This is a genomic window from Pseudomonas sp. TWR1-1-3 (assembly GCF_049896805.1).
GTDB lineage: Bacteria > Pseudomonadota > Gammaproteobacteria > Pseudomonadales > Pseudomonadaceae > Aquipseudomonas > Aquipseudomonas bubulae.
Genome location: NZ_JAFCUZ010000004.1, coordinates 1 through 230686 on the forward strand (window position 1 = coordinate 1; position 230686 = coordinate 230686).

The window sequence follows — 230686 nt, forward strand, 5'->3', positions numbered from 1 at the left end:
ACCAGTTGAGTACCGGCGCGACTTATAGCGAGATCACTTGCCAGGATACCGGCACCAAACTTCACGACATCCGTATCAGCGTTGAAGCTGGAGTCGTCAAAAATAAGGTCCTTTCCATCACCCAGGTTGAAAAGGTAAATATCAGAACCAGAACCACCTGAAAGGAAATCATCACCTCTTCCCCCCACTAAAACATCATCCCCCTGAACTCCATACAAACTGTCATTTCCCCCTCCCCCGCTGAGATGATCAGCAGATGCATACCCACGAATAACATCATCACCGTCAGTGCTAACTGACACCATAGCTTTAACATCTTCAAGACGCCAAACTACGCCATTAGCGAACCGGATTTCTTCAAGAGCATAAGAGCTAGCACCATCACTTGCAAAATAATTAACCAAATTTATACTATCAGCTTCTCCTTTAAGCAAAAGCAAAAGATTGTTATCTACCCTATAAACAGTAATATCAGAAGAGCGAATATCTGTATCAAATTCGATAGCATCTACCTTGCCACTTTGAGCATCATAGTTATTAATGACATCCTGACCCCAACCCTTGCTAAATCTATAGATATCAGAGCCAGAGTCACCGCTAAGATAATCATTCCCCTTACCGCCTTCTAAAACATCATTCCCAGCACCGCCATAAATAAAATCATTCCCTGCCCCACCTAAAAGCACATCATTTACGCCACCACCAAACAGCTCATCATCGCGTTCCCCGCCAACAATATCGCCAGCTGTTGCCAATAAATAATCAAACCCTGCGCTTCGCATATCTCCATAAAGCCTAAGACCATACAATAGCGACTCACCAAAGCTTCCTGCAAATCTAAGGTCTTGGAAAAAATCTAAAAGATTGCTTCTAGCCGAGTTCAAATCTATATCGTATTCCGCTCTAAGCTTCCCAATCATTGACGAAACATCAAGTTTTAGTTCACCATCTATCAGTTTCAACTCAACAGTAGACAGTAAGGGCTTAAAATGTGTCTGCAGCATTAGTCCCGCATAAATTGAGTCTGACAGCAAATCATAGGCTTTCATCAATTTAGCGGCTGCATTAGGTCCAGGATTTTTACCCCCTTCACCCGTGCCCGTATTTTGAGAAAATGAACGCCCAACGAAGGCTTCTAAAGCAAACAGTTTACGGCCATCATCAATATACCCTCCGCGACTAGACGAACTATATGTATCAGATCCAGTCCACGTAAAAATAATAGAATCTAAAATGATCTGCCTTTTCGATTGATCATTTTCGAGCGAGAAATTAGCAATTAACGAAGCGAGAAACCCGGCAGGGTCTTTAGCTATAGACTGATTGAGATCCTCAACCACTCCAAAACCTCTTATATTAACAATACCACTATCAACAGCTACTAGACTCCCAAGATTCACACCTAAACCTTGGTCAACCGAGAACCAAACATCATTTAAACCACGCTCCCGTCCTGAGCTATCGACATAAAAACCTGATTGCAATGTAGTATTACCACCAGCATCTACAATATTAACATTCTCAAAAGCCAAACCAAGGTCTTTAACACCTACCTCTGCAAGAGTTAAAAGTTCTCCCCCATCAGATTTGGCATCACTATTGGAGTCTTTCCAGACGCGTAACTGGTTGAAGAATTCGTCATTCGAATCTATTTTCCCATCAAAATTACTGTCTAAATCGGCTAACGCCGCGAAGCCATTTTCTGCATAAAGACCATTTGAAAGTTTAGTGAAATTCCCAAACAATTCGCCACCATCATCAATTACTCCGTTCCCGTTTCTGTCCCACACAAGTAAGCCATCATCCTTACCTACCCATCCAGTAGCTTCAGCAAAATTGTTTCCATCATGATCGAAATGAACTCCAAAACTTTTGCTTAGAGTTTCAACTCCATCACCATCAAGGTCTAAGATAAGAGGTGAATATGTAGATTCTGCAGACCCAAAACTTTGAGCCAATAGAGGAAGACAAGAAAAGCCAGTATCAGTAAATCCTTTCATGAAATCAGACATCGGGATTTTACCAGCAGACGCCACCGCCCCACCAAACTCACTCGGCAACATAGCACTTTCCAGCGACCTACTCATTCCTCCTAAAGCATCAAACAAACCAGCTACAGCGTCATTTACTTCTTGGCTATCGCCACTTACAATCAAACCATATAATCCAAGACCTATACCTGCTGCAGTTAATAATACAGCAGCTGCAGAGCCAACACCTGCCACAGCAGCCAAGCCTGCAATAGAACTTAAAGTATTGATCAACGCCCTATCTGTGACCACTTTACCCTCGTCAATATCACTATAAATTGACAGGACACCTGATAAAACTCCGGCTGCATCTGACGTTTTGCCAAAAGGAGTGAAGCTCAGAACTGCTGATGCGGCCGACGCAGCAGCTCCTAACGTGCTGAGGGATGTTACATCTCCTCTTTCCACAGCTGCGTTAATATCTCGGCCTGCGTTCCCAGTTAACGCTGCTCCACCCATACCTCCAGCAATATGACTAGCTACTTGCTGTTGCAAAGAGGGACTTGTCATCTTTCACCACCTTTATTTTTGCATATAAAAATTAGTAAAAAAACAATACCAACAAACAACAACGTAATAATCATACGTCTCAACGTGGCAATTTTTGCATTATATGCTTTCGCACTACACTCAGAGGCGCTCAGACAGTTTGAAACACAAACTTTTACCCCATCAACACTACACCCCACAACCAATCTGCCATAATGTTCTACCTCAATACCCTTACCAATGTTCGTCTCCAGCGGCAAACGAAACTTTACATAACTAGGCAAAACCAAAAACTTAACTAGTAATCCACTATCCTCTTTTACAATAAATGTCGACGAGTACTGCGTATTAGAAGAAACCGCCAAAAACACCCCCCTAGTTGTTAACAAGCTCTCTTCAACTAGACTAGGTTTATTCAAGGATACAAAAAACCAAAACCCCATTAGCAAAAGAGCAACAGCAAAACAGCCGAATGCAGACCAAAGAAAATTTCTAAACCTCAAACCGTTAACACAAGATAGTCCCATCGTCCCTCTCCGACCAACTAAGCAAGTCCAACACAACCACTCACATACGAAAGAAAAGCTCTTACAAAACCACTCAAAAAACTTCAGCGACAAAAAAATTCATTGCCACTTATGACTGACAGAGGTCATCTTTCCCTCAAACTTTCAGATAAGCGCCTCTCCAGCGGACTCAACAAAAAATCTATCACCTTACGTTTATCGGTTTTCACTTCTACTGAAACTGACATCCCTGGAACCAAGTAAAAATCCTGACCATTTATATTCAAAGAATCTCTAAGAAGATGAACCCTAACACTGTAGATCAAACCAAGATTCTCATCATCAATGGCATCATTTGAAACACTTACGACTTCCCCTTCTACGACTCCATACTTTGTAAACGTAAATGTTTCCACCTTAACCGAAACTGCCTGACCCACCTTTACAAAACCAACATCTTTATTATCAAGCATCGCTTCAACTTCAACTGGCTGACCTACTGGGGCAATAATCATTAATATTTGAGCTGCTGTAACTACCCCCCCTAGAGTATGAACAGCTAGTTGCTGAACGATTCCATCTACTGGGGCAGTTAGCCTCATTAGACTATGACGCCGCTCAGCTTTTTTAACCTCTTCACTAAGAGATGAAACTTTTTGCTCTGATTGTTGTTGCAAATCAAGCATAGCCCTGCGGGCCTGAGCAACTATCACTTGCTTACGCTCATCAGCCTCATTCTTGGCGGCCATAAGCTCTAGCACTTTACTTCGTTGCAACGCTAACTCACGCTCGCCCCCCAACAATTCTTGTTCCTTTTCTAAGAAGGCATGACGTGGGACATACTGCTGCGCCAATAATAATTTATAGTCATCCGCAAGTTTCCGGCTAATCGGTAACGATTTTTGCAGTGAGTCAACATTTATATTTGCAGAAACAATCTCTGCTGACCGTTGAGCAATTTCCGCATCTGCTTGTTGCAGAGCGCTTTCAAGTTCAAGATACTGCCCTTGCAACCAAATTTCTGCAGTGTGTTGCTGACGGAGGTCAGCGGTGAAGATTTTTCCCTGAAGAGAATCTGGCAGCTTATGATTACGAATTGCTTCGAGCATTGCCCCAGCACGCGCACTGTCGACCATTGCCGCCATCAAATCACTTTTCAAGCGCCTTACATCAGCACTAGCAGCACTACTATCTAGCTCTATGAGGACATCACCTGCCTTGACTTGCTCACCATCATGAACATTGATAGCTCTAATCACCGCAACTTCGCTCGATTGAATTGTTTTACTTTTCCCACTTGCGACTACTTTGCCAGCAGCAGTAGCCACTACATCAATCTCACCGATGCAAGCCCAAATCAAAGCCAATACAGAGAACAATACAATTGCAAGGATAATAAAACGTGGGGCTGGATGAGCTGGTTGGTCTTGCAATGCCAACGCAGCGGGTAAAAATTGAATCTCGTGAGGTAATCGCTGATGAGTGTCAAACTTCTTTCTTTGACGCCAAGCCTGGCGCCAGCTGCGACCATACTTAGCAATAAGCTGATGTGACGCAGACGTTTTGCTCATGGTTGATTACCCTTGCTGCATTCTATGCAAACGTGAATAATGACCAGCCTTATGCTCTAACAGTTCAGTGTGTGAACCTTGCTCGACAATCTGTCCACGTTCCATCACAACAATTCGATTGGCATCACGAACAGCCGATAAGCGATGAGCAATGATGATTACAGTGCGCCCCTTACAGATAGCTTTCATATTTTGCTGAATGGTACGCTCAGACTCGTAGTCGAGCGCACTAGTTGCCTCATCAAAAATCAAAATGCGTGGGTTACCAATTAGCGCTCGAGCAATCGCAACCCGTTGACGCTGCCCACCAGAAAGAGAGGAACCGTGCTCCCCAACAATAGTATCGTAGCCTTCAGGAAGCTCTAATATAAAATCATGAGCTCCAGCCATTTTTGCAGCTTGTATTACAGATTCTAATGGAGTTCCAGGATCTGTTAGGGCAATATTCTCTCTAATGCTACGACAAAATAGCATATTATCTTGCTGCACTACTCCGATCTGCCGTCGTAAAGAAGAGACATCTGCTAAAGCCAAATCCATACCATCTACCAAAACCCTCCCTCGCTCTGGAACATATAGACGCTGTAGCAAGCGCGTCAATGTACTTTTCCCAGAGCCAGAGCGCCCAACAACGCCTAATATTTCGCCAGCCTGAACAACTAAACTGACATTACGCAGGACTTCAGATCCTTCAGGGTGGTATCGAAACTGAACTTGATCAAACTCAATCAGGCCTTTGAGCGCGGGCAAAGCACTTCGTGCTGTTTGAGAAGTCTCGGTGCGGGTGTTCAAAATATCACCCAGACGTTGAACTGACACGCCTGTCTGCTGAAAATTTGTCCACAGTTGTGCAAGCCGAATAATTGGTTGAGAAACCCTCCCTGCTAGCATGTTGAATGCAATCAGTTGGCCGACTGAAAGCTGCCCATCAATCACCAGTCTTGCACCTAACCAGAGTGTTGTAACGGTTACCAGCTTCCCTATAAAAGAAACGCTCTCGTTTGCAATATTTGAAAGGTTTTGAGTTTTGAACCCTGCAGAAACATAAGCAGCTAATTGATTATCCCATTTGCGGATAATTTGCGGTTCAACTGACAGTGACTTAAGCGTATCCATACCGTTGATTGTTTCCACTAAGAAGGCTTGATTTTCAGCTCCTCGGGAAAAACTATCATTGAGTCGAATTCGAAGAATTGGAGTTATCAAGGCTGACACCAATATATAAAAAGGCAAGGACAAAACTACAACCAGTGTTAACCAACCACTATAAAAAAACATTACAACAATAAATATTATTGAGAAAACCACATCCAATACAAGAGTAATAGCATTCCCTGTAAGAAAACTACGTATATTCTCAAGCTCTTTCACTCGAGCCACAGAATCCCCTACGCGCCGAGTTTGAAAATAAGCTAGCGGCAAATTTACTAAATGACGAAACAACCGCGAACCCAACTCAACATCAATCCGACTCGCCGTATGGGAAAAAACGTAAGATCTTAATCCGCTCAACAACGTCTCAAAAAACATGACCCCTAACAAACCAATAGCGACAACATCTAAAGTTGTAAGACCATGATGGACTAAAACTTTATCCATCACCACTTGAAAAAAAAGGGGTGTAAGAAGTGAAAACACCTGAAGCACAATGGATACTAAGACCACCTCACCCAACAACCTGCGATATTTAATAATCGCTGGAATAAACCAAGTAAAATCAAACCTACTGACCTCAGTTGCAATTGAAGCTTGCGAACGCAAAAGTATCAACTCACCCATCCAACGCTCCGAGAGAAGTTCTGCCGAGACTATCTCAGGACGCAATGACTGAGGATCATGAATTAATACCTTACCTAAATCTACTCGAGCTATAATAAAAAAACGCCCATCATTGGCACAAGCAATCGCTGGAAGAGGTGTTTTTGATAAACGTTCAAAACTTACTCTAATAGACTTTACTTTAAGGCTCAACTTTCGTGACGCCAATAAGATTTCATCTTTATTAAACACTCCCCCTAAGGGAGAAAATTCATGCTTCAGTTGTTCAGGAGATACAGCAATATTGTGAAAGCGAGCCATCATAACAAGGCACATAAGACCAGAATCAACGCCTTGTGAAGATTGCTGTGCATGTACGTTATCCTCTGCACCCATCATTGCGTCCATTCAATTATGACCCTAGATTGCACTACGCAAAGGGACTCTGTTGCGAGAGTAGCCGATGATTTTCAAAAAGCCGGAAAACCCTTAGAACAAAAAAGCATATGAAGGCGTTTTTTTAGCTCAAGAATTCCCTAAAAATAAATCTGATTATCGCTTGCCTTTACATATAAACCCGCTAGACGCTAAACACTTTCTACTACAATAATCTACAACCAAAGAAGCAACAACTCATACAAAAACACAACACGTTACTTTATCTGCAGCGAGAATACCCTACCCTAAAAGCAGTCTTAAACCCACTTTCCTTAGGTAACTATGCTCTGGCCCCCTAAAGGCAACACATTCGGGCCCCGCCCATCTTAAAAAAACGCCCTCAATAACAGTACTACTCCAACTCACACCACACTCACACATGAATTAAAACCAGCAAACCAAATATCAACACGTCGAGCTATAGAGGATATAACCCCTGAGACAAGCAACTTTAATTGAACAACTATCGTAAAGTGATACTTTCTTTCATGTGCACGAAACCCGCCACAACTGATCCAACCTCGTAGTGTAGCTCTGACTCATCATCTCCCGCCGCATGCCCCAGTCCGGCTTGCTCGGCACACTGGCGGCAGGCAGCGTGCCTCTGCCCCACCGCCCGTTGATTTCATCCAGCACGGCCATCACCCTGGACGCTTCTGCTGGCTGATTGACCGCAAACAAATCATCGGAAAACTCCCCCGGCTGACGCAGATCCAGCAGCAACACTTCGGCCTTGCTGTACTTGAACCCGGGCTGAAAGACATGTCCCAGCGCATCTACTGCCGCCTTGGTTAGCAGTCGCACATCATCCGTCGGGTATGGCAGGGTCACTATCACCCCTTTGGCGTATTTCGCTTCGTCCGGGTTGAACATGCCGGTCCGGATGCTGACCCTGACTTTCTTGCAGTAGGATTTTTGCGCGCGCAGCTTTTCCGAGGCACGCATCATGTAGGTGGCCACGGCCTCTTTGATCGGTGCCAGTTCGGTCAGTCGCTTGCCAAACATCCGGCTGCAGCAGATTTCCTGCTTGGGCGGGTCAGGTTCGTCCAGTTCCAGGCAGGCCGTACCCGACAACTCACGAGCGGTTTTCTCGATCACCACGCTGAATTTTTTACGCAGGGACCACGGATCAGCTTTGGCCAGGTCCATCGCGGTCTTGATGCCCATGCCCTCCAAGTGAGCGGTCATGCGGCGCCCTACTCCCCAGACTTCAGACACGGCCGTATTGCGCAGCACCCAGTCGCGCTCATGGTCACCACACAGGTTCACCACGCCACCGGTGTGCGCCTGGAGGCGCTTGGCAGTGTGGTTGGCGAGTTTGGCCAGGGTTTTGGTATGGCCAATGCCAACGCCCACGGGTATGCCGGTACATTTGAGGATTCTGGCGCGCAACTCCCGGCCCATGGCGCTGGCATCCGCAATGCCGGTCAGGTCGGCAAAGGATTCATCGATGCTGTACACCTCCACTGCCGGCACCATGGACTCGATCAAGCTCATCACGCGCTCGCTCATATCGCCATACAGCGCATAGTTCGATGAGAACGCGACGATGCCCTGCTGCTGGAGGCGCTGTTTGATCTGGAAATAGGGCTCGCCCATTTTCACAAAGGGCTTGGCGTCGTAACTGCGGGCGATGACGCAGCCGTCATTGTTGCTCAGCACCACAATGGGGACTTTGGCCAGGTCAGGTCGGAATACTCGCTCGCAGCTGGCATAGAAGCTGTTGCAGTCAATCAGGGCGAAAACCGGTTTGGGTTTAGTGACCATGGCTGCGCACGCTGTGAGTAATCACCCCCCAGATCGACAGGTCGTCTCCCTCCATGACATGCCGGTCCGGGTATTTGCTGTTTTCAGACTTAAGGATGACATCCTTCCCACGGATACACAGACGTTTGCAGATCGGGTCATTGTTCAGCAGTGCCACCACGACATGCCCGTGAACGGGCTCGACCGAGCGATCGATGACCGCCAGATCCCCTGAAAAAATGCCGATGCCCTGCATGCTGTCGCCATCGATAGTCGCGAGGTAAACGTGAGGCGCACGCACGTTGAGTACTTGGTCCAGCGAGATGACTTTCTCGATATGGTCCGCAGCCGGTGACGGAAACCCGGCTGGAATCTTGAACGAGCACAGCGGTAAACGAACCCCGCCTCCAGCAAGAGGACCCAAGAGTGTGAAGCTCATGACGCACGCCTTTAATAAGCTGTATGTATATACAGTTAACGTTGTAGGACGCATCCGGTCAATATTTCCGACAGATGTTTCTGACAGGAGGAGCGCTTGAGCCGATGAAGCTACGCTCTGAGCAGCACTGTCTTTGTCAGAGGTGATCACCATGTGTGGAAGGTTTGTGCAGTCCCAGGGCATCGCTGATTACCTAGAAGTGTTGGCATCAGACCGTAAGCTCGTCAGCGGGTATGACAACCAACCCATTGGCCGCTACAACATCGCGCCCAGCACGCGCGTCAACATCCTGCACGGGGTGCCAGACGGATTACGAATAGATCCGGTGCGCTGGGGCTGGGCGCCCTTTTGGGCCAAGGGCAAGCGCCCTGATCCCATCAACGCCCGGGTAGAAACCGTCACCACGGGCAAGTTCTTCAAGCAACTTTGGCCGAACGGACGGGCTCTGGTGATGGCAGATGGGTGGTATGAGTGGGTCAAGGATCCGGACGATCCCAAGAAGAAACAGCCCTATTTCATTCGACTTAAAAACCAGGCCCCCATGTTCTTTGCCGCGCTGGCCAAAGTTCATCCTGGGCTGGAGCCAAATGAAGATGACGGCTTCGTGATTATCACGGCCGCCAGCGATCAGGGAATGGTGGATATTCACGATCGCCGCCCGGTGGTGCTTGCGCCTGAACATGCCCGGGAATGGGTAGAGAGCGATCTGGATGCACAAAGAGCTGAAGAGTTGGCGCTGGAATGCTGCCAACCGACTGAAGAATTTGAGTGGTATCCGGTGAGCACAGCGGTAGGCAATGTAAGAAATCAAGGGCCTGAGCTGATCAAGCCGCTTTGAGGGGGCGCTGTTGCACTTTTGATACCTGAGCGTTAATCTTTTGCAGTCGCTGCAAAATCAGCGAACGGGTTTGACGGCCCAGTAAACAATAGGCGCACAGGCGCCCCCATAAAGATTGCAGGCGCTTTTTTTGCGTCCGCATATCCGTTTTATGGCGGCTGTGCGTGGGAGACCTTCGGGTCTGCCGGGTTCCTATTGTCCCGGTCCGTCAACCTGCGCACAGCTGCCACCCTCATTCGTTTGACGGCGATTCGTGGCAGTTCCTCAACAATAGGAGATTTGCCAGATGCACACTCTCAGTCCGTTCAAAATTTGCGTCTCTGTTGATCCAGAAATGGTACGCGCCATTCTGCCCACCGATGACAGCCTCACGGCTCATATCGTCCCCTGCTATATCCCGATGGCCAACACCCGCACGCTCGACAGGAATGGGGGTGGCCTATGAACGCCTCACCTTTAATCCATACGGTTGGCGGAGCCTCGTTCGGCAAGTGCAACGTTGAGAATCAGCGCCTGTTCAGCGTCAACGCAGGTGTTTCTGGCGAAGAAGCACTGCAGCACGCGTCGCTGATTTTGAACTGCGTGAACACACTCTCGTTTCTCGGGGCCATGGACGATGGCAACGAAACGCTGCGATGGGCCTCGCACTATCTCAGCGAGATGGCGAAGGCGTTGATTGATGATGTGACGCTGGGGCTTCAGCAGGTGCAGGACACAAATCTTTAAGCCCACACACCCAGGAGCTGACAAGCCTGATTACGGGCTTGTGGGCGGGGGGCAATCAAGTGACAAAGCCCCCTGCTCAATCCTCACGAGTGAACATGCTGCATTCCTCGGATTCCAGACTCTAAATTCACCAGGACTTTTTTCTCCCAAAACGCCAGGAAGACAGCGGCTTTGGCTAATCGCAATGACGATCAGACAAAAAAGTTTGAGCTCCCCCTTGAAAACGCAGATCGAAAACGGAGATTTATAAGTAAGGCGGCCGAATTCCGGTCGTTAGTCTCTCGGAGCTCCATGATGCGTTTCAGCCACATTGCCTTTCCTCTCTTTGCCGCAGCCCTCCTCGCTGGCTGCAATGGAAAGGATGTTACTCGTGTTGCCTTTCCTAAAACGGAAGGAGCCTATTTTCAAGCATACGGAAACGCGAAGCACCCCGTTGTAGAGCTCGCACTGGTTGACTCTCATAGCAATTCCCGCACGTTCAAGGGCACATTCACAGGTGAGGTCAATCTGTCGAAGCCGCTGCAAAACATTAAAGTCAGATTCGAATGTGGCGAGATCAACTTCATTGACCCAAATCACGCCTCCGCCAACCCGACTGGAAATGTGACCCAGACCCTCGTATCGGTACCGAGCGAAAGCAGCCGGGAGTGCAACGGCCAGCCCCTCCCAGATCATTGGACTGTAATCAGAGCTTAGACCCGGCGAGAGTGCCGGAGGGCAGTCCACTCAACAGGTGCAGGCGGGGCATCGGCGGCCGCTTGCACCTAACGTCAACCGCCAGACGCGGCCCTGACTAAAACCGCTGAGTAGCAAATATTGATCGGTATTCAAAAGCTGGCTTTTTGATAACTAGCGTGTGGATGGGGGGGTGATCGAGAGATGCGCCCCCCTGTTCAATCTGCGTTATTGAGAGCTCTGCATTTCTCATACACCAGATACGAAAAAACCGGCTTGCGCCGGCTTTCTCCCCCTCCAACCAAATGGTCGAGCCATGCCGGTCATGAGGGTTAGTTGTTACGCAAATTATTTCGCAATAGCGCGGGTAGCACCACAAAAAAATGATTAGCGGGCGCTAAATATTGAGTGGGCACACCTACGCGGGTCGCGCGCAAAAAAAACCTCCACCCCAAATATCTATTTCCTGCTGAAACCAGATCCCCTATCCGGTTTGCTGTGCCTGAACACACTTCAGGGCCGTTACCATGGGCGATGCTCTCCTCAATAACATCCATTTACGATGCCAGCATTTACTGCTCGTACTGCTGATGCTACCCGCCGCTGCATTGGCCGAGGCCTTGGTCTATACAGATAAGGCTCACCCAGTAACTGCCGCTACCGACGCACGCATCGTGTTACTGGACCAACAACACCACCTCGAAACCGACCTCTCCCGCGACCTCCCCCCAGATCCACAACTCGCCGAGGCAATCATCCACGCCCGCCTTAACAGCTCCTCCGGCAAACGCCTGCAATCCGACCTCGCCAAAGCCCAACAAGATTTAACTGACGCTTGGAGCCTGGGTATTGAGAAGATCCCGGCCGTGATCGTTGATCGACGTTATGTGGTCTATGGCGAACCGGATGTGGCCAAGGCCCTGGATCTGATCAACCGCGCCAGGAGCCAGCCGCAATGAATCGCCACCTGCTGCGCCCGGTCTCGCTGGCCCTTATCTGCAGCCTGCCCTTCAGCGCATCCGCATCAATCAACTCGGCCAGCATTATTGCCTCCTCGGTCTCGCCACAGTGCCTTGAGTACAAGGTTGTCGGCATTTGCTACTGGCTGCTGTGTACGACGTTCGGCTGCAAGGTGAAGACTTCCACCAAGGTGCGCCATTACGTACCGGATGCGGTGGTGTCGGCGTATTCCAATACAGGGGCGAATCCGTGGGCCGAGCTGTCGGTGCTCGGCACGCCTACTCCGCTGTCTCAAGCGGGTAATGACGCGACCACCAACCATATCGGCGAAAACGCAGCGCTGAAGTTCAAGGAAGCGGATGTGATCGGGCATCCCGGCGGCGCGACGTTCAGTCAGTTTGCCAGCGCTTCGGGTTATACCTGTCAGGGCGCGACACTGCCTCTGGTGCCCTACTTCGTCAGCACGCTTGATCCGATTGCCTGGCGATATGGCATCCCCGAAACCGTTTACCCCGAAGCATTGATACCCGGGCGGCGAGAGGTCGGGAGCATGACCACTGCGGATTTGTGGGGCAATGTGTATCCGCGCAGTGGTTTTCTGCATCAGTCGGATGACTACAAAACCGGAGCTGTGATCGCTCAGCGGGCAGGTGATATCACCACGCGCTCCGGCCAGATCCACGTTTACTTACCCATGCAGGCCAAGGCCAAGGATGGGTATTGGCCTGCTGGCGAGTTGGTTGAGGGCGACGCCAAGACCGGTAAATGGCAAGAACTGACACCACGCACGAGTCAGTCCTGCGCTGTTTTTCCCAATAGGGAAGCTCAGATTCAGGCAGAGGACGGTGGCTATGCCTGGGCACTGTGGCGGCCTTATTCGTGCTGCCAGCGGCGCGGTCAAACTTTTCTCGGCAGCACGGACTTCCAACAATGAGCAGATTAAAGCTGACAGCAACTGGGCTTGGGTTGCTGTGCGCGTTGGTCAGTGCAGCGGTTTTTTCCGCTGATCCCATTGGCGCCTCTTCCTCCGGCAGTGTGATCGGTGACGATGTGCTTTACAGCATCGGCGGCGGCAGCGCGGTGACGATGGGCAGTGCCGGGAATATGGACAGCATCGCAGTGGGCGGCGGCTGGAACAGCAATCTGGTCTGCGGAAACATGAGCCTAAGTAACACGCTGGAAAATCAGTTGAACGGGGCAACGGCTGGTTTCCAAAACATCATGACTTCAGTAGTGCAGAACGCCACTGGTGCGGTGGCCTCACTGCCCGCCTTGATCCTTCAACGTGCCAACCCGGCCCTCTACAACTTGATTACCAATGGCATTCTGCAGGCCCGCCTGGACTTTGACCGCTCCAAAAGTACCTGCCGCGCCATCGGCGACAGGATGGCCGATATCGCAGGCAACCAAATGGGCTGGGGCAAGCTTGCCGAAGGCCAGGCTATGAGCAAGACCTTGCAGTCCAATACGGACGCCGTATCTGCGGTCGAACAAGTCGAAAAGAAAGGCGGCAATGATGGCGTGACCTGGGTCGGCGGTGATCGCGCAGGAGGCTCCGGGCAAAAGCCGATTCGCATCGTGGGGGATGTCACCAGGGCCGGGTACAACCTGCTGAACAAACGCGCAGCCAATGACTCGTCCTCGATCAACAAGGACATATGCGGCAATGGACTGGTGTGCAATGTTTGGTCTTCCCCTCAGGAAGCCAGCACTTTCGCCAACCGTGTATTGGGGGAGCAGCAGCAACAGACCTGTGACAACTGTCCAAAAACGGTCACTGCCGCAGGCGTGGGCCTGACACCTCTTATCCAGGAAACCTACGATATCAAGTTAAAGGCCCTGCAAGAGCTGCTGACAGGCAGCAAAGCGTTGTCAGTGGACAATCTAAATGCGGCCAGTAGCCATTCATTGCCGATCACGCGGGGCGTGGTGGCGGCACTGAAAGATGAACGTGATCAGGATGTGCTTGCCCGTCGATTGGCCTCGGAAGTCGCTTTATCCGATGTGCTGGAGAAGGCGTTAATTTTGCAACGCACGCTACTGGCTGGCAGCCGCGAACCCAATGTAGCGGCCAATGATCTGGCCCTGCAGGCCGTCAATTTGCAGAGTTCGTCGCTGCAGCAGGAAATTGGCAACCTCAAGATCGAGTTGGACATGCGCCAGCAACTCGCGAATAACTCGCCCATGGCCATCATTGAGCGCAGTAAAGCCCGGGCTGAACACTCTCGCGGGGTGTTTCAGGGAGACCCTGAGACTGGCCGCCTGAACCAGTTGCAGTCGCCCGCCAAAAGCAACCCGTGAGGCATAGACCATGAACCGGCGGATCGGGTACAGCATCCTCATCGGGCTTGGCGTTGCTCTCGCTGTCTTCGCCCTCGTAATGTCGATGAGTGCCACCTTGCTGCGCCTGTTCGACAGCGTCCAGCAGTGGCAACAATGGCAGGCAGATTATTACTGGCCGCTCCTCGCTTGGTGTTTGCTGCTCTACGCCGCACTGACTGTGGGCTGGCTAAAGATCAAGGCTCGTCTGTGCGAACCTCAGCGACTGAGCAGTCGCGGCCGCTTGTTGAAAATAGAAATATTGTTCGTCTTTTTGGTACTGCTGATTGAGCTGAGCAAAGTACTGTTTCAGAACGGAGGTGCGCAGTGACCCTCTACACCAATGATTACCTCGAGTACTACCTGACCCTGGTCGGCTGGCTAATCAACAACGGAATTTGGGCGATGATCCAGGATAGCGGGTTGTTTGCCCTGCCCTTCTGCATCATCGTTGTTCGCGAATGGGTGAAGGTACGCGGAGAAGGTGCTGACGAGGGCAACAAGGGCGTGCTCTCGCTGGCACGGATCGAGACCAGCATCTATATCGGTTATGTGGTCGTGGCGCTATGTGGCGTGCCGGCAGTCAATGTGAGCTTCGATACCCTGGCGTTTGACCAAAGCAGAGCTCAGCAGTGCCAATACAGCCTGCCTGCCCCAGGAGATACTGGCTGGAACACCTCATTCAGTTCACTGGCTGGCAAAAGCGCTCATATGCCAGTGTGGTGGGCCTTTATGCATGCACTGTCCAAGGCCGTGACTAGTGGTTCTGTGGCTGCAATCCCGTGTGGAACCGACCTGCGGCAGATGCGAATGGCGATCAATCAGACGCGGGTTAACAACCCATTACTGGCCCAGGAAGTGGCTGACTTTACTCACGACTGCTACGGACCTTCGCGCGCACGGTTGTTTATGCGCAGTCCTGACGTGGTGGCTGGAAACAACAAAACTGATGCCCTCTCTGATCTGAGCTGGATTGGATCGCCCTACCTGCTCAATACAGCAGGCTATTACGACATCGACTATTCCAGAACCCCCAGAGCCTTATGGCCCTATAACCCGGCACGCGACGTTGGCTTACCCATGGTCACTGGTGGTGGCGGATATCCGACATGCAAACAATGGTGGAGCGACGGCGGTACAGGACTGAATGAGCGCCTGCAGGAGCAAGTCGACCCCGATGTACTGACTCGATTCTTGGGATGGGCCAAGTGGCTGTCTTCAGATCAGGTCAACGAATCCCTCGTTCGACAATTGGTCTCCCCTTCAAATCAAGTGCAAGGCGATGTGTACACAGACTACGGCGGGCAGATCGGCGGAACGGTTTGGAATGGACTAGCCCGGGCAACCGGCACATTCGGGGTTGCGATTGGCTCTTTGGGCTACTTCCCTGCAATGGATATGGTTCGCCAGGCGCTACCCATGGTTATGGCATTTTTGAAGATGGCCATGGTGATTCGCATTCCACTGGTACTGGTTGTCGGCGCATATCAGCTTAAAGTGGCCATGACGATGTCCGTGGTTTTCTTTGCGCTGATCTTTATCGACTTCTGGTTTCAGCTCGCACGATGGGTCGATAGCAGCATTTTGGATACGCTTTATGGCTCTGGGTCGCCACATCTGAGCTTTGATCCGGTAATGGGGCTGAATACCGCCACTCAAGACGCCATCCTGAATTTCGTGATGGGAGCAATGTTTATCATCTTGCCGCTTTTCTGGATGGCGACACTTGCATGGGCTGGTATGCAAGTCAGCGGTGTTCTTGAGGGATTAACACGAGGATCGCAGCCCGTAGATAAGGCAGGCGTAAGTGGCGCCGGGGTTGGGAAACAGGCTATCGGATCAGTTGGCGGCAAAGCCTAAAAATCGGTACGCACATCATCTGGACGGTAGTACCCCCAGCCCTCCGGACCATCACGCCATATAGCATCATCTTGCTCATGGTTGGAATGGTATTCCTCACATAGATGTGGGGAGTCGGAAGGCGCCGCACCAGGAGCCACGTCCATTTTAGGTAGTGCCCAAATGATCAGCCCAAAGCAAGCGACCGACAAAAAAACACTCACAAACCAAGTTACAGTTTGAGCCACCAACACAGCGACCAGGATGAAGAAAGCACAACGCTTGACCCATCGTAGTGCTGAATTTTGATCCTGAAAGAAAAAACGCACACATCGACCCAAGCCATAGCCCAAGCGGCCTGCAAGCTTCTGGGTAGTCTGCGCAGTCATGGCAATTCTCCTTTGTAGCCCGTGCTGAGGGCGACCTGAAGTTACCTATACGCCAAGAGTAATTTCTATGCAAACCGATTCAGATGCCAATAAAGCCCTGCGTAAAGCCAGATCTGACCCAAAAATTTGGACATAAACCTTTCGGCGTCAGATCAGACATGATGGCACTCTCCTGGACAGTTTCGATGGAACTCAGGCGCAGGTGTTGGACGGATGATTACGCTTCAACTGTTTGGTAGAGTCAGATTTCGATAACGATTTTGCCGATTTGTGCGTTGGACTCCATGTATTGATGAGCCTCAACAATCCTTTCGAACGGGTACTTTTTTGCAATCAATGGATACAGCCCACCGCTCTCAAGCCCTTTGGTGATGAAGGTTTTGGCTCGGCTCAGACGCTCAGCGTCTTGGGTGACCTCAAACAACTGATAACCGCGAATAGTCAGGTTCTTACCCAGTACTTCCATTACCGGAATACGCATTTCACTGGTGTCTAGTGCGCCGTACTGGAAGAAGATACCCAGGGGGGATAATGAATGGAGGATGTTCGCAACCTCGGCTCCCCCGACCGGGTCAAATGCCATACGAGCACCTTTACTGCCGGTAATGCGGTTGACCTCAGTAACGAGATTCTGTTCTTTAGTCGCGATCACATGAGCAGCACCCGCATCCAGGAGAGCTTGCCGTTTTTCACTTGTGCGGGTAAGTGCAACAGGCACTGCCCCTAGCAAATTTGCGATCTGAATGGCGGCTAAACCGACACTACTGGAGGCTGCGCGGATCAATACAGTCTCGCCTTTTTTAAGACCCCCAATGTCGATCAGGGCTCCGTACGCTGTAACAAACTGCATCCAAGTGGCTGCTCCCTCGACTGCCGTCATGCCAGCCGGCTGCTTCACAATGGCGTGTAGTGGAGCGATGACTAACTCGCCGTACATTCCATAATCAGCGAAGGAAAACGCAGGAATGACGTTAACTTCATCGCCAATGGCGAACTCGGTAACACCCTCCCCGATGCTTTCGATGGTGCCAGCAGCTTCATAACCCAATATGGCCGGCATTTCAGGAATGAAGGTGTACTGGCCTGAACGATACATTGCCTCGGCACGGTTCAACCCCAAAGCTTTCACCTTGATCCGGACCTCTCCAATGCCTGGAGCGCGAACATCGACGTCATCGATCTGAAGCACTTCTGGGCCACCCACGCGGTGGAAACGGACGACTTTTGACATTGCTCAACTCCCGATATCTGGAAAACGTCAAAGGTAATCCGTTCTTTTGTCGCCCAGAAGACCGGCCTAAGACACAGACTGTTATCCTAAAAATAACAATCCGGTCTAAGTCAGATCATGAGTTGCCATCAATGCCTTTAACCAATGTACGAAGGCTTCGACCTTTGGCGGTAATAAATCGCGGTGTGGATAGAGAACGGAGATTCGCTTGGAGGGCACGGGGTAACCGTCTAGCACTCTGACAAGCGAACCGTCTTTCAGGTGATTGCGAACCGTCAGCTCAAGCGCTTGGAGCAATCCAAACCCGGATAACGCCGACGCAACAAACGCTTCAGTATCGTTCACGTTAATTCCCGACTTTAGGCGCATACTCGTCACCTGCTCGTCCAAGGCGAAGAACCATTCGATTGGCCGTGGATTGGTACCAGAGAAATAATTAACTGCTCGATGGCTGGCCAGATCGTTTAATGTGCGAGGTTCACCATAACGATCAAGGTAGGCAGGCGCAGCACATGTCACCATCGGTAGGTAGCCGATGCCAGTTGCGACCATGCTTGAGTCTTCGAGAGCCCCTAACCGCACAACACAATCCACGCCCTCTCCGATCAGGTCGACAGGCTTGTCGCTCGCGCCGAGGGTCAACTCAATATGTGGATACTGACTTTGGAAGTCCATAAGGGACGGGATGATAAGCAGCTTCCCAAGGGCTACAGGTATATCAATACGCAACTTCCCGGCGAGCCGTGCCGGACGGTTACCGAATGATGCCATGGCCTCATCGACCTCACCCAAAATAGCCTTGCACCGCTTGTAGAACGCCTCCCCCTCAGGAGTAAAGCTTACCTGGCGGGTTGTTCGGTTAAGCAAACGCCCTCCCAGTTGCTGCTCCAAATTCTGAATCGTTTTGGAGACAGCAGGCCGGTGAAGGTGCAAGGCTTGCGCTGCTTTGGTAAAACTGCCGGTTTCGATGACGCTAACGAAAACCTGCATCGAGTGAACGATGTCCATCAAAACGAACCTGATAAAAGATCATCACAGCATAACCGAACTGCTGCCGCATAAGTGCGCGCCCGACCCACAACGCGACTAGCACCTTTGAAGTGTTGTATACCTGGATATAACTTTACCGGGTATTTACAACAGAGCTCAAAAACAGAAGCCAAAATGGTTTAAAGGATAATGGCCAATGGAAAGGAGCCCAAGGGTAAAAGCCCCATCCGAAAGGGCTTGCTGCGCAAAAGGCCTGTCCCTGCAATAACATAGGCCGACGCTGTCACTAACTACCGACTGTTCAGCCATCACCTACACAACTGAGAGACAACGAATAAACGACGGCACCTACATGGCGAAGAGACCCATCCGATTTCCAAGCTTTTTTATAGGCCCCAAAATCACTCCGACTTCATGGAAGTGATGGCATATTGCCTTTTTAAATAGGATGAGCAGCGGGTATTATTTTCCCGTTGAATGGACCCCATCTGATAGAGGAAAAGCCCGCCCATGATTCTTATGTGGAGCTGGCCATGTTTAGTTTATTTCGCCGTAGCAAAACACTTCCTGACCAAGCACCGCCCCCAAACGGTTTTTTACGACCTGCTTGCGGCCAAACGCTTCTGGCCACACCGCGACGGCAAAAAATGCTGGAGCACATCTGGCAACGGGCATCATTATCCCGTGCGCAATTTGAGCGCCTGTACCGCCACCCAATAGCTCGCTACGCCGAACTGGTTCAGCTCCTCCCAGCCTCACAGAACCACCACCATGCACACCTTGGCGGGATGCTGGATCATGGCCTGGAAATCGTCGCCTACGCCTTGAAAATCCGCCAGACCTATCTGCTTCCCATCGACGCGCCTCCAGAATCGCAATCGGCTCAAGCCGAGGCCTGGACTGCAGCGGCAGCTTATGCCGCGCTGATACATGATCTAGGCAAAATTATCGTCGATGTACACATCGAGCTGGAAGATGGGCAGATCTGGCACCCTTGGCACGGGCCCATCAGGCGCGCCTATCGCTTCCGCTATGTGGCCGGGCGCAATTACCAGCTTCATGGTGCAGCTGCAGCGCTGATTTATACGCAGGTACTGACCCCGGATATTCTGGATTGGCTTAGTGGTTTTTCTGAGCTGTGGGCGCAGTTGATCTTTATTCTGGCTGGCCATTACGAGCACGCCGGAATTCTCGGTGAAATTGTCGTCAAGGCAGACCAGGCATCTGTCGCCCAAGCGTTGGGCGGCAATCCGTTACGTGCATTGTCTGCGCCCAAGCAGTCTTTGCAGCGACAACTGGCTGATGGTTTGCGCTACCTGGTTCGCGACACTCTCAGACTGAATCAAGCAGATGGGCCGGCAGATGGGTGGCTGACACACGATGCACTCTGGCTCGTCAGCAAACCCATTGCAGATCAGCTTCGAGCCTACTTATTGACTCAGGGCGTCGAAGGCATACCCAGCTCCAATGCGACCTTCTTCAACGTGCTGCAAGATCAGGGTGTTATTCAGACCAATGCCCAGGACAAGGCGATCTGGAAGGCAACGATCGATAACGGCCGCGGCTGGCGGAATACCTTTACGTTGCTCAGGCTCTCTCCTGCCCTGATCTGGACCGACGCGAACGATCGTCCCGCTGCTTATTCGGGAACGGTACAGGTCGACGAATCAGGCACCCCCGATGCCCAGAGCCTCCCCTCTACTTTGCAAAAACCCCCGCAGGTGGATTCAGCAACCCCATTTGCAGCAACTACAAATGCTTTGTTCGAGCACCTCCCCCCATCCACCAGCGACCCTGCCGAGGTCGAAGCATTGATGGCGCTTCTAGACAACATCAAAGCCCCGCTGGAATCACGCCCAGATACAAGCCCCAGTCAGCCAGAGACGCCGCTGGCCGATGCAGGAAATGAGGACGTGACAGAAACCCTAACCGCACCTCCCCGTCAGAAAATCGAGCTGGGCCAGGGGTTTGTTGATTGGCTCAAGGAGGGGATCGCTGCCCGGCGAATCATCATCAATGACACCAAAGCACTCGTGCATACCGTAGCGGGGACTGCAATGCTGGTGACACCCGGAATTTTCAAAAGGTTTGTACTGGAGTTTCCTGCCCTTGAAACCCAGGCGAAAGCCCAGGAGTTGAATGCATGGCAACTGGTGCAGCGCAGCTTTGAGAAACTGAAACTGCATCGCAAAACAGCAAAGAGCCTCAACATCTGGACATGTAACGTGGTTGGGCCACGCAGCACCAAAAAGCTACGCGGCTACCTGCTGAACGACCCGCTGACGGTGTTCAACGAAGTCCCGTTCGACAATGTGAGCCTGAACCTTGTCGTCGAATCAGCCGAGGGCTCCAAATGAACACCCCGCTGGAATTGACTCAGGACTACATTTTTACCCATGACCTTCGAGAAGCCAGCGGGAAGATCTACCTGGCCTCAACCCGCGCGCTGCTCAGGCATTTTGGTCACAGCGTATCCGTCAAAAATATTGACCACCGGTCAATATTGGGATGGCGCAGAAAAGTATTGGCAGAAGGACTTACCAAACAAAGCTGGAACACCTATTCAAACCACCTGCGCAGCATATGGGGATATGCCATTGAACAAGGCACCTTGACTCATTGCGCAATCAATCCGTTCAAGAAAACCACGGTCAACCCACCGAGAAGAGCCAGTAAAACGATTGACCGCAACGCAATCAGAACTGCGCGCGAATGGCTAAAATCGTTGGTGATCGAAGAGCACAGCACAAATAAACGCAGCAAAATAACGCCTGCCTGGTTCTGGCTCACCGTGTACGAGATGTTTTATTACTCGGGTATTCGTATCAATGCGCTACTGAATTTGCGGTACCGGGACATCGATTGGGACAATCGCCTGATTCAAGTACAAGCTGATACAGAAAAAACCCACCGTGAATTTTTCATACCCATTCCAGTTGGCCTGGAGCCCCATATTCGCAGGCTGCTAGATGCCGCTGATGAAATTGGTTTCGGACCGAATGACCAGATTTTCAACGTCAACAGGTTTTCCAGCCACTACCGATCCAAGGTCATGAATATTGACCAGGTCGAAGGAATGTATCGCAAGCTTATTGAAAAAATGGGCGTTCGAATGACCCCTCACCGGTTCAGGCATACGCTGGCTACAGACCTGATGCGCCAACCGGAACGAAATATCCACCTGACCAAAAGCCTGCTCAATCATTCGAATATTGCTACGACTCTGTCCTACATTGAGACCGATTACGATCATATGAGAACCGTGCTGCACGAACGCAGCCTGATTCAAGGGGCGGTCGCTCTCGAGCGGCGTGTAGACGAACAGAGGCCTATGGCCGCTTTGGTGGAATTGCCTGCAGCCGTTGCCGAGCTAGAACCCGCTCAGGAATGCCCATCACCATATGAAGCCACGCTAACTGCTTTCACGCAGGTCGAGAAAGTAGAAAAAATCGAAGCAGCTTCTCCGCCGCCGCTATTACCAGCCGAACCCTCATCGACATCAAAGCTGCTGACTCATGTCACCTGCCTGGCTTCCGAGCGCTACACACTTGACCAGGCAATTCTTCCGGTAGGTACGGGGCTCAGTCATGAGCTGACATGGGATGGACCTGGCACATGGTGGCAAGAACTGGGGCTACCACCAGCCGCTATGGATGAAGGTACGGAGCCCTCTCTGCTGCTGACCTTGATGATCAGTCAGGTCGGTGGCATGAAGATCCACAATTGGGGTTAGGAAATGCGGAACCAGGATCGTAGCAATCGCACTAATGGCAACTAATCCCGGAGAGATATGAGCAGGCTTGTAAGCTCAAGGTAGCGATCATCGGAAACGCTTTTCAGAGTAGAAAGAATGTTCCTGCAACAGCAAAATCCACCTTCCGACAGACATTGCTTAAATCGCTAAAAACAGCCAAGAACTCGACCGCTCCATATTGACATCACCTGAAGTCGAAATTAGTGTTCGATTCAGACGGCTGCATGTCTGCAAAGTGTGTGTTGTGCTTTGTACACCTTCCAGCCCCCGCCCTACCAAATCCCAGGCACAAAAAAGCCGGTTAATCCTGAGGATTAGACCGGCTGTTTTGGTGTAGCAATATGGTGGGTCGTGTGGGATTCGAACCTACGACCAATTGGTTAAAAGCCAACTGCTCTACCAACTGAGCTAACGACCCGCTTCGTTGTGGGGCGTATAATACTGATTTCTAACGAGAATTCAATACCCGCTCAGAAATAAATCGGAAATAATTCAAAAATAACGGGTTGGGTCGCTAATTCCGGCAGCTGCAAAGCCTTCTGCACGCAAACGGCAACTGTCGCATTTGCCACAGGCACGCCCTTGATTGTCAGCCTGGTAGCAGGAAACTGTCAGCGAATAGTCCACGCCCAGCTTTATACCAGCCTGTACGATTTGTGCCTTGCTCAGGTTTTGCAGAGGCGCCTTGATACTGAAGCCCTGCCCCTCTACCCCGGCCTTGGTCGCCAGGTTGGCCATGACTTCAAAGGCCTCGATAAACTCTGGACGGCAGTCCGGGTAACCCGAGTAGTCCACCGCATTGACACCGATAAAAATATCTCGCGCCTGCAGCACTTCTGCCCAACCCAGCGCCAAGGACAGGAACACGGTATTGCGTGCCGGAACATAAGTAACCGGAATGCCTTCACTCGGGGCCTCGGGCACGTCTATGGAGCTGTCGGTCAATGCCGAGCCACCCATGCCGTCCAGGTTCAGGCCGATAACTTTATGCTCAACAGCCCCCAGATCCCGTGCAACACGTGCAGCAGCGTCCAGTTCAGCACGATGGCGCTGACCGTAGTCAAAGCTCATGGTGTAGCAGCTGTAGCCCTCGGCACGAGCCATGGCCACGACGGTTGCCGAGTCGAGGCCGCCAGACAGCAGGATCACGGCCCGTTTTTCAGTGACAACAGTTTGTTCAGTCATTTCAGCGCCCCGGCTCGTCATTCCACAGATATTTGTGCAGCTGCATTTGCAAACGTACTGGCAGGTTATCCGCCACGATCCAGTCGGCCAGGTCACGGGCTGACAGGTCATGGTGGCTCGGCGAAAACAGTACTTCGCCTGCACGTCGCTCCAGCCCGTATTCAATCAACTTGGACACTGCCCAGTCATAGTCTTCCCGCGAGCAGATCACAAACTTGACCTGGTCGTTGGGCGTCAACAGGGCGATGTTTTCGTAGAGGTTGCGGTGGGACTCCTTGGAGCCCGGCGTTTTCAAATCCAGCACGCGACTGACGCGCGGATCTACCGCCGAGATATCCAGCGCACCACTGGTCTCGATCGAGACTTCATAGCCCGCATCGCAGAGCTGCTTAAGTAGAGGAATGGCATTGGGCTGGGCCAGCGGCTCGCCGCCTGTCACGCACACATAACGCGGGCGAAAGCCGGCAACCTGCTCAAGGATGTCGTCCAGAGGGCGCACAGTCCCGCCACTGAAGGCATAAGCGCTGTCACAGTAACCGCAGCGCAAAGGGCAGCCAGTCAGGCGCACAAAAACGGTGGGCAGGCCAGCCGTCCGCGTTTCACCCTGCAACGAGTAAAAAACTTCGGTAATTCTCAATGTGTCTTGCATATTCGCCACGGGCGTAACAGCTAAACAGGCTGTCCGCCTCCGTCAGGCACTCCAAAAAATCTGCTCGCGCAGGATCCAGAAGAGCGTATTTCATAAAAGGGCGTGGATTCTAACGAAAAAACCCGCGACAGGCGCGGGTTTCTCGATTAAAGCCGGTTATTGCTTACATACGCTGCAAGTCGCGTTGCGCCAACTGTGCAGCGGAAGTGCCTGGATACTGGGCTACAACCTGCTGCAGAATGCCTTTTACCTTGTCGGTATGGCCCAGGCGGCGCTCTACGTCAGCAAGTTTGTAGAGCGAGTCCGGCACTTTGGCATGCTTGGGGTACAACTGGCTGACCTTGGCAAAGGCCTGGCCTGCCGCTTGCAAATCACCTTTGGCCAGGTTTACTTCTCCCAACCAGTACTGGGCGTTACCCGCGTACTGACTGTTGGGGTATTTGCGCAGAAAGGCAGTAAATGCCTGGCTGGCCTTGTCGAAATCCTTGGCTTTGATCAGGTCGAAAGCAGCATCGTAATAGAGCTTCTCTTTCGCCGGATCGCCAGGCTCGGCACTGGCAGCGGCCTGGGAAGCAGGCGCTGCTGTATTACCGGCGGCATTAGCGCCACCAGCAGAAGAATTATCAGGGGCGGCAGCAGGAGCAATGCCAGCACCAATACGCCGATCAAGTTCCTGGTATCGCTCCAGGCTTTCTTGTTTCATGCGCGAAATGTCGTTCTGCAGAACTTCAATCACACCCTGTTGGCGTGCAATCTGTTCCTGCATTTGTTGCAGCTGGTTGAACAGCTCGCCCTGTGCCGAGACAGGGGTCGAAACCCCTCCCCCGGCATAGGCGCCGCTCGCACCATAACCCGGTGACGGATAACTCCCCCCGCTATTGTTATAGCCAGAGTTGTCATCGACCACAGGAACCGCAGCCCATGCCGATAGCGGCAGGAGGCTGAGAGTCAGAATAGTTACAGCACGGCGGCACGTTCGCATGACGAATTACTTACGCAGTTCGACGCGACGGTTTTGAGCCCACGACTGTTCGTCGTTGCCAGTAGCGATTGGACGCTCTTTACCGTAGGACACCAGCTCCAGCTGTGCTGGAGAAACGCCTTGCAGTACCAGGTAGCGTTGAACGGCTTTCGCACGACGCTCGCCCAGTGCCATGTTGTACTCACGAGTACCACGGGCGTCAGTGTTACCTTCCAGAACAACGCGAGCGCCGTTAGCTTTCAGGTCTTTGGCGTGAACGTCCAGAGCGCGCATTGCTTCTGGTTTCAGGTCCGAAGAATCGTATTCGAAGTAGAAAACAGTGATAGCGCGCAGAGCAGCTTCTTCGCTCAGGGAACCATCAACAGCGCCAGTGTTTGCGCCGTAACCAGCGTTTGGATCAACAGCAGCGCCTTCACCGGCATTGTCGCCGCCTTTGGACGAGCAACCTACAGCTACAGCCATGGCCAGTGCCAGCGCAGCAAATTTACCAAACTTCAGCATTTCCATCGTAAAACTCCTAATGAACCCCAAGTGTTATGTGCAACGTAAAGCTATCACCACGTCAGTTCAGGTAAGGGGACCAGGAAGGTTCTCTGACTTCGCCTTGAGCGGTAGGAAGAGGGAGCCTTACGCGTCCATTAATGGACACGAGCATCAAGACTCCCCGGCCCTGCTGGCGGGTGGCGTAGATTACCATGGTGCCGTTGGGCGCAACAGTAGCAGACTCATCAAGGTTGGTATCTGTGAGGATTTTCACGCTTCCACGCTGCAAATCTTGCGCCGCAACACGGAAATTGGTGAAGCCGTCCTGACGATGGATCATTACCAGGGTCTTTTCGTCAGCCGAAAGCTTAGGACTGGCGTTGTAGTTGCCGATAAAGGTCACGCGCTCTGCGTTACCGCTGCCAACGTTGGTCTTGTAGATCTGTGGTTTGCCGCCACGGTCGGAGGTGAAATAGATGGTAGAACCATCTTTACCCCAGAAAGGTTCTGTATCAATTGCAGGGTTGTTGGTAACACGAGTCAACCCGCGGGAAGCCAGATCCATCACATAGATCTCGGCATTACCGTCCTTGGACAATACGAACGCCAGTTTCGAGCCGTCCGGCGACCATGCTGGCGCACCGTTCAGACCTTCGAAATTGGTGATCTGCTCACGGCGGCCGGTATCAATGTTCTGCACGAAGATGCGAGGACGTTTCTGCTCGAACGACACATAAGCGATGCGTTTGCCATCGGGCGCAAAACGCGGCGACAGGATCGGCTCACGGGATTGCAGCAGGGTCACGGCACGAGCACCGTCGTAGTCCGAACGTTGCAGGGTGTAACGAGTGTTGGTGGCACTGGCACGCTCGGCCGTCACGTAAAGAAGACGGGTGGAGAATGCACCTTTGATACCGGTCAGCTTTTCAAACGACTGATCGGAGATGTAATGCGCCATGTCCCGCAACTGCTCAGCCGTGCCCGACACACTGCCAGTCAGTACTGGCTGCTCGGTTGCAACGTTGAACAAGGCGTATTGCACCTGCAGGCGACCGCCTGCCGGCACGATATTGCCAACCATTACGTACTGGGCACCCAGGGCTTTCCAGTCGCGGAAAATGACTTCGCTGGCCTGGGTAGGCAAGCCGATCATGTTCTGCTTTGGAATCGGCGCGTAGTAACCCGAGTTGCGCAGGTCATTGCCGATAATTTCAGCCATGTCGTCCGGCAGCACTGTACCGCCCTGCCAACCAAAAGGGACTACGGCAATTGGCGTTGCCCGATCGCTGCCACTGGTGACCAGGATGTTCTTTTCATCTGCTACAGCCATCCCTGCCAGGCAGCAGACGACGACCAGCAGTCCTCGAAAAAGTTTAATCACAAGGCTAGATCCTCAGGTGTGAATGTCATCTTGAACGATCGATAAGGATTAAAATCGCTGGGCTTCATACCCTGCATTTCCGTTAAACGGCCAATATTCTTGACCGCTGCCACTGCGGAGCTGTCGAACGGTCCGTCACCGCTGGATTTGGCAACCGTCACAGAGGTTACCGTACCATCTGGCAACATGCCGATCTGCAGCACCACTGTCATGTTTTTGCGCGCCGATGGCGGACGAGCCCACCCTTCTGCTGCACGAGCACGAATCAAGTCATCGAAACTGCCGGCGACCTCATCACCTTGCTCATCTGCCAGCGCCTGCTGGCGTTGCGGCGTATCGGAAAGCAAATCAGCCAAGGCTTGCGCCTTTTTCTCTTCGGTCGATTTACGAGCTGCTTCCACGGCCTTTTTCTTGGCGGCATCGGCAGCGGCCTTTTTCTTCGCATCTTCGGCGGATTTCTTTTTCGCCTCGTCTGCTACGGCCTTTTTCTTGGCGTCTTCAGCTGCTTTTTTCTTCGCATCTTCAGCCGCTTTTTTCTTGGCGTCTTCCGCGGCCTTTTTCTTGGCCTCTTCTTCCGCAGCCTTCTTGGCCTCTTCCTCGGATTTTTTCTTGGCTATGTCAGCCAGTTTTTTCTCTTCGGCTTTTTTGGCTTCAGTGGCCTTTTTGGCATCATCGGCTTTCTTGGCTTCATCAGCCTTCTTCGCCTCGTCTGCCTTTTTAGCCTCGCTCGCTTTGGCTTCGTCAGCCTTCTTGGCTTCTGCAGCTTTTTCGGCAGCCTCTTCTTTCTTTTGTTCCGCAGCTTTTACAGCTTCCTGCTCAACCTTCTTTTGTTCCATCTGCTCGACTTCGGTCTGGCGCGCGGCGGATTTCTTCGCCTCACCCGCAATCTTTTGATTGGTCTGGGTGGTCGCCTGACTTTTGGACTTGAGCTGGTACAAGGTCGCCTGAACAATCGGTTTGGAAGGCGGCAGTTCCGGAGTCATGGCAAAGCTGACAAACAGCAGGCCAAAAATCAGGACGTGCAACCCTACCGCCCAGACTGCAGGCCAAAAATAGTTTTCAGAGGCGGACGGCTCCCGCTGTTCGCGCATCAGGGAGCCTCGGTTATCAAGCCAACGTTACCGACCCCGGCCTTCTGCAGACCACCCATAGCCCCCATTACCGCCCCGTAATCCACGGTCTTGTCACCGCGAATAAACACCTGGGTGTGCTTGCCGCCTTCATTGCCTGCGCGGATGATCTTGGTCACGGCGTCAGTCATCTGGGGCAAGGTCATTGCCTTGTCCATCTGCTTGTCGGTGTCGACTTCGCTGCCAAGGTTCCAGAAATAGGTCTTGTCAGCCTTGATCGAAATGGTCAGAACCTGGGTATTGTTGTCTTGCGGCAAAGCCTCGCTGGAGACCTTGGGCAAATCAACCTTCACACCCTGGTTGAGCATCGGTGCGGTCACCATGAAAATGACCAGCAGCACCAGCATCACGTCGATGTAAGGCACTACGTTCATCTCGGCGACCGGCTTGCGCTTTTTACGCGCTCGAGCGATTAAAGCCATTGGAAATTACCTGCTTATTCTTCGCTGGTGTGCACTTTGCGGTGCAGGATCGCCTGGAATTCATCGGCGAAGGTGTAGTAGCGGCCGATCAGCGTTTCGCTACGGGCAGCAAAACGGTTGTAAGCAATAACTGCCGGGATGGCCGCGAACAAGCCGATGGCCGTTGCGATCAGTGCTTCGGCAATGCCTGGCGCTACAGTCGCCAGTGTCGCCTGCTGGGCAGTGGCCAGGCCACGGAAGGAGTTCATGATGCCCCATACGGTACCGAACAGGCCGATATACGGGCTTACGGAACCAACGGTGGCCAGGAACGGCAAGCTTTGTTCAAGCTTTTCTTCTTCACGGGAGATGGCTACGCGCATGGCGCGCGCCACACCTTCCATAACCGCTTCAGGATCAACGCCCGGCTGCTGACGCAGACGCGAGAACTCTTTGAAACCGGCACGAAAGATTTGTTCCACGCCCGAGTCCGGATCCGGATTGCTACCTGCCTGACGATACAGTTTCGACAGGTCGATACCCGACCAAAAACGCTCTTCAAAGCTTTCAAGGGCACGTCGACCGGCGCGCAACATGGTGCTGCGCTGAAAAATCATGACCCACGAGGTAACCGATGCGGCCAGCAGGGTCAACATTACCAACTGCACAACAATGCTGGCATTGCTGACCAAGCTCCACATGGAGGAATGGTCGACGACGTTAGCTTCCACGCTTTATCTCCTGCTCTAAATGTTTACCCGCGCCGCTCACGTCGGCAAAGGCCGTACGTAGAGCTTCGGGAATGGCTCGGGGTTTAAAACTATCGGCGCGCACACAGGCCACCAAAAACTGCCCTTCACAGAGCAGCGTTGCATCTGCAGCCCGCCAGACCTGCTGCTTGAAACGCAGGCTGGCACGGTTGAGTTCCATCACTTGCGCACTTACCAACAGTTCGTCGTCCAATCGCGCCGGTGCGTGGTAGCGCGCCTCGCTGGAATGCACGACAAATAACAGGTTCTCGCCTGCCAGCGCGGACTGGGCAAACCCCAATTCCCGCAGCCTTTCGGTTCGAGCCCGCTCCATAAACTTTAGATAATTTACGTAATACACGACGCCACCCGCATCGGTGTCCTCGTAATAAACGCGACAGCGATGTGCGAACGGCTCAAGCCTGTTTTGCGCGCGCATACTCTAGTGCTTACTCCTCAGGTTGCCAATCCGCCAAACCACTGTTTTTTACGCTTCTTGGCCTTTATGACCGAAGATTTTCAGCGCCAGTCCTTGAGACAGCAAAAACCTTAAAAAAATCGACCGCTAACGGCTTATTAATCATCCAAAGCATTCAGAAATTCGTCTACCACAGGCATATCGCCTAATCGTGACGGAATGTTTAAACCAAAGTGCAAATACGCATGCCGGGTCACAACGCGACCACGCGGCGTACGCATGATGTAACCCTGCTGAATCAGATACGGCTCCAGCACATCTTCAATCGTATGACGCTCTTCGCTGATTGCTGCGGCAAGGCTATCGACTCCCACAGGCCCGCCATCGAACTTCTCGATCATGGTCAGCAGCAATCGCCGGTCCTGATGATCAAAACCATGCTCATCTACGTCCAGCAGGTTCAACGCCAGGTCAGCGACCGGCTTGGTGATATGCCCCTTGGCACGCACCTCGGCAAAATCCCGCACACGACGCAGCAAACGGTTGGCGATACGCGGTGTCCCGCGAGCCCGCCGGGCAATTTCATACGCACCTTCAGGGTCGAGCGGCAAACCGAAGATACCCGCCGAGCGACTGACAATCGTCGCCAGGTCGTCAGTACTATAGAACTCCAGTCGCTGAACAATCCCGAAACGATCACGCAACGGGTTGGTCAGCATCCCGGCGCGCGTGGTCGCCCCCACCAGGGTAAAAGGCGGCAGATCGAGTTTGATGGAACGCGCAGCTGGCCCTTCGCCAATCATGATATCGAGCTGGAAGTCCTCCATGGCCGGGTAAAGCACTTCCTCGACAATGGGTGAAAGGCGATGGATTTCATCGATAAAGAGCACATCATGGGGCTCGAGATTGGTCAGCAGCGCAGCCAGATCACCCGGGCGCTCCAGAACAGGCCCGGAAGTGCTCTTGATCGATACGCCCATTTCCTGGGCGATGATGTTGGCCAGCGTCGTCTTGCCCAGCCCGGGCGGTCCAAAGATCAATGTGTGATCCAGCGATTCGGCACGCCCGCGCGCAGCCTGGATAAACAGCTCCATCTGCTCGCGAACGGTGGGCTGGCCAATATAGTCGGCCAGGCTCAGAGGCCGAATCGCCCGATCCTGAACTTCTTCCCGGTCCCGCCCGCTTGAGGCTGTAATCAGTCGATCAGCTTCAATCACTTAAATCATCCCCTTGAGGGCTCGGCGAATCATGTCTTCACTGCTCAACGTTTTATCCTTGATCGCAGAAACCGCCTTGCTCGCTTCCTGAGGCTTATAGCCCAGGGAGATCAAGGCACTCACCGCATCACTTTCAGCGCTGGCGACCGGCACCGGAGCATCCGGCTGATTAGGGACCAGGGCGAACATGCTGGGTACTTGCTCCCACGCCTTGAAACGATCCTTCAACTCTACCAGCAGTCGTTCCGCGGTCTTTTTGCCCACCCCCGGAACCTTGGTCAAGGCCGATGTGTCCTGAGCCTGCACACAGCGCACAAGCTCATCGACTTCCAGGCTGGACATCAACGCCAGCGCCAGCTTGGGGCCGACGCCGTTGAGCCGGATCAGCTCACGAAAAAAGTCACGCTCGCGCTTGCCTATGAAACCATAGAGCAACTGGGCGTCTTCGCGAACCACAAGATGGGTATGCAGGGTCAGTGGCTCGCCGACAGACGGTAATCGATAAAGCGTGGTCATCGGTACTTCCAGCTCATAACCCAAGCCGTTTACATCGAGAATCAGGTGCGGCGGCTGTTTTTCAGCCAGAGTGCCGCGCAAGCGTCCAATCACGTTTCAGATCCTTTCACTGGCCAGATCAATGGCTGACAAATACAAAGACAGAGCCGCATCATTACAGATGAAGCCCTGTCAGGAAGCCCAATCCAGTTAAAAATTGCGTTTCACAGCCGCAAACGCCCGCCACGGCTACGGGCCGCACCCAGCCCGTGGGGCAGCAAGCTGGAGCGAGTGTGGGCATGGCACAAGGCAATCGCAAGGGCATCCGACGCATCGATTTGCGGCTTGCTGGTCAGCTTGAGCAGGTGCATGACCATCATCATCACCTGTTCTTTATTCGCGCCACCTGTACCCGCCACCGCCTGCTTGACCTGGGTTGCCGAATACTCGGCGATCTCCAGGTTTTCTTCGGCTCCCGCAACAATGGCCGCGCCCCTGGCCTGCCCCAGCTTGAGAGCCGAATCGGCATTGCGGGCCATAAACACCTTTTCGATGCCCATGGTGACAGGACCGTACGTCTGAATAACCTCACGCACCCCACGATAGACGATCTGCAACCGCTCATGCAGTTCGCCGCTCCCCGTACGAATACATCCCGAAGCCACGTATACACAGCCACGCCCAGTGTCTCGCACGACGCCATAACCGGTGATTCGCGAACCCGGATCGATACCAAGAATAAGAGTCATAACGCCTACAGCTTATGAAGTGATGCCCACCGGCACATACCCGGACAGCTTAAAGGCAGAAGCCGGAGGTGCCCAGCGCCGCGATTGTCGCGACGGAGCACCTCCGGCCTCTTGATTGACGCAATCGCTCAGGCAAGCTGTTCCAGGACGGCGTCAGGGATTTCAGCATTGGAGTAGACGTTTTGGACGTCATCCAGGTCTTCAAGCATGTCGATCAACTTGAGAACCTTTTCTGCGCCCTCCAGATCAAGCTCGGCACTGGTGGTCGGCAACATGACGATTTCAGCATCCGTCGGCTTGAACCCTGCCGCTTCCAGGGCGTTACGCACGGCATAGAAGCTGGAGAACGACGTGAACACATCGATGGAGCCATCTTCGTTGGTCACCACGTCGTCGGCATCGGCCTCCATCGCGGCTTCCATCAAGGCATCCTCATCAACGCCGGCTGCATAGGAGATCTGGCCCTTGCGCTCGAACAGATAGGCAACAGAACCGTCAGTACCCAGGTTGCCGCCACACTTGCTGAACGCATGGCGTACAGCCGCGGCAGTACGGTTACGGTTGTCGGTCATGCACTCGACCATTACGGCTACGCCACCCGGGCCATAGCCTTCGTAGCTCAATTCGACCATGTCATCGGTATCAGCCGCACCGGCACCACGGGCCACGGCGCGATCAATGATATCGCGACTCATGTTCGCCCCAAGGGCCTTGTCCAGCGCCAGACGCAGGCGCGGATTGGAACTCGGATCGCCGCCACCTTGCCGGGCAGCAACGGTCAGTTCACGGATCCACTTGGTGAAAATCTTGCCTTTTTTGGCATCCTGACGCTCTTTGCGGTGCTTGATGTTCGCCCACTTAGAATGACCTGCCATAACGCACTCCGAATCCCTTTAAAAACCTTGCCAGGCCAAGGCCTGACAATAAAAATTCTCGACCCCAAATGCAAAGGCGCACCCGAAGATGCGCCTTTGAAGGTCAGACTTACTCTGCCTTGGCTTGTTCGCGCAAACGAATATGCAGCTCGCGCAACGCTTTGGCGTCAACCACGCCAGGCGCTTGTGTCATGACACAGGCAGCGCTCTGGGTTTTCGGGAAGGCAATCACTTCACGAATCGACTGGGCGCCAGTCATCAGCATCACCAGACGATCCAGACCAAAGGCCAGACCACCGTGGGGCGGCGCGCCGTACTTCAGGGCATCGAGCAGGAAGCCGAATTTCTCTTCCTGTTCCGCCTCTTCGATACCCAGCAGACGGAATACCGCTTGCTGCATTTCCTTGCGGTGGATACGGATCGAACCGCCACCCAGCTCGGTACCGTTCAAGACCATGTCGTAAGCGCGCGAGATAGCGGTTGCCGGGTTGGCTTCCAGCTCTTCAGGCGAGCACTTCGGTGCCGTGAACGGGTGATGCAAGGCGCTGAAGCTGCCGTCGTCGTTCTCTTCGAACATCGGGAAGTCGACCACCCACATAGGGGCCCACTCGCACGTCAGCAGGTTGAGGTCGTTGCCCACCTTGATCCGCAGCGCGCCCAAGGCCTCGCTGACGATCTTGGCCTTGTCGGCGCCGAAGAACACGATGTCGCCATCGACGGCACCCACGCGATCCAGGATCACGTTCAGGTTGGCCTCAGGGATGTTCTTGACGATCGGCGATTGCAGACCTTCCACGCCTTTGGCGCGTTCGTTGACCTTGATGTACGCCAGGCCCTTGGCACCGTAGATGCCGACAAACTTGGTGTAGTCGTCGATCTGCTTGCGCGGCATGCTTGCAGCACCCGGAACCCGTAGGGCTGCGATACGGCATTTAGGGTCGTTGGCCGGGCCGCTGAACACCTTGAAATCCACGTCTTTGAGCTGGTCGGCAACGTCAACCAGTTCCAGCGGGTTACGCAGGTCGGGCTTGTCGGAACCGTAGCGACGCATGGCTTCTTCGAAGGTCATGTGCGGGAATTCGCCGAATTCCAGATCCAGCACTTCCTTGAACAGGTTGCGGATCATGCCTTCGGTAAGGCCCATGATGTCTTTTTCATCGAGGAAGCTGGTTTCGATGTCGATCTGAGTGAACTCAGGCTGACGGTCGGCACGCAGGTCTTCGTCGCGGAAGCACTTGGCGATCTGGTAGTAACGGTCAAAACCGGCCACCATCAGCAACTGCTTGAACAGTTGCGGCGATTGCGGCAAAGCAAAGAACGAACCGGCGTGAGTACGGCTAGGCACCAGATAGTCACGGGCGCCTTCCGGGGTGGCACGGGTCAGGATCGGAGTTTCAACGTCCAGGAAACCGTTCTCGTCCAGGTAACGACGAATGCTGGTAGTCATGCGCGAACGCAGGCGCAGCTTCTCGAGCATTTCCGGGCGACGCAAGTCGATAAAGCGGTAGCGCAGACGGGTTTCTTCGCCGACATCCGAGAATTCGTTAAGCGGGAATGGCGGGGTTTCTGCTTCGTTCAGCACTTCCAGCTCATAGCCCAGCACTTCGATCATGCCCGACGCCATGTTGGTATTGCCTGCACCGGCAGGACGCAGACGTACCTTGCCGGTGATCTTGACCACATACTCGCTGCGCACACGGTCGGCAGCGGCGAAGGTCTCAGCGCGATCCGGGTCGAAAACCACCTGGGCCAGACCATCACGATCACGGATATCGAGGAAAATCACCCCACCGTGGTCACGGCGACGGTGAACCCATCCGCAAAGGGTAATTTCCTGGCCGTCCAGGCTTTCGTTCAGTTGGCCGCAATAATGGTTGCGCATCATGGTAGTGGTTTCACTTCTCGTAATTCGAAATTCGGTGGAGGTCTTGCGCACCGTCGGTGCTGGTAACCTTGCAAGAGCCCGCTTGTGTTCTGACTGCTTTCGCTAGACCTCAGTCGGATTTATCGCCGCCTGCCAGATTCTTTTTCGAGCCTGTCTTGAAGTCTGTTTCATACCAGCCTGTACCGCTAAGGCGGAAACCCGGCATGGACAGCATTTTCTTCAGCTCGGGGGCCTGACAGGCTGGACAATCAACCAGCGGTGCAGCGCTGATCTTTTGAATGGCTTCCAGCTGATGACCACAGGAAGCGCACTGGTAATCGTACATGGGCATTGGCGTGTCTCGACAATCCGTTAGCGGCAACCCTTAAGCAGGGCCGCACAGCAAAGAGCGAGATTATATCTGGTAAATCGAGCCATTGCAGCCGCATGAACAGCCAGAAGCACCTAAATGCATCATAAATAGTGGGCGATTACAAGCCGTCGAGCATGCACCTCCAGCCGACTGCGGCCTTCAACCCGCAAACACCTGCTGCTGTTTTACCTCCTGAAGGCCGCGACCCATTTTCAACAAGTGCATGACGCAGACGACCCGAATGAACCCACTGAAGTTCTTCACCCCGCCATGGCGCAAGTGAACCTCCAGGTCGATATAGGACAGCAGCGTATTTATTGAACACTTGTTGATACGAGATATATCGGACAACACCTCCCAATACACTTCCTCAAGCCGCAAACAGGTGGCAAAGCCATTCAACCGTACTGAACGTGATAATGGCCGGGCCAGCGTGATGCCAAAGTCCAGAATGGCAGGGTCAATCCTGACCCTCTGCATTGATCTGCACCCGGCATTTTCTTGCCGCATCAATCGCCCCATCGCAAAAGCACTCCATTGCGCATCATTGGATTTGATTACTCTTTTTTCAAAGAACTTGCCTCATAAAACGACATGTAAAAATTCTTATCCAGCGGATCAAACCCGCAAATCTGTAGGAGCGCTCTCGCTACGTGCGGCGAATATGGTCATGGACGGAGCAGGCAGCACCCCCATCAGATCACACCACCCCCCAACCCCCAGACCAGAGGCCTACATGCGTCTAAGACAAGGCTTTCGTAATAAGCTGATTTTGCCTAGGCCTCATCGAACAGTCTCACTCACAGATAGACCCATACGCTTAATTTGAGTAGACCCAAGCTTTGCTGTTAAATAGGCAGCGTGTTGCCCAATTTTCGCCTCCGGCGAGGGCGCATAGGCTGATGAACTCACGTGTCCAGCGCCTCCATTTTTTCTGAAGCGAACCGTGCGCAATCAGCTCTTCCTTGCGATCTATCTTAATGTGAGTCATTGAAATGTTGAAAATCGTCCACCTGATAACGGGTGCAGCGGCTTTGCTGCTGTCCTTTATTCCCAGCCTGCAATCTGAAGCTTTACCTTACCTACAACATCCTGATGCCCTTTACCTGGCGTTTTTTGGCCTGCTGAACCTGACACTGGCCCCAGTCATTCCATTCTGGAATAAAGGCCCGCGCCATCAACTGCAGAATCTGGTCAGTGCGCTGCTGGTACTGTCCGTTGTCCTGCAGACCCTGACCCTGTTCGGCCTGCTGCTGCCGATTGGTGATCAGCCCGCTGTTCTCCTGGGCCTGACACCTGCTGTTATTGCCGTACTGCTTCATCTTGCTGTCAGCTTCTATAAATCGTCACCTTCGTCGTCCTCGCAAAGCTATGACATGACCAACCGCGATACAGGGACTGTCAAATGGTTCAACACCTCAAAGGGTTTCGGCTTTATCTCCCGAGATTCCGGTGATGATATTTTTGTACACTTCCGTGCCATTCGTGGCGAGGGCCACCGTGTTTTGGTGGAAGGGCAACGTGTCGAGTTCTCGGTCATGAACCGCGACAAGGGCCTGCAGGCCGAAGACGTGATCGCAGCATTGCCGCGCCGCTGATTCAAGCCTGAAAAAAAACCGCGATCAGCCAGGCTGAATCGCGGTTTTTTTATGCCTGCACAAAACAATCAATAGTGCGGTGGCGGAGCCTCTTCTTCAAACGACTCGAACTGCCCGCCCATTTCCTCCTGGCGCTTGAGCAAGGCGGCCATCTGCATCTGCAGACGATCCACGGCGTTCTGCTGGGCCACCAGCACATCATTCAATGCCTGAATGGTGTCATCCTGAAAAGCCACGCGGCTTTCAAGGTCCATCACTCGCGCTTCAAGCGTCACGATCAACCCTCCGAAATAGTAAAACTTGCATCAAGAGCCGATGCCAGCCTGTCCCGGACAGCACGCACCTCTGCCGGCGCATAGGGTTTTGCAGGATGCTTGCCCCAGACAGGCCCTGGCCATGCCACATCAGCCCGGTAACGAACAATCACATGCATGTGCAACTGACTGACGACATTACCCAGGGTGGCAACATTGATTTTATCCGCACCGTACGACTCTTTCAGCACCCGCGCCAAAGCCGTGGTCTCAGCCCACATCCGCTGTTGGTCGGCGTCATCCAATTGAAACAGTTCAGTTATACCCTCGCGTCGCGGCACCAGGATAAACCAGGGGTAATTCGAATCATTGGAAAGCAGCAAGCGGCACAAGGGGAAGTCCCCTATCAGCCAGGTATCCTCTTGAAGACGTGTATCCAAAGCGAACACTGGGAGCTCTCCTGTTTGACCGTTCATTTCAGCACAACCCGGCACCCGGTGACATTCACCGCAGGCCAGACGACAGGAATCAAGGATACCCTTGATTGCGACTGGCATCACGCCTCCAGCCCTGCACGCACCGCAAATGCGACGCTGCACGCCCAAGCAACAGTGCTCGAACACTTATGCACCAAAACTGCACAAAGCGCATGTTTCAAGCGCGCCAAAACGTCACCTGCCACCCCAGCGGGTGTTAACCGGTAACGCTTAAGGCGTAAATCCGGGACAGGCACCACTCCTTGCAACAAAAAACAACACCCTGAAGGCAGCTTTATCGCCGTTTGACCCAAGCAAGATCAGGCCTCATAGCTCAAAAACGCAGAATATTATTTATTTTTCATCCAGGCAGGAATTTGAGCACGCTTGTTGCATAGATCATTGACACAGTCGCCAGGCCTGAGCAGGAGCACAGCAACCCGACGATAAATAACAATAGCTAAACAGTAGGAATTTTGAGTTTTCATTGTAGGCAACATGAAATCAATCATATGCCCAACACTGGAAACAGTACTGAATAGATGCTCAAACAAGGCTCTAAGCGGCGCGCTTGCGACATGTGGGGTGCCATTTGCGACATGGCTGTAAAGAAGCTGAAAGGTTATGAGAGCAAGTATCGCCAATATTGCCGGCGTGATATAAGTTTGCGCCGACACAAAAAGAAAGAGCCGCCCAGATAATAATTCAGGTGGGACGGCAGTACTCTTCCTAAAAACCAAAGGAGCAAATCACGATGCGCGTGATGAAGTGGAGCATGATCGCCCTGGCTGTTTCAGCCGGCACTACTCAGTTCGCAATGGCTTCGTCCCAGGACGACGCAAAAGGTTTCGTTGAAGACAGCACGCTGACTTCCAAAACCCGCATGCTGTACATGAACCGCGACTTCCGTAATGGTGCCAGCAACCCAACCAACGGTGGCAAAAGCGGCTACCGCGAAGATTGGGGTCTGAGCGAATTGCTCAACTACCAGTCCGGTTTCACCCAAGGCACCATTGGTGTCGGTGTTGATGCTTTCGCCATGGGTACTGCACGCCTGGATGGCGGTGCCGGTCGCCAGGGCAACGGCCTGTTCGCCAGCAAAAGCGATGGCTCCCCTGAAGATACCCAAGGGAAAATCGGCGGCGCGGTCAAATTCCGCCTGTCCGACACCGAGCTGAAATACGGCAACCAGTTCGTCGCCAGCCCGGTTTTCTCCACTGACGACAGCCGCCTGCTGCCTGAGGTTGCTACCGGCACCCTGATCACCAGCAAGGAAATCAAAGGCCTGGAGCTGACCGCAGGTCGCTTCACCGCACTGAGCTCCCAGACTGGCATGGCCCGTGACAGCATCAACGGCAAAGGCGAGCCAGGCCTGACCGCCGCCAATATTGCCGGCGCAACCTACCAGTTCACTGACAACTTCGTCGGCGGCATTGCCGCATCCGATGTTGATGACTACTTCAAGAAGCAGTACATCAACCTGAACTACACCCTGCCAATCGCAGAGTCTCAAGCCCTGAACTTCGACTTCAACGGCTACAGAACCTCGAGCCAGGGTCAGGAACGCGCCGGCGACGTTGACAACAAAATCTGGAGCCTGGCAGCCGCCTATAGCCTGGGCGCCCACAAGTTCACCATCGCTCACCAGCGCTCCACCGGTGACAGCGCTTACTACTACGGCGTAGATGGCGGCGGTACTATTTTCCTCGCCAACTCCGTGCAATATTCCGACTTCAACCAGCGTGACGAACGCTCCTGGCAGGGTCGCTACGACCTGAACATGGCCAGCTACGGCGTGCCAGGCCTGAGCTTCATGGCTCGCTACGTTAAAGGCGACAACATCTCCACGACTGATGGCGAAGGCAAAGAGCACGAATTCGACTTCGAAACCAAGTACGTGTTGCAGGAAGGCCCGGCCAAAGACCTGTCTTTGCGTCTGCGTAGCGCGATCTACCGCACCACCAGCAACAACGGCAATGACGTAAACGACTTGCGCCTGATTGCTGAATACCCACTGAACATCTTGTAATAACAGCCCTGGGGCTAGTTACAAACATAATGCTTAGTGAAAGCCACGCCCTGTCTCAGGGCGTGGCTTTTTATTTATCGGTTAAAAACCATATATATATAGCAAGCTAACTAACATCACTAAATGCAATCAATTATCACTTATTTATCTTTACCCAAACCAACATAGACCCCTGCCCTGGCCAGGGGACAAAAACAATTAAAGGGGCCTTAGCCCCTTTAATTGTTTATCCAGACCTGACTCAATAATCAGGTGCAGTTCCCGGCCTTATTCCGCAGCCACTTCCTGAACCACACGTACTACACGCTGCGGAAAAGGAATATCAATACCTTCAGCCTTTAAGCGGTCACGCGAATGCTCGTTGAGCATAAAGAGTACATCCCAGTAATCCGGGGTGTTGACCCAAACCCGCAGCGACATGGTGATAGCACTGTCGCCCAAGGCAGTCACCACAACGACCGGAGCAGGCTGCTTCAGCACGCGCGGGTCATCGGCCAGCGCCAACAACACTTCACGCACCTTCTGCAGATCAGCTTCGTAGTCCACACCCACATCAAACACCACCTTGCGCGTCGGCTGACGGTTGTAGTTGGTGATGATGCCGTTGGACAGGTTACCGTTTGGCACGATGACGGTTTTGTTGTCACCGGTACGCAGCACCGTGTGGAAAATCTGAATGCTGTCGACAGTCCCGCTTACACCTTGAGCTTCGATCCAGTCACCGATCTTGAACGGGCGGAACAACAGAATCAGTACCCCACCTGCAAAGTTGGCCAGGCTGCCCTGCAATGCCAGGCCAATGGCCAGACCTGCCGCACCGATGGCTGCCACAAACGAGGTGGTCTGAATACCGATCATCGATGCAACACTGACAATCAGCAATATCTTGAGAATGATATTGGCCAGGCTGCTGATAAAGCCCTGCAGCGCAAGATCCGCCTTTCTCAACGCCAGCAACTGACCGATCTTGGTCGTCAGGCGGTTAATCAGCCACCAGCCGACAGCCAGGGTAACCAGTGCCAGCAGCACGCGACTGCCGTACTCCATGATCATCGGAACCCAGGCCTGGGAGGCCTTGATCAATTGATCAACTTCAGTGTTCAAATCCATTTTTATCTCCTCACGCCATTACCAGCCAGCGTCATTTATTCAGCAAAACGATCGAGCCACCCTGGCAGCTCAATCGTTTCTGCAGCGCCCAGGAAAATCGGACGTCAATGATCGCCAGAGGTTCCCCGGGTGGTGATCAGTCGCGGAAGTTGTTGAACTGCAGCGGCATGTCGAACGTTTTGGCACGCAACGCAGCGATGGCTTCTTGCAGGTCATCACGTTTTTTACCCGTGATACGCACTTGCTCGCCCTGAATGGCGGCCTGAACCTTGAGCTTGGCGTCCTTGACGTGAGCGACGATCTTTTTCGCCAGCTCTTTATCAATGCCTTCCTTGAGCACCGCTTCCTGCTTCATCAACTTGCCCGAAGCGTAAGCGTCCTTGACCTCAAGGCACTGAACGTCGATCTTGCGCTTGACCAGTGCCAGCTTGAGGATCTCGATCATGGCTTCGAGCTGGAAGTCGGCTTCAGCGGTCAAGTTGACCGTCAAATCCTTTTCCTTGAACTCGAAAGTACCTTTACCCTTGAGGTCATAACGACGGTCCAGCTCCTTGACGGCGTTCTCAACGGCGTTGGTGACTTCGTGCTTGTCCAGTTCGGATACCACGTCGAACGACGGCATGTAATTTCTCCAATAATAAACGGCGCGCTCAACACAGATGGAGCACGCCTGACCTGACAGTTAAAATGCGCGGGCATTATAGCGGTTCTTCGACTTCATTCACTTGCGAGCTCACATGCCAGATTCGGCCATCCCCCAAAATCCCCCAAACGCACCGGCACGGGCTAGCACCACCTGGCACATTCTCGGTGCAGGCAGCATGGGGATGCTGTGGGCAACACGACTGGCACGCGCCGGCCTGCCCGTCACCCTCATTCTGCGCAACGACGACCGCCTGCAAGCCTATAAAGCCGTGCAAAAGTTGACCCTGATTGAAGGCGAAGATTCGCAACACTGGCCCATCAGCGCACAAACCCCTGAAACCGACGAGCCTATCCAGCGCTTGCTGGTCACCTGCAAGGCATACGACGCAGAGCAGGCGGTCAAGCAAATCGCCGGGCGCCTGAGCCCGGATGCCGAACTGATCCTGTTGCAAAATGGCCTCGGCAGCCAGCAGGCCGTCGCTGCGCAGGTACCCCACGCGCGTTGCATCTTCGCCTCCAGCACTGAAGGCGCCTATCGCGATGGCGACTGGCGCGTAGTGTTTGCCGGGCGTGGCCATACCTGGCTGGGCGACCCACGTCATGGCCCTGCCCCTCAATGGCTGGAAGAGCTTCAACTCAGCGGCATTGCCCATGAATGGAGCCCGAATATTCTGAGCAGGTTGTGGCGCAAACTGGCACTAAACTGTGCGATTAACCCACTGACGGTGCTCCATGATTGCCGCAACGGCGGCTTGCAAGCCCATGATGCCGAAGTGAACACCCTGTGCGCCGAACTCAGCGCCTTGCTGGAACACTGCGGCCAGGCAGAAGCCGCCATCGACCTGGCCACCGAGGTGCACCGGGTCATCCAGGCGACAGCCAACAATTATTCATCGATGCACCAAGATGTCAGCCAGGGCCGGCGCACCGAAATCAGTTACTTGCTGGGCTACGCTTGCACTGCCGGCCGCAACCGACAGTTCGCCGTCCCCTGTCTGCAAGGTCTGCACCAACGCTTGAGCGAACACCTGCGCCAGCGCGGATTGCCCTGCAACTGAGGGCCGCGCTACCCTGCCCTTCTGTTCTTTTATCAAATGGCCATCTCATGCCCTTGCGCCAGCGCCTTGAAAACCTCCCGGTAGGCCAGAAGCTGCTGACCGCCCTGCTCGCCTTGCTGGCCACCGTATTGCTGGTGGCCAACTTGACGTTTATCAGCGTCGCGTACTGGATCTCCCACGAGAGCACGGCTCCGCAAGCCCTGCAAACCCTGGGCAAGCTGACCGCAAACCCCGACCTGATCACCCACGCACTGGACTCGCCGCAAAGCGCCAAAGCCCTGCTCAACGAGATCGGCAGCTACGCCCCCCTGCGTGCTGCCGCCATTTATGACAGCGCGGGCAACCTGCTGGGACAACTGCAACACGGCGAACACCTGCCACTTCCGGAGCACTATCGTCAACTTGAGGCCTGGAGCCTCACCGAACTGCGCAGCCATCAAATCACCCGCCTGCATAACGGCGACCAGCCCCCCGGGCATTTGTTGCTGATCGCCAGCAGCGAACTGCCAATGGCGTTCTATACCGGCACGCTAACGGCCAGCCTGGGCATTCTGATCATCAGCGCTTTGCTCTGGTTCGTGGTGGCGCGGCAGATCAAGCGCCTGATTACCCAGCCTATTCACCGCCTTGAAGAACTGTCCCGCCAGGTCACTCGCGAGGAGAACTACGCATTGCGCGCGGCGCCCGGCAACAACGACGAAATCGGTAGCCTGGCTGAGGCATTCAACACCATGCTGTCGCGCATTGAAGTACGCGATCAAGCGCTCAAGCGCGCACGGGACGAGGCCCGCCAGGCGTACGATCAAGCGCAGTCGCTGGCCGAAGAAACCCGCAACACCAATCGCAAGCTGGAACTGGAAGTCCAGGTACGCAGCAAAATCGAGAAAAAACTTACCGGTTTTCAGAACTACCTCAACTGCATCATCGACTCCATGCCTTCGGCGCTGATTGCACTGGACGAACAGCTCTATGTCACCCAATGGAACCAGGAAGCCAGCGCCCTCTCCGGCACGCAGCTGGATGAAGCCCTGAACAAGCCCATCGAGCTGGCATTTGAACCTCTCAAGCCCTTCCTGCCGCAACTCAAAGACACCATTGAGCACCACCAGGTCGCAAAAATTGAACGCGTCACCTGGAATCAGGGCGAGGAAGCCCGCCACTATGCCCTGACCTTTTACCCCCTGATGGGCGGTGGTGGACGCGGCGTGGTGATCCGCATCGATGACATCACCCAGCGCCTGTCGCTGGAAGACATGATGGTGCAATCGGAAAAAATGCTTTCCGTAGGCGGGCTGGCTGCCGGTATGGCTCACGAAATCAACAATCCGCTGGGAGCGATCCTGCATAACGTACAGAACATTCGCAGGCGCCTGTCGAGCGAGTTGCCCAAGAACATCGAACAAGCCGAGCAGACCGGCATCGACCTGGAGGTGGTCAACCACTACCTGCAGGCCCGGGAAATCCCGCAACTACTGGATGGCATTCAACAGGCCGGTGCACGCGCGGCGAAAATTGTCACCCATATGCTCAGCTTCAGCCGCCGCAGCAACCGGCAGATGAGCCCCTGTGATCTGTCCGCCCTGATTGACCAGGCTCTGGACATCGCCAGCAATGATTTCGACCTGGCCATTGGTTTTGACTTTATGGGACAAGCCATCACTCGCCAGTTCGACCCGCAACTGGGACCGGTGCCCGGCATCCCCAACGAACTGGAGCAGGTGCTGCTCAATTTGCTGAAGAACGCCGCCCAGGCCATTCATCAACGTGCCGATCAGAGCGAGCCGGGACGCATAACCCTGCGCACCAGGCTCAACCCGCCCTGGGCGGAAATACAGGTCGAAGACAACGGTGCCGGTATGCCCGAGGCGGTGCGCAAACGAATTTTCGAGCCCTTCTTCACCACCAAGGAAGTTGGCCAGGGCACAGGGCTTGGCCTGTCCGTGTCGTACTTCATCATTACCAACAACCACAAGGGCCAAATGGAAGTGCACTCAACCCAGGGCCAAGGCACCTGTTTTACCCTGCGCCTGCCCTTGGCCGGCAACCAGCCGGCCTCCCCCGAACCAACCAACGTGGAAATGTAACCATGGGCTTTCGCTTATCGAAAATTTATACCCGCACCGGCGACAAGGGCGAAACAGGGCTTGGCGACGGTCGCCGTGTGCCCAAGGATCACCCGCGCATAGAAGCCATCGGCGAAGTCGATACGCTTAACAGCCAGGTCGGCCTGCTCCTGGCCGGGCTCATCGAGCACAGTGCCAGCCAGCCGGGGCTCAACGAGCTGATCGAGGTGCTTGAGCCGTGTCAGCACCGTTTGTTTGACCTGGGGGGTGAGTTGGCGATGCCGGAATATCAGGCACTTAACGCCGCCGAGATTGAACGGCTTGAAACTGCGATCGATCGCTGGAATGAGGAGCTGGGGCCACTGGAGAACTTCATTCTGCCCGGCGGCTCGAGCCTGATAGCCCAGGCCCATGTTTGCCGCAGCCTGGCACGTAGTGCCGAACGCCGCTGCCAGCAGCTCAATGCACTGGAGCCACTGGCAGGTGTGGGGCTGGCGTATATCAATCGCTTGTCTGACTTGCTGTTTGTCGCCGCGCGCCTGATTGCCAAGCGCCAGGGGGTTGCAGAGATCCTGTGGCAGGCGGCAGCCAAACCAAAGGCTTGATGTCGTTCATTTGTAGTCGCTCTACTCGTCAGCGACTACAGGAAAAACTGAATCTGTGGGAGCGAGCCTGCTCGCGAAGGTCGTTCGCGAGCAGGCTCGCTCCCACAACCAACAGAACGTGCATGCCGTCGCAGGACCCGCAACAGCCTCCGAATCACATCAAACGTTCGGCCAGAACGCCCGAATACCCGCCACACCCTGGGCACCGATCTGCCACGCCTGCTGGCGATCATCCGGGCCGAGCCCACCCAGCAAAAATACCGGCCTGCTGAAATTGGCGATCAATTGCTGCGCCTGCTCCCAGCCCAGTGGCTGTGCATCAGGGTGGGTCTGCGTCGCCAGCACCGGCGACAGGGTCACGAAGTCCACATCCATCTGTTCAGCCAGCGCCAGCTCCTCGGCGTTATGGCATGAAGCAGCCAGCCAGCGGTCTTTTGGCAATGGCCGACCCTTGGCGGCGTACTTGCGCAATTGCGCGGCCGTCAGATGCCAGCCGGCCGAAGGAAAATCCCCCAACCACTCCAACGGCCCCTTGAGCATCAACTGCGCCTTGCCGGCACACAAGCCGGTCGCGTCCACCGCCAGGTCGCGGTACTTGGGGTCGTACCCATTGGGGGCACGCAACGAAATCAGCCTGATCCCGCCTGCAATCGCCTTCTGGATACCGCGCAACAGCTCAGGGGTCTCCAGCTCATCCGGCGTAATCAGGTACTGATCGGGCAAGCGGGCAGCGGCCACAATGGGCTGATTGGCGTCAGGGAACCTGTAGTCCACCAACTCGCGCTGACTGACCCAAGCCAGTGGCTGACCTTCTACGCCATGAGGTTCGCCGGAAAACGCCGAAACTTCCCATACATCCAGCAGAACCTGCTTATCCGGATAGTCATGCTGAACCTTGATCAGAGGCCGGGCCACCTCGACCGTAATGCCCAACTCTTCTTTCAGCTCGCGCGCCAGTGCAGCTTCGACCGATTCCCCGGCCTCGACCTTGCCGCCGGGAAATTCCCACAGACCGCCCTGATGCTGAGTGTCAGCGCGACGAGCGATCAGAATGCTGCCGTCTGTGCCCCGGATAACGGCCGCAGCCACATGAACTCGTTTCACCCTTGTACTTCCTCTAATCCGGCCTGTTGCCAGGCTTTGAACGCAGGCCATTGATAAATGGCGTCGATATACGCTTGATCTTCTGCTGACAGCTCCACGCGATAAGTGCGAAGGCGCACAGCCACCGGCGCGAAAAACGCATCAGCCACACTCAACCGCCCGAACAGGTACGGCCCGCGTTCGCTGGCCACAGCACGGCACTCTGCCCACAAGGCAATGATGCGCTCGATGTCGGCCTGAGCCTCGGCCGGCATGGGTACCAGCGCCTGATCATGGCTCAAATCAAATGGCAGATTGCCCCGCAACGCAAAAAAGCCGCTGTGCATTTGCGCGCAAGCCGATCGGGCCTGGGCCCGTGCCTTGATATCTGCAGGCCATAACTGGGCCGCAGGGAAACGCTCATTCAGATATTCGGCAATCGCCAGCGAGTCAGCGATGGTGCCATGTTCGGTCTTGAGCAACGGTACTTTACCCGTTGCCGAGTGTTGCAGAATCAGTGCCCGGGTATCCGGCTGACCCAGTTTTATCAGTGTCTCGGTGTAGGCAGCACCCGCCAGATCCAGCGCCAGCGCGCCACGCAGGGACCACGAAGAGTGCAACTTGTCGCCAATGATCAGGTGGAAGCTCATACACAGACACCTTGAGAATTAGGGGGTAAATCTGATGCCCTCAAGGCATCACGGTGCTGCCCGCGCAGGATCGGCTGACAACCCCGTGATGTCGAGACGACTTAGGTACGGTACTCGGCGTTGATTTTCACGTATTCGTGGGACAGGTCAGTGGTCCAGATAGTCTCGCTGCAGGTACCACGACCCAATTCGATGCGGATGGTGATTTCTTCGCGAGCCATCACTGCCGAGCCCTGCTCTTCGGTGTAAGTGGCCGAACGGGCGCCGCCGCTGGCAATGCACACTTCACCCAGGAACACGTCAATCTTGCTGACGTCCAGATCCGGCACGCCTGCGCGGCCCACTGCAGCCAGAATGCGGCCCCAGTTCGGGTCCGAGGCAAACAGCGCGGTCTTGATCAGCGGCGAGTGTGCAACGGTGTACCCCACGTCCAGGCACTCCTGGTGATTGGCGCCGCCATTTACTTCAACGGTGACAAACTTGGTCGCACCCTCACCGTCACGCACGATGGCCTGCGCCACCTCCATGCAGACTTCCAGCACCGCCCGTTTCAACGCGGCAAACAGCGGGCCGCTGGCTTCTGTAATTTCAGGCAGGGCAGCCTTGCCGGTGGCAATCAGCATGCAGCAGTCGTTGGTCGAAGTATCGCCATCGATAGTGATGCGGTTGAACGACTTGTTCGCACCGTCGAGCAGCAGGTTTTGCAACACGTCGCGGGCAACTTTGGCGTCGGTGGCGATGTAGCCCAGCATGGTGGCCATATTTGGACGAATCATGCCCGCACCCTTGCTGATACCGGTCACGGTGATGGTTACGCCTTCATGCTCGAACTGACGGCTGGCACCCTTTGGCAGGGTGTCGGTGGTCATGATGCCGGTTGCAGCCTCGGCCCAGTTGTTCTCGGACAAATCGTCCAGCGCGGCTTGCAATGCGCCTTCGATCTTCTCGACAGGCAGCGGCTCGCCGATCACCCCGGTGGAATACGGCAGCACGGCACTGGCATCAACGCCGGTCAGTTCAGCCAGCCTGGCGCAGGTCCGGGCTGCAGCGATCAGCCCCGGCTCACCGGTACCGGCGTTGGCATTGCCCGTGTTGGTCAGCAAATAGCGAACCGGGCCTTGCACACGTTGTTTGGCCAGAATCACAGGGGCCGCGCAAAACGCATTCAGGGTGAAAACACCCGCCACGCTGGAGCCTTCGGCGCAGCGCATAACCACCACGTCCTTGCGCCCTGCGCGCTTGATACCGGCAGAAGCGATACCCAGTTCAAAACCGGCCACCGGGTGCAAAACAGGCAAAGGACCAAGACCAACAGCCATGACGCGCTCCTAAAAAGTTCTGTGCGCCGCCGCAAAAGGACGGGAATTCAATGGTAAAACGCCGCGACGGCTAATGCCGGTCGCGGCGCAGGTGTTTCAGCAGGTGAAGCGGGCTTTAGTTGATTTGCCCGTGACAGTGCTTGTATTTCTTGCCCGAGCCGCAGTGGCACAGCTCGTTGCGACCCAGCTTCTGCTCGCTACGAACAGGCTCGGTTGCCGCCACAACATCTTCGACGTCAGCACCTTGCAGCACCTGGGCCATTGCCTCCGGCTGGTCAAGGCCCGGCGCTTCAGCATGCTGGAACTGCATGCGCGAAGCCAGGTCTTCAGCTTCCTGGCGCAGGCGCGCCTCCTCTTCGACCGGGTCTTCACGACGAACCTGTACGTGGGACAACACACGGATCGAGTCGCGTTTGATCGAATCAAGCAGCTCGGAGAACAGGTTGAACGACTCGCGCTTGTACTCCTGCTTCGGGTTCTTCTGCGCATAACCGCGCAAGTGGATACCGTGGCGCAGGTGGTCCATGGTCGACAGGTGGTCTTTCCACAGGTCATCCAGAACGCGCAGCACAATCTGCTTCTCGAACGTGCGCAGTGCTTCAGCACCGGCCTGCTCTTCTTTCTCGTTGTAAGCTGCAATCAATTCAGCCAGCAGCTTCTCACGCAGGGTTTCTTCGTACAGGTGATCATCTTCGTCGAGCCATTGCTGGATCGGCAGTTTCACCCCGAAGCCGCTTTCGATGGCCGCTTCCAGACCTTTGACGTCCCACTGTTCCGGCAACGATTGTGGCGGAATATGAGCGCTTACGGTGCTGTCCAGTACATCCTTGCGGAAGTCGGCGATGGTCTCACCGATGTTGTCGGCTGCCAGCAACGTGTTACGCATGTGATAAATCACTTTACGCTGTTCGTTGTTGACGTCATCGAACTCCAGCAATTGCTTGCGGATATCGAAGTTGCGACCTTCAACCTTGCGCTGGGCCTTCTCGATCGCGTTGGTCACCATGCGGTGCTCAATCGCTTCGCCGGACTGCATGCCCAGGGCCTTCATGAAGTTCTTCACCCGATCAGAGGCGAAGATACGCATCAGGCTGTCTTCCAGCGACAGGTAGAAACGGCTGGAACCGGTGTCACCCTGACGGCCGGCACGGCCACGCAGCTGGTTGTCGATACGGCGCGATTCGTGACGCTCGGAAGCGATCACATGCAGGCCACCCGACTCCAGCACCTGCTGGTGACGTTTTTGCCAGTCGGCCTTGATCTGCGCGATCTGCTCAGGTGTCGGGTTTTCCAGGGAGGCTACTTCCACTTCCCAGTTGCCGCCCAACAGGATGTCGGTACCACGACCGGCCATGTTGGTTGCAATGGTCAACGCGCCCGGACGACCGGCCTGTGCAATGATTTCTGCTTCTTTTTCGTGGAACTTGGCGTTCAGAACCTTGTGCTCGATGCCTTCCTTCTTCAGAAGGTTGGACATGTGCTCGGAGGTTTCGATGGTTGCCGTACCCACCAGCACCGGACGACCCTTGGCCATGCAGTCCTTGATGTCGGCCACGATTGCCGCGTACTTCTCGTCCGCGGTGAGGAACACCAGGTCGTTGTAGTCTTTACGCGCCAGCGGCTTGTTCGGCGGGATGACCATTACCGACAGACCGTAGATCTGGTGGAATTCAAACGCTTCGGTGTCTGCTGTACCGGTCATGCCCGACAGCTTGTTGTACAGGCGGAAGTAGTTCTGGAAGGTGGTCGAGGCCAGGGTCTGGCTCTCTGCCTGGATATTCAGGCCTTCCTTCGCCTCGATCGCCTGGTGCAGGCCTTCGGACAGACGACGACCCGGCATGGTACGCCCAGTGTGTTCGTCGACCAGCAATACCTGACCGTCTTCAACGATGTATTCAACGTTGCGATGGAACAGCTTGTGGGCGCGCAGTGCAGCGTACACGTGGGTCAACAGGCCCAGGTTGTGCGCCGAGTACAGGCTTTCGCCTTCGGCGAGCAGGCCGATCTGGGTCAGCATGTCTTCAACGAACTGGTGACCGGCTTCGTTCAGCTCAACCTGGCGGGTCTTTTCATCGATGGTGAAATGGCCAGCCTTGGTGACTTCGCCTTCCACTTCCTCGATGTGTTGCTCAAGGCGAGGGATCAGCTTGTTGATTTCAATGTACAGCTTGGAGCTGTCTTCAGCCTGACCGGAGATGATCAGCGGAGTACGGGCTTCATCGATAAGGATGGAGTCGACTTCGTCGATTACGGCGAAATTAAGCTCGCGCTGGAATTTTTCTTCCATGCTGAAAGCCATGTTGTCACGCAGGTAATCGAAACCGAACTCGTTGTTGGTGCCGTAAGTGATATCGGCAGCATAGGCTTCGCGCTTTTCCTGAGGTGGCTGGAACGGTGTCACGACACCGACCGTCAGGCCCAGGAACTCGTAGAGCGGGCGCATCCAGTTGGCATCCCGGCGAGCCAGGTAGTCGTTCACGGTTACCACGTGAACGCCCTTGCCCGACAATGCGTTGAGGTAAACGCCCAGGGTTGCTACCAAGGTCTTGCCTTCACCCGTACGCATTTCTGCGATCATGCCTTCATGCAAGGTCATGCCGCCGATCAGCTGTACATCGAAGTGACGCATGCCCATGACACGCTTGCCGGCTTCACGGCAGACCGCAAAGGCTTCTGGCAGCAGTTGGTCGAGGGTCTCACCTTTGGCTATGCGGGCCTTGAACTCTTCGGTCTTGGCGCGCAATTGCTCATCGGTCAGGGCAACCATCTGCTCTTCGAAGGAATTGACGACCTGTACTGTCTTGAGCATGCGTTTAACTTCGCGCTCGTTCTTGCTTCCAAAAAGTTTCTTTAACAAAGGCGCAAACATATCGGCAGGATCTTCCACACATAGGGATGGAGGGCGGCCCCGAGAGTCGCCCGAGCAGCCCTGATGGCCGCATGCGAACGAGCATTCTACCCGGAAACGGCGGTGAGGAAAGTGGCGTTATTCCACGATACTGGTACTGCGTTGTGAAGGGGCCTCCCTAAAATAAGGGCTTTTTGCTGAACTTCAACCCGTTTGCACAAGAAGTTACTCATTGATTTCATAAATAAATTCAGATTTACCTTAGCCCGGACCAGTGAGAGGCAGGCATCTGCTAAGATTGCAGCTCTGTTTTATCAGGTGTTTGAACATGGCATTTCGCCCACATCCAGCACGGGCACCCTCCGTCCTGCTCCGCGAGGCCAAGCCCCTAAAAGCTATTTTCGGCCATGCCAAGCGCCTGGCACACCTGCAACGCCTGCTTGAAAGCCAGCTTCAGCCCGCCGCGAGGGAGCATTGTCACGTTGCCTCATGGCGTGAAGGGAGTTTGTTGCTGATCGTGACCGACGGCCATTGGGCCACTCGCCTGCGCTATCAGCAAAAGCGCCTGCTGCGCCAACTGCAGGCATTCGACGAGTTCGCCAGCCTGACCCGCATTTTGTTCAAGGTGCAGCCGCCCACGGTACAGGCCAAGGTCGCGGGGCATACGCTGGATTTGTCCGTCGATGCCGCCCAGACCATCCAGGCAACGGCCGATGGCATTACCGACCCGGCCTTGCGCGCGGCCCTTGAACGCCTGGCCAGCCACGCGCGACCCAAACCCGACTGATCCTCCTGATCAAGCCCCATTGTGGGAGCGAGCCTGCTCGCTCCCACAGTTGCAGTCTTGTTAATTATTTGCGCTTGCTGTTACCCAGTAACGACCCCAACAGCCCGCGCACCAGCTGACGGCCCATCTGACCCGCCGCCTGACGCGCCATCGACTGCAAGGCCTTGCCTGCTGTCGTGCCCAAAAAGTCTCCCGCCTGATCAAGAAACCCCGGCTCGTGCTGTGCAGCCTGTGTCTGCGCCTGATCTTGCGGTGCCACGCCTTTGCGGGCCATGAGGATTTCATAAGCCGACTCTCGATCAACGGGCTTGTCATAACGCCCCTGCAGCGCTGAACGGCTGATCAATGCAGCCCTTTCGGCCTCCGTCAGCGGGCCTATACGCGATTGCGGTGGCGCAATCAGCACCCGCTGAACCATCGCCGGCGTGCCTTTTTCCTCAAGCATGCCCACCAGAGCCTCCCCCGTGCCCAGCTCCGTCAGTACGGCCAGCGCGCTGAATGCCGGATTGGGGCGAAAGCCGTCTGCCACAGCTTTCAGGGATTTCTGCTCTTTGGCCGTAAAGGCCCGCAGCCCGTGCTGGATACGCAACCCCAACTGTGCCAGCACCGTATCGGGCAAGTCCGCCGGTGATTGAGTGACGAAATACACCCCTACACCCTTGGAGCGAATCAACCTGACCACTTGTTCCAGCCGGTCCTGCAATGCTTTTGGCGTACCGGCAAACAACAGGTGCGCTTCGTCGAAAAACAGCGCCAGTAAGGGCTTGTCTGCATCGCCGCGCTCGGGCAACTGTTCGAAAAGCTCCGCCAGCAACCACAACAGGAACGTTGCGTAGACCTTGGGCGCTTCATGCACCAGGCGGCTGGCATCGAGCAGATGGATCTGCCCGCGCCCGTCGCTGGCGGGCTGCAAAATATCGTCGAGCTGCAGTGCCGGCTCACCAAACAGGGCTTCTGCACCCTGCTGCTCAAGGGTTGCCAGACGGCGCAACAACGCCTGGCTGGAGCCCGTGGTCATCAGGGCCGCGTCATCGCCAAGCACTTGTGGGTTGTCACGCAGGTGATTGAGCAGTGCCTTGAGGTCTTTAAGGTCAAGCAGCAACAACCCTTCCCGATCCGCCACCTTGAAGGCGGCATAGAGGGCCGACTGCTGGCTGTCGGTCAGCTCCAGCAGGCTGCCCAGCAGCAACGGCCCCATGTCACTCAGGGTCGTGCGCAATGGGTGACCCGTCTTGCCCTGGATATCCCACAAAGTAACCGGATAGGCCTTGGGCTGGTAATTGAGCCAGGGCATTCCCGCGATCCGTTCGGCAATCTTGCCCTGGGGATTGCCGGCCGCACCCAGGCCGCACAAGTCACCCTTGATGTCGGCGGCGAAGACGGCCACCCCGGCATCACTGAACTGTTCAGCCAGCCGCTGAAGCGTAACGGTTTTACCCGTGCCCGTGGCTCCCGCCACTAAACCGTGGCGATTGGCCAGGCGCAAGGACTGCGCGATGGGCTGAGCCGAAAGGTCAGCGCCGATTACTAGAGCAGAAGAGTCAGGCATTTTGCCACCTTTGATTAATCTTTAGCGATCGCGGGTCGATACACACTGAATGCTAGACCACATAAAACCGGATTTAGCGTGGTAAAGCGGCTTGATCAACAGCCAACTTGCCCTGTTCAGGCAGTGCTGTGTAGAGCGCGCGTTTTACCAGAGTGTATGTCGCACACTTTTAGACCTTAGCGGACCCTTCAAGCCATGAATAAAAACCTGCGTTTCAGTCATAAAATCCTGCTTGCCGCGTCCCTGATCGTAATAGCCGCCTTTTCGCTATTTACGCTGTATAACGACTACTTGCAACGCAACGCCATCCGCAACAACCTGGACAACTACCTGCACGAGATGGGCAGTGTCACGGCCAATAACATTCAGACCTGGCTCGGTGGCCGGATCCTGCTGGCGCAAAACCTCGCTGAATCCATCGCCCTGACTCCAGAGCCTGCCCAGGTGGCCAGCCTGCTGGAACAAAAAACCCTGAGCAGTACCTTTATGTCGGTTTATTTTGGTGACAGCCAAGGCGGATTTACCATTCGCCCTGACAGCAAGATGCCTGACGGCTACGACCCGCGCACCCGGCCCTGGTACAAGGATGCGTTCAACAGCAGCAGCTCCAGCCTGACCAAACCCTATATAGATGCTGCCACCGGACAGATGGTCATTACCATCGCGGCCCCGGTAAAAAAGGGCTCTCAAACCCTGGGTGTGGTCGGCGCCGACATGACCCTGCAAGCCATCACCGACAGCATCAACGCGCTGAATTTCAACGGCATGGGTTACGCCTTTCTGATCAATGCCGACGGCGAAATCCTGGTGCACCCGGACAAGAGCCTGGCCACCAGGAACCTGAAGGACATCTATCCGCAGGACACTCCCGCGATCACCACTGCGTTCAGCGAGATCCAGGCCAATGGCAAAACCCGGATCGTAAGCTTCACCCCGATCAAAGGGCTGGGCTCAGCCAACTGGTACATCGGCCTGTCGGTTGACAAGCAGCAGGCTTTCGCAGCGCTCAGTGAGTTCCGTACTTCGGCAATCATTGCCACGGTTATCGCCGTGGTTTCGATCATCGCCCTGCTCGGCCTGTTGATTCGCCTGCTGATGCAACCGCTGCACGTGATGACCCGCGCCATGCAGAATATTGCCGAAGGCGAAGGCGACCTGACGCGCCGCCTGGTGGTGGAGTCCCAGGATGAGTTCGGTACCCTGGGCAGCGCATTCAACCGTTTTGTCGAGCGCATTCACGCTTCCATCAGCGAAGTGGCCTCGGCCACCGGCCAGGTCAACGAGGTGGTCCTGCGGGTTGTCAGCGCCTCCAACTCATCGATGCTCAACTCTGACGAACAGGCCAGCCGCACCAGTAGCGTCGCCGCTGCCATCAACGAACTGGGCGCCGCGGCACAAGAAATCGCCCGTAACGCCGCCCAGGCCTCGCACCAGGCCAGCGATGCTCGCGGCCTTGCCGAAGAAGGCCAGGAAGTGGTCGAACGCAGCATCAGCTCGATGCAGAAGCTGTCGCAAATGCTTGGCACCTCCAGCGGTCATATCGAGTCGCTTAACGACAAGACGGTGAATATCGGTCAGATTCTGGAGGTGATCACCAGCATTTCCCAGCAAACCAACCTGCTGGCCCTTAACGCCGCCATTGAAGCAGCTCGTGCTGGCGAAGCCGGGCGTGGCTTTGCCGTGGTCGCCGATGAAGTGCGCAACCTGGCACACCGCACCCAGGAATCGGCGCAGCAAGTGCAGAAAATGATCGAAGAATTGCAGATCAGTGCCCGAGGCTCAGTGAGCACCATGGAAGAAAGCCAGCGTCACAGCCAGGACAGCGTGGAAATCGCCAACCGCGCGGGCGAGCGCCTGATCAGCGTGACCGAACGCATTGGTGAAATCGACGGCATGAACCAGTCTGTCGCCACGGCAACCGAGGAACAAACCTCGGTGGTCGAGTCGATCAATATGGACATTACCGAGATCAATACGCTGAATCAGGAAGGCGTCGAAAACCTTCAATCAACCCTTCGCGCGTGTTCCGATCTGGAACAGCAGGCTGCCCGCCTGAAGCATCTGGTGGGCAGTTTCAGGATTTAGGCTTCAGGCACACGCTGCATGCCTGCAGCGTCTAGCTCCTGCGCCCAAAGCTCGGCGGCACCGGGGAAGTCGGTGCCGTCCTCGGGGCTGAGGGCATCCGGGTCATAGCGACTCAGACAGCCCTCACCCAAGGTCGGTGGAGCACTGGATGTCGCCTTGTCGAGTGGATCGCTCATCACATCCTCCGCCGGCAATCCTTCGCGAGCAGGCTCGCTCCCACGGTGTCGATCAGAACACTACAGTCTTGTTGCCATGCACCAGCACGCGATCTTCAAGGTGATAACGCAAGCCACGGGCCAGTACCATTTTCTCGACATCACGGCCGAAACGCACCATATCCTCAATGCTGTCACTGTGGCTGACACGTACCACGTCCTGCTCGATGATAGGACCGGCATCCAGCTCTTCAGTCACATAATGGCAGGTTGCACCGATCAGCTTCACGCCCCGCATCGAGGCCTGGTGATAAGGCTTGGCGCCGACAAACGACGGCAGGAAGCTGTGGTGGATATTGATGACCTGGCCGGCATATTCGCTGCACAGGTCAGGTGGCAGGATTTGCATGTAACGGGCCAGTACCACCACTTCGGCAGCATGGTGCTTGACCAGACGCGAGACTTCGGCGAAAGCCGGCTCCTTGTTCTTCGGGTCAACCGGTACGTGATAGAACGGGATGCCATGCCACTCGACCATGCTGCGCAGGTCATCGTGGTTGGAGATCACGCAGGAAATATCGCAGTCCAGTTCATCGCTGTGCCAGCGGTGCAGCAGATCTGCCAGGCAGTGGGATTCGCGGCTCGCCATCAATACCACGCGTTTTTTCTGCGCCGTATCGGTAATGCGCCACTCCATCGAGAACTCTTCGGCGATCGGGGCAAATGCCTCACGAAACGCCTCCAGCCCGAACGGCAGGGAATCGGCACGGATCTCGTGACGCATAAAGAACCAACCGCTCTGGTCGTCCGAGTGGTGGCTTGCTTCAGTGATCCAGCCATTGTGGGAGGCAAGGAAATTGCTGACCTTGGCGACAATGCCGACGCCGTCGGGGCAGGCAATCACCAACCGAAAAGTGCGCATGAGGGGAAAACTCCAAAAACTTTACTAAGGCCGCCATTCTAGCGAGTGCGCAGCAAAACTGCAGTATTCGTTACAGCTCGGCACCTGCGCCATCGGGTCGCGCACCGAAGGTGCCACACCAGCATCGACGTGGCCTGCACTGCAATGGACGGACACTTGCCGATGTTATTGATCGTCCATATTAACCTCACTGTAGCGCGGTGTATTTAATAGCGCGCATATTCCCGAGGGCAAAGTTAATGAATAAAATTTTAAATTAAATAGCCCTTTCATGTTTACTTGCAGTAACTGTCTGACTACTATTGCGCCACTGTCTCCCTGACATCCTTTTCAACATAAGGTTATCCTCATGTCCTTGATCAACGAATATCGTGCAACCGAAGAAGCCATCAAAGAACTGCAAGCCCGCCTGAAGAACCTGTCCGAAGACGACAAACTTCAAACCGAGCTGGAATTTGAAGGCAAACTGCGCACGCTGATGGGCGAATACCAAAAATCGCTACGCGATATCATCGCTCTGCTGGATCCGGAATCCAAAGTTAGCAAAGCACCTCGCGGCGTTGTTAAAACCACCGGCACCAAACGTGCCCGTAAGGTTAAACAATACAAAAACCCACACAATGGTGAAGTGATTGAAACCAAAGGTGGCAACCACAAAACTCTGAAAGAGTGGAAAGCCAAGTGGGGCGGCGACGTGGTTGAAGGCTGGGCTACTTTGCTCGACTAAGTGACACCGGGCCCGCAACTATTTTGCGATGCCAATAAAAAACGCCAGCATGCTGGCGTTTTTTATTGCCTGTGTTTTAGTCAGCACTCTCGGCGGGCGGGCTCAACCCGACACGCCGGCTCAATGCCTGGGCATAGCGCTGCCATTCGCCCAGAAGCTTTAGCTGGGCCGGCGTGGCACTGCGCGACAGCTCATCTGCTGCCTGCATAAAGCTGTCCAGGGTCAAAGGCGCACCCATGGCCGGATCCGACAAACGCTGCTGGCAGAAGATATGCCAACGCTGCTGTTCTTGTTCACTCAGGGTATGAGGAAAGTTTCGGGCGCGGTATCGAAACAATAATTCGGGCAAGCGCTCATCATCAAATGGCCATGTATCTTTGGCCAATTGCTCCGGGTCACTGTGCCTGACCTGCTCACACAGTCGACGGTCTCGATCGCCAATAAACCCGTCATACAATTGCTGCTCCGGATCTTCACTGGGGGTAAAGTCTTCGCGGGCATAAATGGCCGACAACTTTTCCTGCCAAACTTGCTGAGCCTCAACAAGGCTCCGGGCTCGCGCGTGATAGAGGTCCATGTCCAGTTGCAATCGCTGTTGGTCCTGAGCACGCACTACATTCAAGGGGGCGACCACCGGGCAACGATTAACTTGAATCAGCTTTAGCCCAATGGGTAATTGACCGTCGGGTAAATCTTCACGCCGGGTATAGAGCATCTTGCGCAACGCTGCGGCGTCCATCTCCAGTAAAGGCTGAGGGTCTAAGTGCAGGTCGTAGACAATCAGAGCATTACGATTCTTTGGGTGCCAACCCAGCGGCAAGACCACACCGGCATAATGTCTGGCCGCGGAAAAACGCCCCGAGATATGCAGCATGGGCTGCAATAGCCGAATTTGATCAAGCACACGTTGTTTGCTGCGCAACTGGAATAACCAGTCATATAACTTGGGTTGTTTGTCACGAATCAGCCGGGCCAGCGCAATGGTTGCCCGTACATCGGACAACGCATCGTGGGCCTGGCCATGATCAATCCCGTTAGCCGCCGTCAACCGTTCAAGCTTGAGCGTCACCCGCCCCTCTTCCTCTGGCCAGACGATGCCTTCAGGCCGCAGGGCATAGGCTGTTCGCACCACATCAATGAGGTCCCAGCGACTGTTGCCACCCTGCCATTCACGTGCATAAGGGTCGAAGAAGTTTCGGTAGAGACTGTAGCGCGTTACCTCATCATCAAAGCGCAACGAGTTGTAGCCCGCCCCGCAAGTGCCGGGCAGTGCCAGCTGGGCATGGGTGCGAGTCATGAACTCGGCTTCGCCCAGGCCCTTGTCTTCGAGACGAGCGGGCGTGATGCCGGTGATCAGGCAGGCCATGGGATGAGGGAGGATATCGTCGCTTGGCTGACAATAGAGGTTGACCGGCTGATCAATCTCGTTGAGTTCAAGGTCGGTGCGGATGCCGGCCACTTGCACCGCCCGGTCGCAGCGCGGGTTGATACCGGTGGTTTCGTAGTCGTACCAGAAGATAGAGGTCACGGGGTGTTCCTGAGCAGTAGACCCGGACAGTCTAGGCGCTCAAACCCGGGCAAGACCAGCCCCGGGACTATGCAGAGGCTTGCAGGGGCTGGAAGCTGAAGTAGCGCTGCAAGGCACTGATCAAACCGCTGTACTCGGCAGGTGGCTGATACAGGATAAACCCGGAATCGTAATAATGCGGCGTTAGATCCTCACGGCACCACAGGCAACGCGCTGTCAGGTCGATAAACTGCACCTCCCCATCGGCACCGGGAAGCTTGATCCGAAACTCGAAATTGGCGTCGACCAACATCGGTAACTGGCTGATCAGCATCAACCCGCCATCAGACACATTGCCCAGATAGCCAATAGGCTTGTCAGTGAACCGATTGAACACTTTCAGGAAAAACGTCAGCTGGTGCCGCTGGATAAGCCGTTCGATAACCATGTTCAACTTCACTATAGAGAGGCCATTCAGCATGGCCGCGCTGGCGTCTCGAAACGCCCTGTCCCCCACATCCGGGCCAACAGTCACGTGTAGATCTGCCCGCCATCTTCACCTGAAGCTCGACATATCAAGCAGCGACAGAGCGATCAATCCGTTTGAGTACCAAGAGAAACAAAAAACACTCGAACGAATTTGATATTAGCCAACCGGGCACAAATGACCAGTTTAAATTTCGCCCATCATGGAATGCTTACAGGCACTGCCTGGGCAGTAGTGCCGGGGCCCGGGATGAACCTGAGAATGCGCAATGTCTCGATCCGAGCCTTGGCCCGGTAGGCGTACTCGCTCTTGGGAAATTCGTTGATGATGTACTGGTAGGTCTGGGACGCATCCAGGTAAAACTTCGTACGCTCAAGACACAGTCCACGGAGCATAGCTGTTTGTGGCCAAATGTACGGGCGACTACGACTGTCGCGATCAACCTCGGACAACTCAAGCATTACCGTTTCACAATTACCCCGGTCGTAAGCACGATAGGCATTGTTCAAATGATGGTTCATCGACCAACGGGTACAGCCGGTCGCACTGGCGACCAAGATTAAAACGAGCACGATTCGCATGGGGCATCTCCTGTTCATAACAGTGTATCGACCCCACGGCCAGATTCTTCAGACAACAGACCCGATGCACCACAACTTAAGCAGAAAGTAGTGCAGAGGAACAATGACTACAGCCAAAGACCATAGTAGCCTTTGGCAGCGCTTGAACTCAGGAGTCTTTGCATGTCTGTTCGTCGAACCAAAATTGTTGCCACACTTGGCCCTGCCAGCAATTCACCGGAAATGCTGGAACAGCTGATCCTCGCTGGCCTGGACGTTGCCCGTCTGAACTTTTCCCACGGCACCCCCGACGAGCACAAGGCTCGCGCCAAGCTGGTACGTGACATCGCTGCCAAGCACGGTCGTTTCGTAGCCCTGCTGGGTGACCTGCAAGGCCCGAAAATTCGTATCGCCAAATTTGCCAACAAAAAGATCGAGCTGAAGATCGGTGATCAATTCACCTTCTCCACCAGCCATCCGTTGACCGAAGGCAACCAGCAAGTGGTCGGCATCGACTACCCGGACCTGGTTAAAGACTGCGGCGTCGGCGACGAGCTGCTGCTCGATGACGGCCGTGTGGTGATGCGTGTAGACACTGCCACCGACGACGCCCTGCACTGCACCGTGCTGATCGGCGGCCCACTGTCCGACCACAAAGGCATCAACCGTCGCGGTGGCGGCCTGACCGCGCCGGCCCTGACGGAAAAAGACAAGGCCGACATCAAGCTGGCTGCCGAAATGCAAGTCGACTACCTGGCCGTGTCGTTCCCACGTGACGCTGCCGACATGGAATACGCCCGCCAACTGCGCGACGAAGCCGGCGGTACTGCCTGGCTGGTAGCGAAGATTGAACGCGCCGAAGCCGTAGCCGATGACGAAACCCTCGACGGCCTGATCAAGGCCAGCGACGCGGTGATGGTTGCCCGTGGCGACCTCGGTGTTGAAATCGGCGATGCCGAGCTGGTGGGCATCCAGAAGAAAATCATTCTGCACGCACGTCGCCACAATAAAGCGGTGATCGTGGCAACCCAGATGATGGAGTCGATGATCCAGAACCCGATGCCAACTCGTGCCGAAGTGTCCGACGTTGCCAACGCCGTTCTCGACTACACCGACGCCGTGATGCTCTCGGCTGAAAGTGCTGCCGGCGCCTACCCGCTGGAAGCCGTGCAGGCTATGGCGCGCATCTGTGTCGGCGCTGAAAAGCACCCGACCAGCAAAACGTCCAGCCACCGTATCGGTAAAACCTTCGAAAGCTGCGACCAGAGCATTGCGCTGGCGGCCATGTACACCGCCAACCACTTCCCGGGTGTCAAAGCGATCATCGCCCTGACTGAAAGCGGCTACACCCCGCTGATCATGTCGCGCATCCGCTCCTCGGTGCCGATCTACGCCTACTCCCCGCACCGTGAAACCCAGGCGCGCGCGGCAATGTTCCGTGGCGTCTACACCGTACCGTTCGACCCGGCATCGCTGCCGCCAGAACAGGTCAGCCAGGCTGCCATCGACGAGCTGCTCAAGCGTGGCGTTGTGGAAAAAGGCGACTGGGTCATCCTGACCAAGGGCGACAGCTACCACACCATCGGCGGCACTAACGGCATGAAGATCCTGCATGTCGGCGACAAAATGGTTTAAGCCTGCAAGGTTTGAATCCCAAGCCCCGCCTGAGTGATCAGGCGGGGCTTTTTTGTGCGCCTAGCTGCGGGTCAAAAAGGCATCGGCCAACAGCTGATTACGCGGCAAGCCCGCCAGAAACAAACGTTTGGCAAAGGCATCGACCGTATCCGGGTGACCGCAGACCAAGGCACGGGTCTGGCGCGAGACAACCCCCATCTGTAACAGGTAGTCGGGCAATTGAGGGCGTTCAAGGTACTCGATCACAAACCCTGGACAAGCCGCCGACAGGGCCAGCAGTTCGCTCTGGAGGTAATGCTCAGCCTTGTCGCGGGCCACATGCACCAGCCGTATCGGGCCTTGATGATCCTGACGCAAGGCCTCGCGCAATACGCCATACAAAGGCCCCAGGCCGGTACCGGATGCCAGCAGCCAGAGCGGTTGCTCCTGCCAGTCCGGATCATAACGCAGTGCGCCGCCGCGCAACTCGCCCAGCCGTACAACGTCACCGACCTTGAACTGGCGGGCCGCGTCGACAAACTCACCGGGGTGCGCACAATCGAGGTGAAACTCCAGAAAGCGGTCTTCTTCGGGCAGGCTGGCCAACGAATACGGCCGCGCCACATCGCCGGCCCAAAGCACCAGATGCTGGCCTGCGCGATAACGCAAAGCCCGCTGCGGCGTGAGGCGCAAGCGCAACACCGTCGGACTGAGCCAGTCGAGCCCTGCCACTTGGGCCGGCACACCGTCGCGCAGCGGGTCAAAGGCTTCAATCTGCAGGTCTTCGACAATTTGACACTGACAGGCAAGGCGCCAGCCCTGCTCATGCTGGTCCCGACTCAATGCCTCGGGCTTGAGATCGGCGGGCTCACCACGCACGCAGCGCACCAGGCAGGCATGGCAACTGCCCGCCCGGCAACTGTAGGGCACCGACACGCCAACCTGATTCAAGGCATCGAGCAGGTTGGTGTTCGGGGCAACTGACCAGTGCTGGTCAGCGACGTGTAACTGGGGCACTGCTGGCCTCCGCAGGGTAAGCCTGTGGGAGCTGGATTGCTCTCGATGCAGGCGGCGCGGTTTTTTTGAATGACCGCGGTGATGCAATCGCGAGCAAGCCCGCTCCCACAGTTGATCTTCATATATTTCGTGGTTTTACAGTTTAACTTATCACCCCTCGTCCACCCCCTACTTTCGTTTGCACCTCTACGGGTGTATCAGTGAGAGTACCGGGTTATACTGCCGCGCCGTTTTTGTACCGGTCATGCGTGTCCGGTATGCCAAGCAAAGATGTTTTCGACAGACCGATGCACCAAGGTCGCAAACACCTTATTGATTGTATGTTCCCGTCTTATAGAGGAGCGCGACCCATGACCGTGATCAAGCAAGACGACCTGATTCAGAGCGTTGCTGACGCCCTGCAATTCATTTCCTACTACCACCCCGTGGACTTCATCCAGGCCATGCACGAAGCCTACCTGCGCGAAGAATCGCCAGCGGCCCGTGACTCGATGGCGCAAATCCTGATCAACTCGCGCATGTGTGCCACCGGCCACCGTCCGATCTGCCAGGACACCGGCATCGTCACCGTATTCGTACGCGTCGGCATGGACGTGCGCTGGGATGGTGCCACCATGGGCCTGGACGACATGATCAACGAAGGCGTGCGTCGCGCTTACAACCTGCCGGAAAACGTCCTGCGTGCTTCGATCCTGGCCGACCCGGCCGGTGCCCGTCGCAACACCAAGGACAACACCCCTGCAGTGATCCACTACTCCATCGTTCCGGGCAACACCGTGGAAGTGGATGTGGCAGCCAAGGGCGGCGGTTCCGAGAACAAGTCGAAAATGGCCATGCTCAACCCGTCCGACTCGATCGTTGACTGGGTGCTCAAGACCGTTCCGACCATGGGCGCGGGCTGGTGCCCACCGGGCATGCTGGGTATCGGCATCGGCGGCACCGCGGAAAAAGCCGCAGTGATGGCCAAGGAAGTGTTGATGGAATCCATCGACATTCACGACCTGATCAAGCGTGGCCCGAGCAACCGTATCGAAGAGATGCGCATCGAGCTGTTCGAGAAGGTCAACCAGCTGGGCATCGGCGCCCAGGGCCTGGGCGGCCTGACTACCGTGCTCGACGTAAAAATCATGGACTACCCGACCCACGCAGCGTCCCTGCCGGTGTGCATGATCCCGAACTGCGCGGCCACCCGTCACGCCCACTTCGTGCTGGACGGCTCCGGCCCGGCAGCCCTCGAAGCGCCACCGCTGGACGCCTACCCGGAAATCGTCTGGGAAGCCGGCCCGTCGGCCCGCCGTGTCAACCTTGACACCCTGACCCCGGAAGACGTACAGAGCTGGAAGCCGGGCGAGACCGTCCTGCTCAACGGCAAAATGCTCACCGGTCGCGACGCGGCGCACAAGCGCATGGTCGAAATGCTGAACAAGGGTGAAACCTTGCCGGTAGACCTCAAGGGTCGCTTTATCTACTACGTTGGCCCGGTTGATCCGGTGCGTGACGAAGTGGTTGGCCCTGCAGGCCCGACCACCGCTACGCGAATGGACAAGTTCACTCGTCAGATCCTTGATCAGACCGGCTTGCTGGGCATGATCGGCAAGTCCGAGCGCGGCCCTACCGCCATTGAAGCGATCAAGGAACACAAAGCCGTGTATCTGATGGCTGTGGGCGGTGCTGCTTACCTGGTCGCCCAGGCGATCAAAAAGTCCCGTGTAGTGGCCTTTGCCGAACTGGGCATGGAAGCGATCTACGAGTTCGATGTCAAAGACATGCCGGTTACGGTGGCAGTCGACAGTAAAGGCGAGTCGGTGCACATCACCGGCCCGGCGATCTGGCAGAAGAAAATCAGCGACAGCCTGGCTGTAGAAGTGCAATAAGCGCTTTTAGCCAGAAATAAAAAGGCCGGGTTATTAACCCGGCCTTTTTTATGCCTGTCCAAAAGCCCCCTCACCCTGGCCCTCTCCCGGAGGGAGAGGGTTGGGGTGAGGGCAAGCCGTTAAAACGCGTTACGGAAGATCTCTTCAATCTGCCCCTGATCGGCTTTGCGCGGATTGGTAAAACCACAGGCATCTTTCAAGGCGTTGGTGGCCAGGATCGGGATGTCATCCAGCTTGGCGCCCAAATCCCGCAGCCCGGCAGGAATCTCGACATCCTTGGCCAGAGTACGAATCGCCGCAATGGCCGCTTGCGCGCCCTCTTCCGGGCTCAAGCCACGTACATCGGCACCCAGTGCATGGGCCACATCGGTCAGGCGGGCTGCACACACACTGGCATTGAACGTCTGCACATGGGGCAATAACACCGCGTTGCATACACCGTGGGGCAAATCATAGAAGCCGCCCAACTGGTGCGCCATCGCATGCACAAAGCCCAGCGAGGCATTGTTGAAGGCCATGCCCGCGAGGAACTGTGCGTAAGCCATATTCTCCCGCGCCGTCAGATTCTTGCCGTCGCTTACCGCCTGACGCAGGTTCTGGCTGATCAGTTCCATCGCCTTGATTGCACAGGCATCGGTAATGGGATTGGCCGCCGTGGACACATATGCCTCGATGGCGTGGGTCAACGCGTCCATGCCCGTGGCGGCAGTCAGGCCCTTGGGCATCGCCACCATCAACTCAGGGTCGTTAACCGACAGCAGCGGCGTCACGTTGCGGTCAACAATGGCCATTTTCACGTGGCGCTCTTCGTCGGTGATGATACAAAACCGCGTCATCTCACTGGCCGTGCCGGCCGTGGTATTGATCGACACCAGCGGCAACTGCGGCTTGGCCGAGCGATCGACACCTTCGTAATCACGGATATGCCCGCCATTGGTGGCACACAACGCTATACCCTTGGCGCAGTCATGGGGCGAGCCGCCACCCAGCGACACAATAAAGTCGCACTGATGCTCCTTGAGCACCTTCAAGCCCGCCTCGACGTTGGCAATGCTCGGGTTCGGCTTGGCGCCGTCGAAAATCACCGAATCAATATCCTGCAACGCGAGCTTCTCGGCGATCAACGTCGCAACCCCCGCCTTGGCCAACCCCGCGTCGGTCACAATCAAGGCCTTGCGAAACCCATAATTGCGAATCGCAGTCATGGCTTCATCCAGGCAACCGTTACCCATAATGTTTACAGCAGGAATAAAGAAAGTGCTGGTCATGTCGAGTCCTCTTCGCGGGTCATTGGCTAATTCGGTCTCCACAGCTTCCTCCAATCACAAAGCAGCAATGTTGATCTGGCTCAACACTTGAGCGTGATAAAGTCCGCTACCGCCCACGCCTTGAGACGATATTTGCGATGACCCCCTTCCAGGAATTTGATGCCCAACTAGAAGACTGGAACCAGTTACGCACCAGCACCCCGTGCAGCGGACTGCTGATTGGCAACGGCGCCAGCATGGCCGTGTGGCATGATTTCTATTACGACTCGCTGTTTGAAAAAGCCAAAAGCGTGGCCGAAAAGCCGCTGAGCCAGACCGAACTCAGCGTGTTCGAGGCCCTCTGCACGCGCAATTTCGAACATGTGCTCAGCGCCCTGAAAACCGCAAGCAAGGTCAACAAGGCACTGGCCATCAACTCGGCCTCGCCGCGCAAACGCTACTACGCAATCAAGGAAGCCCTGATCAACTGTACCCAGGACGTGCACATCCCCTGGCGCCTGATGCAGCCTGAGACCCTGGCCTGCTGGAACGAAGAACTGGCGCGCTACGCCACGGTGTACTGCGCCAACTATGACCTGCTGGCACCCTGGGCCGTGATGCACGCACCCAAAGGTTTCAACGACCTGTTCGGTACCCCGCAGGCCACCTTTGAGCCTGCCGCGGCACTGGCCAAAAGCAGGACTACACGTGTGCTGTACCTGCACGGCGCGCTGCACCTGGTGAAAAACCAGGAAGGCAAGGCGCGCAAGCTGGCAGCCAACCAACCCACATTGCTAAGCAACTTTGCGATCAACCACTCCATCAGCGCCCTGGACGACGTACCGCTGTTTGTCAGCGAAACCGGCAGCGAAGACAAGCGAAAATCCATTCGCCAGTCCGATTACCTGTCTTTTTGTCATGAGCAGTTGCTGACCCAGAAAGATGCGCTGTGCATCTTCGGCCACAGCCTGGGCGAGCAGGACCAGCACCTGATCGATGCCTTGCGCCAGGCACCGCTGAAAACCCTGTGCATCTCGATTTACCCGCGCAGCGAAGCCTTTATTCGCTTTCAGAAAAACCACTACACAGCGTTGTTTGCCGACAAGAAGCTTGAACTGCGCTTCTTTGATTCAAAAACCCATCCGTTGGGCGATACCAGGCACTCAGTACCTGTGGAACGGTAAACCTGTAGCCGCTGACGAGCAGCGGCAACAGGAAAAACTGCAACTGTGGGAGCGAGCCTGCTCGCGAAGGTCGTTCGCGAGCAGGCTCGCTCCCACAATAGGGTTTGATCTACAACAGAGTATCTACAGGGTTACAAGAGCACACATTCAGGTATCAAAATTTCTCTTTGATCACCGTGGTCGGGCCATTGTGCTTGACGCTGGCAATGCCCTTGTCCCGCGCGGCCTCCGAGGAGTACAGCTCGCTGGTGCCGATGATCTGGTGATTGGCCGCCTTCAGGTTGAAGTATGGCTTGCCGTCCTTGGCCACTTTCTTCTCGTAGCGCTCATCCAGCGGGCTGTTGACCTGCACCGAGGCGATCCCGCCCTTGGCCGCCGCCAGCGTGGTGTATTGCTCGCTGACCAGAATGGTTTCGGCATTCGCCGCCTTCAGTACAAAACGGAACTGCCCGCTGCTGGTCTTGCTCAACTCATACCAACCCGACATAGCCTTTCTCCCGAAATTAAAGGTTCCTGCACTTATTCAGTAAAGACCCCATGGGCTATTTATCCATTTATCGACCGGAATGAAGGAAACAGGAAATTTCAACGAGACAAATAGCAATGGTTATCGATACCATTCGCAGCTTATTTGCATCGCTGTGTCTATAAGGATCTTCATGTCTGGCCTTAAACCCGATCCGCCCGCGGCCGATCACTTTCGCGAGTTCTATACGCAAATTTTGCACTTTCTGCGCAAGCGTACCGACAACACCAGCGATGCAGCCGACATGACCCAGGATGTTTTCACCCAATGGCTGGGCTATCAGGACCGAGGCAAAATCGAACAGCCCCGGGCGTTTTTGTTCCAGATGGCGCGCAATCTGTTGCGCGATCACTGGCGTCGACAGCAAGTGCGACACGCCGCTCACGGCGAGCACAGTGAAAGTGAGGCCGAGCCCTTGAGCGATGACAGGGATGATCCGATGGTCGCAGCCCTGCGCCTGCAACGCCTTGAACAACTTAAAAGGGTAGTTGCAGAACTCTCGCCCAGGCGTCGAGAAGCCCTTATGCTGCACCGTTTTGAAGGCTTGAGTCAGGCACAGATTGCCGAACGCATGGGGATATCCGTGAGCATGGTTGAAAAGCACATTGCCCAGGCCTTGCTGCACTGCAAGCAACATCTACAGCGGGACAGCGGCAAGGAGCAGACACAATGAGCCCTTTTCACACGGCCGGTGACGACAGCATCGATGAACAGGCCGCCAATTGGTTTGCACGCAACCGCAATACCCGCAACCAAGGCAGCTGCGAACAATTCAACGCCTGGCATGCCAACCCGAGTCATGCCCGGGCCTATACCGAATTTGAATCGTTGTGGGCCGACCTGGGAGAACTTGAACAGATCAACTCGCCGGTCCCCCTCCCTGCCAAGCCCCGGCGCGCACACTTTGCGCTGGCCACTGCTGCCGCCGTGCTCTGCGCCGTCTTTGCACTGAACCTGGGCGCCCCGGTGGCGCTGCATCAACAGCAGGTCAGCACACTGGCCCAAGGCGCCCGCACGATATTGCTACCCGACGGCAGCACCCTGAACGTGAATGCCAACACGCGCCTGAGCCTGGACTTCAGCGCCCACCAGCGTGACATCTATCTGGACCAGGGCCAGCTTTACATCGAGGTCGCGGCCAACAAGGAGCAGCCGTTGATGGTGCATGCCGGGGAGGCGCGCATACGGGTGGTCGGCACGGGGTTCGATGTACGCCGCAGTTCGCGCCAATTGGTGGTCAGCGTGGCCCACGGCGAGGTTGCGTTCATCCCAGACCCCAGGTCAGCAATGCTGCTGGGTGCACAACAACGCGCCACCTGGGACTACAACAGGGGAGCACTCATAGAACAGACGTTGAGTGCGGGCGAAGTGGCGGGCTGGCGCAGCGGCCATCTGTCCTTTCGCAATCGCGAACTGGCCAGCCTGGTGGATGAACTGGACCTCTACCGCCCGGGCCTGATTCAGTTGGCCGACGGCCCGCTGACTGACTACAAGGTTTCAGGCAACCTGGATGTCAGCGATCCACTGGCACTGGTCAAAGCCCTGCCCGCCCTGATCCCGGTAAAAACCGTGCTGCTGGACAGCGGTAAAATCCGTATCGAACCACGCTAAAAAAACATATGCGAATATTTTCCATTCGCATATGTGGTTTTTTCATTTTGCTGCGTCTTCCTCCGGTCTGCGTTGCTAACGCATGTCTTTTTGGCCTTTGTTGCCACACCGGGGGATTTCATGTTTCGCGCACCACATTGCTTCTCGCATTTGTACACCCGCCCGACACTGCTGGCGGCTTGCCTGGCGATCAGCCTGCAAGCCCACGCGGAGTCGATCCAACTGCAACTGCCAGCACAATCGCTGGCCAGTTCGCTGAGCGAGGTGGCACAGCAGGCAAAAATCCAGCTGCTGTTCGACGAAGCCCTGTTACGCAACGTGAAAGCCCCGGCACTCAGTGGCACCTTCGAGCCACAGGAAGCCATCCAGCGCCTGCTCAAAGACACCGACTTCAGCCTTGTGCAGATCGATCGCACCTACGTCGTGCGGCCCCGGGAGTCCGGCACCACCACCAGCAACAGCCTGGAGCTGGGCGCAGTCAGTGTGGTGGGCAACGGTAGCGAGGTCGACTCCAGCAACGTCGGCAAGTCGACCATGACCCAGGAGCAAATCAACCGCTATCAGGCCAATAACATCCCCAGCCTGCTCGCCACCCTGCCAGGCATCAACCTCGGCGGCTCGCTCAAGCCCGGTGGCCAGACCATCAATATCTGGGGCATGGGAGAAGCCGAAGACGTACAAATGACCGTCGATGGGGCGACCAAAAGCGGCTTTGAACGCTACAAACAGGGCACGATTTTTATCGAACCCGAGCTGATCAAACGCCTGGAAGTCGAAAAAGGCCCCCACGATATCCACACCGGCAATGGCGGCTTTGCCGGTGTTGTGCACATGGAAACCAAGGACGCGACCGACTTGCTCGAAGAGGGCAAGAACACCGGCGCCATGCTCAAATACGGCTACAGCAGCAACGACCATCAACAGGTCTACAGCGGCGCTGTTTACGGTCGCACCGAAGATGGTCGCGCCGACGCCCTGTTTTACTACACCAGGCGCGACGGCGACGATATGAAGCTGGCCGGTAAAATGCCCAACCCCGGCAATGTCTACCCGGTTAACCCGCAGCGTCTGCCCAATACGGCCCAGGACCTGGACGGACAACTGCTCAAGCTCAACTTGCACCTCAATGACGAACACAGTGTGGGCATGTCTTACTCGCGCTCGAACAACTATTTGTGGGTGCCCTTCTCGGCCGTCAGTTACCCGGCGCCACCCAGCCAGGCCAACATCGACAAATATGGCTACGACATTGCAGCGCGGCGCTACCTGTCCAACCGCTCGACGATCGACACCACCTGGTCGGCCAAATACAAATACGAACCCCTGGACAACCCGCTGGTGGATCTGGAGGTCAAGTACTCACACTCCAACACCGAGCAAACCGACAAGCGCGATGCCCAGGCCTTTACCCAGCCCACCAGCGGCGGGCGCAAGATGGAAACCGGCTACACCGATGACATGCTCCAGGTCGAGAACATCAGCCTGTTTGCCAGCGGCCCGCTGGACCATGCAGTGACCACCGGTGTGCAACTTCGCAAGCACCAGCGTGATGTGGACATGTGGATGCCGGGCGGTATCTACGACGTCGAAAAGTACAACTACGGCCACTACCAGCCCAACTTCATGCCCCGGGGCAAGGTCGACACCAACAGCTTCTATATTCAGGACGCCATCACCTGGGGTGACTTCACCCTCACGCCGTCCATGCGCTACGACCACGTACGCAATCGCGGCCAGGAAAACGACGCGCCGTACTATAACCACCCGGAGTTGGGTCACGACTACAGCGACAAAACCTACACCGGCTGGTCGCCTCGCCTGTCGGCCTTCTGGAAAATCACCCCGAAAACCGCCCTGTTCCTGGACTACAGCAAAACCTGGCGTGCCCCGGTGATTGACGAGCAGTACGAAGTACAAGGCGTCGGCAGCCGCACCTCCAGCAGCCTGGGCCTTGATCCGGAGCGCATCACCGGCTGGCGCGGCGGCAACATCACCACCTTCGACCAGATTTTTGGCGACAACGACCACGCCCTGGTGCGCACCACCCTGTTCCGCAACACCGTCGACGACGAGATTTTCAAGGCCACGGGCGTCGGCTGCGCCGCGCAAACCCCTACGGTCAGCATGAGCGATGCGTGCGGGCCCAACATGCCCAACTACCGCAACATTGGCAGCGTGACCATCAAGGGCTTCGAAATTGAGAGCTTCTACGAATCCACCTACGTGTTCGGATCCCTGTCCTACGCATGGATGACCGGCAAACACCAAGGCGCCTACACCAACCCTTGGGGCCCCAACGTCTGGGCGCGTGACATACCCGCGCCCAAGTGGATTGCCGTACTGGGTACCAAGATCCCGAGCCTGGATGCCCGGATTGGCTGGAAAGGAGAATTCGTACGCAAGACCGACCGCTTGCCAAGCGATAACTACTACAGCAGCCCGATCAGTGCGCTGGGCGACCGCTACTGGGACCAGTTCCCCAACGACAGCTACAACGTGCAGGGCCTATTTGCCAACTGGAAGCCGCAGCAGCCGTACCTCAAGGGCACCGAAGTCAACTTCACCCTGGACAACATGTTCAATAAAAACTATCAGCCGATGCTCAGTGGCGAAAACGCCTACAGCCAGGGCCGCAATGCCAAGATCAGCGTGACGCGGTTCTTCTGAGTTGGCTGATCCGGCAAACCCTCTGTGGGAGCGGGCTTGCTCGCGATTCCGCCGGCACGGTGTATCTGGCCGACCGCGCCGATGCCATCGCGGGCAAGCCCGGCTCCCACAGGTGTGTACCGCTCACACCCGCAAGCGCTATTGCGGGAGCGCGCGGCTACTGTTACGTGCTACCACACTCAACTCCGGCGCCTGCACCCGGCGCTGGCTCAAGTAGCGGGTGCAGCTCACGCGCAGGAACGAGGCAAAGTTGACTACTTCGCCACGATAATCCATCACCTCTTCATAGAGCTTGGCCACCAACTGGTTGGTGGTCATGCCATCTGTTTCGGCAATTTCGCTGAGGATGTCCCAGAACTGGTTTTCCAGGCGCAAAGTGGTGACCACACCGCAAATACGCAACGAGCGCGAACGTGACTCGTAAAGAATCGGGTCGGCTTTTACATACAGTTCACACATGGTCACGCCCTCTGCCTACAAAGTGATTTTGGTACCCAGCAAACCCAGGAATGCCGCCAGCCACGCCGGATGTGCCGGCCACGCAGGGGCTGTGGCCAGGTTGCCTTGCACATGGGCCTTGGTCACATCGATATCGATATAAGTCCCCCCCGCCAGCCGCACTTCCGGTGCACACGCCGGGTAAGCACTGCACTCACGGCCTTCCAGCGTGCCCGCAGCGGCCAGCAGTTGCGCACCATGGCACACTGCTGCAATTGGCTTGGCCGCCTTGTCGAAGTCACGCACTAGCTCCAGCACCTTTTCGTTCAGACGCAGGTATTCCGGCGCACGACCGCCCGGCACCAGCAGTGCGTCGTAATCGCTGGCTTTCACCTTGTCAAAGTCGAAATTCAGGGCAAACAAGTGCCCGGGCTTTTCGCTGTAAGTCTGGTCGCCTTCGAAGTCGTGGATGGCAGTGCGTACGGTCTGGCCTGCGGTTTTTCCCGGGCATACCGCATGAACCTGATGGCCGACCATCAACAGTGCCTGAAACGGCACCATCACTTCATAGTCTTCGACGTAATCGCCAACCAGCATCAGAATTTTTTTCGCTGCCATGGTGCGTGCTCCTGTGGGGTAAGACCTTGGGCCAGTAAGAGTAGCCAAGGTAACCCCTGAGCGCGCGGGCGGGTAATAGCCATGTACTACGTTCCCGCCGGAGCTGCTTACAGGCTTACTTCAGCAAACCGTCTGCCTGAAGCAGGGTTTCGAGGCAGTGTTCCTGAATGTTGTAGAACGCCTTGAGTTCCTGGATTTTCACCAACAACTGCGTCGGATCGGAAGGTCCGGCACGTTTGACCGCGAGGATCATCTTGTTTTTATTGGTATGTTCCAGCGAGATAAACTCGAACACCTTGGTGTCATAGCCGCAGGCTTCGAGGTACAGCGCGCGCAGGCTGTCGGTGACCATTTCGGCCTGCTGGCCCAGGTGCAGGCCGTATTGCAGCATCGGCTTGAGCAGCGCCGGGCTCTGGATTTGCAGGCGGATCTGTTTATGACAGCACGGCGAGCACATGATGATTGCCGCCCCGGAGCGAATACCCATATGAATCGCATAGTCGGTGGCAATATCACAGGCATGCAGGGCGATCATCACATCGATCGGGGTGGGTGCAAAACTGCGCACATCGCCGTGCTGGAAGGTCAGGCCCGGGTGTTCCAGGCGCTGGGCAGCGTTGTTGCACAGCGTGACCATGTCTTCACGCAGCTCAACCCCGGTCACCAGGCCTTCGGCTTGCAGGCTGTGACGCAGGTAATCGTGAATGGCAAACGTCAGGTAACCCTTGCCCGAACCGAAATCCACCACCTTGACCGGCTGATCGAGCTTGAGCGGTGAGCTGCTCAGGGCGTGGGAAAACACCTCGATAAACTTGTTGATCTGCTTCCACTTGCGCGACATCGCCGGGATCAGTTCTTGCTGCTTGTTGGTGACACCCAGATCCGCCAGAAACGGCCGGGTCAGGTCCAGAAAGCGATTTTTCTCACGATTGTGCTCAGCCGACGGCACTTCGCGCTCTTGCTGGCTTTTGCCTTTGAACAGAGAGCTTTTACCCTTTTTGCTGTATTCAAGCTGCACTTCGTCGGTCAGGGTCAGCAGGTGGGCATTTTTGAACGCTTCGGGCAGCAGGCCGGCAATGATCGCCACGCCTTCGTCCAGCGGGAAATTCTTGGTGATATCGCGGGTTTTATAGCGATAGACAAAGGACAGGCAAGGCTGCTCCTTGACTGTTACCTGCTTGATGATCACCCGCTGCAATTCAGCCTCGGAGCCGACGTATTTGGCCAGCACCAGCTTGATAAAGGAGTTCTGGGCCAGACCGGTTTCCAGCAGGTTCAAAAATTGCGCACGATGATCCGGCACAGACGCGGCGGTGGTAGCAGTCACTGACATTGATAAAGGTGCCTCGGGGTGCAGGAGGGAAAATCAGAAAACGAATGGCAGGTATTTTAGGCGTGTTGGGCGCTCAGGGCACGGGGTAATTTCATACGGGCACGGACAGTGGCGGGTATGCAGACCTTGCCAACAATTATAAATGGTTTGTGATGTGAAAAATAATTGCAGCTCATATGAGTAGAACAGTAAGAATGCCAGCCGGCGCTCATTACAAAACACACCAATCGTTAAACCGGGATATACTATATTGTCTCGATGAATGATCGCATCTTGACCGAACATCTGTCCGCCCGCACAAGCGCCTAACACAGCAATTTTAAAATCATGCAATACCAGAATTCGCTCCAACACACGGGTTAAAAAACTCCAAGGCTTATTCCCCCTCAACTCCTCAAGGCGTGACTGAACTAGCGAGCGACCCTTACCTGCAATAATACCGATTCCAAATACCACACCTGAACATGAAAAAACCGCAATAACTTAAAGCCAGGCACGACAATACAATCGCAAGGTAATTACCACCATTGTTATATCGCACCCACCACTCAATCTGCTTACGACTCACCATCAATCGAAGTTCATCATCATACACAGCCCATACAAATTCACTCTCACCACTAGCATCTACAGCCACCCACAACTTTTTATGCTTCTGAACATCCAACAACCTTGCATCCTCACTGGAGAACTCAACCCTGTACTTATAACCCCCTTCATCTTGCCCCACAGTAAAATACAAAAAAGCTGACGACTTCGACCGATCCAAAGGATGAGTAACATATGCGCTGCGCAGCACCAACTTTTTCGGTTCCGGCGGCACTTCCACCCTCGCACCCCACATCATCACACCAAGCCCCAGCATAAACAGGCAACTCAACGCCATCACAACCAAATCCACACGGGTCGCCACATAATCAAGCGGTATATACAAAGACAGCTTTTTCATCCTCACCTCTTGCGCACTTGATCTAAAAATAAACTTCAACACCTGACATAGCAACCCTACCGATGTAGGGGGTCCGCAAGCCCATATTAACCTTCACCCATACGGCCAATCTCCACTACTAACTCCATACGACTTCCGACACTGTACTTGCGCAGCAATGAAGACACATGATCCCGCACCGTAAAACCACTAATACGCAACTGTTGCGCTATCTTCTTGTTCGTGCGCCCCTGCAAAAGTAAATCAAGCACTTCTTTCTCCCTGTGCGTAAGCTTCAATCCTTTTCTCCCAAACTATTTAATTTCTCACGGAAAAGCACCCTACAAAAACGCTCAAACACAACCTAGCCATCATTCAAAAAAATGACAACACAGTTCTTCACAACAATGAAAATTATAATCAGAAGAAATTTATATCGCGACCCAGCAAGAACTTACTTACGGACAGACAAGAATAAAACCATAAAGATAACATTACAAAAGCCCGACACTTCTCATCAAAGTGTCGGAAACATCAAAGCCACTAAGAAAATGATTACAACATCACCAACCGATTCGGCAGTTGGTTGCGCGCTTGGGTTTTGGGTATGTGCTGTGCGAGCACTTCAGCGCAGGCATCGATGCAAGTGATAAAACCTTCTGCCGTATGCCCCAACGCCACGCGGCGTACGAAATCGCTGACGATAGTGCCCCAGTCACTGTCGTCCAGATGGCGGGATATCCCTTCATCCACCAGTATTTCGACATAACGTTCAGCTTCACTGACAAAAATCAGTACACCCGTGCGCCCTGCAGTGTGGTGCAGTTTTTGTTCGAGAAACTGGCGCCGGGCCAGGTTACTCGCACGCCAATGCCGCACGCGGGGCGGAATCAGGCGAGTGGTGATGGCCGGGATGCGAAAGATCAGGCTAAGAAAGACAAAGCTGGCCCATTGCAGCATCAGCAGAGTGTAAGTCGCCAGGCCGCTGTTCAAGAAGTGCACCACGGCCGGCAGCACCAAGGCAATCAGGCTGGCCCATAGCAAGGGGATGTAGCTGTAGTCGTCGGCACGGGGAGCCAGCACGGTGACGATTTCGGCGTCGGTGTGCTGTTCGGCACGGGTGACCGCGTCTTCGACCTGCCGTTGTTGCTCGGGGGTTAATAAAGCCATAAGTCTCGTACTCGTTAAAAAGTGAATTACCAGCCACCAGAGGCTCCGCCGCCGCCGAAGCTGCCACCACCGCCGCGAAAACCGCCACCACCGCCTCCGCCGAACCCGCCACCGCCAAAACCACCGGAGCGCGAACCGCCACTGCCACCCGAATTGCAGATGCCATAGAACTGACAGGCGGCAACCACCAGTACAAACAGGATAAATAGCAGCATCACCCCCCCGGGGTGCTCGGCCATAAAGTCGCTGCCGTCACCCTGGCTGCTGGCGTAGGCCGGTTCGGCCAGGGGCGTGCCGCCCAATACTTGCAGGATGGCACCCACACCGTCGCTGATACCTTGGTTGTAGTCCCCGGCTTTAAAGGCCGGGGTGATGATCTGGTTGATAATCACCGAGGCCTGGGCATCGGTGAGGCGATCCTCAAGGCCATAGCCGACCTCGATGCGCAACTTGCGGTCGTCGCGGGCCACGATCAGCAAGGCGCCGTTATTTTTGTCCTTTTGCCCGATACCCCAGGCACGGCCCAGTTGGTAGCCGTAGTCTTCGATGGGCATGCCCTGCAGGTCAGGCACGGTGACCACCACCACTTGCTCGCCGGTGGCCTTTTCGTGAGCCTGCAGGCTTTGCGTCAATTGCTCGCGGGTGGCGGGCGTGAGCATTTGCCCCTCGTCCACTACCCGCCCGCTGAGCGCGGGAAAGGTCAGCGCCTGGGCCGTGGCTATAAATAGCCACAGCAACAGGCCCAACCCCAGTCTTGATACGCGCATCGCTACCTCGAACGTTTGTTATCCATTGTGGGAGCGGGCTTGCTCGCGATACATGCGGCGCGGTCTGTCAGGCAAATCGCGTTGATTCCATCGCGAGCAAGCCCGCTCCCACAACAAGCTCGCTCCCACAGGGGGGGGGGAACGGTATAAGGCCGTTAAAACTTCACTTCCGGCGCTTTGTCGGCGTCCGGGGTGGTGGCTTCGAATGTGGAGCGCACCGGCAGGTCGCTGTACATCACCGCATGCCACAAACGCCCCGGGAAGGTACGGATCTCGGTGTTGTAGCGTTCAACCGCGAGGATAAAGTCGCGCCGCGCCACGCTGATGCGGTTTTCCGTGCCTTCTAGCTGTGATTGCAACGCCAGAAAGTTCTGGTTGGATTTAAGGTCAGGGTAGCGCTCGGACACCACCATCAACCGGCTCAATGCTCCGGTCAGCTGGTTCTGCGCGTCCTGGAACTGCTTGAGTTTTTCCGGGTTGTTCAGCGTGCTGGCATCAACCTGGATCGAGGTGGCCTTGGCCCGCGCTTCAATCACCGCGGTCAGGGTGGCCTGCTCCTGCTTGGCTGCACCCTTGACCGTTTCGACCAGATTGGGGATCAAGTCAGAGCGACGCTGATACTGGTTCTGCACCTGGGACCAGGCCGCCTTGACCTGCTCGTCGAGGGTGGGAATGGTGTTGATCCCGCACCCCGCCAGCAAACTGCTCAAGGCCAGAAGGGCGAGGGCTTTCCAGCCCGCTGCTTTAAAACTTTGTATGCCCATGCTTGCAACGCTCCGAAATAACAACATTGGGTTTATTGACCACACACCACGCCTAATAACTCCCGGCAATACTGGATTGCTCGCGGTGAATCAGCTAAAAGACTGCCTGCCATGCAGGAATACTCCGTTCTAAAGGTAGGTCAAATCTTTGATTCGAGTACTCCTGATACCTCCCCAGAACAATATCGCTGCACGAGCGTGGGTCTCCCTCGCTTCAAGTGAGCGGCTGCGCAGAAGAATCCAATGAGAAATATGTGTTTGCTGGGCATCGTCATCAGCCTGGCCAGTCACCCCGCCTGGGCTCAAACCCCGGCCGCCCCGCTCCCCCCCAAAGACGTGTTCGTCGCTGAGCTGCTGAAAAAGATGAGCGTCGATGAAAAGATCGGCCAACTGCGCCTCATCAGTATCGGCCCGGAAATGCCCCGCGAGATGATCCGCAAGGAAATTGCTGCGGGCCGCATCGGCGGTACGTTCAACTCCATCAGCCGCGACGAAAACCGCCCGATGCAAGACGCCGCCATGCGCAGTCGCCTGCAGATTCCGATGTTTTTCGCGTACGACGTGATCCACGGCCACCGAACGATTTTCCCGATCAGCCTGGCCCTGGCCTCCAGCTGGGACATGGACGCCATCGGCCTGAGCGGCCGCATCGCCGCCAGGGAAGCCAGCGCCGACAGTATCGACCTGACCTTCGCGCCGATGGTCGACATCGCCCGTGACCCGCGCTGGGGCCGTACCTCCGAGGGCTTTGGCGAAGACACCTACCTGGTCTCGCGCATCGCCAAGGTGATGGTGCAGGCCTATCAGGGCGCATCCCCTGCCCTGCCCGGCAATATCATGGCCAGCGTCAAGCACTTTGCCCTGTATGGCGCGGTAGAAGGCGGCCGGGACTACAACACTGTGGACATGAGCCCGACACGCATGTTTCAGGACTATCTGCCGCCTTACCACGCCGCCATTGAGGCAGGCGCGGGCAGCGTGATGGTGGCCCTTAACTCGATCAATGGCGTGCCGGCCACTTCAAACATGTGGCTGATGCAGGATTTGCTGCGCAAGGACTGGGGCTTCAAAGGTGTGGCAGTCAGCGACCACGGCGCGATTAACGAGCTGATCAAACACGGCGTGGCCAAGGACAGCCGCGAGGCCGCCAAGCTGGCGATCAAGGCCGGTATCGACATGAGCATGAACGACAAGGCCTACGGTGAAGAACTGCCGGGCTTGCTCAAGTCTGGTGAAGTGCCGCAAAGCGATCTGGACAATGCTGTACGCGAGGTGCTGGGGGCCAAGTACGACATGGGCCTGTTTGCCGACCCGTACCTGCGTATCGGCAAGGCCGAAGATGACCCGGCCGACACCAAGGCCGACAGCCGCCTGCATCGTGCCGAAGCCCGTGAAGTGGCACGCAAGAGCCTGGTATTGCTGAAAAACCAGAACGATACCCTGCCCCTGAAAAAGCAGGCGCGCATTGCCCTGGTTGGCCCGCTGGCCAAAGCCCCGATCGATATTATGGGCAGCTGGGCCGCAGCCGGTCAGCCTGCGCAATCGGTGACCGTATTTGACGGCATGCGCAATGCCATCGCCCAACAGGACAACCTGATCTACGCCCGTGGTGCCAATATCACGGACGATCAAAGCGTCGTCGACTACCTCAACTTCCTCAACTTTGATGCACCCGAAGTGGTCAACGACCCGCGCCCGGCGCAGGTCATGATCGACGAAGCCGTCAAGGCTGCGCAGCAGGCCGACGTGGTGGTTGCTGTGGTAGGTGAGTCGCGGGGCATGTCCCACGAGTCGTCGAGCCGCACCAATCTGGACATTCCTGCCAGCCAGCGCGCCCTGATTACGGCCCTCAAAGCCACCGGCAAGCCGTTGGTGCTGGTATTGATGAACGGCCGCCCGTTGTCGATCGATGTGCAACAGCAGCAGGCCGATGCCGTGCTGGAAACCTGGTTCAGCGGCACTGAAGGCGGCAACGCCATTGCCGACGTGCTATTTGGCGACTACAACCCCTCCGGCAAGTTGCCGATCACTTTCCCACGCTCCGTAGGTCAGATTCCGACTTACTACAGCCATCTGAGCATTGGCCGTCCCTTCACGCCGGGCAAACCGGGCAACTACACCTCGCAGTACTTCGATGAGGGCAACAGCCCGCTGTACCCGTTTGGCTATGGTTTGAGCTACACCGACTTCAGCCTTTCAGATGTCCGCCTGTCGGCCAAAACCCTGAAGCCGGGCGCGACCCTGACGGCCAGCGTCACCGTAACAAACACCGGCAAGCGTGCTGGCGAAACGGTGGTTCAGTTGTATATCCAGGACGTTACTGCGTCCATGAGCCGAGCGGTTAAAGAGCTGAAGAACTTCGAGAAGGTCATGCTCAACCCCGGCGAGCAGAAAGTCGTGCAGTTCACCCTCAGCGAGAACGACCTGAAGTTCTACAACGCGCAGTTACAGCATGTCGCCGAACCGGGCGAATTCAACGTACAAATTGGCCTGGACTCGCAAAACGTCCAGCAAAACAGCTTCCAGTTGCAGTAATTTCGCGTAATTGCCGGGAAGGCTCCACGCCGCCTTCCCGGCCCTTCCCCGCAACAATCCGTGCTTGACCTTTCCTATCTTTGCACCCGCCTGAAAATGCGTTCGGACAGCGCTGTTTTTTGTGGTAGGGTTCGCGCCCTCAAAATCCGGCACACAGGATTTGTCCCGGCTAAATCCGGTGACAAACGGCTAAATGCCGGTGCAGTGCGGCCTACGTGGATCTCCAAGCTTTCACACACAATTTACACACAGGGTTATCCACAGGCAGTACGTTGCACAACCCCTATAAAACGCATATCTTGTATCAGCTTCGCCAAAAAACCCCATATGTAGGGTTTTAGGCCAAAAACCCAACACAACTCAGACGAGAATTTCAAGCCCTTTTCTCGCGCCTGTCGGGTTAAACCAAACGCAGCTTTCAAAGTCCAAACCGCTTATGCGGATGGCAACCGTTTTCCAGCCCAAAGGTCGGAAAGCGGCCCGGGTGTTGCAGTAAAAATACTGTCATCCAACAGGAATACGGTTTCACGCGGTCTGCGTGAATCAAGACTTCGGCACGGAAGCGGCTTAACCCCCCCTTCTGTACGTCCCGAAGTTGTTATGCCCGGTTCATTACCGGTTGTAGTGCTTCAGGACGGAACGGTGGGCACCCAAAAGGCGCCCAAACAAACATAGAGAATGTGGAGACACCCCCATGCAAACCGATACAACTCGCGAGAACTCGCAGGGTACCGATTCAAATCTGGATCTGTCTGCGACCGCGCCAGGCCAGCTGCGCGTGATCAAACGTAACGGGGCTGTGGTTCCTTACACCGATGACAAGATCACCGTTGCCATCACCAAGGCGTTTCTCGCAGTTGAAGGCGGCAATGCTGCCGCTTCGTCGCGCATTCACGACACCGTTGCGCGCCTGACCGAACAGGTCACCGCAACTTTCAAGCGTCGCATGCCATCGGGTGGCACCATCCACATCGAAGAAATCCAGGACCAGGTAGAACTGGCCCTGATGCGCGCCGGCGAGCAAAAAGTGGCCCGCGACTATGTGATCTACCGTGACGCACGCTCCAAGGAACGCGCCAACCGCGCACCGGCCGAAGACGCCGTGCAGGCTCACCCGTCGATCCGCATCACCCGTGCCGACGGCACCTTCGCCCCTCTGGACATGGGTCGCCTGAACACCATCGTTTCCGAGGCCTGCGAAGGTCTGGAAGAAGTGGACGGCGAGCTGATCCAGCGCGAAACCCTGAAAAACCTCTACGACGGCGTAGCGCTGAGCGACGTCAACACCGCCCTGGTGATGACCGCCCGCACCCTGGTAGAGCGTGAGCCGAACTACTCGTTCGTGACCGCGCGCCTGCTGATGGACACCCTGCGTGCCGAAGGCCTGAGCTTCCTGAAAGTAGCTGACAGCGCCACCCACCACGAGATGGCTGACCTGTACGCCAAGGCCCTGCCTGCCTACATCGCCAAGGGTATCGAGTTCGACCTACTGAACCCGGTGCTGGCCACCTTCGACCTGGAAAAACTGGGCAAGGCGATCAACCACGAGCGCGATCAGCAGTTCACCTACCTGGGCCTGCAAACCCTGTACGACCGTTACTTCATCCACCACGATGGCGTGCGTTTCGAACTGCCGCAGATCTTCTTCATGCGCGTGGCCATGGGCCTGGCGATCGAAGAGAAGCAAAAAGAAGACCGTGCCATCGAGTTCTACAACCTGTTGTCGTCTTTCGACTACATGGCCTCGACACCGACCCTGTTCAACGCCGGTACCCAGCGTCCGCAGCTGTCCAGCTGCTACCTGACTACCGTGCCGGACGACCTGTCGGGCATCTACCACGCGATCCACGACAACGCCATGTTGTCGAAATTCGCCGGTGGCCTGGGCAACGACTGGACTCCGGTACGTGCATTGGGTTCGTGGATCAAGGGCACCAACGGCAAATCCCAGGGCGTTGTACCGTTCCTGAAAGTGGTGAACGACACCGCCGTAGCCGTTAACCAGGGTGGCAAGCGCAAAGGCGCTGTATGTGCCTACCTGGAAACCTGGCACATGGACATCGAAGAGTTCATCGAGCTGCGCAAGAACACCGGTGATGACCGTCGTCGTACCCACGACATGAACACCGCCAACTGGATCCCTGACCTGTTCATGAAGCGCGTCTTCGATGACGGCCCGTGGACCCTGTTCTCGCCGTCCGAAGTACCGGATCTGCACGACCTGACCGGCAAGGCCTTCGAAGAGCGCTACGAGTACTACGAAGCACTGTCCCAGTACCCGGGCAAGATCAAGCTGTTCAAGACCATTCAGGCCAAAGACCTGTGGCGCAAAATGCTGTCCATGCTGTTTGAAACCGGCCACCCTTGGCTGACCTTCAAAGACCCGTGCAACCTGCGCAGCCCGCAGCAGCACGTGGGCGTGGTTCACAGCTCGAACCTGTGCACCGAAATCACCTTGAACACCAACAAGGACGAAATCGCGGTTTGCAACCTGGGCTCGATCAACCTGCCGAACCACATCGTCAACGGCAAGCTGGACACCGACAAGCTCAAGCGCACCATCGACGTCGCCGTTCGCATGCTCGATAACGTGATCGACATCAACTACTACTCGGTACCGCAAGCGCGCAACTCGAACTTCAAGCACCGTCCGGTTGGCCTGGGGATCATGGGCTTCCAGGACGCCCTGTACCTGCAGCACATTCCTTACGCTTCGCAAGCAGCCGTGGAATTTGCCGACAAGTCGATGGAAGCGGTCAGCTACTACGCGATCCAGGCGTCCTGCGACCTGGCTGACGAGCGTGGCGCTTACGAGACATTCCAGGGTTCGCTGTGGTCCAAAGGCATCCTGCCGCTGGATTCGCAACAGATTCTGATCGAGCAGCGCGGCCAGAAGTACATTGACGTTGACCTGAACGAATCCCTGGACTGGGCACCGGTTCGCGCCCGTGTACAAAAAGGCATTCGCAACTCCAACATCATGGCCATCGCACCGACCGCCACCATCGCCAACATCACCGGCGTATCGCAGTCGATCGAACCGACCTACCAGAACCTGTATGTGAAATCGAACCTGTCGGGCGAATTCACCGTGATCAACCCGTACCTGGTTCGCGACCTCAAGGCCCGCGATCTGTGGGACTCGGTCATGATCAACGACCTGAAGTACTACGACGGTTCCGTGCAGCAGATCGAACGCATCCCGCAAGAGCTCAAAGAGCTGTATGCCACTGCGTTCGAAGTGGACACCAAGTGGATTGTTGACGCCGCCAGCCGTCGTCAGAAGTGGATCGACCAGGCGCAGTCGCTGAACCTGTACATCGCTGGCGCTTCGGGCAAGAAGCTGGACGTGACCTACCGCATGGCCTGGTACCGTGGTCTGAAAACCACCTACTACCTCCGTGCCCTGGCTGCGACCAGCACCGAGAAGTCCACCGTCAACACCGGCAAGCTCAACGCAGTATCGAGCGGCAAAAACAGTGAAGACGTTGCCGCGGCCCCAGCCGGCCCGGCACCGGTGCCAAAGGCTTGCGCCATTGACGAGCCGGATTGCGAAGCTTGCCAATAAGCTGAGCAGGCAGGCGGGTCAAACCGCCTGACCCAAAACCCCCGTTAAACCCTGGCAACAGTTGGGTTTGGCGGGGGTTTTTGTTTTTTTTGCGCAGTTAAACAATGCCCCCCCTGGCGTGCTCAAAACTCGGCAGAAAACCACCCTACGCCCCCCCTAAACAGTGCATGCGCGCTACAAAATGAATCACTCTGCACATTCAACTTCAGTAATAACCTACCAAAACATGCATATTGCACACCCTAAAGCATGAGGTCTGCCCGCTTTTCTCGTATTTCCCCGCCCCGGCAAAACAGGCCCGCTTATTGCTCTAGCCCCGAGGTGGCACCGATATCGGCGCACCCCATTCGAGGCGGAGAAATAGACCATGAGTTCACCCGGCGATTTTCCTTTGAGCGAAGCCCCGCGTTCAGCGCGCAAGGGGCTGTTGTCGATTTCGATGGTGCTGTTCAGCTTTACCTTCTTTACCGGCACCATGTTCGCCGGTGGCAAGCTGGGCATGGCCTTCAACTTTGTCGATATGCTGTGGATTGCGGCCATCGGCAATACCCTGCTGGCGCTGTATGCCGCCGCCCTGGCCCTGATCGCTTCGCGCAGCGGCCTGCACACGGTGCTGATGGGACGCTTCTGCTTTGGTGAGGCCGGTAGCCGCCTCTCGGACTTCCTGCTCGGTTTTGCCGAACTCGGCTGGTACGCCTGGGGCACGGCAACGGTGGCCATCGTGCTGGTGAAGATGCTCGGCCTGGCCGAAGGCTTCACTCTGCCCTTGATGGTGTTTTTCGGCATGGGCTTCAGCATCACGGCGATCATCGGCTACAAAGGCCTGGATGTGCTGTCGCGGGTTTCGGTGCCGCTGATGTTTGTCCTGCTGATCGTCTCCATGTATATCGCCACGCAGCATGTCGGCGGGTTTTCCGGGCTGGCAGCGGTGATCCCGGAGCAGACCATGACCGTCTCGGCAGCCATTACCATGGTCTTTGGCACCTTCGCCAGCGGTGCCACCCAGGCCACCAACTGGACGCGGCTGTCGCGCAGCGGACGCATCGCCGTGACCGCCAGCGTGGTCAGCTTTCTGCTGGGCAATGGCCTGATGATCGTGGCCGGCGCCTGGTGCGCCATGGTTTATCAACAGGCCGACATCGTCGAAGTGATGATGCTGCAAGGCCTGTCGTTTGCCGCCGTAGTCATGCTGTGCCTGAACCTGTGGACGATCCAGGGCCCGACCATCTACAACGTGGCCGCTGCCACCTGCCATCTGGTGCGCAGCGAACGCCGGCGCACCATGACCCTGCTCGCCGCCGCCGTGGGCGTGCTGCTGGCGATGGGCGGCATGTATGAAATGCTGATTCCGTTTCTGGTGCTGCTGGGTTCGGTCATCCCGCCCATTGGCGGCGTGATCATGGCCGACTTCTGGTTTCGCCATCGCGGCAAATACCCGGCCCTGGCCAGCGTCCAGTTACCTCGCTACAACCTGGCAGGGCTGACCGCCTATGCCGTGGGCGCCTTGCTGGCCTATTTGTCGCCATGGATTGCGCCTCTGGTAGGCATTGGCGCATCGGCCATCGTCTATATCGTGCTGCTGAAACTCAGCCGTCAACCGGCGGTGCTGCCCACCGTCCAGGAGCCCCTTTGAGCCTGACCGTTGAAGAGATCCTGGCCCTGCCCGGCCTCGAAGAGATGACCCTGCGGGCCGGCGCACGCAACCGCCAGCGCAGCGTGCGCTGGTCCTATGTGGCCGAGAACGAAGGCATCGCCGGCTGGGTCATGGGCGGTGAGCTGGTGTTTGTCACCGGGATCAACCACCCCCGTGACGAGGCCAACTTGCTGCGCCTGATCGACGAAGGCAGTGACTGTGCGATTGCCGGACTGGTGATCCTGACCGGCGAGACCTTCATCCACAGCATTCCCCCATCGGTGATTGCACTGGCCGAAGCCCGCGGCGTGCCCCTGATCGAGCAACCGTACTTGCTGAGAATGGTCATCGTCACCCATTTGATTGGTACTGCACTGGTACAAATGGCCCAGACCAAACGCTCGCGCCACGACATTCTGGCGCAACTGCTCAGTGGCGATTACCCCAGCCTGGCCACCCTCCGCCAGCGCGCAACGCACTTGCAGCTGGCGCTGGACCAACCGTGCCGCCTGGTTGCGCTACGCTTGTCAGCAGTCAGTGTACTGTTTGCCAGTCACGCACCCGAGGAGGCAGAACGCCTGTTGCAACACACCCGCCAGACCGTACAGGATCACCTCGACGTGTGGAGCCGTGCCCTGCCCCGCGCGTTGCCGGTGATCGTGCAGGGTGATCTGTTCATCCTGTTGCTCGCTGAAGACAACAACCTGCGCACAGAACTGGCGAGCCTGTATCGGGACTTGCAGGCCATCATCGGTAATCTGGCGCTGTTTATGGGGCTGGCAGGCAAGGTCGAGGATTGCGCCCATTATCACCGGGCCCTGAACGAAGCACGCCAGGCGCTGGATGTTGCAGAAAACCTGCGCCCGGCCACCGGCCTCTGCGATTTCAGCGAACTGGGCGTGTTGCGTCTGCTGCAGGCCGTGGGCGAACGCTCGGTGATCGAGGCTTTCGTACAGCAAACCCTGGGGCCGCTGATCGAACCCAACCGCAAGCAACCCCATACCTTGATCGATACCCTGGATGCCCTGCTCCAGGAGAACGGTAACGCACTCAAGGCCGCGCAACGCCTGAGCATCCATCGAAATACCATCAATCAACGCATGCAACGCATCGAGCAAAACAGCGCCCAGTCGCTCGATGATCCCTTATTCAGAATGAATGCTTCGGTGGCCCTGCTGGTGTGGCGCATGTCCGAAGCTCAACGACAGGAACGACCATGAAGATCATCAATGCCACACTGCGTAAAACCTCGGGTCTGCACACGGTCACCTGTGAAGGTGCGCTGATCAGTGCCATCACCCTGCAGGCAGGCAGCGTGCCGGCGCAAGCCGGCGATATCGACGCCCGCGGTCAGTTGCTGATTGCGCCTTTTGTAGAACCGCATATCCATCTGGACGCGGCCCTGACCGCCGGCCAGCCCGAGTGGAACCTCAGCGGCACCCTGTTCGAAGGCATCGAACGCTGGGCGCAGCGCAAGGAAACCATCACCCATGAAGACACCAAGCAGCGTGCCCACGCCACTGTCCGCATGCTGGCCGAACACGGCATCCAGCATGTGCGCACCCATGTCGACGTCACCGATCCAACCCTAGCTGCCTTGCGGGCGATGATTGAAGTGCGCGATGAAACCCGCCACCTGATCGACCTGCAAATCGTGGCATTCCCCCAGGAAGGCATCGAGTCCTATGCCGGTGGCCGTGAGCTGATGACCCTGGCCGTGGAGCTGGGCGCCGATGTGGTGGGGGGCATCCCGCACTTTGAAAACACCCGCGAGCAGGGAGTCAGTTCGATCAAGTTCCTGATGGATCTGGCCGAGCGCACGGGGTGCCTGGTGGACGTGCATTGCGACGAAACCGACGATCCCCACTCGCGCTTTCTTGAAGTGCTGGCCGAAGAGGCCCGGGTACGCGGCATGGGCAGCCGGGTGACCGCCAGTCACACCACAGCGATGGGTTCGTATGACAATGCCTACTGCTCCAAACTGTTTCGTTTGCTCAAGGCATCAAAGATCAACTTTGTCTCGTGCCCGACCGAAAGCATCCATTTGCAGGGTCGTTTTGATACCTTCCCGAAACGCCGTGGCGTGACCCGGGTGGCCGAAATCGACCGTGCCGGCATGAACGTGTGCTTTGGTCAGGACTCGATCCAGGACCCGTGGTATCCGCTGGGTAATGGCAATATTTTGCGGGTGCTGGATGCAGGGCTGCATATCTGCCACATGATGGGTTTTGAAGACCTGGCGCGCAGCCTGGACCTGGTCACCGACAACAGTGCACGGACGCTGAATCTGGGTGAGGGATACGGTATCGCAGTGGGCCGCCCGGCGAACCTGGTGGTGCTGGATGCCGACAGTGATTACGAAGCGGTGCGCCGCCAGGCCAAGGCGCGGGTATCGATCCGCGCTGGCAAGGTGCTGATGACGCGGGTACCGGAGCAGGTGGAGTTCAGCTGAGACCCGCGACGAACATGGTGGGAGCGGGCTTGCTCGCGATGGCATCAGCCCGGTTTGCCTGACATGCCGCAGCGTCTGCATCGCAGGCAAACCAGCTCCCGCAGGTTATATATTGCTCACGCACCCGATGCCCGCAGGATCATGGTCGCAGCGCTATCACGTCATCTGAATGATGGTCTGCATGATGGTGCTTTGGGTCGAGATGGTTTTGGCGTTGGCCTGGTAGTTGCTCTGGGCCTTGATCAGGTCCACCAGCTCACTGGTCAGGTTAACGTTGGAATCTTCCAGCGAGTTGGACTGGATGGCGCCCAGGCTGCCGACCTTCGGTGCGTCGTAGCCCGCCACGCCCGAGGCGTAGGTCTCTTTCCAGGCCGTGCCGCCCACTGGTTGCAGACCCTGCTCATTGGTAAAGCTGGCCAGGGAAATCTGGCCAATGGCACGGCTCTGGTTGTTGCTGAAGTTGGCGAACATCACACCCGAACCGTCGATGGTCAGGTTGTTGATCTGGCCGGTAGCGTAGCCGTCCTGGGTCGGCGGGTTGCGCGAGGTGTCGGTGTTGTACTGAGTGGTTTTGGCCATGTCGATGGCAATCCCGGTGTCCTTGGCTGCCGCGCCGTTGGACGCCCACTTGCCATTGACCATGGCGCCCGGCATCCAGGTGCTGACGGTCAGGGTGTTGCTGACGATATCGGGTTCGCCGGCCACCGGGTTGGGCGTCGTCACACTGGTCAGCCCGCCGGCTGAGTCGAATTGCATGATCGAAGCCACCGGCGCCTTCGCGCCGTCTCCGCTCACTGCGCTGCCATCGGGGTTGCGACCGTCAATCAGGGTGTAGGCCTTCCAGGTATTGGCACCGGTCTTGACCATGTACTGGTCCATCGGGTGTGGATTGCCCTGGGTATCGTAGACCGTAGTACTGAAGCTTTTCGTATAGGATTCAGCTTTGCTCGGGTCGAACGGGTTGGCGGTCTGATCAATCACCGCAGCGTTGGAATTGAGGTTGATCGTCGAGTCCACCGAGCCCGTCGCCTTGGGCGCCAGGTTGGAAGTATCGATGCGCAGATCGGTCAATACGCCATTAACGATATTGCCATTGGCATCCACGCCATAGCCCTGCAAGCGCGCAGTGCCATCAGAGCTGGTGACAAAGCCGTCTTTGTCGGCCTTGAACGTACCGGCGCGGGTATAGCTCAGGGAGCCGTTGTCACTGAGCACGAAAAAGCCGCTGCCCTGGATGCCCATATCCAGCAGGTTGCCGGTGTTGTTAACCGCACCTTGACCAAAATTTTGCGAGACCGCTGCCAGGTTCACGCCACTGCCGATGGTCTTGCTGCCGGTACCCAGCTTGCTGGCCGAGTAGATATCGGCGAATTCCGCACGCGAGGCCTTGAAGCCGGTGGTCGCAGAGTTGGCGATGTTGTTGCCGGTCACGTCCAGCTGCTTGTTCGCCGCATAGAGGCCGCTAAGGCCGATATTGAATGACATGTTTCTCTCCTTGAGGCGTATGAGTCGGCTTACAAGCCAATGGTCTGGACTTTGGACATGCCAATGCTGCCCAGGCCTGCGAGGTTGAGCATGATTTCACCGCCGGTCTTGCTCAGGGTCACGCTGTTGACCGTGGCTGGCAGATAGGTGGTGAGCGCCGTGGTACCGGCGTCGGTTTTGCTGGATGCGGTGAAGGTGTAGGAGCCCTTTTCCAGCAGCACACCCTCGTCGTCCTTGCCATCCCAGGTGAACTCCGCGTTGCCGGCTTTCTGGGTGCCCATGTCGATGGTGCGAACCACCTCACCGTCGGCATTGGTGATGGTGATAACGGGTTTGGAGTCAGCATCCTTGACCACCACGGTGCCGTTGAAGGGCTTGTCGCTGGCCGGATCCACATAGGCTTCGCCGGTCTGCACGATCACCGAACGCCCCACCAGCGACGAGGCCTGCAACGCCTGCGAAGACTGGAAGTTGCCGGAGATCGAATTGACCGTATCGTTGAGCGTGGTGATGCCTTCCAGGCTGCTGAACTGCGCCAGTTGCGCAACGAACGCCGTGTTGTCCTGCGGGTCCAGCGGGTTCTGGTTTTTCAGCTGGGTGACCAGCAGTTGCAGGAACGCATCCTTGCCCAGCGCCGTGTTGCCGGATACCGCCTTGGAGGCCGCCGCCAGGCTGGTGTCAGTGGTCTTGGCCTGGGCGGAGTTGGCGAGTACCTGGTTAAGGGTCAAGCCGCTGGTGGAATCGGTCACACTCATTTGCGTCGCCCCTTATCACTGACCGAGGGTCAGGACCTTCTGCATCATGGTTTTGGCGGTATTCATCAGCTCGGCGTTGGTCTGGAACGAACGACTGGCGGAAATCATGTCGGCCATTTCTTCAACCACATTGACGTTGGGGTAATACACATAGCCCTTGGCGTCGGCAGAAGGATGGTTGGGCTCGTAGCGGGCCTGCAACTCGCTCTGGTCTTCAACCACACCCAACACCTGCACGCCCTGGCCGGCGGCGTCCTGGTTCTGGAACAGCGAGTCGCCGCTGCTGTTGCCTTGCGCACCTTGAAACATAGTGGCAAACACCGGGTGGCGGGCGCGGTAGGTCTGGTCGATGCTCGACGACACCGTATCGGCGTTGGCGATGTTGCTGGCCACGGTGTTCAGGCGCGTGGTCTGGGCGCTCATGCCGCTACCGGCAATATTGAAGACACTGGATAGAGACATGGATCACTCCCCGCGCAGGGCCGACATCAGCCCTTTGAATTTGCTGTTGAGCAGGGTGAAGCTGGCCTGGAAGTTGACCGCATTCTCTGCATAGTTCGACTGCTCAAGCTGAGCGTCCACGGTGTTCTGATCGATCGACGGCTGCATCGGCGTGCGGTACAGCAGCGACTCGTCGCCGCTGCTCAGGCCCTGGGCTTCGATATGGCGGGTGTTGGTCTTGTTCAACGCAAACGTGCCGTTCTGGTTTTTGTCGTTCTGGGCGGCGAGTACAGAGGCGAAATCCAGATCCCGAGCCTTATAGTTCGGGGTATCGGCGTTGGCGATGTTGTTGGCCAGTACTTCAGCGCGCTGGGCACGAAAGCCCAGGGCCTGTTCATGGATACCAAGCGCTTTATCGAAGCTGATGCTCATCTCGAAAAACCTTTGTGGGCTGACCTGAGAGTGTGGTTCAGGTTTTACATGACAGGGATAGAGCAAACCCCGTGCCAGTTTTTACAGCCCCGTAACACAAGGGTTTGCCGGGAGGTGGGAGATGGCAATGGCAAAAAAGCGGCAATGCTTGACCGCTGACTGCCGGTTTTCTGCCGCTTTGCTTTGGATTCGTCGTAGCAGCTGGCGAAAGAACGAGGCTGCGTTCGGCGACGAAGTCGTCGTAAAAACCCTGGTAGGCGGGTTTGACTGTTACACCGCAGCCCCTGATTTTGCGACTGCTTCGCAGCCGAACGCAGCCTCGTTCCTTCGACAGCTGCTACGGGGTTTTCTCAGCCTATTTGGCTTGGTAAATGATCCCCGGGCTGCATTGCACCATCTGGTAGTGGTCCGGCAAGCCGTTGAGGGCTTCAGAGGCGCCCAGAAACAAATACCCGCCCGGCTTCAAGGTGCTGTGAATGCGCAGCAGGATGTCTTTTTTCACTTCGGCCGAGAAGTAGATCAGCACGTTGCGGCAAAACACGATGTCGAACTTGCCGAAGCTGGCGTAGCTGTCCAGCAGGTTGAACGGGCGAAACTCCACGCGGTTTTTGATCGGCGCCTTGATCACCCAACGCCCCGGTCCCTTGGGATCGAAATAACGTTGCAGGCGCTCCGGTGACAGGCCCCGGCCAATGGCCAGGTTGTCGTATTCGCCGGTGCGGCAGGTGTTGAGCATCTGCGCTGACAGATCGGTGGCAAAAATCTGCACGCCGGCTTTGAGCTGCCCAAGGTTGCTGCGCTCGAATTCGTCAATCGCCATCGACAGCGAGAACGGCTCCTGCCCCGAAGAGCAGGCCGCCGACCAGATACGCAGGCGCTGGCCGGGGCTGGCCTTGATTTGCTCCGGCAACACCTTGTTTTTCAGCACTTCAAAGGGATAGGTATCGCGAAACCACAGGGTTTCGTTGGTGGTCATGGCATCGACCACCTGCTCGCGCAACCCGCTGCGCGGCTGAGCCTGGATGCGTTGAATCAGCTCGCCTAACGACTTGATGCCCTGCTGCTCCATCAATTTGTTGAGGCGGCTGGAGACGAGGTACTGCTTGTTCTCACCCAGCAAAATGCCACAGGCTTTTTCCAGGAATACCCGGAACTGTTCAAAATCCAAATTAGCCGTCGACAAATGATCCTGCCTCTTAAATCGTTTTGACCGCCAAGGGCTGCGCCCCTAGCTGTGGTCTGCTGCTTTGATCCGGTCAACTACCCGGGTTGCCAGGTCATCAGGGCGGAACTTGGCCAAAAAGTCATCGGCACCGACTTTTTTGACCATCGCCTGATTGAATACCCCGGACAACGAAGTATGCAGAATGATGTGCAAGTTTTGCATCCGCGGGTCGTTGCGGATTTCAGCTGTCAGGGTGTAGCCGTCCATTTCCGGCATCTCGATATCCGAGATCATCATCAGAAACTCTTCAGACGGGTTCTTGCCCTCGTCCACCAGCTTGCGCAGGTAGTCGAGCGCCTGGCGCCCGTCGTTCAACGACACCACTTCAACACCCACCGATTGCAGGCAACGGGCAACCTGCTTGCGCGCCACCGACGAATCGTCAACGGTCAGCACCCGCAATGACAGCGCCTTGCTTTGGGTTTCAACATCCACCACGCCCTGGCTGATGGTTTCAGACGATGGCGAGACTTCCGCCAGCACCTTTTCCACGTCGATGATTTCGACCAGTTGCTCGTCCATGCGGGTCACGGCCGTCAGGTAATGGTCGTGACCGGTGCCCTTGGGCGGCGGATGAATGTCTTCCCAGTTCATATTGACGATACGCTCCACTGAACGCACCAGAAAGCCCTGGGTCTTGGTGTTGTACTCGGTGATGATCACAAACGGGTTACTTTGATCCTTCAAGGCTCCCGCGCCGGTGGCCATCGCCAGGTCGAGAATCGGTATGGTCGCGCCGCGAATGCTCGCCACACCGCATACCACGGGGTGGGACTTGGGGATCAGGGTCAGCTTGGGGCATTGCAGCACCTCGCGGACCTTGAACACATTGATCCCGTAAAGCTGTGGCCCATCCAGGCGAAACAGCAACAGCTCCAGGCGGTTTTGCCCCACCAGTTGAGTGCGCTGGTTAACCGCATCCATCACTCCGGCCATACTCAGCTCCTCTTAAAAACTTCAAGTTTCAACCCGCATATTCCGAAAACGGCACGGGGCTTGCTTTTTATCGGTCATGAACGCAAAAACGACAAAATCCTGCCACCGACCTTTCCTGCCGAGTCTGCGCCGCTGTGGTCTGAGCGCGCTGGCGGCGGGCACCTTGCTTGCACTCAGCACTTATAGCAGGGCTGACGCGTTTACATCGCCTGAACAGCTTATCGGCGTGACCCAGGGCTTTCTTGAATTCACGGTTGAAGACTACCTGGCCACCAGCCAGACCGAGGGTCGATATCAGATCCAGGTCAACAATCTTGACCCGCGCCTGCGCCTGGCCCAGTGCGACAAGGATTTGACAGCTTCCCTCGAAAGCCCGGCGCAACCCATGGGCCGGGTAATCGTGCGCGTACGCTGCGAAGGGCAGTCGCCGTGGACCATCTTTGTGCCGGCCCAGGTCAAACTGTTCCGCGACGTAGTCACCGTCAATCACCCGCTCAAGCGCGGCATGGTTATCGACTACCCCGACGTGACCCTGCGCGAGCGCGATGTCAGCCTGATCAGCCAGGGCTACCTGACCGCCACCGAGCTGGCCGTGGGGCAAAAATTGCTCAGGCCCATGGTCACCGACCAGGTGCTGACCCTCACCCACCTGGAGCAGGCCGCAGCCGTGCGCAAGGGCGATCATGTGGTGATCAGCGCCCGCAGCGGCACATTAAGTGTCAAGATGCCCGGCGAAGCCCTGTCAGACGGTGGCCTTAGCGAGCAAATACGGGTAAAAAACCTGAACTCCAAGCGTGTTATCCGCGCCAGGGTGACAGCACCCGGGCAAGTAGAAGTGGCATTATAGGAAAGTTGGCATCAGTCTCGCGACTTTCCTACACTGTCATTTGACGCAGATCAGTACAGCTCTGTGTGAAGCCATGATTAATCGAGCCTAAAGTTTTTCCGGGTATGGCCGAAAACATGGCAAGCGTCCAAATACCCCGAGGTTTAACGTTATGGTCATCGACTTCAGTCGTCTCAACAGCGCCCCGCCCCTGACCGGCATTACACGCAGTAACGCCAGCCAGGAAACCGGCAGCGCCACGCAAGCGGCCCCGGCAATAATCCCTGAGCAAAACGGCGTCAGCGCCCCAAGCGGGGAATCTGTTCACCTCAGCCAAGAGGCTCAACAGTTGCAGAAGATCAGCGACTCGTTGCGTGACCAACCTGTAGTCGACAAAAATCGGGTGGCAGAGCTTAAACAAGCCATCGCGGACGGCAGCTACAAAGTCGACAGCGACCGGATCGCCAGCAAACTGCTTGACATGGAAGCCCAGCGCTAGGCCAACGGCCAGTGCCGCGCTTTTGGACGCTTAACTCCCAGAGCCCGCCATGCACGACGAAAATTTACTGCAACTGATCAACGATGACCTCGCTCCTGCCGAGCAATTGCTCGGCCTGTTACAGGACGAATCCATCGCCCTCAAAGGCCGCGACATGCAGGTGCTGGAAAACATTCTGGCGCGCAAACAGTCGCTGATCATTTTGCTTGAGCAACATGGCCGCAGACGCAGCGAAATTCTCGCCAGCCTTGGCCTGGCCACCAACCGCAGCGGCCTCGAAAGCCTGGCCAGCCATTCCAGCGTGGGAACACAACTGCTCGCCCAGAGCGATGCACTGAACCAGCTGCTAGCGAAATGCCAGGCCGCCAACCTGCTCAATGGTCAGTCGATCCAGACCCAGCAGGCGATCACCGCCAACCAGTTGCGCATCCTCCATGGCGGCGAAGCCCCGTCTCTGTATGACGCACGCGGCACCACCTCGATGCTCAACAAGCACCGCGCCTACAGCCAGGCTTGAGCCCGCGCAACCACCGCATGTAGCGAGACACACAACATGATGGCAGAATGCCCATCTTTTGCGTGTCGCTGTATTTTGTCTGGAGATTGATCAAACGTGTTCGACGCCCAAGATGCTCCGCAACCGCCAAAGGTGCTTACCACGCCGTTGGAAATTGCCTCCAACTTGCGGATGCTGCAAGAGAGCCATGACCCGCTGATCATTACTTTCCAGGACCGCACCCAGCGCTTCCAGAGCTATGTGGTGGATGTTAATCGCGAGAGCAACACTATGGCCCTGGACGAAATGATCCCCCGTGACGGTGAGCGCTTTCTTGAAGCGGGGGTGCCGTTCAAGGTTGAGGGCTTCCATGATGGCGTGCGTATCGCCTGGGAGTGCACCACGGCGCTGACCATTGATGACCGTCATGAGCACCGCTGTTATCGCGGCGCGATGCCCTACGAAGTGGTGTACCACCAGCGCCGCAATGCATTCCGTGCGGCCCTGCGGCTGGCCAATCTGGTCAATGTGCAAGTGGCGGGTGACAAGCTCAAGGCGCCGATCAAGGGCAAGTTGCTGGACGTTTCGGCAACCGGCTGCAAATTGCGTTTTGAGGGGGATATCAGCCAGGGCATGCAACTGGGTCAGGTGTATGAGCGCTTCAGCGCCGACCTGCCGTTTGGCCTGATGTCGACACCGGTGGAGTTGCGCTACCTGCATTTTGAAGAGCGGCTGAACATCACCTTTGCCGGGATGCGCTTTCACAACATCAGCGGCGCGGTGCAGCGCCAGGTCGAGCGGTTTGTCTATCAACTGCAGCGCGAGGCGCGCCAGTTTGATAAAGACGATGATTATTGAAACAGTGGTCGCTGGCTTGCCTGCGATGCACAGGGCGCGGTCTGGCTGAAAAACCGCGCTGAAGCCATCGCGAGCAAGCCCGCTCCCACAGGGGTATTGCCTATGTCTTGGACTCTGGTTCCGGTTCTGGCTCCTGCTCCTCCACCACCGGTTCCTGCACCATCTGTTCCTGCACCACCTGCTCATCCACCCGCGGGTCAAGGGCGGCGACCAGCGGCGAGCTGGACATGCTGTCGGGCATGGCCACGTGATGCAGCGGCGCATCATCGACCTGGTGCAGGTTGGTCACCGCATTCGGGCGAATCCGCCATACCAGGATCAACCCCGCCACGCTGAAAAACCCATAGAGCATCTGGCTGCCAAACAGTTTCATCAGCACCCCCGCCACCAACGGCCCCACGCTTGCGCCCACGCCATAAGTCACCAGCAGCATGGCCGTCAGCGACACACGACGCTCCGGCTCGATATGGTCGTTGGCAAAGGCCACAGCCAGCGGATAGATGCAAAATTGCAGCAAAGCCGCCAGGCAACCGGCAATAAACAGTACCTGCATGGGCACCGCCGGCAAGATCGCCAATGGCAACGCAGCCACCGCCAGCAAGCCGGCGAAGATACGGATCAGCAACGGCCGGTCATAACGGTCGGACAACCAGCCCAACGGCCACTGCACCAGCAAACCGGCAAAAATGCAGCTACCCATATACAAGCCGACGAGTTCGGTAGACAGCCCTTGCTGCGATGCGTAGAGCGGTGCCAGACCGTAAAACGAGCCCACCAGCAAACCCGCGCCCATCACCGCAATCAACGACTGCGGCACACGCTTGATAAAAAATTTCGGGTCCATCGGCGCCGGGTGCAAAGGCGCCGGGTGAATACGCCGGGTCATGGCTACAGGCACCAGGCACAAGGCAAAACACAAGGCCACCACCATCAACAACTCGAGACCGAGCTGCGGGTGAACCGCCAGGATCAATTGCCCAAGCACCAGGCCCAAATAGGAGGCGATCATGTAGAGGCTGAACACCACGCCGCGCTGCCTGGCCTCGGCCTGCTCGTTAAGCCAGCTTTCGATGACCATGTACTGGCACATCATGCCCAGACCGACAATCACCCGCAGCAACAGCCAGATCGGCAGCCAGTCCGTCAGCCCGTGGCACAGCACCGCCGCACCGACAATACCGGCGCACGTGGCGTAGGCACGAATATGCCCGACCCTGGCAATCAGCCGGTGGCCGATCTTGCCACCCAGCACCAGGCCAAAATAGTTGGCCGCCATCAGCGCGCCGATCCACAGGCCGTCGACATTGTCCGCTGCCAGGCGCAGCGCCAGATAAGTACTCAACAGGCCGGAGCCGATCAACATCATCAGCGAGGCAAAATACAACGCTCTAAAGGACTTCCAGATCTGGTGCATTGGCTTTCCCTACGGCTCCTTGTGTCTGCCACCGGGAACAGGCCCGGCGCCACAGATTTAAACGGTCAAGCCTGAGCCGCAAGAACGCGACGTTCCCAGGGCGTGATTTCGTCATGGAAGCTGGTCAGTTCCAGCGTCTTGGACGCAACGTAACCTTCGATGAACTCAGTGCCGAACAGTTCAATCGCCATTTCACTACGGGCCAGGCGTGCCAGTGCCGCGTGCAAGGTGCAGGGCAATGTCAGCGCCTCGGGCACCTGGAACTCACCCTGGATCGCAGCACTCGGTTCAAGCCCACGCTCGATGCCATATAACCCTGCCGCGAGGCTGGCGGCAATTGCCAGGTACGGGTTGGCGTCCGCCCCCGGCAAACGGTTTTCAACCCGCCGCGCCGCAGGTGAGCTGGCCGGAATGCGTAAACCCGCACTCCGGTTGTCATGGGACCAGCACGCGTTGTTCGGCGACGCATAGGGGTGGAACAAGCGCTGATAGGAATTTACGTTCGGCGCAAACAACGCGGTAAAGTCCGCCATGCCCGCCTGCTGCCCGCCGATAAAATGGCGGAAGGTGGCTGTCGGCTGCCCCGCTTCGTCGCTGAACACGTTTCGCCCGCTGGCCGCCTCGACCACGCTCTGGTGAATATGCATCGAACTGCCGGCCGTGTGCGCCAGCGGCTTGGCCATGCACACCACGTTAAGGCCATGCTTGAGGGCAACTTCCTTGAGCAGGTGCTTGAACAGAAAAGTCTGGTCGGCCAACAGCATCGGATCACCGTGCAGCAGGTTGATCTCGAACTGGCTGACGCCCATCTCGTGCATAAAGGTGTCACGGGGCAAGCCCAGTGCCGCCATGCACAGGTACACCTCATTGAAAAAAGGCCGCAAGCCGTTGTTGGAGCTGATGCTGAACGCCGAAAATCCGTCTTCACGGCGCCCGTCCAGGCCCACGGGCGGGCGGAACGGCTGGGCCGGATCGGGGTTGTGCGCAAACACAAAAAACTCCAGCTCGGTCGCTACCACCGGCGCCAGCCCCCGCGCCGCGTAGCGGGCGATCACCGCCTTCAACTGGCCACGGGTCGACAGCCGCGAGCTTTCACCGCTGAGCTCATCGGCATCGCAAATGGCCAGGGCACGGGATGGCTGGCTCCAGGGCAGGCGATGAAGCTGGGTGAGGTCTGGCACCAAGGCAAGATCACCGTCCTCGCCGCCATAAAAGCGCGACTCAGGGTAGCCACCCATGATGCATTGCAACAGCACGCCACGGGCCATCTGCAAGCGCCGCCCTTCTATAAACCCCGCAGCAGTCATCACCTTGCCACGGGGCACGCCATTGAGGTCGGGGGTGACGCATTCAATCTCATCAATACCCGCCAATCGCTGTGCGAGCAAACCCTGGCCATCGCTATTCATGCCACTATCCTTGTTGTTAAGCAGGCCGCGCTGGGCAATGGCTACAAAATACGCACTGCCTGTTCGGAATTTCAAGCGAGCACCGCACAAATCTCGCGAAAACAGTGAACCTTCCTTCGGCAACTGCTACGGAGCTCGGCGTTTGTCTTATTTGCCGACTAGACTCTTCGCCCACTGTGTCAGGAAGACCCAAAGGAAGATCGATGAAGACGCTGCCCCCGCTTTATACCGGCCTGTTGCTGGCCAGCCTGTTCAGCCCCGCAGCCTTGGCCCAGATACCCAGCAGCGATGGCTATGTGCTGGATAAAGTCGTGCAGGTCAGCCGCCACGGAGTGCGCCCGCCTACCGAATCCAATGAAAAGCTGCTGACCTCGGTCACCCAGCGCAAATGGCCAACCTGGCTGGTGCCCTTCGGTAACCTGACCGGCCACGGCTATACCGGCGCGGTGGAAATGGGCCGTTACCGTGGTGAAGTGCTGCGGGCCGCCGGGCTGATCCCCCGGGGCTGCCCGGATGCCAGCCAGTTGCTGGTACACGCCAGCCCCCTGCAACGCACCAAGGCCACGGCCCAGGCCTTGCTCGATGGCATGTTCCCCGGCTGCGGCCTGCAACCGGGCTATGTCCACGGCAAGCAGGATGCCCTGTTCCAGGCCAATGAAATGCCCTTTGCCGCGCTCGATCCGGCCAAGGCCAAAGCCGAAATCCTCAAGGCTCTGGGCGGCAGCGTCGAAGCCGCACAGGCACGCTACAAACCCTTTGAAGAAAAACTCAGGGAGGTCGTCTGCCTGCCTGCCACCGATTGCCCGTATGGCAAACAGGACTGGACACTGGAACAAAACGCCAAGGGCCGTTTCGCGATCAAGGGCCTGAGCGCAGGTGCCAATATGGGCGAAGTGTTCCGTCTGGAATATAGCCAGGGCCTGCCACTGGACAAGGTCGCCTTCGGCAACGGCCGCACCGCCGCCGAGGTATCCAGCCTGATGGTGCTGACCAAGGCCAAGTACGACTACCTCAACGACATCCCCTATATCGCCAGCCGCGGCGCTTCCGAGCTGATGAACCAGATTGCCCTGGAACTCAAGCAGGGCACCCCGCTGGAGCAGAAAGACGCGCCGGATAGCCCGCCCGATGTACCGCTGATGCTGCTGGTGGCTCACGACACCAATATCTCTTACCTGCGCACCATGCTCGGCTTCGGCTGGAAGCAGGGAGATTACATCGCCAACAACATCCCGCCCGTGGGTACGTTGCAGTTCGAACGTTACAAGGAAGTCAAAACCGGCGAGTACTTTTTGCGCATCGCCTTTGAGGCCCAGTCAATGGACCAGATTCGTAACCTGACCCAACTGACCGCCACGCAAAAACCCCTCAGGAGCGATTTCCAAAGCGCCGGGGACTGCCGCAAAACCAGCGCAGGCCTGCTCTGCCCGCTCAAGGATGCGATGGTCAAAGTCGAGCAGAACATCGACCCCACCGCGCTGACGCCCTATACCTTCAACTAGCGGTGGTTAAGGCAGGGCTTGCTTCACGTTGCTGCAACCAGCACAGCAAGTCCTGCCCGCTCATGGGCCGCGCAAACCAGTAACCCTGCCCTTCAACACAGCCCATGGCCAGCAAACGCTGGGACTGTGCCTCGGTTTCAATCCCTTCAATAACCACCGACATACCCAAGGCTTTACCCAGGGCCAGAGTGCTGGCGATCACGGCGGCGCAACGCGGTTCATGCTCCAGGTTGCCCACAAATTCACCGTCCAGCTTGATTTCGTTGAATGGCAACTGGCACAGCCGCTGCAATGACGAAAAACCGGCACCAAAATCGTCAATTGATAACCGGCAGCCCATCATGCGCAGGCGCACCAGATTCTCCAGGCTGGCGACCGGAGCTTGCAGCAAACCGGTTTCAGTCAATTCGAAGGTCAACCTGGAGCCCGGCGTGACATGACGGGTCAGAACCCCCTTGAGGGTATAAGTCAGCTGACTGTTAGCCAGTTGCGACGCTTGCAGGTTGAACGCCATGTTCAAGGGATAACCCCGTGTCCGTGCTTGCTCTTGCAGGCTCAACGCCTGATCGAGTTGGGCAAACAGCAACTCGTCCATCAAGCCGCAGCGCTCCAGCACCGGGATAAATACCGCCGGCGGTAGCACGCCCTTATCGGGGTGCAGCCAACGGCAAAGCACTTCGACACCGGTCACATCGCCGGTTTGCAGATTGAACTTGGGTTGATACCAGGCCTGCAATTGCTGCAGGGCCAGAGCCTGACGTACTTCGTCCTCGCAAGCCAGTGACAGCGTGCTGCCCGGTACAGGTTCGAGCGTGCAGATAGTGCTTTGATACTTGAGTAACAGAGGTTGCAGCACAGCGGCATACAACGGTTTGCCGGCATCGCCAAGCAACTCGAGCCCCAACAGGGCAATGAGCTGATGCGCAGCACAACGCAAATCGGCCGACAGCGCACTGCTGACAATAATCGACCGGACTTGCCCCGTCCTGCCCACGCGACGCAAAAACGCCAGGCCGTCCATGCCATCCATCTGCAAATCGCACACGGCGATATCCACCGGCCCCACTTGCTGAAGAACCGTCAACGCCTGGCTGCCGTCACTGGCCTCAAACACGTCATGGCAACCCAGGGAGCGAAACATGCTTACCGCAACAGCACGCTGGAAACTGTCATCTTCCAGGATCAGGACACGCAGGGGATTTCCAGGCATTAAGATGAACCATCGAGAAACGGTGTAGGTTAATTATCTCGAATGCTGAAAGATTTTTACCTAGGAAAAGTCCCAATAAATGTAGGACTAATGCCAACCCTCCCGACTGGCGATTGAATGTCAGCGCGCGCTGCGACTGAATATACGGATCACTTCATCCAGGTGTTCGGCCATTGCCTGCCGTGCGGCGGGCGCATCGTGCTGCTCGAGCGCCAGCAGGATACGGCGGTGCTCATCTTCCGAGCGATGGGTCATATCCTGTGGGGTGTAGTGGTTTTGCAGGCGCTGGAACATGCTGCCGTAACGATGGCCCAATAGATGCTGGATCATCAGGGCATAGGCCGGGTTGTCCGAGGCCTGGGCAATGCGGATATGGAACAGACGATCGCCGGGGTGGGTGTGGGACCCTTCGCGGTTGTCCTGAACGTTGCGTTCAAAAGCTTCGCGGATGCCCGCCAACTCCTCGTCACTGGCATTGATCGCCGCCAGCGCCGCCGCTTCGGGCTCAATCAGGCGACGGGCCTGCAACAGCGCGAACGGTGGAATTTCGGCATTGAAGTCGATTTCAAGGTTCAGCTCGGGGTCCAGTTCTTTCCACTGGTTGCGCGTAGCCTGGGCCATAACCGGTTCATCTGACACCGCCTGCACCGGCGGCTCACAGACCAGTACCCCGTTACCGACGCGTACATCCACCAGACCTATCACTTCAAGCGCAATCATCGCCTCACGTACCGAGGCACGACTTACACCCAGCAACTTGGCCAGTTCACGCTCGGCTGGCAAACGGCTGCCCGGCGGAAATTCACCGCTGTCGATCAAGGCGCGTAGCTGATCAGCGATTTGCCGATAAAGCCGTTGGTTATCAATAACTTGAAATGGCATCAGGAAATAAGCTCTGGTTTGGACAGCATTCGACAAGCACTTGGAGCTGAAAAAGACGCTTGTTGAAGCTTGAGGTGCATGCTACAAAAGGCCCAATGGCCTGACCATTGGATGGATATCGTAAAGCGATCATAGCAAACCTTATCCTTGTACTTGTGTCGTTTTGCCATTTGCTACGCCCCCAATGGCCTGACCATTGGGCCAACTATAAAAACAATGACATCGTAACGGAGCACCCATGGATCTTTCCGGCAAACGTGTGCTGATCACTGCCGCTGCGCAGGGGATTGGCCAGGCCACCGTCCAGGCATACCTCGCCGCCGGTGCCGAAGTCTTCGCCGCCGATATCAATGCCGGCGCCCTCGACGCCCTTGAGGGCGCGCACAAACATGTTCTGGACGTCACCGATGCTGCTGCCATCGAGCGCCTGGCCAAACAGCTGGGCCCACTGGATGTGCTGTTCAACTGCGCGGGCGTGGTGCACAGCGGCACTATCCTGGAATGCGAAGAGAAGGACTGGAACTTCGCCCTGGACCTCAACGTGACAGCCATGTACCGCATGATCCGCGCTTTTTTGCCGGGCATGCTGGGCAGCGGCGGCGGCTCGATCATCAACATGGCCTCGGTCGCCTCCAGCGTCAAAGGCGTGCCCAACCGTTTTGCCTACTGCGCCAGCAAAGGCGCGGTGATTGGCCTGACCCGTTCTGTAGCGGCTGACTTTGTGAGCCAGAACATCCGCTGCAACGCCATCTGCCCCGGCACCGTCGACTCCCCTTCCCTGCGCCAGCGTATTCGCGAACAGGCCGAGCGCGAAGGCCGCAGCGTGGACGAGGTGTATGCCGCCTTTGCCGCGCGCCAGCCCATGGGCCGCATTGGCACCGCCGAGGAAATCGCCCAGTTGGCGCTGTACCTGGGCTCAAGTGCCAGCGGCTTTACCACCGGCACGGCACAAATCATTGATGGCGGCTGGAGTAACTAGCCGCAAGCTTTTGACCTTGTGGGAGCGGGCTTGCTCGCGATTGGATCGCTGCGCTGTATCAGGCAAATCGCGCTGATGCCATCGCCAGCAAGCCCGCTCCCGCAACAAGCCTGCTCCCACTGGGCCCTGCCCCTCCCCCAAAAAGGATTGTTTATGAAACTGCTGCGTTACGGTGAAAAAGGCCAGGAGCGTCCCGCCCTGCTCGACAACGACGGCCAACTGCGCGATTTGTCGGCAGTGGTCGCGGATATCGCAGGCCAGACCCTGAGCCCCGAAAGCATTGCCCGCCTGCAAGATATCGACCCGTCCACCCTGCCACTGGTTGAGGGCTCCCCCCGTATCGGCGCCTGCGTCGGCCAGGTCGGAAAATTTATCTGCATCGGCCTGAACTACGCCGACCATGCTGCCGAAACCGGTGCCGCAATCCCCGCCGAACCGGTGGTGTTCAGCAAATGGACCAGCGCCATCGTCGGCCCCAACGACAACGTCGAAATCCCGCGCAATTCGCGCAAAACCGACTGGGAAGTCGAGCTGGGTGTGGTGATCGGTAAAGGCGGTCGCTATATCAGCGAAAACCAGGCCATGGAACACGTGGCCGGTTACTGCGTGATCAACGACATCTCCGAGCGCGAGTTCCAGCTGGAGCTGGGCGGTACCTGGGACAAAGGCAAAGGCTGCGACACTTTCGGCCCGCTGGGCCCGTGGCTGGTGACCCGCGACGAAATCGCCGATCCGCACCAGCTCGACCTGTGGCTGGAAGTGGATGGCCACCGCTACCAGAACGGCAACACCCGCACGATGATCTTCCAGATCCCGAAAATCATCAGCTACCTCAGCCAGTTCATGAGCCTGCAACCGGGGGATGTGATTTCCACCGGCACCCCGCCAGGCGTCGGCCTGGGTATCAAACCCGAGCCTGTCTACCTGCGTGCCGGCCAGACCATGCGCCTGGGCATCAGCGGGCTGGGCGAACAACAGCAACGCACCGTGAACGCCGACTGACAGGGAGCCATACCATGACCACAATTACTGCCGTACGGGTTGAAGACATCCGCTTCCCCACCTCGCAATCCCTCGACGGTTCTGACGCGATGAACCCGGACCCTGACTACTCGGCGGCCTATGTCATCCTCGAAACCGACACCCCCGGCCTTGAAGGCCATGGCCTGACCTTCACCATCGGCCGCGGCAACGAAATCTGCTGTGCCTCGATCAAGGCCCTGGCCAGCCTGCTGGTGGGTTTGAAGCTGGAGTGGATCGCCGAAGACATGGGCCGTTTCTGGCACCACGTGACCAGCGACAGCCAGTTGCGCTGGATCGGCCCGGACAAGGGCGCCATCCACCTGGCCACCGGTGCGGTGGTCAACGCCGCCTGGGACCTGTGGGCCAAGGCCGAAGGCAAGCCGGTGTGGCGTCTGGTGGCAGACATGAGCCCCGAAGAACTGGTGCGCTGTATCGACTTTCGTTATATCACCGACTGCATCACCCCGGCAGAAGCTCTGACCCTGCTGCGCGAGCGCGCCAATGGCAAGGCCGAGCGACTGGCCTTGCTCGAGGCTGAGGGCTACCCCTGCTACACCACCTCCGCCGGCTGGCTGGGTTATGCCGACGACAAGCTGCGCAGACTGTGTCAGGAAGCGGTGGATGCGGGCTTCTCTCACGTCAAATTGAAAGTCGGCCACGACCTGCAGGACGATATCCGCCGCGTGCGCATCGCCCGGGAAGTACTGGGCCCGGATCGCAAGCTGATGATCGACGCCAATCAGGTATGGGAAGTGGACGCGGCCATCGACTGGGTGCGCGAACTGTCATTCGCCAACCCGTGGTTTATCGAAGAGCCAACCAGCCCGGACGACGTCGAAGGTCATCGAAAAATCCGCCTGGGTGTCAGCCCGGTCAAGGTAGCGACCGGCGAAATGTGCCAGAACCGTATCGTGTTCAAGCAACTGATCATGCGTGAAGCCATTGACGTGGTGCAGATCGACGCCTGCCGCCTGGGCGGGGTCAATGAAGTGCTGGCCGTGATGCTGATGGCCGCCAAGTACAACCTGCCGGTATGTCCGCACGCAGGCGGCGTTGGTCTGTGCGAGTACGTGCAGCACCTGTCGATGATCGACTACCTGTGCATCGCCGGGACTCACGAAGGCCGGGTGGTGGAATTTGTCGACCATCTGCACGAGCACTTCGAAGACCCCTGCGTGATCCGCAACGCGGCCTATATGCCACCACAGGCTCCGGGCTTCTCGATCCAGATGAAGGCCGCCTCCCGCGAGCAGTACCGCTACCGGGGCTAAGCAAACGGACGGAGTACAACAATAATGTCGTCCCCACACTCACTACGACTGGATGCACACCAGCACTTCTGGCGCTATGACGCCGCGGCCTATCCGTGGATAGGTCGCGACATGAGCGGTTTGCGCCAGGACTTTACCCCCGATGATCTGCGGCCCTTGCTCGATGCTGGCGGATTCGACGGTTGCATCGCCGTGCAGGCCCGCGCCTGTGCCAGTGAAACCGATCAACTGTTGCAACTGGCGCAGCGCTACCCGTGGATTCGCGCCGTGGTGGGCTGGGTCGACCTGTGTGCCCGCGACCTTGAGCAATCGCTTGAACGCTGGGCGCAAGCGCCGGTTTTGCGTGGCTTTCGTCATCAGTTGCAGGACGAACCCTCGCTCGCCCAGTTTATCCAAAATCCGGGGTTCAGCCGTGGCTTGCATACCTTGCAACGCCAGGGACTGGTCTACGAAGTGCTGGTCAAGGCCCGGGATCTGCGCACGGTTACCGAACTGTGCCAGCAGCATGACCAGCACCATCTGGTACTCGACCACCTGGGCAAACCCGATATCCAGGCCGGGGACTTGAAAACCTGGGCCAGCCAACTGGCACCGTTGGCGGCCCTGCCCCACGTCAGCTGCAAGTTGTCAGGGCTGATCACCGAAGCCCATTGGCAGGACTGGTCCAGCGCACAACTGACGCCCTATTTGCACATGGCACTGGAACTGTTTGGCCCCGAGCGCCTGATGTTCGGTTCCGACTGGCCGGTGTGCCTGTTGGCCAGCGACTACGAGGCCACTCACACCCTGGTCGCCAGCGTGTCAGAGCACGCGGCCATCTGGGGTGGTACGGCGTGCCGCGTCTACAACATAGAGGGAGTGACGCAATGAATCTGCATCTGCAAGACAAGGTGTTTATCGTGACCGGCGGCGGCTCGGGGATCGGCGCAGCCATCACCCTGGGGCTGGCTGACGAAGGTGCGATCCCGGTGATTTTCGGCCACAGCCCGCTGTCCGATGAGCTGGCCCGGCAATTGGATCAGCGCGGGGCGCAGAGCCTGTTTGTGCAGGTCGAACTGCGCGACGAAGACGCCTGCCGCGCGGCAGTCGCCAGCGTGCTGCAACGCTTCGGCCGCATCGACGGGCTGGTCAATAACGCCGGGGTCAACGATGGCGTTGGCCTTGAAGCCGGGCGCTCGGCCTTTGTCGAGTCACTGGAAAAAAACCTCATCCATTATTATCTCATGACCCATCTGTGCGTCGATGCGCTCAAGGCCAGCCGCGGTGCCATCGTCAATATCAGCTCCAAGACGGCCCTCACCGGGCAAGGCGGAACCAGCGGCTACACCGCCGCCAAGGGCGCGCAACTGTCGTTGACCCGCGAATGGGCCACTTCATTGCTGGCTGACGGGATCCGGGTCAATGCGGTGATCCCGGCCGAAGTCATGACCCCCTTGTACGAGCGCTGGATCGACACCTTCGCCGACCCGCAAGCCAAGCTGGCGAGCATTGTTGAAAAAATCCCCCTGGGCCGGCGCATGACCACGGCCGCAGAAATCGCCGACAGCGTGCTGTTTTTGCTCTCCCCGCGCGCCTCCCACACCACCGGGCAATGGCTGGTGGTGGACGGTGGCTACACCCACCTGGACCGGGCGCTGACATGAACCGCCAATGCCTGGCGCTGGACCTTAAGGACGACCCGGCGCTGATTGCCGAGTATGAGCGCTTGCACCAGAACATCTGGCCGCAGATCAGCGCCCATTTGCGCGGGCATGGCCTGCTCGACATGCAGATATGGCGCCTGGGCACGCGGCTGTTCATGGTCATGGACACAGCCCCCGAGTTCAGTGTCGAAGCTTTTGCCCTGGCTGGCGCCAGCGACCCCAAGGTGCAGGAATGGGAAGCGCTGATGTGGCGTTTTCAGCAGCCTACACCCTGGACAAAGCCCGGTGAAAAATGGGCGCCAATGGCACAGATTTTCAGCCTGAAAGATTCTCCCTGACCCTGTGGGAGCGAGCCTGCTCGCGATGGCATCACCGCGGTGGTCAGGCAAACCGAGCCGCCTGCATCGCGAGCAGGCTCGCTCCCACAGGGTGTAGATCCACGCAAACCACAACGCCGAACTCACAACAATAAAAAGGAGATGCGTCATGTCACTCAAGCACCCGAACGTCGCAGCGCCGTCCTTTACCCGGGCGGTCACGTCCTATCGCCGGGCACTGATCCTGGTCACCTGCCTGTTCTTTCTCTGGGGCCTGTCCTATGGCTTGCTCGATGTGCTCAACAAGCACTTCCAGGAAACCCTGCACGTCAGCAAGGCGCAGTCGGGCCTGCTGCAAAGCGCCTACTTTGGCGCGTATTTTCTGATCGCCCTGCCCGCCGGTTTGCTGATGGACAGGTACGGCTACAAGGCCGGCATCCTGCTGGGCCTGTGCCTCTACGCCACTGGCGCCCTGCTGTTTATGCCCGCCGCTGCGGCGCAGAGTTTTCAGTTTTTCCTGTTCGCCCTGTTTGTGATTGCCTGCGGTCTGGGCTGTCTGGAAACCGCCGCCAACCCCTACGCCACGGTGCTGGGTGAACCCGCCGGAGCCGAGCGCCGCCTGAACCTGGCGCAGTCGTTCAACGGCCTGGGGCAGTTTTTCGGCCCCTTGATTGGCGGCGCACTGTTCTTCAGCGGTGCCAACAGCACCGACACCACACAATCGCTGCAAATGACCTATCTGGTGATTGCCGCACTGGTGTTGCTGGTGGCCACTCTTATCGCCCGCACTGCGCTGCCCGACCTGCGCGAGCAGGAAGTGCAAGTTGCGCAGCACGACCACAAAGGCCTGTGGCAACACCGCGAATTCGTCACGGGGGTTATCACCCAGTTCTTTTATGTGGGAGCACAAGTTGGCGTGGGGGCGTTTTTTATCAACTACGTCACCGAGCACTGGGCGCAGATGAGCAGCCAGCAAGCCGCGTATCTGCTTTCGGTGGCCATGCTCAGCTTTATGTTCGGACGCTTTTTCAGCACCTGGCTGATGGGCAGGGTCAATGCCCAGCGCCTGCTGCTGATCTATGCGCTGATCAACGTGGCGCTGTGTGCGGTGGTGGTGCTGGGGTTTGAAGGTGTATCGGTGGTCGCGCTGGTGGCGACGTTCTTCTTTATGTCGATCATGTTCCCCACCCTGTTTGCCATGGGCGTGAAAAACCTCGGTCCACATACCAAGCGCGGCAGCTCGTTCATGATCATGGCCATTGTTGGCGGCGCGCTGCTGCCCTATGTGATGGGTCTGGTGGCCGATCACTCCTCCACGGCCGTGGCCTATCTGTTGCCAATGGGCTGTTTTGTAATCGTCGCTGCCTATGCCCGTGCTGCCCTGAAAAAAATCTGATTGCTGTACTCCACAAAAACAATAACGGAGCACCCCATGACCAACCCCGCACTGCAACAGGCGCTGAGCAAGATCCGCTGGCGCATCCTGCCCTTTGTCGCCCTGATGTTCGCCATGGCGATCATCGATCGTTCCAATATCGGCTTTGCCAAACACGCCCTGCAGGCGGACACCGGCCTGAGCAACGCGGCATTTGCCCTGGGTGCGGGGATTTTCTTTATCGGCTATGCCGTGTTCGAAGTACCGAGCAACCTGATGCTGCACAAGATCGGCGCACGCATCTGGCTGAGCCGGATCATGGTGACCTGGGGCCTGGTCTCAGCGGCGATGATGTTTGCCCACGACGAAACCAGCTTCTATATCCTGCGGTTTCTGCTGGGCGTAGCCGAAGCCGGGCTGTCGCCGGGGGTGGTGTTGTACCTGACCTACTGGTTCCCGCAGAACCAGCGTGGCTCGGCCTATGGCATTTACTATTTTGGCGTGCCGGTGTCGTTGATGGTGGGCGGCCCGGTATCGGGATGGTTGCTGGAAAGCGCGCAGTTCGGCCTTACCGGCTGGCAATGGATGTTTGTCACCGAAGGCCTGGCGGCCTCGATCATCGGCGTATTCGCGTTCTTCTACCTGACCGACAAACCCCGGGATGCCAAGTGGCTGAACACCGAAGAAAAGGCCGCGATCGAACACGAGCTGGAAAAAGAGCAACTGCAAAAAGCCAACAAAGGCCCGTCGTCGTGGCGTGCAGCAATGTTCAACCCGGTGGTGCTGTACTTCACCCTGATCTACTTCACCATTCAGGTCAGCGTGTATGGCGTGCTGTTCTACCTGCCAACGCGGATCGCCGAGTTGCTGGGTACCGGCATTGGCCTTAAGGTCGGCGCCCTGACCTCCATTCCGTGGATTGCCACCGTATGCATGCTGTACCTGGTGACACGCCATGCTGACCGCAAGGGCCAACAAACCCGCTATGCCGCATTGATGCTGGCAATGGCCGCAGTGGGCATGATCGGCTCGACCTTGAGTGGCAACCTGGTGCTGGTGATTATGGCGTTCTGCGTGGCTGCCGCCGGTTTTATCACCGTGCAACCGTTGTTCTGGACACTGCCTACCCGCTTTCTGGGTGGTGCAGCGGCGGCCAGCGGGATTGCCGTGATCGGTGCCCTGGGCAACCTGGGCGGTTTTCTTGCACCCACGGTCAAAACCTGGGCCGAGGGCTACTTCAACAACCCGCACGCGGGCATGTACTTCCTGGCCGGCACGGCGCTGCTGGGCGCATTGATGCTGATTCGCTCAGCGAGGGCGAGCGGCAATCCGGGCAAACTCCCGGCCCCGGCAGCCACACCACACTGAGGGGCACTGCGGGTATTAACACGGGTCACATGTGAGCTACATTGGGTAACAAACAACAGCCCGTAAACTCACAAAGGGTGACCCGTGAATACCAATCAAAAACTGCGCACCTTCGACCTGATCCGTGAAGCAGTACTGCCCGAGTACCGCGACCGCGTAAACGAATACCTGAGCCTCTACGAAGAGACGCTGCACAGCGCAAACACCCCGACTGCCGACATCCAGGCCAGTGCCCAACAGCTGCGCGGCTACCTGCGCGGCCTCAACACCACCCGGGTGCTGGGCATGGCTGACTGGGAAGAGCTGGACCGGCGCATTACCGAGTCGTGGTTGTAACGGTAAACACCTATCCCCCCTGTGGGATCAAACCCAGATTGCGTCCCACAAGGGGTAGTCCCCCACCCGCTGGACCAGCCCGGCGCGCAGCGGGTTGGCAATCACATAACGGGCCATCTGCTTGATATCTTCATCACGCCGCAAGGCATGGTCGTGGTAGCCCTGCTGCCAACGGCGGCCTGTTTGCCCAGTGGACTGGTTGATTGCGCGGGTGCTCAACGATTTTGTGCGACACATCAACTCATCCAGCGAGCCTTTATCAAGGCTGATCAGCCAATGAAAGTGATCCGGCATCACCACCCATGCCAGCGAAGTGGCCAGCCCCTGCTCTTGTGCCCGCTTGAACTGTTCGACCACCCGTCGGCCTACACGCCAGTTCAGGAAAATCGGTTGGCGTCCAAGCGTATTGGCGGTCAGAAGATAAATGCGATTTTGCTCGCTGTAACGACCACGGCGCAGGCGGTGGGAGGCAGAAAAAGAAGGCATGGCCTGACTCTATGAGTTGATGAATTTCAAAGGCTAGTCAGTAGCGGGCCAGCCACAACGGGCATCGTTTGACGGGATATGTCGTGGGACTTTTTTGTGATCACCGCAAACCTGTGGGAGCTGGCTTGCCTGCGATGCAAACAACGCGGTCTGGCTGGCGCACTCCGGGGATGCCATCGCGAGCAAGCCCGCTCCCACAGAGGTACGCGGCTGACCCCGGATTTTGTGAGCACCGCAAAAACTGTGGGAGCTGGATTGCCTGCGATGCACACAACGCGGTCTGGCTGGCGCACTCCGGGGATGCCATCGCGAGCAAGCCCGCTCCCACAGAGGTACGCGGTTGACCCCGGATTTTGTGAGCACCGCAAAACCTGTGGGAGCTGGCTTGCCTGCGATGCACACAACGCGTTCTCGCTTGCGCACCCCGGGGATGCCATCGCGAGCAAGCCCGCTCCCACAGAGGTACGCGGTTGACCCCGGATCTTGTGAGCACCGCAAAACCTGTGGGAGCTGGCTTGCCTGCGATGCAAACAACGCGGTCTGGCTGGCGCCCCCCGGGGATGCCATCGCGAGCAAGCCCGCTCCCACAAGGGCTCAGTCAGGCGGGAGCAAGGGTGGCCAAGGGCGCTTCCGGTGCCTGCGGTTCCTTGAGCAACGCAAAGTAGGCAAAGGCCGAACACGCCGCCACCACCGCACTGATCACAAATGCCGAGGAAAACGAACCGCTCTGCTGCACGCTGAATCCAGTCAGGATCGGCGCTATGGAACCTGCCAGGTAACCGCCAAAGTTCTGGATCGAGCCAAACGAAGCCACACGCTCCGACGGCACAATGGTGTTGACGATCATCCACGCCGTGGCACTGGAGATGTTGATAAAGAACATGGTCAGGCACAGCAGGATCACGCACGCCACCACGTTGGTGGTAAAGGCCACAATCAGGGTAAACAGCGCCCCGCCCAGCAGCCCCAGAATCACCATCAGCTTGCGGCTGGCCAATACCCGCATGCCTCGCGCCACCAGTCGATCACAGCATTTACCGGCCACAATGGTGCCCAACGCGCCAAACAAATAAGCCAGCGATACCACCCAGGCCGTGCGATACAGATCCAGACCGTGCTCACGCTCAAAATAACCGGGCAACCAGGTGAGATTGAGCCAGATCATGTAAATCACACCCATAAACCCGAGGAACGCCCCCCAGGTGTTGCGATCCCTGAACAACGAGGTCCAGCGCACTTTCGTCGCCTTGACCTGTTGCACCGGCACCGGTTCCGCACGACCTGTCTCGGCCATGTATTGCGCCTTGCTCTTGTAGAACTTGAACCAGCACAGTGCCAATAACAGGCCCATGACGCCGGTAAGGATAAACATCCCGCGCCAGCCCAGATGCACCATGAACACGGTCAGCAACGGCGGCGCCAGGCACGGGCCGATACAGGTCGAAGACCACACCCAGCCGGTCGCCGTGCCGCGCTCCTGGGTATCGAACCACTCCGACAATGCCTTGGCCGCCGAAGGAAACACCGGCGCCTCACCTATCCCCAGCAACACCCGCAAGCCGACCAGATGGCCATAGCTGCTGAACAGGCCGAAGGCCGCCTGCGCAACCGACCACACCACCAGCGATCCACCCAGTGCCAGCTTGCTGCCCAACTTGTCGATCAAAGCACCAAGAGGCAGTTGTGAAAAGGCGTAGGCAATGGAGAACGCCGAGAGCATCACCCCCATTTGCATCGGGCTGATGGCCAGGTCTTTCTGGATGGTGGTGTTGGCGATGGATAAGGCGCTGCGGTCAAGGTAGTTGACCACGCCAATCAGGAACAGGAAGAAGATCGTCAGCGTCTTGTAGCTTTTTATTGTTCTCATACGCGCCTCTCATGAGCGGTTGCGCCCCTACCCGACAGGTGGGGCGACGCTCACTTTAGAGGGCGGTTTGGCCTGTGCCCAATTACATCATTCCATCAGTTAATAACCGCGCGTTATCAAGGTGTCTGGCGAGCACCGCGCAGGGCATCGGGACCACTTAACAAGGCGTCGATAAAGGCTTTTGCCGACCACTGCGGGACATCGTTGCGCCGGGTAATCACCCCGTAGTCAGCCAGCACCAGCGGAAACGGCAAGGCCAGGCGGGTCAGGCGACCGGCCTGGATTTCCGGTTCGACCATCGACTCGGCCAGCATCGCCACCGACGGCGTGGTTTGCAGCAGTTGCATGGTGGTCTGCAAGGACACGGTTTCGACGGTGTTTTCCGGGGTCTGCATGCCTGCTTCGACGAAGGCTTTTTCCACCCGTGCGCGCATCGGCGTGCCCGTCGGGTAAATCACCCACGGCCAACTGCCCAAATCCGCCAGTGGCACTTCACTAGCCCCGGCCAGCGGGTGCTGGCTGCCCGTAACCAGGCACAACGGCTCCGGCGCCAGCGCCTGGAATTCAAACAACTCACGATGACGATCGAGGGTAAAACGGGCCACCACCAGGTCCAGTTCCTTGTGTTCGAGCAAGGTCAGCATATTGGCACTGGTGCCCTCAAGCACTTGCACGGTGAGCAACGGCCAGTCCTGCTTGACCCGCACAATGGCAGCAGGCACGGCCAGGGCTGTGGCCGCATAAATGGTGCCGACCTTGATCAGGCCATGCCCACCCTGGCGCAGATGGTTGATCTGGCTGACAAACTGACCGGTGTCGTTCAACGCGATCTGGGCAAAACGGGCCACATGGCTGCCCAGATCGGTAAGGGTCATGCTGCGCGGCAAACGGGCAAATACTTCGAAGCCCAGCTGGTGCTCGATTTCGCGCAACATCTTGCTCACGGCTGGCTGGCTGATACTCATTTCCTGCGCAGTCGCATGCATGTTTTGCGTGCGCGCCAGGGTGTCGATCAGCACCAAATGGCGAAACCGCAGCCAGTTGCACAACTGGTTAAATCCGACATCCGCCATCCGATAACCCCCGGTTATTAAGACCTGAGAATATCTCATTGGCGATTATCGCAAAGCAATATTAGTGTGCAGCTGTTGGGCCAAATAATAACAACGGACTTTCGTCATGAACCTAGCCAACAAACGTGTGCTGATAACTGCTGCGGCGCAAGGCATAGGCCGCGCTTCGGTACTGGCCTTTCGCGATGCGGGCGCGCAGGTCATCGCCACCGACCTGCATGTCGAAGCCCTGCAAGATATCCCCGGTATTCAAGTCCTGCCCCTGGACGTGACCCAAGCTTGCGCCATCGATGCCATCTGCCAGCAGCTGGGCGCTATCGACGTGCTGTTCAACTGCGCAGGCTATGTGCACAGCGGTGCCCTGCTGGAGTGCGACGAGCAGGCCTGGCAATTTTCTTTCGACCTCAATGTCACCGCCATGTACCGCATGATCCGCGGCTTCCTCCCCGGCATGCTGGAAAACGGCGGCGGCTCGATCATCAACATGGCTTCGGTGGCCTCCAGCGTCAAAGGCGTGCCCAACCGCTTTGCCTACACCGCCAGCAAGGCTGCGGTGATCGGCCTGACCAAATCGGTCGCCGCCGACTACGTGCGCCAGGGCATTCGCTGCAACGCCATTTGCCCCGGCACGGTGGACTCCCCTTCGCTACGCCAGCGCATCGCTGAACAGGCCCTTGAGCAAGGGCGTTCCGAAGCTGAGGTCTATCAGGCCTTTGTTGACCGCCAGCCCATGGGCCGCATCGGCAGCGCTGAAGAAATCGCACAACTGGCGCTGTACCTGGCCAGCGATGCCAGCAGCTACACCACCGGCACCGTCCAGGTGATCGATGGCGGGATGAGTAATTAAGCATTTTGTGGGAAACCCTGTGGGAGCGAGCCTGCTCGCGATGCAGGCACCTCGGTGTTTAAGTGGCACCGCATTGATGCATTCGCGAGCAGGCTCGCTCCCACACTAGATTTATTTCCATGCACCAAAGGAGCTTTTATGAAACTGCTGCGCTACGGCGATAAAGGTCAGGAAAAACCCGGCCTGCTCGATGCCCAAGGCAATATCCGCGATTTGTCGGCGCATATCGCCGACGTTGCAGGCGCTGCGCTGTCAGCCGCAAGCCTGGAAACACTGAGAAAAATCGACCCCGCCAGTTTGCCGCTGGTCAGCGGTTCGCCACGTATCGGCGCCTGCGTCGGCCAGGTCGGCAAGTTTATCTGCATCGGCCTGAACTACGCCGACCACGCTGCCGAGTCGGGCCTGGCGGTGCCGTCGGAACCGGTGGTATTCAGCAAATGGACCAGCGCCATCTGCGGTCCCAACGACAACGTGGAAATCCCCCGCGACTCGACCAAAACCGACTGGGAAGTCGAGCTGGGCGTGGTGATCGGCAAGGGTGGACGCAATATCGATGAACATAACGCTCTGGAGCACGTGGCCGGATACTGCGTGATCAACGATGTATCGGAGCGCGAATGGCAGATCGAACGTGGCGGCACCTGGGACAAGGGCAAAGGCTTTGACACCTTTGGCCCCCTCGGACCATGGCTGGTGACCCGCGATGAGATCAGCGACCCGCACCAGCTCGACCTTTGGCTTGAAGTCGACGGACAGCGCTACCAGAACGGCAACACCCGCACCATGGTCTTTCAGATCCCGGCCCTGATTGCTTACCTGAGCCGCTGCATGTCGCTGCAACCGGGCGACGTGATTTCCACCGGCACACCGCCGGGTGTGGGCCTGGGCGTCAAACCAACCCCGGTGTACCTGCGCGCAGGCCAGGTCATGCACCTGGGCATCAGCGGCCTTGGCGAACAGCGCCAGCTCACCGTACAGGCCGACTGACTTCACGCTCACACAACTATAAGAAAGGGTTTTACACATGCGCATTCTGATTACTGGCGGCACCGGCTTTATCGGCAAACAACTGGCCCAGCGCCTGCTCGACATGAACAGCCTGACCTTTGAAGGCCAGGCGCCTCGCACCATTGAGCGCATCGTGTTGTTCGACGCCTTTGCCGGCGAAGATGTGCCGAGCGACCCGCGCATCGAGCTGGTGACCGGCGATATAGCCGACCCCGATGTCATCGCCCGCGTCACCGATGGCGTGGATCTGGTGTGGCATCTGGCAGCCGTGGTCAGCTCGGCGGCCGAAGCGGATTTCGACCTGGGCATGCAGGTCAACCTGCACGGCCTGATGCTGCTGCTCGAAACCCTGCGCAAGCAAGGCAACGCGCCGCGCTTTGTCTACGCCAGCGGTTTTGCAGTATTCGGCGGCGCCCTGCCGCCAGTAGTCGATGACAACACCGTGCTTACCCCACAATCGTCCTACGGCATGCAAAAAGCCGTAGGCGAATTGCTGGTCGCCGACTATGCGCGCAAAGGCTTTGTCGACGGCCGGGTGCTGCGCCTGCCAACCGTGGCTGTACGCCCCGGCAAGCCGAACAAGGCGGCCTCGACCTTCTTCAGTTCGATCATCCGCGAGCCACTGGTGGGCCTGCCTGCCGTATGCCCGGTACGCCCGGATACCCAGGTTTACCTCACCTCGCCGCGGCGCATTATTGAGTCGATGCTGCTGGGCATGACCCTGTCGCCAGAAACCCTGGGCAACCAGCGCATTATCCCGTTGCCGGGCGTGACCACCACCGTGGCCGACATGGTCGCGGCGCTGCAACGGGTGGCCGGTGATGACGTGGCCAAACTGATTCGCTGGGAGCCCGACGCGACTATCCAGCGTATCGTCGAAAGCTGGCCGAGCAAGGTAGAAGCCCCCCGCGCCCGTGCCCTGGGCTTTACCGCCGACGCGGACTTCGATGCCATCGTGCGCGCACATATCGAGGATACGGCCGACAAATAACCCACCACCCCCTTGTGGGAGCGGGCTTGCTCGCGATCAAGGCGACGCGGTGCAACTGAAGCCCCGCAGCGACCCCATCGCAAGCAAGCCCGCTCCCACAAAAAGCCCTGTCTCACCCAAATGCTGCAACGCTCACGCTACTCACAACAATAAAAACTGAGGTCGTGCCACATGACTACTCCACTCACCGATGTCTCGGACATCGAACAACAGACAATCAAGCGCGTGACCAGGCGCATGATTCCTTTTCTTGTACTGCTGTTTGTGGTCGCCTTTCTGGACCGCAACAACGTCGGTTTCGCCGCACTGCGCATGAACGAAGATATCGGCATCAGCCAGACCATTTATGGCCTGGGCGCAGGTATTTTCTTCCTCGGCTATTTCATGTTCGAAGTGCCGAGCAACATTTTGCTGCACCGCTATGGCGCCCGTGTATGGATCGCGCGGATCATGGTGACCTGGGGCATCATCGCCGGCGCCATGGGCTTCCTGCAGACACCCATCCACTTCATTTCCCTGCGCGTGCTGCTGGGTATTGCCGAAGCCGGGTTCTTCCCTGGCGTGATCTATCTGCTGTCGCTGTGGTTCCCGAGCCGCTATCGCGCACGCATGATCGCCTCGTTTTATCTGGGCGTACCCATCGCGCAAATCATCGGCGCACCGCTGTCGGTGGGCCTGATGGAGATGGGCGATGCCTGGGGCTTTGTCGGCTGGCGCCTGATGTACATCGTCGAAGCCGTACCGGCGGTGATCCTCGGTGTGGTGTGCTACTTCTACCTCACCGACCACCCGGCCGATGCCCACTGGCTGACCGACAAACAGCGCACCTGGCTGATCAACACCCTGGCCCAGGAAGAGCGCAACAAACCGCTGGTGGTGGGAGTACAACCGACCAAGGGCCAGATGATCCGCAAGGCCCTGTGCAACCGCCAGGTATGGCTGCTGGCACTGGTGTATTTCGGCATCACCTCGGGCTCCAACGCGATGAACTTCTTCATGCCAACGGTTCTGGCATCGTTCCGCGGTACCTTCGGCCTGGAAATCGGCCTGATGCAGAACGGCCTGATCACCGCCATTCCCTATGCCGTTGCTGCTGTGGCGATGATCTGGTGGAGCCGGCGCTCTGACCGCCTGCAAGAACGTCACTGGCATGCCGGCGGTGCCGCCATGCTCGCGGCAGTGTCGATTGCCGTGGCGCTGTGGCTCAACCAGCCGTGGATCATTGTCATCGGTTTCATTCTGCTGGCGATGGGCGTGTACAGCGCGATCAACGTGTTCTGGGCAGTCCCCGGGCAAGTGCTGACCGGTGTCGGCGCGGCCGTGGGCATTGGCCTGATCAACTCCATCGGCAACCTCAGCGGTTTTATCGGCCCTTACCTGACCGGCTACCTGTTCACCGTGACCGGCAGCTACACCCCGGGGTTTCTGGTGATCGCCGCACTGGTTGGCCTGGGTGGCCTGGGCATGGTGCTGATGCCGCGCAATAAAGAATCGCAAATTGGCGCCGCACTGGCCCCTGCCACTGGAGGAAAAGCATGAACCTGCCAAGCGTAGCCTTTATCGGTACCGGGATCATGGGCCTGCCCATGGCCCGCAACCTGCTGCACGCCGGCTTCCCGGTGCGGGCCTGGAACCGCTCGCCGGGCAAGTTGCAGGCGCTGGCGACACTGGGGGCGGCGGTTGCGCCGACCCCGGCAGGCGCGGCAGACGGTGCTCAGGTGCTGATCTGCATGCTCAGCGATGGCCCAACCTGTGACGAGGTGCTGTTTGGTGATAACGGTGCCGCCCTGGCACTGGCACCGGGGGCGCTGGTGATCGTGATGAGTTCGATCCCGGTCGACACCGCCGTTGAACAGGCGCGGTTATGTGCCGAACGCCGCCTGCGTTACCTCGACGCCCCGGTGTCGGGGGGCGAGCGCGGGGCGCGGGAAGCCAGCCTGGCAATCATGGTTGGCGGCGAAGTGGCCGCCTTTGAGCAGGGCCGCGAAGTACTGGCCGCCATGGGCCGCCCGGTGCACGTCGGCCCGGCGGGCACCGGCGAGTTGTCCAAGCTGGTCAACCAATTGATCGTCGCCAGCACCATCGCCACCGTCGCCGAAGGCCTGCTGCTGGCCGAGCGCGGTGGCGCCGACCCGGCGAAAGTCCACGAGGCGCTGATGGGCGGTTTTGTCGACTCGCCGATCTGGCGCCAGCACGGCCAACGCATGCTGAACAACGATTTCACTCCCGGTGGCCCGGCCAAATGGCAGCTCAAGGACACCCGCACCGCCATGGCCCAAGCACAAAAACTGGGCCTGAACCTGCCCGTCGGCAGCCTGGTAGACAGCCTGTTTGCCGCCATGGTCGAGGCCGGTGACGGCGAACTCGACCACGCCGGACTGATCCGCCAGTTGCGCCGCAACAACCCATTGCCTGAATAAAATAATCAGCCGGAGCCTGCCATGACCGATTCAACCCCACGCCGCCTGCGCAGCCAGCTGTGGTTCGACGACCCAAGCCACGCCGACCTGACCGCACTGTATGTGGAACGCTACATGAACCAGGGCCTGACCCGCGCCGAACTGCAATCGGGGCGGCCGATTATCGGCATCGCCCAGACCGGCAGCGACCTGACGCCCTGCAACCGCCATCACATCGAACTGGCCAAGCGGGTCAAGGACGGCATTCGCGATGCAGGTGGCATCCCGATGGAGTTTCCGGTACACCCGATTGCCGAACAGTCGCGCCGCCCCACCGCGGCCCTCGACCGCAACCTCGCCTACCTGGGCCTGGTCGAGGTGCTGCATGGTTACCCGCTGGACGGCGTAGTGCTGACCACCGGTTGCGACAAAACCACCCCGGCCTGCCTGATGGCAGCGGCCACCACCGACCTGCCTTCCATCGTGCTCTCCGGCGGGCCTATGCTCGATGGCTGGCACAAAGGCCAGCGCATTGGCTCCGGCACCGTACTGTGGCATGCGCGCAATCTGCTCAGCGCCGGCGAAATCGATTACGAAGGCTTTATGACCCTGACCACCGCATCATCGCCGTCGGTGGGTCACTGCAACACCATGGGCACTGCGCTGTCGATGAACGCCCTGGCCGAGGCACTGGGTATGTCCCTGCCCGGCTGCGCGAGCATCCCGGCACCGTACCGCGAGCGCGGGCAAATGGCCTATGCCACCGGGATGCGCATCGTCGACCTGGTGCGCGAAGACGTACGCCCATCCCAGATCATGACCCACGCGGCCTTCGAAAACGCCATTGCCGTGGCCTCGGCGCTGGGCGCATCCACCAACTGCCCGCCGCACCTGATTGCCATCGCCCGCCACAGCGGTATCGAGCTGTCACTGGAAGACTGGCAGCGCGTCGGCGAAGACGTGCCCTTGCTGGTCAACTGCATGCCCGCCGGCGAGTACCTGGGTGAAAGTTTCCACCGCGCAGGGGGTGTACCGGCGGTGATGCATGAACTGGACAAGGTCGGCCGCCTGCACCGCGACTGCCTCACGGTCAGTGGCCGCAGCATGGGTGAAGTGGTTGCCGACTGCGTCACCGGCGACCGTGACGTGATCCGCTCCTACGAAGATCCGCTGATGCACCGAGCCGGTTTTATCGTACTCAGCGGCAACTTCTTCGACAGTGCCATCATGAAAATGTCAGTGGTAGGCGAAGCCTTTCGCAAGACCTACCTCAGCGACCCGTTGCAACCCAACAGCTTCGAAGCGCGGGCAATTGTGTTCGAGGGCCCGGAAGACTACACGGCGCGGATCAACGACCCTTCGCTGGACATCGACGAGCGCTGCATTCTGGTGATTCGAGGCTGCGGCACCGTGGGCTTCCCCGGCAGCGGCGAGGTAGTGAACATGGCGCCACCTTCCAACCTGATAAAGGCCGGGATCGACTCCCTGCCCTGCATGGGTGATGGCCGCCAAAGCGGCACCTCGGCCAGCCCGTCAATTCTCAACATGTCCCCGGAATCTGCAGTGGGTGGCGGTCTGTCGTTACTGCGCACCGGCGATCGCCTGCGCGTCGACCTCAACGCACGCAGCGTCAACCTGCTGGTGGACGAAAGCGTGCTCAACGAACGCCGCCAGGAACCGCTGCCACCGCTGGCCCCGTCACAAACTCCGTGGCAGGAACTGTACCGCCAACTGGTCGGCCAGCTCTCCACCGGCGGCTGCCTCGAACCGGCCACCCTGTACTGGCGCGTGATCCCGGAAAACGGCCCGCCCCGTCACTCCCACTAGACACGACAAACACATTACCTGTGGGAGCGAGCCTGCTCGCGAAGCAGACACTGCAGATGGTCAGCCAACCCGTGGTGACTTGATCGCGACCAAGCTCGCTCCCACCAAGCACTCTTTTCAAGGATCACGTTTATGCAAACGCTGCAATTGACCATAGAAAACACCCTGCCCGATGACTGGCAGCGCGCCACCCTGGTCGGTCGCGTGTGGTTGCCCGGCGAACGTGGCGGCCCGGCCGTGGTGGTGATTCGTGACGGTGAAGTAATCGACTGCACGGCCCACTTCCCCACCCTGAGCCTGCTGCTCGATAGCGACAACCCGCTGCAAGCCGTGCGTGAAATCCGCGGCACCGTATTGGGCACGATCCAGGCCTTGCTGGCCAACAGCGGCGAGCAGCGCGACATGGGCAAACCCTACCTGCTGGCCCCGGCAGATCTGCAAGTGATCAAGGCGGCGGGTGTCACCTTTGCTGCCAGCATGATCGAACGGGTGATCGAGGAAAAAGCCGGAGGCGATGCCCACCGTGCCGAAGAGGTTCGTGCCCTGGTGCACGAAGTGATTGGTAATAACCTGCGCGACCTGCGCCCCGGCTCGCCAGAAGCCATGCGCCTCAAACAAGTGCTGATCGAACAGAACATGTGGTCGCAGTACCTGGAAGTGGGTATCGGCCCCGACGCCGAAATTTTCACCAAGGCACCGATCCTCGCTGCGGTGGGCAGCGGCAGCGCCATTGGCATCCACCCCGGTTCAAGCTGGAACAACCCGGAGCCGGAAGTGGTGCTGGCGGTAGACAGCCAGGGCCGAATCCACGGCGCGACCCTGGGCAACGACGTCAACCTGCGCGACTTCGAAGGTCGCAGCGCGTTACTGCTGAGCAAGGCCAAGGACAACAACGCCTCCTGTGCACTGGGGCCCTTTATTCGCCTGTTTGACGAACACTTCAACCTCGACGACGTGCGCCATTGTGAAGTGACCTTGCGTGTTGAAGGTGTCGATGACTACGTGCTGAACGGCAAAAGCTCAATGAACCAGATCAGCCGCGATCCGGCGGACCTGGCCGAACAGACGCTCAACGCCAACCACCAGTACCCGGACGGTTTTGTCCTGTTCCTGGGTACCCTGTTCGCTCCTACAGAAGACCGCGACCAGCCGGGCCAGGGGTTTACCCATAAGGCCGATGATGTTGTAAGCATCTCGTCACCGACACTGGGAGCGTTGCACAACCGCGTGACCGGCAGCGACCAGGCGCCACAATGGGCGTTCGGGGTCAGTGCACTGATGAAGAACCTGGCGGGCCGCGGGCTGCTCGGCCAGGCCTGACTGGCTGATTGAAAGCCACAAAAAAGGCCCCGCCTGTTCAACAGTGCGGGGCCTTTGCGTATCTGGTGTCCCAGGCGGGGTTCGAACCTGCAACCTTCCCCTTAGGAGGGGGATGCTCTATCCAATTGAGCTACTGAGACAAATAACGGCGTGCATGGTAACGGGCATGCCTGGGTTTGTCATGTCGTGAGTGGTCTTTTTAACTGTAAGACAGCGGCCTAAACAGACTTTTTTTGCCTCCGATGAGCGGTACGAGGTTGCGATCGACTGCACAGCACAGGCAAGGCTCAGGCGGCCATCGTGCAATTTGCACTACATCAAAAAGCCATCATTGCAAAATGCAATTAAACACTCTTGAATATACGGCTCAACTCGCTGTTTTATAAGGTTTTTTAGCCTTGTTACAGTTGGCACGAAGACTGCTCTATTAACAGTATCCCGTCCATGCTCTCAGAGATGACCGCCATGAACAGCACGCTACTACTGTTAAACACCCTCGCGCTGGCCGTATTGCTGGTTTTTCATTTTCTGCCCGAGCCCGTTTCGGCCGAGCAGCCTGTTGAAATGACGGCTACCTTCAACAAACCGCGGCCACAGGTTGCGGTGATGAAAGAGACCAGCCGCGTGACACCTCGTCTGGCTGCCAACCAGCCCGTCGCCGACCAGGCACCTGCGGGTGAACGCTGGGTCTTTTGAAAGCACATTGAGAGATGGGTAAGAAATCATGTCCAAAATCGCTTTGGCTCTGTTAATGCTGGCACTGTCGAGCCTTGCCCTGGATGTATTCACCAGTAACGAATTTGGCAATCTGCCCTTGATCGCCGCCGCGGTATTTTTCGCTTGCTGGCTGGTGGCGCTGATGCTTGGTCGCAGGTTCAAGTTTGACCCGCAATTGCGCTGAAACTGCCCATAGGCAAGGGGGAAAACCCATTAATTTGCTGGGTTAATCGCTAAGCCACCCATTCGAGTGTATATTTTTAACAAGACCTACTGGCATAACGCCTTTATCCGGTTCAATATTTGTCACAGAATTGACGCCAGGGAAGTGGCAGATTTGAGGCATGATGCGCGCCTCTTAGCAATTCAGGTTGAACATTTGGCTATAAGGACGGTCTTAAACACATCCTGCGGCCAATTCCCGAGAACCGCTCCCCTGAACTAACCGGTTAACTAAAATGCGCCCATTGAAACAGGCAATTTACTCCAGCCGCACGGCTGACAAGTTCGTCGTTCGCCTGCCAGACGGAATGCGCGAGCGCATCGCCGAAGTGGCTCGCAACCATCACCGCAGCATGAACTCTGAAATCATTGCTCGTCTCGAGCAAAGCCTTATCCAGGAAGGCGTTCTGGGTGATGAGCTCAGCATGCGCCTCGACAGCCCCGAGCTTTCCCTGCATGAGCGTGAGCTGCTGCAACGCTTCCGCCAGTTGTCCCACCGCCAGCAAAACGCCTTGGTATCACTGATTGCTCACGATGCTGAAGCAGCCTCTGAAGAATCCTGATTTAACCCAGGCATAAAAAAAGCCAGCAAATGCTGGCTTTTTTTATGGGCGCTGTTCGCGCCCTGTACAGAATGATCAAAGCAGGAAGATAGTCGCCAGCCCCAGAAAGATGAAGAACCCGCCACTGTCGGTCATGGCGGTGATCATCACGCTTGCGCCCATGGCCGGATCACGCCCCAGCCGGGCCAGCGTCATGGGAATCAATACCCCCATCAGTGCTGCCAGCAGCAGGTTGAGGGTCATGGCTGCGGTCATCACCACGCCGAGCGACCAGCTGCCATACAGCAGGTAGGCCACAACACCAATCACCCCACCCCACACCAGACCATTGATCAGGCCCACGGCAAGTTCCTTGCGCATCAACCGCGAAGTGCTGCCGGTGTTGACCTGATCCAGGGCCATCGCGCGTACGATCATGGTAATGGTCTGGTTGCCGGAGTTACCGCCAATACCGGCCACGATGGGCATCAGTGCTGCCAGAGCCACCAGCTTTTCAATCGAGCCTTCGAACAGGCCAATCACCCGCGAAGCAATAAATGCCGTGACCAGGTTGACTGCCAGCCAGGCCCAACGGTTACGCAGGGACTTCCACACCGAGGCGAAGATGTCTTCTTCTTCTCGCAGACCGGCCATGTTGAGAACTTCGTTTTCACTCTCTTCACGGATCAGGTCGACCATTTCATCGATGGTCAGACGGCCGATAAGCTTGCCGTTCTTGTCCACCACCGGGGCCGAAATCAAGTCATAACGTTCAAATGCCTGAGCAGCATCGTAGGCATCTTCGTCCGGGTGAAAACTCACCGGGTCGTTGGCCATGACCTCAGACACTTGTTTTTCAGGGTCGTTGACCAGCAGACGCTTGATCGGCAGCACGCCTTTGAGCGCACCGTCGTAATCGACCACGAACAGTTTGTCGGTATGGCCCGGCAACTCCTTGAGGCGACGCAGGTAACGCAGCACGACTTCAAGGCTGACATCCTCACGGATGGTCACCATCTCAAAGTCCATCAAGGCACCGACCTGGTCCTCGTTATAGGACAGTGCGGAGCGCACGCGCTCACGCTGCTGGCCATCCAGGGTCTCCATCAGCTCATGGACGACGTCTCGCGGCAGCTCGGGAGCCAGGTCAGCAAGTTCGTCGGCGTCCATCTCCTTGGCGGCTGCCAGGAGCTCGTGATCGTCCATGTCGGCGATCAGGGTTTCACGCACCGAGTCGGATACTTCGAGCAGGATGTCGCCATCGCGATCAGCCTTGACCAACTGCCAGACCGTCAGGCGGTCGTCCAGAGGCAATGCTTCGAGGATATAGGCAACGTCTGCGGAGTGCAGGTCTTCCAGCTTGCGCTGGAGTTCAACAAGGTTTTGCCGATGGACCAGGTTCTCGACCCGGTCATGGTGATGGCCTTCCTGACGATGAGTCAGATCTTCGACCACACGCTGGCGATTAAGCAGCTCAATAACTTGAGCAAGGCGGCTTTGCAGGCTTTCTTGGGTTTTCTTTACTTCAACTTCGGTCATAGGCGAACTCCACTCCCAGCAGCAGGGCACGCCGGAAGGATCAATCAGTCAATTCATGATTGGTAAAGCGGGATGCTGAGTTACTACTGGGTAAGTCCATGGAGGTATTCCACAAGCCCCGGCGGGGCTGACGGGCGCAATCATACACGGCTTGAAAATTAATGACGCAAAAATCTTGGAGATAACAAAAGCTTGCGAAAAACCGCCAGACGGCGCCTGCGCACTGCTTGTGCGACGAAGGATGAGGTGCACAGGGCACAACTCAAAGCTGAAATTCAACCTTGTAGCCGTTGACGAGCAGGGACAAGAACCAGAATAAACACAAGACAAGTCGCGAGGATGACAGCAATAGCCAAATCGCAGATAACAAAAAGCCCGCACAATGTGCGGGCTTTTTGATGTTTGGTGCACTCGACAGGATTCGAACCTGTGACCGCTCGGTTCGTAGCCGAGTACTCTATCCAGCTGAGCTACGAGTGCAGGTTGTGTTTGTTAAACCAGACCACCGCTGGCTGAAGCAAAGCCAACTGCCTAGGCAATTGACTCTTAAATGGTGCACTCGACAGGATTCGAACCTGTGACCGCTCGGTTCGTAGCCGAGTACTCTATCCAGCTGAGCTACGAGTGCAAGTTGTGTTTGATAAACCAGACCACCGCTGGTTGAAGCAAAGCCAACCGCCTGGGCGATTGACTCTTAAATGGTGCACTCGACAGGATTCGAACCTGTGACCGCTCGGTTCGTAGCCGAGTACTCTATCCAGCTGAGCTACGAGTGCAAGTTGTGTTTGATAGACCAGACCACCGCTGGTTGAAGCAAAACCAATCGCCTTGGCAATTGACTCTTAAATGGTGCACTCGACAGGATTCGAACCTGTGACCGCTCGGTTCGTAGCCGAGTACTCTATCCAGCTGAGCTACGAGTGCATTTGAATGCGGCGCATTATAGACCGTTGAATCTCTCTGGCAAGATTTTTTTTCAGTATTTTCAACAACTTACTGAACTGCCTAGATTACAACGTGCTACATGAATAATGGCGGAGAAGGGGGGATTCGAACCCCCGACACCCTTTTGAGATGTACTCCCTTAGCAGGGGAGCGCCTTCGGCCACTCGGCCACCTCTCCGCAACACGGGGCGTATAATAACCAGCCTTTTCCCCGCATGCAACTAAAAACTTAAATAAAATTAAAGACTTGGTTCTTCATCCTTTTCATTCTTGATCCGCAGGTAGATCTCTTCACGGTGTACGGCCACTTCCTTGGGAGCATTGACGCCAATGCGCACCTGGTTGCCTTTGACGCCCAATACGGTCACGGTAATTTCGCCATCGCCTATGATCAGGCTTTCCGCACAACGGCGAGTCAGAATCAGCATACGTTTCTCCTCACACTTATCTTTTCAGGGACAACAGTCTGCAAAAAAAAAGAGCCCGAGCCTACTAGCGACTAGTAGCACTCTGCGCTCCTTAGTATTGACCAACATGACAAAACGGGTGGGCTTCGTGCATGCCTGCCAAAAAACAAAGGGCGCGGATTAACCGCGCCCTTCTGCCAACGCCTTACTCGCCCTGTCGGGCTGGCGCATCCAGATCAAAAGCGGTGTGCAGGGAACGCACGGCCAGCTCCAGGTACTTTTCTTCGATCACAACAGACACTTTGATCTCGGAAGTCGAGATCATCAGGATGTTGATGTTCTCCTTGGCCAGCGATTCAAACATGCGGCTGGCAACGCCTGCATGAGAGCGCATGCCCACACCCACGATCGAAACCTTGGCAATGTTGGTGTCGCCCACCACTTCACGGGCACCGATCTCGCGAGCGGTATTTTCCAGCACGCTTTGCGCCGCATTGTAGTCATTGCGGTGTACGGTGAAGGTGAAGTCGGTGGTGTTATCGTGCGCAACGTTCTGCACGATCATGTCGACTTCGATGTTGGCCGCGCTGATCGGGCCCAGAATCTTGAACGCCACGCCCGGGGTGTCCGGCACGCCACGGATGGTCAGCTTGGCTTCGTCGCGATTGAACGCGATACCAGAAATGATCGGCTGTTCCATGGATTCCTCTTCATCAATAGTAATGAGGGTACCTGGACCCTCCTTGAAGCTGTGCAAAACGCGCAGCGGAACGTTGTACTTGCCGGCGAACTCGACTGCGCGGATCTGCAACACCTTGGAACCCAGGCTGGCCATTTCCAGCATTTCTTCGAAGGTGATCTTTTCCAGACGCTGCGCCTTGGCCACAACCCGCGGGTCAGTGGTGTAGACGCCGTCAACATCGGTGTAGATCTGGCATTCATCAGCCTTGAGGGCCGCTGCCAGCGCCACACCCGTGGTGTCGGAACCGCCACGGCCCAGCGTGGTGATATTGCCGAGCTCATCAACGCCCTGGAAACCGGCAACCACAACCACACGACCGGCCTTGAGATCAGCGCGAATCTTCTGATCGTCAATTTTCAGGATACGGGCCTTGGTGTGCGAGCTGTCCGTGAGGATGCGCACCTGGCTGCCGGTGTAGGACACGGCCGGCACACCACGCTTGTTCAGCGCCATGGACAGCAGACCAATAGTCACCTGCTCGCCCGTGGATACAATCATATCCAGCTCACGCGGCAACGGCTGATCGCTGATTTGCTTGGCCAGGTCGATCAGGCGATTGGTTTCGCCGCTCATGGCCGACAGCACGATCACCAGATCATTGCCGGCTTCGCGGAACTTCTTAACTTTATCGGCGACCTGCTCGATTCTCTCGACAGTGCCGACCGAGGTGCCTCCGAATTTCTGTACGATCAAAGCCATTTCAAAGCAGCCTCAGCCCATAAAGGGCGCCCATTTATCATTCAAACGACGCGCCGTTACTAGACAACGGCGCGTTCTGGACCTCAGATACCCTGCTCGACAAATGGCACGGTCAGAGCCAGCGCGGCGTCCAGGGCTGCAGCATCAACACCGCCACCTTGCGCCATGTCCGGACGACCACCGCCCTTCCCGCCCACTGCCGCAGCAGCCTGCTTCATCAAATCACCGGCTTTGAGTTGGCCAGTCAGGTCTTTGGTTACGCCTGCAACCAGTACAACCTTGTCTTCATGGACACTGCCGAGCAGGATCACCGCACGACCGAGCTTGTTCTTCAGCTGATCTACCAGCGCCAGAAGCGCCTTGCCGTCTTGACCGTCCAGGCGGGCGGTCAACACTTTCACGCCTTTTACGTCCACTGCCGACGATGACAGATCATCACCCGCTGCGCTTGCGGCCTTGGCCTGCAACTGCTCAAGCTGTTTTTCCAGCTGACGGTTGCGCTCAAGTACCGCCGACAATTTGTCGACCAGGTTCTCGCGCGAGCCTTTGACCAGGCTGGCGGCTTCCTTGAGCTGCTCTTCGGCAGCATTGAGGTAAGCCAGTGCGGCGGCGCCGGTCACCGCTTCAATGCGACGGATACCGGAGGCTACACCGCCTTCGCTGATGATTTTCATCAGGCCGATATCACCGGTGCGCTTGGCGTGGATACCGCCACACAGCTCAACCGAGAAATCACCACCCATGCTCAGCACGCGAACGCTGTCGCCGTACTTCTCGCCAAACAACGCCATGGCGCCTTTTTCCTTGGCGGTTTCGATGTCGGTTTCTTCAGTCTCGACCGGGGTATTCTTGCGAATCTCGGCGTTGACAATATCTTCCAGCGCCTTGATCTGCTCAGGCTTGATCGCTTCGAAGTGGCTGAAGTCAAAACGCATGCGCTGGCTGTCAACCAAAGAGCCTTTCTGCTGAACGTGCTCGCCCAGAACCTGGCGCAAGGCGGCGTGCAGCAAGTGGGTGGCCGAGTGGTTCAGCGCCGTGGCGTGACGCACATCGGCGTCCACCTGGGCTTCAACGGTTTCGCCCACTTTCAGGCCGCCCGCAGCAACCACGCCGTGGTGCAGGAAAGCGCCACCGGTCTTGGTGGTGTCGCGCACGTCAAAGCGGGCAGCACCCGCCTGCAGGTAACCGCAATCGCCGACCTGACCGCCCGATTCGGCATAGAACGGGGTCTGGTCGAGAATCACCACACCCTCGTCGCCTTCGTTCAGGCTGGCAACCGACTGCCCTTCTTTATACAGCGCAACCACCTTGGCCGAGGCCTGGGTAGCGTTGTAACCGACAAACTCGGTCGGCACGTCGACTTTGACCAGGGTGTTGTAGTCCAGGCCAAACGAGCTGGCCGAACGGGCACGCACACGCTGGGCTTCCATCTCGCGTTCGAAGCCTTCTTCGTCCACGGTCAGGTTGCGCTCGCGGGCGATATCGGCCGTCAGGTCCATCGGGAAGCCATAGGTGTCGTAGAGCTTGAACACTACGTCGCCAGGCACCACGGTGCCCTTGAGCTCAGCCAGATCCAGCTCGAGGATTTTCAGACCCTGCTCCAGGGTCTTGGAGAACTGCTCTTCTTCAGCCTTGAGCACGCGCTCGATATTGGCCTGCTCGCGCACCAGCTCCGGGAAGCTGGCACCCATCTCGGCCACCAGGGCCGCGACGATCTTGTAGAAGAAATTGCCGGTAGCACCCAACTTGTTGCCATGACGGCAGGCGCGACGAATGATGCGGCGCAGCACGTAGCCGCGACCTTCGTTCGATGGCAGTACACCGTCGGCGATCAGGAAGCTGCACGAACGGATATGGTCCGCTACCACCTTGAGCGATGCCTGGCCTTCGTTGGCGCAGCCGATCGCGTCCGCCGCTGCGGTCAGCAGGCTCTGGAACAGGTCGATATCGTAGTTGGAGTTGACGTGCTGCATCACCGCACTGATCCGCTCCAGGCCCATGCCGGTGTCTACCGACGGCGCTGGCAACGGATGCAACACGCCATCGGCGGTGCGGTTGAACTGCATGAAAACGTTGTTCCAGATTTCGATGTAACGGTCGCCGTCTTCGTCTGGCGAGCCCGGCGGGCCACCCCAGATTTCCGGGCCGTGATCGTAGAAAATCTCGGTGCACGGGCCGCACGGGCCGGTATCGCCCATGGTCCAGAAGTTGTCCGATGCATACGGCGCGCCCTTGTTGTCGCCGATACGGATCATGCGCTCGGCAGGCACGCCGACGTCCTGGGTCCAGATGTCGTAGGCTTCGTCATCGCTGGCGTAGACGGTCACCCACAGCTTGTCTTTGGGCAGCTTGAGAACACCGGTCAGGAAGGTCCAGGCGAAATTGATCGCATCTTTCTTGAAGTAATCGCCAAAGCTGAAATTGCCGAGCATTTCAAAGAAGGTGTGGTGACGGGCGGTGTAACCGACGTTTTCCAGGTCGCTGTTCTTGCCGCCGGCACGCACGCACTTCTGGCTGCTGGTCGCTCGGGTGTAGGCACGTTTTTCTTGACCCAGGAAACAGTCCTTGAACTGGTTCATCCCCGCGTTGGTGAACAGCAGGGTCGGGTCGTTATTAGGGACCAAGGAGCTGGAAGGGACACGGGTGTGACCTTGCTCCTCGAAGAAGCGAAGGAAGGCTTCACGGATTTCTGCGCTTTTCATAGGTTCTTCCACGGAGGCTGCGGCCAGAGGCAAGTAAATCACGTCAATCGACAGTGCGACTCGCAAAGGGCCGCATTATATCGGCCCTTCGCCCCGGGTACAGCGTGTTTATACGATAGCGACAAGCAATTGGACGGATTGAACGCTTATTGAAGGGAAAACTCGGCAAAAACCGCTATCACCTGCTCAATCTGGCTGCGACTGACATCCATGTGCGTCACCATTCGCAAGCGCGGCGCGGCACTGAGCCTGATCCCCTGGCCGGCCGCAAAGGCCTTGAGTGCCTCAGCACGCTCACCGACCTGGACGTAGACCATATTGGTCTGCACCGGCTCAACCTCATAACCGGCAGCACGCAGGCCCTCGGCCAGCAACTGGGCATTGGCATGGTCATCGGCCAGACGCGCCACCTGATGATCCAGTGCATACAGCCCGGCAGCCGCCAGTTGACCGGCCTGGCGCATGCCGCCCCCGACCATCTTGCGCAGGCGTCGGGCGCGGGAGACAAGCTCGGCGGTGCCGCACAGCACCGACCCCACGGGCGCGCCCAGGCCTTTGGACAGACAGACCGATACCGAATCGAAATGGCGGGTGATATCACCGGCGTCAACGCCCAGTTTGACCGCCGCGTTGTACAACCGCGCGCCATCAAGATGCAGCGCCAGGCCGTGCTCGCGGGTCAGGCGGCCGGCCGCTGCCAGGTACTCGGTGGGCAGCACCTTGCCTTGCATGGTGTTTTCCAGCGCAAGCAGGCGGGTGCGGGCAAAGTGGAAGTCATCCGGTTTGATCGCGGCAGCCACCTGTTTCAGATCAAGCGAGCCATCGGCCTGCACCTCCAGCGGCTGCGGCTGAATGGACCCCAGGACCGCCGCCCCGCCACCTTCATACTTATAGGTGTGAGCCTGCTGACCGACGATGTATTCATCACCGCGCTCGCAATGCGCCATCAAGGCCAGCAGGTTGCTCATGGTGCCGGTGGGCACAAACAGCCCCCTGGCAAAGCCCAGGCGCAATGCCAGCTCGGATTCCAGTTTGTTCACCGAAGGATCTTCGCCATACACATCATCGCCCATAGGCGCATTTGCCATGGCTTCACGCATGCCTGGGGTGGGTTGGGTCACGGTGTCACTACGAAGATCGATAACAGACATGGCATTGGCCTCGGCAAGGTTTGATCAGTGTTGAATGCTAAACGTGCGATTCCCGCCAGAACAAGCCTACTCTGCAGCGATCGACAATATTCGGATGCTCACGTAGGAATTACCTTATTAATGAAATGGAAAAACTGATAGCTATTAGCAAAAAGCATCAATGCATACTCGAAAAATATGTGATACAAAATGTCCGCCGCCAGAAAGGCTGGTGGCAACGTTCTCAGGGCGGGGTGCGACTCCCCACCGGCGGTAATTGCGCGCAAAGCGCATAGCCCGCGAGCGCTTGGCACATTCTTGAGCTTCGGCCAGGAATAAACCAAGGTCAGCAGACCCGGTGTGATCCCGGGGCCGACGGTCATAGTCCGGATGAAGAGAGAACGGGATTGGCGCCAAAGGGCCGTCAACCAGGCGGGATAGTGGCGATGCCGTATGGCCGTGCGCTGCCCTCCTGAACGTACCCTTTAATCCCATTCGATTCATATGCCCTGTTTTTCACACAAACAGGAATCTGAACATGCAACCTACAGCTATTCACCACAACGAACGTGTCGCATTTATCCAGGCTTCCTGGCACAAAGAGATTGTCGACCAGAGCCGCAAGGGCTTCCTGGCCGAAATGCTGGTGCTGGGCTATCAGGAAAGCGACATCGATTTCTTCGAAGTCGGCGGCGCATTCGAGATCCCGCTGCACGCCAAACTGCTGGCCAAGACCGGTCGTTACGCCGGAATTGTCGGCGCCGCACTGGTCGTGGATGGCGGCATCTACCGTCACGACTTTGTTGCCCAGACGGTCGTCAGCGGCCTGATGCAAGTACAGCTGGAAACCGAAGTGCCGGTGTTCTCCGTCAGCCTCACGCCGCACCACTTCCACGCCGGTGAGGAGCATCAGAAGTTTTTCTTTGAGCACTTCGTGCACAAAGGCCAGGAAGCCGCCCGGACGTGCGTAGACACACTGCAGAAAATCCGCACCATCAAGCGCATGGATACCCAGCAAAAACGCGCGGTGTAATGCCTGATTCCCCGGCCAGCCCTGAAACCAGGCTCGCCGGGGAGCACACCATAAACATGTAACGCACACATAAGCCATCCAGGCGTTTCAATTGTCGATACAGGTGCCCGGTCACCGATGACATTTGAACTTGACGCCCAGGAGCATCTCTTATGTGCCCAACCCCGCCCCCAGTAACAACTACCCCTCTGCCAGCCCCTCATCATTTCGAGTTTGACGGCGGTGCCCAGGCCCCGCTCGAAAGAACCGAAACAACGGTTTCACACCCCCTGCCCCATGTGACAGAGAGCACCACACAAAGCATTCTTCATATTGGCGATAACGCCACCCTCGTGCGCTACGTCACTGAAGGCGTCCTGTACCCCCGCCCCATTGACCGCCTGGTCTTCCGTGCCTCGGTGGCGCGGGCATCCATTTGCGTCACCAAGGGCGACAACGACTCTCTGCTGATCGACCTGAACCATGAGCGCTATCGGATAAAGCCTGCAAGTGCAAAGCAGATCATCGAAATTCATACCTTGAACGGCAACGATACGGTTTACATCGCCGACACCCTGAAAAACACCTTTCATATCGAAACCGGCCCCGGCAATGACACCGTCGTGACCAGCAGCGGCAAGTCCACGGTGCTGACCGGTACTGGCGATGACATGGTGATGACCCGTAGGGGCACCAGCTACGTAGACACTGGAGATGGCAATGACATCGTCAACGCCAATGGCACGGGCACAACCGTTGCCTACACGGGCAAAGGGGCAGACTTTTTTCGTGGCGGGGCCGGCATGGCCTTTATCGACGCAGGAGAAGGTGACGATGTAGCCGTCGGAGGCCAGGGCCACAGCATTCTATGCGGGGGCGACGGCGATGACCTTATTACAGCCGGAGCGGGCTCCAATGTGATCTATACCGGCCAGGGCCAGGACATCCTCAATCAAATAAAAGACAGGGACAAAGTATTCACCGACAGCGAGCCCACCTATATCGCCGAAGGCAGAATCACCCCGCACAAAAAGGTCGCCAATACATTTATTGGCAGCCCAATCCCCCTGCCGGAATCAGGGCTGATTATTCAAGGCAGCGAAGAGTTTATCGTAAGGGTTCAGGATGACTTGAAGCTATTGCTGAGCTCCGGCAACGGGAGCCAGCTACTGCGCGAACTGACAAAAAGTATTCGTAAAAGCCAGAAACCCATCACCATCGCCGAACTCAAGCAGGTAAATAACGGCCTATACATACCCAATCTGGGTGATGGCCGGTCTTTTATTCAGGTCGGGATGGCAGGTCTGCCTGATTTCGGAGGAACGGTGTACTACAACCCGGCATTTTCCACACCCGGCGCGATACCGCTTACCTCTCTGTACCACGAGCTATGCCACGCCTACAACTTTGTCACGGGCACACGATTTTTAGGCGCAAGCCCCGACGGGCATCAGGGAACCAAGCAAGCTGCGCTGGTGAAAAATGATGAACTGCAGGCCGTGGGCTTACCTTGCAACACAGAGCCCTTTGACTTCGATAAAGACCCTGCAACCCCTGCCCTCCCCACGAACCCGGCACAGTTCAGCGAAAACGGCATACGCGAAGAACTGGGGCTGCCCCTGCGCAAAACCTATATCTATTACTCGGATGATTAACCCTGTGGGGCCAGGGTTGTCGGTTCGATAATGATACCGGCGCGCAGGCCATTTTTGACTTTAGGGTTGGGAAAGATGATCCGCGCACCCTCTTCTTCAATAATCCAGCGGGTTTTGCCAGCGTCTTGCGCCAGCAGATAGCCCTTGGGCAACTCGCTGAAATTTTCGATATCGGCAGGCAAGTGCAGGATAAAGGCATCACTGTGCTTGATGACTTCACGCGCCACACTGAACAACTGCAAACCCTCGAGCGAAGCATCGGCCAGTGCTGGCTCGCTACCCTCGATCATCTGCTGCAAACGCTGCTCCAGACGTTCGACATTGACTCCGCCGTTCTGCCCGAAAGGCCGGGCCTTGCCCAACTCAAGGGTAAACGCCTCGGCGCCCAAGCGATCGTAGGTATAGGCACTGAACACAATGGAGGGCTTGTTTTGCAACAGCACCGCTTCCATCCCGGCCGCACGCAAGCGCGACAGCTCTTCGCGAGAGTGGCTACGGCCCTCCTTGAAGGGATACAACGCAAACTGCTCGATCTTCGACCCTCGAATGGCCGTGTGCAAGTCGTAGTGCAGACGAGTACGCCCGGGAGGGCTGAAAAAGGTTTCAGCCAGGTGCTCAAGCTCGCAAGCACGCAGGGCTTCGGGGCCACTGCTGCTTTCGTGACGGCCGTTGAACAGCCGGTTAAGGTCTTCCTCGACAAAACGTGCGCCAGTACGCATGGCGCCGGGGTTGCCGAACAGGAACAGAATTCGCGCACGGGGCTTGATAGTACCCCGTGCAATGGCCTGCAACAGGCGATCAAGCAACTCGATCGGCGCTGTTTCATTGCCATGGATGCCGGCTGACAACAACAGATCCATACCGTTGTCACGAGCCTCGGGCGGGCGCACTTCAAGCGCGCCTTCGGTCAGCCAGCGCATCCGCACGCCGTCGACAGTCAGTTGAGTTTTCTCGGCCGGTTCACGTCCGGCCAAGGTCAGTTCAAGCAGTTTGCCGAGAGCGAGCATAGAACTTCCTTATCAGTGGTTGCAGTCCGGACCGTGTACGTGACCGTCTTCATCATCGCCCAGATCAGCCGGTTCCATTTCCAGTTGCAGGCTCACAAGGTTAGTCGCCAATGGGCGCAGCAGCAGGTTGGCGTATTCGGCATCGCCTTCTTCAACGTCTACACCGATCAGCAACTGGCCACGGCCGTCCTGCTGGATCCACAATTCCTTGCCCTGCCACATGACGGCAACGCGCGTGCAGGACGTTTCCAGCTGGGTACCGTCGGTGTCTTCAAGGATCAGCTTCAGGGTATCAGTCATTTCATCGCTCTCATTGGGGTGTGAAGGTGCGTGCCCGGCGTCAACTATCGCCCAGGCACAGCGCCTTTCAATTGATCTGGAAGGGGTAAACCGCGCCCAGTTTAAGGATTTGCGTCAGTTCATCCAATGCCGTGCGGCATTCAAGCAGCAATTGTGGATCAGCCAGGTCACTTTCGCGCAAAGCATCACGATAATGTTTGTTCACCCAGACCGTCAGGGTGTCGTACAGCGCCGGGGTCATGATCACGCCGGGGTTGACGGCCGCCAGCTCGGTTTCGTTGAGCGCGACCCGCAGGCGCAGGCACGCCGGACCACCGCCATTCTGCATGCTCTGCTTGAGGTCGAACACCTTGACCTCACGGATCGGCCCGCCAGCGGCCGTCAGCCCTTGCAGGTACTGCCATACGCGCGGGTTGGCACGACACTCTTCAGGCACGATCAATAGCATCGAGCCATCGGCGCGGCTCAGCAGCTGGCTGTTGAACAGATAAGAGCGCACGGCATCTTCCACGGCCACCTGATCACGGGGCACGCTGATCGACTGGAAGTTGGCGCCGCGGGTCGCCAGCTTGGCCTGCAACTCGGCCAGCATCTGCTCGGTATTGAGGAAAGCATCCTGGTGATGGAACAACAGTTCACCATTACCCACGGCGATCACGTCGTTATGAAACACACCCTGGTCAATGACCGCAGGATTTTGCTGGGCAAACACCACACCCTCCTCGCTCAGGCCATGCAGGCGAGCCACTGCCTGCGAAGCCTCGAGGGTCTGGCGCGCCGGGTATTTTTGCGGTGCCGGGTAACGACTGTCGAACGCACTGCGGCCGAACACAAAAAACTCGACACCGGCCTCACCATAATCGCGGCAAAAACGCGTGTGGTTGGCTGCACCTTCATCGCCAAATTGCGCCACTGCCGGCAAAGCCGCGTGGTGGGCAAAATGCTCCTGATCGGCAAACATCGCGCCCAGCACGCGACTGGTGGTCGGGTGCTCGATGCTACGATGATATTTGCAATTGAGGTTGGCGGCGGTGAAATGCACGCGACCGTCAGCGGTGTCGGCACTGGGGCTGACTGTGGCCGCATTGGCTACCCACATGCTCGAGGCCGAGCAGCTGGCGACCAGCAATGGCATGGCCTCTTTGGCGGCGCGCTCGATCACCTGAGCATCAGTTCCGGCAAAACCCAGGCTGCGCAAGGCAGCAACGTCCGGACGCTCTTGCGGGGCCAGCACGCCCTGGACAAAGCCCATGTCCATCAACGCTTTCATTTTTTCCAGGCCTTGCAGCGCAGCTTCCTTAGGGTTGGAAGCCTGCTGGCTGTTGCTCTGGGAAGCGACGTTGCCAAACGACAAACCGCCATAGTTATGGGTCGGCCCCACTAAACCGTCAAAATTGACTTCAAAAGACTTCATCAGCGAGGCTCCGGAAAACGGTTATAAGTCATACAGCACCTGTGGGAGCGAGCCTGCTCGCGAATGGCCTTTAAGGTTTTCGCGAGCAGGCTCGCTCCCACAGGGTTGAGATAAGCGTTACGACATCCGCACGCCCGGGGTCAGCGCTGCTGGCAAAGCCAGGGTCGGCGTTTCAAGGGAAGCCACCGGGTATGCGCAATAATCCGCCGCGTAGTAGGCACTGGCGCGATGATTGCCCGACGCCCCGATACCACCAAATGGCGCACTGCTCGCCGCGCCGGTCAATTGTTTGTTCCAGTTGACGATACCGGCGCGGCTTTCGAGCCAGAACTGCTGGTAACGCGCTTCGGAATCCGACAGCAACCCGGCCGCCAGACCAAACGCCGTGTTGTTGGCTTCAGCAATCGCCGCATCAAAGTCAGCGTAGCGAATCACTTGCAGCAATGGCCCGAACAGTTCTTCGTCCGAACGATCGCCAACCTCTGTCACATCGATAATGCCCGGCGTCAGCAAGGCGGCATTGCTGTCTGGCTGGTGCATTTCCAGCAAGGCCACAGCCCCCGACCCCAGCAACACTTCCTGGGCATCCATCAAGGCGCGCGCTGCGCCAAGGGAAATCACCGACCCCATAAATGGCGCCGGCTGCTGATCGAAAGCACCCACTTCGATGCTCTGACTCACTTCAACCAGGCGCGTCAGCAGGCTGTCGCCCCATGCGCCTTGCGGCACCAGCAAGCGGCGGGCACAGGTGCAACGCTGCCCGGCGGAGATAAAGGCCGACTGGATGATGGTGTACACCGCTGCGTCCAGGTCCTCTACCTGATCGACCACCAGCGGGTTGTTGCCACCCATTTCCAGAGCCAGGATTTTGTCCGGGCGCCCGGCAAATTGCTGGTGCAGGGCATTGCCGGTGCGGCTCGAACCGGTGAAGAACAACCCGTCGATACCCGTGTGCGCCGCCAGGGCGATACCGGTGTCGCGTGCGCCCTGCAGCAGGTTGAGCACGCCCGCAGGCAGACCCGCTTCGATCCAGCACTTGACCGTCAGTTCGGCGACTTTAGGGGTCAGCTCGCTCGGTTTGAATACCACGCTGTTACCCGCCAGCAACGCCGGAACAATGTGCCCGTTGGGCAAATGACCGGGGAAGTTGTACGGGCCGAAAACAGCCACTACACCGTGAGGCTTGTGACGCAAAACGGCCGTGGCATCGCCCAGCGGTCCACTTTTTTCACCCGTGCGCTCGCGGTAGCTCTGTACCGAAATCGCCACTTTATTGATCATGCTGGTGACTTCGGTAGCCGACTCCCAGAGTGGCTTGCCGGTTTCTTCACCGATGCAGCGCGACAGTTCGTCGGCGTGGTTTTTAAGGCTTGCGGCAAACGCTTCGAGCACACTCAGGCGCTGCTCGAAAGTCTGTTTGGCCCACTGCGGGAAAGCCTGGCGCGCAGCCTTCACGGCGGCATCCACTTGCCCGGCATCGGCGCCCTTGCCAGCCCAAAGCACGTGTTGGGTAACCGGGTTCAGCGACTCCAAAGCCTCGCCCTGCCCGCTCTGCCAGGTACCTGCGATATACAACGTACTCATTATTTTGACTCCCGTGGGGCCACTGACTGGGCGGACAAGGCAACGGCGCGCACCTGGTCGCCCGCGCTCAGTTGCAGGCGTTTGGCGGTCAGCGGGTCGACCACCAGGGTGCCAGCAGCCAGCCGCGCAGGGGCGGCCGTGATGCGGCAATCTTCGCGTTTGCGGTTGTGCATCAGATAAGGTGTTGCGTCGTCACCCGGTGTGCCAATAGCCAGCACCAGCGCTTCGCTGTCGCGCACTGCGCGGATCTTGCTGGTTTCACACTCAACCGCCGGGCCTGCGTCAAAAATATCGACGTAGCCCTGATAACTGAAGCCTTCGCTTTTAAGCATGTTCAAGGCCGGTTCGGTGTGGGTATGCACCTTGCCGATCACCGCTCGGGCATCTTCGGACAGGAAACAGGTGTACACCGGGAACTTGGGCATCAACTCGGCGATAAAGGCTTTGTTGCCCACGCCGGTCAGGTAATCGGCCTGGCTGAACTCCATTTTGAAAAAGTGCCGGCCCAGGCTTTCCCAAAATGGCGAGCGGCCACTTTCATCGGACATGCCGCGCATTTCGGCAATGATCTTGCTGCCAAACAGCTCCGGGAACTCGGCGATAAACAGCATCCGCGCCTTGGCCAGCAGGCGGCCATTGAGCCCGGTACGGTAATCGGCACTCAGGAACAATGAGCACAGCTCGGAGTTGCCGGTCAGGTCATTGGCCAGAAACAGGGTCGGGATTTCGCGGTAAATATTCAACTCTTGAGAGGCGCTGACCGTCAGGCCCACACGGAAGTTGTACCAGGGCTCACGCAGACCGACGGCACCGGCAATGGCAGAAATACCCACCACTTTGCCATCGTCGTTTTCGAGCACAAACAGATAGTCCGCATCGCCACGCTCGGCTTCGCCACGGAAGGTTTTCTCAGCCCAGGTGACCCGATGCAGCAAGCGCTCTTCGTTGGCCGGCAAGGTGGTCAGGCCGGTTCCGGTGCTGCGTGCCAGCTCAATCAGGGCCGGTAAATCGCTGTTGCGTACAGGACGAACGATCATGCTATCTCCTTGGACGGGGGTCGCTGACGACCCCCGCGAAACTCGCTCAAACGCGTTATACCGCTACCACTCGTACGCTGGCACCTTCGCCAACACCAAGTGCTTCGGCCGCTTCCAGATCCAGCGTGACCGGTTTGCCCGGCGCCCAATCCAGCTCCAGCAATACGGCGCGGTAATCCTGTAGCTGGGCATTGGCCACCAGATACTGACGTCCACCGCCTGTGCTCAGTGCGCCGATCTTGACCGGAACCACGCGGCTCTGGGCGATTGAGCGGATGCCCGAAACCCGGGCATGCAAGGTCGGGCCACCGTCGAAAATATCGATGTAGTGATCGGTCTCGAAACCTTCGCGCATCAGGATGTCAAAGGTGATCTGCGCACGCGGGTGGACTTGCCCCATGGCCTCTTGGGCGGTGTCAGGCAGCAGCGGCACGTAAATCGGGTAATGCGGCATCAGCTCGGCAAGGAAGGTGCGGCTTTTAAGCCCGCACAGACGCTCGGCGGCGGCATAGTTCAAGTCGAAGAAGTTGCGACCAATGGCGTCCCAGAACGGCGAGTCGCCATTTTCATCGCTGTAGCCAACGATCTCGGTGACCACGGAATCGGCAAAACGCTCCGGGTGGTTGGCCACAAACAGCAGGCGGCCACGGGAGTTGAGTTCGGACCAGGCCGACCCCACCAGTTCCGGGACCACATAAAAACTGGTCAGCAGGCTGTTACCGGTCAGATCATGGCACTGCGACAGGACGTGAATCTTGTTGTGAATCTTCAGTTCGCGGGAGGCGTGCACGAACGTCTCGTTACGGAAGCTGTAAAACGGCTCCGAATAACCGGCCGAGGCCACGATCGCCGAGCACCCCACCAACTTGCCGGCAGCGGTGTCTTCAAGGACGAAAAAATAGCTTTCTTCGCCATTGAAGCTCACTTCGGCAGCGAACGAGGTTTCAGACGCGGCGATCTTGTCGCGCAGGCGTTCGATATCGTCCGGCAATGAAGTGACACCAATCGGGCTGTCCGCAGCCAGACGCTGTACCTCGCCCAGATCAGCCATTTGCGCAGGGCGCATCACCAGCATGGTGTCACTCCTTAATCCTTGAATTGCATAGAGGGGTATAGGCCGAACAGTCGAGTACACCCGGGCTTTCAACTGTGGGAGCGGGCTTGCTCGCGATGACGTCACTGCGGCGTGACTGACACACCGCGCTGCCTGTATCGCGAGCAAGCCCGCTCCCACATTGAAAGCCCTGTGCATTGAGCCTGGCCCGGCACATTAAATTCGGTTCGACGCCCGGCAAGCCGGGCGTCGAGGTCACACTCAGGCTTGCGTCAGATTCTTTACGGCACGTTCGAAGCGGTTCAGACCTTCTTCGATATCGGCCTCCTCGACCACCAGACTTGGTGCGAATCGAACCACGTCGGGGCCGGCCTGCAGAATCATCAGGTTTTCTTTTTCAGCAGCATTGAAAATGTCTTTGGCGCGACCCTTCCAGGCATCGTTCAGCACACAACCCAGCAGCAGGCCCATGCCACGCACTTGAGTGAACAGGCCGTATTGCTGGCCGATTTGCTCAAGGCGGGTCTTGAACAGGTCATGCCTGGCCTTGACGCCTTGCAGTACCTCTGGCGTGTTGATCACATCAATTACCGCATTGCCGACTGCACACGCCAGCGGGTTACCGCCGTAGGTGGTGCCGTGGGTGCCGACAACCAGATGCTTGGCCAGCGCTTCGGTGGTCAACATGGCTGCGATCGGGAAACCGCCGCCCAGGCTCTTGGCGCTGGTCAAAATATCCGGGGTCACGCCGTAATGCATGTAGGCAAACAGCTCGCCGGTACGACCCATGCCGGTTTGAACTTCGTCAAACACCAGCAACGCATTGTGCTGGTCGCACAGTTCGCGGGCGCCTTGCAGGTAAGCCTGCTCGGCCGGCAGCACGCCGCCTTCGCCCTGGATCGGCTCCAGCACCACTGCGCAGGTCTTGTCCGAAATCGCCGCTTTCAGCGCATCAAGGTCGTTGAACGGAACATGAGTAATGCCGGTGATTTTCGGACCAAAACCGTCGGAGTACTTCGACTGCCCGCCCACGTTCACGGTGAACAGCGTGCGGCCGTGAAAGCTGTTGAGCGCAGCGATGATTTCGTACTTCTCGCTGCCGAAACGGTCATGGGCGACACGACGGGCCAGCTTGAAAGCGGCTTCGTTGGCTTCAGCGCCCGAGTTGCAGAAGAACACACGCTCGGCAAAGGTCGAGTCCACCAGTTTTTTCGCCAGGCGCAACGCCGGCTCGTTGGTGAACACGTTGGACACATGCCAAAGAGTATTCGCCTGCTCAGTCAAGGCACCGACCAATGCCGGATGCGCATGGCCAAGAACGTTAACGGCAATGCCGCCCGCGAAGTCGATCAGCTCCCGACCGGCCTGATCCCATACTCGGGAACCGGCACCACGCACAGGAATAAAGGCTGCTGGCGCGTAGTTGGGAACCATGACCTGGTCGAAATCGGCGCGTTGCACCGGGGCTTGCTCAACGGACATCGGAGTCTCCTGAAGAGGAACGCCTGCCTAAACTGGCGAGCGATGGGGGGATTGTAGGGACACATCGGGAGCACGCCTTGTCGCCAAGCGACAACTTCTTATAGCGCCAAACCACGATTTACAAAGGCATTACGACAATGCGACATATTCCGTCACAAAGGCGCAGTTTAAACGCTGGGGCGTCTTTGCGGCAGCACTCTGGCGCGCTGATTTGCCCGGAAAACGCGAGTTTTTGCCGATCACCGCCGGATCTGTACGTATGGGTGCTAAATATGTATGGATTGATCGCTGATTGTTGATGCAAAGCCTCCGCCAGCCAGCAAATATTTGCGCTTTTTAACGGGCTCGTACTGGCGGATCTTGAAGGTACTCCATCAGGACATTCGAGTACCGGACATGCCCGATCCAACACCTCTTGCGCCCCTGAAACCGCCCCCTGAAAAAGGGTTAACAGCGGCGAACCGACTCCAGACCATCCCCCACTTCACGACCATTGCCGAGGCCATGCCGCCCTGGGCCACGTCCCTGGGCCGACCGACCCTGAACGCATTGAAAGGGACGTCCCCCAGCCTTCACCCAACCTTGAGGACCCTCACGCCCGCTCAGGGCGACACCTTGCGCAAAACGTTTGCAGCGCGATGGGCCGCCCGCAACGATGTTGAAAAAGACCTGGCAAGGGTCGTAGATGTTCACGGGTTTGCGGCGCCCTTGCTGAACAACCTTATTAAACGCCAATATCAGCTGGACCTGGATGTACACAACACCTTTATCAATCTGTATATCCCGAACTACCTGCCTGTCATCGGCCTGCGCGAAAGCGGTACCACGACCTGGCGCGTGTCCCTGCTAGACGCGGCCCTGCACAACTTTGAACTGCATGAAACCCTGCCCTATGCCTACCTCTCAGGCTCGGGGTATATCAGCCGCCCCGATGCTCAGGGGCATTTCAAGCAGCTCAATCACATCACCGAGCACATGCCCGTCCAGGCGTTCACGGCCTTGTGCCGAACACTGAATCTGGGCGCCCGCTACAAGGACCATCTCACGCGCCATCTGGGTCTTGACGATCATGGCAGGCAGTTAAGGCTGAAAAACAAAATACTGGACAGTCAACGCGCCGACCTGAAGGCCGATCTGACCTACGCCGTGATGACCAGACAGATCGGCCTGCCCCTGTATGAGTCACTGGATGCCTTTCTCATAGGCCTGGACAACCGTTGGCTGACCTATCGCCTGACAGTGCTCTCCCTCGACATCGAAAGCCCGCTGATCTTCATGCCGGTACATCAACGATCGGTAGTTGCGTACATACCCCACGACCCCCTGCATCCGGTCAAGGAATACTCATCGATCGGCGAGTGCATGGCGCATCTGACCGAACGCCTGAAAAGCACTTCCTACCAGCATTTCTTCAGCCGCTTCGTCGCCCACGACCGATTGGGGGCTTTTCTGGAGGGTCTTAAAAGAACCTACTGGCAGGTCATCCCCGACACCCCCATCGCACCAGGCGCAACGCTACCAGACGCACTGGTTGCGCAAACCCTGATACCGATCGAAAAACCCGCAATTGAATACCTGCTGGTGCCGATACCTGATGACCTCTGGGAAACGCTTTACAGCAGGCAACTGGCAAAAATTTTCAACGATGCCAAAAGCCTCGCCGTGTCGACCGATGCCGAAGACCGCAAAACACGTGAGGCACGCCTTGAACGCCTGAAAGGCATTGGCATGGCACTGCTGAATGCCGCAGCCTTTGTCATCGTGCCTTTTGTACCTGTCGTCGGCGAACTGATGCTGCTGCAAATGGCCTGGCAACTGCTGGACGACACCTATGAGGGTATCCACGACTGGGTGCAAGGCAAGACCACTGAAGCATTCGAACACCTGTTCGGGGTGCTGGAGAGCGGTATCCAGGCAGGTTTTTTTGCGGCGGGCACAAAAGTGCTGGGAGGCTTGCTGCCCAAGCCATCCGCCTTTGTACAAGGCATGAAACCTGTCACCTGCAACGATGGCGCCACTCGATTGTGGAACCCTGACATCAGCGCCTACCACCACGACCTGGCCCTGCCCGAACACCTCGCGTCCGACGAACTGGGCCTGCAGTACCACCAGGACAAAACACTGCTGACCCTCAGTTCCGGGCAGCAAGCCCGACACACGCTGGTACTGGACAAGACCGAAAGCGCCGGCCCTTATACCTTGCGTCACCCGACACGGCCCCACGCCTACGGCCCCCGGATGCAGCACAACGGTGAAGGCGCCTGGCTGATGGAGGGTGAGCGCCCGCAAACCTGGCAAGGCTCGATCCTTATGCGTCGGCTCGGCCCTGTCGCCGAGGGCTTCAGCGATGCCGAGCTGGAAAAGCTGCGAATTATCAGCGGCACCGATGAAGGCGTGTTGCGAAGGGTTCACCTGCATAACGAACGGACTCCGCCTCTGCTCAAAGACTGTATGGCACGACTGAGGATCCAAAAACAAAATATCGAGGACATCACCCGTATTCGCCAAGGGCGAGCCCTTTCAACCAGGGGGAACTGGCTGGAAAGCCTGCCCACCGAATTACCCGGCTGGCCGCCAGACAAAGCCCTGAATGTCTTTGTCGATGAAACCCTCAGTGGCATGGCCCATGTCTACGGTGCCCCCGAGGCACTCCCCGAGGACTCTCTCAGGATTTCTCAGCAGGACATCAAGAACGGCAAACTGTGGCCCCTGATTGTCGACAACTTCAACACGCCACAACTCGATGCCCTGCTGGGCCCGCGCGCAACAAAGACAGAAGCCGTCAACACCCTGCAGACCAAGGTGTCCGACTACGCCCGGCAACGACGGGAAGACATCTTCGACCATCAGTACGCCAGGGAGCGCCAGACAAAAAACCCGGCAGCGCGATTGATAGAAAGCACCTTTGCGCACCTGCCCGCCCCTGTCACCCAAGCGCTGCTTGAGACCACCAGCACGCTCGAGAAAACCACCCTCCTCGAGAATGGCAGAATCCCCCTGAGGGTAAAAAATCTGGCCACCGAGCTGGAACACCAAACCCGCATAGCTCACGCCCAGGAGGGACTGCTTGAAGATGACCTGCTGACTCCAGACGGCGAAAAACTGGCCATAAACACCCTGAAAACCTACACCGATGCGATCCACGACCTTCATCTCGAGGTGCGCGATCTGGTCGTTGACGGCACCTTGCGCTGCAGCCATGCCCCCAAGGACGCCAGGCACACCCGAATACTGGTTCGTAAAGGTCCGGACGCCTATGAAACCTACGATGGCGAGCATGCCCTGCTGCATCCAGCCTCGCGCTTTCACGGTGCGCTGATGAAGGCGCTCCCCGAACGCAACAGCGAGCACCTGAAATCCAGGTTCGCCATTGGCCAGAACTTCAAACAATGGCTTGCAGATAAGTACAGCGCCCCCGGTGAAATCCGAACGGCACTTGACCTGCCATCCCCGGCAGCTTGCGTGGCAACCGAAAGCGAAACCCTGTTGCGCGGCGCCGCCAGCAGCCGGGTCAATACCACGCCTGCAGCCAATCCCTTGCAGGAACGGGTCAAGGCCCTCTACCCCTATCGAAATAGCGACGAGATAGCGTTAATCACGGCGCGAATCGACAGCGAGCAGGCCCTTGAACACCTGCGCGCCACCGAGGAGGAAAAAGATCAGCTTTTCGAGACACTGGACAACTGGATCAGCGCTGCGATCGGCGTCACCACCGACAACGCATTGCCACCCAACCTTCATGGTTTAAGGCGCCTGATAGGCTCCAGAATAAAGAACTCCTGGCTATCGGCCGACAAGGTCCATATCAACCAAACAGGACAGGCTGCCATAGTGGCCGAACTGGACTTCAGCAGCACCCTGTTCGGGCATGCCGGCACCGACAGCCTGGTTTTAAGCCGCCCCCTGAGCCATGTAGGCCTGCTGAGGCTCGACGATTGCAGCTTTTCCCCAAACCAGGGCGACTTCCTGACCTACTTTCCCAATCTGAAGGTACTTTCGCTCAACGCCAACGACCTTGAAACCCTGCCCGAGACACTCGATACACTGCCGCACCTCAGGTCGCTGCACCTTGCCCATAACCGCCTGACCCTTAACGCCGGGATGCAGAGTCAGCTCAAGCACCTTACCCGTCTTCAACACCTTGATCTGGGTCACAACCCTCTTGGCAGCCCTTTGGCCGTGGGGCATATGCCCGAACTCAGGACACTGGTACTGGAGAACACCCGCATCACTCAATGGCCCCCGGGGTTGTTCGACCAGCCACGACCGAAGGCTTTCAAATTGAACCTGCTGGGCAACGAGATCCATACCGTGCCCGACTACCCCGATCAATCGGCCGAATCCTGGTTGATTGCCAATGCCCGCCTTGAACGCCAGAAGCTCGACCTGGAGAGTCAGGACCGTGTCACTCAGTATCGCCGCGCCCTTGGCCTAGACCCTCATCGCACTTATCCGCCACGAGGGTCAGAACAAAGCGCTTTCTGGTTGTTCGGCCCCCCCGGGTCACAGGTGTCCATGCAAGAACTCTGGGAGACCCTTGAGCACGAGCATGGCTCACAGGGCTTTTTTGAAGTCATCGCCCGAATGGAAATCCCCCCGGACGTATTTGAAACACCCTCTGACCAAATTGCCTATCAGGAAGGCCTGGGAGATTTGGCGCAGAAAGTCTGGCGCTTGATCGATGCTGCCAGTAACGACACCCGCATGCGCGAGCTACTGTTCACCATGGCCAGTTCGCCCACCAATTGCGCCGACGCCGGCGCCCAGATATTCAATGCCATGGGCCTGGAAACTATGGCCCATGAGTTCTATAACGCCCGAAGCACACCACTGGAACTGGAAAAAAACCTGATAACGCTGGCACGCGGCAAGGCCCGGCTGGCCAAGATCGGTGACATTGCCAGGGCTGATGTCGCGCAACGCGTCAGGCCTGTCAGTGAGGGCGGCCAGGGCTTGAGGTTTACCAGCGAAGTGATCGATGGTGCGCCCGGAACGGTCGACGAAGTCGAAGTCCACACCGGCTACCAGACCCGGCTGAGCACAAGCCTCGAACTGCCCTGGGTACCCAACTACATGGTCTACAGGATGACTGCCCAGGTGGGCGATACGGAGTTTGTCAGGGCCTATCGCCTGATTCATGAGGGCGAAGCCGGTGACGGACTGGTCAATCAGATCCTTGATGTGCCCTTCTGGGAGACCTACCTGAACAAAACTTACGCCTCGGAACTGGACGCCAACGCCAGCCTCTTCGAACAGAAGGCCGAGTGGCTCGAGCAGCTCAGGGAGCTGCAGGATAATTGGGTTCGCTCGGATACGCGCCTGGAGCAGCGCCATGCAGGGCAGCGTGTCGAGCTGCAGGAACTCGCCCTAAAACTGGCAGTGCCTGAGCCTCAGGTATTCACCTCCGAGCCCATGAATGACAGGTTCTACTACCGGATCTACAGCCAGATCGCCGATGAACGCAAAGAGCTCAGCCGGCAGTTGACCCGTCAGGCTCTGACCAAAGCCAGGCTGACCTGACCTCAGCCGCGCTCGGCCGGGGCCGAAGACAACTCGAAAGGGCTGCTGCTACGGCGCTGATTGCGATCTTCACGGGGAGTCGCACCAAAGAAGTTGCGATAGGCGCTGGAGAAATGCGGCCCCGACGAGAAACCGCAGGACAAGCCGATCTGGATGATCGACTTGCTGGTTTGCATCAACATCTGCCGGGCTTTATTCAGGCGCAGTTCGAGGTAGTACTGACTCGGCACGCGATTGAGGTACTGCTTGAAGATACGCTCCAACTGACGACGGGAAACGCACACATGCTGGGCGATTTCGTCGGTGGTCAGGGGCTCTTCAATATTGGCCTCCATCAGCAACACAGCCTGGGTCAGCTTGGGATGGCTGGAGCCAAGACGGTTCTGCAGCGGGATACGCTGACGCTCACCGCCTTCACGGATGCGCTCGACCACCAGCTCCTCGGACACCGCACCGGCCAGTTCGGCACCATGATCGCGAGCCAGCACCGCCAGCAACAAATCGAGTACCGACAGCCCGCCGCAAGCGCTCAGGCGATCACGATCCCAGTCGAACAAATGACTGGTGGCGATTACTTTGGGGAAGCGCTCGGCGAAATCGTCCTGCCAGCGCCAGTGCACGGCCGCACGGTAGCCATCCAGCAAACCCAATTGCGCCAGCGGGTAGACACCCGCCGACAGCCCGCCAATCACGCACCCTGCCCGCACCAGTTGCTTGAGCGCACTGCTCAGGGCCGAGGTCAGGGCGGCAGGCGGCTCATCCGCCAGCAAAAACAGCTTTTGGCAACCTTCAAGCTTGCCGTTCCAGGGCTCACCCGGCAATTGCCAGGCTCCTTCAAGCGGTGCCTCGGCCTGCAAGAACAACAACTCGTAGACGACTTCAGGATGCACGCGCTGGGCAACACGCAACGCTTCCTCGGCCAGCGCCAGAGTCAAGGCTTTGGTGCTGGGCCAAATGAGGAAACCAATTCGATGGGCGGTCATGGCGTGCTATCCGGAACGAAAACGGGAATAAAACCTGTGCACCCAGCCTGGGCCAGCTACGCGGGATGCGGAGCATGACCTATTTTGGTGCACAGCGGCAGTCTTAAAATTGCAGTTATTTCAAGCTGCCCGACAGAAACTGCTGCAACCGCTCGCACTGCGGGTTAACCAGCACTTCACGCGGGTCACCGCTTTCTTCGACAATACCTTTATGCAGAAACACCAACTGGTTGGACACTTCACGGGCAAAACCCATTTCGTGGGTCACCACCACCATGGTGCGGCCTTCCTGGGCCAGATCCTGCATCACCTTGAGCACATCACCCACCAGCTCAGGGTCAAGGGCCGAGGTCGGCTCGTCAAACAGCATGACCTCAGGCTCCATCGCCAGCGCACGGGCAATTGCCACACGCTGCTGCTCGCCACCGGACATATGCCCCGGGTAAGCATCCTTGCGGTGCGACACGCCTACTTTCTGCAGGTAATGCTCAGCCTTGTCACGGGCTTCGGCCTTGGACATGCCCAGTACATGCACCGGCGCTTCCATGATGTTTTCCAGCGCGGTCATGTGCGACCACAGGTTGAAATGCTGGAACACCATCGACAGGCGCGAGCGCATGCGCTGCAACTGCTTGGGATCGGCGGCCTTGAGCGCGCCGTCCTTGTTGGCAATCAGCTTGAGCTCTTCACCATTGAGCAGGATCTTGCCTGCATGGGGTTGCTCGAGCAGGTTGATGCAACGCAAAAAGGTACTTTTGCCGGAGCCACTGGAACCGATGATGCTGATCACATCACCTGCCTTGGCGGCCAGCGAAACGCCTTTGAGCACTTCATGACTGCCATAGCGTTTATGCAGGTCTTGGACTTCAAGTTTGTACATGCTGTCGGTTCTCACAAAAACAGTCAGTCGTTGAGCAAGCGCCCGTGACGCAAAGGCTTGCGCCCCGCCACTTTAGCCAGCCAGAAACCGGGTTGGGCATAGCGCAGTCGCTCAACGGCAAATAACACACCGGCGGTGCCCGCGCATACCGTACTGACCCGGTCAGATAAAGGATCAATCACTTCAAACAGCGGCTCGCCGGGCTCAACCCAGGCGCCCACCGGACGTAAAAAACTCACCACACCGGGGTGCGGTGCAAACAACAACTCAGTGCCTTCAAATGGCATGCCTTCACATGCCTCATGCTGCGCTGCAGGCCAGTCACCTGTGATCAGGCCCTGTTCGGCCAGAAACGCCAGAATGCCCTCGGCATAAGCCTCGGCCTGCGGGCGGCCGGTGTCCGCCTGCCCGCCCAGCTCCAGGGTGGTCGACATGCAGGCCAAAGGGATCTGCGCATCGGCAAACTGGCGCTGCAAACGCAGCCAGGGCACTGAGCAGGCTTCATCGAAGGAGCTGCCACCCGAGTCTTCAGCCAACAGCCCAACCCGCACACCCAGATGCGCAGCCAGCGAACGCCACTGCGGCCAATGCTGGGGCAAGGCGTACAGATGCAGTGCGGCATCGGTCTCGCAGTGCAGATCCAGGACAATGTCTGCATCACAGGCATGACTCAACAAAACACGCTGCATACCTTGCAACTGACTGACCGGATCTGGCAACTCGGACAATATATCAAGCATTGTCTGACGGATCAGTCGGGTGTTGGCGTGAGGATCATCCCCCAGGCGACCTGCCAGCCTCTGCGCTACCGGCTCACTCAACTCGACGAAATCGCGGTTGAAGTTTTTGCCGCTGCCAAACTCGAAACGTCCCTGATGACTGCCTTGCAGCAACTGGCCGAGCCCCAGGGGGTTGGCCACGGGCACCAGTTCGATCACGCCATTCAAAGCACCCCGGGCTTCAAGTTCGCTCAGGCGCTTTTTCAGTTCCCAGGCACAACGCATGCCCGGCAGTTCGTCTGCATGCAGGCTGGCCTGGATATAGGCTTTGCGCTCACCTTCACCGAAACGGAACACCGTCAAGTGACGCTCGGAACCCAGGCTGCTCCAGGGCAGCAGGTGATCGATACGCTCCATGACTCAGGCCTTGCGCGGGGCCATATAGCCCAGCCAGCGGCGCTCGGCCAGTTTGAACAGGCGCACCAGAATGAAGGTCAGGCACAGGTAGAAAGCACCGGCCGTGATGTAGGCCTCAAACGGCAGGTAGTACTGGGCATTGACGGTACGCGCAGCGCCCGTAATGTCGATCAGGGTCACGATGGAGGCCAGACTGGTGGTCTGCAACATCATGATCACTTCATTGCTGTATTGCGGCAGAGCCCGGCGCATGGCCGACGGCAGCAAAATGCGGCGATACATCTTGGAACGGGACATGCCCATTGCCTTGGCCGCTTCAATCTCACCATTGGGCGTGGCCCGCAGGCTGCCGGCTATGATTTCGGCGGTATAGGCGCTGGTATTGATGGCAAACGCCAGGCAGGCACAGAAGGTGGCACTGGACAACAGCGGCCACATAAAGCTGTCACGAATTACTTCGAACTGGGCCAGCCCGTAGTAGATCAAGAACAGCTGCACCAGCATCGGCGTGCCGCGAATCACGTAGGTGAACAGCCAGGCCGGAAAGTTGACCCAGGCCTGCTTGGAGACCCGCATCAACCCCAGCGGCACGGCTGCCAGCAGGCCGAAAAACAGCGAGATACCCAGCAGTTTCACGGTTTCCAGCATGCCGCTCAAGTACAGCGGCATGCTGGCCCAGATGACGTTGTAGTCAAAGATCATAGATCAGCCGCCCTTACGCCTACCGAGTAGCGCTTCTCAAGTTGTCGCAATGCCAGCAGCGAAACACTGGTCAGTACCAGGTACATCGCCGCAACGGCCAGGAAGAAGGTGAACGGCTCGCGGGTGGCATCAGCCGCCTGCTTGGCCTTGAACATCATGTCTTGCAGGCCCACCACCGAAATCAGTGCAGTCGCCTTGGTCAACACCAGCCAGTTATTGGTAAAGCCAGGGATCGCCAGGCGAATCATCTGTGGCACCAATACCCGGAAAAACACCTGAAACGGGCTCATGCCATAAGCCATGCCGGCTTCAGCCTGCCCCTTGGGAATGGCCATGAAGGCCCCACGAAAGGTCTCGGACAGGTAGGCACCAAAAATGAAGCCCAGGGTGCCGATACCGGCCGCCAACGGATTCAAGTCAATGTAATCGTCATAGCCCAGCATCGGCGCAACGCGATTGAGCAGGTCCTGACCGCCGTAGAAAATCAGCAAAATCAGCACAAGGTCGGGAATCCCGCGGATTACCGTTGAATACAGATCGCCCATCCAAGCCAGCCAACGTACCGGCGACAAGCGCAACGAAACACCGATCAGACCTAGAACAATGGCCAGGGCCATGGACGACAAGGCGAGCTGAAGCGTCAGCCAAGCGCCATCGAGGATGACAGCCCCGTAGCCTTTCAACATGATTCCGGCCCTCTAAAAAATAGCTCGAAAATGGGGGAATAAAAAATGGCGCAAACTTCAGAGATTCTGTCGCTTGCGCCATTTCGGACGTACTGCTGCGATGTATTACTGACCGTAAATATCGAAGTTGAAGTACTTGTCCTGGATTTGCTTGTACTTGCCGTTTTCACGCAGAGCCGTGATAGCAGCGTTGATCTTGTCTTTCAGGGCGTCGCCCTTGCGTACGGCGATACCCACGCCATCACCAAAGTACTTGACGTCGGTGAATGCCGGGCCCGCGAATGCGTAGCCTTTGCCAGCCGGGGTCTTCAGGAAACCGTCTTCCAGCAGGGTGGCGTCTGCAACGGTGCCGTCGAGACGACCCGCTTCCACGTCCAGGTAGATTTCGTTCTGCGAGCCGTAAGGAACGACAACGGCACCTTTAGGCGCCAGAACTTCCTTGGCGAAACGGTCGTGAATCGAGCCGCGCTGTACGCCGATTTTCTTGCCTTTGAGTTCATCAAGGCTGTCGCTGACCACAGTACCTTCCTTCATCACCAGGCGCGCTGGCGTCAGGTAGTACTTGTTGGTGAAATCAACGGACTTCTTGCGGTCTTCGGTGATGGACATCGAGGACAGGATTGCGTCGATTTTGCGCACTTTAAGTGCCGGGATCAGGCCATCGAATTCTTGCTCGACCCACACGCACTTGACCTGCATCTGCTCGCACAGTGCATTACCGATGTCGTAGTCAAAACCCACGATACTGCCATCCGGGGCTTTGGAAGCGAACGGAGGGTAAGCCGCTTCAATACCAATTTTCAGAGGTTTGTCAGCAGCAAAAGCCTGCAGGGACAGCACGGACAGTGCCAGGGCGCCAAGAAGCACGAGTTTCTTCATCTTAGGACTCCATCGGTAAAGGCAATAAAAGCAGAGTGAGCCTGAGCCCAATATGCGGAGGTTAAACCGGGAATGCGGCGCCACGTCCTACTGGCGTTGCACTGTGACCAGCACAACAACGACGAGCGGGTGATCGGCATTCTAACGACAGGCTTCAAGCCGTTATTTCTTCAATGCGACAACTAGTTACAGATGCACCGAAAAAAGCGACTCCAGGCATTGACAGCTCTTCATGTTTATGCAAGAGCAAAAGACATAGAACCTATGTGAGTTGCAAATAGCGGGCCTATTATTCGCAAAGCCTTCTATTCCGGCAAGTGCAGCGTTTCATCTTATTTATTCAGGAGCCGAAAAGGGCTCTAAAACGGTGCTTTGAGTATCAGAAGGCCCCGCTAACGGGCAACCGGTTACATCTGCGGTAACACATAGTCGGCTCACACAGGATCTGCAGTTGCCCAATAAAAAGCCCCGCCAGGTTATGCCGGACGGGGCTTGGTGACCTTCAGGCCGTGTTACGCGACCTTCATGTCTTTATGGGTATCGATCAAGTGCTGCACCACACCCGGGTCAGCCAGAGTAGAAATATCACCCAGACCGTCGTATTCGCCGGTAGCTATCTTGCGAAGGATACGACGCATGATTTTGCCCGAACGGGTTTTCGGCAGGCCGGGCGCCCACTGGATGACATCCGGCGAAGCGATCGGACCGATCTCTTTGCGCACCCAGTTTTTCAATTCAAGGCGCAACGCCTCACTTGGCTCTTCGCCACCATTGAGGGTGACATAGACATAAATCCCCTGCCCTTTGATGTCATGGGGCACGCCAACCACTGCAGCCTCTGCCACTTTAGGGTGGGCCACCATTGCGCTTTCGATTTCAGCAGTCCCCATCCGGTGGCCGGACACGTTGAGCACGTCATCTACACGACCGGTGATCCAGTAGTAACCGTCTTCGTCGCGACGCGCGCCGTCGCCGGTGAAGTACATGCCACGGAAGGTCTTGAAGTAGGTATCGACGAACCGGTCGTGATCGCCATACAAGGTGCGCGCCTGTCCAGGCCAGGAGTCCAGAATCACCAGGTTACCTTCAGCGGCCCCTTCTATAAGGTTGCCAAGGTTATCCACCAGCCCCGGCACCACACCAAAGAACGGACGCGCTGCAGAGCCTGGCTTGAGTGCATGCGCCCCAGGCAGCGGGCTCATCATGCAAGCGCCGGTTTCGGTCTGCCACCAGGTATCCACAATCGGGCAACGCTCTTTGCCGACCGTGGTGTAGTACCAGTTCCAGGCCTCAGGATTGATCGGCTCACCCACCGAGCCCAGCAAGCGCAAGCTGGAGCCATCGGCATCCTTAACCGCCGCCTGACCTTCGGCCATCATCGCGCGAATGGCTGTAGGCGCGGTGTAGAGAATATTGACCTTGTGCTTGTCGACAATTTTCGAAACGCGGGTAATGTCCGGGTAGTTCGGCACACCTTCGAACAGCACGGTGGTTGCGCCGTTGGCCAATGGCCCGTAGACGATATAAGTGTGACCGGTCACCCAGCCGACGTCCGCCGTGCACCAGTACACCTCGCCCGGGCGGTAGTCGAACACGCGTTCGTGGGTCAACGCCGCATAGAGCAGATAGCCACCCGTGGTGTGCTGCACACCTTTGGGCTTGCCGGTGGAGCCGGAGGTATAAAGGATAAACAAGGCTTCTTCTGCGCCCATTTCTTTCGGGGCGCAGTGAGTCGAGGCCACGGCCATCAGGTCGTGGTACCAGATATCACGATGCTTGTACCAGGCGATGTCACCGCCGGTACGCTTGAACACGATGATCTTCTGAACGCTGGAGGTATCCGGGTTGGTCAGTGCCACATCGACATTGGCCTTGAGCGCGGTACGCTTGCCGCCACGCAGGCCTTCGTCAGCGGTGATCACTACCTTGGATTTGCAGTCGATGATCCGGCCGGCCAGCGCCTCTGGCGAGAACCCACCAAATACAACCGAGTGGATTGCACCGATCCGGGTACACGCCAGCATGGCGACCACAGCCTCAGGCACCATCGGCATATAGATGGTGACTACGTCACCCCGGTGCACATCCTGACCGCGCAAGGCGTTGGCCAGCTTGCACACCTCTTCGTGCAGCTCACGGTAGGTAATGTTGCGCTGCTCGGAAGGATCATCCCCTTCCCAAATGATGGCCACTTGATCGCCGCGCTCGGCAAGGTGACGGTCCAGGCAGTTGTAGGAAACGTTGAGAGTGCCGTCCGCGAACCATTTGATATCGACATGATGATCGTCGAAAGAGGTCTGTTTGACGGTGGTAAAAGGCTTGATCCAGTCGAGGCGCTTTGCTTGTTCGCGCCAGAAGCCATCCGGGTTGACGACGGACTGCTGGTACATCGCCTTGTAGGTCGCCTCGTCAGTCAGCGTATTGGCAGCGACTTCAGGGCGTACGGGATACAGGGAAGCGGCACTCATGTTTCATACCTCAATGCTTGTAGTTGTTGTTTTATGACCCTGTTTTAGCCGGGCCAGGCCGTGAGATCCATTCGACGTTGGTAGTAAGAAACACGCAGAAAAGTCATGGTTTTTCTGCGCAAGGCTCAAGCACAGTACTTACAGCGATTTCCTGCTCGTCACGCGCCTTGTAAACGTCAGAAATGAGCTCTGTTTTCGACGATTGTTGCAGAAACTGTCAACAGTCTTTATCAAAACTCCCTCTATATGCCCGCACGGCACAGGCCTAAAATTCATCTCGCCAACCAAGGCACCGCGATTAACCCAAGTTACAGCCCCCACGAAGGCAAGTTAAGTCGCTCTTCAATACTCAGTTTCACGCACAGCCTCACAAGGGCTGTGTGACCCCACTCGACCTAAAACAGGTAACTCTGAAATGAAAGCGTTGTTAGTTCTGGCCCTGAGCAGTGTGTGTCTGACCGCCATGGCTGAGGAAGTGAACACACAAGCTGCGCACCCGCAACCTGCCGTCGAACAGTATTCCTACTCATCCGAACTGGACATCGCCAAAGTGATTTCCATGAGCGAAATCCCCAGCGTTTGCGAAGTTGTGCCAGCCCAGATGGTCTACGAAGACTCGCAGGGCAAGCAGCACACCCTTGAATACCGTGTAATGGGCAACGGCTGCTCCAACGGCTGATTAATAACCTGCGATTTATTCCAGCGTTAATCAACTCACTTATTCACGCGAACCAACGCGGTGTTTAATTGCAACTTTCAACCTGGCTTATATAACTTTGAAACGTTGCCCGCCGCGCATGTATCGCCCGGGAATTATCTAATGAAACGTTCTTTGATAGTGGCTTTCAGTTTGTCTGTTCTGGCCAGTTCAGCTTTTGCCGCTGACGGTTATGACCGTACCCACGCCGCCACTTTTACTGAAGATGGCTACAACAGCACCCGCTCGGCCAATTTTGCCGAAGACGGCTATGACAGCACCCGCTCGGCCAGCTTTGCCGAAGACGGCTATGACAGCACCCGCTCGGCCAGCTTTGCTGAAGACGGCTATGACCGTACCAACGGCCATCGTCTCAGCTAACACCGCTTCGACCTGACGCCCGGTAGCTGCCGGGCGTGGTCTGCCTTGCAACAAATCTCCCTTCCCTCCCGCTCATGCCACAGGTCATTTGGTCGCCCAGACCCATGACAAAAAAACTTCTGCCCCGGCAAACCCTCGCCCAGCCGCAGCCTTGCTTAAGCCCTGGACAAATTTAGGGCGTTTCGTCGCATCTCCAGCAAAAAAACTGGCTGAAATACCTTGTGCAAAAGCCTTATACTGCGGCCATCAAAAAGGCTTGGCATATCCCCTTCGCGGGCTAAAAAACCACGCTGCTACGGCCTCAAGGCCCAGGGCAAGTGCAGGCACGACCTCCTTCCCTGAACGACAGCGGTACAAGCCAACGTACACATTCATGTTTTTGCGTGAGCACAACGCTACTGCAAGCAACATTTCTTAGATCCAAGTGGCCTATGGCCGCGTAAAAACCAAACCATAAGTGTTTTCACGCAGCTATCAGGCCCTCACGCAGGAGACGACACGTCATGCTGAGCTGGGACGAATTCGACAAAGAAGACGAAGGCGAAGTCGCTGTTAAAGGCGCCAACGCAGGCCACGCAACCGAAGCCAACATGGACCGCCTCGACGCCGCTGGCGGCGTAGCTGCCCAGGAAGCCCGCGCAGTCACGGCTACCGACTCGGCCGCGATCATTCGTGCCAAAGCCGCGCTGGACAACCTCGACATTGCTGAAGGTCTGGCCGAACTCGAAGGCGCTTCCGCCCGTGTAGCGGTTGACGAAAAAATGATGATCAACTGCCGCGCCGACCTGAACCAGCTCGTACCGTTCAAGTACGACTGGGCGTGGCAGAAATACCTGGACGGTTGCGCAAACCACTGGATGCCGCAAGAAGTCAACATGACCGCCGACATCGCCCTCTGGAAAAACCCGGAAGGCCTGACCGACGACGAGCGCCGCATCGTGATGCGCAACCTGGGCTTCTTCTCGACTGCCGACTCCCTGGTTGCCAACAACCTGGTACTGGCCGTATACCGCCTGATCACCAACCCGGAGTGCCGCCAGTACATCCTGCGCCAGGCTTTCGAAGAGGCGATCCATACCCACGCCTACCAGTACTGCATCGAATCGCTGGCCATGGATGAAGGCGAGATCTTCAACATGTACCACGAGATCCCGTCGGTTGCTAAAAAAGCTACCTGGGGCCTGAAATACACCCGTTCGATCTCTGATCCGAAGTTCGAAACCGGTACTGTCGAAACCGACAAAGAGCTGCTGCGCAACCTGATCGCCTACTACTGCGTTCTGGAAGGCATCTTCTTCTACTGCGGCTTTACGCAGATCCTGTCGATGGGTCGTCGCAACAAAATGACCGGGGTTGCCGAGCAGTTCCAGTACATCCTGCGCGACGAATCCATGCACCTGAACTTCGGCATCGACGTGATCAACCAGATCAAAATCGAAAACCCGCACTTGTGGGACGCTGAAATGAAGGAAGAAGCTTCGCAGATGATTCTGCAAGGCACTCAGCTGGAAATCGAATACGCTCGTGACACCATGCCACGCGGCGTATTGGGCATGAACGCAGCGATGATGGAAGACTACCTCAAGTTCATCGCCAACCGCCGCCTGTCGCAAATCGGCCTGAAAGAAGAATACCCGGGCACGACTAACCCGTTCCCATGGATGAGCGAAATCATGGATTTGAAGAAAGAGAAAAACTTCTTCGAAACACGGGTCATCGAATACCAAACCGGCGGTGCATTGAGCTGGGATTGATACACCGGGTTGGTTAAAGCCACACCGGGCAAATAAAAAGGGCCAACCATGTTGGCCCTTTTTATTGGCATCGAAATTTTCAATTACCCTTTATTAAACTCAAAAAGCCGGAATCCGCCTGCCATAGTGCGGCGAGTTTCGTGTGAGACTTCCCAGCAGCTTCCAGATTTCTCAGCTCCTCAACGGCTACAGCCCACCAAAGAGGCGTACACGCCTCAAGATAGGGTAATTGGCTACCCGCCTTACCCAGCAGATAGAGTTTGGCAATTTTTCGAGAGGTACTGCATTGCCCCCTCAATTTCCACCTCAGCTGTAAACGATGACGCAGCGAGACCCTGGGAAGACGGTCAGGAACGGCAAATGATGCTTGCGGCAAACCCTCACGATAGCCCTCATCCTGCTTATTAAAAAAAGCCCGGTACATTGCATGGTGATAGTGCTTCACCGAGAAGTAATGATTAATGCAGTCATTGGCCTCAATCACTTTTCGACCATGCAGCATAAACGATATAGCAATTTGCTCAATCGTAAGAAGTGTTGCTCCATGATGAGCCCATTGATCAATCAAACTAATTACACCTTCAAAAATATGACCGTTGGTTTTGGTCATCCCGCAAACCCCGCTATTGAACAGCTTCAACCACGGTGCGGGGGCTTTATTTTCAGCGTCGAGCTGTGTAACCAGTTTACGAAACCCCAGGCGCCGGGAAGCATCTGCCCAACTCAACTCAAACTTATCCATCAAAAAATGATTATCAGAGACCCGTTTAAACAATTGGGCCGGGTCTTTGAAAAAAACCGTATCGGTATCAACGAAAATGGTTTTGCCAGACAGCGCAACGCCCGCCTGGATAGCGCAAGCCTTACGCCGGTGATAATAACCACCTACCCCTTGCCAGGCGTCCAGCACCTCAACGCTCAGAGGCAACACGCTCACAGGCCAGCCATCAAATGCCTCAGGCTGATCAGTCATCAGTGTGATCGTAAAGTCAGCCGGATCTTTTCTGTAGCGCAACGCCGACAAAATACTGAATTTTGCTTCAAGCCGATAAACTTCTTTGTCGCCATACAGCAAATACAGGAGTTGATTGATACTGTTGGTGGGCTCACCTATGGCTTCCATCATCTTTTTTATACCGTTCTTGCAGATAAGGGTAAACGTTTAAACAGTCATCATCCGACTACTGAAAAACTGTTTAAAAGTTCTCTTTTACATTAACCGCACACACCCAGCGACAGAGAAAACCCCAGATACCTTTTGCAACTGACTTATTGCTGATTTTCGCCGCAAGGCTCCCACCCTGAATACAACGTGGGTGTCTTCGTAGAAGGTGATGGCTGCTTCAACAGATACAAGTGTGCAAACTTTATGGGCATTATATTTTGATAGCGTCAATGTGCAGGCTAAGCACTGGGACATCCCTGATATGGGAACCAGTCTTAAGCTTATTTAAAATAAAAGAGTTAGGACGTTTCTGATTGCCACGAAGAAAGCTCTGCTAACCGTGTCCCCGCGATGACGTGAGCAACATGGCCGTTTTCCGCGAAAAAATTACACACACCCCACTATCGAAATTTTCGACCCATGCTCTTCGCGCAAAAGCTCATAAAAATGCAGCCAGACAACAGATTTCGCCCCTCGGCACTTATCAAAAAATGAGTTTGTTCCGGCACCAAGATAGCTGTATAAAAACACAGTACATTTTCAAGCACTGACTCAGCCCTGGAGAAACCCATGCCTCATTCAGCCACGCGCAGTACGTTTGAACGTATCGTCATCAATCAATTTACCCCGCTGCACTGCTCGCAGGCCCGCGAAATGCTGGGCTGGAATCGCGAGTACCTGAGTGAGCAGTCCGGGGTTTCAGTCTCGGCCATTGAACGCTTCGAGTCACAAGCCCCCGTTCGCGACGTAACCCGGCTGGCCCTGGCCTATAGCCTTGAGGCGCAGGGCCTGGTGTTCTTTCCCGGCTTTACCCCCGGTCGCGGGGGAAATGTTCGCGGCACAACACCAGACCCGATGGGGCGCGAAGATTTTGCTCTGATCGAGTGAAATACGGCCCTATTGCCCTGGGGTTTCTACCTCAAGCCACCAGGCACGGCCCCGGTGAGGGGTTAGCAGATTGAAAGCCTCACCCATTTGTGGCGTTGTAATCAGCACTTTGCGTTGCTCTGCCAACGCCACAATGCGCTCAAACGGCTCGAACCAGGCATGAAAAGCCAGATCAAAGGTGCCGTTGTGAATAGGTAACAACCAACGCCCGTTGAGGTCGTTGTGCGCTTGCAGGCTGTGTTCGGGCTGCATATGCACATCGGGCCAGTCGGTGTTGTAGGCACCCGTCTCCATCATGGTCAGATCAAATGGCCCAAACTGCTCGCCGATCAGCTTGAAACCGTCGAAGTAACCTGAGTCTCCACTGAAGAAGATTCGCACGTCATCAATGATCATGACCCAGGATGCCCAAAGCGTCTGGTTATGATCAAACAGGCCGCGGCCTGAAAAGTGCTGGGAAGGAGTCGCGATAAAGCGGATACCTGCAAGTTGGGTGCCCTGCCACCAATCCAGTTGCTGAACCTTGCTGGCTGGTACTCCCCATTTGACCAGCAAGTCGCCCACACCCAGCGGCGCCAAAAACTGCTGTGTTTTGGCGGCCAGTTGCAATACGGTTTTTTGGTCCAGGTGATCGTAATGATTGTGGGAAAGAATCACTGCTTCCAGTGGCGGGAGCTCATCAAGGCTGATGGGCGGCGCATGGAAGCGCTTGGGGCCAGCCCACTGGAACGGCGATGCACGCTCGGCATAGACCGGGTCGGTCAACCAGTACTTTCCCTTGAGCTTGAGCAGCAGAGTCGAGTGACCCAACCGGTACACACTGAAATCCGCAGCCTCGTCCAATTGCTCACGGGTCAACGGTTTGACCGGGATCACACCTGCAGGGCGAGTGCTCGCAGGCTTTTGGAATATCATTCTCCAAAAAATGCCCAAGGTTTTGCCGATACTGGAAGGCGGCCTGACGCCAGCATTTTGAAATGCACCTTTATGACGCTCAGCGGGCTTAGGCCCCTCTGCACTGCTTGAGTCGAGTGCCATGGCTTGAAGGCTCCAGTCAAAAGTGATTAATACTCTGTTTACAGGCCTGTTAGAGGATGATCGACATTCTACTGGCATCCTTCTGCGCCGCAGCTTGCCCCCGACTTAATAAGCTAATCTAGTCCCCATAACTGTTTCAGAATTTTCGGAACAGATGGGGTGTATTCTCGACAAGGCTGACCGACCAGCCAACAATCGATAATGCAGTACCCGGCAGTTGCCAGAAACTCCGCCCGCACATCTTGCGCAGATAGACATGGACAATAAAAGAGGCAAAGGGTTGTCGTTCGCCAAGCGTATTTATGCGCCACGAGTGATTGGCTCAGGGTTTGGCAGTATCGGGCTAATGGCCGCCCTCTACCCCCTCGACAGATCCATATGGGTTTGGCCACTACTGCTGCTAAACGCGTTCGTATGGCCTCACCTGGCCTATCAATTGTCATCGCGTGCAACCTATCCCTACCGGGCTGAACGTCGAAATATTTTGATTGATTCCCTGTGCGGAGGGTTTTGGGCGGCGGCTATCGAGTTCAATCCGCTGCCTACGGTGATCATCGTGTCGATGATGACCATGCACAACGTGGCTGCCGGAGGGCCAAAACTGCTGGTTCGCGGAGCGCTGGCGCAGCTGGCAGGCGCCCTGGTTGCGTTGCTGCTGTTCGGCTTTGCGTTTACACCCCATACCACCAGCCTGCAGGTCTATGCCTGCGTACCCGTGCTGATTCTTTACCCTTTTGCTGTAGGCATGGTCAGCTATGGTCTGGCAATCACCCTGGCCGAGCATAAACGCACCCTCAGTACCCTCAGCCGCACCGATAGCCTGACCGGGCTGCTTAATCACGGCTCATGGAAAGACCTGCTGCAACTCAGTTTCCAGCAAAGTCTGGAGCGCAATTCTCCGGCGACTCTGGCGCTGATTGATATCGATCACTTCAAACAGATCAACGACACCTACGGGCATATTGTCGGCGACAGTGTATTGCGCCAGCTCAGCAAGGAGCTCAAGGACAATTTGCGTACTGAAGACCTTGCAGGCCGCTACGGCGGTGATGAATTCTGCGTCATCCTGCCCAATCGCACCCTGGACCAGGCCCGGGAAATCATGGAACGGCTGCGCCACGTGATTGACAACTATCAACACGCCGACGAGCCCGGCCTGTGCGTTAGCCTGAGTATCGGGCTTGCCACTTGCCGCCCCGAACTCCTCCAGGCCAGCACGTGGCTGAACGAGGCAGACAAAGCGCTGTATATCGCAAAGAATACGGGGCGCAACAAAATCAGTGTTGGCGCAGCAGACACCCTTGCTGAATCACAGCTGAGCAATGATCCGGTATAGAAACAGGGCCCGGGCAGCGCTATTCAACTGATGCAGCGACGCAAGGCCGAGATCTCGGGCACATCCTGGCGCTGCATATACACCCTCAAGGGCTCGGTGATGTTCAGGCGGTCATCGATATTCTGATCCAGCAACAACTGAATCAACTCGCGCTTGAGAGTCATGGTGCCAGCACCATCGGCCTGCCAGACAAATTCGCTGGTGGGCGTGATGTTGTCGTCGGCGACATCCATTCCAAATGAATCTTCACTGAAACGGACAATGTGCTGGCCTGTCTTACGATTGAAACCAACAAAGCCGCTAAGTAGGTCGGCGGCCTGACAGATGAGTTGCGAAGTGATACGCATGGTAAACCTCACTGATGAGCCTGAAAGGCTCCGGGACGGTGGTTTACACGCAAGTTCGATTGCCTGCCCCTCTGCCGGGGACGTTGATGTGGCCAAGAATACTGCACATCTTCACGAAAAACCGCTAAAAAACACCCTCTGCTTTTATGATTGAAAGGAACTCAACCAATGCCTGACACTTTTGGCAAAAACGCCCTGCTGCTGAGCCTGCTCCTGGGCTTGGGTGGCGTACAGAATGCTGGCGCATCCAATGCGACCGAGGCGGCACTGGCCAACGCTCACGGCATACCGCGCCCGGCGGTGATCGCCCATCGCGGTGCGTCCTTCGATGCTCCGGAATCAACCGCTGCCGCCTACACCCTTGCCAGGGATCTGGGGGCTGACTATCTGGAAATGGACCTGCAACGCAGCAAGGACGGCGTTCTGTTTGCGCTGCATGACAACAGCCTGTTGCGCACCACTGACGTCGCCAAAAAGTTTCCGCAACGCAAGGACAGCCCGGCCAGCGCCTTTACCCTGGCCGAGCTTAAAACCCTGGATGCCGGCAGTTGGTTCAACCAGGCTTATCCGGATCGCGCGCGCCCGTCCTATGTCGGGCTGCCGATCCTGACCCTGGACGAAATTATCGATATCGCCCAGGGCAATCCACAGTACAAACCGGGCCTCTACATCGAAACCAAAGAGCCCAGGCAGTTCCCGGGCCTTGAACACGATCTGAAAAACAAGTTGAGCGAACGCGGCTGGCTTGAGCCCGTTGCCTCGGCAGAGGCGGAAGGCAAACCACTGGTCGGCCAGGGCAAAGGCCGGGTCATGTTGCAAACCTTCGACAAAAACAGCCTTGAGCTGCTGCAAAAAGAAATGCCCAACACGCCGAAGATCCTGCTGTTATGGGTAGGTGAAGGCGGCATGAAGCCCAACACCTCAGTCAGTTTCGCCGACTCCGGCGAAAAGGATAAAGCCGCGTACTACGCCAAACAGCAACCCAAGGACAAAGCCGAATTCATCCAGTGGCTCGACTTTGCCAAGGCCAACGGTGCCATCGGTACAGGCCCTTCGGCAGCCTTGACCCACGGGGGTGACCAGAGCTACTTCGACCTGATCCAGCCCTGGATGAACAGCGCCGCCCATGACCGGGGCATGCTGGTACATGTTTACACCCTCGATGCCCCCGTTGACTTCAAAAAGGCAATGGACGCAGGTGTCGACGGCATCTTCACCAACCGCGCCAGCGAGTTGCTCACGTATTACCAGCGCCCGGTGCCACAAAGCGTCAATCAGTTGCTGGAGAAAAATGGCTTTTAACCTGCAAGCCGGCAAGGGGCGAAAATTAAGGGTGAGTTAAGTTGCGCCGGTTAATCTGATCCCACTTGAACAGATCAACCCAAAGGGACTCAACATGAAAAAACTTAATCTGGTATTTGCAACTGTTGCCCTGGCTCTGACTGCCGGTATTGCTCAGGCCGATGTACGCCCGGACCATATCCCGGGCCTGATCAAATCGGGTGAAATCACCTCGTTTGAAAAGTTGAATCAAGCAGCACTGGACAAACACCCTGGCGCGACCATTCTCGATACCGAGCTTGATCACTCCTACGGCAAGCTGGTGTATGAAGTTGAATTGCGCGATACCAAAGGCATCAAATGGGACGTAGATCTCGACGCAAAAACCGGCGAAGTGCTGCAAGACAAACAAGACACCTGAGTTGATTTGAATAAAAGGCTGCGCCACTCTTCATGGGTGGCGCGGCCTTTTTATTTAGCGCTTGCTTAGGAATAAGTGCCGCGCTCAAGTGTTCTGGCTAGAATCATCTTTTTGAGCTCGAGCTTTTACCATGACGCACGGCACGGCTGACGATATCGCGACAATTAACCGGATCAGTGCCGTACCTGCAATGTTGCAGGTGATTACGGAAATGACCGGTATGCGCTTTGCTGCCGTTGCCCGTGTCACCCAGACCACCTGGACCGCCTGCGCGGTACTCGACAAGCTGGGTTTCGGTTTGCAGTCCGGTGGCGAGCTGGACCTGGTCAGCACCCTGTGCTTTGAAAGCATGAACTCGCACCTGCCGATCATCATTGATAAAGCCAGCGCCGATCCGCTGTACCAACACCATCACACGCCGCGGATTTATCGCTTCGAAAGCTACATCACGATTCCGGTATGGCGCACTGACGGTAGTTTTTTCGGCACCCTGTGCGCACTCGACCCCGAGCCTGCAAGCCTCAGGAACAGTACGATCCAGTCCACAATGGAGTCATTCGCACGCCTGCTGTCGCTGCAAATTGACGCCGAAGAAAACCTGCAACGTACAGAAACCGCGTTGGAGCAGGAGCGTGAAACCGCAGAGCTGCGCGAGCAATTTATCGCTGTTATAGGCCATGACCTGCGCAACCCGTTATTCGCCATCACCACAGCCGCAGAGCGCTTGCTACGGGTGCACCCAGACCCCTCCACCGATGTCCTGGTCAAGCATATCCTGAGCTGCGGCAACCGTGCCTCGCAGCTGGTTGAGGACGTTATGGACTTTGCCCGCGGACGGCTCGGTAGCGGCATCCCGCTGACGCTGCGCGAGTGCCCCGATCTCGACCAGGTCTTCATCCATGTCATCTCGGAACTGCAAAACGTTCATGCGCAACGTTCCATCCGCTCAGACATAGGGCCACTTGAGGGCATCCGCTGTGACAGCGGCCGCCTGGCCCAACTGCTCTCCAACCTGTTGACCAATGCCATCACCCATGGCTGCCCCGACGGGCCCGTTGACATCTCGGCACTGGTACTCAATGGGGTATTCACCCTGAGGATCTGCAACCAGGGCGAGCCCATCCCGGCCGAACAACTGCCGCATTTGTTCAAACCCTACTCACGCCCGGCCACCGACACTCCCCAGGCCGGACTTGGCCTTGGGCTGTATATTGCCAGCCAGATCGCCCTGTCCCACGGCGGCCATATGGAAGTCACCTCGGACCAGGACCAAGGCACAGTCTTCACCTTCAGCATGGCGCTGCCCTGATGCTCTGACGCCCTCGACTGGTATGTGAGACGACATCTTATGACCGCCCGGCCGCGACGCTAGCCATTTGCCATATAGGGGCTAAGGTACTGGCTGTAGACGTTTTAATTGAAATTTCGCCATGTTCGAAAGGAGTCGTTCATGCACACCAAAATTGAGCTGAAACCGCGTTCAACCAGCCGTACTGAAAAACTCGCAGCGCTGCTCTATAGCCTGTTCAGCTATCTGTTTTTTCTACTGACATTTGTTTATCTGATAGGTTTTCTGGGGAATGTCGTCGTCCCGAAAAGTATCGATTCGGGATCTGGCCTGGCATGGCCCTGGGCGCTTGTGGTCGATGTGCTGCTGATCACCGTATTTGCCCTGCAACACAGCATCATGGCGCGCAAAAGCTTCAAGCGCAGGTGGTGTCATGTCATACCGCCAGTTATTGAACGGGCCACTTATGTCCTGGCCTCCAGTGCGGTGCTGGCGCTTATATGCTGGCTGTGGCAGCCGATCGATATCAGTGTCTGGAGTGTACAGTCGCCCTTGTTTGCGGGGTTACTTGTCACGCTGTACTGGTTCGGATGGGGGTTGGTGCTGCTGGCCTCTTTCATGATCAGCCACTTCGAATTGTTTGGCGTCAAACAGCCCTTTGACACCCTGCGCCAACCAAAACCCGTAAACAACGCATTCAGAACCCCCGCGCTCTACAAGCTCGTGCGTCACCCGTTGTATCTGGGATTCCTGATCGCTTTCTGGGTAACGCCCGAGATGAGTGTCGGGCACCTGGTGTTTGCACTGACAAGCACCCTTTACATTCTGATCGGCACCCAACTGGAAGAGAAAGATCTGGTTGAGCTGTTTGGAGACAAGTACCGGGTTTATCAAAAAAACGTCGGCATGTTGCTGCCCTCTCTACGCCGCAAGTCCGGCACCGGGCGCTGACCCACGAATAAATCTGTATTTAGAACCGTGATGGGTAGAAACTGACGCGCTGTTCAGCGGCTACTGACACTGCCTGTCAGATGCCTCCTATTGCGCCTCGATAGAACCCCGATATGAACACCCGCCTATGCGCTTATGAAGACCTGACACCCCGCCAGCGCGAGCAACTGCGCGAGATAGAAGTTCGCCCTGAGCAGATTGCTTTTTGCGGCACCATCGAGTCTGCCCTGCACTCGTTGCCGGTCCAGCCGCAGGCGGGCATCAAAGGGCTGGTGCTGCTCAACGACGAGTTGCCAGTGGCATTTTTGCTTCTCAAGCGCGAGCCGCTTCTGGCCCACTGGGCTGAGCCGGGCTGCGCCACCTTGCACGCACTACAGGTCGACAGCCGTGCTCAGGGCCAGGGATTGGGCAAGGCCTGTTTGCGCGAGCTGGCCAGGGCCATTGAACAGATATGGCCCGAGATTCGCCAATTGATGCTCTCGGTCAGCCCGTTCAATACCAGCGCCATGGCTTTTTATCTGAGCCAGGGCTGGGTCGAGCAAGGCGAGGCCTATCGTGGTGAGCGACGGTTGGTGCTGTCGCTGGCCCCCATGCTGCCCCTGCAGTTGCAGGCAAGCTAAGCAGGCTTTTTGATCGGCAGCCAGATTTCCAGCAGCCCCGTACCGGTGTCCGCATTGAAGTCTGCGCTGTAGCGCTCGAACTCGGGCGCATCAGCGGCTTGGTAGCCCGAATTTGGCAACCAGTCTTTCCAGATCGCCTGAAAGGTCTGACCAAGCGTGTCCAATGCCCCGTGATGCTCAAAGACCGCGTAAGACTGCTCCTGCAGTTCAATCCAGCGATACCGCTCAGGCAGATCATCAAGCTTGCTGATTGCCACGCCAGCAATGTATTCAAAACCACCCTCGCCATCAGGATTACAACAAACACCGTAGGTTTCATCGCCAATTTGGCTTGGTACTTTGCCGATTTCGGGAATGAATTTTTCCCATAACAGCGGGATTCGATCAACGCTCTCCTCAGTGAAACGGCCACCCAATCCCGCGATCAATTGAAACTGGCCTTTGGCAAATCGCGGCGCTGACAGCTCGAACTTTTTTAGTTGGTCCATGGGGCATGCTCGATGGAGGAAGTAGGAAACCTAGCATCTGAGTATAGGAACAAAACCACATACAGGTCGGATCAGCGAAAAATAGACGCTGACAGCACCTAGACAAAAGGCCATCAGCGCCCGTATTGTTTCGTCCAGACCACCGCAGTGGTCAACGTCGCTCGGACGGTTCCGGGCGCTTACGTATCAGAGGCACACATGGCAGACCAAGGTTCGCCGCGACGTTTTGCGCGCATAGATCGACTTCCCCCCTACGTTTTCAATATCACTGCCGAGCTGAAGATGGCCGCCCGTCGTCGTGGCGAAGACATCATCGACTTCAGCATGGGTAACCCTGACGGCCCGACACCTCCCCACATCGTCGAAAAACTCTGCACCGTCGCGCAGCGTGAAGACACTCACGGCTACTCGACTTCGCGGGGAATTCCACGCCTGCGCCGGGCCATTTCGCGCTGGTATGCCGACCGTTACAACGTTGAGATCGATCCCGAGCACGAAGCCATTGTCACCATCGGCTCCAAGGAAGGCCTGGCGCACTTGATGCTTGCCACCCTGGATCAGGGCGACACCGTGCTGGTGCCCAACCCCAGCTACCCGATTCATATCTACGGTGCCGTGATTGCCGGTGCCCAGGTGCGTTCGGTACCGCTGATCCCCGGCGTGGACTTTTTTGCCGAGCTGGAAAAAGCTATCCGCGGCTCCATCCCCAAACCGAAAATGATGATCCTGGGCTTCCCGTCCAACCCGACGGCGCAGTGTGTCGAACTGGATTTCTTCGAGCGCGTGGTAGCCCTGGCCAAGCAATATGATGTGCTGGTTGTGCACGATCTGGCCTACGCCGATATCGTCTATGACGGCTGGAAAGCGCCTTCGATCATGCAAGTACCGGGCGCCAAGGACATCGCCGTGGAGTTCTTCACGCTGTCCAAAAGCTACAACATGGCAGGCTGGCGTATCGGTTTTATGGTGGGCAATCCTGAGCTGGTCAATGCTCTGGCGCGAATCAAGAGTTACCACGACTACGGCACCTTTACCCCGCTGCAAGTGGCGGCAATTGCTGCACTTGAGGGTGACCAGCAATGTGTGAAGGATATTGCCGAACAGTATCGTCAGCGCCGTAACGTGATCGTCAAAGGGCTGCACGAACTGGGCTGGATGGTCGAAAACCCGAAGGCTTCGATGTATATCTGGGCCAAGATTCCCGAACACTACGCCCACCTGGGCTCACTGGAATTCGCCAAGAAGCTGCTGGCGGATGCCAAGGTCTGTGTTTCACCGGGGGTAGGCTTTGGTGAATATGGTGACGACCATGTGCGGTTTGCCCTGATTGAAAATCAGGATCGCATTCGTCAGGCGCTACGCGGCATTCGCGCCATGTTCCGCGCTGATGGCTTTAACGCTGGCTAAAACGACTGTGGGAGCTGGTAAACCAGCTCCCACAGGTTTATTGGTGCTTTAAACCACCAACGACAACAGCAGAATAAAGATCAAACCTACAACCGAGAGGATGGTTTCCATCGCGGTCCAGGTCTTGAAGGTTTCAGCCACGGTCATGTTGAAGTACTGCTTCACCAGCCAGAAACCTGCGTCGTTGACGTGAGACAGGATCAACGAGCCTGCGCCGGTTGCCAGTACCAGCAGCTCACGGTTCACACCCGGAATCATGTCCACCACCGGCAACACAATCCCCGCCCCGGTAATGGTCGCTACGGTCGCAGAACCCGTCGCGATACGAATCACTGCAGCCACCAGCCAGGCCAGCAAAATCGGCGAGATTTGCGCGTTTACCGCCATATGGCCGATCACGTCACCCACACCGCTGGCTACCAGCATCTGCTTGAAACCGCCGCCCGCACCAATGATCAGAATGATCGCTGCGGTAGGAGCCAGGCTCGCGTCCAGCAGCTTGAGGATGCGTTTGGAGTCGATACCCTGGCGGGCGCCAAAGGTGTACAGCGCCAGCAGCAATGCCAGCAACAGCGCACTGATCGGGTGGCCGATCATGTCCATCCACACACGGAAGAAGTTGCCATCGGGCAGCGCCACGTCGGCGAACGTCTTGAGCAGCATCAGGAATACCGGCAACAGCACGGTGATCAGGGTGATGGAAAAACTCGGCAAGGTGCTGGATTCCGGCTCACTGGCCAGTTGATCCATGAGGTCCTGGGATGCATGGCCCGGGATGTACTTGGCGATAAACGTACCGTAAATCGGTCCGGCAATGATCGCGGTAGGCAGAGCAACAATCAGGCCGTACAGAATGGTCTTGCCGATGTCGGCACCAAACACGCCAATGGCCAGCAGCGGGCCCGGGTGCGGCGGTACCAGCCCGTGAACAGCCGACAAGCCGGCGAGCAGCGGGATACCGATCTTGATGATCGACACGCCAGTACGTCGCGCAACGATAAACACCAACGGAATCAGCAGTACAAAGCCGATTTCGAAGAACAATGGAATACCGACCAGAAAGGCGGCAAACATCATTGCCCACTGCACCTTGTCCTTGCCGAAGGCACGGATCAGGGTACGGGCGATCTGGTCAGCACCACCGGAGTCGGCCATCATTTTGCCAAGCATGGTGCCCAGCGCCAGGATGATCCCGACAAAGCCCAACACGCCGCCAAAACCGTCCTGGAACGACTTGATGATCAAGTTGGCAGGCATGCCGGCCGTAAGCCCCAGAAACGCAGAGGCGATGATCAAGGCAATAAAGGGGTGCAGCTTGAATCGGGTGATCAGTACGATCAGGCCGATAATGGTCACCACTGCATCAAGCAGCAGAAACGTATTATGGGACATGCCTAGCATGGGGCGTCTCCTGCCTTTTTGTTGTTATCAAGTACGGGGGTGCCGCTACAGCCGAGGCAGATAGCGCTATCTGTTTGAAACAACATCATGAAGTTGCCATTACCGTCTGCTCGCACCACCAGTCTCGGGCGGCGCTTGCTAATTGCTTAACGTTCATCTGGGCTGCATTCAGAGTCAGCACCAAGGATTCATTGGTCGGTGATTCAAGCGCAGCGAACTGGCTGTCGATCAGGGTCTTGGGCATAAAGTGCCCCGGACGGTCGGCCACCCGGGCAGCCGCCACCTCAGGGGTCAGCTCCAGAAACACAAAACCCAGACCATCTACCGCACTGCGTAAACGCTCGCGATAACGCAGCTTGAGTGCCGAACAGGTCAGCACCGGGCGCTGACCACTGGCAACCGCACGACGCAATTCGTCGCACAGGCTGTCAAGCCAGCCGGCACGGTCTTCATCGGTCAGGGGAATACCGGCACTCATCTTGGCAATGTTGGCCGCCGGGTGAAACGCATCGCCTTCAATCGGGGTCGCGCCATTGAGCTGGCACAATGCCTGGCTAACGCTGGATTTGCCGCAGCCGGCAACACCCATGATGACCAGAGCAGTGATAGGTTGACTCATGAAACACCTCAGTCCGTAGACAGCGCTGTCTTTGTTCATGCGTTCAATACTTGAAAGCAAAGCACAAAGCTTAGGCTACCGACGTCTATTTCTCATTTTTATGGGGAGACGCGGAGACGCTCTCGACATACAAAGCTGGGGTAACTGATTTACACGCAATCAGGCAATTGCGGGTCCGCCAGGACAGCGCTACCTTAGTGACTTGTTTTTTGTTTGGCAAGCCGCCCTGATGACCACCTCCAAAAACGATAAAAACACCCGGACCACGGGTCGCCCCACCCTTAACGAAGTTGCCCGCCTTGCGGGGGTCAGCCCCATCACCGCCTCGCGAGCCCTGCGCGGTATCAGCAGCGTTGCCACGGAGCTGGCCGAAAAGGTCCGTGTTGCCGCCGACGAGCTGAACTATGTGGTCAATCCGGCCGCCCGCGCGCTAGCCTCGGCGCAGAGTCATTCTGTCGTGGTGCTGGTACCTTCGCTGTCCAACCTGCTTTTTATAGACACCCTCGAAGCCATCCATGACGTGTTGCGCCCCCGGGGCTTTGAAGTATTGATCGGCAACTTCCACTATTCCCGTGACGAAGAAGAAAATTTGCTGCGCAACTATATGGCCTACCAGCCCCGAGGCCTGCTGCTGACCGGTTTTGATCGTTCTGAAAGCTCACGGCGGATGATCGAGACCAGCAATGTACCCTGCGTGTACATGATGGAGCTGGATGCCGCCGAGGGCTTGAACTGCGTCGGCTTTTCACAGCTGCAGGCCGGTGAAACAGCTGCCCGGCACTTGATCTCCCGTGGCCGCAGACATCTGGCCTATATCGGCGCCCAGCTCGATCAACGCACGTTGCTGCGCGGTGAGGGTTATCGCCGCACTTTGCAGGAAGCCGGACTGTACAACCCTGATCTTGAAGTACTGACGCCACGTCCGTCTTCGGTCGGCCTGGGGGGCGAATTGTTCCTGCAATTGCTCGCCAGCCATCCACAAGTGGATGCGATCTTTTTCGGCAACGACGACCTGGCCCAGGGCGCCTTGCTTGAGGCTGCACGCATCGGCATCAAAATCCCGGAGCAAATCGCCGTACTGGGCTTTAACGACCTGCCGTCTTCAGAGTTTATGGTGCCTCGCCTGAGCAGTATTCGAACGCCCCGGGAAGCCATTGGCCGTCGCGCAGCCGAGCAGATGCTGACACTGATGGCAGGTAATAAAGTTGCCAACCCTGTTCAGGACATGGGCTTTGAACTGATGGTGCGTGAAAGCAGTTAAAGCCCCTCACCCTCATCATGTAAACAGTACAGCTTTAATGCAGTTGCAACGTCGAGTTGAACTGGCTGATGGCATCGACCACATGCCGGGAGCCTTGCTGGATTTCCAGAATCGCTTCCCCGGCCTCATTTGCCAGCTCAACACCAAGCCCTGTGCGGCTAAGGCTCGACTGCATGCTGGTCACAGCGCTCAGCGACAGATCATGATTTCGACGCACCACTTCGACAATTTCCAGGGTGGCCGCACTGGTGCGCGCCGCCAGGCTTCTGACCTCATCGGCCACCACGGCAAAGCCGCGCCCGTGCTCCCCCGCCCGCGCTGCCTCGATCGCGGCATTGAGCGCCAGTAAATTGGTTTGATCCGCAATACCACGAATGGTCTGCACGATCTTGCCGATACTGTCCGACTGCTTGCTTACCGCATCAATGCTCTGCGCCGCTTCATTAAGGTCTTTGGAAATGGCCTCGATGATTTGCACGGTTTGCTGCACCACCTGCGAGCCCTTCTGCGCACAGGCATCGTTTTGCACTGAAGTGCTGTGGGCCGATTCGGCGGCAGTCTGCAGGTTGGTGACCTGAGCAGTGATATCACTGGCGAATTTCACCACTTTGTACAGTCGCCCCCTGGCATCGAAGATCGGGTTGTAGGAGGCCTCGAGAAACACCGTATGACCGTGTTTGTCGACCCGCTCAAATCGCCTGGAATGGTACTCGCCGCGATTGAGCGAGGCCCAGAAAGCCTTGTAGCCGGCTGACTCGGCCTCGCTTCGACGACAGAACATGCCGTGATGCTGGCCGACAATTTCGCTCAGCGAGTAATGCATGGTGTCGAGGAAGTTCTGGTTGGCATTGATTACCCGCCCATCCGGTGAAAACTCGATCACCGCCATCGACCGGCTCAGGGCGTTTACGATGCTCTGGGTTTCATGTTCTTTATTGATTCGATCTGTGACATCCGAAGCCACCTTGATGACACGCACAACGTGCTGGTCAGCGCCGACGATGGGCATGTAGCTGGCTTCCAGCCACACCTCACGCCCCGCCTTGTCGAGCCGTGAAAAGGTGCCGCTCAAAGGTTCGCCTCGGGCCAGGTCCCGCCAGAAATTGTTGTACTCACTGGATTTTACGTAAGCCGCTTCGCAAAATAGCCGATGGTGCTTGCCCCGAATCTCGTCAGCGGAATAACCCACAACCCGACAAAAATTCTCGTTGGCATCCAGAATGGTGCCGTCAGGGGCGAACTCAATAATTGCCATGGAACGGCTGATAGCCTGCACTTTAGCGGCCATGTCATTTAATAAGCCGCTAAGACGTTGATTTTCGAGCAGATCGGCTTTGCGATGCGAATTAAACATGGCTCAATCCCTGGAGGTGCTGTCTATTGATAATTCAAAAGTTTCAAGACGCAGCCAATCAGCTGGGTATCTCACTCTTAACGTTAGAGCTGTACGCACTTCGAGGGTTTGAGCACTTATGGCTACGACCCCGTAAACATGGAGCATAGCTAGCCAAATGACGCGCGCAAGCAAATGGCCATCAACCTGCGACGGAACGCTCACGCTTTAAAAATTTACCAAATGGATGATGCAGTATTAAAAGTGACAGGGCCCCGAGGAGCGAGCCCCGGTAAATCCACTTAATGACCAAACAATCCGGTGTCAGTTTTTTTGGATTTCTTGTCAGCGCGTTTTTCATCGGCTGTTTTAGCCGGCTTTTTCTTCGCTGCTTTCTTTGAATCCATACCTTTGGACATGTTATGCACTCCAGTAACCAGGGTTGTTCACTGAGGTATAGCACTGATCCATGGTGAACTTTCATTTAAAGTCGGTTATTTCGAAATGAATGCGTATGTGTACCCTTTAATTCCGAATACAGATCACCCACACTATTCAGATAAGCCGCAGAAATCTGCCTTTTAGTTATTTATACTGCGCGCCCCTCCCCGAGCCTGTGGACTTATGACTGCCATTATTTACGCCCCGCTTGAAGCGGCTTTATGGCCACTGATGAACAAGTTTTATCGCACACATCAATCATCGATGAAGGCGGTCAGGGAAGCGCAGTTATGGGTCGCCCGCAAAGAGGGGATTATTGCCGGTTTATGTTTGCGGCCAATGGCTCACGGCCACTGGCTGACCGGGCTTTTTGTCGCGCCAGCGCTACGCGGCCAAGGGGTGGCTGGCGATCTGGTCAGCCAGGCAATAGCTGCCGTCGATGGCCCGATCTGGTTGTTCTGCGACCCGCAGTTGCAGGGGTTTTATCAAAAGCTGGGGTTTAGCCTGGACGTGGAATTGCCCCATGCCCTGCATGAGCGGCTGGTTCGCTATCAACGCAACAAAGCGATGATAGCGATGGGCCTTACTCCTTGGTGTGCGGATCCAGATCAGGAAACAGCACCTCAATAAAACCGAACTTGCTGAAGTCCTTGATCCGTGACGGATACAGACGACCGATCAAGTGATCGCACTCATGCTGCACGACCCGCGCATGAAACCCCTCTGCAATCCGTACGATTGGCTCACCCTTGGGGGTGAAACCTTCGTAGCGGATCTTGTGGAAGCGCTCGACGACCCCACGTAGACCCGGCACCGACAGGCAACCCTCCCAGTCCTCTTCAACTGCCGGGCTCAGCGGCGTGATCAGCGGGTTGATCAGAATGGTCTGCGGCACGGCTTCGGCATCCGGGTAACGCTCGCTGTGCTCGAAACCGAACACCACCAGTTGCAGGTCAACGCCAATCTGCGGCGCTGCCAGGCCCACGCCGCCAGCGTGTTCCATGGTCTGCAACATATCGTCGAGCAGTTGCCAGAGTTCTGGCGTGTCGAACATCTCATCCGGCACCGGTTGGGCCACACGTAATAAACGCTCATCACCCATTTTCAGGATTTCACGAATCATGGTCAGGTTTCATCAGAAGTGGATTTAAGGGAGTGGTCGCGGCCAAGGCCGGAGACATGCTGCTTTGGATCAGGGTCGGCAGACTCATCGAATGTCTTCTCGCCCGGATTTTTGCCTTCAGCCGACATATGTTCGATCACAGCATTCATTTCAGCGCCCAGCAACAGCACCGCGGCCGAAATGTAGAAGTAAAGCAACAGCACGATGATTGCACCGATACTGCCATACATGGCGTTGTAGTCCGCGAAGGTTTTGACATAAAAGGCAAACCCCAAGGAAGCCACAATCCAGACCACTACCGCCAGCACCGAGCCCGGGGTAATAAAACGGAATTTCTGCTCAACATCGGGCATCACGTAATACATCAACGCCACTGCCACCATCATCAGCAAAATAATCGCCGGCCAGCGCAGGATGGTCCACAGCGTGACCACAAAGTCTTCAAGCCCCACCTGCCCCGCCAGCCAGCTCATCACCTGCGGTCCGAGCACCATCAGTGCGGCGGCGACCAGCAGCATGCCGGCAATGCCGATCGTGTAGAAAATCGACAGCGGAAAACGTTTCCAGACAGGGCGCCCTTCAACCACGTCGTAGGCAGCATTCATTGCGCTCATCATCAGGCGCACACCCGCAGAAGCCGTCCATAGCGCAATGACGATACCTACCGAAAGCAATCCGCCCTTGGATTGCTGCAACTGGTCGATCACCGGGTTGACCTGCTCCAGCGCTTGCGGCGGCAGTACCAGTTCGGACTGCAGGCGCAACCAGGTAAAGAAGTCTGGCAGATGCAAAAAACCGATCAATGCAATCAGGAACAGAATGAAAGGGAATAACGAAAACAGCATTTGATAGGCCAGCGCCGAGGCGTAGGTCGACATTTCATCGTCGATAAATTCCTTGACCGTTCGGATCAAGACTTTGCCCAAAGGCAGGCCGTTCAAGCCTGGGAATAACATAGCGTCTCCTTTCGCCGCACCGTTAATGAGGTCAACACGCCTCCAAGCGAAGGGTTTTACCTAAAAGTAGCCCAATTGGCGACTTTGAAAATACCGGATCGCCAAACCCGTAAAAAGGCCAACCCAACATTGACCTTGTGGTCCGGCATCGAGTTTCATTTATTTTCTGCCCATCATTTCGTCGATCAGCGCAGGTTGGGCTTTATGTTTGCCCGCTAACCCCCGAGAATACGCGACGTATTCAGGCTATGGCGCTGAAGATCCGCAATTGTAGGAAGGTTATGAAACTCGATAAAAAGCTGGCTATTGCCCGCAGGAACCAGGAACTCGGCGGCGCGGTACTCGGCGTCAACAACTGCCATTTCGCCGCACTGAACACCAACAAGAACATCTGGTGGTTCGATATTCCGCTGGCGCGCCTGGCCGTCGGCCAGTACGAATGGGTGCATCTGCTCCTGCACACCCCAAGCACCGACGAACTGCTGCACCTGAAGGTAACGACTGCATTCCTGCGTGAAAAACGCGAAGGCATGGTAGTACGTGCAACGCACAAGCGTACGCCGACCATGAGCCTGGAGTTGAGTGCAGACAAGGACTCCTATCTGCAGGACGTGCGTCCTACAGGTACTGGCGTCAACTTCGCACAGTTTTTACAGAAATAAACCCAAAGGCCAAAACCTGTGGCCGACCTGTAGATACTCTGTTGCAGGTCAAGCCCTATTGTGGGAGCGAGCCTGCTCGCGAACGACCTTCGCGAGCAGGCTCGCTCCCACAGTTGCAGTGTTCCTTCGGCAGCTGCTACAACAGACCTTCACCGTATCAAAACGAAAAATCCCCGCATTGCGGGGATTTTTCGTATCCAGGCCTGTTACTTCTTGAGGCCCAGCTTTTTCAGTTCTTCGTCTCGCAACTCACGACGCAGGATCTTGCCCACGTTGGTGGTCGGCAAGCTGTCGCGGAACTCGACGAACTTGGGCGCCTTGTAAGCCGTCAGGTTGGCACGCATATGCTTCATGACCTGTTCCTTGGTCAGCGTCATACCCGGCTTGACCACGATAAACACCTTGATCAGCTCACCGGTCTTCTCGTCCGGAATACCGATTGCAGCGCACTGCAATACGCCCGGCAAGGAGGCCATCACGTCTTCCAGCTCGTTGGGGTAAACATTGAAGCCCGACACCAGAATCATGTCTTTTTTGCGATCAACGATACGCATGTAGCCATCAGGCTGAATCACTGCGATATCACCGGATTTCAACCAGCCTTCGCTGTCCATGATCTCGGCGGTGGCGTCAGGACGCTCCCAGTAGCCTTTCATGACCTGCGGGCCCTTGATGCACAGCTCGCCGACTTCACCCAGCGGCAGCTCTTCGCCGGCATCGTTAATCACTTTGCACAGGGTCGAAGGCACCGGAATGCCAATGGTACCGATCTGAATGCTCTGGGCCGGGTTGACCGTGGCTACCGGACTGGTCTCGGTCATGCCATAACCTTCGCAGATCGGGCAACCGGTCACGGTCTTCCAGCGCTCGGCCACCGACAGTTGCAAGGCCATGCCACCCGAGAGCGTCACTTTGAGGGCCGAGAAATCCAGCTTGCGGAACGCCTCGCTGTTGCACAGCGCCACAAACAGGGTATTGAGGCCGACAAAACCGGTGAATTTCCACTTGGACAGCTCTTTGACCATCGCCGGTAAATCACGGGGGTTACTGATCAATACGTTGTGATTGCCCAGTAGCATCATCGCCATGCAGTGAAAGGTAAAGGCGTAGATGTGATACAGCGGCAAAGGCGTAATCAGGATTTCACAACCTTCATCGAGGTTGGAGGCCATCAATGCCTTGCACTGCAACATGTTGGCGATCAGGTTGCGATGGGTCAGCATCGCGCCCTTGGCCACACCGGTAGTGCCGCCCGTGTATTGCAGCACGGCAACATCACTGCTCACCGGGCTGGCTTCCTTGACCGGCTGGCCCTGGCCTTTGCTCAGCACGTCGTTGAACTTGACGGCCTGTGGCAAATGATAAGCAGGGACCATCTTTTTCACGTACTTGATGACGCTATTGATCAGCACCCGCTTGAAAGGCGACAGCATGTCAGCCACTTCGGTGACGATCACATACTTGACCGACGTCTGGGGCACGACTTTTTCAGCCAGATGCGCCATGTTCGCCAGGCACACCAGTGCCTTGGCACCGGAATCCTTGAACTGGTGTCCCATTTCCCGCGCGGTGTACAGCGGGTTGGTGTTGACCACAATCAAACCGGCGCGGATGGCTCCGAACACAGCAATCGGGTATTGCAACAGGTTGGGCAGCTGCACGGCGATGCGATCGCCCGGCTGCAAGTCGGTGTGCTGCTGCAACCAGGCTGCAAAAGCGCCCGACTGCTCGTAGAGCTCACCGTAGGTAATGGTTTTGCCGAGGTTACTGAACGCCGGTTTATCGGCGAAACGCTGGCAAGATTCCCGCAGTACCGTCTGAATATTTGGATATTCATCTGGATTGATTTCAGCAGCAATCCCAGCTGGGTACTTATCCTTCCAAAAGCCTTCAATCATGGAAGCCCACTCCTCAGCGTCGCGAATTCTTCACCGCATCGGGTGCGGTTCTTATTTGTTTGATTTTTATAATGGACAGCTCTGACTTTCACTTACCCTGAAGTCACAAAGCGCGCCGAGAGTAGCAGCTTTGCCAAAGGCCGCCTAGAGCCAAAAACCGGGTTTAGAGTCACCAACCTGACTGTAGGACAATCCAAAGTCATCATTAGTGCAAACACTCTATTAACTAAGTAAGCCCTCTATCTCAAGCATTACAACCCCTTATCCTAGACATAAAAAAACGCTCGCGGCCTTTCGGCCAGCGAGCGTCTGTCGCCACAGTGAACGAATCAGGCGGTATCCCGTAACTCACGACGCAGGATTTTTCCAACCGGCGTCATGGGCAAGGCATCACGCAACACGATTTGCTTGGGCACCTTGTAACCGGTGAAATTGTCCTTGCAGTAAGCCGTGAGTTCCTCAACCGTCACCCCGCCTGCGCGCGGCACCACAAACAGTTTAACCGCCTCCCCCGTGCGCTCGTCGGGGACGCCGATAACCGCGCAATTGGCAACTTTGGGATGCGCCATCACGATGTCCTCGATTTCGTTGGGGTACACATTAAAGCCGGAGACAATAATCAGGTCTTTCTTGCGATCGACGATGCGGACAAAACCGTCCGGATCAATCACGGCGATATCACCGGTCTTGAACCAGCCCTCGGCATCCAGTACTTCGGCCGTGGCCTCGGGGTTTTGCCAGTAGCCCTTCATCACTTGCGGGCCTTTGACGCATAACTCGCCGCGCTCACCCAGCCCCAGATCAACCCCCTCATCGCTGATCACCTTCATGGCGGTGCCCGGCACCGGCATGCCCACCGTGCCCAGCCGTGCCAGCTGGCCGCAGGGGTTGGCGCTGGCCACCGGCGAGGTTTCCGTCAGGCCGTAACCTTCGACGATGCGGCACCCGGTGAGTTTCTCCCAGCGTTCAGCCGTCGCCTTGACCAGCGCAGTACCGCCCGAGTTGGTAATTTTGAGCCTGGAAAAATCCACGTCCTTGAAATCCGGGTGGTCCATCAGTGCAACAAACAAGGTGTTGAGCCCCAGGAAGCAGGTGAACTTCCAGTTTTTCAGTTCCTTGATAAAACCCTTGATGTCACGCGGGTTGGTGATCAGCACGTTATGGTTGCCGGTGACCATCATGCCCATGCAATTGGCCGTGAATGCATAGATATGGTACAGCGGCAGCGGGCCGATCATGATCTCGCGGCCGTCCTTGAGCATCGGCTGGCCGTCGGCGCCATGCTGGGACAGGCAGGCGCGCAACTGCTGCATATTGGCGACCAGATTGCCATGGGTGAGCATCGCGCCCTTGGGCAGGCCGGTGGTGCCGCCGGTGTACTGCAGGACGGCGATATCATCCAGCGTTACCGCCAACGGGCGGATCACCTGCCCCGCGCCCCGGCGCAAGACGCTCTTGAAGGAAATGGCCTGGGGCAACTGATAGGCAGGCACCAGTTTTTTCACCTTGTCGACCACCAGGTTGGTGATCCAGCCTTTGGCGGCCGGCATCATGTCGCCCATTCTGGCTTCGATCAGGTAGTCGATTTCGGTGTCTTGCAGCACTTCCTGTACCCGCTTGCCGAACATGTTCAGGTACACCAGCGCCCGAATCCCGGCGCTCTTGAACTGATGGCGCATCTCGCGCGAGGTGTAGAGCGGGTTGGTATTGACCACAATCAGGCCTGCACGCATGGCTCCGAACACGGCAATCGGATATTGCAGGGTGTTGGGCATTTGTACGGCAATACGGTCGCCCGGCTTGAGATCGGTGTACTCCTGCAGATAACCGGCAAACGCGGCACTGTGGCGCTCAAGCTCGGCATAGGTGATGGTCACTCCCAGATTGCTGAAGGCCGGGCGATCCGCAAACTTTTTGCAGGAGCGCTCAAACACGTCAACAACCGATTTAAAAGCCGTCATGTCGATATCCAGCGGTACACCGGCGGGACGTTTGTCATTCCAGAAATCAGGTTGCATTGTTTTTATCCTCGTACCTGAGTGTGCCTGGCCGCGTCTCGTGTCGAATGAAAAGCGGAGCTTGCGGACGTTAACAGTTATAAAGTTGTAGGCAAATACAGCGATCTTCGCCATTTACATCTTGAATCTTATTGCCGGGTAAACGCCCGTTAACTGGCCCCCTTGCAAATGCGCTATACACTGGTACGACAATAATTAAAGGAAATGCCATGACCCCTGAGACTTTCTGGCTGGAAGCGAATGACCGCAGCGGTCTTTTCGTTAACCAGTGGCTGCCGGACAGTACACCCAGGGCTGTTGTCCTGCTGGCTCATGGCATGGCCGAACACAGTGGCCGTTATGCGCACCTGGGCCAGGCCCTGTGTGCTGCCGGCTTTGCCCTGTATGCCCATGATCAGCGCGGTCACGGTAAAACAGCCGAGCGCGGCACCCTGGGCTATTTTGCCGACAATGATGGCTGGTGCGCGGTGGTCAGCGACGTGGCCAGCCTGAGCCGGCATATCGGCCAGGCCCACCCTGGCATACCGGTTTTTTTGCTCGGGCACAGCATGGGCAGCTATATCGCGCAGGCGTATGTGATGCATCACAGTGCCAGCCTGCAAGGGGTGATTCTGAGTGCTTCGAATTTCCAGCCGGTGGCGCTCTATCGTGCAGCCAGCCTGATCGCCCGACTAGAGCGTTGGCGCCAGGGAGCCAAGGGCCGCAGTGCGCTGATCGAATGGTTGTCGTTCGGCTCGTTCAACAAGGCCTTCAAACCCAATCGCACGCCGTATGACTGGCTCAGCCGCGATCCGGCCCAGGTCGATGCCTACGCCAGCGACCCCCTGTGCGGCTTTCGGTGCACCAACCAACTGTGGATCGACCTGCTCGGCGGGTTGCAGCAAATCAGCAAAGCGTCCAATCTCGCTCAGATCGATCCGGGCCTGCCGCTGCTGATAATCGGCGGCGAATGTGATCCGGTGAGTGAAGGCAAGCGTCTCACTGATCTGGCCAGGGCATTGCGAAATGCCGGCAATCGTCAGTTGCAACTGAATCTGTATCCGCAAGCGCGGCATGAACTCTTCAACGAAACCAACCGCGATGAAGTCATGGCTGATGTAATTAAGTGGCTAAATCAGGCATTGAGCCACTCCCGCCCGTCGCGAAGCGAATGAGCGAAAAACAGATTTACACCTAAAAAGCTTTTAAAATCATAGCTTTAAAACCAAACACTCGTCACAGGACATGCGCTAGATGACTCAGGTTACCAACACCCCGTACGAAGCCCTCGAAGTCGGCCAGACAGCCAGCTACAGCAAAACCGTCGGAGAGCGTGACATTCAGCTTTTTGCGGCCATGTCCGGCGACCACAATCCGGTGCACCTCGACCCCGAGTTCGCCGCCGCCACCATGTTCAAGGAGCGTATTGCCCATGGCATGTTCAGTGGTGCGCTGATAAGTGCTGCCGTAGCCTGCGAGCTGCCTGGCCCAGGCACCATCTATGTCGGCCAGCAAATGAGCTTTCAGAAACCGGTGAAAATCGGTGACACCCTCACCGTGCGCCTGGAAATCCTGGAAAAACTGCCCAAGTTCCGCGTGCGTATTGCTACTCGCGTGTTCAACCAGCGCGATGAAATCGTTGTTGATGGCGAGGCCGAAATCATTGCGCCACGCAAGCAACAAACCGTGACCCTGCCGGTACTGCCTGCGATCAGCATTGGCTAAAACGCAATGTGGGAGCGGGCTCGCTCGCGATAGCATCAACTCGATCATTCTGATCAATCGAGTTTTTGCATCGCGAGCAAGCCCGCTCCCACATTTTTGGAACTACAGCCTCAAGCTAATCATGCACGGGCACGGGCCTGATTGCGCAGCGCCTTGACCTGATCGTGGTTGCGTTGCACGCCGTGGTACTGACGCTCTACCAGATCACGAATGCCGACCAGGTTGTGCTTGCTGATTTTTTCCAGCGCTTCTTTATAAGCCTTCAGCGCATGGTCTTCGCCGCGTTCGGCTTCGTTGAGCACCGCTTCTTCGTCTTTGCCGGTAAACACGGACTTCACATCCACCCAACGGCGATGCAAGTCACCGGCCACGCTGGTGCTGGTTTCCGGGTCACCACCCAGGGCTCGAACTTGAGCCTGAAGTTCGGCAGCTGCGGCAGCGCAATCGGCTGAACGCTTGGCAAACAGAGCCTTCAGCTCCGGGTGCTTGATATCTTCGGCACAGCTTTTAAACCCTTCCTGGCCGTCTTTGCTGGTTTCGATCAGATCGTTCAGGATGCTAATGGCTTCTTTATTAAGGTCAGTCATTGTTCAATTCCTTACAAGGTTGAGGATCGTGCAATAGAGGTTGCAGGGCTCGTGCCAGTTTTATAATTAAATAAAATCCTTAAATATCAATTACTTAATAAATATCAAAAAATCTGTATCCGGTTTATATGCATGATCTGTCAATTGGCCTTCATGCAAATTGCCTGTATTTTGATTTCCACAGCTTTACCCATCTAAGGGCCGCTGCATGAACCCCGAAAAACTCGAACTGCTGGTCACTCGTGAAATGCCCTTCGGCAAATACAAGGGCCGAATCATCGCCGACCTGCCCGGCCAGTACCTCAACTGGTTCGCCCGTGAAGGTTTCCCCCACGGAGAACTGGGCGGCTTGCTGGCCCTGATGCAAGAGATTGATCATAACGGCCTGTCGGACCTGCTCGACCCGTTACGCGCCAAACACGGAAAACCCAAACCCCGCCATTGATAGAGCTGCCCCATGCCAAGGATTGAAGATAACGCCCGCGACGAACACTTCTGGCAAGCAATTGCCGAGCGCTACGACCTTGCGCCCGGCCCGATCAATCTGGAGAACGGCTACTTCGGGCGTATGACCCGCGACGTGGCACAGGACTACCAGCGTAATATCGACTTTATTAACCGCAACAACTCGGTGCCTGTGCGCCAGCACTTCGATACCACTCAGGGCCTGGAAATTCGCGACTCGCTGGCGGGGTTGCTTGGTGTAGCCCCTGCCGGCCTGGCGCTGACCTTTTGCGCGTCTGACGGCCTGCAATCATTGATCCGCAACTACAATGGCCTGCAAACGGGCGATCAATTGCTGATCAGCGACCTGGAATACCACAGCGTCGAATACGCCATGCGTGGAGTGGCACACCAACGCGGCCTGGAAATTATCGAAATCTCCCACACGCACCCAGCCACGTTTGAAAGCCTGGTGGCCAGCTATCGCCAGGCATTTGAACGTAACCCGCGGATCAAGCTGATGGCGCTCACTCACGTTACCCATCGCACTGGCCTGGTCATGCCCGTGGAGGCCATTGTTGCGGCGGCAAAAGAGCATGGGGTTGACGTGATTCTGGACGGTGCCCATGCCCTGGGGCAGATCGAACTGGACCTGCCGGCACTGGGTGTGGCCTTTGCCGGTTTCAACCTGCATAAATGGATTGGCGCGCCGCTGACCCTGGGCCTGATGTATATCGATCCCCAGCGCCTGGGCGACATTGACCCCGATATGGGCAATCAGCGCTACCCCGAGCCGGATGTGCGCAACCGCGCCGTTTATGGCACGGTCAACATCCCCGCCTGGCTAACCCTGACCAAGGTGCTGCAGGAACACCATGAGATGGGTGGCGCCCGAGGCAAGGGTGCCCGACTCAACTACCTGCGCAACCTGTGGGTCAGCGAGGCGCGCAAGATCGAGGGCATTGAAGTGCTGGTCAATGATGATCCGCGCTTGTATTGCGCAATCACTTCGCTGCGCTTTACCCATGTGCAGGATCAACAACCGATGGTTGATCGCCTGCTCAAGGACTACAACCTGTTCACCGTAGCCCGCAACGGTTCGGCGTGTGGCAGTTGTATCCGGGTAACAGTGGGCTTTGCCACCACGCTGGATGACATCAACCAACTGGTGCGGGCGCTGCGCGGGCTTTCGCAAGCTCACACATAACCTTGTGGGAGCGGGTATTTTTCAGGCAAAAAAAAGGTGCGCCGACCAAGCGCACCAAAAACCGTAGAACACACAACACATTCGTAACTAAAACATCAATCCAGCAGGGCAAGCGCCTCAGCGGTGCATTCCTGGATTCGGGCCCAGTCGCTGTTCTTGATCCATTCGCTGTCCAGCATCCAGCTACCGCCCACGCACATCACGTTTTTCAAGGCCATGTAGTTGCGGATATTGGCCGGACCAACACCGCCGGTCGGGCAGAATTTCACTTCGCCAAAAGGACCGCCCAGGGCCTTGATCGCCGCTACACCGCCGCTGACTTCTGCAGGGAACAGTTTGAAACGGCGGTAACCCAAGCCATAGCCTTCCATGATCCCGGAAGCATTGCTGATGCCCGGCAGCAGCGGAATGTCGCTGGCAACACTGGCCTCGAGCAAGTCACGGGTAATGCCCGGCGTAACAATAAATTGCGAACCGGCGTCTTCCGCCGCCGCCAGCATATGGCGATCCAGTACGGTACCCGCACCTGTCACCAGCTCAGGGCGCTGGTCACGCAGGATACGAATGGCCTTGAGGCCGAACGCCGAACGCAGGGTCACTTCCAGCGCCGTCAGACCACCGGCCGCCAGCGCATCCGCCAAAGGCAGGATGTCTTGTTCGCGGGCAATGGTAATCACCGGCAGAATTCGTGCTCGCTCACACAGGCTGTCGATCAGGGCGACTTTATCCGCCATCGATACGTTCGCAATTGTTGTTGTCATGGCAGCTGATCCTTGGCTCATGGGCACCAGTAAATCTCTAACGTAGGTTGCAGGAAGGCACGAATCGGCAAGGCGGCAACATCTGTGCCCCCCAGCGCTTCGTTGAGGGTGTTCAATTTGGACTGGCCCTGGATCGACAGCACCTTGTGCTTCGCGCTCGCCAACAGGCTGCGACTCATGCTCAGACGCTGGTGCGGCACCGTTGGCGCCAGCATCGCCCAGCAACGACGCGGGTTGTCCAGTTGCAGGGCTTCACTCAGATTCGGGCTATTGGGGAACAGCGACGCGGTATGCCCGTCATCGCCCATACCCAGGATCAGCACATCGATCGGCGGCAACTCGGCCAGCCCCTGATCGGCCTCCAGCGCAGCCTTTTCTACCGTGGCTGCAGCGTTATACAAGCCGACAAAACGGGCTTTGGCCGCCGGGCCTTGGAGCAGATGCTTTTTAAGCAGGCCCGCGTTGCTGTCGGCATGCTCGACCGGCACCCAGCGTTCATCCGCCAGGCTGACAACCACTTTCGACCAATCGACCGGCTGCTTGATCAAGCTTTGGAAAAACGCCATCGGGCTGCGGCCGCCGGACACCACCAGAGTGGCAACGCCCTGCTCGGCGATAGCCTGGTTCAATTGCCCGGCAACTTTTGTTGCCAGCCCTTCGGCCAACAACGCCGGGTTCTTGAAGGTGTGCGAGCTCACACCTTCAGGCAGTTTCAAATCAGATATCGCCATACCAAGACCTCCCGTCCCGCGTAATCAGTGCAATGGAACTCATCGGCCCCCAGGACCCCGCCGCGTAAGGCTTGGGCGCATCACCGGACTTTTTCCAGCCGGCGATCAACTGGTCGCACCATTTCCATGCCGCTTCAATTTCATCTTTGCGTACAAACAGGTTCTGGTTGCCGCGCATGACTTCGAGCAACAGGCGCTCGTAAGCATCCGGAATCCGTGTGCTGCGATAAGTGTCAGAAAAATTCAATTGCAACGGGCCGCTGCGCAGTTGCATGCCTTTATCCAGGCCCTGGTCCTTGGTCATTACCCGCAAGGAAATACCTTCGTCCGGTTGCAGGCGAATAATCAGCTTGTTGCCGATTTGCAGGCGCTGCTCGGGAGCAAAGATGTAGTGCGACGGCTCCTTGAAGTGGATAACGATTTGCGAGAGCTTTTGTGGCATGCGCTTGCCGGTGCGCAGGTAGAACGGCACCCCTGCCCAACGCCAGTTACGAATATCGGCGCGCAGTGCCACAAAGGTCTCGGTGTCACTCTGGGTGTTGGAGTTTTCTTCCTCCAGATAACCCGGCACCGACTGACCTTCGCTGTAACCGGCAATGTACTGGCCGCGTACCACCTGGGTGGTCAGGCCTTCGGCGCTGATCGGGGCCAGGGCCTTGAGCACTTTGACCTTTTCGTCGCGAATGCTGTCGGCCGACAGGTCCGCAGGCGGGTCCATGGCAATCAGGCACAGCAACTGCAGCAGGTGGTTCTGGATCATGTCGCGCAGTTGGCCAGCCTTGTCGAAATAGCCCCAGCGGCCCTCGATGCCGACTTTCTCGGCCACGGTGATTTCAACGTGGGAGATGTAGCGCTGGTTCCACTGGGTCTCGAACAGGCTGTTGGCAAAACGCAGCGCGATCAGGTTTTGTACGGTCTCTTTGCCCAGGTAGTGGTCGATGCGGTAAGTGCGGTTCTCGGGGAAGAACTGCGCCACGGAATCGTTGACCTTGCGCGAAGACTCAAGATCCGAGCCGATGGGCTTTTCCAGCACCACACGGGTATTTTCAGCCAGGCCGACCGCGGACAGGTTCTCGCAAATGGCACCGTACACAGCCGCCGGAGTGGCGAAGTAAGCGATCAGGCGCTGCTCTGTGCCGGCCATTTCAGCCAGCGCCAGGTAATCTTCAGTCTTGAAAAAATCCACATGCAGGTAGCTCAAGCGAGCCAGGAAGCGGTTCAATGCTTCGACTTCGATTTCCTTCTCGCCCAGATACTGGCGCAACTGGCTGTCGATATGCGCCAGGTGCGTGGAGGCCTCGCCCGGCTCTCGGGCCAGCGCGAGAATGCGTGTGTCGGCATGCAGCAGACCGGCGCGATCCAGTTGGTACAAGGCAGGAAACAGCTTGCGCAGGGCCAGATCGCCAAGGGCGCCGAACAAGGCAAAGGTGCACGGTTCAACCGTAATCGAAGGCATGATGTTTGTTCTTTTATCAAGTTAAGCTACAAATACCTTTTTTCAAGGTATCACTCAAGGAAAAATGTAGTAATAAACACAACATTTTCTCAAAATACAGATTCCTGCTAGTGGTCGTCACAGGCCACCAGTAGGATAGGCCACCTTCCAGAACCGCTTTAGTCCGGTTCTTGCATCGCTGACCCAAGGACCATAAATGGACCGCGTGCGAAATTTACTCGAACAGATCAAGGGCCGCCTCGAAGACCTGAACAAGGCCGAGCGCAAAGTGGCCGAAATCATTTTGCAGAACCCGCAGCAGGCGACCCGATTCAGCATCGCCGCCCTGGCGCAGGCAGCTTCTGTCAGCGAACCCACGGTTAACCGTTTCTGCCGTTCATTTGGTGTCAGCGGCTACCCCGAGTTAAAGCTGCAACTGGCACAAAGCCTGGCCAGCGGCGCAGCTTACGTGAGCCGCGCGGTAGAGGCAGACGATAATCCGGCCGCGTATACACAAAAAATCTTCGGCAGCGCCATCGCCTCGCTGGACAGTGCCTGCCAGGCACTGGACCCCAACCTTATCAGCCGCGCCGTCGACTTGCTGATCCAGGCCCGGCAGATCCACTTTTTTGGCTTGGGCGCTTCTGCACCGGTGGCACTGGATGCGCAACACAAGTTCTTCCGCTTCAACCTGGCCGTCACCGCCCACGCCGACGTGCTGATGCAGCGCATGATCGCCTCGGTGGCGCACACGGGTGAATTGTTCGTGATTATTTCCTACACCGGTCGCACCCGTGAACTGGTGGAAGTGGCTCGCATTGCGCGCGCCAACGGTGCCTCGGTACTGGGGCTAACTGCGGAAAACTCGCCACTGGCCAAGGCCAGCACTCTGAGCCTGAACATCCCGCTGCCCGAAGACACCGACATCTATATGCCGATGACCTCGCGCATCATCCAGCTGACCGTACTGGATGTACTGGCAACCGGCATGACCCTGCGCCGCGGCGTGGACTTCCAGCCACACCTGCGCAAAATCAAGGAAAGCCTCAACGCCAGCCGCTATCCGGTGGGCGATGAGTTCAACTAGGCAAGCGCTTGGTAATGCCCCATCAGACGCTGCAAAGCCCCGCCCTCGCCTGCAAGCTCAAATGAGCCTGCTCGCCCGGGGCAAGGGCCTGGTTATGGGTACCGCCACTCGTGGACTCCACACACACAAAGCCCATCACTTCGTTCCAGCTCACCCCCAGCAACGGCCGCTTGCCGGGATGCCAGACCACCGTGCTGCCCTGATCACCCGTGTCGATGCTCAAAGCCCGTTGCCAGGCATGGTCATTGAGCTGCATTTCGCCGTCATGCTGGAACACCCGCTGACAACCACCTCCCACCCGTAACTCGCCTTTCTGCTGGCATACCTCACGGTTCAACTGGTCGTAGCCGTGCGCTCCGTCCAGACCGGACAGCGCTACCTCAGCAACATCACCAATTCGCCAGTAAGCGCGCAACGCCTGGCTCACCTGGCAAGGCTCGTCGTCCTGATGTTCGGTGCTCAGGCGCAGCTCCATTTCTTCGCCCAATCGCGCATGCAAATCCACCTGCCAATCGCACAGCTGCAAGCGCCAGTGCAAGGTCACCCCTTCTTCGTCGCTGCTGCTGTCGAGCAGCTTCCAGTCGATCAGCCGCGCCCAGCCATGGGATGGCCAGGCGTTTTCACTGGGGTGACGGCCATACCAGGGCCAGAAGATCGGTACCCCACCACGTATCGCACCCACTTGCGGCCACTTGGCAGCGCACCACAGCCAGGGTTTTTGCCCGGTCGGCTGGAAGTGCAGCAACTGCGCGCCCTGACGGCTGAACACCGCCTGGCAATGCGGATGATCGATCACCAGTACGTCGCGCTGCTGAAAGCGCTCCCACTGGAAAACCGGCTGCTCGCGTCTGGATTTGAAAAAACGGTGAAGCGGATGCTCATGCATGTGCCGCAGTCCTGAAAATCATGCGCCGGGGGGTGCAGCCCCGAAAAAAAGCGGATAGCCAAGGCTATCCGCTGGAAAAACAAGGAGCTTAGCGCATTTAGAACGTCGACTGAATTTTCAGTCCGGCCACCAATGCGTTGTCTACCTGGTCCACACCACCCGGGTGAGTGATGTACTGCAGGTTTGGACGCACCGTCAGCCAGTTGGTCACGTGGAAGCCGTAGTTGAGTTCGTAGTTGTACTCGGTATTGCGCAGCGGCGTGTACAAGGGGTCGCTGTAGTCGGTGGCACCGATGGACGCATTGATCAGCTCGGCGCTTTTCTTCACGTCATCGTTGACATGAATACGGGCGGCGCCAATGCCGATGTCATCCTTGGGCCGGGCATCGAACGGCCCTTTGTACACAAACATCAGCGACTGATAGTTGTCGACGATGTTGGTCTGCTTGTCATGGAAAGTGGCGTTGGCCGCGATATGCAGGCCGCGCGAAGCGTCACCGTTGTGGCTAGTGAGCTGCTGCTGCACGACAAACCAGTAGCCGTGTTTGCTGTCACGTACGCGATAGTCCTGACCATCATTGGTGATATTGACCTTCACGTCATCGGCAGGCGCCGTGCTCTTGTAGTAACCCACACGGTATTCGCCCGGCAGGTCGTTGACCTTGGGCGACCACACCAACTCAACCGGCAACACAGTGCCCTTGGTACCGCTGCCGCTGAGCTTGAAGCCGTTGCCGTGCTCCAGTTGCGACGGGTTCTGGTTGTACGCACCGATTTGCGCGTACAACTCAGGCGTGATGTTGTACTTCACGCGCAGCGCCGCCTGGCTGACCGGCCAGTTGTACCAGAGGTTGGTGGCCCAGTTACCCACCTGCGAGCCACAGAACGCCAGGTTCTGGAATTCGCACGGGAAGGTGTTGAAGTCCTCGCCTTCACCGAAATAACCGGCCTTGACGTCCAGCTTGCCATCGAGGAACTGGTGCTGGATCCACAATTGGGTCAGACGCACCATATGGCCACGGCCATAGACTTCCTGGGAGGAACTCAAGGTCCCTGCACGCGGATCACCGACACGGTCATTGGAGATATTCTGACCATTACGGTTGGTCAGCTGGATCTTCGCCTGGGTGTTGTCCCAGCCCCACAGCTTTTGCAGGTCCAGCGCCACACCCAGACCAAACTGGTCGCTGTAGCGTGCGGTCTTGTCGTCGTTGTAGCCACCGTGCAGGTTGGCGCCCACTTCACCGACATAATCGGCCTTGATGTCGATACCCTGCTCGATCAGTCTGGTGCGCTCGCCGCCCCAGTCGCCCGTCATCCATTTCGAATCGGCACTGAAGGCTTCGTCGGCGTAGACACTGCTTGCACCCAGACCTAGCGCGACAATTGCCGATAGCTGGCAGGCCAGACGGGTGCGGGTCATTCTGTTAGTCATCCCTTTAATCCTCGTTGTCTTCTTATTGGCTTTGTTTAACGCGGCACAACTGCAAGGAGGCCCGGTAACAGGCTCCCTGTTGACTTAACGACCCTTGAATTGCGCCACGTTATCAGCCCGGCCTTGAGCCTGAGGCGAACTCATCGCCCCCAGGCGCTCCCCCGTATTCGCATCAAACAGTAGCACTTTGGCAGGATCGAACTGCAAATTGAGGCTCTGACCGACCGCAGGGGCATCATCCGGAGCCATGCGGCAGCACACTTTGATGCCGTTGAGGCTGACAAAAACCAGGGTATCGGGGCCGGTGGGTTCGACAACCTGCACCTCGGCGCGAATAACCGGCAGGCCATTGGGTTCGGCTGGCGCCAGCACAATTTGCTCGGCGCGGATGCCCACGATCACATCGCGGTCTTCCAGCCCGGCGTCCTGCATGCCCAGCGGCAGCTCGCAACGCGCCTGGCCGCTGTCGAGCAAGGCCAGCAAGCGCCCGTCGCGACGCTGCAAACGCAGGGGGATAAAGTTCATCGGTGGCGAGCCAATAAAACTGGCGACAAACAGGTTGGCCGGGTCGTTGTAGATCTGTTTCGGCGTACCGAACTGCTGAATGATGCCGTCTTTCATCACCGCCACTTTGTCGCCCAGGGTCATGGCTTCGATCTGGTCGTGGGTAACGTAGACGGTGGTGGTTTTCAGGCGCTGGTGCATCAGCTTCATTTCGGTGCGCATCTCGACCCGCAGCTTGGCATCGAGGTTGGACAGCGGTTCGTCGAACAGGTAGATCTTCGGCCGCCGCGCCAGCGCCCGGCCCATGGCCACGCGCTGCTGCTGGCCACCGGACAACTGGCCGGGCTTGCGCGTCAGCAGGTGCTCGATCTGCAGCAGTTTGGACACCCGCGCCACTTCTTCGTCAATGGCCGCCGCACTCATCTTGCGGATCTTCAGGCCGAAGGCAATGTTGTCGCGGACATTCATGGTCGGGTACAGCGCGTAGGACTGAAACACCATGGCGATGTCACGGTCCTTGGGGCTCATGCCGCTGATATCAGCATCGTCCACCAGAATCGCCCCGCCACTGATGCTCTCAAGACCGGCGATGCAGTTCATCAGGGTTGATTTGCCGCAGCCCGAAGGGCCCACCAGAATCAGGAACTCGCCGTCATCGATGTTCAGCTCGATGTTTTTCAGCGTGTCGGGCAAACCCTTGCCGTAGGATTTATTTACGTTGCGTAATTCTAGAGTCGCCATGCCTTACCCCTTGACCGCGCCGGACGTCAGCCCGCGCAGAAAATACTTGCCCGCAAAGATGTAGACCAGCAGCGTCGGCAGCCCCGCGATCATGGCCGCAGCCATGTCCACGTTGTATTCCTTGGCGCCGGTGCTGGTATTGACCAGGTTGTTGAGCGCCACCGTAATCGGCTGCGCATCGCCACTGGCAAACACCACACCAAACAGAAAGTCGTTCCAGATTTGAGTGAACTGCCAGATCAGGCAGACCATGACGATGGGCACCGACATCGGCAGCAGGATGCGCCCGAAAATAGTGAAAAAGCCCGCACCGTCCAGACGCGCAGCCTTGACCAGCGCATCCGGGATACTCACGTAGTAGTTGCGGAAAAACAGCGTGGTAAAGGCCAGACCGTAGACCACATGCACCAGCACCAGGCCGGTGGTGGTGTTGGCCAGCCCCAGTTTGCCGATGGTGAACGAGGCCGGCAGCAACACCGTCTGAAACGGCAGGAAGCAGCCAAACAATAGCAGGCCGAAAAACAGCTGCGAGCCGCGAAAACGCCACATCGACAGGACATAACCGTTCATGGCGCCGATAAAGGTCGAAATCAGGACCGCTGGCACGGTGATTTTCACCGAGTTCCAGAAATACCCGCCCACCGTGTCCCAGGCCTTGATCCAGCCGATACCGTCGATCACTTGCGGCCAGCTCAGCAGGTTGCCGGTGCGGATGTCTTCCGGGGTTTTGAAACTGGTAAGCAGCATCACCACCAGCGGCACCAGATACACCGCCGCCGCAAGGATCAGGGTGGCGTAGATCGCCACACGGCTGAAGGTAAAACGCTGAGCATTAATCATGGCGTTTGTTCCTCAGCTCGGAATACAGATACGGCACGAGAATGGCCAGAATCGCGCCCAGCATCATGATCGCGCTGGCAGAACCGATGCCCATTTGCCCACGGCTGAAAGTAAAGGAGTACATGAACATCGCAGGCAGATCCGAGGAGTAGCCAGGGCCACCGGCAGTCATCGCTGACACCAGGTCGAAGCTCTTGATGGCAATGTGCGCCAGGATCATGAAGGCGCTGAAAAACACCGGTCGCAGGCTCGGCAGGACAATGCGCAAGTAGATGGTCGGCAAGTTTGCGCCGTCGACCTGAGCGGCACGAATGATCGACTGATCAACCCCGCGCAACCCGGCCAGAAACATCGCCATGACAAATCCGGAGGCCTGCCATACCGCCGCGATCACCAGGCAGTACACCACCCGGTCCTGATCCAGCAGCCAGTCAAAGCGAAAGCCTTCCCAGCCCCAGTCACGAAGCATTTTATCCAGCCCCAGGCCCGGGTTGAGCAGCCATTTCCAGGCCGTACCGGTGACGATCATGGAGAGCGCCATCGGGTACAGGTAGATGGTGCGGATAAAACCTTCCTTGCGAATCCGCTGGTCGAGCAGAATCGCCAGGAACACGCCAATCACCAGGCTGATGACGATAAACATGCCACCAAACACCGCCAGGTTCTTGCTCGCAACCCACCAGCGGTCATTGGCCATCAAGCGCGCATATTGCTGCAGGCCGACCCACTGGTAGCTGGGCATAAAACTGGAGTTGGTGAACGACAGCAGGAACGTCCAAAAAATGTAGCCATAAAAGCCCACCAATACGATCAGCATGCTCGGCGCCAAAACCAGCTTGGGCAACCAGCGCTGCAGCGCATCAAAGGGCGAGGCCTTGCTGAACACAGCCACGGAACTCATCGAAATACTCCCGGCAGGGTATGCCGGCATCCGCCAATGCAGATGCCGCACAACCAGGGACAAGGGGGGGGAGCCACGCACAAGGCGTGGCGGGTCAGCTCAACGAATTACTGTGCCGACTTGATGGCCGAATAGAGCTTTTTCCCGGCAGTGGCCGGATCAGCACTCTTGTCGCTCATAAAGTTGCTTACCGTGTCGAAAATAGCGCCCTGTACCGCCAGCGAGGTGGCCATGTTATGCGCCATGCTCGGCAACTGACCGTGGGTTTTGCCCGCTTCGGCAAAATCCTTGGCCGAGGCCTGGGCACAGCTGTCGAACTTGCTCATGTCCAGGTCACTGCGTACCGGGATCGAGCCTTTGTTCTGGTTGAACACGTACTGGAATTCGGGTTCAAGGGCGACTTTGGCCACGTCGTTTTGCGCGGCGATATTGCCCGGCGTGTTGTTTTTCGCCGAGAGTTTGAACATCGCCAGCGAGTCGATGTTGTAGGTAAAGCTGCCCTGGGTGCCCGGAAACGGCACGCATTCGAAATCAGTACCGGCCTTTTTGCCCGCAGCAGCCCATTCGCTTTTCGCCCAGTCACCCATGATCTGCATGCCGGCCTTGCCGTTGATCACCTTGGCCGCTTCCAGGTTCCAGTCCTGGCCGGTGCCGTCAGGGTCCATATAGCCCTGGAGTTTTTTCAGTTTGCTGAACACTTCAGCCATCTGCGGGCCGGTGAGGGTTTTCTCATCAAGATCGACGAACGCTTTTTTATAGCCTTGCGGGCCCATGACGCTCAGCACCAGGTCTTCAAAGACCGTGCTGTCCTGCCACGGCTGGCCGCCGTGGGCCAGGGGAATAAAGCCCGCTGCCTTGAGCTTGTCGCCCGCAGCAAAGAGTTCGTCAAGGGTAGTGGGCGCCTTGTCGATACCGGCCTTTTTGAAGACTTCAGGGTTGATCCACAACCAGTTCACCCGGTGAATATTCACCGGTACCGCCACGTAATGGCCGTCGTACTTCATGGTGTCGGATACAGTCTTGGACAGCATGCCATCCCAGTTGTTGGCCTTGGACACCTCATCGAGGTTGGTCAACAAACCCAGTGCGCCCCACTCCTGCAAGTCCGGGCCCTTGATCTGCGCCGCTGATGGCGGGTTGCCGGAGACGGCGCGGGTTTTCAGCACGGTCATGGCCGCAGCACCGCCACCGCCTGCTACAGCGCTGTCCTGCCAGGTATAACCGTCTTTTTCGATCAGTTTTTTCAGCACATCAACCGCTTTGGCTTCACCGCCGGAGGTCCACCAATGCACCACTTCAACCGTGCCTTTGGAATCGGCAGGGGCGGCAGCATAAGCACCCAGGGGGAACAGTGTGGCAAGCGAAATGACAACGGCGAGGCGATTGAATGAATTCATGTCGAGACCTTTCTTGTTGTTATAGCTGTGCAAGTCTTTTGCTTGCGCTGCTAGAGAGTGTATCCATCGCAAACTGCCTGCACGTAACGAACAGACGCCGAAATGTCACAACCTGGTGACATGGCGGCCGAGGTGATTGTTCTGTTCCAAAGATCTTTCAACAGCGCTAAAGCCCGTATTCCTCTGGGCACTTAAGCTGCGCCTATCGATACATAAGGTATTTTCTGCGTTGCATGTAGGACGGATCCCGAAGTCGTTTTCCCACGTTGAACCTGCAAAAAACTTCAGCGAGGCTGCAACACTTCGCCACAATTCAAGAACGGATGCCGGCCCCCCCATCAGGAGATGAGTTTCATGCCAAAACAGCGCGCAACGCCCCAGAATCACTGTTTTATCAGCCAGCTACTGGATCCGGACGGCACCCCCTGCGCCTGGAAGCTGGACATTCGGCGCTCGGGAAAAGTACATGTCCACTGTTTCAATTTCACCGACTACGCGGATCAGGCTGCTGCCCTGGAGGCCGCTGAGACCATGCGTAACCAATTGGTTCTCAAAATGCCCCTGGCGTTTTCTTATGAAAACCGTCAGCGCCTTATGCCGCACAACACCAGCGGTCATCCAGGGGTGTACCGGGTCCGCTCCAACCAGATCGACTACTGGCGTGCGACAACCCGCATTCACGGCTACAACCTGAGCAAGAGCTTTCGCGTTGACCGGCATGGCGATGACGAGGCCAAACGTCTGGCGCTACAAGAGCGTCAGAGGCAACTGACTCTGTGCAATGAGCCCTACGACGTGGCCATGGAAAAACTGCAACAGCACTTCGGCCAGACCAGCAGGCGCGTGCGTGAGAACCGTATCAACGCCGCCATGAACAGCGACCACCCGCCCAGCCCCACCCTTGCAAAGCCTTCGGACAGCAACCTGGAACCCCTGTTGCCCATCAGCCCCGAGCAGGCGACCCTGTCGATCAATCGCCATTTCGCGGCAAGTGCAAAGTAACCCGCAGGCCGCCGGCCCGCAGGTTCTGCAAACTGACTTCACCGCCATGGCTATGGGCGATGCTGCGTGCAATCCCCAATCCGAGCCCGTAGCCCTGCTGCTGCCCGGCCAGGCGAAAGTGCGGTTCGAATACCTGCTCAAGACGCTGCTCGGGTACGCCCGGCCCCTCATCGTCAACCGTGAGGACAAAGGCCTGCTCATTGTCATCAATACGCAAATGCGCGTAGTGGCCGTACTTGAGCGCGTTATCGATCAGGTTGCCCATGCAGCGCCGCAGCGCCAGGGGTTTACCATAGTAAGGTCTGACAGCCCGGCCCTGCAGCGTTACCCGGCCGTTACCCTGGGGCAGCAGGTAAGGCTCGATCAGGCAGTCAAGCAACTGGTTCAAGTCCACGGCTTCGATGTTTTCGTGAATATCGGTGTCTTTCACACATTGCAGCGCCCCTTTGACCAGCATTTCCAGCTCGTCCAGATCACGGCCGAATTTGTATTGCAGTTGTTCGTCGTCGAGCAGCTCGACCCGCAGGCGCAAGCGGGTAATGGGCGTGCGCAAATCATGGGAGATGGCACTGAACAACTGGCCGCGCTCGGTCAGATAACGACTGATGCGGGCACGCATGGTATTGAGGGCGCGCGCCACCTCGACCACTTCACTGCCGCCGCCCACCTCGACCGGCTTGACCTCGTCCTCACCCAGCGACATGTCCCGGGCCGCTCGCGCCAGACGCTTGAGCGGACGGCTTTGCCAGTGCATCAACAGACCGATGAACAACAACAGAAAAATACTGCTGAGCACGATAAACCACACCTGCAGGGCCGGCAGCCCCTCCTCTTCGAGACTGGTGTAGGGCTGGGGCAACAAGGAGGCGATATACAGCCATTCACCGGGCACCATCTGGATTTGTGTGACCAGGATCGGCGGATCGACCGGCTCCAGCGTCAGTGCAAAATGCGCCCAGGAGCGCGGTAGCTCGTCGAGTTTGAGACCGGCATTGAAAATACGCAGATCCTGGGGGCTGACAAACTGCACCGACATCTCGACATTGGGCCCCACGGCCTCGCGCAATACCTGATCCACGGCATCCAGTACCGCCTGCTTGCGCTGGGTGGGCGGCAACACCTGCATATCCAGTGGTTTGTCGTTGAGGCTCACGACAAAACGCGTACCGCCCATGCTGCGCAGTTGATCCAGTACCAATGGGCGATAGGCCAGCGGCAGGGAACGCAGGTAGGCGACGGTGGCGTTCATCGAGTGGGCCAGGCTACGCGCGCTGTTGACCAGGCCTTCGAGTTGCGTGGTACGCAACTGCGACAACCAGATAGCACTGGACAGGGTTTGCGCCAGCAGGATGGCGAGCAAGGTCAGCAACAACATGCGTCCCAGCAGCGAACGGGGCATATGCCATTTGCCCAGGCGCTTAAAGGTCATTGCCGGACATGACCTGAGCCGCCAGCTGATAACCGCTGCCGCGGATGGTGCGGATCAGCCGTGGCGGCTTGTCAGTGTCACGCAGGCGCTGGCGCAGGCGGCTGACCGCCATGTCGACAATGCGATCAAGCGGCATCAGCTCACGCCCGCGGGTTGCATTGCCAATAGTGTCGCGGTCGAGAATCTGCTGCGGGTTATCCAGAAACAATTTGAGCAAGGCAAAATCTGCCCCCGACAAAATCACCTCTTCTCCATCGGTATGAAACAGCCGATGAGTCACGGTGTTCAGCCGCCACTCTTCAAATGCCAGCACCTCGTTGCCCGAGGTGGTAGCGACAAATTGTGCCCTGCGTAACAACGCCTTGATCCGCGCCAGCAGCTCACGGGGGCTGAAGGGTTTACCCAGGTAATCGTCGGCGCCCAGCTCAAGACCAATGATGCGATCGGCCTCGTCGGAACTGGCAGTGAGCATGATGATCGGGATCTGGGCAAAGCGCGGATGCTGACGCACCCAGCGGCACAGGCTGAAGCCGTCTTCATCGGGCAACATGACATCGAGGATCAACAGATCACTCGCCGCGCTGTCCAGCGTTTCGCGAAAACCGGCGCCATCTCCCACGGCACGCACCTGGAAACCGGCGCGGGTGAGATACAGATCAAGCAGGTCGCGAATTTCCTGGTCGTCATCGACCAGCAAAATGGATTTGCCGGGTGTGCTCACAGTGGTGTTCCTTATTGTTTTTATACGGCGATCCAAACTCTGTGGGAGCGGGCTTGCTCGCTCCCACAACAAGCCCACTCACGGAGCTTTCAGCCAAACGCCTGCTGCAACGCCACCCCGGCACCGATCAAACCCGGGTACGGCGCCGTCACCAGCCACACCGGGATACCCTTGAGGTAGTCGCTCATGCAGCCTTTGTCGGCAAAGCTGCGGGCAAAGCCGCTGGCCAGGAAGATATCGGCAAAGCGCGGAATCACCCCGCCGACGATATACACCCCGCCACGGCCACCGATGGTCAGCACATTGTTGCCCGCCACACGGCCCAGCCAGCAACTGAAATGCTCCAGCACTTGCAGCGCCACAGGGTCGCCCGCCAAAGCAGCCGCGGTAATGGCCCGGTCGCTGTCCAGTACCGGTGCATGGCCATCCACCGCACAAATCGCCCGATAGACCCGCGGCAAACCGCTGCCGCTCAAAATGCTCTCGGCGCTCACATGGCCGATTTCATTGTAGATGTGCTGCCACAACTGCACTTCACGCGGGTTGCTCATGGGCAGGTCGACATGCCCGCCCTCCCCCGGCAAGGCCATGAATTGACCCTCGCCGAGATTGAGCAAAGTGCCCACACCCAGCCCGGTGCCCGGCCCGATAACCACCGCCGGGCGCGTCGGGTCAACAACCCCCGGGCAAACCTGGCGCACATCTTCGGGTTGCAGCCGGGTCATGCCCAAGGCCATCGCGCTGAAGTCGTTGATCAGCAGCAGATTGTCGACCTGCAGCGCACGGCAGAAGGCCGAGCGGCTCAAGCGCCAATGGTTGTTGGTAAAACGAAATTCATCGCCACTCACCGGCCCGGCCACTGACAGACATACCGAGCCTACAGAGCCCGGAGCCAGTTCCAGCGTATCCAGGTAAAGCTTGATGGCATCTTCCGGGCAGGCGAAGTCTGCTGTGGGCAATACGCTGACCGAACGCAACTGGTCGTTTTCCCACAACGCAAAACGTGCGTTGGTACCGCCTATATCACCGACCAGTGCGAGCTTCATTTCAGATTTTCCAGAGACGAGGTAAAGGTGCTCGCGCCCTGCTCGGCCGAACTGAAGGCCTGACGCATAAACGCAAACAACTCACGCCCGGTGCCGACGGCATTATCCAGAGTGCCGACAGCCGGGGTGCGCGCGGCAAATTCTGCCTCATCCACCAGCAGTTGCAACGTACCTTTTACCCCATCGACGCGAATTATGTCGCCGTCCTGCACCCGCGCCAGGGCGCCGCCAATCGAAGCCTCGGGGCTCACATGAATCGCTGCCGGGATCTTCCCCGACGCGCCTGACATCCGCCCGTCGGTAATCAGCGCCACCTTGAAGCCCCGATCCTGCAACACACCCAGAAACGGCGTCATCTTGTGCAGCTCGGGCATACCGTTGGAGCGCGGCCCCTGAAAACGCATCACGGCCACGAAGTCGTGTTCCAGCTCACCGGCCTTGAACGCATCGGCCAGTTGCTGCTGGTCCTGGAACACCCGCGCCGGGGCTTCGACGATCTGATGTTCCGGGGCTACCGCCGAGACCTTCATCACGCCACGGCCCAGGTTGCCTTCCATTACCCGCAGGCCACCCTCGCCGGAGAATGCACGGGCAACCGGGCGCAAGATCGACTCGTCGAGGCTTTCAATCGGACCTTCACGCCATACCAGCTCGCCATCCACCAGGAACGGTTCGCGGGTGTAGCGGCTCAGGCCATAGCCCGCCACGGTGTTGACGTTTTCGTGAAGCAGACCGGCTTCCAGCAGCTCCCGAATCAGGAACGCCATACCACCGGCGGCCTGGAAGTGGTTGATATCGGCCTTGCCGTTTGGATACACGTGGGACAGGGTCGGTACCACCTCGGAGAGGTCGGCCATGTCTTGCCAAGTCAGCTGGATACCCGCCGACATGGCAATCGCCGGCATGTGCAAGGTGTGGTTGGTCGAACCGCCGGTGGCGTGCAAGGCCACGATGGAGTTGACCAGCGAACGCTCGTCAACGATCTCGCCCAGCGGCATGAAATCGCCGTTTTGCTTGGTCAGACGAGTGACTTGATGAGCCGCTTCGCGAGTCAGGGCATCGCGCAAAGGCGTGTAGGGGTTAACGAAAGAGGCGCCTGGCAAATGCAGGCCCATCACTTCCATCAGCAACTGGTTGGTGTTCGCGGTGCCGTAGAACGTGCAGGTGCCAGGGCTGTGGTAGGACTTCATCTCCGATTCCAGCAGCTCTTCGCGGCTGGCCTTGCCTTCGGCGTAGCGCTGGCGCACATCGGCTTTTTCCTTGTTGGAAATGCCCGACGGCATCGGCCCACCCGGTACAAAGATGGTCGGCAAGTGACCAAAACGCAGCGCCCCCATCAGCAGGCCCGGCACGATCTTGTCGCAAATGCCCAGCATCAGCGCCGCGTCGAACATATTGTGGGACAGCGCCACGGCTGTGGACAAGGCAATCACTTCGCGGCTCAGCAAACTGAGTTCCATGCCCGGCTCGCCCTGGGTCACGCCGTCACACATGGCTGGAGTGCCACCGGCGAACTGGCCTACCGAGCCAATTTCACGCAATGCTTTTTTGATTTGTTCAGGAAAGTGCTCGTACGGCTGGTGCGCCGAGAGCATGTCGTTATATGACGAAACAATTGCCACGTTGGCCGCGTTCATCATCCGCAGGCTGTTTTTATCTTCAGTGCCACACCCTGCCACGCCGTGGGCGAAGTTCGCGCATTGCAGCTTGCCGCGTTGCGGGCCGTCGCCGGCAGCGCCACGAATAAGCGTCAGATACGCCTCGCGGGTTGCACGACTGCGGGCAATAAGACGCTCGGTGACTTCAAGAACGCGGGGATGCATGTGTTGAACTCCAGGCTAACGGATGTGGCGACCTGTGCGTGTCCTATGCTGACCGAAGGGCTCCGGGGAGCGACTTCAATCATTCGGACCCGTTGATTCAGGTCACTCGTTGTAGATAAAACAAAATATTGCCACTTAAATGGCTTGTTTTCTATTTTTATGCGAATAATCTTGTAATTCCAACAACAAATCGATGGCAGGCGCTTTCCATGACTCTACGAATCGCAATCAATGGTTTTGGCCGTATCGGCCGTAACGTCCTGCGCGCACTGTATACCCAAGGCTACCGTCAGGACCTGCAGATCGTCGCCATCAACGATCTGGGTGACAGTTCGATCAATGCCCATCTACTCAAGTACGACACGGTTCACGGCACGTTCGACGCCAATGTCGAACACGATCAGGAAAGCCTGACCGTCAATGGTGACCGCATCAGCGTGACCGCCATTCGCAATCCGGCCGAACTGCCGTGGGCGGCACTGAACATCGATGTGGTGTTTGAATGCACAGGTTTGTTCACCGAGCGCAGCAAGGCACAAGCACATATTACTGCTGGCGCCCGCAAGGTGATTATCTCTGCTCCCGGCAAAAATGCCGATGCGACGGTGGTCTACGGTGTCAACCACGACATTTTGCGTCAATCCCACCACATTATTTCCAATGCTTCCTGCACGACCAACTGCCTGGCACCCGTGGCGCAGATCCTGCACCGTGAGTTCGGCATTGCAAACGGCCTGATGACCACCATTCACGCCTACACCAATGACCAGAACCTGACCGACGTTTATCACTCGGACCCCTACCGCGCACGTTCGGCCACCCAGAACATGATCCCGAGCAAAACCGGCGCAGCCGAAGCCGTGGGCCTGGTATTGCCGGAACTCGCCGGCAAGCTCACCGGCATGGCCGTGCGGGTGCCGGTGATCAACGTGTCGCTGGTCGACCTGACCATTGAACTCAAGCGCGAAACCACCGCAGCTGAAGTCAACGCGCTGTTCAAGGAAGCCAGCCAGCACTCCAAAGTACTGGGTTACAACACCCTGCCGCTGGTATCGAGCGACTTCAACCACAACCCGCTTTCGTCGATCTTCGATGCCAATCACACCAAAGTCAGCGGCAAACTGCTAAAAGTGCTGGCCTGGTACGACAACGAGTGGGGCTTCTCCAACCGCATGCTCGATAACTGCCTGGCGCTGCACAACGCGGAGTAACGCGATGATCGGTATCAGCTTCACCACGGCCACCCTGGCGGCGCGCAAGCGTATCGCCCTGGTGGCCCACGATCATTGCAAGGGCTTTTTGCTGGACTGGGCCGAACGCCACAAGGCAGCCCTCAGCCAGCATGACCTGTGCGCCACCGGCACCACCGGGCTGCTGCTGAGCCAGCGCCTGGGCCTGCCGATCGAAAGCATGATCAGCGGGCCGTTGGGCGGCGATCAACAGGTGGGGGCACGGATCGCCGAGCAACGGGTCGACATGCTGGTGTTCTTCTGGGACCCGTTCGAGCCCCAGCCCCACGACCCGGACATCAAGGCACTGCTGCGGGTTGCGGCAGTGTGGAACATCCCCGTGGCGTGCAATGAATGCAGCGCCGACTACCTGCTCAGCAGCCCGCTGATGAGCCAGCCCCATGAACACCGCATTCCTGATTACAGTGCGTATTTGAAGGGTCGGGTTTAGGTTTATGGTGGGAGCGAGCCTGCTCGCGAAGACGCACTATCGTCTACGACCTTCGCGAGCAGGCTCGCTCCCACCAGAACGATTTCAAACCATTTCAAAACAGCACTTGACCAATAGCACAGATGATAAGCATTATCATTCGCTCAAAATCGGTCGGGTAGCACTGTGAGTCAGTCCCACTTCAATCAAGTCTTCCTTACCCAACGGGTAACCCTGCTGCGCACCCTGGAGCGGATGGTCAACAACCACAGCACCGCCGAAGACCTGCTGCAGGAGACCTACCTGCGCGTAACCCGCGCCTTGAGCGAACGCAGCGTCGAGCACCTTGAGCCCTTTGTGTTCCAGACCGCACGCAATCTGGCGCTTGACCACCTGCGCGCCCGGCGGATCCAGTCACGCACCGTGGTCGAAGATGTGCCCACTGAAGTGATCGAAGGCGTTGCCTCCCCTCTCAGCACCCCTGAAGAAGCCCATCAAGCCGCGCAACTACTGGAGCGTCTGAGTGTGAGCCTGAGCCAGTTAAGTGCCCGTCAACAACGGATTTTCATCCTCAGCCGCCTGCATGGCTGCAGTTATCAGGAGATTGCCGAAGAGCTTGACGTTTCCTTGAGCACCGTTCAAAAGGAACTCAAATTGATCATGGCAATCTGCATCGGGGTAGCCGACAGACTCAATCGCCCTTAACCTTGACCGGCGATGCCTGCTAGAACGCTCTGAAACTGCCAAGGAACATCCGTGACGGACACTCACAAATCTGCCGTGCCAGAACTGGCGCAAGACGTGCTGCAGGACAGCGCCATGGATCAGGCACTGGAATGGCTGATTACTCTTGAGTGTGCGAGCGACGAACAAAAAGCCGCTTTCGAAAACTGGCTCAATGCCGACCCCGCCCATGCCCAGGCCTTTGCCAAGGCCAATGCGATCTGGAACGGCGAACCGCTGCTGGCCGCCGCGCAAACCCTGCAAGCCCGCCGTAGCCCCGGCCTGTTGCGGCGCATAGGACGACACTGGAAACACCTGGCAACTGCGGCGGTGGTGATTATCAGCGTCGGCAGCTACAGCAATGTACCGTTACGCCTGCAAGCCGATCACCTGACCGTGGTGGGCGAGCGCCAGCGCCTGCAACTCGAGGACGGCTCAAAAGTGCTGCTTAACACCAACTCGGCGTTTTCCAGCAAGGTGGTCAATGCCCAAAGCAGCGCCCGCCTGTATCAGGGCGAAGCGTATTTCGAAATTCCCGCCGACCTGGAGTTCCCGCTGGTGCTTGATGCTGGCCCCGTGCGCGTCAGCGTGCGCGACACCGCCTTCGCCGTGAGCTACCTCAATGGTGAAACACAGGTGCGGGTGCAGCGCGGCGACGTCGACTTGCGGGTCAACAGTGCCGGTGCGCAAATGCGCCTGTCGGCTGGCAACAGCGTGCGCATTGGCCCTGACGGCTTCAGCAAGACCGCCCGGCTCAACCCCCAGACCGACCTGGCCTGGGTGCAGGGGCGCCTGGTGTTCGAAAACTGCCCGATGGGCAAGGTGCTGGATGAAGTACGCCGCTACTACCCAGGCTGGATCGTCAACAACAACGACAAACTCGCCAACGTGGCAGTGACCGGCAACTACCGGCTGGATCAGCCTCTGGATATCGTCCGCTCACTGGCCCATATCACCTCAAGTAGCCTTTCAGAATTCCCGGCGTTGGTAATTCTCAATTAAAAGTAGGTTTTTTTACTCGATAGCCTAAGGTCATACGTCTCGTTGTAGTCAATGCAACTGATTCGCATTTTGAGTCAGCTTCGCAACTATAAGATTCGTTCACCACGGAGCGCTATCAATGCCCACTCGTTTCAACAGCCGGTCCTCATCCAACGCCCGCAAGGGTGGTTTGCAGCAGTGCACGTTGTCGTTGTTGACCGCCGCCATGCTTTTGGCCGGTGTGCAGGCGGCTCCAGCCCTGGCGGCGACCGATGAGCAGCCGGCGACCCGCTCCGTGGGCAATTACAAGTTTGCGATCTCCCAGCAGCCATTGGCCTCCGCGCTTAACGATTTCAGCACGGTGACCGGCTGGCAGGTCGGCCTGCCGGCAGAGCTGGCGCAGAATGTGTCCTCACCCGGCGTGCGCGGTTCACTCACCCCGGAAAAAGCCCTGGAGCGCCTGTTGATCGGCACCAACCTGGGCTACCGCAAGCTGGCCAGCAACAATATCGTGCTGGAAAAGCGCAGCAGCTCCACCGGCACCCTGGCCCTGCAACAAGTCACCATCAGCGCCACTCGCCAGGAGCAGGACGTGAACTCGGTGCCCAGCACCATTACCGTCCATGACCGCCAGGATATGGACCGCGATAACGTCAATACCATCAAGGACCTGGTGCGCTATGAGCCGGGTGTCTCGGTAGGCGGCGCCGGCCAGCGTGGCGGCATCAGCAACTACAACATCCGCGGCATCGACGGCGACCGGATCCTGACCCAGGTGGACGGCGTCGAGATCCCCAACTCGTTCTTCAACGGCCCGTACGCCAAGACCCAGCGCAACTACGTCGACCCGGAAATCATCAAGCGCGTCGAAATCCTCCGTGGCCCGGCGTCGGTACTTTATGGCAGCAACGCCATTGGCGGTGCCGTCAGCTACTTCACCCTCGACCCCAATGACATCATCAAGCCGGGCCAGGATGTTGGCGCCCGCCTCAAGGCCGGCTACAGCTCGGCCGATCGCAGTTGGTTGAAATCCGGCACCGTCGCCGGCCGCTCGGGCGACTTCGACGGCTTGTTGCACCTGAGCCAGCGCGACGGTCACGAAACCGAATCCTACGGTGACCACGGCGGCACCGGGCTGTCACGTACCGCGGCCAACCCTGAAGATACCAAAACCACCAACGTACTGGCCAAGCTGGGCTGGAACTACAACGATGACGACCGTCTTGGCTTCACTTATGAGAAGTACAAGGATCGCCTCGACATCAATGAAAAAAGCGCGGTCGGCGGACCGTTCAACAACGGCCAGCCGCTGGGCATGTACCTGTCGCGTAACGGCAAGGACACCATCAGCCGCGAGCGTTTCGGCCTGGAAAACAGCATGGCGCTGGATACCGCCGTGGCTGACCACTTCAAGTGGAGCCTGAACTACCAGATCGCCAAAACCGACCAGAACACCCTGGAAGACTACTTCCCCTACAGCCGTCATGTGATGCGTTCGCGCAACACCACCTACGAAGAAAAAACCTGGGTACTGGACGCCCAGGCAGACAAAGCCTTCCATATTGCTGACACCGATCACCTGCTGACCTACGGTGCCACTATCAAGCACCAGAAAGTCACCGGTTCGCGCAGTGGCTCGGGCACCTGCCTGGCAGTAGGCAATGGTTGCACCGCCGTGGGCGCCGATAGCCCGAAAGATTACCTGGTCAAATCCAGCGACTTCCCGGACCCGACCATCAACACCTACAGCCTGTTCGCCCAGGACCAGATCAGCTGGAATGACTGGACCTTCATGCCCGGCCTGCGCTACGACTACACCAAGCTGACGCCGCATATCACCCAGGAATTCCTCAACACCGTCAACAGCGACCAGAAAGGCACCGTAAGCGATGCAGACAAGGTCTGGCACCGCCTGTCGCCAAAACTGGGCGTCACTTACGCGTTCAACGACAACTACACCTGGTACGGCCAGTACGCCGAAGGCTTCCGCACCCCGACCGCCAAGGCGCTGTACGGTCGATTTGACAACCTGCAGGCAGGCTACTCGGTAGAGCCGAACCCGGATCTGGAACCGGAAAAAAGCAAAAGCTACGAGACCGGCCTGCGCGGCAACTTTGACGCTGGCTCATTCGACGTGGCGGTGTTCTATAACAAGTACCGCGACTTCATTAACGAAGATGCCATCACCCCCGGCTACGACGACCTCAAGTTCCAGGCCAACAACATCAAGCACGCCACCATCAAGGGTGCCGAGGTCAAAGGCCGCCTGAACCTGGACGCTTTCGGCGCGCCACAGGGCCTCTATACCCGTGGTTCCGTGGCATATGCCCACGGTCGCAACGAAGACACCGGCCAGCCGATCAACAGCGTCAACCCGCTGACCGCCGTGATGGGCCTGGGCTACGAGCAGCAGAACTATGGCGCCCTGGTGAGCTGGACCCTGGTCAAGAGCAAGGATCAGGTCGACGACACCAGCTACTTCGCCCCCGATGGCACCAGCAAGCAGTTCAAGTCGCCTGGCTATGGTGTGCTCGACCTGACCGGTTTCTACAAGGTCACCAAGGACGTCACCGTCAATGCCGGCCTGTACAACCTGACCGACAAGAAATACTGGAACTGGGATGACGTGCGCGGCTACGACAGCGTGGGTGAGGCCGGCGTGATGAACCCGGCCAATATGGAGCGACTGACCGCGCCGGGCCGCAACTTCTCGATCAATCTGGTCTGGGATATCTGATCAGCCACGCTCACTGCGCAGAATTCTGCTCTGCGCAGTGAGGATTTTTTACTGTGATGCGTCTTCCTGATCGTCTAGTTACAAAGCGCATCTCATTCTCAAGGATTTTTTCATGACCACTGCTGATTCCGCATCACGTCCGGCCTTGCGTTCCCAACGTCTGAACCAGATCACCAAAGAGCCGCATCAAAAGCTCGACGCTTTGGTCAAGGCGCACAAGCCATTTGATGACGTGGCCAGCTTCGCCCGCTTTGTCGTCGCCCAGTACCTGTTCCAGTCGGAGCTCAAGGCGCTGTACACCGACCCGGCCCTGAAAGAAATCGTCCCTGACCTGCCAGAGCGCTGCCGCGCCGAGCAAGCCAAGGCCGACCTGGCCGACCTCAACACCGAAGTGCCTGCCCCGGTTGCCGGCGCGGTCAACTCGCCAAGCAAGGCTGAAGCACTGGGCTGGATCTTCGTTTCCGAAGGCTCCAAGCTGGGCGCTGCATTCCTGATCAAGCGTGCTGTGGGCCTGGGCCTGAGCGACAGCTTCGGCGCCCGCCACCTGGGCGAGCCTGCCGGTGGCCGTGCCGAAGGCTGGAAAAGCTTTATCCGCACCCTCGACGGCCTGGAACTGACGGCTGAAGAAGAAGCCGACCTCGACAAAGGTGCAGTAGCGGCCTTTGAGCGTTTTACCGTATTACTGGAACACGCCTACGCTGCTCAGCCAGAACTGGCTTAAGCTGACAGGCCCGACCAGCGCACGCTGGTCGGGTGTCCTTTTATGCGTCCTGAGCTTATGACCCGCCAAACCCGATCCACGTCGAAAATCGCCCGAATCCTGTTCGGCTTGCTGGCCTATGTGAGCCTGGGCATTGGCCTGATTGCGATAGTGATTCCTGGCCTGCCGACCACCGAATTTATTTTGCTCGCCGCCTGGGCCGCGACCAAAAGCTCCCCGCGCTTGAGTGCCTGGCTGGAAAACCACCGGTTGTTTGGTCCGATCCTGAGCAACTGGCGCAACGGCAAGATCATCAAGCGCAACGCCAAAATCAGCGCCACTGTCAGCATGTTGTTGTGCGCAGGGCTGATGCTGTATGTGCTGGATCACAACTGGCCGGTGTTTCTGGCGATTGCCGGCATGAGCATGGGCAATCTGTGGATCTGGTCGCGACCGGAGCGCTTGCCAAGCCCTTCGTAGCAGTTGACGAGCGGAGCACTCATAAGGCTTTTTACAGGAATTGGCCCCCCTCGGAATTTATGAGCGCCGCACACCTGTGGGAGTTGGCTTGCCTGCGATACTGACACCCCGGTGTATCAGGCAAACGGCGGCGATGCCATCGCGAGCAAGCCCGCTCCCACAAATCGCCACTTACAACGCCAACGCCCCGCTATACAGCGCATAAGCTGCCGCCAGTGCGGTTATCACCACCATCGCGAATATCACCTTCTCCCAGGGCTTGAACAGCAGCTCACCCTGCTCGCGCTTGGCCTTGGCGAAAAAGAACACCCCGGGTGCATACAGCAACGCCGAGAGCAGCAGGTATTTGGGCCCCGCCGCATATAACAGCCACATCGCATAAATCAGCGCCACCGCCCCTACCAGCAGGTCCTTGACCCTCCGCCGCCCCGCCCGCTCGTAAGTCTCGCCCCTCACGCACAGCAGCACCGCGTAAGCTGCCGACCACAGATAAGGCACCAGGATCATCGATGACGCCAGATAGATCAGACTGGTGTAAGTACCGGCGGACACCAGGGTGATCACCAGAAAAATCTGGATCATCGAGTTGGTCAGCCACAGAGCATTGACCGGCACATGGTTGGCGTTTTCCTTTTTCAGGAACGCCGGCATGGTGTTGTCCCGGGCTGTGGCATAGAGGATCTCGGCGCACAGCAACGCCCACGACAACAACGCCCCCAACAGCGAGATCGCCAGCCCGATACTGATCAGTATCGCGCCCCACTCTCCCACCACATGCTTGAGCACCCCCGCCATCGACGGATTTTGCAGACCGGCCAGTTCCGGCTGGCTCATGATCCCCAGCGACAGCACGTTCACCAGCACCAGCAGGGCCAGCACGCCGAGAAAGCCAATGACCGTGGCCTTGCCCACATCCGAACGTTTCTCGGCACGGCCCGAGTAGACACTGGCACCTTCAATACCGATAAACACGAAGACCGTCACCAGCATCATGTTGCGCACCTGGTCCATCACGCTGCCCAGGCTGGGTGTTTGTGTGCCCCAAAAATCCCGGGTGAAAATATCGGCCTTGAACGCCACGGCGGTGAGCACGATAAACATCACAATGGGGACGATTTTGGCCACGGTGGTCAGCTGGTTGATAAACGCCGCTTCCTTGATCCCGCGCAGCACCAGAAAATGCACCCCCCACAGCAGCAACGATGCGCAACCTATGGCGATCGGCGTGTTGCCCTGGCCAAACACCGGGAAAAAATAGCCCAGGGTGCTGAACAGCAATACGAAGTAACCGACGTTGCCCATCCAGGCGCTGATCCAGTAGCCCCAGGCTGACGAGAAACCCATGTAGTCGCCAAACCCGGCCTTGGCGTAGGCATACACCCCCGAATCCAGCTGCGGCTTGCGATTGGCCAGGGTCTGGAACACAAAGGCCAGCGCCAGCATGCCCACTGCCGTGATTGCCCAGCCGATCAACACGGCACCACCGGCAGCATGCTCGGCGATATTTTGTGGCAACGAAAAAATCCCGCCTCCAATCATCGAGCCGACAACCAACGCGATCAGGGCGTTGAGCCTAAGCTTTTGCGTCTGTTGCGACATCGTCACCTCGCTGTACTACTTGGTTAAAACTTATGAATATCAGGCTACAGACGTTCACTGACTAAATATATGCAGTGCCCAAACGTTTAATAGATCCCCGCAATAAGCCGTGCTTCCCTGATAACCATTGCGCCTATTGAAACCTAAAAAACCGTTCATATATAGATGACGATTTAATTTCATGGAGGGGTTCATGAAACTTGAAGATGACATTTGCAAATCTGGAAATACTGGCTAGCTTCAATCCCCACGACACCGTGGGTAACGAACGTATTAATACCTGAAAACATCTCTGGAGTAAGGCTTTCAGGAAGCGTCATAAAAATGCGTGATCGCGACCTTCCCCGTTCTATCAACAATGGAATGTAGTAATGCCCTGATCTATGTCAAACGGCTTGAATATCAATGGACTTAACTTTGAAGCCTCACTTCTCCTAGATTGGAGTCACTACAAATGTCTGATACTCCTGGAAAACTGCGACTGGGTGCGTTGGTTGCTCTGGTAGTCGGCTCAATGATTGGCGGCGGGATTTTTTCGCTGCCTCAAAACATGGCCGCCAGCGCTGATGTCGGCGCAATCCTGATCGGTTGGGCAATTACCGCTGTCGGTATGTTGACCCTCGCTTTTGTGTTCCAGACCCTCGCCAATCGCAAACCTGACCTGGACGGCGGCGTGTATGCCTACGCCAAGGCAGGCTTCGGCGATTACATGGGTTTCTCGTCAGCCTGGGGCTACTGGATCAGCGCCTGGCTGGGTAACGTCGGCTACTTCGTGTTGCTGTTCAGCACCCTGGGTTACTTCTTCCCGATCTTCGGCGAAGGCAATACCCCCGCCGCCATCATCGGCGCCTCGATCCTGCTCTGGGCCGTGCATTTCCTGGTACTGCGCGGGATCAAGGAAGCAGCGTTCATCAACCTGGTAACCACCGTTGCCAAGGTCGTACCGCTGGTTCTGTTTATCCTGATTGCCCTCTTCGCGTTCAAACTGGACATCTTTACCAGTGACATCTGGGGCGTAAAAAACCCGGACCTGGGCAGCGTGATGGATCAGGTGCGCAACATGATGCTGGTCACCGTTTGGGTGTTCATCGGTATCGAAGGCGCAAGCATCTTCTCTTCCCGTGCCGAAAAACGTTCGGACGTGGGTCGGGCCACCGTGATCGGCTTTATCACCGTGCTGCTGTTGCTGGTACTGGTGAACGTGCTGTCGCTGGGCATCATGACTCAGCCTGAACTGGCAAAACTGCAAAACCCTTCGATGGCGGCCGTGCTTGAGCATGTGGTCGGTCACTGGGGTGCAGTACTGATCAGCGTCGGCTTGATCATCTCCCTGCTGGGTGCCCTGCTCTCGTGGGTACTGCTGTGCGCAGAGATCATGTTCTCGGCGGCCAAGGACCACACCATGCCGGCCTTCCTGAAAAAGGAAAACGCCAACCATGTACCGGTCAACGCCCTGTGGCTGACCAACGCCATGGTGCAGCTGTTCCTGATCATCACCCTGTTCTCGGCCAGTACTTATCTGTCGCTGATCTACCTGGCGACCTCGATGATCCTGGTGCCTTACCTCTGGTCTGCAGCCTACGGCTTCCTGCTGGCGGTACGTGCCGAGACTTACGAGAACGCCCTGGCAGAACGCAAGAAAGATCTGATCATCGGCGGTATCGCCCTGATCTACGCGATCTGGCTGATCTATGCCGGCGGCCTCAAGTACCTGCTGTTGTCGGCCCTGCTCTATGCACCTGGCGCGATTCTGTTCGCCAAGGCCAAGCGTGAAAGCGGCCAGCCCGTGTTCACCAACATCGAGAAAGTGATTTTTGCCGCAGTAGTGATCGGCGCCCTGGTGGCTGCCTATGGTCTCTACGACGGTTTCCTGACCCTGTAACAACCTGTTTGTGTACTTTGGAGGATGACTGTAATGACCACGGAAAAAGTGAAATACGGCGTGCATTCCGAAGCCGGTAAGCTGCATAAGGTTATGGTGTGTTCCCCAGGCCTGGCTCACCAGCGCCTGACCCCAAGCAACTGCGATGAATTGCTGTTCGATGACGTACTGTGGGTCAACCAGGCCAAGCGTGACCACTTCGACTTCGTCACCAAAATGCGCGACCGCGGCATTGATGTGCTGGAAATGCACAACCTGCTGACCGATATCGTTGCCATCCCGGAAGCCCTGGACTGGATTCTGGACCACAAAGTGACCCCCAATCAGGTGGGTGTGGGCCTGGTCAACGAAGTCAAATCCTGGCTTAAAAGCCTTGAGCCACGCCAAATTGCCGAGTACCTGATCGGCGGCGTGTCTGCAGACGATCTGCCAGACAGTTTTGGTGGCAAGACCATCCAGATGTTCCGTGACTTCCTCGGTCACACCAGCTTTATCCTGCCACCGCTGCCCAACACCCAGTTCACCCGTGACACCACTTGCTGGATCTACGGTGGCGTGACGCTGAACCCTATGTACTGGCCGGCGCGTCGTCAGGAAACCCTGCTGACCACCGCGATCTACAAGTTCCACCCTGAGTTCACCAACGCCGACTTCCAGATCTGGTACGGCGACCCGACAGTCGACCATGGCAACGCCAGCCTTGAAGGCGGCGACGTGATGCCAATCGGCAACGGCGTAGTCCTGATCGGTATGGGCGAGCGCACGTCACGTCAGGCCATTGGCCAACTGGCACAAAACCTGTTCAAGAACGGCGCTGTAGAACGAGTGATCGTTGCCGGTATGCCCAAGTCCCGCGCGGCGATGCACCTGGACACCGTGTTCAGCTTCTGCGACCGCGACCTGGTGACCATCTTCCCTGAAGTCGTGAACCAGATCGTTGCGTTCTCGGTGTACCCGGACGACAAGAAACAAGGCGGCGTGGACGTACGACGCGAAGAAGGACACTTCCTCGACGTAGTGGCCAAGGCCCTGGGTGTGAAAAAACTGCGTGTGGTCGAAACTGGCGGCAACTCGTTCGCAGCAGAACGCGAGCAGTGGGATGACGGTAACAACGTGGTGGCCCTGGAGCCTGGCGTGGTGATCGGTTACGACCGCAACACCTACACCAACACCCTGCTGCGCAAGGCTGGCGTTGAAGTCATCACCATCAGCGCCTCCGAACTGGGCCGCGGCCGTGGCGGCGGTCACTGCATGACCTGCCCGATCGTGCGTGACCCTGTCGACTATTAATCTACCCATTTGATTGCTTGCCCCGGCCCCAACACGGGGCCGGTGCAAGCCGGTTAACCCGAAACCAAGGAGATCACCATGGCTTTTAACATGAAAAACCGCAGCCTTCTGAGCCTGATGCACCACACTCCACGTGAGTTGCATTTCCTGCTCGATCTGTCCCGCGATCTCAAGCGCGCCAAGTACACCGGTACTGAAGAGCCGCACTTGAAAGGCAAAAACATCGCCCTGATCTTCGAAAAAACGTCGACCCGCACCCGTTGCGCATTTGAAGTGGCAGCCCACGACCAGGGCGCGCACGTTACCTACATCGACCCGGTTTCTTCACAGATCGGTCACAAAGAAAGCATGAAAGACACCGCCCGCGTTCTGGGCCGCATGTTTGACGCCATCGAATACCGTGGCTTTGAACAGGCTGTTGTCGAAGAGCTGGCCAAGTACGCAGGCGTGCCGGTGTTCAACGGCCTGACCGCTGAGTTCCACCCGACGCAAATGATCGCCGACGTGCTGACCATGCGCGAACACAGCGACAAGCCGCTGCACAACATCAGCTACGCGTACCTGGGCGACGCCCGCAACAACATGGGTAACTCGCTGCTGCTGATCGGTGCCAAACTGGGCATGGACGTGCGTATTGCCGCACCAAAAAGCCTGTGGCCGGAAGAGTCGTTCGTTAAACAGTGCCAGGAATTCGCCAAGGAAAGCGGTGCCAAAATCACCCTGACCGAAGACCCTAAAGCTGCCGTCAAAGGCGTGGACTTTATCCACACCGACGTCTGGGTATCGATGGGCGAGCCGGTTGAAGCCTGGAACGACCGTATCAAGCTGCTGCTGCCTTACCAGGTCAACAGCGACATGATCAAGGCGGCAGAAAATCCACGCGTGAAGTTCATGCACTGTCTGCCTGCGTTCCACAACTGTGAAACCAAGGTCGGCAAAGATGTGGCCGAGCACCATCCAAACCTGAAGAACGGCATTGAAGTGACCGAGGAAGTGTTCGAGTCCCCTGTCAACATCGCCTTTGAGCAAGCTGAAAACCGCATGCACACCATCAAGGCGATCCTGGTCGCGGCATTGGCTGATATCTAAGCCTGTCCACGGTAGTCATGTGAACCCATGACTACCGTGGGAGCGGGCTTGCTCGCGATGCAAACACCTCGATTCATCTGATGCACCGAGGCGATGCCATCGCGGGCAAGCCCGCTCCCACATAGGCTGCTCCCACACTTTTAAAAGGACATCTTCTATGCGTATCGTCGTTGCACTGGGCGGTAACGCCCTCTTGCGTCGCGGCCAGCCCATGACCGCCGAGAACCAGCGCGAAAACATCCAGACCGCTACCGCCCAAATCGCCCGCATTGCCCATGGCAACGAGCTGGTAGTGGCCCACGGTAACGGTCCGCAAGTCGGCCTGCTGTCCCTGCAAGCCGCCGCCTACACTGCAGTCGCCCCTTATCCGCTGGACGTGCTCGGTGCTGAAACCGAAGGAATGATCGGCTACATGATCGAGCAGGAACTGGGCAACCTGCTGCCACAGGAGGCCGCGTTTGCCACCCTGCTGACTCAGGTTGAAGTCGACCCCAAGGACCCCGCGTTCCAGAAGCCGACCAAGCCGATCGGCCCGGTCTACACCGAAAGCGAAGCCAAGAGCCTGGCCGCCGAAAAAGGCTGGAGCATTGCTCCGGACGGCGACAAGTTCCGTCGCGTAGTGCCTAGCCCGAAACCCAAACGCATCTTCGAAATTCGCCCGATCAAGTGGCTGCTGGAAAAAGGCACCATCGTGATCTGTGCGGGCGGCGGCGGCATTCCCACCATGTACGGCGAAGACGGCAAGCTGCGCGGCATCGAAGCGGTGATCGACAAGGACCTGGCGTCCTCGCTGCTGGCCCAGCAACTGGACAGCGACCTGCTGGTGATCGCCACTGACGTGAATGCGGCCTTTATCGACTGGGGCAAGCCAACCCAGAAGGGCATTGCTCAGGCCCACCCGGACGAGCTGGAAAAACTCGGCTTTGCCTCGGGCTCCATGGGCCCTAAAGTGGAAGCGGCCTGCGAGTTTGCCCGCAAAACCGGCAAGACTGCCGTGATCGGCGCACTGGCGGATATCGAAGCAATCGTTCAAGGTAAGGCCGGTACTCGGGTCAGCACCGAAAAACCGGGTATCACCTACTTCTGAACCTCGGGGCAGGCCCCGGGGCCTGCCCTTTCCCATAGCCTCAAGGAGTACCCTATGGCCTCGTTCGAACCCGGTCACCTGCATATCCACCGCGAACCGCTGCAACCGAGCGACTTTGGGTATGACATCAAGATCGATTACCAGGTCGTTCAGGATCCCAAGGAAGGCAAGTCGATGCAGTTCGACATGCACGGCCAGATCAACAAGAAGGAGTTCAAGGAGTCCTTCACACTACCCAAGGACATGGCCTACAACTTTGCCCATGACGCTTTCCAGATTGCCGTGAAGCACGGCATTCCCAAAACCGCCGACATCCGCTCGATGCACGGTTACTACGACAAGATGTTCGCCGACGTGATGGCCCAGCTCAACCACAAGCCGGGCGACCCGATCAAGCTCGACCATCTGGACTGATTCAGCCACTGGCTGAGGCTGCATTTTTGTGGGAGCGGGCTTGCTCGCGATGCAGGCAACACGGTTTAACGACTAGACCGCGCTGATGCCATCGCGAGCAAGCCCGCTCCCACGGAATTTCACCTATCCCCCCCGCCAAGGCATACTGGCCGTCCCTGCTGGCCAGAAGTGTTTGCCGTTCCCATGCGTATCCATGTCAGTTTTATCGACCGAGTTGGCATCACCCAGGAAGTCCTGGCATTGCTGGGCGGGCGCAACCTCAATCTGGATGCGGTGGAAATGGTTCCGCCCAACGTTTACATCGACGCCCCGACCCTCAGCCCGCAAGTGCTCGACGAGCTGCGCGAGGCCCTGTTTGGTGTCCGCGGTGTGCAAACGGTAACGGTCGTCGATATCCTTCCCGGCCAGCGCCGTCACCTGCAACTGGACGCCTTGCTCGCCGCCATGACCGACCCGGTACTGGCGCTCGACAGCGAAGGCCATGTGCTGCTGGCCAACCCGGCGCTGGTTGCACTGTACGGCCACGAGCCGACCGGCGAAAGTATCGGCCAACTGTTCAGCGACCCCGGGCTGCTCGACGTGCTGCTGGAAAACGGCTTTCGCCTGCCACTGCGCGAAGTCACGCTCAACGGCCATCCGCTGATGCTCGACGCTACGCCGATCACCGATGCCGGCGCCCTGCTCACCCTGTACCAGCCAAGCCGCATCGGCGAGCGCCTGGCAGCCCTGCATCACGATCACGCAGAAGGCTTTGACGCCCTGCTCGGCGACTCACCTGCCATCCGCACCCTTAAAGCCCGGGCGCAGCGCGTAGCGGCCCTGGACGCGCCCTTGCTGATCCAGGGGGAGACCGGCACCGGCAAAGAACTGGTGGCCCGCGCCTGCCATGCCATCAGCGATCGGTTTGGCGCACCGTTCCTGGCCCTGAACTGCGCTGCGCTCCCCGAGAACCTGGCTGAAAGCGAACTGTTCGGCTATGCCCCCGGCGCTTTTACCGGCGCCCAGCGTGGCGGCAAGCCGGGGCTGATGGAACTGGCCAACAACGGCACGGTATTTCTCGACGAAATCGCCGAAATGTCACCCTACCTGCAAGCCAAGCTGCTGCGCTTTCTCAACGACGGCAGCTTTCGCCGGGTGGGCGGCGAGCGCGAGGTCAAGGTCAATGTGCGCATCCTCAGCGCCACGCACCGCAACCTCGAAAAAATGGTCAACGAAGGCAGCTTTCGCGAAGACCTGTTCTACCGTCTGAACGTGCTCAATATCGAAGTGCCGCCCCTGCGTGAACGTGGCCAGGATATTTTGTTGCTGGCACGCGCGTTCATGCAGCAGGCCTGTACCCAGATCCAGCGTCCGGCGTGTCGCCTGGCACCCGGTACCTACCCGGCCCTGCTGGGCAACCGCTGGCCCGGCAACGTACGCCAGTTGCAGAACGTGATTTTTCGCGCAGCGGCCATCTGCGAGGGTTCGCTGGTGGACATTGGCGACCTGGATATCGCCGGCACCTCGGTGGCACGCCAAAACGACAGCGAGATCGAGACCCTCGAGCACGCTGTCGAAACATTCGAGAAGGCGCTGCTGGAGAAGCTCTACGTCAGCTACCCCTCCACCCGCCAACTGGCCAGCCGCCTGCAAACCAGTCACACCGCCATCGCCCATCGACTGCGCAAATACGGCATCCCGGGCAAGGCCTGACGGACACAGAGCCCTGTAGATACTCAGTTGCCTGTCAACCCTCCCTGTGGGAGCGAGCCTGCTCGCTCCCACAGTTAAAATTCCCTTCAGACCTTGCAGCTGCCTAAGACTGAGTTCGGCAGCCGCACAGAGTTTGTGCTCCCGCTCATTGGCAACCCAAGCCTTGTATCGAATTCAATCCACCGGAACGAATTCGATACACACCCTCTCTACCCATGCCACGCAAGGCTTTGATCCCCTTGGATTTTTTTATGGCCTTCAGGCTGTATCGAATTCGCTACAGTCTTGCTCTTCGAATACCTCTTTTAAAATCTTAACTCATTGATAAATAAGGATATTTTTAAACTGGCAACCATCTTGCAGAGAACTCCTCATAAGCTCGACCTGCACGAGCATTTACCTGTGACCACCAGACCTGTCTGGCCTTGAGGAGTTTCCATGAGCGAATTGCGTTTTACTGAAGACCACGAATGGCTGCGCGCCGAAGCTGACGGCAGCGTAACCGTGGGGATTACCGCGTTTGCGCAAAACGCTCTGGGTGACGTGGTGTTTGTGCAATTGCCCGAGCTGCAGGCCTACGACAAGGGCGCCGAAGCCGCGACTGTCGAGTCGGTCAAGGCGGCCAGCGGCGTGTATATGCCCCTGGACGGCGAAGTGATCGCAGTCAACCCGGCGCTCGACAGCAGCCCGGAACTGGTCAACGAAGACCCGCTGGGCGAAGGCTGGTTCTTCCGCTTCAAGCCCGCCGACGCCAACGCTGTTGGCCAACTGCTCGATCAGGACGCCTATGACCGCCTGATCAAAGCCCAAGACGACAACTGAGAGCCCAGCCATGACCATCAATCTCAGCACCGCCAATGAATTTATCGCGCGCCATATCGGCCCGCGTCAGGCCGATGAACAGGCCATGCTCGCCACCCTGGGCTTTGATTCCCTTGAAGGTCTCAGCGCCAGCGTGATCCCGGAAAGCATCAAGGGCACCAGCGTGCTCAACTTGCCGGCCGGGCAAAGTGAAGCCGACGCCCTGGCCTCTATCAAGGCCATTGCGACCAAAAACCAACTATGCAAAACCTATATCGGCCAAGGCTATTACAACTGCCACACGCCTTCGCCAATCCTGCGCAACCTGCTGGAAAACCCGGCCTGGTACACCGCCTACACACCGTACCAGCCAGAAATTTCCCAGGGCCGTCTCGAAGCGCTGCTCAACTTCCAGACCCTGATCAGCGACCTTAGCGGCCTGCCGATTGCCAACGCTTCGCTGCTCGACGAAGCCACCGCTGCTGCAGAAGCCATGACCTTCTGCAAACGCCTGAGCAAGAACAAAACCAGCCACCGCTTTTTCGCCTCCAGCCACTGCCACCCGCAAACCCTCGACGTGCTGCGCACCCGTGCCGAGCCGCTGGGCATTGAAGTGTTTGTGGCCGACGAGCGCGAACTGACTGACGTGACAGCCTTCTTCGGCGCGTTGCTGCAATACCCGGCCAGCAACGGCGATGTATTCGACTATCGCGAACTGGTCGAGCGTTTCCACGCCGCCAACGCCCTGGTGGCTGTTGCCGCCGACCTGCTGGCGCTGACCCTGCTGACCCCGCCGGGCGAGTTCGGCGCGGACGTCGCCATCGGCAGCGCCCAGCGCTTTGGCGTACCACTGGGCTTCGGCGGCCCGCACGCGGCCTACTTCGCCACCCGCGATGCGTTCAAGCGCGACATGCCGGGCCGCTTGGTCGGTGTTTCGGTTGACCGTCACGGTAAACCGGCGCTGCGCCTGGCCATGCAAACCCGCGAGCAGCATATCCGCCGCGAGAAGGCCACGAGCAACATCTGTACCGCTCAGGTGCTGCTGGCCAACATCGCCAGCATGTATGCCGTTTACCACGGCCCTAAAGGCCTGACGCAAATCGCCCAACGCACTCACCAGTTGACCGCGATCCTGGCCCGTGGCCTCAGCGATCTGGGGCTGAAGGTCGAGCAGGAACAGTTCTTCGACACCCTGACCCTCAACACCGGCACCCACACCGCCGCGCTGCACGCCAAGGCCCATGCGCAGAACATCAATCTGCGCGTGATCGACGACCAGCGCCTGGGCCTGTCGCTGGATGAAACCAGCAGCCAGTCCGACGTCACTGCACTGTGGGCATTGCTCGCCACAGACGGCCAGGCCCTGCCTGACTTCGACGCACTGGCCACCAGCGTAACGGGCACCCTGCCCGCCGCCCTGCTGCGCCAGTCGCCGATCCTCAGCCACCCGGTGTTCAACCGCTACCACTCTGAAACCGAGCTGATGCGCTACCTGCGTCGCCTGGCCGACAAGGACCTGGCGCTGGACCGCACCATGATCCCGCTGGGCTCGTGCACCATGAAGCTCAACGCCGCCAGCGAAATGATCCCGGTTACCTGGGCCGAGTTCGGCAACCTGCACCCGTTTGCGCCTGCCGAACAAAGCCTGGGCTACCAGCAATTGACCACCGAACTGGAAGCCATGCTCTGCGCGGCTACCGGCTACGATGCTATTTCCCTTCAACCAAACGCCGGTTCCCAGGGCGAATACGCCGGCTTGCTGGCCATTCGTGCCTACCACCAGAGCCGTGGCGACGAGCGCCGCGATATCTGCCTGATCCCGTCCTCGGCCCACGGCACCAACCCGGCCACCGCCAACATGGCCGGCATGCGCGTGGTGGTCACCGCCTGTGACGCCCGCGGCAACGTTGATATCGAAGACCTGCGCGCCAAGGCCATCGAGCACCGCGACCACCTTGCCGCGCTGATGATCACCTACCCCTCCACCCACGGCGTGTTCGAAGAAGGCATCCGCGAAATCTGCGGCATCATTCATGACAACGGCGGCCAGGTGTACATCGACGGCGCCAACATGAACGCGATGGTGGGCCTGTGCGCTCCGGGCAAGTTCGGCGGCGACGTGTCCCACCTCAACCTGCACAAAACCTTCTGCATCCCTCACGGCGGTGGCGGCCCGGGTGTAGGCCCGATTGGCGTCAAATCGCACCTGACGCCGTTCCTGCCGGGTCACGCGGCCATGGAACGCAAGGAAGGCGCAGTCTGCGCGGCGCCGTTTGGCAGCGCCAGCATCCTGCCGATCACCTGGATGTACATCCGCATGATGGGCGGTGAAGGCCTCAAGCGTGCATCGCAACTGGCCATCCTCAACGCCAACTACATCGCCCGCCGTCTCGAAGAGCACTACCCGGTGCTGTACTCGGGCAGCAACGGCCTGGTCGCCCACGAATGCATCCTCGACCTGCGCCCGCTCAAGGAAACCAGCGGTATCAGCGTCGATGACGTGGCCAAGCGCCTGATCGATTTTGGCTTCCACGCGCCGACCATGTCGTTCCCGGTGGCCGGCACGTTGATGATCGAACCGACCGAAAGCGAGTCCAAGGAAGAGCTCGACCGCTTCTGTGACGCGATGATCTGTATCCGCGAAGAAATCCGCGAAGTCGAGAGCGGTGGTCTGGACAAGGAAGACAACCCGCTGAAAAACGCCCCGCACACCGCCGCTGAAATGGTCGGCGAATGGACTCACCCCTACAGCCGCGAACAGGCGGTTTACCCGGTGGCGTCCTTGATCGAAGGCAAGTACTGGCCACCGGTCGGTCGTGTCGACAACGTATTTGGCGACCGCAACCTGGTGTGTGCGTGCCCGTCGATCGAGAACTATCAGGAGGCATAAGTCAAAAACTGTAGCCGCTGCCGAAGGCTGCGATGGGCTGCGAGGCGGCCCCGCTTTCGGGCACAACGGCGAAGGCCCTGCGGGCTTTATCGCAGCCTGCGGCAGCGGCTACAGATGATTTGCCTACCCACACAATAAGAAACCGGAGAACCCCATGTCGTTAAGCGTGTTCGACCTGTTCAAGATTGGCATCGGCCCCTCCAGCTCCCATACCGTCGGCCCCATGCGTGCTGCTGCGCGTTTTGTCGAAGGTCTGCGCCGTGATGAGCTGTTGCAACAAACAGCCTGCGTAAAAGTTGAACTCTACGGTTCCCTCGGCGCCACCGGCAAAGGCCACGGCAGCGACAAAGCCGTGCTGCTGGGGCTGGAAGGTGAACATCCGGATACCGTCAACACCGAAACCGTGGCCGAACGACTGGCCGCGATTCGCAGCAGCGGGCGCCTGAACCTGCTGGGCGAACACCCCATCGAATTCATCGAAAAATCACACCTGGCGATGATTCGCAAACCCCTGCCCTATCACCCCAACGGCATGATTTTTCGGGCACTGGATGCCGCCGGCATTCAGATCCGCAGCCGCGAGTATTACTCGATCGGCGGTGGTTTTGTGGTGGACGAAGGCGCGGCAGGTGCCGACCGAATTGTCGAAGACAGTACTGTGCTGCAATACCCCTTCAAAACCGCCAAAGACCTGTTGCGCCAATGCGTAACCCATCACCTGTCGATCAGTGAAGTGATGATGGCCAATGAAGGCGCCTGGCGCCCGGAAGCCGAGACCCGCAGCGGCCTGTTGAAAATCTGGCAGGTCATGCAGGACTGCGTAAGTGCCGGCTGTCGCAATGAAGGGATTTTACCCGGCGGTTTGAAGGTCAAGCGCCGTGCCCCGGCCTTGCACCGTCAGCTCTGTGCCAACCCGGAAGCCGCGCTGCGCGATGCCTTGTCAGTACTGGACTGGGTGAACCTGTACGCCCTGGCCGTCAATGAAGAAAACGCCAACGGCGGGCGCGTGGTCACAGCGCCTACCAACGGTGCGGCGGGAATTATCCCGGCCGTTTTGCATTACTACATGCGCTTTATCGGCGGCGCCAATGAAGACGGCGTGGTGCGTTTTCTGCTCACTGCCGCCGCCATCGGCATTCTGTACAAGGAAAACGCTTCGATTTCGGGGGCCGAAGTCGGCTGCCAGGGTGAAGTCGGCGTGGCCTGTTCAATGGCGGCCGGCGCGTTGTGTGAAGTGCTGGGCGGCAGCGTGCAGCAAGTCGAGAACGCCGCCGAGATCGGCATGGAGCACAACCTCGGCCTGACCTGCGATCCGATTGGCGGGCTGGTGCAAGTGCCGTGCATCGAACGTAACGCGATGGGCTCGGTCAAGGCCATCAACGCAGTGCGCATGGCCCTGCGAGGTGATGGTCAGCACTTTGTCTCGCTCGACAAGGTGATCCGCACCATGCGCCAGACCGGCGCCGACATGAAAAGCAAATACAAGGAGACCGCCCGCGGCGGTCTCGCCGTCAACATTATTGAGTGCTGATTTTCAAGGAGTCTCGAATGTCCACCGAACAACTGCTTAAAACCCCGCTGCATGCACTGCACCTTGAACTCGGCGCCCGCATGGTGCCGTTTGCCGGCTACGACATGCCCGTGCAGTACCCGCTAGGGGTGATGAAAGAGCACCAGCACACCCGTGAACAGGCCGGGTTATTCGATGTATCGCATATGGGCCAGATCCGTCTGACCGGTGCTGACGCGGCCAAGGCCCTGGAAGCACTGGTGCCGGTGGATATCATCGACCTGCCGGTGGGTATGCAGCGCTATGCCATGTTCACCAACGAACAGGGCGGCATCCTCGATGACCTGATGGTCGCCAACCTGGGCAATGACGAGCTGTTCCTGGTGGTCAACGCCGCCTGCAAGGATCAGGACCTGGCCCACCTGCGCAAGCATTTGAGCGCCCACTGCCAGATCCAGCCGCTGTTTGAAGAGCGCGCCCTGCTTGCCCTGCAAGGCCCGGCTGCAGTCAGCGTACTGCAACGCCTGGCACCGCAAGTGGCGAACATGACCTTTATGCAATTTGCCCCGGTGACCTTACTGGGCGCGGATTGCTACGTCAGCCGCTCGGGTTATACCGGCGAAGACGGTTTTGAGATTTCAGTGCCGGCCGAGCACGCCGAAGCACTGGCCCGCCGCCTGCTGGCCGAGCCAGAGGTTCAGGCCATCGGCCTGGGCGCACGGGATTCGCTGCGCCTGGAAGCGGGCCTGTGCCTGTACGGCCACGACATGAACGACACCACGACGCCAATCGAAGCCAGCCTGCTCTGGGCCATCTCCAAGGCCCGTCGCGCTGACGGCCCGCGGGCCGGTGGTTTCCCGGGTGCCGAGAGCATCTTTGCCCAGCAGCAAAACGGCGTAGCGCGTAAACGAGTGGGCTTGCTGCCCCAGGAACGTACCCCGGTGCGTGAAGGCGCACAAATCGTCGATGCCGACGGCACCGGGATCGGCACCGTATGCAGCGGCGGCTTTGGGCCAACGTTGGGCGCACCCTTGGCAATGGGTTATCTGGATATCGCATTCACGCCTGTGGACACTGAAGTCTGGGCCATCGTGCGGGGCAAGCGCGTGCCGATGAAAGTGTCGAAAATGCCGTTTGTAGCGCAACGTTATTACAGGGGTTAAACAGTAAGTTATACAGTTGCATGTTCACGGTGCGTACGTGTCATGCAACTGCTACATAACAGTGCAAACTTTCGATAGCGAAAACAGTCTTTATTACACGAAAATAATTGAACACCTCTATAACGATCCGCTCTTTGACTCTGCGTTTAGAGTATTAAAAACAGCGGCCCTGCGGCGTATTTAAAGGGGCTTGTTTTTTCAATTACAGTTTCGTAGAGTTTGCCCACTGTGTTTGCATGGGTCGCTGGAATCGTGACCTGGGCAGTAGCTCAATGCTTGCTACATCCCGTTCTGCGTCTCTTACTTTCCTGCAACCCAGCACCAGTACTCTTTCATGTGAAAGAGGCTGTCATTAATTGTTAGCGTCAAGGAATTAAGAAATGTCTCAACGTCAGAGCGGTACGGTCAAGTGGTTCAACGACGAGAAGGGGTTTGGTTTCATCACCCCTGAAAGCGGCCCGGACCTGTTTGTGCACTTCCGTGCCATCCAGGGCAACGGCTTCAAAAGCCTGAAGGAAGGCCAGAAAGTGACCTTCATCTCGGTACAGGGCCAAAAAGGCCTGCAGGCTGACGAAGTTCAAGCAGAAGCTTAAATCTCGTGCACAAAAGCCTCTGATGGTGACATCAGAGGCTTTTTTATGGCCGTTATTCCGTAAGATGGCTGTTTTCCTTCACGAGACCCTGCCATGTCGAAACAACCGCTTAGCCCTCAAGGCGACTTTCCCGCCGTTGGCCTGGGGCGCCGCCTGGCAGCCATGTTCTACGACTTTCTGCTGTGTACCGCCCTGCTGATCGTCACGACCTTTATCTACAAGCTGATCATGATGGGCTTTATCGGCGAAGCCAAAATGCGCGAACTGTCAGAAGCAGGCGCCCTGGATGGTGACCCGCTGCTGTCGACCCTCCTGTTTTTCGTCCTGTTCGGTTTCTTTGCCAAGTTCTGGACCCACTCCGGGCAAACCCTGGGCATGCAGGTCTGGGGAGTTCGCGTACAGAACGCCGACGGCACGGCAATCAGCCTGTGGCAGGCCCTTCTGCGTTTTATCGTGTCCATAGGCTCGTGGTTGTGCCTGGGGCTGGGGTTTGTCTGGTCGATCTTCGACAATCAAAAACGCACCTGGCATGACATGTATTCCAATACGCAGTTGGTACGCGTCCCCAAGCAGAAGAAATAAAAAAAAGCCCGTATCTCGCGATACGGGCTTTTTTATTGCCCTTGTGGGAGCGGGCTTGCTCTCGATGAAGGCAACGCGGTTTCGCCGTTGAACCGCGCCGATGCTATCGCAAACAAGCCCGCTCCCTCACGGCTGTGCGGCTTACTCCGCCAGCTTGAACGTGATAAAGCTGGCACGCCCCTGACGCAGAACCCGCATCGACACCGAACGGTTCTTCGGCAATGCCTTGGCGATCTCGGTGAACTCCTTGCCATTGGTGATGGCCTGATTGTTCAAGTGCGTAATCACGTCGCCAGGCTGCAGGCCGATCAAGGCCGCAGGACCGTCCTGAACGTCAGTAATGATCACACCGCCCTTGATGTCGTTGGCTTTCTTCTGCTCTTCACTCAAGTCCGCTACGGACACGCCCAGGCGGTTGCTGCTTTGTTCAGCGCCGCCACCCGAAGCGATGTCTTTTGCATCATCAGGGATAGCGCCCACGGTCAGCTCCAGATTCTGGCGCTTGCCGTTACGAATAACTTCAAGGTTGGCCTTGCTGCCGGCCTTGAGTGCGCCAACCAGGTGCGGCAAGTCTGCCGACATGACGATCGGCTGACCATTCATGCTCAGAATCACGTCGCCCACTTGCAGACCGCCTTTGGCAGCCGGGCCGTCATCAAGTACCTGCGCCACCAGTGCACCGGCAGGTTTTTCCAGACCGAAAGACTCGGCCAGGTCCTTGTTGACCTCCTGGATCACCACACCCAACCAGCCACGACTGACCTTGCCGCCAGCCTTGAGCTGATTGGCAACGTCCATCGCCACATCGATCGGGATTGCAAAGGACACGCCCATGAAACCGCCCGAACGGGTATAGATTTGCGAGTTGATGCCCACGACTTCGCCCGCCAGGTTGAACAGCGGACCACCCGAGTTGCCCGGGTTGATCGGCACGTCAGTCTGGATAAATGGCACATAGCTTTCATTCGGCAGGCTGCGGCCCATGGCGCTGATGATGCCCTGGGTCACGGTGTGGTCGAAACCAAATGGCGAACCGATCGCAACCACCCACTGGCCGGCCTTGAGGTCCTGGGACTTGCCCAGTTTGAGCACCGGCAGGTTCTTGCCATCGATTTTCAGCAAGGCCACGTCAGAGCGCGGGTCAGTGCCCACCAGCTTGGCTTTCATTTCACTGCGATCGGACAGCCGCACAATGATTTCATCGGCATCTGCAACCACGTGGTTGTTGGTCAGGATGTAGCCATCGGGCGAGATGATAAAGCCCGAGCCCAGGGACTGGGCCTCGCGCTGACGCCCGCCTTTGCCACCGGGTGCAGGTGGCAGGCTGCGCTCAAAAAAGTCGCGCAGGCCAGGCGGCAGGCCTTCCAGGTCGGGCATTTGGCCCATGCTGGAAACCCGACGCTCAGGCAGCTTTTGCGTGGTACTGATATTCACTACGGCTGGCGAAGCCTGTTCAACCAGTTGGGTGAAATCAGGCAACTGCGCTTCAGCCATCACCGGCACTGCCTGCCCGAGCATCAGCACGGCTGCAAAAATGGGTAGATAAGATTTCAATCGCGGCATCGACATACAGCTCCCGTTAATAACAGCAGAGTTAAGCGACAGGCACCTAAAAACAAGTCAAAAGCATAGACCGTTTTTCAGACCCCGGAAAACAAACAAGGCCAAAGCCCTTTGGGGCTCTGACCTTTATAAAAAGAGATAAAAATGGCAAATCGAAAATTGTCACCCGCCATGTCGATGCAACCCTATGGTTTGGCCTGAGCATCGTTTTCACCGACACGCATCGACAGGGCAATTCGTTCAGCAGTGCCCATGGGAATTTCACCCACCACCGTGGCCATCATGTCTCCCTGAGGCGTGCTCAGGTGGCGCGTGACCGCAGCTGTGGGCCCGAGCTGGACGCGGGCATCTGGAACAGCAGCGCCCTTGACCGGCTCGATAAACACCGAAAAACGGGCAAGGCCATCGTCATACAGAAGGCTGGTGACTTCGGATTTGGTCCGCGGATCACGGCGCACCGTACTGCTGACCTGCTCAAAACCGGAGGGCAGCCAGTCAGAGTGCCAGGCCTGAACCGAATTGACCTGCCCGGCCCCTTTGTCGGCAGGGGCAACAGCACGGCACTGCCCCGCAGGCGTGAGCTGGCTGTCATCAGGAGGCGTGGTGGCAAAGGTCGTAAACTGGTAGCGCTCAAGCAACTGCCCCTTGTCATTTAGCAACAAGGACTTGAGAGGCAAACCGGTTTCACGGTCCAGATACAGCTCAAAACCGTAGCGATGCTGATCACGCGGAGCAAACGATATGACCACTACCGGGCGACCGGCAACCCTGGAGTTGCCCTCGATTGCCACGGCATACAGGTCATTGAACTTCTGGACATCGAATTGACGCGCCGCGACAGCCGTGACATCGCCCAACCCGGAGGCCTGTTTGCCAGTGACACATTCAGTGCGCCCATCCGAGCGGATCACCTCTTGCGCAGTGCCATCAAGCTGCATCAACCGCTCACGAACCTTGCCATCCTGCACGCGGTGCCAGATGCTGTGGGTAGAAAAACTACCGTTACGCTCGTAAACGAAAGTACCCTGATAGCTATGCTGTTGCTCGGCCTGCCCAAGACGTTTTAACCAGTCCTGGGCTTCATCGGCGTGGGCCGGTACTGCAAACCAGCCACTGAGCAGAAGAGGTAGCAAAGGTAGGACGCGCATGATGGTCCTTAACGGTTTTCAAGGCTCGCAGCACGAGCATAAGGCAGAGGGCTTTCAGCCCCTTTCAGCGCTGCTTGCTCTGCGTGCTGGCGCAGGTAGCCAGGCAAACGCTGATCTTGCCAGCCCGGCTGACCTTGCAGGACACCGTTGGCCATCGGGCCGGTGGCCTGATCGGCACTCTCGCTGTAGTTGGCCAGTACTGCCGGACCTTTGGCCATCGGTGCACTCAGGCTCTGCGCAGGGTTCTGCTGGGCGAGCTGGTTGCCAACGATGTCATCCTGGTTGTACAGCCGCACACCCGCCAGAACAGCGACGGTAACCGACGCGGCTACGGCCAGGCGACCAATGCTGCGCCACGGCCCACGGACAACCTTGGCCGGGGTTTGCTCTTCAGCCAGCGCGGCCGAAACGGCAGATGCGATGTCCAGGCGCGGAATCAACAGGTCCTTGTGCATCACAGCACGGGCCACCTGATAACGGGACCAGGTGTCACGGGTTTGTGTGTCGTCGAAGGCATTCAATACCCGACGTAGTTCCAGTTCGTCCGCTTCGTTATCCATCACTGCGGACAGCGATTCCTGCAGGGCTTCACGACTCATGGCGGTTCCTCTCTTGGCTGTCGCCGCTGTCTCAGTTTTCCTGCAACAACGGCTGCAGGGCTTTATCTATGGCTTCCCGGGCGCGGAAAATCCGGGAGCGCACGGTACCCACCGGGCATTGCATGACGCTCGCAATGTCCTCGTAACTCAGACCATCAAATTCACGTAAAGTTAAAGCCGTACGCAAATCTTCTGGCAGTAGCTGAATAGTGCGATGAACGGTGCCTTCGATCTCGTCTCGGAGCAAAGCGCGCTCCGGCGACTCGAGGTCCTTGAGACCGTGATCACCATCATAAAACTCGGCATCTTCCGAACTCACATCGCTGTCAGGCGGACGTCGACCGCGTGACACCAGATAGTTTTTCGCCGTGTTAATGGCGATGCGATACAGCCATGTGTAAAAGGCACTGTCGCCGCGAAAATTACCAAGTGCCCGGTACGCCTTGATAAAGGCCTCCTGAGCAACGTCCTGGGCTTCATGGGTGTCGTGCACGAAACGCACGATCAACCCGAGAATTTTGTGTTGATACTTCAACACCAGCAGATCGAACGCGCGCTTGTCGCCACGCTGTACGCGCTCGACCAGCTGCTGATCCTCTTCCTGGGCTAGCATGAATACTCCTCATAAGACCGGGAGGAAGATTGCTGTGCTAATTGATCAGGCTTGCAAACATAGACTCGGGCTTTTCGCAAAAGTTCTCTCCCCCCTGGCAAGTTTCCTGCGTGCCCGGATTTGGCACACACGAAAACGCAGCTCGGGCCTGGCCGGCTGCGTCAATAATCTTGTCGTCAAATTCAGCTGTCGAGTCGAAAAAACAAACCCCGCATCAATCTGGACGCCGTTCCCCTGCATCAAGGGCAGCCCACTATGGAACCCCTGGCTATACGAAAAGTTCAAAAACTTCGTATAAAACAAGCCCTGCAGTACCTTGGAAGCGTATCAGAACCCGCGCCATTCCAGAGCACTGCCCCAGCATGCAGATTAATTGTGCA

Annotated in this window: 207 protein-coding genes, 7 tRNA genes, 2 pseudogenes and 1 riboswitch; of the genes and pseudogenes, 96 read left to right on the forward strand and 120 right to left on the reverse strand. The window is 57.3% G+C overall.

The annotated features are described in order from the left end of the window. The 6 genes from ACP7BE_RS15615 to ACP7BE_RS15640 form a co-directional block, all read right to left on the reverse strand. On the reverse strand, positions 1–2540 hold a 2540-nt coding region (locus tag ACP7BE_RS15615), incomplete at its 3' end, for a calcium-binding protein (RefSeq protein ID WP_426106441.1). After that, entirely contained in the window at positions 2537–3046 is a 510-nt protein-coding gene (locus tag ACP7BE_RS15620) for a hypothetical protein (RefSeq protein ID WP_426106443.1), read from the reverse strand. The genes ACP7BE_RS15620 and ACP7BE_RS15615, both read right to left, overlap by 4 nt. A gap of 125 nt (positions 3047–3171) precedes the next feature. After that, positions 3172–4596: an HlyD family type I secretion periplasmic adaptor subunit gene (locus ACP7BE_RS15625; RefSeq protein ID WP_426106445.1), complete on the reverse strand. Its 1425-nt coding sequence runs from the start codon at positions 4594–4596 to the stop codon at positions 3172–3174. Positions 4597–4602: 6 nt separating this feature from the next. Next, a complete protein-coding gene (locus ACP7BE_RS15630) occupies positions 4603–6762 on the reverse strand; it encodes a type I secretion system permease/ATPase (RefSeq protein ID WP_426106447.1) in 2160 nt (719 codons plus the stop codon). Between the two features lie 516 nt (positions 6763–7278). Further along, positions 7279–8559 (reverse strand): translesion error-prone DNA polymerase V subunit UmuC, encoded by a 1281-nt coding sequence (gene umuC / locus ACP7BE_RS15635; protein ID WP_426106449.1) that lies wholly within the window; start codon positions 8557–8559, stop codon positions 7279–7281. Beyond that, the gene (locus tag ACP7BE_RS15640; protein ID WP_426106451.1) at positions 8549–8977 is read right to left on the reverse strand and encodes a LexA family protein; all 429 of its coding nucleotides are present in this window, start codon (positions 8975–8977) and stop codon (positions 8549–8551) included. Before ACP7BE_RS15640 ends, umuC begins: the two co-directional genes overlap by 11 nt. A gap of 151 nt (positions 8978–9128) precedes the next feature. On the opposite strand from ACP7BE_RS15640, the gene ACP7BE_RS15645 reads away from it, so the two are divergent. The 8 genes from ACP7BE_RS15645 to ACP7BE_RS15680 all read left to right on the forward strand — a co-directional run bounded on the left by ACP7BE_RS15645 (position 9129) and on the right by ACP7BE_RS15680 (position 16355). Beyond that, the gene (locus ACP7BE_RS15645; protein ID WP_426106806.1) at positions 9129–9815 is read left to right on the forward strand and encodes an SOS response-associated peptidase family protein; all 687 of its coding nucleotides are present in this window, start codon (positions 9129–9131) and stop codon (positions 9813–9815) included. Between the two features lie 441 nt (positions 9816–10256). Next, entirely contained in the window at positions 10257–10541 is a 285-nt protein-coding gene (locus tag ACP7BE_RS15650) for a DUF3077 domain-containing protein (protein WP_240881795.1), read from the forward strand. Between the two features lie 291 nt (positions 10542–10832). Continuing rightward, positions 10833–11237: a hypothetical protein gene (locus ACP7BE_RS15655; RefSeq protein ID WP_426106453.1), complete on the forward strand. Its 405-nt coding sequence runs from the start codon at positions 10833–10835 to the stop codon at positions 11235–11237. A gap of 506 nt (positions 11238–11743) precedes the next feature. Beyond that, positions 11744–12175, forward strand: a complete 432-nt coding sequence (locus ACP7BE_RS15660; protein ID WP_426106455.1) for a TIGR03757 family integrating conjugative element protein — start codon at positions 11744–11746, stop codon at positions 12173–12175. After that, the gene (locus ACP7BE_RS15665) at positions 12172–13110 is read left to right on the forward strand and encodes a TIGR03756 family integrating conjugative element protein (RefSeq protein WP_426106457.1); all 939 of its coding nucleotides are present in this window, start codon (positions 12172–12174) and stop codon (positions 13108–13110) included. The genes ACP7BE_RS15660 and ACP7BE_RS15665 overlap by 4 nt, the downstream gene beginning before the upstream one ends. Next, complete coding sequence (locus tag ACP7BE_RS15670; RefSeq protein ID WP_426106459.1) at positions 13107–14477, forward strand: integrating conjugative element protein; 1371 nt, start codon at positions 13107–13109, stop codon at positions 14475–14477. The genes ACP7BE_RS15665 and ACP7BE_RS15670 overlap by 4 nt, the downstream gene beginning before the upstream one ends. A gap of 10 nt (positions 14478–14487) precedes the next feature. Beyond that, entirely contained in the window at positions 14488–14826 is a 339-nt protein-coding gene (locus tag ACP7BE_RS15675) for a hypothetical protein (RefSeq protein WP_426106461.1), read from the forward strand. After that, positions 14823–16355, forward strand: a complete 1533-nt coding sequence (locus tag ACP7BE_RS15680) for a conjugal transfer protein TraG N-terminal domain-containing protein (protein ID WP_426106463.1) — start codon at positions 14823–14825, stop codon at positions 16353–16355. Before ACP7BE_RS15675 ends, ACP7BE_RS15680 begins: the two co-directional genes overlap by 4 nt. Here ACP7BE_RS15680 and ACP7BE_RS15685 read toward each other — a convergent pair. The 3 genes from ACP7BE_RS15685 to ACP7BE_RS15695 all read right to left on the reverse strand — a co-directional run bounded on the left by ACP7BE_RS15685 (position 16352) and on the right by ACP7BE_RS15695 (position 18962). Beyond that, a complete protein-coding gene (locus ACP7BE_RS15685) occupies positions 16352–16723 on the reverse strand; it encodes a DUF3742 family protein (RefSeq protein ID WP_426106465.1) in 372 nt (123 codons plus the stop codon). The genes ACP7BE_RS15680 and ACP7BE_RS15685 overlap by 4 nt on opposite strands. A 241-nt stretch (positions 16724–16964) precedes the next feature. Further along, complete coding sequence (locus ACP7BE_RS15690) at positions 16965–17954, reverse strand: zinc-dependent alcohol dehydrogenase family protein (protein ID WP_095001769.1); 990 nt, start codon at positions 17952–17954, stop codon at positions 16965–16967. 105 nt (positions 17955–18059) lie between these two features. Further along, on the reverse strand, positions 18060–18962 hold the full coding sequence (locus ACP7BE_RS15695; RefSeq protein ID WP_426106467.1) for a LysR substrate-binding domain-containing protein: 903 nt from the start codon (positions 18960–18962) through the stop codon (positions 18060–18062). A gap of 515 nt (positions 18963–19477) precedes the next feature. Here ACP7BE_RS15695 and mobH point away from each other — a divergent pair. Together mobH and ACP7BE_RS15705 are read left to right on the forward strand one after the other, a co-directional pair. Next, the gene (mobH, locus tag ACP7BE_RS15700) at positions 19478–21301 is read left to right on the forward strand and encodes a MobH family relaxase (protein ID WP_426106469.1); all 1824 of its coding nucleotides are present in this window, start codon (positions 19478–19480) and stop codon (positions 21299–21301) included. After that, positions 21298–22677, forward strand: coding sequence for a site-specific integrase (locus tag ACP7BE_RS15705; RefSeq protein ID WP_095001771.1), 1380 nt, complete (start codon positions 21298–21300; stop codon positions 22675–22677). Before mobH ends, ACP7BE_RS15705 begins: the two co-directional genes overlap by 4 nt. Before the next feature lie 363 nt (positions 22678–23040). Here ACP7BE_RS15705 and ACP7BE_RS15710 read toward each other — a convergent pair. The 17 genes from ACP7BE_RS15710 to ACP7BE_RS15790 form a co-directional block, all read right to left on the reverse strand. Further along, positions 23041–23116 (reverse strand) — tRNA-Lys (locus ACP7BE_RS15710). A gap of 74 nt (positions 23117–23190) precedes the next feature. Continuing rightward, entirely contained in the window at positions 23191–23883 is a 693-nt protein-coding gene (gene queC, locus ACP7BE_RS15715) for a 7-cyano-7-deazaguanine synthase QueC (protein WP_095001772.1), read from the reverse strand. Between the two features lies 1 nt (position 23884). Then, positions 23885–24532 carry a 7-carboxy-7-deazaguanine synthase QueE gene (queE, locus tag ACP7BE_RS15720; protein ID WP_095001773.1) on the reverse strand — a complete coding sequence of 216 codons (648 nt, stop codon included), beginning with the start codon at positions 24530–24532 and terminating at the stop codon, positions 23885–23887. Between the two features lie 163 nt (positions 24533–24695). After that, positions 24696–25514 carry a tol-pal system protein YbgF gene (gene ybgF, locus ACP7BE_RS15725; RefSeq protein WP_095001774.1) on the reverse strand — a complete coding sequence of 273 codons (819 nt, stop codon included), beginning with the start codon at positions 25512–25514 and terminating at the stop codon, positions 24696–24698. Positions 25515–25520: 6 nt separating this feature from the next. Continuing rightward, entirely contained in the window at positions 25521–26021 is a 501-nt protein-coding gene (pal, locus tag ACP7BE_RS15730) for a peptidoglycan-associated lipoprotein Pal (protein ID WP_003441254.1), read from the reverse strand. A gap of 55 nt (positions 26022–26076) precedes the next feature. After that, on the reverse strand, positions 26077–27327 hold the full coding sequence (gene tolB / locus ACP7BE_RS15735) for a Tol-Pal system beta propeller repeat protein TolB (RefSeq protein WP_016782234.1): 1251 nt from the start codon (positions 27325–27327) through the stop codon (positions 26077–26079). A 47-nt stretch (positions 27328–27374) separates the two neighbouring features. Beyond that, the gene (gene tolA / locus ACP7BE_RS15740; protein WP_095001775.1) at positions 27375–28469 is read right to left on the reverse strand and encodes a cell envelope integrity protein TolA; all 1095 of its coding nucleotides are present in this window, start codon (positions 28467–28469) and stop codon (positions 27375–27377) included. Then, positions 28469–28921 carry a protein TolR gene (tolR, locus tag ACP7BE_RS15745; RefSeq protein ID WP_162200692.1) on the reverse strand — a complete coding sequence of 151 codons (453 nt, stop codon included), beginning with the start codon at positions 28919–28921 and terminating at the stop codon, positions 28469–28471. The genes tolA and tolR overlap by 1 nt, the downstream gene beginning before the upstream one ends. 23 nt (positions 28922–28944) lie before the next feature. Further along, positions 28945–29640 (reverse strand): protein TolQ, encoded by a 696-nt coding sequence (gene tolQ / locus ACP7BE_RS15750; RefSeq protein ID WP_048363571.1) that lies wholly within the window; start codon positions 29638–29640, stop codon positions 28945–28947. Further along, positions 29630–30097 carry a tol-pal system-associated acyl-CoA thioesterase gene (gene ybgC, locus ACP7BE_RS15755; RefSeq protein ID WP_016782230.1) on the reverse strand — a complete coding sequence of 156 codons (468 nt, stop codon included), beginning with the start codon at positions 30095–30097 and terminating at the stop codon, positions 29630–29632. The genes tolQ and ybgC overlap by 11 nt, the downstream gene beginning before the upstream one ends. Positions 30098–30234: 137 nt before the next feature. Beyond that, positions 30235–31293, reverse strand: a complete 1059-nt coding sequence (ruvB, locus tag ACP7BE_RS15760; RefSeq protein WP_095001776.1) for a Holliday junction branch migration DNA helicase RuvB — start codon at positions 31291–31293, stop codon at positions 30235–30237. Then, on the reverse strand, positions 31294–31902 hold the full coding sequence (ruvA, locus tag ACP7BE_RS15765; protein WP_095001777.1) for a Holliday junction branch migration protein RuvA: 609 nt from the start codon (positions 31900–31902) through the stop codon (positions 31294–31296). It abuts the gene before it with no gap. 110 nt (positions 31903–32012) lie between these two features. Then, the gene (gene ruvC / locus ACP7BE_RS15770) at positions 32013–32537 is read right to left on the reverse strand and encodes a crossover junction endodeoxyribonuclease RuvC (protein ID WP_029611572.1); all 525 of its coding nucleotides are present in this window, start codon (positions 32535–32537) and stop codon (positions 32013–32015) included. Between the two features lie 128 nt (positions 32538–32665). Next, a complete protein-coding gene (locus ACP7BE_RS15775) occupies positions 32666–33412 on the reverse strand; it encodes a YebC/PmpR family DNA-binding transcriptional regulator (protein WP_016782226.1) in 747 nt (248 codons plus the stop codon). 109 nt (positions 33413–33521) lie between these two features. Next, on the reverse strand, positions 33522–35297 hold the full coding sequence (aspS, locus tag ACP7BE_RS15780; RefSeq protein WP_426106476.1) for an aspartate--tRNA ligase: 1776 nt from the start codon (positions 35295–35297) through the stop codon (positions 33522–33524). 109 nt (positions 35298–35406) lie between these two features. Further along, positions 35407–35628, reverse strand: coding sequence for an FmdB family zinc ribbon protein (locus ACP7BE_RS15785; protein WP_029611571.1), 222 nt, complete (start codon positions 35626–35628; stop codon positions 35407–35409). Between the two features lie 180 nt (positions 35629–35808). Further along, positions 35809–36171 carry a ribbon-helix-helix domain-containing protein gene (locus ACP7BE_RS15790; RefSeq protein WP_095001778.1) on the reverse strand — a complete coding sequence of 121 codons (363 nt, stop codon included), beginning with the start codon at positions 36169–36171 and terminating at the stop codon, positions 35809–35811. Between the two features lie 473 nt (positions 36172–36644). Here ACP7BE_RS15790 and ACP7BE_RS15795 point away from each other — a divergent pair, with 473 nt between their 5' ends. After that, positions 36645–37247 (forward strand): cold-shock protein, encoded by a 603-nt coding sequence (locus ACP7BE_RS15795; RefSeq protein ID WP_095001779.1) that lies wholly within the window; start codon positions 36645–36647, stop codon positions 37245–37247. A 68-nt stretch (positions 37248–37315) separates the two neighbouring features. Here ACP7BE_RS15795 and ACP7BE_RS15800 read toward each other — a convergent pair whose 3' ends face one another. Beyond that, the gene (locus tag ACP7BE_RS15800; RefSeq protein ID WP_095001780.1) at positions 37316–37522 is read right to left on the reverse strand and encodes a SlyX family protein; all 207 of its coding nucleotides are present in this window, start codon (positions 37520–37522) and stop codon (positions 37316–37318) included. A 2-nt stretch (positions 37523–37524) separates the two neighbouring features. Then, complete coding sequence (locus ACP7BE_RS15805) at positions 37525–37950, reverse strand: HIT family protein (protein ID WP_095001781.1); 426 nt, start codon at positions 37948–37950, stop codon at positions 37525–37527. Between the two features lie 781 nt (positions 37951–38731). Here ACP7BE_RS15805 and ACP7BE_RS15810 point away from each other — a divergent pair. Next, the gene (locus tag ACP7BE_RS15810; protein WP_095001782.1) at positions 38732–40006 is read left to right on the forward strand and encodes an OprD family porin; all 1275 of its coding nucleotides are present in this window, start codon (positions 38732–38734) and stop codon (positions 40004–40006) included. Positions 40007–40273: 267 nt separating this feature from the next. Here the strand turns inward: ACP7BE_RS15810 and ACP7BE_RS15815 are convergent, their stop codons facing one another. Together ACP7BE_RS15815 and ACP7BE_RS15820 are read right to left on the reverse strand one after the other, a co-directional pair. Beyond that, positions 40274–41116, reverse strand: coding sequence for a mechanosensitive ion channel family protein (locus tag ACP7BE_RS15815; RefSeq protein WP_130872086.1), 843 nt, complete (start codon positions 41114–41116; stop codon positions 40274–40276). 136 nt (positions 41117–41252) lie between these two features. Then, the gene (locus ACP7BE_RS15820; RefSeq protein ID WP_007906601.1) at positions 41253–41738 is read right to left on the reverse strand and encodes a YajQ family cyclic di-GMP-binding protein; all 486 of its coding nucleotides are present in this window, start codon (positions 41736–41738) and stop codon (positions 41253–41255) included. Positions 41739–41943: 205 nt separating this feature from the next. Between ACP7BE_RS15820 and ACP7BE_RS15825 the strand changes: the two genes are divergently transcribed. Genes ACP7BE_RS15825 through ACP7BE_RS15835 form a run of 3 tightly spaced genes read left to right on the forward strand, consistent with a single transcriptional unit; the run spans position 41944 to position 45487 of the window. Continuing rightward, the gene (locus tag ACP7BE_RS15825; protein WP_426106809.1) at positions 41944–42819 is read left to right on the forward strand and encodes a putative 2-dehydropantoate 2-reductase; all 876 of its coding nucleotides are present in this window, start codon (positions 41944–41946) and stop codon (positions 42817–42819) included. Between the two features lie 47 nt (positions 42820–42866). After that, positions 42867–44903, forward strand: coding sequence for a sensor histidine kinase (locus ACP7BE_RS15830; RefSeq protein ID WP_095001785.1), 2037 nt, complete (start codon positions 42867–42869; stop codon positions 44901–44903). Positions 44904–44905: 2 nt separating this feature from the next. Next, the gene (locus tag ACP7BE_RS15835; protein WP_095001786.1) at positions 44906–45487 is read left to right on the forward strand and encodes a cob(I)yrinic acid a,c-diamide adenosyltransferase; all 582 of its coding nucleotides are present in this window, start codon (positions 44906–44908) and stop codon (positions 45485–45487) included. A gap of 159 nt (positions 45488–45646) precedes the next feature. Here the strand turns inward: ACP7BE_RS15835 and ACP7BE_RS15840 are convergent, their stop codons facing one another. From ACP7BE_RS15840 to secA, 4 genes are all read right to left on the reverse strand, one after another. After that, the gene (locus ACP7BE_RS15840) at positions 45647–46591 is read right to left on the reverse strand and encodes a Nudix family hydrolase (RefSeq protein WP_095001787.1); all 945 of its coding nucleotides are present in this window, start codon (positions 46589–46591) and stop codon (positions 45647–45649) included. Further along, on the reverse strand, positions 46588–47220 hold the full coding sequence (locus ACP7BE_RS15845; protein ID WP_095001788.1) for a glutathione S-transferase: 633 nt from the start codon (positions 47218–47220) through the stop codon (positions 46588–46590). Before ACP7BE_RS15845 ends, ACP7BE_RS15840 begins: the two co-directional genes overlap by 4 nt. Positions 47221–47321: 101 nt before the next feature. Continuing rightward, a complete protein-coding gene (gene argJ / locus ACP7BE_RS15850) occupies positions 47322–48539 on the reverse strand; it encodes a bifunctional glutamate N-acetyltransferase/amino-acid acetyltransferase ArgJ (RefSeq protein WP_153399459.1) in 1218 nt (405 codons plus the stop codon). 115 nt (positions 48540–48654) lie between these two features. Then, positions 48655–51408, reverse strand: a complete 2754-nt coding sequence (gene secA / locus ACP7BE_RS15855; RefSeq protein WP_095001790.1) for a preprotein translocase subunit SecA — start codon at positions 51406–51408, stop codon at positions 48655–48657. Between the two features lie 307 nt (positions 51409–51715). On the opposite strand from secA, the gene ACP7BE_RS15860 reads away from it, so the two are divergent. Next, positions 51716–52174 carry a DUF721 domain-containing protein gene (locus ACP7BE_RS15860; protein ID WP_095001791.1) on the forward strand — a complete coding sequence of 153 codons (459 nt, stop codon included), beginning with the start codon at positions 51716–51718 and terminating at the stop codon, positions 52172–52174. 64 nt (positions 52175–52238) lie between these two features. On the opposite strand, the gene ACP7BE_RS15865 is transcribed toward ACP7BE_RS15860, so the two are convergent. Next, positions 52239–53723, reverse strand: coding sequence for a helicase HerA-like domain-containing protein (locus tag ACP7BE_RS15865; RefSeq protein WP_095022951.1), 1485 nt, complete (start codon positions 53721–53723; stop codon positions 52239–52241). 195 nt (positions 53724–53918) lie between these two features. Here ACP7BE_RS15865 and ACP7BE_RS15870 point away from each other — a divergent pair. Then, positions 53919–54953 (forward strand): annotated as a pseudogene (locus ACP7BE_RS15870) (HAMP domain-containing protein); the annotation flags it as partial. Between the two features lie 90 nt (positions 54954–55043). Next, positions 55044–55808, forward strand: a complete 765-nt coding sequence (locus ACP7BE_RS15875; RefSeq protein WP_370688598.1) for a methyl-accepting chemotaxis protein — start codon at positions 55044–55046, stop codon at positions 55806–55808. Here ACP7BE_RS15875 and ACP7BE_RS15880 read toward each other — a convergent pair. Both ACP7BE_RS15880 and purU read right to left on the reverse strand, forming a co-directional pair. Then, positions 55805–55984, reverse strand: coding sequence for a hypothetical protein (locus ACP7BE_RS15880; RefSeq protein WP_095001794.1), 180 nt, complete (start codon positions 55982–55984; stop codon positions 55805–55807). The genes ACP7BE_RS15875 and ACP7BE_RS15880 overlap by 4 nt on opposite strands. A gap of 52 nt (positions 55985–56036) precedes the next feature. Next, positions 56037–56885, reverse strand: a complete 849-nt coding sequence (purU, locus tag ACP7BE_RS15885) for a formyltetrahydrofolate deformylase (RefSeq protein WP_095001795.1) — start codon at positions 56883–56885, stop codon at positions 56037–56039. Positions 56886–57234: 349 nt separating this feature from the next. Between purU and mvaT the strand changes: the two genes are divergently transcribed. Continuing rightward, positions 57235–57612: a histone-like nucleoid-structuring protein MvaT gene (mvaT, locus tag ACP7BE_RS15890; protein WP_048363549.1), complete on the forward strand. Its 378-nt coding sequence runs from the start codon at positions 57235–57237 to the stop codon at positions 57610–57612. Positions 57613–57688: 76 nt separating this feature from the next. Here the strand turns inward: mvaT and sbcB are convergent, their stop codons facing one another. From sbcB to ACP7BE_RS15905, 3 genes are all read right to left on the reverse strand, one after another. After that, positions 57689–59140: an exodeoxyribonuclease I gene (gene sbcB, locus ACP7BE_RS15895; protein ID WP_095001796.1), complete on the reverse strand. Its 1452-nt coding sequence runs from the start codon at positions 59138–59140 to the stop codon at positions 57689–57691. Between the two features lie 67 nt (positions 59141–59207). After that, positions 59208–59567, reverse strand: coding sequence for a PilZ domain-containing protein (locus ACP7BE_RS15900; RefSeq protein WP_095001797.1), 360 nt, complete (start codon positions 59565–59567; stop codon positions 59208–59210). A 239-nt stretch (positions 59568–59806) separates the two neighbouring features. Beyond that, positions 59807–60187 carry a tetratricopeptide repeat protein gene (locus ACP7BE_RS15905; RefSeq protein ID WP_095001798.1) on the reverse strand — a complete coding sequence of 127 codons (381 nt, stop codon included), beginning with the start codon at positions 60185–60187 and terminating at the stop codon, positions 59807–59809. Positions 60188–60349: 162 nt separating this feature from the next. Between ACP7BE_RS15905 and pyk the strand changes: the two genes are divergently transcribed. Next, positions 60350–61801 (forward strand): pyruvate kinase, encoded by a 1452-nt coding sequence (gene pyk / locus ACP7BE_RS15910; RefSeq protein WP_088377893.1) that lies wholly within the window; start codon positions 60350–60352, stop codon positions 61799–61801. A gap of 60 nt (positions 61802–61861) precedes the next feature. Here the strand turns inward: pyk and ACP7BE_RS15915 are convergent, their stop codons facing one another. After that, a complete protein-coding gene (locus ACP7BE_RS15915; RefSeq protein ID WP_095001800.1) occupies positions 61862–62797 on the reverse strand; it encodes an iron-sulfur-binding ferredoxin reductase in 936 nt (311 codons plus the stop codon). Between the two features lie 350 nt (positions 62798–63147). On the opposite strand from ACP7BE_RS15915, the gene ACP7BE_RS15920 reads away from it, so the two are divergent. Continuing rightward, positions 63148–64671 (forward strand): fumarate hydratase, encoded by a 1524-nt coding sequence (locus tag ACP7BE_RS15920; protein WP_095001801.1) that lies wholly within the window; start codon positions 63148–63150, stop codon positions 64669–64671. 119 nt (positions 64672–64790) lie between these two features. Here the strand turns inward: ACP7BE_RS15920 and yiaY are convergent, their stop codons facing one another. Continuing rightward, entirely contained in the window at positions 64791–65939 is a 1149-nt protein-coding gene (yiaY, locus tag ACP7BE_RS15925; protein WP_095001802.1) for an L-threonine dehydrogenase, read from the reverse strand. Positions 65940–66076: 137 nt separating this feature from the next. Here yiaY and ACP7BE_RS15930 point away from each other — a divergent pair, with 137 nt between their 5' ends. Further along, positions 66077–67102, forward strand: a complete 1026-nt coding sequence (locus tag ACP7BE_RS15930) for a DUF4917 family protein (protein ID WP_095001803.1) — start codon at positions 66077–66079, stop codon at positions 67100–67102. A gap of 154 nt (positions 67103–67256) precedes the next feature. Here the strand turns inward: ACP7BE_RS15930 and ACP7BE_RS15935 are convergent, their stop codons facing one another. Further along, on the reverse strand, positions 67257–67589 hold the full coding sequence (locus ACP7BE_RS15935) for a YegP family protein (RefSeq protein ID WP_095001804.1): 333 nt from the start codon (positions 67587–67589) through the stop codon (positions 67257–67259). Between the two features lie 172 nt (positions 67590–67761). Between ACP7BE_RS15935 and ACP7BE_RS15940 the strand changes: the two genes are divergently transcribed. The 3 genes from ACP7BE_RS15940 to ACP7BE_RS15950 all read left to right on the forward strand — a co-directional run bounded on the left by ACP7BE_RS15940 (position 67762) and on the right by ACP7BE_RS15950 (position 71906). Then, a complete protein-coding gene (locus tag ACP7BE_RS15940; RefSeq protein ID WP_095001805.1) occupies positions 67762–68301 on the forward strand; it encodes an RNA polymerase sigma factor in 540 nt (179 codons plus the stop codon). Continuing rightward, a complete protein-coding gene (locus tag ACP7BE_RS15945; RefSeq protein WP_426106488.1) occupies positions 68298–69239 on the forward strand; it encodes a FecR family protein in 942 nt (313 codons plus the stop codon). Before ACP7BE_RS15940 ends, ACP7BE_RS15945 begins: the two co-directional genes overlap by 4 nt. Positions 69240–69359: 120 nt before the next feature. Next, complete coding sequence (locus ACP7BE_RS15950) at positions 69360–71906, forward strand: TonB-dependent receptor (RefSeq protein ID WP_095001807.1); 2547 nt, start codon at positions 69360–69362, stop codon at positions 71904–71906. Positions 71907–72044: 138 nt separating this feature from the next. Here the strand turns inward: ACP7BE_RS15950 and ACP7BE_RS15955 are convergent, their stop codons facing one another. The 8 genes from ACP7BE_RS15955 to ACP7BE_RS15990 form a co-directional block, all read right to left on the reverse strand. Next, on the reverse strand, positions 72045–72365 hold the full coding sequence (locus ACP7BE_RS15955) for a ribbon-helix-helix domain-containing protein (RefSeq protein ID WP_095001808.1): 321 nt from the start codon (positions 72363–72365) through the stop codon (positions 72045–72047). A 15-nt stretch (positions 72366–72380) separates the two neighbouring features. Then, the gene (locus ACP7BE_RS15960; protein WP_095001809.1) at positions 72381–72962 is read right to left on the reverse strand and encodes a DJ-1/PfpI family protein; all 582 of its coding nucleotides are present in this window, start codon (positions 72960–72962) and stop codon (positions 72381–72383) included. 115 nt (positions 72963–73077) lie between these two features. Further along, positions 73078–74295 (reverse strand): class I SAM-dependent methyltransferase, encoded by a 1218-nt coding sequence (locus tag ACP7BE_RS15965; protein WP_095001810.1) that lies wholly within the window; start codon positions 74293–74295, stop codon positions 73078–73080. A gap of 424 nt (positions 74296–74719) precedes the next feature. Continuing rightward, a complete protein-coding gene (locus tag ACP7BE_RS15970; protein WP_095001811.1) occupies positions 74720–75244 on the reverse strand; it encodes a hypothetical protein in 525 nt (174 codons plus the stop codon). A gap of 86 nt (positions 75245–75330) precedes the next feature. Continuing rightward, positions 75331–75522: a LuxR C-terminal-related transcriptional regulator gene (locus tag ACP7BE_RS15975; protein ID WP_095001812.1), complete on the reverse strand. Its 192-nt coding sequence runs from the start codon at positions 75520–75522 to the stop codon at positions 75331–75333. A gap of 256 nt (positions 75523–75778) precedes the next feature. Further along, complete coding sequence (locus ACP7BE_RS15980) at positions 75779–76393, reverse strand: TPM domain-containing protein (RefSeq protein ID WP_095001813.1); 615 nt, start codon at positions 76391–76393, stop codon at positions 75779–75781. 26 nt (positions 76394–76419) lie between these two features. Further along, positions 76420–77160 (reverse strand): TPM domain-containing protein, encoded by a 741-nt coding sequence (locus ACP7BE_RS15985; RefSeq protein ID WP_095001814.1) that lies wholly within the window; start codon positions 77158–77160, stop codon positions 76420–76422. Positions 77161–77315: 155 nt separating this feature from the next. After that, positions 77316–77924, reverse strand: coding sequence for a LemA family protein (locus ACP7BE_RS15990; RefSeq protein ID WP_095001815.1), 609 nt, complete (start codon positions 77922–77924; stop codon positions 77316–77318). 243 nt (positions 77925–78167) lie between these two features. Here ACP7BE_RS15990 and bglX point away from each other — a divergent pair, with 243 nt between their 5' ends. From bglX to codA, 5 genes are all read left to right on the forward strand, one after another. Beyond that, the gene (gene bglX / locus ACP7BE_RS15995) at positions 78168–80459 is read left to right on the forward strand and encodes a beta-glucosidase BglX (protein ID WP_095001816.1); all 2292 of its coding nucleotides are present in this window, start codon (positions 78168–78170) and stop codon (positions 80457–80459) included. Between the two features lie 694 nt (positions 80460–81153). Beyond that, positions 81154–84027 carry a ribonucleoside-diphosphate reductase subunit alpha gene (locus ACP7BE_RS16000; RefSeq protein ID WP_095001817.1) on the forward strand — a complete coding sequence of 958 codons (2874 nt, stop codon included), beginning with the start codon at positions 81154–81156 and terminating at the stop codon, positions 84025–84027. Positions 84028–84394: 367 nt separating this feature from the next. Next, positions 84395–85660: a cytosine permease gene (gene codB / locus ACP7BE_RS16005; protein ID WP_426106494.1), complete on the forward strand. Its 1266-nt coding sequence runs from the start codon at positions 84395–84397 to the stop codon at positions 85658–85660. After that, positions 85657–86880: a PucR family transcriptional regulator gene (locus ACP7BE_RS16010; RefSeq protein ID WP_095021374.1), complete on the forward strand. Its 1224-nt coding sequence runs from the start codon at positions 85657–85659 to the stop codon at positions 86878–86880. Before codB ends, ACP7BE_RS16010 begins: the two co-directional genes overlap by 4 nt. Next, the gene (gene codA, locus ACP7BE_RS16015) at positions 86877–88112 is read left to right on the forward strand and encodes a cytosine deaminase (protein WP_426106496.1); all 1236 of its coding nucleotides are present in this window, start codon (positions 86877–86879) and stop codon (positions 88110–88112) included. Before ACP7BE_RS16010 ends, codA begins: the two co-directional genes overlap by 4 nt. Positions 88113–88268: 156 nt before the next feature. Here codA and flgE read toward each other — a convergent pair whose 3' ends face one another. The 6 genes from flgE to ACP7BE_RS16045 all read right to left on the reverse strand — a co-directional run bounded on the left by flgE (position 88269) and on the right by ACP7BE_RS16045 (position 93386). Beyond that, positions 88269–89597 (reverse strand): flagellar hook protein FlgE, encoded by a 1329-nt coding sequence (gene flgE, locus ACP7BE_RS16020; RefSeq protein ID WP_095001821.1) that lies wholly within the window; start codon positions 89595–89597, stop codon positions 88269–88271. A 29-nt stretch (positions 89598–89626) separates the two neighbouring features. Next, positions 89627–90352, reverse strand: a complete 726-nt coding sequence (flgD, locus tag ACP7BE_RS16025; RefSeq protein ID WP_095001822.1) for a flagellar hook assembly protein FlgD — start codon at positions 90350–90352, stop codon at positions 89627–89629. 15 nt (positions 90353–90367) lie between these two features. Continuing rightward, the gene (flgC, locus tag ACP7BE_RS16030) at positions 90368–90814 is read right to left on the reverse strand and encodes a flagellar basal body rod protein FlgC (RefSeq protein WP_138738490.1); all 447 of its coding nucleotides are present in this window, start codon (positions 90812–90814) and stop codon (positions 90368–90370) included. Positions 90815–90817: 3 nt separating this feature from the next. Then, entirely contained in the window at positions 90818–91225 is a 408-nt protein-coding gene (gene flgB / locus ACP7BE_RS16035) for a flagellar basal body rod protein FlgB (RefSeq protein WP_016782175.1), read from the reverse strand. A 355-nt stretch (positions 91226–91580) separates the two neighbouring features. After that, positions 91581–92408, reverse strand: coding sequence for a protein-glutamate O-methyltransferase CheR (gene cheR, locus ACP7BE_RS16040; protein ID WP_095001824.1), 828 nt, complete (start codon positions 92406–92408; stop codon positions 91581–91583). A 45-nt stretch (positions 92409–92453) separates the two neighbouring features. Then, on the reverse strand, positions 92454–93386 hold the full coding sequence (locus tag ACP7BE_RS16045; RefSeq protein WP_095001825.1) for a chemotaxis protein CheV: 933 nt from the start codon (positions 93384–93386) through the stop codon (positions 92454–92456). A gap of 76 nt (positions 93387–93462) precedes the next feature. Here ACP7BE_RS16045 and flgA point away from each other — a divergent pair, with 76 nt between their 5' ends. The 4 genes from flgA to ACP7BE_RS16065 all read left to right on the forward strand — a co-directional run bounded on the left by flgA (position 93463) and on the right by ACP7BE_RS16065 (position 96065). Further along, positions 93463–94233, forward strand: coding sequence for a flagellar basal body P-ring formation chaperone FlgA (flgA, locus tag ACP7BE_RS16050; RefSeq protein ID WP_426106500.1), 771 nt, complete (start codon positions 93463–93465; stop codon positions 94231–94233). A gap of 151 nt (positions 94234–94384) precedes the next feature. After that, complete coding sequence (gene flgM / locus ACP7BE_RS16055) at positions 94385–94711, forward strand: flagellar biosynthesis anti-sigma factor FlgM (protein ID WP_426106502.1); 327 nt, start codon at positions 94385–94387, stop codon at positions 94709–94711. 49 nt (positions 94712–94760) lie between these two features. Next, the gene (locus ACP7BE_RS16060) at positions 94761–95228 is read left to right on the forward strand and encodes a flagella synthesis protein FlgN (RefSeq protein WP_095001828.1); all 468 of its coding nucleotides are present in this window, start codon (positions 94761–94763) and stop codon (positions 95226–95228) included. A gap of 96 nt (positions 95229–95324) precedes the next feature. Next, the gene (locus ACP7BE_RS16065; RefSeq protein WP_169917105.1) at positions 95325–96065 is read left to right on the forward strand and encodes a flagellar brake protein; all 741 of its coding nucleotides are present in this window, start codon (positions 95325–95327) and stop codon (positions 96063–96065) included. Positions 96066–96165: 100 nt separating this feature from the next. Here the strand turns inward: ACP7BE_RS16065 and ACP7BE_RS16070 are convergent, their stop codons facing one another. Together ACP7BE_RS16070 and ACP7BE_RS16075 are read right to left on the reverse strand one after the other, a co-directional pair. Next, positions 96166–97479, reverse strand: a complete 1314-nt coding sequence (locus tag ACP7BE_RS16070) for an MFS transporter (RefSeq protein WP_095001830.1) — start codon at positions 97477–97479, stop codon at positions 96166–96168. 65 nt (positions 97480–97544) lie between these two features. Beyond that, positions 97545–98786 carry a glutamine synthetase family protein gene (locus tag ACP7BE_RS16075; RefSeq protein WP_165484567.1) on the reverse strand — a complete coding sequence of 414 codons (1242 nt, stop codon included), beginning with the start codon at positions 98784–98786 and terminating at the stop codon, positions 97545–97547. 305 nt (positions 98787–99091) lie between these two features. Here ACP7BE_RS16075 and ACP7BE_RS16080 point away from each other — a divergent pair, with 305 nt between their 5' ends. Next, complete coding sequence (locus ACP7BE_RS16080; RefSeq protein ID WP_095022997.1) at positions 99092–100390, forward strand: histidine-type phosphatase; 1299 nt, start codon at positions 99092–99094, stop codon at positions 100388–100390. Here the strand turns inward: ACP7BE_RS16080 and ACP7BE_RS16085 are convergent. Together ACP7BE_RS16085 and ACP7BE_RS16090 are read right to left on the reverse strand one after the other, a co-directional pair. Then, on the reverse strand, positions 100383–101600 hold the full coding sequence (locus ACP7BE_RS16085; protein WP_095019234.1) for an EAL domain-containing response regulator: 1218 nt from the start codon (positions 101598–101600) through the stop codon (positions 100383–100385). The genes ACP7BE_RS16080 and ACP7BE_RS16085 overlap by 8 nt on opposite strands. Positions 101601–101720: 120 nt before the next feature. Further along, positions 101721–102482 carry a FadR/GntR family transcriptional regulator gene (locus ACP7BE_RS16090; protein ID WP_095001834.1) on the reverse strand — a complete coding sequence of 254 codons (762 nt, stop codon included), beginning with the start codon at positions 102480–102482 and terminating at the stop codon, positions 101721–101723. Between the two features lie 238 nt (positions 102483–102720). Here ACP7BE_RS16090 and ACP7BE_RS16095 point away from each other — a divergent pair, with 238 nt between their 5' ends. The 9 genes from ACP7BE_RS16095 (at position 102721) to ACP7BE_RS16135 (ending at position 110794) form a co-directional block, all read left to right on the forward strand. Further along, positions 102721–103461, forward strand: a complete 741-nt coding sequence (locus ACP7BE_RS16095; protein ID WP_095019233.1) for an SDR family oxidoreductase — start codon at positions 102721–102723, stop codon at positions 103459–103461. 153 nt (positions 103462–103614) lie between these two features. Then, a complete protein-coding gene (locus ACP7BE_RS16100) occupies positions 103615–104463 on the forward strand; it encodes a fumarylacetoacetate hydrolase family protein (RefSeq protein ID WP_095019232.1) in 849 nt (282 codons plus the stop codon). Positions 104464–104477: 14 nt separating this feature from the next. Then, positions 104478–105755 (forward strand): L-fuconate dehydratase, encoded by a 1278-nt coding sequence (locus ACP7BE_RS16105; protein WP_095019231.1) that lies wholly within the window; start codon positions 104478–104480, stop codon positions 105753–105755. Between the two features lie 24 nt (positions 105756–105779). Continuing rightward, on the forward strand, positions 105780–106625 hold the full coding sequence (locus ACP7BE_RS16110) for an amidohydrolase family protein (RefSeq protein ID WP_095019230.1): 846 nt from the start codon (positions 105780–105782) through the stop codon (positions 106623–106625). Then, positions 106622–107398, forward strand: a complete 777-nt coding sequence (locus ACP7BE_RS16115; RefSeq protein WP_095001839.1) for an SDR family oxidoreductase — start codon at positions 106622–106624, stop codon at positions 107396–107398. Before ACP7BE_RS16110 ends, ACP7BE_RS16115 begins: the two co-directional genes overlap by 4 nt. Then, positions 107395–107736 carry an L-rhamnose mutarotase gene (locus ACP7BE_RS16120; protein ID WP_426106508.1) on the forward strand — a complete coding sequence of 114 codons (342 nt, stop codon included), beginning with the start codon at positions 107395–107397 and terminating at the stop codon, positions 107734–107736. Before ACP7BE_RS16115 ends, ACP7BE_RS16120 begins: the two co-directional genes overlap by 4 nt. Before the next feature lie 148 nt (positions 107737–107884). After that, the gene (gene fucP, locus ACP7BE_RS16125; protein WP_426106510.1) at positions 107885–109111 is read left to right on the forward strand and encodes an L-fucose:H+ symporter permease; all 1227 of its coding nucleotides are present in this window, start codon (positions 107885–107887) and stop codon (positions 109109–109111) included. Positions 109112–109147: 36 nt separating this feature from the next. Continuing rightward, positions 109148–110458, forward strand: coding sequence for an MFS transporter (locus ACP7BE_RS16130; protein ID WP_095001842.1), 1311 nt, complete (start codon positions 109148–109150; stop codon positions 110456–110458). 84 nt (positions 110459–110542) lie between these two features. After that, positions 110543–110794, forward strand: a complete 252-nt coding sequence (locus ACP7BE_RS16135) for a hypothetical protein (RefSeq protein ID WP_095001843.1) — start codon at positions 110543–110545, stop codon at positions 110792–110794. Between the two features lie 27 nt (positions 110795–110821). On the opposite strand, the gene ACP7BE_RS16140 is transcribed toward ACP7BE_RS16135, so the two are convergent. The 3 genes from ACP7BE_RS16140 to ACP7BE_RS16150 all read right to left on the reverse strand — a co-directional run bounded on the left by ACP7BE_RS16140 (position 110822) and on the right by ACP7BE_RS16150 (position 114220). Beyond that, a complete protein-coding gene (locus tag ACP7BE_RS16140; RefSeq protein ID WP_340068569.1) occupies positions 110822–111280 on the reverse strand; it encodes an REP-associated tyrosine transposase in 459 nt (152 codons plus the stop codon). Positions 111281–111878: 598 nt separating this feature from the next. Next, positions 111879–113147, reverse strand: coding sequence for an MFS transporter (locus tag ACP7BE_RS16145; RefSeq protein ID WP_426106513.1), 1269 nt, complete (start codon positions 113145–113147; stop codon positions 111879–111881). Positions 113148–113263: 116 nt separating this feature from the next. Next, complete coding sequence (locus ACP7BE_RS16150; RefSeq protein ID WP_095003378.1) at positions 113264–114220, reverse strand: LysR family transcriptional regulator; 957 nt, start codon at positions 114218–114220, stop codon at positions 113264–113266. Between the two features lie 106 nt (positions 114221–114326). Between ACP7BE_RS16150 and ACP7BE_RS16155 the strand changes: the two genes are divergently transcribed. From ACP7BE_RS16155 to ACP7BE_RS16185, 7 genes are all read left to right on the forward strand, one after another. Then, positions 114327–115067, forward strand: a complete 741-nt coding sequence (locus ACP7BE_RS16155; RefSeq protein ID WP_095019225.1) for an SDR family oxidoreductase — start codon at positions 114327–114329, stop codon at positions 115065–115067. Positions 115068–115205: 138 nt separating this feature from the next. Beyond that, entirely contained in the window at positions 115206–116054 is an 849-nt protein-coding gene (locus ACP7BE_RS16160) for an ureidoglycolate lyase (RefSeq protein ID WP_426106516.1), read from the forward strand. 37 nt (positions 116055–116091) lie between these two features. After that, positions 116092–117066, forward strand: coding sequence for a D-erythronate dehydrogenase (gene denD / locus ACP7BE_RS16165; RefSeq protein WP_095023003.1), 975 nt, complete (start codon positions 116092–116094; stop codon positions 117064–117066). A gap of 171 nt (positions 117067–117237) precedes the next feature. Next, complete coding sequence (locus ACP7BE_RS16170; RefSeq protein WP_095003374.1) at positions 117238–118605, forward strand: MFS transporter; 1368 nt, start codon at positions 117238–117240, stop codon at positions 118603–118605. Next, entirely contained in the window at positions 118602–119486 is an 885-nt protein-coding gene (locus ACP7BE_RS16175; RefSeq protein WP_426106519.1) for an NAD(P)-dependent oxidoreductase, read from the forward strand. The genes ACP7BE_RS16170 and ACP7BE_RS16175 overlap by 4 nt, the downstream gene beginning before the upstream one ends. A 21-nt stretch (positions 119487–119507) precedes the next feature. Continuing rightward, a complete protein-coding gene (locus ACP7BE_RS16180) occupies positions 119508–121292 on the forward strand; it encodes an IlvD/Edd family dehydratase (protein WP_095026589.1) in 1785 nt (594 codons plus the stop codon). 132 nt (positions 121293–121424) lie between these two features. Then, positions 121425–122612, forward strand: a complete 1188-nt coding sequence (locus ACP7BE_RS16185; protein WP_426106521.1) for a fumarylacetoacetate hydrolase family protein — start codon at positions 121425–121427, stop codon at positions 122610–122612. Positions 122613–122675: 63 nt separating this feature from the next. Here ACP7BE_RS16185 and ACP7BE_RS16190 read toward each other — a convergent pair. Continuing rightward, positions 122676–122752: transfer RNA gene (locus ACP7BE_RS16190), tRNA-Arg, on the reverse strand. 325 nt (positions 122753–123077) lie between these two features. Between ACP7BE_RS16190 and ACP7BE_RS16195 the strand changes: the two genes are divergently transcribed. The 3 genes from ACP7BE_RS16195 (at position 123078) to ACP7BE_RS16205 (ending at position 124114) form a co-directional block, all read left to right on the forward strand. Then, positions 123078–123308: a hypothetical protein gene (locus ACP7BE_RS16195; RefSeq protein WP_095019285.1), complete on the forward strand. Its 231-nt coding sequence runs from the start codon at positions 123078–123080 to the stop codon at positions 123306–123308. A gap of 28 nt (positions 123309–123336) precedes the next feature. Further along, a complete protein-coding gene (locus ACP7BE_RS16200; RefSeq protein ID WP_165446519.1) occupies positions 123337–123513 on the forward strand; it encodes a PA3371 family protein in 177 nt (58 codons plus the stop codon). A 274-nt stretch (positions 123514–123787) separates the two neighbouring features. Further along, on the forward strand, positions 123788–124114 hold the full coding sequence (locus tag ACP7BE_RS16205; protein WP_016782142.1) for an Arc family DNA-binding protein: 327 nt from the start codon (positions 123788–123790) through the stop codon (positions 124112–124114). Between the two features lie 75 nt (positions 124115–124189). Here ACP7BE_RS16205 and mgtE read toward each other — a convergent pair whose 3' ends face one another. From mgtE to ltaE, 10 genes are all read right to left on the reverse strand, one after another. Then, positions 124190–125632, reverse strand: a complete 1443-nt coding sequence (gene mgtE / locus ACP7BE_RS16210; RefSeq protein ID WP_016782141.1) for a magnesium transporter — start codon at positions 125630–125632, stop codon at positions 124190–124192. A 403-nt stretch (positions 125633–126035) separates the two neighbouring features. Further along, a tRNA-Arg gene (locus ACP7BE_RS16215) sits at positions 126036–126112 on the reverse strand. A 71-nt stretch (positions 126113–126183) separates the two neighbouring features. Next, positions 126184–126260 (reverse strand) — tRNA-Arg (locus ACP7BE_RS16220). A 71-nt stretch (positions 126261–126331) separates the two neighbouring features. Next, positions 126332–126408: transfer RNA gene (locus ACP7BE_RS16225), tRNA-Arg, on the reverse strand. A gap of 71 nt (positions 126409–126479) precedes the next feature. Beyond that, positions 126480–126556: transfer RNA gene (locus ACP7BE_RS16230), tRNA-Arg, on the reverse strand. Between the two features lie 108 nt (positions 126557–126664). Further along, positions 126665–126755 (reverse strand) — tRNA-Ser (locus ACP7BE_RS16235). A 61-nt stretch (positions 126756–126816) separates the two neighbouring features. Next, positions 126817–127005: a carbon storage regulator CsrA gene (gene csrA / locus ACP7BE_RS16240; RefSeq protein WP_095003370.1), complete on the reverse strand. Its 189-nt coding sequence runs from the start codon at positions 127003–127005 to the stop codon at positions 126817–126819. Between the two features lie 184 nt (positions 127006–127189). Next, entirely contained in the window at positions 127190–128425 is a 1236-nt protein-coding gene (locus tag ACP7BE_RS16245; RefSeq protein WP_095003369.1) for an aspartate kinase, read from the reverse strand. An 83-nt stretch (positions 128426–128508) separates the two neighbouring features. After that, positions 128509–131127, reverse strand: a complete 2619-nt coding sequence (gene alaS / locus ACP7BE_RS16250) for an alanine--tRNA ligase (RefSeq protein WP_095019219.1) — start codon at positions 131125–131127, stop codon at positions 128509–128511. Between the two features lie 146 nt (positions 131128–131273). Further along, positions 131274–132278: a low-specificity L-threonine aldolase gene (ltaE, locus tag ACP7BE_RS16255; RefSeq protein ID WP_095020872.1), complete on the reverse strand. Its 1005-nt coding sequence runs from the start codon at positions 132276–132278 to the stop codon at positions 131274–131276. A 215-nt stretch (positions 132279–132493) separates the two neighbouring features. Further along, positions 132494–132664, forward strand: a riboswitch (FMN riboswitch). 131 nt (positions 132665–132795) lie between these two features. Between ltaE and ACP7BE_RS16260 the strand changes: the two genes are divergently transcribed. Together ACP7BE_RS16260 and ACP7BE_RS16265 are read left to right on the forward strand one after the other, a co-directional pair. Further along, on the forward strand, positions 132796–133290 hold the full coding sequence (locus tag ACP7BE_RS16260; protein ID WP_095003366.1) for a 6,7-dimethyl-8-ribityllumazine synthase: 495 nt from the start codon (positions 132796–132798) through the stop codon (positions 133288–133290). 518 nt (positions 133291–133808) lie between these two features. Then, positions 133809–134924 carry a M91 family zinc metallopeptidase gene (locus tag ACP7BE_RS16265; protein WP_426106526.1) on the forward strand — a complete coding sequence of 372 codons (1116 nt, stop codon included), beginning with the start codon at positions 133809–133811 and terminating at the stop codon, positions 134922–134924. Here ACP7BE_RS16265 and astE read toward each other — a convergent pair. The 7 genes from astE to ACP7BE_RS16300 form a co-directional block, all read right to left on the reverse strand. Then, positions 134921–135931, reverse strand: a complete 1011-nt coding sequence (gene astE / locus ACP7BE_RS16270; protein ID WP_095003229.1) for a succinylglutamate desuccinylase — start codon at positions 135929–135931, stop codon at positions 134921–134923. The genes ACP7BE_RS16265 and astE overlap by 4 nt on opposite strands. Before the next feature lie 12 nt (positions 135932–135943). Beyond that, on the reverse strand, positions 135944–136231 hold the full coding sequence (locus ACP7BE_RS16275) for a hypothetical protein (protein WP_003440880.1): 288 nt from the start codon (positions 136229–136231) through the stop codon (positions 135944–135946). Positions 136232–136298: 67 nt separating this feature from the next. Then, positions 136299–137645 (reverse strand): N-succinylarginine dihydrolase, encoded by a 1347-nt coding sequence (gene astB, locus ACP7BE_RS16280; RefSeq protein ID WP_095003230.1) that lies wholly within the window; start codon positions 137643–137645, stop codon positions 136299–136301. 117 nt (positions 137646–137762) lie between these two features. After that, positions 137763–139232: a succinylglutamate-semialdehyde dehydrogenase gene (astD, locus tag ACP7BE_RS16285; RefSeq protein ID WP_176465210.1), complete on the reverse strand. Its 1470-nt coding sequence runs from the start codon at positions 139230–139232 to the stop codon at positions 137763–137765. Next, positions 139229–140266, reverse strand: a complete 1038-nt coding sequence (astA, locus tag ACP7BE_RS16290; RefSeq protein ID WP_095003232.1) for an arginine N-succinyltransferase — start codon at positions 140264–140266, stop codon at positions 139229–139231. Before astA ends, astD begins: the two co-directional genes overlap by 4 nt. Positions 140267–140321: 55 nt before the next feature. Beyond that, positions 140322–141341, reverse strand: a complete 1020-nt coding sequence (gene aruF, locus ACP7BE_RS16295; RefSeq protein WP_095003233.1) for an arginine/ornithine succinyltransferase subunit alpha — start codon at positions 141339–141341, stop codon at positions 140322–140324. Positions 141342–141581: 240 nt separating this feature from the next. Next, positions 141582–142802 carry an aspartate aminotransferase family protein gene (locus ACP7BE_RS16300; protein ID WP_095019710.1) on the reverse strand — a complete coding sequence of 407 codons (1221 nt, stop codon included), beginning with the start codon at positions 142800–142802 and terminating at the stop codon, positions 141582–141584. Between the two features lie 615 nt (positions 142803–143417). Here ACP7BE_RS16300 and ACP7BE_RS16305 point away from each other — a divergent pair. Further along, positions 143418–148322 (forward strand): NEL-type E3 ubiquitin ligase domain-containing protein, encoded by a 4905-nt coding sequence (locus ACP7BE_RS16305; protein ID WP_426106530.1) that lies wholly within the window; start codon positions 143418–143420, stop codon positions 148320–148322. A gap of 2 nt (positions 148323–148324) precedes the next feature. On the opposite strand, the gene argR is transcribed toward ACP7BE_RS16305, so the two are convergent. The 7 genes from argR to acs all read right to left on the reverse strand — a co-directional run bounded on the left by argR (position 148325) and on the right by acs (position 156056). Continuing rightward, a complete protein-coding gene (gene argR, locus ACP7BE_RS16310) occupies positions 148325–149305 on the reverse strand; it encodes a transcriptional regulator ArgR (RefSeq protein ID WP_095003236.1) in 981 nt (326 codons plus the stop codon). Positions 149306–149420: 115 nt separating this feature from the next. Next, on the reverse strand, positions 149421–150185 hold the full coding sequence (locus tag ACP7BE_RS16315; protein ID WP_095003237.1) for an ABC transporter ATP-binding protein: 765 nt from the start codon (positions 150183–150185) through the stop codon (positions 149421–149423). Positions 150186–150208: 23 nt separating this feature from the next. Continuing rightward, on the reverse strand, positions 150209–151321 hold the full coding sequence (locus tag ACP7BE_RS16320; RefSeq protein WP_095003238.1) for a succinylglutamate desuccinylase/aspartoacylase family protein: 1113 nt from the start codon (positions 151319–151321) through the stop codon (positions 150209–150211). 3 nt (positions 151322–151324) lie between these two features. After that, positions 151325–152023: an ABC transporter permease gene (locus tag ACP7BE_RS16325; RefSeq protein WP_095003239.1), complete on the reverse strand. Its 699-nt coding sequence runs from the start codon at positions 152021–152023 to the stop codon at positions 151325–151327. After that, positions 152020–152709 carry an ABC transporter permease gene (locus tag ACP7BE_RS16330; protein ID WP_095003240.1) on the reverse strand — a complete coding sequence of 230 codons (690 nt, stop codon included), beginning with the start codon at positions 152707–152709 and terminating at the stop codon, positions 152020–152022. The genes ACP7BE_RS16325 and ACP7BE_RS16330 overlap by 4 nt, the downstream gene beginning before the upstream one ends. Before the next feature lie 105 nt (positions 152710–152814). Further along, positions 152815–153588 (reverse strand): ABC transporter substrate-binding protein, encoded by a 774-nt coding sequence (locus tag ACP7BE_RS16335; RefSeq protein WP_095003241.1) that lies wholly within the window; start codon positions 153586–153588, stop codon positions 152815–152817. 512 nt (positions 153589–154100) lie between these two features. Continuing rightward, positions 154101–156056: an acetate--CoA ligase gene (acs, locus tag ACP7BE_RS16340; protein WP_095003242.1), complete on the reverse strand. Its 1956-nt coding sequence runs from the start codon at positions 156054–156056 to the stop codon at positions 154101–154103. A 415-nt stretch (positions 156057–156471) separates the two neighbouring features. Between acs and ACP7BE_RS16345 the strand changes: the two genes are divergently transcribed. The 3 genes from ACP7BE_RS16345 to ACP7BE_RS16355 all read left to right on the forward strand — a co-directional run bounded on the left by ACP7BE_RS16345 (position 156472) and on the right by ACP7BE_RS16355 (position 158888). After that, positions 156472–156735 (forward strand): DUF2790 domain-containing protein, encoded by a 264-nt coding sequence (locus tag ACP7BE_RS16345; RefSeq protein ID WP_095003243.1) that lies wholly within the window; start codon positions 156472–156474, stop codon positions 156733–156735. Positions 156736–156876: 141 nt separating this feature from the next. Next, positions 156877–157134: a heme utilization protein gene (locus ACP7BE_RS16350; RefSeq protein WP_095019707.1), complete on the forward strand. Its 258-nt coding sequence runs from the start codon at positions 156877–156879 to the stop codon at positions 157132–157134. A 503-nt stretch (positions 157135–157637) separates the two neighbouring features. Further along, positions 157638–158888 (forward strand): ribonucleotide-diphosphate reductase subunit beta, encoded by a 1251-nt coding sequence (locus tag ACP7BE_RS16355; RefSeq protein ID WP_016782118.1) that lies wholly within the window; start codon positions 157638–157640, stop codon positions 158886–158888. Positions 158889–158967: 79 nt separating this feature from the next. Here the strand turns inward: ACP7BE_RS16355 and ACP7BE_RS16360 are convergent, their stop codons facing one another. Next, positions 158968–160014: a hypothetical protein gene (locus ACP7BE_RS16360; protein WP_426106535.1), complete on the reverse strand. Its 1047-nt coding sequence runs from the start codon at positions 160012–160014 to the stop codon at positions 158968–158970. 609 nt (positions 160015–160623) lie between these two features. Here ACP7BE_RS16360 and ACP7BE_RS16365 point away from each other — a divergent pair. Continuing rightward, positions 160624–160941, forward strand: coding sequence for a helix-turn-helix domain-containing protein (locus ACP7BE_RS16365; protein WP_095003246.1), 318 nt, complete (start codon positions 160624–160626; stop codon positions 160939–160941). Positions 160942–160950: 9 nt separating this feature from the next. Here the strand turns inward: ACP7BE_RS16365 and ACP7BE_RS16370 are convergent, their stop codons facing one another. Continuing rightward, the gene (locus ACP7BE_RS16370) at positions 160951–161979 is read right to left on the reverse strand and encodes an MBL fold metallo-hydrolase (RefSeq protein ID WP_150629320.1); all 1029 of its coding nucleotides are present in this window, start codon (positions 161977–161979) and stop codon (positions 160951–160953) included. A 256-nt stretch (positions 161980–162235) separates the two neighbouring features. Here ACP7BE_RS16370 and ACP7BE_RS16375 point away from each other — a divergent pair, with 256 nt between their 5' ends. Next, the gene (locus tag ACP7BE_RS16375; protein ID WP_095003248.1) at positions 162236–163315 is read left to right on the forward strand and encodes a diguanylate cyclase; all 1080 of its coding nucleotides are present in this window, start codon (positions 162236–162238) and stop codon (positions 163313–163315) included. Between the two features lie 23 nt (positions 163316–163338). Here ACP7BE_RS16375 and ACP7BE_RS16380 read toward each other — a convergent pair whose 3' ends face one another. Continuing rightward, entirely contained in the window at positions 163339–163662 is a 324-nt protein-coding gene (locus ACP7BE_RS16380) for a DUF2025 family protein (protein WP_095003249.1), read from the reverse strand. A 168-nt stretch (positions 163663–163830) separates the two neighbouring features. On the opposite strand from ACP7BE_RS16380, the gene ACP7BE_RS16385 reads away from it, so the two are divergent. The 5 genes from ACP7BE_RS16385 (at position 163831) to ACP7BE_RS16405 (ending at position 168223) form a co-directional block, all read left to right on the forward strand. Further along, the gene (locus ACP7BE_RS16385; RefSeq protein ID WP_095019702.1) at positions 163831–164964 is read left to right on the forward strand and encodes a glycerophosphodiester phosphodiesterase; all 1134 of its coding nucleotides are present in this window, start codon (positions 163831–163833) and stop codon (positions 164962–164964) included. 94 nt (positions 164965–165058) lie between these two features. Further along, a complete protein-coding gene (locus ACP7BE_RS16390; protein WP_095003251.1) occupies positions 165059–165364 on the forward strand; it encodes a PepSY domain-containing protein in 306 nt (101 codons plus the stop codon). A gap of 130 nt (positions 165365–165494) precedes the next feature. Further along, on the forward strand, positions 165495–166673 hold the full coding sequence (locus tag ACP7BE_RS16395; RefSeq protein WP_095003252.1) for a GAF domain-containing sensor histidine kinase: 1179 nt from the start codon (positions 165495–165497) through the stop codon (positions 166671–166673). 141 nt (positions 166674–166814) lie between these two features. Continuing rightward, positions 166815–167603: a methanethiol S-methyltransferase gene (gene mddA / locus ACP7BE_RS16400; protein WP_095003253.1), complete on the forward strand. Its 789-nt coding sequence runs from the start codon at positions 166815–166817 to the stop codon at positions 167601–167603. Positions 167604–167716: 113 nt separating this feature from the next. Beyond that, positions 167717–168223: a GNAT family N-acetyltransferase gene (locus ACP7BE_RS16405; protein ID WP_095019699.1), complete on the forward strand. Its 507-nt coding sequence runs from the start codon at positions 167717–167719 to the stop codon at positions 168221–168223. Here ACP7BE_RS16405 and ACP7BE_RS16410 read toward each other — a convergent pair. Continuing rightward, positions 168220–168711, reverse strand: a complete 492-nt coding sequence (locus ACP7BE_RS16410; RefSeq protein ID WP_095019698.1) for a GyrI-like domain-containing protein — start codon at positions 168709–168711, stop codon at positions 168220–168222. The genes ACP7BE_RS16405 and ACP7BE_RS16410 overlap by 4 nt on opposite strands. Positions 168712–168909: 198 nt before the next feature. On the opposite strand from ACP7BE_RS16410, the gene alaC reads away from it, so the two are divergent. Further along, positions 168910–170118: an alanine transaminase gene (gene alaC, locus ACP7BE_RS16415; protein WP_095003256.1), complete on the forward strand. Its 1209-nt coding sequence runs from the start codon at positions 168910–168912 to the stop codon at positions 170116–170118. Positions 170119–170166: 48 nt separating this feature from the next. Here alaC and ACP7BE_RS16420 read toward each other — a convergent pair whose 3' ends face one another. Then, the gene (locus ACP7BE_RS16420) at positions 170167–171519 is read right to left on the reverse strand and encodes a GntP family permease (protein WP_095003257.1); all 1353 of its coding nucleotides are present in this window, start codon (positions 171517–171519) and stop codon (positions 170167–170169) included. An 85-nt stretch (positions 171520–171604) separates the two neighbouring features. Then, positions 171605–172138, reverse strand: a complete 534-nt coding sequence (locus tag ACP7BE_RS16425; RefSeq protein WP_095003258.1) for a gluconokinase — start codon at positions 172136–172138, stop codon at positions 171605–171607. A gap of 229 nt (positions 172139–172367) precedes the next feature. Between ACP7BE_RS16425 and ACP7BE_RS16430 the strand changes: the two genes are divergently transcribed. Continuing rightward, a complete protein-coding gene (locus tag ACP7BE_RS16430; protein ID WP_095003278.1) occupies positions 172368–173399 on the forward strand; it encodes a LacI family DNA-binding transcriptional regulator in 1032 nt (343 codons plus the stop codon). 34 nt (positions 173400–173433) lie between these two features. Here the strand turns inward: ACP7BE_RS16430 and ACP7BE_RS16435 are convergent, their stop codons facing one another. Continuing rightward, the gene (locus ACP7BE_RS16435) at positions 173434–174006 is read right to left on the reverse strand and encodes a methyl-accepting chemotaxis protein (protein WP_371928113.1); all 573 of its coding nucleotides are present in this window, start codon (positions 174004–174006) and stop codon (positions 173434–173436) included. Continuing rightward, positions 173983–174753, reverse strand: a pseudogene (locus ACP7BE_RS16440) (PAS domain-containing protein); the annotation flags it as partial. The pseudogene ACP7BE_RS16440 and the gene ACP7BE_RS16435, both read right to left, overlap by 24 nt. A 603-nt stretch (positions 174754–175356) precedes the next feature. Here ACP7BE_RS16440 and ACP7BE_RS16445 point away from each other — a divergent pair. Beyond that, on the forward strand, positions 175357–175803 hold the full coding sequence (locus tag ACP7BE_RS16445; RefSeq protein WP_426106542.1) for a GNAT family N-acetyltransferase: 447 nt from the start codon (positions 175357–175359) through the stop codon (positions 175801–175803). Here ACP7BE_RS16445 and def read toward each other — a convergent pair. After that, positions 175757–176296, reverse strand: a complete 540-nt coding sequence (gene def, locus ACP7BE_RS16450; RefSeq protein WP_095003261.1) for a peptide deformylase — start codon at positions 176294–176296, stop codon at positions 175757–175759. The genes ACP7BE_RS16445 and def overlap by 47 nt on opposite strands. A gap of 2 nt (positions 176297–176298) precedes the next feature. Beyond that, on the reverse strand, positions 176299–177252 hold the full coding sequence (locus tag ACP7BE_RS16455; RefSeq protein WP_095003262.1) for a YihY/virulence factor BrkB family protein: 954 nt from the start codon (positions 177250–177252) through the stop codon (positions 176299–176301). A gap of 281 nt (positions 177253–177533) precedes the next feature. Between ACP7BE_RS16455 and ACP7BE_RS16460 the strand changes: the two genes are divergently transcribed. Then, the gene (locus tag ACP7BE_RS16460) at positions 177534–177914 is read left to right on the forward strand and encodes a hypothetical protein (protein ID WP_016782092.1); all 381 of its coding nucleotides are present in this window, start codon (positions 177534–177536) and stop codon (positions 177912–177914) included. Positions 177915–178120: 206 nt separating this feature from the next. Here the strand turns inward: ACP7BE_RS16460 and fadD1 are convergent, their stop codons facing one another. Next, positions 178121–179812: a long-chain-fatty-acid--CoA ligase FadD1 gene (gene fadD1 / locus ACP7BE_RS16465; RefSeq protein ID WP_426106545.1), complete on the reverse strand. Its 1692-nt coding sequence runs from the start codon at positions 179810–179812 to the stop codon at positions 178121–178123. Between the two features lie 329 nt (positions 179813–180141). Further along, positions 180142–181830: a long-chain-fatty-acid--CoA ligase FadD2 gene (gene fadD2, locus ACP7BE_RS16470; RefSeq protein WP_095003264.1), complete on the reverse strand. Its 1689-nt coding sequence runs from the start codon at positions 181828–181830 to the stop codon at positions 180142–180144. 209 nt (positions 181831–182039) lie between these two features. Between fadD2 and ACP7BE_RS16475 the strand changes: the two genes are divergently transcribed. Continuing rightward, the gene (locus tag ACP7BE_RS16475; protein ID WP_095003265.1) at positions 182040–182984 is read left to right on the forward strand and encodes an alpha/beta hydrolase; all 945 of its coding nucleotides are present in this window, start codon (positions 182040–182042) and stop codon (positions 182982–182984) included. Between the two features lie 79 nt (positions 182985–183063). Further along, positions 183064–183534 carry a MaoC family dehydratase gene (locus ACP7BE_RS16480; protein ID WP_019829146.1) on the forward strand — a complete coding sequence of 157 codons (471 nt, stop codon included), beginning with the start codon at positions 183064–183066 and terminating at the stop codon, positions 183532–183534. A 119-nt stretch (positions 183535–183653) separates the two neighbouring features. Here the strand turns inward: ACP7BE_RS16480 and ACP7BE_RS16485 are convergent, their stop codons facing one another. Then, on the reverse strand, positions 183654–184121 hold the full coding sequence (locus ACP7BE_RS16485) for a PA2169 family four-helix-bundle protein (protein WP_095003266.1): 468 nt from the start codon (positions 184119–184121) through the stop codon (positions 183654–183656). 208 nt (positions 184122–184329) lie between these two features. Here ACP7BE_RS16485 and ACP7BE_RS16490 point away from each other — a divergent pair, with 208 nt between their 5' ends. Further along, positions 184330–184566 carry a DUF3820 family protein gene (locus ACP7BE_RS16490; RefSeq protein WP_019693207.1) on the forward strand — a complete coding sequence of 79 codons (237 nt, stop codon included), beginning with the start codon at positions 184330–184332 and terminating at the stop codon, positions 184564–184566. A gap of 12 nt (positions 184567–184578) precedes the next feature. Next, positions 184579–185772: an aminotransferase class V-fold PLP-dependent enzyme gene (locus tag ACP7BE_RS16495; RefSeq protein ID WP_426106549.1), complete on the forward strand. Its 1194-nt coding sequence runs from the start codon at positions 184579–184581 to the stop codon at positions 185770–185772. Between the two features lie 95 nt (positions 185773–185867). Here the strand turns inward: ACP7BE_RS16495 and ACP7BE_RS16500 are convergent, their stop codons facing one another. Genes ACP7BE_RS16500 through zwf form a run of 3 tightly spaced genes read right to left on the reverse strand, consistent with a single transcriptional unit; the run spans position 185868 to position 188720 of the window. Continuing rightward, a complete protein-coding gene (locus ACP7BE_RS16500; RefSeq protein ID WP_426106551.1) occupies positions 185868–186533 on the reverse strand; it encodes a bifunctional 4-hydroxy-2-oxoglutarate aldolase/2-dehydro-3-deoxy-phosphogluconate aldolase in 666 nt (221 codons plus the stop codon). Positions 186534–186550: 17 nt separating this feature from the next. Next, a complete protein-coding gene (gene pgl, locus ACP7BE_RS16505; protein WP_426106553.1) occupies positions 186551–187264 on the reverse strand; it encodes a 6-phosphogluconolactonase in 714 nt (237 codons plus the stop codon). Further along, entirely contained in the window at positions 187251–188720 is a 1470-nt protein-coding gene (gene zwf, locus ACP7BE_RS16510; protein ID WP_095003270.1) for a glucose-6-phosphate dehydrogenase, read from the reverse strand. Before zwf ends, pgl begins: the two co-directional genes overlap by 14 nt. A 205-nt stretch (positions 188721–188925) precedes the next feature. Here zwf and ACP7BE_RS16515 point away from each other — a divergent pair, with 205 nt between their 5' ends. After that, positions 188926–189786 (forward strand): MurR/RpiR family transcriptional regulator, encoded by an 861-nt coding sequence (locus tag ACP7BE_RS16515; protein WP_169845242.1) that lies wholly within the window; start codon positions 188926–188928, stop codon positions 189784–189786. A gap of 22 nt (positions 189787–189808) precedes the next feature. On the opposite strand, the gene ACP7BE_RS16520 is transcribed toward ACP7BE_RS16515, so the two are convergent. The 6 genes from ACP7BE_RS16520 to ACP7BE_RS16545 form a co-directional block, all read right to left on the reverse strand. Further along, positions 189809–190672 (reverse strand): D-hexose-6-phosphate mutarotase, encoded by an 864-nt coding sequence (locus ACP7BE_RS16520; protein ID WP_095003271.1) that lies wholly within the window; start codon positions 190670–190672, stop codon positions 189809–189811. A 97-nt stretch (positions 190673–190769) separates the two neighbouring features. Beyond that, positions 190770–192107: a carbohydrate porin gene (locus tag ACP7BE_RS16525; protein ID WP_095003272.1), complete on the reverse strand. Its 1338-nt coding sequence runs from the start codon at positions 192105–192107 to the stop codon at positions 190770–190772. Between the two features lie 84 nt (positions 192108–192191). Beyond that, a complete protein-coding gene (locus tag ACP7BE_RS16530; protein WP_426106556.1) occupies positions 192192–193352 on the reverse strand; it encodes an ABC transporter ATP-binding protein in 1161 nt (386 codons plus the stop codon). Positions 193353–193355: 3 nt separating this feature from the next. Next, positions 193356–194192: a carbohydrate ABC transporter permease gene (locus ACP7BE_RS16535; protein WP_095003274.1), complete on the reverse strand. Its 837-nt coding sequence runs from the start codon at positions 194190–194192 to the stop codon at positions 193356–193358. Further along, positions 194185–195093, reverse strand: a complete 909-nt coding sequence (locus ACP7BE_RS16540; protein ID WP_095003275.1) for a carbohydrate ABC transporter permease — start codon at positions 195091–195093, stop codon at positions 194185–194187. The genes ACP7BE_RS16535 and ACP7BE_RS16540 overlap by 8 nt, the downstream gene beginning before the upstream one ends. 107 nt (positions 195094–195200) lie before the next feature. Next, positions 195201–196490 carry an ABC transporter substrate-binding protein gene (locus ACP7BE_RS16545; RefSeq protein WP_095019694.1) on the reverse strand — a complete coding sequence of 430 codons (1290 nt, stop codon included), beginning with the start codon at positions 196488–196490 and terminating at the stop codon, positions 195201–195203. Between the two features lie 354 nt (positions 196491–196844). Here ACP7BE_RS16545 and ACP7BE_RS16550 point away from each other — a divergent pair, with 354 nt between their 5' ends. Further along, positions 196845–197492 carry an AP2 domain-containing protein gene (locus ACP7BE_RS16550; protein ID WP_095020852.1) on the forward strand — a complete coding sequence of 216 codons (648 nt, stop codon included), beginning with the start codon at positions 196845–196847 and terminating at the stop codon, positions 197490–197492. Here ACP7BE_RS16550 and ACP7BE_RS16555 read toward each other — a convergent pair. The 4 genes from ACP7BE_RS16555 to edd all read right to left on the reverse strand — a co-directional run bounded on the left by ACP7BE_RS16555 (position 197461) and on the right by edd (position 202511). Then, positions 197461–198921, reverse strand: coding sequence for a HAMP domain-containing sensor histidine kinase (locus ACP7BE_RS16555; protein ID WP_095001387.1), 1461 nt, complete (start codon positions 198919–198921; stop codon positions 197461–197463). The two genes, ACP7BE_RS16550 and ACP7BE_RS16555, sit on opposite strands and share 32 nt — an antisense overlap. Then, positions 198911–199642: a response regulator gene (locus ACP7BE_RS16560; RefSeq protein ID WP_095019828.1), complete on the reverse strand. Its 732-nt coding sequence runs from the start codon at positions 199640–199642 to the stop codon at positions 198911–198913. The genes ACP7BE_RS16555 and ACP7BE_RS16560 overlap by 11 nt, the downstream gene beginning before the upstream one ends. A gap of 89 nt (positions 199643–199731) precedes the next feature. Then, positions 199732–200688 carry a glucokinase gene (locus ACP7BE_RS16565; RefSeq protein ID WP_095001385.1) on the reverse strand — a complete coding sequence of 319 codons (957 nt, stop codon included), beginning with the start codon at positions 200686–200688 and terminating at the stop codon, positions 199732–199734. Then, positions 200685–202511: a phosphogluconate dehydratase gene (gene edd / locus ACP7BE_RS16570; protein WP_095001384.1), complete on the reverse strand. Its 1827-nt coding sequence runs from the start codon at positions 202509–202511 to the stop codon at positions 200685–200687. The genes ACP7BE_RS16565 and edd overlap by 4 nt, the downstream gene beginning before the upstream one ends. Before the next feature lie 209 nt (positions 202512–202720). On the opposite strand from edd, the gene gap reads away from it, so the two are divergent. The 7 genes from gap (at position 202721) to ACP7BE_RS16605 (ending at position 209791) form a co-directional block, all read left to right on the forward strand. Then, on the forward strand, positions 202721–203722 hold the full coding sequence (gene gap, locus ACP7BE_RS16575; RefSeq protein ID WP_315266076.1) for a type I glyceraldehyde-3-phosphate dehydrogenase: 1002 nt from the start codon (positions 202721–202723) through the stop codon (positions 203720–203722). 4 nt (positions 203723–203726) lie between these two features. Next, complete coding sequence (locus tag ACP7BE_RS16580) at positions 203727–204191, forward strand: methylglyoxal synthase (RefSeq protein WP_095001382.1); 465 nt, start codon at positions 203727–203729, stop codon at positions 204189–204191. A 165-nt stretch (positions 204192–204356) separates the two neighbouring features. Then, positions 204357–204875, forward strand: coding sequence for an RNA polymerase sigma factor (locus ACP7BE_RS16585; RefSeq protein WP_095001381.1), 519 nt, complete (start codon positions 204357–204359; stop codon positions 204873–204875). A 51-nt stretch (positions 204876–204926) separates the two neighbouring features. Next, complete coding sequence (locus ACP7BE_RS16590; RefSeq protein WP_095001380.1) at positions 204927–205895, forward strand: FecR family protein; 969 nt, start codon at positions 204927–204929, stop codon at positions 205893–205895. 118 nt (positions 205896–206013) lie between these two features. After that, on the forward strand, positions 206014–208611 hold the full coding sequence (locus ACP7BE_RS16595; protein ID WP_426106562.1) for a TonB-dependent receptor: 2598 nt from the start codon (positions 206014–206016) through the stop codon (positions 208609–208611). Between the two features lie 112 nt (positions 208612–208723). Continuing rightward, positions 208724–209332, forward strand: coding sequence for a biliverdin-producing heme oxygenase (locus ACP7BE_RS16600; RefSeq protein ID WP_426106564.1), 609 nt, complete (start codon positions 208724–208726; stop codon positions 209330–209332). 57 nt (positions 209333–209389) lie between these two features. Further along, positions 209390–209791 (forward strand): YbaN family protein, encoded by a 402-nt coding sequence (locus ACP7BE_RS16605; protein WP_095001397.1) that lies wholly within the window; start codon positions 209390–209392, stop codon positions 209789–209791. 171 nt (positions 209792–209962) lie between these two features. On the opposite strand, the gene arcD (ACP7BE_RS16610) is transcribed toward ACP7BE_RS16605, so the two are convergent. After that, the gene (arcD, locus tag ACP7BE_RS16610) at positions 209963–211390 is read right to left on the reverse strand and encodes an arginine-ornithine antiporter (RefSeq protein ID WP_138738521.1); all 1428 of its coding nucleotides are present in this window, start codon (positions 211388–211390) and stop codon (positions 209963–209965) included. A gap of 454 nt (positions 211391–211844) precedes the next feature. On the opposite strand from arcD (ACP7BE_RS16610), the gene arcD (ACP7BE_RS16615) reads away from it, so the two are divergent. The 12 genes from arcD (ACP7BE_RS16615) to ACP7BE_RS16670 all read left to right on the forward strand — a co-directional run bounded on the left by arcD (ACP7BE_RS16615) (position 211845) and on the right by ACP7BE_RS16670 (position 226383). After that, the gene (gene arcD, locus ACP7BE_RS16615; protein WP_029611554.1) at positions 211845–213272 is read left to right on the forward strand and encodes an arginine-ornithine antiporter; all 1428 of its coding nucleotides are present in this window, start codon (positions 211845–211847) and stop codon (positions 213270–213272) included. Positions 213273–213305: 33 nt separating this feature from the next. Continuing rightward, positions 213306–214562 (forward strand): arginine deiminase, encoded by a 1257-nt coding sequence (gene arcA, locus ACP7BE_RS16620; protein ID WP_088377977.1) that lies wholly within the window; start codon positions 213306–213308, stop codon positions 214560–214562. A gap of 78 nt (positions 214563–214640) precedes the next feature. Beyond that, positions 214641–215651 carry an ornithine carbamoyltransferase gene (locus tag ACP7BE_RS16625; RefSeq protein WP_095001376.1) on the forward strand — a complete coding sequence of 337 codons (1011 nt, stop codon included), beginning with the start codon at positions 214641–214643 and terminating at the stop codon, positions 215649–215651. Between the two features lie 157 nt (positions 215652–215808). Continuing rightward, positions 215809–216738, forward strand: a complete 930-nt coding sequence (arcC, locus tag ACP7BE_RS16630) for a carbamate kinase (RefSeq protein WP_095001375.1) — start codon at positions 215809–215811, stop codon at positions 216736–216738. 54 nt (positions 216739–216792) lie between these two features. Next, positions 216793–217152: a DUF5064 family protein gene (locus ACP7BE_RS16635; RefSeq protein ID WP_095001374.1), complete on the forward strand. Its 360-nt coding sequence runs from the start codon at positions 216793–216795 to the stop codon at positions 217150–217152. Positions 217153–217335: 183 nt separating this feature from the next. Further along, a complete protein-coding gene (locus tag ACP7BE_RS16640; protein ID WP_095019742.1) occupies positions 217336–218844 on the forward strand; it encodes a sigma-54-dependent transcriptional regulator in 1509 nt (502 codons plus the stop codon). A gap of 438 nt (positions 218845–219282) precedes the next feature. Continuing rightward, positions 219283–219666, forward strand: coding sequence for a glycine cleavage system protein GcvH (gene gcvH, locus ACP7BE_RS16645; protein WP_095001372.1), 384 nt, complete (start codon positions 219283–219285; stop codon positions 219664–219666). Positions 219667–219676: 10 nt separating this feature from the next. After that, positions 219677–222535, forward strand: coding sequence for an aminomethyl-transferring glycine dehydrogenase (gcvP, locus tag ACP7BE_RS16650; RefSeq protein ID WP_095019741.1), 2859 nt, complete (start codon positions 219677–219679; stop codon positions 222533–222535). A 154-nt stretch (positions 222536–222689) separates the two neighbouring features. Beyond that, positions 222690–224066 (forward strand): L-serine ammonia-lyase, encoded by a 1377-nt coding sequence (locus ACP7BE_RS16655; RefSeq protein WP_095019740.1) that lies wholly within the window; start codon positions 222690–222692, stop codon positions 224064–224066. A 17-nt stretch (positions 224067–224083) separates the two neighbouring features. Then, positions 224084–225208: a glycine cleavage system aminomethyltransferase GcvT gene (gene gcvT / locus ACP7BE_RS16660; RefSeq protein WP_426106570.1), complete on the forward strand. Its 1125-nt coding sequence runs from the start codon at positions 224084–224086 to the stop codon at positions 225206–225208. Positions 225209–225588: 380 nt separating this feature from the next. After that, entirely contained in the window at positions 225589–225801 is a 213-nt protein-coding gene (locus ACP7BE_RS16665; RefSeq protein ID WP_016782052.1) for a cold-shock protein, read from the forward strand. 93 nt (positions 225802–225894) lie between these two features. Next, positions 225895–226383: an RDD family protein gene (locus ACP7BE_RS16670; RefSeq protein WP_426106572.1), complete on the forward strand. Its 489-nt coding sequence runs from the start codon at positions 225895–225897 to the stop codon at positions 226381–226383. A 141-nt stretch (positions 226384–226524) separates the two neighbouring features. On the opposite strand, the gene ACP7BE_RS16675 is transcribed toward ACP7BE_RS16670, so the two are convergent. From ACP7BE_RS16675 to rpoE, 4 genes are all read right to left on the reverse strand, one after another. Continuing rightward, positions 226525–227946, reverse strand: a complete 1422-nt coding sequence (locus ACP7BE_RS16675) for a DegQ family serine endoprotease (RefSeq protein ID WP_370688609.1) — start codon at positions 227944–227946, stop codon at positions 226525–226527. 185 nt (positions 227947–228131) lie between these two features. Further along, a complete protein-coding gene (locus tag ACP7BE_RS16680) occupies positions 228132–229094 on the reverse strand; it encodes a MucB/RseB C-terminal domain-containing protein (RefSeq protein WP_095027214.1) in 963 nt (320 codons plus the stop codon). 8 nt (positions 229095–229102) lie between these two features. Further along, positions 229103–229693 carry a sigma-E factor negative regulatory protein gene (locus ACP7BE_RS16685; protein WP_095019735.1) on the reverse strand — a complete coding sequence of 197 codons (591 nt, stop codon included), beginning with the start codon at positions 229691–229693 and terminating at the stop codon, positions 229103–229105. Between the two features lie 31 nt (positions 229694–229724). Further along, positions 229725–230306, reverse strand: a complete 582-nt coding sequence (rpoE, locus tag ACP7BE_RS16690; protein WP_016782046.1) for an RNA polymerase sigma factor RpoE — start codon at positions 230304–230306, stop codon at positions 229725–229727. Positions 230307–230686 lie beyond the last annotated feature (380 nt).

Excerpts from the sequence above, each read along its gene's own strand:
- ACP7BE_RS16595 (WP_426106562.1), top strand. The coding sequence starts at position 206,014 with ATGCCCACTCGTTTCAACAGCCGGTCCTCATCCAACGCCCGCAAGGGT.
- ACP7BE_RS16410 (WP_095019698.1), bottom strand. The coding sequence starts at position 168,711 with ATGGACCAACTAAAAAAGTTCGAGCTGTCAGCGCCGCGATTTGCCAAA.
- flgC (WP_138738490.1), bottom strand. The coding sequence starts at position 90,814 with ATGTCTCTATCCAGTGTCTTCAATATTGCCGGTAGCGGCATGAGCGCC.
- ACP7BE_RS15650 (WP_240881795.1), top strand. The coding sequence starts at position 10,257 with ATGAACGCCTCACCTTTAATCCATACGGTTGGCGGAGCCTCGTTCGGC.
- ACP7BE_RS16430 (WP_095003278.1), top strand. The coding sequence starts at position 172,368 with ATGACCACCTCCAAAAACGATAAAAACACCCGGACCACGGGTCGCCCC.
- ACP7BE_RS15815 (WP_130872086.1), bottom strand. The coding sequence starts at position 41,116 with ATGGATTTGAACACTGAAGTTGATCAATTGATCAAGGCCTCCCAGGCC.
- ACP7BE_RS16360 (WP_426106535.1), bottom strand. The coding sequence starts at position 160,014 with ATGATGGAAGCCATAGGTGAGCCCACCAACAGTATCAATCAACTCCTG.
- ACP7BE_RS16345 (WP_095003243.1), top strand. The coding sequence starts at position 156,472 with ATGAAAGCGTTGTTAGTTCTGGCCCTGAGCAGTGTGTGTCTGACCGCC.
- ACP7BE_RS15860 (WP_095001791.1), top strand. The coding sequence starts at position 51,716 with ATGGCATTTCGCCCACATCCAGCACGGGCACCCTCCGTCCTGCTCCGC.
- ACP7BE_RS16260 (WP_095003366.1), top strand. The coding sequence starts at position 132,796 with ATGCAACCTACAGCTATTCACCACAACGAACGTGTCGCATTTATCCAG.
- ACP7BE_RS16495 (WP_426106549.1), top strand. The coding sequence starts at position 184,579 with ATGCCAAGGATTGAAGATAACGCCCGCGACGAACACTTCTGGCAAGCA.
- ACP7BE_RS16680 (WP_095027214.1), bottom strand. The coding sequence starts at position 229,094 with ATGCGCGTCCTACCTTTGCTACCTCTTCTGCTCAGTGGCTGGTTTGCA.
- flgM (WP_426106502.1), top strand. The coding sequence starts at position 94,385 with ATGGTCATCGACTTCAGTCGTCTCAACAGCGCCCCGCCCCTGACCGGC.
- tolB (WP_016782234.1), bottom strand. The coding sequence starts at position 27,327 with ATGGCTGTAGCAGATGAAAAGAACATCCTGGTCACCAGTGGCAGCGAT.
- pgl (WP_426106553.1), bottom strand. The coding sequence starts at position 187,264 with ATGGCGATATCTGATTTGAAACTGCCTGAAGGTGTGAGCTCGCACACC.
- ACP7BE_RS16455 (WP_095003262.1), bottom strand. The coding sequence starts at position 177,252 with ATGTTATTCCCAGGCTTGAACGGCCTGCCTTTGGGCAAAGTCTTGATC.
- ACP7BE_RS15685 (WP_426106465.1), bottom strand. The coding sequence starts at position 16,723 with ATGACTGCGCAGACTACCCAGAAGCTTGCAGGCCGCTTGGGCTATGGC.
- denD (WP_095023003.1), top strand. The coding sequence starts at position 116,092 with ATGCGCATTCTGATTACTGGCGGCACCGGCTTTATCGGCAAACAACTG.
- gcvH (WP_095001372.1), top strand. The coding sequence starts at position 219,283 with ATGAGCGAATTGCGTTTTACTGAAGACCACGAATGGCTGCGCGCCGAA.
- queC (WP_095001772.1), bottom strand. The coding sequence starts at position 23,883 with ATGACTGAACAAACTGTTGTCACTGAAAAACGGGCCGTGATCCTGCTG.
- ACP7BE_RS16195 (WP_095019285.1), top strand. The coding sequence starts at position 123,078 with ATGAACAGCACGCTACTACTGTTAAACACCCTCGCGCTGGCCGTATTG.
- def (WP_095003261.1), bottom strand. The coding sequence starts at position 176,296 with ATGATTCGTGAAATCCTGAAAATGGGTGATGAGCGTTTATTACGTGTG.
- ACP7BE_RS16540 (WP_095003275.1), bottom strand. The coding sequence starts at position 195,093 with ATGAGTTCCGTGGCTGTGTTCAGCAAGGCCTCGCCCTTTGATGCGCTG.
- ruvC (WP_029611572.1), bottom strand. The coding sequence starts at position 32,537 with ATGACTCTTATTCTTGGTATCGATCCGGGTTCGCGAATCACCGGTTAT.
- rpoE (WP_016782046.1), bottom strand. The coding sequence starts at position 230,306 with ATGCTAGCCCAGGAAGAGGATCAGCAGCTGGTCGAGCGCGTACAGCGT.
- ACP7BE_RS15965 (WP_095001810.1), bottom strand. The coding sequence starts at position 74,295 with ATGTCAGTGACTGCTACCACCGCCGCGTCTGTGCCGGATCATCGTGCG.
- ACP7BE_RS15900 (WP_095001797.1), bottom strand. The coding sequence starts at position 59,567 with ATGGTTATCGAACGGCTTATCCAGCGGCACCAGCTGACGTTTTTCCTG.
- ACP7BE_RS15955 (WP_095001808.1), bottom strand. The coding sequence starts at position 72,365 with ATGTGTGAACTGTATGTAAAAGCCGACCCGATTCTTTACGAGTCACGT.
- ACP7BE_RS16000 (WP_095001817.1), top strand. The coding sequence starts at position 81,154 with ATGCAAACCGATACAACTCGCGAGAACTCGCAGGGTACCGATTCAAAT.
- ACP7BE_RS16100 (WP_095019232.1), top strand. The coding sequence starts at position 103,615 with ATGAAACTGCTGCGTTACGGTGAAAAAGGCCAGGAGCGTCCCGCCCTG.
- ACP7BE_RS16655 (WP_095019740.1), top strand. The coding sequence starts at position 222,690 with ATGTCGTTAAGCGTGTTCGACCTGTTCAAGATTGGCATCGGCCCCTCC.
- ACP7BE_RS16425 (WP_095003258.1), bottom strand. The coding sequence starts at position 172,138 with ATGAGTCAACCTATCACTGCTCTGGTCATCATGGGTGTTGCCGGCTGC.
- fadD2 (WP_095003264.1), bottom strand. The coding sequence starts at position 181,830 with ATGCAACCTGATTTCTGGAATGACAAACGTCCCGCCGGTGTACCGCTG.
- ACP7BE_RS16330 (WP_095003240.1), bottom strand. The coding sequence starts at position 152,709 with ATGTTGAAAGGCTACGGGGCTGTCATCCTCGATGGCGCTTGGCTGACG.
- ACP7BE_RS15985 (WP_095001814.1), bottom strand. The coding sequence starts at position 77,160 with ATGCGCGTATCAAGACTGGGGTTGGGCCTGTTGCTGTGGCTATTTATA.
- fucP (WP_426106510.1), top strand. The coding sequence starts at position 107,885 with ATGTCACTCAAGCACCCGAACGTCGCAGCGCCGTCCTTTACCCGGGCG.
- ACP7BE_RS16140 (WP_340068569.1), bottom strand. The coding sequence starts at position 111,280 with ATGCCTTCTTTTTCTGCCTCCCACCGCCTGCGCCGTGGTCGTTACAGC.
- ACP7BE_RS16580 (WP_095001382.1), top strand. The coding sequence starts at position 203,727 with ATGATCGGTATCAGCTTCACCACGGCCACCCTGGCGGCGCGCAAGCGT.
- ACP7BE_RS15775 (WP_016782226.1), bottom strand. The coding sequence starts at position 33,412 with ATGGCAGGTCATTCTAAGTGGGCGAACATCAAGCACCGCAAAGAGCGT.
- purU (WP_095001795.1), bottom strand. The coding sequence starts at position 56,885 with ATGCGCACTTTTCGGTTGGTGATTGCCTGCCCCGACGGCGTCGGCATT.
- flgB (WP_016782175.1), bottom strand. The coding sequence starts at position 91,225 with ATGAGCATCAGCTTCGATAAAGCGCTTGGTATCCATGAACAGGCCCTG.
- ACP7BE_RS16535 (WP_095003274.1), bottom strand. The coding sequence starts at position 194,192 with ATGATTAATGCTCAGCGTTTTACCTTCAGCCGTGTGGCGATCTACGCC.
- ACP7BE_RS16175 (WP_426106519.1), top strand. The coding sequence starts at position 118,602 with ATGAACCTGCCAAGCGTAGCCTTTATCGGTACCGGGATCATGGGCCTG.
- ACP7BE_RS16045 (WP_095001825.1), bottom strand. The coding sequence starts at position 93,386 with ATGGCCGGAGTGATGGATGCGGTTAACCAGCGCACTCAACTGGTGGGG.
- ACP7BE_RS16365 (WP_095003246.1), top strand. The coding sequence starts at position 160,624 with ATGCCTCATTCAGCCACGCGCAGTACGTTTGAACGTATCGTCATCAAT.
- arcC (WP_095001375.1), top strand. The coding sequence starts at position 215,809 with ATGCGTATCGTCGTTGCACTGGGCGGTAACGCCCTCTTGCGTCGCGGC.
- ACP7BE_RS16275 (WP_003440880.1), bottom strand. The coding sequence starts at position 136,231 with ATGACTGATACCCTGAAGCTGATCCTTGAAGACACCGACGGTACCCAG.
- ACP7BE_RS15970 (WP_095001811.1), bottom strand. The coding sequence starts at position 75,244 with ATGAAAAAGCTGTCTTTGTATATACCGCTTGATTATGTGGCGACCCGT.
- ACP7BE_RS16105 (WP_095019231.1), top strand. The coding sequence starts at position 104,478 with ATGACCACAATTACTGCCGTACGGGTTGAAGACATCCGCTTCCCCACC.
- ACP7BE_RS15950 (WP_095001807.1), top strand. The coding sequence starts at position 69,360 with ATGTTTCGCGCACCACATTGCTTCTCGCATTTGTACACCCGCCCGACA.
- ACP7BE_RS16460 (WP_016782092.1), top strand. The coding sequence starts at position 177,534 with ATGAAACTCGATAAAAAGCTGGCTATTGCCCGCAGGAACCAGGAACTC.
- ACP7BE_RS15865 (WP_095022951.1), bottom strand. The coding sequence starts at position 53,723 with ATGCCTGACTCTTCTGCTCTAGTAATCGGCGCTGACCTTTCGGCTCAG.
- ACP7BE_RS15940 (WP_095001805.1), top strand. The coding sequence starts at position 67,762 with ATGTCTGGCCTTAAACCCGATCCGCCCGCGGCCGATCACTTTCGCGAG.
- ACP7BE_RS16380 (WP_095003249.1), bottom strand. The coding sequence starts at position 163,662 with ATGCGTATCACTTCGCAACTCATCTGTCAGGCCGCCGACCTACTTAGC.
- ACP7BE_RS16625 (WP_095001376.1), top strand. The coding sequence starts at position 214,641 with ATGGCTTTTAACATGAAAAACCGCAGCCTTCTGAGCCTGATGCACCAC.
- ACP7BE_RS16475 (WP_095003265.1), top strand. The coding sequence starts at position 182,040 with ATGACCCCTGAGACTTTCTGGCTGGAAGCGAATGACCGCAGCGGTCTT.
- ACP7BE_RS15670 (WP_426106459.1), top strand. The coding sequence starts at position 13,107 with ATGAGCAGATTAAAGCTGACAGCAACTGGGCTTGGGTTGCTGTGCGCG.
- ACP7BE_RS16480 (WP_019829146.1), top strand. The coding sequence starts at position 183,064 with ATGACTCAGGTTACCAACACCCCGTACGAAGCCCTCGAAGTCGGCCAG.
- gcvT (WP_426106570.1), top strand. The coding sequence starts at position 224,084 with ATGTCCACCGAACAACTGCTTAAAACCCCGCTGCATGCACTGCACCTT.
- ACP7BE_RS15795 (WP_095001779.1), top strand. The coding sequence starts at position 36,645 with ATGTTGAAAATCGTCCACCTGATAACGGGTGCAGCGGCTTTGCTGCTG.
- ACP7BE_RS16675 (WP_370688609.1), bottom strand. The coding sequence starts at position 227,946 with ATGCCGCGATTGAAATCTTATCTACCCATTTTTGCAGCCGTGCTGATG.
- yiaY (WP_095001802.1), bottom strand. The coding sequence starts at position 65,939 with ATGACCAGCACTTTCTTTATTCCTGCTGTAAACATTATGGGTAACGGT.
- ybgC (WP_016782230.1), bottom strand. The coding sequence starts at position 30,097 with ATGCGCGCGCAAAACAGGCTTGAGCCGTTCGCACATCGCTGTCGCGTT.
- ACP7BE_RS16115 (WP_095001839.1), top strand. The coding sequence starts at position 106,622 with ATGAATCTGCATCTGCAAGACAAGGTGTTTATCGTGACCGGCGGCGGC.
- ACP7BE_RS16160 (WP_426106516.1), top strand. The coding sequence starts at position 115,206 with ATGAAACTGCTGCGCTACGGCGATAAAGGTCAGGAAAAACCCGGCCTG.
- ACP7BE_RS15655 (WP_426106453.1), top strand. The coding sequence starts at position 10,833 with ATGATGCGTTTCAGCCACATTGCCTTTCCTCTCTTTGCCGCAGCCCTC.
- acs (WP_095003242.1), bottom strand. The coding sequence starts at position 156,056 with ATGAGTGCCGCTTCCCTGTATCCCGTACGCCCTGAAGTCGCTGCCAAT.
- mvaT (WP_048363549.1), top strand. The coding sequence starts at position 57,235 with ATGTCCTTGATCAACGAATATCGTGCAACCGAAGAAGCCATCAAAGAA.
- gap (WP_315266076.1), top strand. The coding sequence starts at position 202,721 with ATGACTCTACGAATCGCAATCAATGGTTTTGGCCGTATCGGCCGTAAC.
- ACP7BE_RS15830 (WP_095001785.1), top strand. The coding sequence starts at position 42,867 with ATGCCCTTGCGCCAGCGCCTTGAAAACCTCCCGGTAGGCCAGAAGCTG.
- ACP7BE_RS16500 (WP_426106551.1), bottom strand. The coding sequence starts at position 186,533 with ATGACAACAACAATTGCGAACGTATCGATGGCGGATAAAGTCGCCCTG.
- ACP7BE_RS15820 (WP_007906601.1), bottom strand. The coding sequence starts at position 41,738 with ATGCCGTCGTTCGACGTGGTATCCGAACTGGACAAGCACGAAGTCACC.
- ACP7BE_RS15980 (WP_095001813.1), bottom strand. The coding sequence starts at position 76,393 with ATGGCTTTATTAACCCCCGAGCAACAACGGCAGGTCGAAGACGCGGTC.
- ACP7BE_RS16670 (WP_426106572.1), top strand. The coding sequence starts at position 225,895 with ATGTCGAAACAACCGCTTAGCCCTCAAGGCGACTTTCCCGCCGTTGGC.
- ltaE (WP_095020872.1), bottom strand. The coding sequence starts at position 132,278 with ATGTCTGTTATCGATCTTCGTAGTGACACCGTGACCCAACCCACCCCA.
- edd (WP_095001384.1), bottom strand. The coding sequence starts at position 202,511 with ATGCATCCCCGCGTTCTTGAAGTCACCGAGCGTCTTATTGCCCGCAGT.
- ACP7BE_RS16170 (WP_095003374.1), top strand. The coding sequence starts at position 117,238 with ATGACTACTCCACTCACCGATGTCTCGGACATCGAACAACAGACAATC.
- ACP7BE_RS16325 (WP_095003239.1), bottom strand. The coding sequence starts at position 152,023 with ATGATCTTTGACTACAACGTCATCTGGGCCAGCATGCCGCTGTACTTG.
- pyk (WP_088377893.1), top strand. The coding sequence starts at position 60,350 with ATGTCTGTTCGTCGAACCAAAATTGTTGCCACACTTGGCCCTGCCAGC.
- ACP7BE_RS15875 (WP_370688598.1), top strand. The coding sequence starts at position 55,044 with ATGCTCAACTCTGACGAACAGGCCAGCCGCACCAGTAGCGTCGCCGCT.
- queE (WP_095001773.1), bottom strand. The coding sequence starts at position 24,532 with ATGCAAGACACATTGAGAATTACCGAAGTTTTTTACTCGTTGCAGGGT.
- ACP7BE_RS15675 (WP_426106461.1), top strand. The coding sequence starts at position 14,488 with ATGAACCGGCGGATCGGGTACAGCATCCTCATCGGGCTTGGCGTTGCT.
- ACP7BE_RS15905 (WP_095001798.1), bottom strand. The coding sequence starts at position 60,187 with ATGCGAATCGTGCTCGTTTTAATCTTGGTCGCCAGTGCGACCGGCTGT.
- tolA (WP_095001775.1), bottom strand. The coding sequence starts at position 28,469 with ATGCGCGAACAGCGGGAGCCGTCCGCCTCTGAAAACTATTTTTGGCCT.
- ACP7BE_RS16185 (WP_426106521.1), top strand. The coding sequence starts at position 121,425 with ATGCAAACGCTGCAATTGACCATAGAAAACACCCTGCCCGATGACTGG.
- umuC (WP_426106449.1), bottom strand. The coding sequence starts at position 8,559 with ATGGTCACTAAACCCAAACCGGTTTTCGCCCTGATTGACTGCAACAGC.
- ACP7BE_RS15630 (WP_426106447.1), bottom strand. The coding sequence starts at position 6,762 with ATGGACGCAATGATGGGTGCAGAGGATAACGTACATGCACAGCAATCT.
- ACP7BE_RS15880 (WP_095001794.1), bottom strand. The coding sequence starts at position 55,984 with ATGAGCGATCCACTCGACAAGGCGACATCCAGTGCTCCACCGACCTTG.
- zwf (WP_095003270.1), bottom strand. The coding sequence starts at position 188,720 with ATGCCTTCGATTACGGTTGAACCGTGCACCTTTGCCTTGTTCGGCGCC.
- ACP7BE_RS15665 (WP_426106457.1), top strand. The coding sequence starts at position 12,172 with ATGAATCGCCACCTGCTGCGCCCGGTCTCGCTGGCCCTTATCTGCAGC.
- ACP7BE_RS16130 (WP_095001842.1), top strand. The coding sequence starts at position 109,148 with ATGACCAACCCCGCACTGCAACAGGCGCTGAGCAAGATCCGCTGGCGC.
- argJ (WP_153399459.1), bottom strand. The coding sequence starts at position 48,539 with ATGGCTGTTGGTCTTGGTCCTTTGCCTGTTTTGCACCCGGTGGCCGGT.
- ACP7BE_RS16320 (WP_095003238.1), bottom strand. The coding sequence starts at position 151,321 with ATGGAGCGTATCGATCACCTGCTGCCCTGGAGCAGCCTGGGTTCCGAG.
- ACP7BE_RS16315 (WP_095003237.1), bottom strand. The coding sequence starts at position 150,185 with ATGTACAAACTTGAAGTCCAAGACCTGCATAAACGCTATGGCAGTCAT.
- argR (WP_095003236.1), bottom strand. The coding sequence starts at position 149,305 with ATGACCGCCCATCGAATTGGTTTCCTCATTTGGCCCAGCACCAAAGCC.
- ACP7BE_RS16085 (WP_095019234.1), bottom strand. The coding sequence starts at position 101,600 with ATGCCTGGAAATCCCCTGCGTGTCCTGATCCTGGAAGATGACAGTTTC.
- flgE (WP_095001821.1), bottom strand. The coding sequence starts at position 89,597 with ATGTCATTCAATATCGGCCTTAGCGGCCTCTATGCGGCGAACAAGCAG.
- ACP7BE_RS16600 (WP_426106564.1), top strand. The coding sequence starts at position 208,724 with ATGACCACTGCTGATTCCGCATCACGTCCGGCCTTGCGTTCCCAACGT.
- ACP7BE_RS16485 (WP_095003266.1), bottom strand. The coding sequence starts at position 184,121 with ATGACTGACCTTAATAAAGAAGCCATTAGCATCCTGAACGATCTGATC.
- ACP7BE_RS16060 (WP_095001828.1), top strand. The coding sequence starts at position 94,761 with ATGCACGACGAAAATTTACTGCAACTGATCAACGATGACCTCGCTCCT.
- ACP7BE_RS16385 (WP_095019702.1), top strand. The coding sequence starts at position 163,831 with ATGCCTGACACTTTTGGCAAAAACGCCCTGCTGCTGAGCCTGCTCCTG.
- ACP7BE_RS16375 (WP_095003248.1), top strand. The coding sequence starts at position 162,236 with ATGGACAATAAAAGAGGCAAAGGGTTGTCGTTCGCCAAGCGTATTTAT.
- ACP7BE_RS16350 (WP_095019707.1), top strand. The coding sequence starts at position 156,877 with ATGAAACGTTCTTTGATAGTGGCTTTCAGTTTGTCTGTTCTGGCCAGT.
- ACP7BE_RS16390 (WP_095003251.1), top strand. The coding sequence starts at position 165,059 with ATGAAAAAACTTAATCTGGTATTTGCAACTGTTGCCCTGGCTCTGACT.
- mddA (WP_095003253.1), top strand. The coding sequence starts at position 166,815 with ATGCACACCAAAATTGAGCTGAAACCGCGTTCAACCAGCCGTACTGAA.
- arcD (WP_029611554.1), top strand. The coding sequence starts at position 211,845 with ATGTCTGATACTCCTGGAAAACTGCGACTGGGTGCGTTGGTTGCTCTG.
- ACP7BE_RS15825 (WP_426106809.1), top strand. The coding sequence starts at position 41,944 with ATGCTGTGGGCAACACGACTGGCACGCGCCGGCCTGCCCGTCACCCTC.
- secA (WP_095001790.1), bottom strand. The coding sequence starts at position 51,408 with ATGTTTGCGCCTTTGTTAAAGAAACTTTTTGGAAGCAAGAACGAGCGC.
- ACP7BE_RS16155 (WP_095019225.1), top strand. The coding sequence starts at position 114,327 with ATGAACCTAGCCAACAAACGTGTGCTGATAACTGCTGCGGCGCAAGGC.
- ACP7BE_RS16110 (WP_095019230.1), top strand. The coding sequence starts at position 105,780 with ATGTCGTCCCCACACTCACTACGACTGGATGCACACCAGCACTTCTGG.
- ACP7BE_RS15845 (WP_095001788.1), bottom strand. The coding sequence starts at position 47,220 with ATGAGCTTCCACCTGATCATTGGCGACAAGTTGCACTCTTCGTGGTCC.
- ACP7BE_RS16150 (WP_095003378.1), bottom strand. The coding sequence starts at position 114,220 with ATGGCGGATGTCGGATTTAACCAGTTGTGCAACTGGCTGCGGTTTCGC.
- bglX (WP_095001816.1), top strand. The coding sequence starts at position 78,168 with ATGAGAAATATGTGTTTGCTGGGCATCGTCATCAGCCTGGCCAGTCAC.
- ACP7BE_RS16090 (WP_095001834.1), bottom strand. The coding sequence starts at position 102,482 with ATGCCATTTCAAGTTATTGATAACCAACGGCTTTATCGGCAAATCGCT.
- ACP7BE_RS16640 (WP_095019742.1), top strand. The coding sequence starts at position 217,336 with ATGCGTATCCATGTCAGTTTTATCGACCGAGTTGGCATCACCCAGGAA.
- ACP7BE_RS16405 (WP_095019699.1), top strand. The coding sequence starts at position 167,717 with ATGAACACCCGCCTATGCGCTTATGAAGACCTGACACCCCGCCAGCGC.
- alaC (WP_095003256.1), top strand. The coding sequence starts at position 168,910 with ATGGCAGACCAAGGTTCGCCGCGACGTTTTGCGCGCATAGATCGACTT.
- ACP7BE_RS16550 (WP_095020852.1), top strand. The coding sequence starts at position 196,845 with ATGCCAAAACAGCGCGCAACGCCCCAGAATCACTGTTTTATCAGCCAG.
- codA (WP_426106496.1), top strand. The coding sequence starts at position 86,877 with ATGAAGATCATCAATGCCACACTGCGTAAAACCTCGGGTCTGCACACG.
- ACP7BE_RS16075 (WP_165484567.1), bottom strand. The coding sequence starts at position 98,786 with ATGACTGCTGCGGGGTTTATAGAAGGGCGGCGCTTGCAGATGGCCCGT.
- ACP7BE_RS15835 (WP_095001786.1), top strand. The coding sequence starts at position 44,906 with ATGGGCTTTCGCTTATCGAAAATTTATACCCGCACCGGCGACAAGGGC.
- ACP7BE_RS15660 (WP_426106455.1), top strand. The coding sequence starts at position 11,744 with ATGGGCGATGCTCTCCTCAATAACATCCATTTACGATGCCAGCATTTA.
- ACP7BE_RS16555 (WP_095001387.1), bottom strand. The coding sequence starts at position 198,921 with ATGACCTTTAAGCGCCTGGGCAAATGGCATATGCCCCGTTCGCTGCTG.
- alaS (WP_095019219.1), bottom strand. The coding sequence starts at position 131,127 with ATGAAAAGCGCAGAAATCCGTGAAGCCTTCCTTCGCTTCTTCGAGGAG.
- ACP7BE_RS16355 (WP_016782118.1), top strand. The coding sequence starts at position 157,638 with ATGCTGAGCTGGGACGAATTCGACAAAGAAGACGAAGGCGAAGTCGCT.
- ACP7BE_RS16490 (WP_019693207.1), top strand. The coding sequence starts at position 184,330 with ATGAACCCCGAAAAACTCGAACTGCTGGTCACTCGTGAAATGCCCTTC.
- ACP7BE_RS16120 (WP_426106508.1), top strand. The coding sequence starts at position 107,395 with ATGAACCGCCAATGCCTGGCGCTGGACCTTAAGGACGACCCGGCGCTG.
- ACP7BE_RS16665 (WP_016782052.1), top strand. The coding sequence starts at position 225,589 with ATGTCTCAACGTCAGAGCGGTACGGTCAAGTGGTTCAACGACGAGAAG.
- ACP7BE_RS16335 (WP_095003241.1), bottom strand. The coding sequence starts at position 153,588 with ATGAAGAAACTCGTGCTTCTTGGCGCCCTGGCACTGTCCGTGCTGTCC.
- ACP7BE_RS16200 (WP_165446519.1), top strand. The coding sequence starts at position 123,337 with ATGTCCAAAATCGCTTTGGCTCTGTTAATGCTGGCACTGTCGAGCCTT.
- ACP7BE_RS16180 (WP_095026589.1), top strand. The coding sequence starts at position 119,508 with ATGACCGATTCAACCCCACGCCGCCTGCGCAGCCAGCTGTGGTTCGAC.
- flgD (WP_095001822.1), bottom strand. The coding sequence starts at position 90,352 with ATGAGTGTGACCGATTCCACCAGCGGCTTGACCCTTAACCAGGTACTC.
- csrA (WP_095003370.1), bottom strand. The coding sequence starts at position 127,005 with ATGCTGATTCTGACTCGCCGTTGTGCGGAAAGCCTGATCATAGGCGAT.
- mobH (WP_426106469.1), top strand. The coding sequence starts at position 19,478 with ATGTTTAGTTTATTTCGCCGTAGCAAAACACTTCCTGACCAAGCACCG.
- arcA (WP_088377977.1), top strand. The coding sequence starts at position 213,306 with ATGACCACGGAAAAAGTGAAATACGGCGTGCATTCCGAAGCCGGTAAG.
- ACP7BE_RS15930 (WP_095001803.1), top strand. The coding sequence starts at position 66,077 with ATGACCCCCTTCCAGGAATTTGATGCCCAACTAGAAGACTGGAACCAG.
- ACP7BE_RS15620 (WP_426106443.1), bottom strand. The coding sequence starts at position 3,046 with ATGGGACTATCTTGTGTTAACGGTTTGAGGTTTAGAAATTTTCTTTGG.
- ACP7BE_RS15790 (WP_095001778.1), bottom strand. The coding sequence starts at position 36,171 with ATGGGGCGATTGATGCGGCAAGAAAATGCCGGGTGCAGATCAATGCAG.
- ACP7BE_RS15645 (WP_426106806.1), top strand. The coding sequence starts at position 9,129 with ATGTGTGGAAGGTTTGTGCAGTCCCAGGGCATCGCTGATTACCTAGAA.
- ACP7BE_RS16370 (WP_150629320.1), bottom strand. The coding sequence starts at position 161,979 with ATGGCACTCGACTCAAGCAGTGCAGAGGGGCCTAAGCCCGCTGAGCGT.
- gcvP (WP_095019741.1), top strand. The coding sequence starts at position 219,677 with ATGACCATCAATCTCAGCACCGCCAATGAATTTATCGCGCGCCATATC.
- ACP7BE_RS15640 (WP_426106451.1), bottom strand. The coding sequence starts at position 8,977 with ATGAGCTTCACACTCTTGGGTCCTCTTGCTGGAGGCGGGGTTCGTTTA.
- arcD (WP_138738521.1), bottom strand. The coding sequence starts at position 211,390 with ATGTCGCAACAGACGCAAAAGCTTAGGCTCAACGCCCTGATCGCGTTG.
- flgA (WP_426106500.1), top strand. The coding sequence starts at position 93,463 with ATGAACGCAAAAACGACAAAATCCTGCCACCGACCTTTCCTGCCGAGT.
- ACP7BE_RS16520 (WP_095003271.1), bottom strand. The coding sequence starts at position 190,672 with ATGCATGAGCATCCGCTTCACCGTTTTTTCAAATCCAGACGCGAGCAG.
- ybgF (WP_095001774.1), bottom strand. The coding sequence starts at position 25,514 with ATGCGAACGTGCCGCCGTGCTGTAACTATTCTGACTCTCAGCCTCCTG.
- ACP7BE_RS15960 (WP_095001809.1), bottom strand. The coding sequence starts at position 72,962 with ATGGCAGCGAAAAAAATTCTGATGCTGGTTGGCGATTACGTCGAAGAC.
- ACP7BE_RS16070 (WP_095001830.1), bottom strand. The coding sequence starts at position 97,479 with ATGCACCAGATCTGGAAGTCCTTTAGAGCGTTGTATTTTGCCTCGCTG.
- astA (WP_095003232.1), bottom strand. The coding sequence starts at position 140,266 with ATGATCGTTCGTCCTGTACGCAACAGCGATTTACCGGCCCTGATTGAG.
- ACP7BE_RS15990 (WP_095001815.1), bottom strand. The coding sequence starts at position 77,924 with ATGGGCATACAAAGTTTTAAAGCAGCGGGCTGGAAAGCCCTCGCCCTT.
- ACP7BE_RS16245 (WP_095003369.1), bottom strand. The coding sequence starts at position 128,425 with ATGGCTTTGATCGTACAGAAATTCGGAGGCACCTCGGTCGGCACTGTC.
- mgtE (WP_016782141.1), bottom strand. The coding sequence starts at position 125,632 with ATGACCGAAGTTGAAGTAAAGAAAACCCAAGAAAGCCTGCAAAGCCGC.
- ACP7BE_RS16395 (WP_095003252.1), top strand. The coding sequence starts at position 165,495 with ATGACGCACGGCACGGCTGACGATATCGCGACAATTAACCGGATCAGT.
- aruF (WP_095003233.1), bottom strand. The coding sequence starts at position 141,341 with ATGCTGGTGATGCGCCCTGCGCAAATGGCTGATCTGGGCGAGGTACAG.
- ACP7BE_RS16525 (WP_095003272.1), bottom strand. The coding sequence starts at position 192,107 with ATGACTAACAGAATGACCCGCACCCGTCTGGCCTGCCAGCTATCGGCA.
- astE (WP_095003229.1), bottom strand. The coding sequence starts at position 135,931 with ATGCTCGCTCTCGGCAAACTGCTTGAACTGACCTTGGCCGGACGTGAA.
- ACP7BE_RS16420 (WP_095003257.1), bottom strand. The coding sequence starts at position 171,519 with ATGCTAGGCATGTCCCATAATACGTTTCTGCTGCTTGATGCAGTGGTG.
- fadD1 (WP_426106545.1), bottom strand. The coding sequence starts at position 179,812 with ATGATTGAAGGCTTTTGGAAGGATAAGTACCCAGCTGGGATTGCTGCT.
- ACP7BE_RS15705 (WP_095001771.1), top strand. The coding sequence starts at position 21,298 with ATGAACACCCCGCTGGAATTGACTCAGGACTACATTTTTACCCATGAC.
- aspS (WP_426106476.1), bottom strand. The coding sequence starts at position 35,297 with ATGATGCGCAACCATTATTGCGGCCAACTGAACGAAAGCCTGGACGGC.
- astB (WP_095003230.1), bottom strand. The coding sequence starts at position 137,645 with ATGAAGTCTTTTGAAGTCAATTTTGACGGTTTAGTGGGGCCGACCCAT.
- ACP7BE_RS16145 (WP_426106513.1), bottom strand. The coding sequence starts at position 113,147 with ATGAGAACAATAAAAAGCTACAAGACGCTGACGATCTTCTTCCTGTTC.
- ACP7BE_RS16685 (WP_095019735.1), bottom strand. The coding sequence starts at position 229,693 with ATGAGTCGTGAAGCCCTGCAGGAATCGCTGTCCGCAGTGATGGATAAC.
- ACP7BE_RS16635 (WP_095001374.1), top strand. The coding sequence starts at position 216,793 with ATGGCCTCGTTCGAACCCGGTCACCTGCATATCCACCGCGAACCGCTG.
- ACP7BE_RS15785 (WP_029611571.1), bottom strand. The coding sequence starts at position 35,628 with ATGCCCATGTACGATTACCAGTGCGCTTCCTGTGGTCATCAGCTGGAA.
- ACP7BE_RS16545 (WP_095019694.1), bottom strand. The coding sequence starts at position 196,490 with ATGAATTCATTCAATCGCCTCGCCGTTGTCATTTCGCTTGCCACACTG.
- ACP7BE_RS16565 (WP_095001385.1), bottom strand. The coding sequence starts at position 200,688 with ATGAAGCTCGCACTGGTCGGTGATATAGGCGGTACCAACGCACGTTTT.
- ACP7BE_RS16605 (WP_095001397.1), top strand. The coding sequence starts at position 209,390 with ATGACCCGCCAAACCCGATCCACGTCGAAAATCGCCCGAATCCTGTTC.
- ACP7BE_RS15695 (WP_426106467.1), bottom strand. The coding sequence starts at position 18,962 with ATGGACATCGTTCACTCGATGCAGGTTTTCGTTAGCGTCATCGAAACC.
- ACP7BE_RS16445 (WP_426106542.1), top strand. The coding sequence starts at position 175,357 with ATGACTGCCATTATTTACGCCCCGCTTGAAGCGGCTTTATGGCCACTG.
- ACP7BE_RS16095 (WP_095019233.1), top strand. The coding sequence starts at position 102,721 with ATGGATCTTTCCGGCAAACGTGTGCTGATCACTGCCGCTGCGCAGGGG.
- ACP7BE_RS16205 (WP_016782142.1), top strand. The coding sequence starts at position 123,788 with ATGCGCCCATTGAAACAGGCAATTTACTCCAGCCGCACGGCTGACAAG.
- ACP7BE_RS15625 (WP_426106445.1), bottom strand. The coding sequence starts at position 4,596 with ATGAGCAAAACGTCTGCGTCACATCAGCTTATTGCTAAGTATGGTCGC.
- pal (WP_003441254.1), bottom strand. The coding sequence starts at position 26,021 with ATGGAAATGCTGAAGTTTGGTAAATTTGCTGCGCTGGCACTGGCCATG.
- ACP7BE_RS16530 (WP_426106556.1), bottom strand. The coding sequence starts at position 193,352 with ATGGCGACTCTAGAATTACGCAACGTAAATAAATCCTACGGCAAGGGT.
- ACP7BE_RS15945 (WP_426106488.1), top strand. The coding sequence starts at position 68,298 with ATGAGCCCTTTTCACACGGCCGGTGACGACAGCATCGATGAACAGGCC.
- ACP7BE_RS15810 (WP_095001782.1), top strand. The coding sequence starts at position 38,732 with ATGCGCGTGATGAAGTGGAGCATGATCGCCCTGGCTGTTTCAGCCGGC.
- ACP7BE_RS15690 (WP_095001769.1), bottom strand. The coding sequence starts at position 17,954 with ATGTCAAAAGTCGTCCGTTTCCACCGCGTGGGTGGCCCAGAAGTGCTT.
- ACP7BE_RS15935 (WP_095001804.1), bottom strand. The coding sequence starts at position 67,589 with ATGTCGGGTTGGTATGAGTTGAGCAAGACCAGCAGCGGGCAGTTCCGT.
- codB (WP_426106494.1), top strand. The coding sequence starts at position 84,395 with ATGAGTTCACCCGGCGATTTTCCTTTGAGCGAAGCCCCGCGTTCAGCG.
- ACP7BE_RS15920 (WP_095001801.1), top strand. The coding sequence starts at position 63,148 with ATGACCGTGATCAAGCAAGACGACCTGATTCAGAGCGTTGCTGACGCC.
- ACP7BE_RS16080 (WP_095022997.1), top strand. The coding sequence starts at position 99,092 with ATGAAGACGCTGCCCCCGCTTTATACCGGCCTGTTGCTGGCCAGCCTG.
- ACP7BE_RS16300 (WP_095019710.1), bottom strand. The coding sequence starts at position 142,802 with ATGTCCGTTGAGCAAGCCCCGGTGCAACGCGCCGATTTCGACCAGGTC.